Source organism: Jejubacter calystegiae (assembly GCF_005671395.1).
Taxonomy (GTDB): Bacteria; Pseudomonadota; Gammaproteobacteria; order Enterobacterales; family Enterobacteriaceae; genus Jejubacter; species Jejubacter calystegiae.
Window position 1 is genome coordinate 3,090,132 of the sequence record NZ_CP040428.1, and the last position, 230,044, is coordinate 3,320,175.

The 230,044-nt window shown below is 55.1% G+C and carries 220 protein-coding genes, 3 tRNA genes and 2 other RNA genes (2 of these 225 only partly in view); 162 read left to right on the forward strand and 63 right to left on the reverse strand.

Features of this window, described 5'->3' with window-relative positions:
* The 5 genes from poxB to aqpZ form a co-directional block, all read right to left on the reverse strand.
* Positions 1–458 carry the start of a ubiquinone-dependent pyruvate dehydrogenase gene (poxB, locus tag FEM41_RS14210; RefSeq protein WP_138096588.1) on the reverse strand. 1,261 nt of this gene lie to the left of the window's left edge, so only the first 458 of its 1,719 coding nucleotides appear in the window; the start codon lies at positions 456–458; its stop codon lies beyond the left edge, outside the window.
* Positions 459–573: 115 nt separating this feature from the next.
* Positions 574–1,542 (reverse strand): NADH oxidoreductase, encoded by a 969-nt coding sequence (gene hcr / locus FEM41_RS14215; protein WP_138096589.1) that lies wholly within the window; start codon positions 1,540–1,542, stop codon positions 574–576.
* A 14-nt stretch (positions 1,543–1,556) separates the two neighbouring features.
* Positions 1,557–3,212 carry a hydroxylamine reductase gene (hcp, locus tag FEM41_RS14220; protein ID WP_138096590.1) on the reverse strand — a complete coding sequence of 552 codons (1,656 nt, stop codon included), beginning with the start codon at positions 3,210–3,212 and terminating at the stop codon, positions 1,557–1,559.
* 143 nt (positions 3,213–3,355) lie between these two features.
* A complete protein-coding gene (locus tag FEM41_RS14225; RefSeq protein WP_138096591.1) occupies positions 3,356–4,255 on the reverse strand; it encodes a LysO family transporter in 900 nt (299 codons plus the stop codon).
* 131 nt (positions 4,256–4,386) lie between these two features.
* Positions 4,387–5,082: an aquaporin Z gene (gene aqpZ / locus FEM41_RS14230; RefSeq protein ID WP_138096592.1), complete on the reverse strand. Its 696-nt coding sequence runs from the start codon at positions 5,080–5,082 to the stop codon at positions 4,387–4,389.
* 421 nt (positions 5,083–5,503) lie between these two features.
* On the opposite strand from aqpZ, the gene FEM41_RS14235 reads away from it, so the two are divergent.
* The gene (locus FEM41_RS14235; protein WP_138096593.1) at positions 5,504–7,162 is read left to right on the forward strand and encodes an ATP-dependent nuclease; all 1,659 of its coding nucleotides are present in this window, start codon (positions 5,504–5,506) and stop codon (positions 7,160–7,162) included.
* On the opposite strand, the gene FEM41_RS14240 is transcribed toward FEM41_RS14235, so the two are convergent.
* Positions 7,159–8,124: a VirK/YbjX family protein gene (locus tag FEM41_RS14240; RefSeq protein WP_138096594.1), complete on the reverse strand. Its 966-nt coding sequence runs from the start codon at positions 8,122–8,124 to the stop codon at positions 7,159–7,161. The genes FEM41_RS14235 and FEM41_RS14240 overlap by 4 nt on opposite strands.
* Before the next feature lie 164 nt (positions 8,125–8,288).
* On the opposite strand from FEM41_RS14240, the gene macA reads away from it, so the two are divergent.
* Together macA and macB are read left to right on the forward strand one after the other, a co-directional pair.
* A complete protein-coding gene (macA, locus tag FEM41_RS14245; protein ID WP_421804356.1) occupies positions 8,289–9,398 on the forward strand; it encodes a macrolide transporter subunit MacA in 1,110 nt (369 codons plus the stop codon).
* A complete protein-coding gene (gene macB / locus FEM41_RS14250) occupies positions 9,395–11,332 on the forward strand; it encodes a macrolide ABC transporter ATP-binding protein/permease MacB (protein ID WP_138096595.1) in 1,938 nt (645 codons plus the stop codon). Before macA ends, macB begins: the two co-directional genes overlap by 4 nt.
* An 86-nt stretch (positions 11,333–11,418) precedes the next feature.
* Here macB and cspD read toward each other — a convergent pair whose 3' ends face one another.
* On the reverse strand, positions 11,419–11,640 hold the full coding sequence (gene cspD, locus FEM41_RS14255; RefSeq protein ID WP_138096596.1) for a cold shock-like protein CspD: 222 nt from the start codon (positions 11,638–11,640) through the stop codon (positions 11,419–11,421).
* A 322-nt stretch (positions 11,641–11,962) separates the two neighbouring features.
* Between cspD and clpS the strand changes: the two genes are divergently transcribed.
* The gene (gene clpS, locus FEM41_RS14260; RefSeq protein ID WP_138096597.1) at positions 11,963–12,283 is read left to right on the forward strand and encodes an ATP-dependent Clp protease adapter ClpS; all 321 of its coding nucleotides are present in this window, start codon (positions 11,963–11,965) and stop codon (positions 12,281–12,283) included.
* 29 nt (positions 12,284–12,312) lie between these two features.
* Entirely contained in the window at positions 12,313–14,589 is a 2,277-nt protein-coding gene (clpA, locus tag FEM41_RS14265; protein ID WP_138096598.1) for an ATP-dependent Clp protease ATP-binding subunit ClpA, read from the forward strand.
* A 99-nt stretch (positions 14,590–14,688) separates the two neighbouring features.
* Here the strand turns inward: clpA and infA are convergent, their stop codons facing one another.
* From infA to trxB, 5 genes are all read right to left on the reverse strand, one after another.
* Entirely contained in the window at positions 14,689–14,907 is a 219-nt protein-coding gene (infA, locus tag FEM41_RS14270; protein WP_002211347.1) for a translation initiation factor IF-1, read from the reverse strand.
* Between the two features lie 273 nt (positions 14,908–15,180).
* On the reverse strand, positions 15,181–15,885 hold the full coding sequence (aat, locus tag FEM41_RS14275) for a leucyl/phenylalanyl-tRNA--protein transferase (RefSeq protein ID WP_138096599.1): 705 nt from the start codon (positions 15,883–15,885) through the stop codon (positions 15,181–15,183).
* Positions 15,886–15,915: 30 nt separating this feature from the next.
* The gene (cydC, locus tag FEM41_RS14280) at positions 15,916–17,649 is read right to left on the reverse strand and encodes a heme ABC transporter ATP-binding protein/permease CydC (protein ID WP_138096600.1); all 1,734 of its coding nucleotides are present in this window, start codon (positions 17,647–17,649) and stop codon (positions 15,916–15,918) included.
* Position 17,650: 1 nt separating this feature from the next.
* Positions 17,651–19,414: a heme ABC transporter permease/ATP-binding protein CydD gene (cydD, locus tag FEM41_RS14285; RefSeq protein WP_138096601.1), complete on the reverse strand. Its 1,764-nt coding sequence runs from the start codon at positions 19,412–19,414 to the stop codon at positions 17,651–17,653.
* 120 nt (positions 19,415–19,534) lie between these two features.
* The gene (trxB, locus tag FEM41_RS14290; RefSeq protein WP_168198801.1) at positions 19,535–20,500 is read right to left on the reverse strand and encodes a thioredoxin-disulfide reductase; all 966 of its coding nucleotides are present in this window, start codon (positions 20,498–20,500) and stop codon (positions 19,535–19,537) included.
* A 479-nt stretch (positions 20,501–20,979) separates the two neighbouring features.
* Between trxB and lrp the strand changes: the two genes are divergently transcribed.
* The 10 genes from lrp (at position 20,980) to FEM41_RS14340 (ending at position 36,144) form a co-directional block, all read left to right on the forward strand.
* Positions 20,980–21,474: a leucine-responsive transcriptional regulator Lrp gene (lrp, locus tag FEM41_RS14295; protein ID WP_000228469.1), complete on the forward strand. Its 495-nt coding sequence runs from the start codon at positions 20,980–20,982 to the stop codon at positions 21,472–21,474.
* Positions 21,475–21,665: 191 nt separating this feature from the next.
* Positions 21,666–25,478, forward strand: coding sequence for a DNA translocase FtsK 4TM domain-containing protein (locus tag FEM41_RS14300; protein ID WP_138096603.1), 3,813 nt, complete (start codon positions 21,666–21,668; stop codon positions 25,476–25,478).
* A 141-nt stretch (positions 25,479–25,619) separates the two neighbouring features.
* Positions 25,620–26,231, forward strand: coding sequence for an outer membrane lipoprotein periplasmic chaperone LolA (gene lolA / locus FEM41_RS14305; protein ID WP_138096604.1), 612 nt, complete (start codon positions 25,620–25,622; stop codon positions 26,229–26,231).
* An 8-nt stretch (positions 26,232–26,239) separates the two neighbouring features.
* A complete protein-coding gene (locus tag FEM41_RS14310) occupies positions 26,240–27,583 on the forward strand; it encodes a replication-associated recombination protein A (RefSeq protein WP_138096605.1) in 1,344 nt (447 codons plus the stop codon).
* Positions 27,584–27,675: 92 nt separating this feature from the next.
* Positions 27,676–28,968: a serine--tRNA ligase gene (gene serS / locus FEM41_RS14315; RefSeq protein WP_138096607.1), complete on the forward strand. Its 1,293-nt coding sequence runs from the start codon at positions 27,676–27,678 to the stop codon at positions 28,966–28,968.
* 216 nt (positions 28,969–29,184) lie between these two features.
* A complete protein-coding gene (gene dmsA, locus FEM41_RS14320) occupies positions 29,185–31,626 on the forward strand; it encodes a dimethylsulfoxide reductase subunit A (protein ID WP_138096609.1) in 2,442 nt (813 codons plus the stop codon).
* Between the two features lie 10 nt (positions 31,627–31,636).
* On the forward strand, positions 31,637–32,254 hold the full coding sequence (locus tag FEM41_RS14325) for a DMSO/selenate family reductase complex B subunit (RefSeq protein ID WP_138096610.1): 618 nt from the start codon (positions 31,637–31,639) through the stop codon (positions 32,252–32,254).
* A gap of 1 nt (position 32,255) precedes the next feature.
* Positions 32,256–33,119 carry a DmsC/YnfH family molybdoenzyme membrane anchor subunit gene (locus FEM41_RS14330; RefSeq protein ID WP_138096612.1) on the forward strand — a complete coding sequence of 288 codons (864 nt, stop codon included), beginning with the start codon at positions 32,256–32,258 and terminating at the stop codon, positions 33,117–33,119.
* A gap of 298 nt (positions 33,120–33,417) precedes the next feature.
* The gene (locus tag FEM41_RS14335) at positions 33,418–34,566 is read left to right on the forward strand and encodes an MFS transporter (RefSeq protein WP_138096614.1); all 1,149 of its coding nucleotides are present in this window, start codon (positions 33,418–33,420) and stop codon (positions 34,564–34,566) included.
* Positions 34,567–34,857: 291 nt separating this feature from the next.
* Positions 34,858–36,144 (forward strand): glycosyltransferase family protein, encoded by a 1,287-nt coding sequence (locus FEM41_RS14340; protein WP_138096616.1) that lies wholly within the window; start codon positions 34,858–34,860, stop codon positions 36,142–36,144.
* 47 nt (positions 36,145–36,191) lie between these two features.
* On the opposite strand, the gene pflA is transcribed toward FEM41_RS14340, so the two are convergent.
* From pflA to ycaO, 4 genes are all read right to left on the reverse strand, one after another.
* Entirely contained in the window at positions 36,192–36,932 is a 741-nt protein-coding gene (gene pflA, locus FEM41_RS14345) for a pyruvate formate lyase 1-activating protein (RefSeq protein ID WP_138096618.1), read from the reverse strand.
* A 172-nt stretch (positions 36,933–37,104) separates the two neighbouring features.
* A complete protein-coding gene (gene pflB, locus FEM41_RS14350; protein WP_138096620.1) occupies positions 37,105–39,387 on the reverse strand; it encodes a formate C-acetyltransferase in 2,283 nt (760 codons plus the stop codon).
* 49 nt (positions 39,388–39,436) lie between these two features.
* Positions 39,437–40,294 carry a formate transporter FocA gene (gene focA, locus FEM41_RS14355; protein ID WP_138096622.1) on the reverse strand — a complete coding sequence of 286 codons (858 nt, stop codon included), beginning with the start codon at positions 40,292–40,294 and terminating at the stop codon, positions 39,437–39,439.
* Positions 40,295–40,690: 396 nt separating this feature from the next.
* On the reverse strand, positions 40,691–42,457 hold the full coding sequence (gene ycaO / locus FEM41_RS14360) for a 30S ribosomal protein S12 methylthiotransferase accessory factor YcaO (RefSeq protein WP_138096624.1): 1,767 nt from the start codon (positions 42,455–42,457) through the stop codon (positions 40,691–40,693).
* Positions 42,458–42,746: 289 nt separating this feature from the next.
* Between ycaO and serC the strand changes: the two genes are divergently transcribed.
* The 12 genes from serC (at position 42,747) to FEM41_RS14420 (ending at position 56,818) form a co-directional block, all read left to right on the forward strand.
* Positions 42,747–43,835: a 3-phosphoserine/phosphohydroxythreonine transaminase gene (gene serC, locus FEM41_RS14365; RefSeq protein WP_138096626.1), complete on the forward strand. Its 1,089-nt coding sequence runs from the start codon at positions 42,747–42,749 to the stop codon at positions 43,833–43,835.
* Positions 43,836–43,903: 68 nt separating this feature from the next.
* On the forward strand, positions 43,904–45,190 hold the full coding sequence (gene aroA / locus FEM41_RS14370) for a 3-phosphoshikimate 1-carboxyvinyltransferase (protein WP_138096628.1): 1,287 nt from the start codon (positions 43,904–43,906) through the stop codon (positions 45,188–45,190).
* Positions 45,191–45,442: 252 nt separating this feature from the next.
* Entirely contained in the window at positions 45,443–46,120 is a 678-nt protein-coding gene (gene cmk, locus FEM41_RS14375) for a (d)CMP kinase (RefSeq protein WP_138096630.1), read from the forward strand.
* Between the two features lie 109 nt (positions 46,121–46,229).
* Entirely contained in the window at positions 46,230–47,903 is a 1,674-nt protein-coding gene (gene rpsA, locus FEM41_RS14380) for a 30S ribosomal protein S1 (protein ID WP_138096632.1), read from the forward strand.
* Between the two features lie 90 nt (positions 47,904–47,993).
* Positions 47,994–48,278: an integration host factor subunit beta gene (gene ihfB / locus FEM41_RS14385; protein ID WP_138096634.1), complete on the forward strand. Its 285-nt coding sequence runs from the start codon at positions 47,994–47,996 to the stop codon at positions 48,276–48,278.
* 226 nt (positions 48,279–48,504) lie between these two features.
* The gene (locus FEM41_RS14390; protein WP_241666499.1) at positions 48,505–50,775 is read left to right on the forward strand and encodes a DNA internalization-related competence protein ComEC/Rec2; all 2,271 of its coding nucleotides are present in this window, start codon (positions 48,505–48,507) and stop codon (positions 50,773–50,775) included.
* A gap of 43 nt (positions 50,776–50,818) precedes the next feature.
* Positions 50,819–52,567 (forward strand): lipid A ABC transporter ATP-binding protein/permease MsbA, encoded by a 1,749-nt coding sequence (gene msbA, locus FEM41_RS14395; RefSeq protein WP_138096638.1) that lies wholly within the window; start codon positions 50,819–50,821, stop codon positions 52,565–52,567.
* Entirely contained in the window at positions 52,564–53,544 is a 981-nt protein-coding gene (gene lpxK / locus FEM41_RS14400) for a tetraacyldisaccharide 4'-kinase (RefSeq protein WP_138096640.1), read from the forward strand. Before msbA ends, lpxK begins: the two co-directional genes overlap by 4 nt.
* 53 nt (positions 53,545–53,597) lie before the next feature.
* Entirely contained in the window at positions 53,598–54,839 is a 1,242-nt protein-coding gene (locus FEM41_RS14405) for a winged helix-turn-helix domain-containing protein (RefSeq protein ID WP_138096642.1), read from the forward strand.
* Between the two features lie 35 nt (positions 54,840–54,874).
* Positions 54,875–55,057, forward strand: coding sequence for a protein YcaR (ycaR, locus tag FEM41_RS14410; protein ID WP_138096644.1), 183 nt, complete (start codon positions 54,875–54,877; stop codon positions 55,055–55,057).
* On the forward strand, positions 55,054–55,800 hold the full coding sequence (kdsB, locus tag FEM41_RS14415; RefSeq protein WP_138096646.1) for a 3-deoxy-manno-octulosonate cytidylyltransferase: 747 nt from the start codon (positions 55,054–55,056) through the stop codon (positions 55,798–55,800). The genes ycaR and kdsB overlap by 4 nt, the downstream gene beginning before the upstream one ends.
* A 124-nt stretch (positions 55,801–55,924) precedes the next feature.
* Positions 55,925–56,818 (forward strand): phosphotransferase, encoded by an 894-nt coding sequence (locus tag FEM41_RS14420; RefSeq protein WP_138096648.1) that lies wholly within the window; start codon positions 55,925–55,927, stop codon positions 56,816–56,818.
* On the opposite strand, the gene elyC is transcribed toward FEM41_RS14420, so the two are convergent.
* The gene (elyC, locus tag FEM41_RS14425) at positions 56,798–57,574 is read right to left on the reverse strand and encodes an envelope biogenesis factor ElyC (RefSeq protein WP_138099207.1); all 777 of its coding nucleotides are present in this window, start codon (positions 57,572–57,574) and stop codon (positions 56,798–56,800) included. The two genes, FEM41_RS14420 and elyC, sit on opposite strands and share 21 nt — an antisense overlap.
* Positions 57,575–57,708: 134 nt before the next feature.
* On the opposite strand from elyC, the gene cmoM reads away from it, so the two are divergent.
* From cmoM to FEM41_RS14465, 7 genes are all read left to right on the forward strand, one after another.
* Positions 57,709–58,488 carry a tRNA uridine 5-oxyacetic acid(34) methyltransferase CmoM gene (cmoM, locus tag FEM41_RS14430; protein ID WP_138096650.1) on the forward strand — a complete coding sequence of 260 codons (780 nt, stop codon included), beginning with the start codon at positions 57,709–57,711 and terminating at the stop codon, positions 58,486–58,488.
* 3 nt (positions 58,489–58,491) lie between these two features.
* Positions 58,492–59,814, forward strand: a complete 1,323-nt coding sequence (gene mukF, locus FEM41_RS14435) for a chromosome partition protein MukF (RefSeq protein WP_138096652.1) — start codon at positions 58,492–58,494, stop codon at positions 59,812–59,814.
* Complete coding sequence (gene mukE / locus FEM41_RS14440) at positions 59,795–60,508, forward strand: chromosome partition protein MukE (protein WP_138096654.1); 714 nt, start codon at positions 59,795–59,797, stop codon at positions 60,506–60,508. Before mukF ends, mukE begins: the two co-directional genes overlap by 20 nt.
* Positions 60,501–64,991: a chromosome partition protein MukB gene (gene mukB / locus FEM41_RS14445; RefSeq protein ID WP_138099208.1), complete on the forward strand. Its 4,491-nt coding sequence runs from the start codon at positions 60,501–60,503 to the stop codon at positions 64,989–64,991. Before mukE ends, mukB begins: the two co-directional genes overlap by 8 nt.
* 340 nt (positions 64,992–65,331) lie before the next feature.
* Positions 65,332–67,092, forward strand: a complete 1,761-nt coding sequence (gene ldtD / locus FEM41_RS14455; protein WP_138096663.1) for a L,D-transpeptidase — start codon at positions 65,332–65,334, stop codon at positions 67,090–67,092.
* A 191-nt stretch (positions 67,093–67,283) separates the two neighbouring features.
* On the forward strand, positions 67,284–67,832 hold the full coding sequence (gene mepK, locus FEM41_RS14460; RefSeq protein WP_138096665.1) for a peptidoglycan L,D-endopeptidase MepK: 549 nt from the start codon (positions 67,284–67,286) through the stop codon (positions 67,830–67,832).
* 38 nt (positions 67,833–67,870) lie between these two features.
* On the forward strand, positions 67,871–68,509 hold the full coding sequence (locus FEM41_RS14465; RefSeq protein ID WP_138096669.1) for an MBL fold metallo-hydrolase: 639 nt from the start codon (positions 67,871–67,873) through the stop codon (positions 68,507–68,509).
* Between the two features lie 79 nt (positions 68,510–68,588).
* Here FEM41_RS14465 and FEM41_RS14470 read toward each other — a convergent pair whose 3' ends face one another.
* The 4 genes from FEM41_RS14470 to pncB form a co-directional block, all read right to left on the reverse strand.
* Complete coding sequence (locus tag FEM41_RS14470) at positions 68,589–69,779, reverse strand: amino acid aminotransferase (RefSeq protein WP_138096671.1); 1,191 nt, start codon at positions 69,777–69,779, stop codon at positions 68,589–68,591.
* Between the two features lie 200 nt (positions 69,780–69,979).
* Complete coding sequence (locus FEM41_RS14475) at positions 69,980–71,068, reverse strand: porin (RefSeq protein ID WP_277752962.1); 1,089 nt, start codon at positions 71,066–71,068, stop codon at positions 69,980–69,982.
* A 633-nt stretch (positions 71,069–71,701) separates the two neighbouring features.
* Positions 71,702–73,102, reverse strand: coding sequence for an asparagine--tRNA ligase (gene asnS, locus FEM41_RS14480; protein ID WP_138096673.1), 1,401 nt, complete (start codon positions 73,100–73,102; stop codon positions 71,702–71,704).
* Between the two features lie 158 nt (positions 73,103–73,260).
* Positions 73,261–74,463, reverse strand: a complete 1,203-nt coding sequence (gene pncB, locus FEM41_RS14485; RefSeq protein ID WP_138096675.1) for a nicotinate phosphoribosyltransferase — start codon at positions 74,461–74,463, stop codon at positions 73,261–73,263.
* Between the two features lie 268 nt (positions 74,464–74,731).
* Here pncB and pepN point away from each other — a divergent pair, with 268 nt between their 5' ends.
* Positions 74,732–77,341, forward strand: a complete 2,610-nt coding sequence (gene pepN, locus FEM41_RS14490) for an aminopeptidase N (RefSeq protein WP_138096677.1) — start codon at positions 74,732–74,734, stop codon at positions 77,339–77,341.
* Positions 77,342–77,378: 37 nt separating this feature from the next.
* On the opposite strand, the gene ssuB is transcribed toward pepN, so the two are convergent.
* From ssuB to ssuE, 5 genes are read right to left on the reverse strand one after another with little or no spacing between them, the layout of a single operon-like run.
* Positions 77,379–78,158, reverse strand: a complete 780-nt coding sequence (gene ssuB / locus FEM41_RS14495) for an aliphatic sulfonates ABC transporter ATP-binding protein (protein ID WP_138096679.1) — start codon at positions 78,156–78,158, stop codon at positions 77,379–77,381.
* Positions 78,155–78,940 carry an aliphatic sulfonate ABC transporter permease SsuC gene (gene ssuC / locus FEM41_RS14500; protein WP_421804376.1) on the reverse strand — a complete coding sequence of 262 codons (786 nt, stop codon included), beginning with the start codon at positions 78,938–78,940 and terminating at the stop codon, positions 78,155–78,157. Before ssuC ends, ssuB begins: the two co-directional genes overlap by 4 nt.
* 12 nt (positions 78,941–78,952) lie before the next feature.
* The gene (ssuD, locus tag FEM41_RS14505) at positions 78,953–80,098 is read right to left on the reverse strand and encodes an FMNH2-dependent alkanesulfonate monooxygenase (protein ID WP_138096683.1); all 1,146 of its coding nucleotides are present in this window, start codon (positions 80,096–80,098) and stop codon (positions 78,953–78,955) included.
* A complete protein-coding gene (locus tag FEM41_RS14510) occupies positions 80,098–81,021 on the reverse strand; it encodes a sulfonate ABC transporter substrate-binding protein (protein ID WP_421805448.1) in 924 nt (307 codons plus the stop codon). Before FEM41_RS14510 ends, ssuD begins: the two co-directional genes overlap by 1 nt.
* Positions 81,022–81,052: 31 nt before the next feature.
* Positions 81,053–81,601 (reverse strand): NADPH-dependent FMN reductase, encoded by a 549-nt coding sequence (gene ssuE, locus FEM41_RS14515; RefSeq protein WP_138096687.1) that lies wholly within the window; start codon positions 81,599–81,601, stop codon positions 81,053–81,055.
* Positions 81,602–81,826: 225 nt separating this feature from the next.
* Between ssuE and pyrD the strand changes: the two genes are divergently transcribed.
* Together pyrD and FEM41_RS14525 are read left to right on the forward strand one after the other, a co-directional pair.
* Positions 81,827–82,837, forward strand: coding sequence for a quinone-dependent dihydroorotate dehydrogenase (pyrD, locus tag FEM41_RS14520; protein WP_138096689.1), 1,011 nt, complete (start codon positions 81,827–81,829; stop codon positions 82,835–82,837).
* Positions 82,838–83,009: 172 nt separating this feature from the next.
* A complete protein-coding gene (locus FEM41_RS14525) occupies positions 83,010–83,552 on the forward strand; it encodes a cell division protein ZapC (protein ID WP_138096691.1) in 543 nt (180 codons plus the stop codon).
* Here the strand turns inward: FEM41_RS14525 and FEM41_RS14530 are convergent.
* On the reverse strand, positions 83,549–84,658 hold the full coding sequence (locus tag FEM41_RS14530; RefSeq protein WP_138096693.1) for a YcbX family protein: 1,110 nt from the start codon (positions 84,656–84,658) through the stop codon (positions 83,549–83,551). The two genes, FEM41_RS14525 and FEM41_RS14530, sit on opposite strands and share 4 nt — an antisense overlap.
* A 102-nt stretch (positions 84,659–84,760) precedes the next feature.
* On the opposite strand from FEM41_RS14530, the gene rlmKL reads away from it, so the two are divergent.
* The 6 genes from rlmKL to rmf all read left to right on the forward strand — a co-directional run bounded on the left by rlmKL (position 84,761) and on the right by rmf (position 92,695).
* A complete protein-coding gene (gene rlmKL, locus FEM41_RS14535) occupies positions 84,761–86,878 on the forward strand; it encodes a bifunctional 23S rRNA (guanine(2069)-N(7))-methyltransferase RlmK/23S rRNA (guanine(2445)-N(2))-methyltransferase RlmL (protein ID WP_138099210.1) in 2,118 nt (705 codons plus the stop codon).
* A 4-nt stretch (positions 86,879–86,882) separates the two neighbouring features.
* Positions 86,883–88,805, forward strand: a complete 1,923-nt coding sequence (locus FEM41_RS14540) for an ABC transporter ATP-binding protein (protein WP_138096696.1) — start codon at positions 86,883–86,885, stop codon at positions 88,803–88,805.
* A 13-nt stretch (positions 88,806–88,818) separates the two neighbouring features.
* Positions 88,819–90,087, forward strand: coding sequence for a membrane integrity-associated transporter subunit PqiA (gene pqiA, locus FEM41_RS14545; RefSeq protein ID WP_138096697.1), 1,269 nt, complete (start codon positions 88,819–88,821; stop codon positions 90,085–90,087).
* The gene (pqiB, locus tag FEM41_RS14550; RefSeq protein WP_138096699.1) at positions 90,077–91,717 is read left to right on the forward strand and encodes an intermembrane transport protein PqiB; all 1,641 of its coding nucleotides are present in this window, start codon (positions 90,077–90,079) and stop codon (positions 91,715–91,717) included. Before pqiA ends, pqiB begins: the two co-directional genes overlap by 11 nt.
* Positions 91,714–92,280 (forward strand): membrane integrity-associated transporter subunit PqiC, encoded by a 567-nt coding sequence (gene pqiC / locus FEM41_RS14555; protein WP_138096701.1) that lies wholly within the window; start codon positions 91,714–91,716, stop codon positions 92,278–92,280. The genes pqiB and pqiC overlap by 4 nt, the downstream gene beginning before the upstream one ends.
* A gap of 247 nt (positions 92,281–92,527) precedes the next feature.
* Entirely contained in the window at positions 92,528–92,695 is a 168-nt protein-coding gene (gene rmf / locus FEM41_RS14560; RefSeq protein WP_138096703.1) for a ribosome modulation factor, read from the forward strand.
* 71 nt (positions 92,696–92,766) lie between these two features.
* Here the strand turns inward: rmf and fabA are convergent, their stop codons facing one another.
* Both fabA and FEM41_RS14570 read right to left on the reverse strand, forming a co-directional pair.
* Positions 92,767–93,285, reverse strand: coding sequence for a bifunctional 3-hydroxydecanoyl-ACP dehydratase/trans-2-decenoyl-ACP isomerase (gene fabA, locus FEM41_RS14565; RefSeq protein WP_138096705.1), 519 nt, complete (start codon positions 93,283–93,285; stop codon positions 92,767–92,769).
* A gap of 68 nt (positions 93,286–93,353) precedes the next feature.
* Positions 93,354–95,105 (reverse strand): AAA family ATPase, encoded by a 1,752-nt coding sequence (locus FEM41_RS14570; protein ID WP_138096707.1) that lies wholly within the window; start codon positions 95,103–95,105, stop codon positions 93,354–93,356.
* Positions 95,106–95,292: 187 nt separating this feature from the next.
* On the opposite strand from FEM41_RS14570, the gene matP reads away from it, so the two are divergent.
* Positions 95,293–95,748 carry a macrodomain Ter protein MatP gene (gene matP / locus FEM41_RS14575; protein ID WP_138096709.1) on the forward strand — a complete coding sequence of 152 codons (456 nt, stop codon included), beginning with the start codon at positions 95,293–95,295 and terminating at the stop codon, positions 95,746–95,748.
* Positions 95,749–95,843: 95 nt separating this feature from the next.
* Here matP and ompA read toward each other — a convergent pair whose 3' ends face one another.
* Positions 95,844–96,914, reverse strand: a complete 1,071-nt coding sequence (ompA, locus tag FEM41_RS14580) for a porin OmpA (protein WP_138096711.1) — start codon at positions 96,912–96,914, stop codon at positions 95,844–95,846.
* A gap of 360 nt (positions 96,915–97,274) precedes the next feature.
* A complete protein-coding gene (gene sulA, locus FEM41_RS14585; RefSeq protein WP_175339973.1) occupies positions 97,275–97,727 on the reverse strand; it encodes an SOS-induced cell division inhibitor SulA in 453 nt (150 codons plus the stop codon).
* Positions 97,728–98,009: 282 nt separating this feature from the next.
* On the opposite strand from sulA, the gene FEM41_RS14590 reads away from it, so the two are divergent.
* Entirely contained in the window at positions 98,010–98,636 is a 627-nt protein-coding gene (locus FEM41_RS14590) for a TfoX/Sxy family DNA transformation protein (RefSeq protein WP_138096715.1), read from the forward strand.
* Here FEM41_RS14590 and yccS read toward each other — a convergent pair.
* Both yccS and FEM41_RS14600 read right to left on the reverse strand, forming a co-directional pair.
* A complete protein-coding gene (gene yccS / locus FEM41_RS14595) occupies positions 98,621–100,771 on the reverse strand; it encodes a YccS family putative transporter (RefSeq protein ID WP_138096717.1) in 2,151 nt (716 codons plus the stop codon). The two genes, FEM41_RS14590 and yccS, sit on opposite strands and share 16 nt — an antisense overlap.
* A 12-nt stretch (positions 100,772–100,783) precedes the next feature.
* Positions 100,784–101,230: a YccF domain-containing protein gene (locus FEM41_RS14600; RefSeq protein ID WP_138096719.1), complete on the reverse strand. Its 447-nt coding sequence runs from the start codon at positions 101,228–101,230 to the stop codon at positions 100,784–100,786.
* Positions 101,231–101,366: 136 nt separating this feature from the next.
* Between FEM41_RS14600 and helD the strand changes: the two genes are divergently transcribed.
* On the forward strand, positions 101,367–103,424 hold the full coding sequence (gene helD, locus FEM41_RS14605) for a DNA helicase IV (protein ID WP_138096721.1): 2,058 nt from the start codon (positions 101,367–101,369) through the stop codon (positions 103,422–103,424).
* 1 nt (position 103,425) lies between these two features.
* Here the strand turns inward: helD and mgsA are convergent, their stop codons facing one another.
* Complete coding sequence (mgsA, locus tag FEM41_RS14610) at positions 103,426–103,884, reverse strand: methylglyoxal synthase (protein ID WP_138096723.1); 459 nt, start codon at positions 103,882–103,884, stop codon at positions 103,426–103,428.
* A 153-nt stretch (positions 103,885–104,037) separates the two neighbouring features.
* On the opposite strand from mgsA, the gene FEM41_RS14615 reads away from it, so the two are divergent.
* Complete coding sequence (locus FEM41_RS14615; protein WP_168198872.1) at positions 104,038–104,451, forward strand: CoA-binding protein; 414 nt, start codon at positions 104,038–104,040, stop codon at positions 104,449–104,451.
* Positions 104,452–104,524: 73 nt separating this feature from the next.
* On the opposite strand, the gene hspQ is transcribed toward FEM41_RS14615, so the two are convergent.
* Together hspQ and rlmI are read right to left on the reverse strand one after the other, a co-directional pair.
* The gene (hspQ, locus tag FEM41_RS14620; RefSeq protein WP_138096727.1) at positions 104,525–104,842 is read right to left on the reverse strand and encodes a heat shock protein HspQ; all 318 of its coding nucleotides are present in this window, start codon (positions 104,840–104,842) and stop codon (positions 104,525–104,527) included.
* A gap of 62 nt (positions 104,843–104,904) precedes the next feature.
* Positions 104,905–106,095: a 23S rRNA (cytosine(1962)-C(5))-methyltransferase RlmI gene (rlmI, locus tag FEM41_RS14625; protein WP_138096729.1), complete on the reverse strand. Its 1,191-nt coding sequence runs from the start codon at positions 106,093–106,095 to the stop codon at positions 104,905–104,907.
* Positions 106,096–106,188: 93 nt separating this feature from the next.
* Between rlmI and yccX the strand changes: the two genes are divergently transcribed.
* A complete protein-coding gene (yccX, locus tag FEM41_RS14630) occupies positions 106,189–106,479 on the forward strand; it encodes an acylphosphatase (protein ID WP_138096731.1) in 291 nt (96 codons plus the stop codon).
* Here the strand turns inward: yccX and tusE are convergent.
* Positions 106,476–106,805, reverse strand: coding sequence for a sulfurtransferase TusE (gene tusE, locus FEM41_RS14635; RefSeq protein ID WP_138096733.1), 330 nt, complete (start codon positions 106,803–106,805; stop codon positions 106,476–106,478). The genes yccX and tusE overlap by 4 nt on opposite strands.
* Before the next feature lie 106 nt (positions 106,806–106,911).
* The gene (yccA, locus tag FEM41_RS14640; RefSeq protein WP_138096736.1) at positions 106,912–107,571 is read right to left on the reverse strand and encodes an FtsH protease modulator YccA; all 660 of its coding nucleotides are present in this window, start codon (positions 107,569–107,571) and stop codon (positions 106,912–106,914) included.
* Between the two features lie 359 nt (positions 107,572–107,930).
* On the opposite strand from yccA, the gene FEM41_RS14645 reads away from it, so the two are divergent.
* Positions 107,931–108,018: transfer RNA gene (locus tag FEM41_RS14645), tRNA-Ser, on the forward strand.
* A 67-nt stretch (positions 108,019–108,085) separates the two neighbouring features.
* On the opposite strand, the gene FEM41_RS14650 is transcribed toward FEM41_RS14645, so the two are convergent.
* The 10 genes from FEM41_RS14650 to FEM41_RS14700 form a co-directional block, all read right to left on the reverse strand.
* Positions 108,086–109,114 carry a tyrosine-type recombinase/integrase gene (locus tag FEM41_RS14650; protein WP_138096738.1) on the reverse strand — a complete coding sequence of 343 codons (1,029 nt, stop codon included), beginning with the start codon at positions 109,112–109,114 and terminating at the stop codon, positions 108,086–108,088.
* A gap of 2 nt (positions 109,115–109,116) precedes the next feature.
* Positions 109,117–109,332: a DUF4224 domain-containing protein gene (locus tag FEM41_RS14655; protein WP_138096740.1), complete on the reverse strand. Its 216-nt coding sequence runs from the start codon at positions 109,330–109,332 to the stop codon at positions 109,117–109,119.
* A 209-nt stretch (positions 109,333–109,541) separates the two neighbouring features.
* Positions 109,542–109,727 carry a hypothetical protein gene (locus tag FEM41_RS14665; protein WP_138096744.1) on the reverse strand — a complete coding sequence of 62 codons (186 nt, stop codon included), beginning with the start codon at positions 109,725–109,727 and terminating at the stop codon, positions 109,542–109,544.
* Positions 109,728–109,729: 2 nt separating this feature from the next.
* Positions 109,730–110,227 carry a siphovirus Gp157 family protein gene (locus FEM41_RS14670; protein WP_138096746.1) on the reverse strand — a complete coding sequence of 166 codons (498 nt, stop codon included), beginning with the start codon at positions 110,225–110,227 and terminating at the stop codon, positions 109,730–109,732.
* Positions 110,224–112,482, reverse strand: a complete 2,259-nt coding sequence (locus tag FEM41_RS24715; RefSeq protein WP_138096748.1) for an exonuclease family protein — start codon at positions 112,480–112,482, stop codon at positions 110,224–110,226. Before FEM41_RS24715 ends, FEM41_RS14670 begins: the two co-directional genes overlap by 4 nt.
* A 23-nt stretch (positions 112,483–112,505) precedes the next feature.
* Complete coding sequence (locus FEM41_RS14680) at positions 112,506–112,790, reverse strand: hypothetical protein (RefSeq protein ID WP_138096750.1); 285 nt, start codon at positions 112,788–112,790, stop codon at positions 112,506–112,508.
* A 43-nt stretch (positions 112,791–112,833) separates the two neighbouring features.
* On the reverse strand, positions 112,834–113,103 hold the full coding sequence (locus tag FEM41_RS14685; RefSeq protein ID WP_138096752.1) for a hypothetical protein: 270 nt from the start codon (positions 113,101–113,103) through the stop codon (positions 112,834–112,836).
* A 9-nt stretch (positions 113,104–113,112) separates the two neighbouring features.
* Positions 113,113–113,433 (reverse strand): hypothetical protein, encoded by a 321-nt coding sequence (locus tag FEM41_RS14690; protein ID WP_138096754.1) that lies wholly within the window; start codon positions 113,431–113,433, stop codon positions 113,113–113,115.
* A gap of 454 nt (positions 113,434–113,887) precedes the next feature.
* Positions 113,888–114,034 (reverse strand): hypothetical protein, encoded by a 147-nt coding sequence (locus FEM41_RS24555; RefSeq protein WP_168198802.1) that lies wholly within the window; start codon positions 114,032–114,034, stop codon positions 113,888–113,890.
* Positions 114,035–114,244: 210 nt separating this feature from the next.
* A complete protein-coding gene (locus tag FEM41_RS14700; protein ID WP_138096758.1) occupies positions 114,245–114,703 on the reverse strand; it encodes a helix-turn-helix domain-containing protein in 459 nt (152 codons plus the stop codon).
* A gap of 408 nt (positions 114,704–115,111) precedes the next feature.
* Between FEM41_RS14700 and FEM41_RS14710 the strand changes: the two genes are divergently transcribed.
* The 49 genes from FEM41_RS14710 (at position 115,112) to FEM41_RS14960 (ending at position 148,118) form a co-directional block, all read left to right on the forward strand.
* On the forward strand, positions 115,112–115,561 hold the full coding sequence (locus tag FEM41_RS14710; protein ID WP_138096762.1) for a toxin YdaT family protein: 450 nt from the start codon (positions 115,112–115,114) through the stop codon (positions 115,559–115,561).
* A gap of 25 nt (positions 115,562–115,586) precedes the next feature.
* Positions 115,587–115,802, forward strand: coding sequence for a hypothetical protein (locus FEM41_RS14715; protein WP_138096764.1), 216 nt, complete (start codon positions 115,587–115,589; stop codon positions 115,800–115,802).
* Positions 115,803–115,804: 2 nt separating this feature from the next.
* Positions 115,805–116,779 (forward strand): helix-turn-helix domain-containing protein, encoded by a 975-nt coding sequence (locus tag FEM41_RS14720; protein WP_138096766.1) that lies wholly within the window; start codon positions 115,805–115,807, stop codon positions 116,777–116,779.
* A complete protein-coding gene (locus FEM41_RS14725; RefSeq protein ID WP_138096768.1) occupies positions 116,776–118,155 on the forward strand; it encodes a replicative DNA helicase in 1,380 nt (459 codons plus the stop codon). Before FEM41_RS14720 ends, FEM41_RS14725 begins: the two co-directional genes overlap by 4 nt.
* Before the next feature lie 40 nt (positions 118,156–118,195).
* Positions 118,196–118,645 (forward strand): hypothetical protein, encoded by a 450-nt coding sequence (locus tag FEM41_RS14730; protein WP_138096770.1) that lies wholly within the window; start codon positions 118,196–118,198, stop codon positions 118,643–118,645.
* A gap of 4 nt (positions 118,646–118,649) precedes the next feature.
* Entirely contained in the window at positions 118,650–118,904 is a 255-nt protein-coding gene (locus FEM41_RS14735) for a hypothetical protein (protein WP_138096772.1), read from the forward strand.
* 102 nt (positions 118,905–119,006) lie between these two features.
* Positions 119,007–119,297: a hypothetical protein gene (locus FEM41_RS14740; protein ID WP_138096774.1), complete on the forward strand. Its 291-nt coding sequence runs from the start codon at positions 119,007–119,009 to the stop codon at positions 119,295–119,297.
* Positions 119,297–119,806 carry a hypothetical protein gene (locus tag FEM41_RS14745; protein WP_138096776.1) on the forward strand — a complete coding sequence of 170 codons (510 nt, stop codon included), beginning with the start codon at positions 119,297–119,299 and terminating at the stop codon, positions 119,804–119,806. The genes FEM41_RS14740 and FEM41_RS14745 overlap by 1 nt, the downstream gene beginning before the upstream one ends.
* Positions 119,803–120,465, forward strand: coding sequence for a DUF551 domain-containing protein (locus FEM41_RS24925; RefSeq protein ID WP_241666501.1), 663 nt, complete (start codon positions 119,803–119,805; stop codon positions 120,463–120,465). The genes FEM41_RS14745 and FEM41_RS24925 overlap by 4 nt, the downstream gene beginning before the upstream one ends.
* Positions 120,465–120,803: a hypothetical protein gene (locus FEM41_RS14755; protein WP_138099212.1), complete on the forward strand. Its 339-nt coding sequence runs from the start codon at positions 120,465–120,467 to the stop codon at positions 120,801–120,803. Before FEM41_RS24925 ends, FEM41_RS14755 begins: the two co-directional genes overlap by 1 nt.
* A gap of 169 nt (positions 120,804–120,972) precedes the next feature.
* Positions 120,973–121,209, forward strand: a complete 237-nt coding sequence (locus FEM41_RS14760) for a DinI-like family protein (RefSeq protein WP_138096778.1) — start codon at positions 120,973–120,975, stop codon at positions 121,207–121,209.
* Between the two features lie 354 nt (positions 121,210–121,563).
* A complete protein-coding gene (locus tag FEM41_RS14770) occupies positions 121,564–122,160 on the forward strand; it encodes a DUF1367 family protein (protein ID WP_138096780.1) in 597 nt (198 codons plus the stop codon).
* Positions 122,157–122,447: a DUF1364 domain-containing protein gene (locus tag FEM41_RS14775; RefSeq protein WP_138096782.1), complete on the forward strand. Its 291-nt coding sequence runs from the start codon at positions 122,157–122,159 to the stop codon at positions 122,445–122,447. The genes FEM41_RS14770 and FEM41_RS14775 overlap by 4 nt, the downstream gene beginning before the upstream one ends.
* Positions 122,444–123,088 carry an MT-A70 family methyltransferase gene (locus FEM41_RS14780; protein ID WP_138096784.1) on the forward strand — a complete coding sequence of 215 codons (645 nt, stop codon included), beginning with the start codon at positions 122,444–122,446 and terminating at the stop codon, positions 123,086–123,088. The genes FEM41_RS14775 and FEM41_RS14780 overlap by 4 nt, the downstream gene beginning before the upstream one ends.
* Positions 123,085–123,885 carry an antitermination protein gene (locus tag FEM41_RS14785; protein WP_138096786.1) on the forward strand — a complete coding sequence of 267 codons (801 nt, stop codon included), beginning with the start codon at positions 123,085–123,087 and terminating at the stop codon, positions 123,883–123,885. Before FEM41_RS14780 ends, FEM41_RS14785 begins: the two co-directional genes overlap by 4 nt.
* Before the next feature lie 304 nt (positions 123,886–124,189).
* Positions 124,190–124,519 carry a phage holin, lambda family gene (locus tag FEM41_RS14790; protein WP_138096788.1) on the forward strand — a complete coding sequence of 110 codons (330 nt, stop codon included), beginning with the start codon at positions 124,190–124,192 and terminating at the stop codon, positions 124,517–124,519.
* On the forward strand, positions 124,506–124,931 hold the full coding sequence (locus FEM41_RS14795; RefSeq protein ID WP_138096790.1) for a lysozyme: 426 nt from the start codon (positions 124,506–124,508) through the stop codon (positions 124,929–124,931). Before FEM41_RS14790 ends, FEM41_RS14795 begins: the two co-directional genes overlap by 14 nt.
* Positions 124,928–125,452: a DUF2514 family protein gene (locus FEM41_RS14800; protein WP_138096791.1), complete on the forward strand. Its 525-nt coding sequence runs from the start codon at positions 124,928–124,930 to the stop codon at positions 125,450–125,452. Before FEM41_RS14795 ends, FEM41_RS14800 begins: the two co-directional genes overlap by 4 nt.
* 26 nt (positions 125,453–125,478) lie before the next feature.
* Positions 125,479–126,423: a phage head spike fiber domain-containing protein gene (locus FEM41_RS14805; RefSeq protein WP_138096793.1), complete on the forward strand. Its 945-nt coding sequence runs from the start codon at positions 125,479–125,481 to the stop codon at positions 126,421–126,423.
* A 4-nt stretch (positions 126,424–126,427) separates the two neighbouring features.
* Positions 126,428–126,706, forward strand: a complete 279-nt coding sequence (locus tag FEM41_RS14810) for a hypothetical protein (RefSeq protein WP_138096795.1) — start codon at positions 126,428–126,430, stop codon at positions 126,704–126,706.
* A gap of 301 nt (positions 126,707–127,007) precedes the next feature.
* Positions 127,008–127,796 (forward strand): hypothetical protein, encoded by a 789-nt coding sequence (locus FEM41_RS14815; protein WP_138096797.1) that lies wholly within the window; start codon positions 127,008–127,010, stop codon positions 127,794–127,796.
* Positions 127,723–129,123, forward strand: coding sequence for a PBSX family phage terminase large subunit (locus FEM41_RS14820; RefSeq protein WP_138096799.1), 1,401 nt, complete (start codon positions 127,723–127,725; stop codon positions 129,121–129,123). Before FEM41_RS14815 ends, FEM41_RS14820 begins: the two co-directional genes overlap by 74 nt.
* Before the next feature lie 209 nt (positions 129,124–129,332).
* Entirely contained in the window at positions 129,333–130,805 is a 1,473-nt protein-coding gene (locus FEM41_RS14825) for a DUF1073 domain-containing protein (protein ID WP_138096801.1), read from the forward strand.
* Positions 130,806–130,875: 70 nt separating this feature from the next.
* Positions 130,876–131,409, forward strand: coding sequence for a phage head morphogenesis protein (locus tag FEM41_RS14830; protein ID WP_421805452.1), 534 nt, complete (start codon positions 130,876–130,878; stop codon positions 131,407–131,409).
* Positions 131,410–131,618: 209 nt separating this feature from the next.
* Positions 131,619–132,884, forward strand: coding sequence for a DUF2213 domain-containing protein (locus FEM41_RS14840; RefSeq protein WP_138096805.1), 1,266 nt, complete (start codon positions 131,619–131,621; stop codon positions 132,882–132,884).
* Positions 132,885–132,895: 11 nt separating this feature from the next.
* On the forward strand, positions 132,896–133,414 hold the full coding sequence (locus FEM41_RS14845; RefSeq protein WP_138096807.1) for a structural cement protein Gp24: 519 nt from the start codon (positions 132,896–132,898) through the stop codon (positions 133,412–133,414).
* Between the two features lie 8 nt (positions 133,415–133,422).
* Positions 133,423–134,367: a DUF2184 domain-containing protein gene (locus FEM41_RS14850; RefSeq protein WP_138096809.1), complete on the forward strand. Its 945-nt coding sequence runs from the start codon at positions 133,423–133,425 to the stop codon at positions 134,365–134,367.
* 41 nt (positions 134,368–134,408) lie between these two features.
* Positions 134,409–134,666 carry an STY1053 family phage-associated protein gene (locus FEM41_RS14855; RefSeq protein WP_138096811.1) on the forward strand — a complete coding sequence of 86 codons (258 nt, stop codon included), beginning with the start codon at positions 134,409–134,411 and terminating at the stop codon, positions 134,664–134,666.
* The gene (locus tag FEM41_RS14860) at positions 134,635–135,039 is read left to right on the forward strand and encodes a DUF4054 domain-containing protein (RefSeq protein WP_138096813.1); all 405 of its coding nucleotides are present in this window, start codon (positions 134,635–134,637) and stop codon (positions 135,037–135,039) included. The genes FEM41_RS14855 and FEM41_RS14860 overlap by 32 nt, the downstream gene beginning before the upstream one ends.
* Positions 135,036–135,539 carry a hypothetical protein gene (locus tag FEM41_RS14865; protein WP_138096815.1) on the forward strand — a complete coding sequence of 168 codons (504 nt, stop codon included), beginning with the start codon at positions 135,036–135,038 and terminating at the stop codon, positions 135,537–135,539. Before FEM41_RS14860 ends, FEM41_RS14865 begins: the two co-directional genes overlap by 4 nt.
* A complete protein-coding gene (locus FEM41_RS14870) occupies positions 135,539–135,928 on the forward strand; it encodes a head-tail adaptor (protein ID WP_138096817.1) in 390 nt (129 codons plus the stop codon). The genes FEM41_RS14865 and FEM41_RS14870 overlap by 1 nt, the downstream gene beginning before the upstream one ends.
* The gene (locus tag FEM41_RS14875) at positions 135,918–136,466 is read left to right on the forward strand and encodes a phage neck terminator protein (protein WP_138096819.1); all 549 of its coding nucleotides are present in this window, start codon (positions 135,918–135,920) and stop codon (positions 136,464–136,466) included. Before FEM41_RS14870 ends, FEM41_RS14875 begins: the two co-directional genes overlap by 11 nt.
* A 3-nt stretch (positions 136,467–136,469) precedes the next feature.
* Complete coding sequence (locus FEM41_RS14880; RefSeq protein ID WP_138096821.1) at positions 136,470–137,615, forward strand: DUF3383 family protein; 1,146 nt, start codon at positions 136,470–136,472, stop codon at positions 137,613–137,615.
* 10 nt (positions 137,616–137,625) lie between these two features.
* Positions 137,626–138,066: a DUF3277 family protein gene (locus FEM41_RS14885; RefSeq protein ID WP_138096823.1), complete on the forward strand. Its 441-nt coding sequence runs from the start codon at positions 137,626–137,628 to the stop codon at positions 138,064–138,066.
* Between the two features lie 3 nt (positions 138,067–138,069).
* Positions 138,070–138,477, forward strand: coding sequence for a phage tail assembly chaperone (locus tag FEM41_RS14890; RefSeq protein WP_138096825.1), 408 nt, complete (start codon positions 138,070–138,072; stop codon positions 138,475–138,477).
* Positions 138,478–138,590: 113 nt separating this feature from the next.
* Complete coding sequence (locus tag FEM41_RS25185) at positions 138,591–138,665, forward strand: DUF6889 family protein (protein ID WP_421805454.1); 75 nt, start codon at positions 138,591–138,593, stop codon at positions 138,663–138,665.
* Positions 138,655–140,706: a lytic transglycosylase gene (locus tag FEM41_RS14900; protein ID WP_138096827.1), complete on the forward strand. Its 2,052-nt coding sequence runs from the start codon at positions 138,655–138,657 to the stop codon at positions 140,704–140,706. The genes FEM41_RS25185 and FEM41_RS14900 overlap by 11 nt, the downstream gene beginning before the upstream one ends.
* 2 nt (positions 140,707–140,708) lie before the next feature.
* A complete protein-coding gene (locus FEM41_RS14905; RefSeq protein WP_138096829.1) occupies positions 140,709–141,284 on the forward strand; it encodes a phage baseplate protein in 576 nt (191 codons plus the stop codon).
* A complete protein-coding gene (locus FEM41_RS14910; protein ID WP_138096831.1) occupies positions 141,284–141,586 on the forward strand; it encodes a phage baseplate plug family protein in 303 nt (100 codons plus the stop codon). Before FEM41_RS14905 ends, FEM41_RS14910 begins: the two co-directional genes overlap by 1 nt.
* Before the next feature lie 2 nt (positions 141,587–141,588).
* A complete protein-coding gene (locus tag FEM41_RS14915) occupies positions 141,589–142,650 on the forward strand; it encodes a hypothetical protein (RefSeq protein WP_138096833.1) in 1,062 nt (353 codons plus the stop codon).
* 2 nt (positions 142,651–142,652) lie between these two features.
* Complete coding sequence (locus FEM41_RS14920; protein ID WP_241666502.1) at positions 142,653–142,997, forward strand: hypothetical protein; 345 nt, start codon at positions 142,653–142,655, stop codon at positions 142,995–142,997.
* A 105-nt stretch (positions 142,998–143,102) separates the two neighbouring features.
* The gene (locus FEM41_RS14925; protein WP_138096835.1) at positions 143,103–143,462 is read left to right on the forward strand and encodes a hypothetical protein; all 360 of its coding nucleotides are present in this window, start codon (positions 143,103–143,105) and stop codon (positions 143,460–143,462) included.
* Positions 143,443–143,742 carry a hypothetical protein gene (locus tag FEM41_RS14930; protein ID WP_196240463.1) on the forward strand — a complete coding sequence of 100 codons (300 nt, stop codon included), beginning with the start codon at positions 143,443–143,445 and terminating at the stop codon, positions 143,740–143,742. The genes FEM41_RS14925 and FEM41_RS14930 overlap by 20 nt, the downstream gene beginning before the upstream one ends.
* Positions 143,743–143,806: 64 nt before the next feature.
* Positions 143,807–144,463, forward strand: coding sequence for a Gp138 family membrane-puncturing spike protein (locus FEM41_RS14935; RefSeq protein ID WP_138096837.1), 657 nt, complete (start codon positions 143,807–143,809; stop codon positions 144,461–144,463).
* The gene (locus tag FEM41_RS14940) at positions 144,460–144,813 is read left to right on the forward strand and encodes a contractile injection system sheath initiator (RefSeq protein ID WP_138096839.1); all 354 of its coding nucleotides are present in this window, start codon (positions 144,460–144,462) and stop codon (positions 144,811–144,813) included. The genes FEM41_RS14935 and FEM41_RS14940 overlap by 4 nt, the downstream gene beginning before the upstream one ends.
* On the forward strand, positions 144,813–146,012 hold the full coding sequence (locus FEM41_RS14945) for a baseplate J/gp47 family protein (protein WP_138096841.1): 1,200 nt from the start codon (positions 144,813–144,815) through the stop codon (positions 146,010–146,012). The genes FEM41_RS14940 and FEM41_RS14945 overlap by 1 nt, the downstream gene beginning before the upstream one ends.
* Positions 146,009–146,689: a baseplate wedge 1 family protein gene (locus tag FEM41_RS14950; RefSeq protein WP_138096843.1), complete on the forward strand. Its 681-nt coding sequence runs from the start codon at positions 146,009–146,011 to the stop codon at positions 146,687–146,689. The genes FEM41_RS14945 and FEM41_RS14950 overlap by 4 nt, the downstream gene beginning before the upstream one ends.
* A complete protein-coding gene (locus tag FEM41_RS14955) occupies positions 146,689–147,525 on the forward strand; it encodes a tail fiber protein (RefSeq protein WP_138096845.1) in 837 nt (278 codons plus the stop codon). The genes FEM41_RS14950 and FEM41_RS14955 overlap by 1 nt, the downstream gene beginning before the upstream one ends.
* Positions 147,522–148,118, forward strand: coding sequence for a tail fiber assembly protein (locus FEM41_RS14960; RefSeq protein WP_138096847.1), 597 nt, complete (start codon positions 147,522–147,524; stop codon positions 148,116–148,118). Before FEM41_RS14955 ends, FEM41_RS14960 begins: the two co-directional genes overlap by 4 nt.
* On the opposite strand, the gene FEM41_RS14965 is transcribed toward FEM41_RS14960, so the two are convergent.
* Positions 148,115–149,191, reverse strand: a complete 1,077-nt coding sequence (locus FEM41_RS14965) for an acyltransferase family protein (protein WP_138096849.1) — start codon at positions 149,189–149,191, stop codon at positions 148,115–148,117. The two genes, FEM41_RS14960 and FEM41_RS14965, sit on opposite strands and share 4 nt — an antisense overlap.
* 718 nt (positions 149,192–149,909) lie before the next feature.
* On the opposite strand from FEM41_RS14965, the gene FEM41_RS14970 reads away from it, so the two are divergent.
* Together FEM41_RS14970 and FEM41_RS14975 are read left to right on the forward strand one after the other, a co-directional pair.
* Positions 149,910–150,329, forward strand: coding sequence for a hypothetical protein (locus tag FEM41_RS14970; RefSeq protein WP_138096851.1), 420 nt, complete (start codon positions 149,910–149,912; stop codon positions 150,327–150,329).
* Between the two features lie 187 nt (positions 150,330–150,516).
* On the forward strand, positions 150,517–151,692 hold the full coding sequence (locus FEM41_RS14975; RefSeq protein ID WP_138096853.1) for a M20 metallopeptidase family protein: 1,176 nt from the start codon (positions 150,517–150,519) through the stop codon (positions 151,690–151,692).
* A gap of 51 nt (positions 151,693–151,743) precedes the next feature.
* Here the strand turns inward: FEM41_RS14975 and nifJ are convergent, their stop codons facing one another.
* The 3 genes from nifJ to FEM41_RS14990 form a co-directional block, all read right to left on the reverse strand.
* On the reverse strand, positions 151,744–155,310 hold the full coding sequence (nifJ, locus tag FEM41_RS14980) for a pyruvate:ferredoxin (flavodoxin) oxidoreductase (RefSeq protein ID WP_421805456.1): 3,567 nt from the start codon (positions 155,308–155,310) through the stop codon (positions 151,744–151,746).
* A gap of 17 nt (positions 155,311–155,327) precedes the next feature.
* Entirely contained in the window at positions 155,328–156,962 is a 1,635-nt protein-coding gene (locus tag FEM41_RS14985; protein ID WP_138096857.1) for an NAD(P)-binding protein, read from the reverse strand.
* Between the two features lie 177 nt (positions 156,963–157,139).
* Entirely contained in the window at positions 157,140–157,604 is a 465-nt protein-coding gene (locus tag FEM41_RS14990; RefSeq protein ID WP_138096859.1) for a hypothetical protein, read from the reverse strand.
* Between the two features lie 884 nt (positions 157,605–158,488).
* On the opposite strand from FEM41_RS14990, the gene gcvT reads away from it, so the two are divergent.
* The 13 genes from gcvT (at position 158,489) to FEM41_RS15055 (ending at position 176,464) form a co-directional block, all read left to right on the forward strand.
* Positions 158,489–159,592, forward strand: a complete 1,104-nt coding sequence (gene gcvT, locus FEM41_RS14995) for a glycine cleavage system aminomethyltransferase GcvT (protein WP_138096861.1) — start codon at positions 158,489–158,491, stop codon at positions 159,590–159,592.
* Positions 159,593–159,660: 68 nt separating this feature from the next.
* Positions 159,661–160,047 (forward strand): glycine cleavage system protein GcvH, encoded by a 387-nt coding sequence (gene gcvH / locus FEM41_RS15000; RefSeq protein WP_138096863.1) that lies wholly within the window; start codon positions 159,661–159,663, stop codon positions 160,045–160,047.
* A 63-nt stretch (positions 160,048–160,110) separates the two neighbouring features.
* Positions 160,111–162,996, forward strand: a complete 2,886-nt coding sequence (gene gcvP, locus FEM41_RS15005; RefSeq protein ID WP_138096865.1) for an aminomethyl-transferring glycine dehydrogenase — start codon at positions 160,111–160,113, stop codon at positions 162,994–162,996.
* Positions 162,997–163,153: 157 nt separating this feature from the next.
* Entirely contained in the window at positions 163,154–164,566 is a 1,413-nt protein-coding gene (locus tag FEM41_RS15010) for an alanine/glycine:cation symporter family protein (protein WP_138096867.1), read from the forward strand.
* A 56-nt stretch (positions 164,567–164,622) separates the two neighbouring features.
* Positions 164,623–166,293 carry a formate--tetrahydrofolate ligase gene (locus FEM41_RS15015; RefSeq protein WP_138096869.1) on the forward strand — a complete coding sequence of 557 codons (1,671 nt, stop codon included), beginning with the start codon at positions 164,623–164,625 and terminating at the stop codon, positions 166,291–166,293.
* A gap of 15 nt (positions 166,294–166,308) precedes the next feature.
* Positions 166,309–167,157: a bifunctional methylenetetrahydrofolate dehydrogenase/methenyltetrahydrofolate cyclohydrolase FolD gene (folD, locus tag FEM41_RS15020; RefSeq protein ID WP_241666503.1), complete on the forward strand. Its 849-nt coding sequence runs from the start codon at positions 166,309–166,311 to the stop codon at positions 167,155–167,157.
* A 446-nt stretch (positions 167,158–167,603) separates the two neighbouring features.
* Positions 167,604–168,395 carry a class I fructose-bisphosphate aldolase gene (locus FEM41_RS15025; RefSeq protein ID WP_138096873.1) on the forward strand — a complete coding sequence of 264 codons (792 nt, stop codon included), beginning with the start codon at positions 167,604–167,606 and terminating at the stop codon, positions 168,393–168,395.
* A gap of 14 nt (positions 168,396–168,409) precedes the next feature.
* On the forward strand, positions 168,410–168,991 hold the full coding sequence (locus FEM41_RS15030; RefSeq protein ID WP_138096875.1) for a glycerol-3-phosphate responsive antiterminator: 582 nt from the start codon (positions 168,410–168,412) through the stop codon (positions 168,989–168,991).
* Positions 168,981–170,519, forward strand: coding sequence for an FGGY-family carbohydrate kinase (locus FEM41_RS15035; protein ID WP_138096877.1), 1,539 nt, complete (start codon positions 168,981–168,983; stop codon positions 170,517–170,519). Before FEM41_RS15030 ends, FEM41_RS15035 begins: the two co-directional genes overlap by 11 nt.
* 12 nt (positions 170,520–170,531) lie before the next feature.
* The gene (locus tag FEM41_RS15040; RefSeq protein WP_138096879.1) at positions 170,532–171,293 is read left to right on the forward strand and encodes an SDR family NAD(P)-dependent oxidoreductase; all 762 of its coding nucleotides are present in this window, start codon (positions 170,532–170,534) and stop codon (positions 171,291–171,293) included.
* Between the two features lie 17 nt (positions 171,294–171,310).
* Positions 171,311–172,306, forward strand: a complete 996-nt coding sequence (locus FEM41_RS15045; RefSeq protein WP_138096881.1) for a 2-hydroxyacid dehydrogenase — start codon at positions 171,311–171,313, stop codon at positions 172,304–172,306.
* A 91-nt stretch (positions 172,307–172,397) separates the two neighbouring features.
* Positions 172,398–173,660: a PTS galactitol transporter subunit IIC gene (locus FEM41_RS15050; protein WP_138099217.1), complete on the forward strand. Its 1,263-nt coding sequence runs from the start codon at positions 172,398–172,400 to the stop codon at positions 173,658–173,660.
* A 368-nt stretch (positions 173,661–174,028) separates the two neighbouring features.
* The gene (locus FEM41_RS15055) at positions 174,029–176,464 is read left to right on the forward strand and encodes a glucose/quinate/shikimate family membrane-bound PQQ-dependent dehydrogenase (protein WP_138096883.1); all 2,436 of its coding nucleotides are present in this window, start codon (positions 174,029–174,031) and stop codon (positions 176,462–176,464) included.
* Positions 176,465–176,515: 51 nt separating this feature from the next.
* On the opposite strand, the gene FEM41_RS15060 is transcribed toward FEM41_RS15055, so the two are convergent.
* Both FEM41_RS15060 and FEM41_RS15065 read right to left on the reverse strand, forming a co-directional pair.
* Entirely contained in the window at positions 176,516–177,805 is a 1,290-nt protein-coding gene (locus FEM41_RS15060; protein WP_138096885.1) for a carbohydrate porin, read from the reverse strand.
* A gap of 290 nt (positions 177,806–178,095) precedes the next feature.
* Positions 178,096–179,370, reverse strand: a complete 1,275-nt coding sequence (locus FEM41_RS15065) for an MFS transporter (protein ID WP_138096887.1) — start codon at positions 179,368–179,370, stop codon at positions 178,096–178,098.
* A gap of 596 nt (positions 179,371–179,966) precedes the next feature.
* Between FEM41_RS15065 and FEM41_RS15070 the strand changes: the two genes are divergently transcribed.
* The gene (locus FEM41_RS15070; protein ID WP_138096889.1) at positions 179,967–180,617 is read left to right on the forward strand and encodes a hypothetical protein; all 651 of its coding nucleotides are present in this window, start codon (positions 179,967–179,969) and stop codon (positions 180,615–180,617) included.
* 2 nt (positions 180,618–180,619) lie between these two features.
* On the opposite strand, the gene FEM41_RS15075 is transcribed toward FEM41_RS15070, so the two are convergent.
* Complete coding sequence (locus tag FEM41_RS15075) at positions 180,620–180,973, reverse strand: nitrous oxide-stimulated promoter family protein (RefSeq protein WP_138096891.1); 354 nt, start codon at positions 180,971–180,973, stop codon at positions 180,620–180,622.
* Between the two features lie 205 nt (positions 180,974–181,178).
* Between FEM41_RS15075 and FEM41_RS15080 the strand changes: the two genes are divergently transcribed.
* Both FEM41_RS15080 and agp read left to right on the forward strand, forming a co-directional pair.
* On the forward strand, positions 181,179–182,423 hold the full coding sequence (locus FEM41_RS15080) for a mechanosensitive ion channel family protein (protein WP_138096893.1): 1,245 nt from the start codon (positions 181,179–181,181) through the stop codon (positions 182,421–182,423).
* Between the two features lie 308 nt (positions 182,424–182,731).
* The gene (gene agp / locus FEM41_RS15085) at positions 182,732–183,979 is read left to right on the forward strand and encodes a bifunctional glucose-1-phosphatase/inositol phosphatase (RefSeq protein ID WP_138096895.1); all 1,248 of its coding nucleotides are present in this window, start codon (positions 182,732–182,734) and stop codon (positions 183,977–183,979) included.
* Positions 183,980–184,025: 46 nt separating this feature from the next.
* Here agp and FEM41_RS15090 read toward each other — a convergent pair whose 3' ends face one another.
* Together FEM41_RS15090 and wrbA are read right to left on the reverse strand one after the other, a co-directional pair.
* Positions 184,026–184,253, reverse strand: coding sequence for a YccJ family protein (locus FEM41_RS15090; RefSeq protein ID WP_138096897.1), 228 nt, complete (start codon positions 184,251–184,253; stop codon positions 184,026–184,028).
* Between the two features lie 24 nt (positions 184,254–184,277).
* A complete protein-coding gene (gene wrbA, locus FEM41_RS15095) occupies positions 184,278–184,874 on the reverse strand; it encodes an NAD(P)H:quinone oxidoreductase (RefSeq protein WP_138096899.1) in 597 nt (198 codons plus the stop codon).
* A 388-nt stretch (positions 184,875–185,262) separates the two neighbouring features.
* On the opposite strand from wrbA, the gene FEM41_RS15100 reads away from it, so the two are divergent.
* Positions 185,263–185,439 (forward strand): con-10 family general stress protein, encoded by a 177-nt coding sequence (locus FEM41_RS15100; RefSeq protein ID WP_138096901.1) that lies wholly within the window; start codon positions 185,263–185,265, stop codon positions 185,437–185,439.
* Positions 185,440–185,582: 143 nt separating this feature from the next.
* Positions 185,583–186,218 carry an HTH-type transcriptional regulator RutR gene (gene rutR, locus FEM41_RS15105; RefSeq protein ID WP_138096903.1) on the forward strand — a complete coding sequence of 212 codons (636 nt, stop codon included), beginning with the start codon at positions 185,583–185,585 and terminating at the stop codon, positions 186,216–186,218.
* Here rutR and FEM41_RS15110 read toward each other — a convergent pair.
* Both FEM41_RS15110 and putA read right to left on the reverse strand, forming a co-directional pair.
* Positions 186,215–186,610: a lysozyme inhibitor LprI family protein gene (locus FEM41_RS15110; protein WP_138096905.1), complete on the reverse strand. Its 396-nt coding sequence runs from the start codon at positions 186,608–186,610 to the stop codon at positions 186,215–186,217. The genes rutR and FEM41_RS15110 overlap by 4 nt on opposite strands.
* Positions 186,611–186,667: 57 nt before the next feature.
* A complete protein-coding gene (putA, locus tag FEM41_RS15115) occupies positions 186,668–190,642 on the reverse strand; it encodes a trifunctional transcriptional regulator/proline dehydrogenase/L-glutamate gamma-semialdehyde dehydrogenase (protein ID WP_138096907.1) in 3,975 nt (1,324 codons plus the stop codon).
* A 423-nt stretch (positions 190,643–191,065) separates the two neighbouring features.
* Between putA and putP the strand changes: the two genes are divergently transcribed.
* Positions 191,066–192,577 (forward strand): sodium/proline symporter PutP, encoded by a 1,512-nt coding sequence (putP, locus tag FEM41_RS15120; RefSeq protein ID WP_138096909.1) that lies wholly within the window; start codon positions 191,066–191,068, stop codon positions 192,575–192,577.
* A gap of 507 nt (positions 192,578–193,084) precedes the next feature.
* Positions 193,085–193,873 carry a phosphate starvation-inducible protein PhoH gene (gene phoH / locus FEM41_RS15125; RefSeq protein ID WP_138096911.1) on the forward strand — a complete coding sequence of 263 codons (789 nt, stop codon included), beginning with the start codon at positions 193,085–193,087 and terminating at the stop codon, positions 193,871–193,873.
* 541 nt (positions 193,874–194,414) lie between these two features.
* Here the strand turns inward: phoH and FEM41_RS15130 are convergent.
* Both FEM41_RS15130 and FEM41_RS15135 read right to left on the reverse strand, forming a co-directional pair.
* Positions 194,415–194,548: non-coding RNA, RtT sRNA (locus tag FEM41_RS15130), on the reverse strand.
* 44 nt (positions 194,549–194,592) lie between these two features.
* Positions 194,593–194,680 (reverse strand) — tRNA-Ser (locus tag FEM41_RS15135).
* A gap of 489 nt (positions 194,681–195,169) precedes the next feature.
* On the opposite strand from FEM41_RS15135, the gene FEM41_RS15140 reads away from it, so the two are divergent.
* The 23 genes from FEM41_RS15140 to FEM41_RS15245 all read left to right on the forward strand — a co-directional run bounded on the left by FEM41_RS15140 (position 195,170) and on the right by FEM41_RS15245 (position 213,544).
* Complete coding sequence (locus FEM41_RS15140) at positions 195,170–195,757, forward strand: winged helix-turn-helix domain-containing protein (protein ID WP_138096913.1); 588 nt, start codon at positions 195,170–195,172, stop codon at positions 195,755–195,757.
* Positions 195,758–195,899: 142 nt separating this feature from the next.
* The gene (locus tag FEM41_RS15145; protein WP_138096915.1) at positions 195,900–196,109 is read left to right on the forward strand and encodes a Flp family type IVb pilin; all 210 of its coding nucleotides are present in this window, start codon (positions 195,900–195,902) and stop codon (positions 196,107–196,109) included.
* 67 nt (positions 196,110–196,176) lie between these two features.
* Positions 196,177–196,623: an A24 family peptidase gene (locus FEM41_RS15150; RefSeq protein ID WP_138096917.1), complete on the forward strand. Its 447-nt coding sequence runs from the start codon at positions 196,177–196,179 to the stop codon at positions 196,621–196,623.
* Positions 196,620–197,459, forward strand: coding sequence for a hypothetical protein (locus FEM41_RS15155; RefSeq protein WP_138096919.1), 840 nt, complete (start codon positions 196,620–196,622; stop codon positions 197,457–197,459). Before FEM41_RS15150 ends, FEM41_RS15155 begins: the two co-directional genes overlap by 4 nt.
* Positions 197,434–198,846 (forward strand): type II and III secretion system protein family protein, encoded by a 1,413-nt coding sequence (locus tag FEM41_RS15160; RefSeq protein ID WP_241666504.1) that lies wholly within the window; start codon positions 197,434–197,436, stop codon positions 198,844–198,846. Before FEM41_RS15155 ends, FEM41_RS15160 begins: the two co-directional genes overlap by 26 nt.
* The gene (locus FEM41_RS15165) at positions 198,843–199,307 is read left to right on the forward strand and encodes a hypothetical protein (protein WP_138096921.1); all 465 of its coding nucleotides are present in this window, start codon (positions 198,843–198,845) and stop codon (positions 199,305–199,307) included. The genes FEM41_RS15160 and FEM41_RS15165 overlap by 4 nt, the downstream gene beginning before the upstream one ends.
* Positions 199,308–199,319: 12 nt before the next feature.
* Entirely contained in the window at positions 199,320–200,444 is a 1,125-nt protein-coding gene (locus FEM41_RS15170) for a CpaE/TadZ family protein (protein WP_138096923.1), read from the forward strand.
* Positions 200,441–201,724, forward strand: coding sequence for a TadA family conjugal transfer-associated ATPase (locus tag FEM41_RS15175; protein ID WP_138096925.1), 1,284 nt, complete (start codon positions 200,441–200,443; stop codon positions 201,722–201,724). Before FEM41_RS15170 ends, FEM41_RS15175 begins: the two co-directional genes overlap by 4 nt.
* Before the next feature lies 1 nt (position 201,725).
* Complete coding sequence (locus FEM41_RS15180; RefSeq protein ID WP_138096927.1) at positions 201,726–202,604, forward strand: type II secretion system F family protein; 879 nt, start codon at positions 201,726–201,728, stop codon at positions 202,602–202,604.
* Positions 202,601–203,434, forward strand: coding sequence for a type II secretion system F family protein (locus FEM41_RS15185; protein ID WP_138096929.1), 834 nt, complete (start codon positions 202,601–202,603; stop codon positions 203,432–203,434). Before FEM41_RS15180 ends, FEM41_RS15185 begins: the two co-directional genes overlap by 4 nt.
* A complete protein-coding gene (locus tag FEM41_RS15190) occupies positions 203,421–204,164 on the forward strand; it encodes a tetratricopeptide repeat protein (RefSeq protein WP_241666505.1) in 744 nt (247 codons plus the stop codon). The genes FEM41_RS15185 and FEM41_RS15190 overlap by 14 nt, the downstream gene beginning before the upstream one ends.
* Complete coding sequence (locus FEM41_RS15195; protein ID WP_138096932.1) at positions 204,151–204,651, forward strand: TadE/TadG family type IV pilus assembly protein; 501 nt, start codon at positions 204,151–204,153, stop codon at positions 204,649–204,651. Before FEM41_RS15190 ends, FEM41_RS15195 begins: the two co-directional genes overlap by 14 nt.
* Positions 204,626–205,192 carry a tight adherence pilus pseudopilin TadF gene (tadF, locus tag FEM41_RS15200; RefSeq protein WP_138096934.1) on the forward strand — a complete coding sequence of 189 codons (567 nt, stop codon included), beginning with the start codon at positions 204,626–204,628 and terminating at the stop codon, positions 205,190–205,192. Before FEM41_RS15195 ends, tadF begins: the two co-directional genes overlap by 26 nt.
* Before the next feature lie 9 nt (positions 205,193–205,201).
* Complete coding sequence (locus tag FEM41_RS24560; protein WP_168198803.1) at positions 205,202–205,369, forward strand: hypothetical protein; 168 nt, start codon at positions 205,202–205,204, stop codon at positions 205,367–205,369.
* 2 nt (positions 205,370–205,371) lie between these two features.
* Positions 205,372–205,578: a hypothetical protein gene (locus FEM41_RS15205; RefSeq protein ID WP_138096936.1), complete on the forward strand. Its 207-nt coding sequence runs from the start codon at positions 205,372–205,374 to the stop codon at positions 205,576–205,578.
* Positions 205,563–206,852, forward strand: coding sequence for a TadE/TadG family type IV pilus assembly protein (locus tag FEM41_RS15210; protein ID WP_138096938.1), 1,290 nt, complete (start codon positions 205,563–205,565; stop codon positions 206,850–206,852). The genes FEM41_RS15205 and FEM41_RS15210 overlap by 16 nt, the downstream gene beginning before the upstream one ends.
* A gap of 187 nt (positions 206,853–207,039) precedes the next feature.
* Positions 207,040–207,588, forward strand: a complete 549-nt coding sequence (locus FEM41_RS15215) for a hypothetical protein (RefSeq protein WP_138096940.1) — start codon at positions 207,040–207,042, stop codon at positions 207,586–207,588.
* A gap of 60 nt (positions 207,589–207,648) precedes the next feature.
* A complete protein-coding gene (locus FEM41_RS15220) occupies positions 207,649–208,161 on the forward strand; it encodes a hypothetical protein (RefSeq protein ID WP_138096942.1) in 513 nt (170 codons plus the stop codon).
* Between the two features lie 12 nt (positions 208,162–208,173).
* Positions 208,174–210,729, forward strand: coding sequence for a TcfC E-set like domain-containing protein (locus FEM41_RS15225; RefSeq protein WP_138096944.1), 2,556 nt, complete (start codon positions 208,174–208,176; stop codon positions 210,727–210,729).
* The gene (locus tag FEM41_RS15230) at positions 210,716–211,435 is read left to right on the forward strand and encodes a hypothetical protein (protein ID WP_241666506.1); all 720 of its coding nucleotides are present in this window, start codon (positions 210,716–210,718) and stop codon (positions 211,433–211,435) included. Before FEM41_RS15225 ends, FEM41_RS15230 begins: the two co-directional genes overlap by 14 nt.
* Positions 211,436–211,438: 3 nt before the next feature.
* Entirely contained in the window at positions 211,439–212,356 is a 918-nt protein-coding gene (locus tag FEM41_RS15235) for a hypothetical protein (protein ID WP_138096946.1), read from the forward strand.
* A gap of 15 nt (positions 212,357–212,371) precedes the next feature.
* Positions 212,372–212,872 (forward strand): hypothetical protein, encoded by a 501-nt coding sequence (locus FEM41_RS15240; protein ID WP_138096948.1) that lies wholly within the window; start codon positions 212,372–212,374, stop codon positions 212,870–212,872.
* 51 nt (positions 212,873–212,923) lie between these two features.
* A complete protein-coding gene (locus tag FEM41_RS15245; RefSeq protein WP_168198804.1) occupies positions 212,924–213,544 on the forward strand; it encodes a LuxR C-terminal-related transcriptional regulator in 621 nt (206 codons plus the stop codon).
* Between the two features lie 58 nt (positions 213,545–213,602).
* Here the strand turns inward: FEM41_RS15245 and FEM41_RS15250 are convergent.
* Positions 213,603–213,737, reverse strand: a non-coding RNA gene (locus FEM41_RS15250) — RtT sRNA.
* A gap of 45 nt (positions 213,738–213,782) precedes the next feature.
* A tRNA-Ser gene (locus tag FEM41_RS15255) sits at positions 213,783–213,870 on the reverse strand.
* 242 nt (positions 213,871–214,112) lie between these two features.
* Here FEM41_RS15255 and ghrA point away from each other — a divergent pair.
* From ghrA to FEM41_RS15350, 19 genes are all read left to right on the forward strand, one after another.
* Entirely contained in the window at positions 214,113–215,054 is a 942-nt protein-coding gene (gene ghrA, locus FEM41_RS15260; protein ID WP_138096952.1) for a glyoxylate/hydroxypyruvate reductase GhrA, read from the forward strand.
* 91 nt (positions 215,055–215,145) lie between these two features.
* Positions 215,146–215,883: a phosphatase gene (locus tag FEM41_RS15265; protein WP_138096954.1), complete on the forward strand. Its 738-nt coding sequence runs from the start codon at positions 215,146–215,148 to the stop codon at positions 215,881–215,883.
* 19 nt (positions 215,884–215,902) lie between these two features.
* Positions 215,903–216,466 carry a TorD/DmsD family molecular chaperone gene (locus tag FEM41_RS15270; RefSeq protein WP_138096956.1) on the forward strand — a complete coding sequence of 188 codons (564 nt, stop codon included), beginning with the start codon at positions 215,903–215,905 and terminating at the stop codon, positions 216,464–216,466.
* Positions 216,467–216,770: 304 nt separating this feature from the next.
* Positions 216,771–217,490 (forward strand): beta-ketoacyl synthase chain length factor, encoded by a 720-nt coding sequence (locus FEM41_RS15275; RefSeq protein ID WP_138096958.1) that lies wholly within the window; start codon positions 216,771–216,773, stop codon positions 217,488–217,490.
* Positions 217,466–218,251, forward strand: a complete 786-nt coding sequence (locus FEM41_RS15280; protein WP_138096960.1) for a lysophospholipid acyltransferase family protein — start codon at positions 217,466–217,468, stop codon at positions 218,249–218,251. The genes FEM41_RS15275 and FEM41_RS15280 overlap by 25 nt, the downstream gene beginning before the upstream one ends.
* A gap of 13 nt (positions 218,252–218,264) precedes the next feature.
* Positions 218,265–218,534 carry a phosphopantetheine-binding protein gene (locus FEM41_RS15285; RefSeq protein ID WP_138096962.1) on the forward strand — a complete coding sequence of 90 codons (270 nt, stop codon included), beginning with the start codon at positions 218,265–218,267 and terminating at the stop codon, positions 218,532–218,534.
* Between the two features lie 11 nt (positions 218,535–218,545).
* Entirely contained in the window at positions 218,546–218,797 is a 252-nt protein-coding gene (locus tag FEM41_RS15290) for an acyl carrier protein (RefSeq protein WP_138099221.1), read from the forward strand.
* Positions 218,797–219,366, forward strand: coding sequence for a COG4648 family protein (locus FEM41_RS15295; RefSeq protein WP_138096964.1), 570 nt, complete (start codon positions 218,797–218,799; stop codon positions 219,364–219,366). Before FEM41_RS15290 ends, FEM41_RS15295 begins: the two co-directional genes overlap by 1 nt.
* Positions 219,356–220,693: an AMP-binding protein gene (locus FEM41_RS15300; RefSeq protein WP_138096967.1), complete on the forward strand. Its 1,338-nt coding sequence runs from the start codon at positions 219,356–219,358 to the stop codon at positions 220,691–220,693. Before FEM41_RS15295 ends, FEM41_RS15300 begins: the two co-directional genes overlap by 11 nt.
* Positions 220,680–221,030, forward strand: coding sequence for an ApeI family dehydratase (locus FEM41_RS15305; RefSeq protein WP_138096969.1), 351 nt, complete (start codon positions 220,680–220,682; stop codon positions 221,028–221,030). Before FEM41_RS15300 ends, FEM41_RS15305 begins: the two co-directional genes overlap by 14 nt.
* Positions 221,021–222,727, forward strand: coding sequence for a glycosyltransferase family 2 protein (locus FEM41_RS15310; RefSeq protein ID WP_138096971.1), 1,707 nt, complete (start codon positions 221,021–221,023; stop codon positions 222,725–222,727). The genes FEM41_RS15305 and FEM41_RS15310 overlap by 10 nt, the downstream gene beginning before the upstream one ends.
* Positions 222,721–223,143, forward strand: a complete 423-nt coding sequence (locus tag FEM41_RS15315; protein WP_138096973.1) for an acyl-CoA thioesterase — start codon at positions 222,721–222,723, stop codon at positions 223,141–223,143. The genes FEM41_RS15310 and FEM41_RS15315 overlap by 7 nt, the downstream gene beginning before the upstream one ends.
* The gene (locus tag FEM41_RS15320) at positions 223,140–223,748 is read left to right on the forward strand and encodes an outer membrane lipoprotein carrier protein LolA (protein WP_138096975.1); all 609 of its coding nucleotides are present in this window, start codon (positions 223,140–223,142) and stop codon (positions 223,746–223,748) included. The genes FEM41_RS15315 and FEM41_RS15320 overlap by 4 nt, the downstream gene beginning before the upstream one ends.
* The gene (locus tag FEM41_RS15325) at positions 223,720–226,038 is read left to right on the forward strand and encodes an MMPL family transporter (RefSeq protein WP_138096977.1); all 2,319 of its coding nucleotides are present in this window, start codon (positions 223,720–223,722) and stop codon (positions 226,036–226,038) included. The genes FEM41_RS15320 and FEM41_RS15325 overlap by 29 nt, the downstream gene beginning before the upstream one ends.
* Positions 226,035–226,616, forward strand: a complete 582-nt coding sequence (locus FEM41_RS15330; RefSeq protein ID WP_138096979.1) for a DUF3261 domain-containing protein — start codon at positions 226,035–226,037, stop codon at positions 226,614–226,616. The genes FEM41_RS15325 and FEM41_RS15330 overlap by 4 nt, the downstream gene beginning before the upstream one ends.
* Complete coding sequence (locus FEM41_RS15335) at positions 226,613–227,779, forward strand: beta-ketoacyl-[acyl-carrier-protein] synthase family protein (protein ID WP_138096981.1); 1,167 nt, start codon at positions 226,613–226,615, stop codon at positions 227,777–227,779. Before FEM41_RS15330 ends, FEM41_RS15335 begins: the two co-directional genes overlap by 4 nt.
* On the forward strand, positions 227,766–228,224 hold the full coding sequence (locus FEM41_RS15340; RefSeq protein WP_138096983.1) for a hotdog family protein: 459 nt from the start codon (positions 227,766–227,768) through the stop codon (positions 228,222–228,224). The genes FEM41_RS15335 and FEM41_RS15340 overlap by 14 nt, the downstream gene beginning before the upstream one ends.
* Positions 228,221–228,952: a 3-ketoacyl-ACP reductase FabG2 gene (locus tag FEM41_RS15345; RefSeq protein ID WP_138096985.1), complete on the forward strand. Its 732-nt coding sequence runs from the start codon at positions 228,221–228,223 to the stop codon at positions 228,950–228,952. Before FEM41_RS15340 ends, FEM41_RS15345 begins: the two co-directional genes overlap by 4 nt.
* Positions 228,949–230,044, forward strand: partial view of a beta-ketoacyl-ACP synthase gene (locus FEM41_RS15350; protein WP_138096987.1) — the 5' portion only. 134 nt of this gene lie beyond the right edge of the window; 1,096 of the gene's 1,230 nt are visible here — the first part of the coding sequence; it begins with the start codon at positions 228,949–228,951; its stop codon lies off the right edge, out of view. Before FEM41_RS15345 ends, FEM41_RS15350 begins: the two co-directional genes overlap by 4 nt.

The window sequence follows — 230,044 nt, forward strand, 5'->3', positions numbered from 1 at the left end:
CCGCGCCTTAGCGTGGCTTCACGCAGGGCGATAGCCAGCACCTGAGGGATCTGTTCCGGACTGGACACCAGTTCGCAGTAGTGGCTGCACTCCCGGAACAGCTCCTGAGGATGGGTTTCCTGGAAGTAACCGCTGCCTATCTCGCTGGAAGGAATATGGGCGGCAATCGCCAGCACCGGTACGTGGTTGCGTTGGCAGTCGAACAGTCCGTTGATCAGGTGCAGGTTGCCTGGGCCGCAGGAGCCAGCGCAGACCGCCAGTTCGCCGGTTAACTGCGCTTCCGCACCCGCGGCGAAGGCGGCGACCTCTTCGTGACGGGTGGGCATCCATTGAATAGTTCCCATGCGGTTAAGGCTGTCGCTCAGCCCGTTAAGGGAGTCTCCGGTTACGCCCCAGATACGCTTTATCCCTACCTGTTCCAGCGTTTTGGCAATGTAGGTGGCCACGGTCTGTTTCATCACATCTCCTTTGTTTTATTTCGATAAGATGCGATCAAGCTTAGACGATGAGTGAAGACAGGGACTGTTCAGAAAGTGCCGCCTCCGGAAGGAGGCGGCATGGGGGAAGTGAAAATCAGGCGAGGACCAGATCGCCCTGCGGGTGGCAGGAGCAGGCCAGGACGTAACCGTCCGCGATCTCCTGTTCGGTCAGGGTCATGGTGCTGGTGACGCTGTAGTCGCCGGAAACCACTTTGGTTTTGCAGCAGCCGCACACGCCGGCGCGGCAGGCGGCGTTGACCGGCACCTTGTTGCTCTCCAGCGCTTCAAGCAGCGTGCTGCCTACCGGCGTATGGAATTCGCGTACCGGCTGCAGGGTGGAGATCTTCAGGCCGCTGGTGACGGGCGCCGCAACAGGGGTGAAGAATTTCTCTTTCCAGAAGCGGGTGACGCCCAGCGCTTTGACTTCCTGCTCCACGAAATCCATGTACGGCGCCGGGCCGCAGGTCATGACGGTGCGGTTAGCGATATCCGGCACGCTGGCCAGCAGCTCGCGGGTCAGACGACCGGGAACGAAGCCGTGGACCGCGCCCTGTTCCGCCACCAGAGTGACCGGATACTGGCGCCACTCTTCAGCAAAGATCACGTCCTGCGGCGAGCGCACGCTGTAGATCACCTGGACATCGGCCATCGGGCTGTATTTGGCCAGCCAGCGGCGCATCGACATAATCGGCGTCACGCCGCAGCCAGCGGCCAGCAGCAGATAACGACCTGCCGGATGGTTCTGGCAGGTGAACTCGCCCTGGGCTTCGGAAAGCCACAGGTAGTCGCCGCGCTTAACTTCGCGGGTCAGCCAGCCGGAACCGGCGCCGTCGTCGATACGGCGGATGGTCAGGGTAATAAAAGGGCTGACACCCGGCGTGGACGAGAGGGTATAGGCGCGCAGGGTATCGGCCGAGTTGCGGATACTGACCAGCGCGTATTGTCCCGCCTGATAGAGGTAGTCGTCATGGCAGAACAGCGACAGGGTCCAGACGTCTGGCGTCTCCTGCTTAATATGATGTACCTGCATGCGGTACGGACACTGAGAGGTTGGCATCGTCATCTTGTTGCTTCTCCTTACGCCACGCCCAGCATCTGCTGCATATCCTGCTCAACGGTGGTAACGGAACGCATACCGAATTTCTCGTTGAGGATAGCCAGCAGGTTCGGGGTCAGGAAGCCCGGCGCCGTCGGCCCGGTCAGGATGTTCTTCACGCCCAGCGACAGCAGGGTCAGCAGAACCACGATAGCCTTCTGTTCGAACCAGGAGAGTACCAGGCTCAGCGGCAGATCGTTCACGCCGCAGCCCAGTTTTTCGGCCAGGGTGACGGCCAGCATAATGGCGGAGTAAGAGTCGTTACACTGACCGGCATCCAGCAGGCGCGGCAGGCCTTCGATGTTGCCGAAGTCCAGCTTGTTAAAGCGATATTTACCGCAGGCCAGCGTCAGGATCAGGCAGTCGTCCGGTACGCTGGTGGCGAAGTCGGTGTAGTAGCTACGCTCGCCGCGAATGCCGTCGCAGCCGCCGATCAGGAAGACGTGGCGCAGTGACTTACGGCCAACCATATCGATCAGAGTATCGGCGGCGCTAAGCAGGGTCTGACGGCCAAAACCGACGGTGATCATGTGCTCGATTTCGCTGTACGGGAAGCCGGACATCTGCTGGGCCTGGGCGATGACCGGGGCAAAATCGTCGCCTTCCAGGTGGTTAACGCCCGGCCAGCCTACGATGCTGCGGGTCCAGATACGGTCGTCGTAGCTGCCAACGGTTGGGTCGATGATGCAGTTTGAGGTCATCACGATCGGTCCCGGGAAGCGGGCGAATTCGGTCTGCTGATTCTGCCAGCCGCTGCCGTAGTTACCGACCAGATGTTTGAATTTACGCAGTTCCGGATAGCCGTGGGCGGGCAGCATTTCGCCGTGGGTGTAGACATTGACGCCAGTGCCTTCGGTCTGCTCCAGCAGATTGTAGAGATCGAACAGGTCATGACCGGAGATCAGGATGCACTTACCGGCAACCGGTTTTACGTTAACCTGCGTCGGGGTCGGGTGGCCGTATTTACCGGTTTCACCGGCGTCCAGGATGCTCATGACCTGGAAGTTCATCTGACCGATTTCCATGGAGCATTCCAGCAGGGCGTTCATGTCGGACGGCCAGGTGCCAAGCCAGGACATGATTTTGTGGTACTGGGCATAGATGTCGTTATCGTACTGGCCCAGTACATGGGCGTGTTCCATATAGGCTGCGGCCCCTTTCAGGCCGTAGAGGCACAGCAGGCGCAGACCAAGGATATCTTCGCCGATTTCCGCTTTGTCGCGGTTCGGAGTGAAGTCAGCGGCCTGGCGTTGCAGATCGCCCATGTCGTCGCTGGCAAGCTGCAGGTCGGCCAGCGGATGGTCAACGCTTGCGGCTGCATCAATGGCGCGGGAGCGCGCTTTCAGGTCTTCACGCATCGCGATGGCCTGACGGGCGTAGCCGACGATACGGACGGAATCAAAGTTGACGTTGGTCAGGGTGGCGAAGAACGCGCGCGGTGCGAAGCTATCCACCTCGTGGTCGATAATGCCCAGCTCACGCGCCTTCAGCGCCCAGGCAGAGAGCCCCTGCAGCGCGGCGATCAGCAGGTCCTGAAGATCGGACGTTTCAGCGGTTTTACCGCACATTCCCTGCGCATAAGAGCAGCCATTACCCGCCGGAGTGCGAATTGTTTGTTCACATTGCACGCAAAACATGATTACACCTTAAAGTTATATTTGATATGCATGTTTAAGGTTATGCTCAGTGACTAAGGGTGAAAAGTGCTTTTTATGGCAATGTGCAGGGAAATTGATTTAGCGCAAATTTAATCCCCCCATCAGGGGGGCGAAGGAAGGATTCAGGCGGCGAACAGCGCCATCATTAGCGGAACCAGCAGGCTAAGCAGGAAGCCGTGGACAATGGCGGCCGGGACCAGTTCTACGCCGCCGCTGCGTTGCAGTACCGGCAGGGTAAAATCCATCGAGGTGGCGCCACATAGCCCCAGCGCCGTTGAGCGGCTACGGCCCACCAGTGCCGGAATCAGAATGATGGCGATAAGCTCACGACCCAGATCGTTAAAGAAGGTGGCGCTGCCGATGACCGGGCCGTATGACTCGGTCATCAGGATGCCGGACAGCGAGTACCAGCCGTAGCCTGAGGCCATCGCCAGCCCGGTTTTTAACGGCAGGCCGAGCAGCAGGGCGTTAATGGCACCTGCCAGCAGTGAGCTGACCACCACCACCAGCGCTACCAGAGTGCCCCGGCGGTTAAGCAGAATCTGGCGCAGGGTCATACCGCTGCCGCGCAGCTGTATCCCCACAAGGAGCAACAGCAGGATCAGCGTGTATTCGCTGGCTTCGGTGGTGTGGGTCAGCCACGACCAGCCGCTGAGTCCCAGAATAAAACCGGCGGCGACCACGCCGCACAACTGCAGCGATTCCATCGCCATCTTCAGGCGCGATGGCAGCTTCTGCTGGCGGTGGCGGTGATGCCAGGGCAGAAAACGCTCCAGCAGCAGTAATCCGGCGCAGTTGCACAGCAGAATAACCACAATACTGACTGCGGAATAATGAAGGATCGCCAGCAAATTGGCGGAAAGATTATCCAGAAAGGCCAGACTAATTCCCATCAGGAAAAGGATGATATAGACAATCCAGCCCAGCAGCCGGTTAATCCAGATCAGTGTTACGCGCTGGCGCAGGGGAATAAGGTAACCGATCAGTAACGGTACCAGGATAATGAGCAGCCCGGACAGCATGATAGCCGAATCCCTTCTGTTTATTGGGTAAGCGGCGCAGACAATACACAAATCAATGAAGTGAGTAAAGGAAGAGGCAGGGGCGGACAGAAAGAAGCCCGGCGTTTAGCCGGGCTTCGGGAGAGCGATAATTAGTCGCGTTTTTCCAGCAGGGTGCGATAAATCAGGCCGCCCAGGATACCGCCGATAATCGGCATGACCCAGAACAGCCACAGTTGCTGCAGCGCCCAGCCGCCCTGGAAGATGGCGACGGCAGTGCTACGTGCCGGGTTTACGGAAGTGTTGGTAACCGGAATGCTGATCAGGTGAATCAGGGTCAGCGCCAGACCGATGGCGATAGGCGCAAAGCCCGCCGGAGCCAGTTTGTCTGTCGCGCCGTGAATCACAATCAGGAAGCCGCAGGTCAGCACGATTTCAATGACGATGGCCGCCAGCATGGAGTAGTGATCGGGAGAGTGTTCGCCAAAGCCGTTAGAGGCAAAACCGCTGGCTGCCGCATCGAAACCCGCTTTTCCACTGGCGATAATCCAGAGAATAGCCGCTGCGGCGATACCGCCGATAACCTGAGCGATAATATAGCCAATCACCTCTTTGGCCGGAAAGCGACCGCCGGCCCACAGGCCCAGGGTCACCGCCGGGTTAAAATGGCCGCCGGAAATATGGCCAACCGCATAGGCCATGGTTAATACCGTCAGACCAAATGCCAGCGCCACACCGACAAAACCAATCCCTAATTGCGGATAGGCTGCCGCCAGTACCGCACTACCACAGCCACCGAAAACCAACCAAAAGGTTCCGAAGAACTCGGCTGCTAATTTTCTGAACATATTTACCTCGATGTAATTATTCAAAGACGATTACCATTCGACTGAAAAACAACGAACGGCGCTCGCCACCGATCACGTCATCAGGAAGGTGACGTAGAATCGAGTCGCGTAATTTTAAAAACTTCGTCCTTCCTGAACCAGCGTAATATATCCAGGTTATTTGATTTAAAACAATGTGATTTATTCCTTTGGCCAGGAATCAATGAGGTAAGTATAGAATAGAAACTTTATTGCGCGATATTTCCTGGGGTAAATTCTGAAATTTTCTGAAATATCACAAAAAATAATATTTACTGTCCACTTAATATCGGGTTTATTCCTGGAAGAAAGGCCTGAGTTATCGCTATTCTCGGGATACCTTAGGTGCGGGCTTATCGCTATACTCCAGTAAAAACAGGCATCAGTGTCATCGGGAGGGAGTATGTTTCTTGAGCGCGTGGAGGTGGTGGGTTTCCGTGGCATTAATCGCCTGTCGCTACACCTGGAACAGGACAACGTCCTGATCGGTGAGAACGCATGGGGGAAGTCCAGCTTGCTGGATGCCCTGACGCTGCTGCTTTCGCCCCGCGATGATCTCTATCATTTTGTCTCTGGCGACTTTCACTTCCCGCCGGGCGAGATGCAGGAACGTGAACGTCACTTGCATATTATCCTGACCTTTCGTTCCTCGATACCGGGCAGAGTTCCCGGGCGACGCTATCGGGCGCTGGCGCCGGTGTGGGTCACCAGCGACGATGACTACCGGCGTATTTTTTACCGTCTGGAAGGGGAGCTGGCGGGAGACGGTACGGTGATGACCCTGCGCAGTTTTCTTAATTCTCAGGGCGAGCCGATGGCGCTGGGCGATATCGATCGGATAGCGCGTCAGGTGGTACGCTTGAACCCGGTTCTGCGCCTGCGAGATGCGCGTTTCAGCCGTCGGCTACGTGAAGGCAATGTCTCCCGGGAGCCGGAACTGGAAGGCTCCGCCCGCCAGTTTGCCGATCTGGCCCGGGAGCTGGCCTTACGCCCACAGGTACTGACCGATGAACAGCTGCGCCAGGGACTGTCGGCCATGACGCAACTGCTGGAACATTACTTCAGCGAGCAGGGCACCACCCAGGCCCGTGAACGCCTGATGCGTCGTCGCTCTCACGATGAACGCCGCAGCTGGCGCTATCTCGATCTGATTAATCGCATGCTCGACAAGCCTCACAGTCGTAATCAGCGCATTATTCTGTTGGGGATGTTTTCCACGCTGCTGCAATCCCGGGGCAGCGTGCGTCTCGATCGTGATGCGCGACCTCTGGTGGTAGTAGAGGATCCGGAAACCCGGCTGCATCCTATTATGCTGTCGGTGGCCTGGCATCTGCTTAATCTGCTGCCGTTACAGAAGATTGCCACCACCAACTCCGGCGAGCTGCTTTCCCTGACGCCGGTGCAGCAGGTCTGTCGACTGGTGCGCGATTCCGGGCGGGTAGCCGCCTGGCGCCTGGGGCCGGATGGAATGAATGCCGAAGACGGTCGCCGTATCGCTTTTCATATTCGACTTAATCGACCCTCTTCGCTGTTTGCCCGCTGCTGGCTACTGGTGGAAGGTGAAACCGAAGTCTGGGTGATGAACGAACTTGCGCGTCAGTGCGGCCACCATTTTGACGCGGAAGGGGTGAAGGTGATTGAGTTTGCCCAGTGTGGCCTGCGTCCGCTGATTAAATTCGCCCGCCGCATGGGGATTGAGTGGCACGTACTGGCGGACGGCGATGAAGCGGGTAAGAAGTATGCCGCCACGGTACGCGGACTGCTGGATAACGACCGCCGCCGCGAACGCGAGCACCTGACGCAGCTACCGGCCCGTGATCTGGAACACTTTATGTATCGAGAAGGTTTCAGTGAGATCTATCACCGGGTGGCGCAGGTGCCGGATGGGGTGGCGATGAATATGCGCCGGGTGATTACCCGGGCTATCCATCGCTCCTCGAAGCCCGATCTGGCCATCGAGGTCGCGCTGGAGGCCGGGCGCCGCGGCACGGATTCGGTTCCCTCGTTGCTGCGCGGTATGTTTTCGCGGGTGATGTGGCTGGCGCACGGACGGGCCGATTAAGCGTCAGTGGCCGTGAAGCTCTGTTCCAGCGCCGCGTTCATGGCGTCGAGCAGGGCATAACGGCGGCGATATTCGGCCCGTTTTTTACTGACTATCTCCGCCAGCGGGCGGCGCAGCGTGGTGAGCGGCAGCAGAAAATGGCCTTCCTGCCCGGGCTCGCCCCCCATCTCGCGCCAGAAGGCGTCATAGTCGGCCAGAAAGACGCTGCGCTTGCTCAGGCGATAGCGCCAACTGCGGTAAATATGGGTGTGATTACTGACTGCCAGAATCTGGCGGGCTCCCAGACGCAAAGCTACCTGGCGTGCGGCCTCAAGCACCAGTCGCTTGGGAAACAGCCCATGGCACTGGCGGGTCGCTTTCTGAATATGGCCATGGCCGAGCCGGGCCTTGGCTCCCTGTAAGCCGCCAATAAACAGCGTGGTAATACCGTCCCAGCGGCACAGGGTGAACGTCAACTGCGCCAGCGCGATATCCTGATAGTCATAGAGCGCTAACGTCGCCTCGCCCTCTTTATCCAAATCACAGTCGGCGCTGAGCGCCAGCCGGTAAGGTTCGCCATCTTTACCTTCCAGCCAGGCCAGGGTCCAGCCCAGGGGCGAAAGATAATCCTGCATTGCCTCTCGGGGCAGGGTGTGATTCATCTGTTGATAGTGAAAGAAAATGGCGTCCAGTACCCGGGATCGCCCCATGCCCGATGCCATCAGCCATGGTCGATGTAACCGGCAGGGAAGGCAGGGTTGGGCCTGTAATAGCGTGTTTGCCTGAGGCAGTTGTGTCAGACCGTTCAGCAGGCGCGCCGTCGCCAGCGGCATCGCCAGCGAGCGCAAAATAAATTTACGACGCCAGCCAGGCTTGCGCCAGGTCGGGCCGGGTTGATAACGGCCCTGGCTCAGAGCCAGGAAGAGTTGCCAGCTGTGTACCGGCGTATCGGCGCTCCGTGAAGAAACTGCAATCTGTGGCATAACTGTTGGATCGTCGTGAGTCAGGGAATAGCGCTATTAAGGCATCGCGTTCCTCAACTTTTATGCAACGGCTGCCAGGCTTTATCATGTAGTGCACCGATGTTGATAAACGGTTTATATTATCGAACTTATTGGTAGTTCTGGCCCGCCATCAGGATGCGATTATGTTTAAGGGAAAAGTGAAAAAACGCTATATAGCACTGATACTGCTGCTGGTAATTGGGGGAGTATGGGTATGGAAAACGCTCAATGCGCCAGTACCCCAGTATCAGACGCTAATCGTACGCAAAGGCGAACTACAGCAGAGCGTGCTGGCAACCGGTAAGCTCGATGCGCTCAGCAAGGTGGACGTGGGCGCCCAGGTCAGCGGTCAGCTCAGGACGCTGAAGGTGGACGTAGGCTCCCGGGTTAAGAAGGATCAACTGTTGGGGATCATCGATCCTGAACAGGCGGAAAACCAGATCAAAGAGGTGGAAGCGACCCTGAAAGAGCTGCGGGCCCAGCGCGGTCAGGCCGAGGCCGAAATGCGGCTCTCCCGGGTAACCCTGGCGCGCCAGCGAGAGCTGGCCCGCCGTCAGCTGGTTTCCCGCCAGGATCTGGACAGCGCGCAAACCGACCTGGCCGTGAAGCAGGCGCAGATCGGTACTATCGATGCGCAAATCCAGCGTAATCAGGCCTCTCTGGATACGGCGCGCACCAATCTGGAGTACACCCGTATTCTGGCGCCGATGGCGGGCGAGGTGACTAAGGTAACCACGCAGCAGGGGCAGACGGTTATCGCCGCCCAACAGGCGCCGAATATCCTGACCCTGGCGGATATGAGCACTATGCTGGTGAACGCTCAGGTTTCCGAAGCGGATGTTATTCACCTGCGCCCGGGACTGAAAGCCTGGTTCACGGTAATGGGCGATCCCCAGACCCGTTACGAAGGGAAGTTAAAGGACATTCTGCCGACCCCGGAGAAAGTCAACGACGCCATTTTCTACAATGCCCGCTTCGAAGTGCCTAACCCGCAGGGGGTGCTGCGCCTGGAGATGACCGCCCAGGTTCATATTCAGCTGAACGGGAAAAGCGATGTTATCGCTATTCCCCAGAGCGCGCTCGGTGATCCCATCGGCAATAATCGCTTTCGGGTTACGCTGTTGCGTAACGGTGAGACCCGCTCGCGTGAAATCACCATCGGTCAGCGTAACGATACCCAGGTGGAAGTGGTGGATGGCCTGAAAGAGGGCGATGAAGTGGTGACCGGCCGCCGCGAGGGAGACGCCCGATGAGTGCGCTGCTTGAGCTGGAGGATATCCGCCGCAGTTATCCTTCCGGCGAGGGACGTATTGAAGTCCTGAAGGGGATAACGCTCAGCATCGAAGCCGGTGAGATGGTGGCGATTATGGGGGCATCCGGCTCCGGTAAGTCGACGCTGATGAACATCCTGGGCTGCCTGGATACCCCCAGCGCCGGACATTACCGGGTGGCGGGCGTGGATGTGGCGCAGCTTGATGGCGACCAACTGGCCCGTCTGCGGCGTGAGCATTTCGGTTTTATCTTCCAGCGCTATCATCTGCTGTCGCACCTGAGCGCCAGCCAGAATGTGGAGGTCCCCGCTATCTATGCCGGGACGCCGGTCGCCCAGCGTCAGAAGCGGGCGTGCGAGCTGCTGTCCCGACTGGGGCTTGAGGAGCGGGTGGATTATCAACCCACCCAGCTTTCCGGAGGCCAGCAGCAGCGCGTTAGCATTGCCAGGGCATTGATGAATGGCGGCCAGGTGATCCTGGCGGATGAACCCACCGGGGCGCTGGACAGCCACTCCAGCGCGGAAGTGATGGCGACCCTGCGTCAGCTGCGCGATCGCGGTCATACGGTGATTATTGTGACCCACGATCCGGAAGTGGCGGCTCAGGCGGAGCGAATTATCGAGATCCGCGACGGCGAAATTGTCAGTAATCCACCGCCGCTGTCCCGCGAAGCGGCCTCTCGCCCCGAGCCGCATATTCCCGCCAGCGCCTGGCGGCTGCTGCCTGCGTTTCAGGAGTCCCTGCGCATGGCGTGGCTGGCCATGGCGGCCAATAAGATGCGCACGCTGCTGACCATGCTGGGCATCATTATTGGTATCGCCTCTGTGGTTTCTATCGTGGTGGTAGGGGATGCGGCCCAGCAGCGGGTACTGGCCGATATTCGTTCTATTGGCACCAACACCATTGACGTTTACCCCGGCCGCGATTTCGGTGATGACGATCCCCAGTACCAGCAGTCCCTCAGCTATGACGATATGGTGGCCATCAGTCGCCAGTCGTGGGTCAGTTCCGCCACGCCGTCGGTATCGAAAAACCTGCGGGTACGCTACGGCAGTAAAGATGCCGCCGCCAGCGTTAACGGCGTAAGCAGCCAGTATTTCGATGTCTACGGCATGGGCTTTAGCGAAGGGGGAACCTTCAACCAGGCACAGCTGGACTCCCGCGCTCAGGTGGTGGTGGTTGACAGCAACACCCGGCGTCAGCTATTCCCCGATCGCGCCAGCGTGCTGGGAGAGGTGATTCTGGTGGGCAATATGCCAGCGACCATTATTGGCGTGGCGGAAGAGAAACAGTCGATGTTTGGCAGCAGCAAGGTGCTGCGGGTCTGGCTTCCCTGGAGTACCATGACAGGCCGGGTGACGGGCCAGAGCTGGCTGAACAATATCACCGTGCGGGTGAAAGAAGGCTATCCCAGCGATGAAGCGGAGCGTCAGGTAGCCAGCCTGCTGGAATTGCGCCATGGTAAGCGAGATTTTTTCACTTATAACATGGACGAGCTCTTGAAAACGGCGGAAAGGACCACAGCTACATTACAGCTGTTTCTGACGCTGGTGGCGGTGATTTCGCTGCTGGTGGGCGGTATCGGCGTGATGAACATCATGCTGGTTTCGGTGACAGAACGCACCCGGGAGATTGGCATCCGGATGGCGGTGGGGGCCCGGGCGGGCGATGTACTGCGGCAGTTCCTGATCGAATCGGTGCTGGTTTGTCTGGTCGGCGGGGCGCTGGGTGTCGGGCTGTCGCTATTGATTGCGCTGTTGTTGCAGGTGGCGCTGCCGGACTGGGCGCCAGGCTTTTCGCCGCTGGCGCTGATGATGGCGTTTCTGTGCTCGACGTTAACGGGCGTGCTGTTTGGCTGGCTGCCGGCACGGCGGGCGGCGAGGTTAAATCCGGTGGATGCCCTGGCGCGGGAATAAGGGGCCGTTATCTGTAAGGATATAAAAATGCCAGCCGCCCGGGCTGGCATTTTGTTTCGGGGATGTACACAATAAAGTCTTAAGCGTTACGCGACCGCTTCGGCTTCGACAGGCACGATGACGCTGGCATGGTTGCCTTTAGGGCCCTGATGTACATCGAACCGGACGGCTTGCCCGGCTTTGAGCGTCCTGTAACCATCCATCTGGATGGTGGAATAGTGAGCGAAAATATCTTCGCCGCCGCCTTCAGGGCAGATGAACCCAAACCCTTTGGCGTTATTGAACCATTTAACAGTACCCGTTTCCATGCTTCGACATCCTTCATAGCTTTTATATTAAGTAAGATGGAATCAACCGGTGGGTGAGCCCGGGTTGTTCAAAACCTCGCCAACTCACGATTAGACAATGTAGATAAATTCAACACAGGGTCAAGCATCCAGGTGGGAGGAAGACGCAAAAATGCGTCAAAATTTGAAGCAGTTAACGCTATTGGCATTAATGTGACACGGGTCGCGCCTGGCTGCAAAACGCGGAGAAAACCCGGTGGCGTCTGGGCTTCAGGGCACTACACTCCGGCGAAGGGGTAGATGATTTTCTGCCTGAATTTTAACCGAATGATGATGACTGGCGATGGGTAAGACAAACGACTGGTTGGAATTTGACCATCTGGTGGATGAAAAAGCGCTTGATGCGCTAAAGCCTCCATCTATGTATAAAGTTATATTGGTGAACGACGATTACACGCCAATGGAATTTGTGATTGACGTGCTACAAAAGTTCTTTTCTTATGATGTAGAACGTGCAACGCAACTGATGCTTGCGGTTCACTATCAGGGCAAGGCCATCTGCGGTGTTTTCACCGCTGAGGTGGCGGAAACCAAGGTTGCGATGGTGAACAAATATGCGAAGGAGAATGAGCATCCGTTGCTGTGTACGCTGGAACAGGCCTGAAAAGGCAGACAACTTGAGGGGGGTGCCCTATGCTCAATCAAGAACTGGAACTCAGTTTAAATATGGCTTTCGCCAGAGCGCGCGAGCACCGACATGAGTTTATGACCGTCGAGCATCTGTTGCTGGCGTTACTCAGCAACCCATCGGCCCGGGAGGCGCTGGAAGCCTGTTCCGTGGATCTGGTGGCGCTACGGCAGGAACTCGAAGCCTTCATCGAACAAACCACCCCGGTGCTGCCGGAAAGCGTGGAAGAGCGAGATACCCAGCCGACACTCAGCTTTCAGCGAGTGCTGCAGCGGGCAGTATTCCACGTTCAGTCTTCCGGACGCAGCGAGGTGACTGGCGCCAATGTACTGGTTGCCATCTTTAGCGAGCAGGAGTCCCAGGCGGCCTATCTGCTGCGCAAACACGAAGTCAGCCGTCTCGACGTGGTGAATTTTATTTCGCACGGTACGCGCAAAGACGAACCTAACCAAAGCGGAAACTCAGCGGAGAATCCGGTCAATGATGAGCAGGCAGGCGGGGAGGAGCGCATGGAGAACTTCACCACCAATCTCAATCAGCTTGCCCGGGTGGGCGGTATCGACCCGCTGATCGGCCGTGATAAGGAGCTGGAGCGTACCATCCAGGTGCTGTGCCGCCGCCGTAAGAATAACCCGCTGCTGGTAGGGGAGTCTGGCGTAGGTAAGACCGCCATCGCCGAAGGGCTTGCCTGGCGTATCGTCCAGGGCGATGTGCCGGAAGTCATGGCCGATTGTACGCTCTATTCGCTGGATATTGGTTCGCTGCTGGCTGGCACCAAATATCGTGGCGACTTTGAAAAACGCTTTAAGGCGCTGCTTAAGCAACTGGAGCAGGATAGCAACAGTATCCTGTTTATCGATGAGATTCACACCATCATCGGCGCAGGCGCTGCTTCTGGCGGCCAGGTGGATGCCGCTAACCTGATTAAACCGCTGCTGTCCAGCGGTAGAATTCGGGTGATTGGTTCCACCACCTATCAGGAATTCAGCAATATCTTTGAAAAGGATCGTGCGCTGGCGCGTCGTTTCCAGAAGATCGATATTACCGAGCCGTCCATTGATGAGACGGTGCAGATCCTGACCGGCCTGAAGCCGAAGTACGAAGCTCACCACGATGTGCGCTACACCGCGCGAGCGGTACGGGCCGCTGTGGAGCTGTCGGTGAAATACATCAACGATCGTCACCTGCCGGACAAGGCTATCGATGTGATTGATGAGGCGGGGGCGCGCTGCCGTCTGTTGCCGGTTAGTAAGCGTCGTAAAACCGTGAACGTGGCGGATATCGAGTCGGTTGTGGCCCGCATCGCCAGAGTTCCGGAGAAAAGCATCTCCGCCAGCGATCGCGATACCCTGAAAAACCTGGGCGATCGTCTGAAGATGCTGGTCTTTGGTCAGGACAACGCTATCGAGGCGCTGACCGAGGCGATCAAGATGAGCCGTGCCGGTCTGGGCCACGAACATAAGCCAGTAGGCTCTTTCCTGTTTGCCGGTCCGACCGGGGTCGGGAAAACCGAGGTCACGGTGCAGCTTGCCAAATCGCTGGGCATTGAACTATTGCGCTTCGATATGTCGGAATATATGGAGCGCCACACCGTCAGTCGTCTGATCGGTGCGCCCCCGGGTTACGTGGGTTACGATCAGGGTGGACTGCTGACCGACGCGGTGATTAAACATCCCCATGCGGTACTGCTGCTCGATGAGATCGAAAAAGCGCATCCGGATGTCTTTAACCTGCTGCTACAGGTGATGGATAACGGGACTCTGACCGATAATAATGGGCGCAAGGCGGATTTCCGCAATGTGGTACTGGTGATGACCACCAACGCCGGGGTGCGTGAAACCGAGCGTAAATCCATCGGCCTGATTCAGCAGGACAACAGTACCGATGCGATGGAGGAGATCAAAAAGATCTTTACGCCGGAGTTTCGCAACCGTCTGGACAACATTATCTGGTTCGAGAGTCTGACGACTGAGGTGATCCACCAGGTAGTCGACAAGTTTATTGTCGAGCTCCAGGCCCAGTTGGATGCGAAAGGCGTTTCGCTGGAAGTGGCGCAGGAAGCCCGCGACTGGCTGGCGGATAAAGGCTATGACCGCGCCATGGGCGCGCGTCCAATGGCTCGTGTGATTCAGGACAACCTGAAGAAGCCGCTGGCCAACGAGCTGCTGTTCGGTTCGCTGGTGAACGGCGGACAGGTCACGGTAACGCTTAATAAGCCGGAAGACCGGCTGGAATATGATTTCCAGAGCGCACAGAAGCACAAGGCGGAAGCGGCGCACTAAGCGAACGGAAGGCATAAAAAAGGCCGGGCAATGCGCCCGGCCTTTTGTTTTTATTGATAACCTGTCGCGTAACCGTTGGCGCAACAGAGAAGAATTCTGTTAGCGACTACGGAAGACAATGCGGCCTTTGCTCAGGTCGTACGGAGTCAGTTCCACAGTCACTTTGTCACCCGTCAGAATACGGATATAGTTTTTACGCATTTTACCGGAGATATGCGCGGTAACGACGTGACCGTTTTCCAGCTCTACGCGAAACATGGTGTTAGGCAGCGTGTCCAGAACGGTGCCCTGCATTTCAATATTGTCTTCTTTGGCCATCTAATCCTCGGGATATCACTACCATAGTTTGAACCGGCAAGATAATGCCGAAGTTCACCTGTCATGTAAAGAAATTGCGCTCAGCAAAGTCTGTTCTGCCGATGACCCACGTCCAACAGCGCGTTTTTTACGCTGGCGGCAATGAAAGGGGCGGAGTGATAAGCGGTGGGGCGTTACCAGACTGATCCCAAAGAGATGCGGGCAATGGGCAAAGCTTACTCTGCGTTCTGCGACCACAATTATAACATGGAGTGAGGGAAGATGGGCAGAACATTAAATCCTACAGGGCAAAAGTGTCTGGGGAAGCCAGCAGCGCAGGTCCGGTTGTTGTGGATAAAGGTTTTCCAGCAGCCGCAGATAGAGGCTACGGGGGATCTCTTTGGCGCCCAGAGAGGCCGTGTGAGCATTCAGAACCTGGCAGTCGATAAGGCAACCGCCGCGGGCTAAAAAATAGCGACAGAAGTGGAACAGGGCGGTTTTAGAGGCATTTTCCCGGCGGCTGAACATCGACTCACCGCAGAACAGCGCCCCCAGCGCCACGCCATAGAGTCCGCCAACCAGTCGATCGTCCTGCCAGACCTCCACCGAATGGGCATGGCCTAACTGATGTAGCTGCTGCCAGGCCACGCTGACTTCCGGAGTAATCCAGGTGCCTTCTTCGCGTTGGCTGGCACAGCCGTCGATCACGCCAGCGAAGTCGTGGTTCAGCGTTACCCGAAAGTTGGTATGATTTAAAAAGCGGCGAAAGCTGCGGCTGACGTGGAACTCCCGGGGGTCCAGCACGGCTCGCGGATCGGGGGACCACCACAAAATGGGATCCCCTGGCGAATACCAGGGGAAAATGCCGCGTCGGTAGGCCAGCATCAGGCGCGCCGGACTGAGATCGCCGCCCAGCGCCAGCAGGCCGTTGGGTTCGCGTAGCGCCGCTTCCGGCGACGGGAAGTCGAGGATATGGCGGGAAAGCTGAACCAGACGCATAGTCAATAACCTCCGGACCCCAAAGAATAGTTAAATCATAGCCTGGAGACGGCGATGAAACTGCGTGTAGCGTCCACCGCTGGCCAGCAGTGTCTCGTGGGAGCCCTGCTCGACAATATGCCCGTCATCCATCACCACAATACGGTCGAAAGCCGACAAGCCGTGCAGGCGATGAGTCACCATCAGTAGCGTTTTGTCGGCGCAAAGGTCGCGCAGTAGAGCCAGGATCTGGCGCTCGGTGGCGGCATCCAGTCCCTCTGTCGGTTCGTCCATTAGCACCAGCGGCGCATTATGCAGCAGCGCACGGGCGATGCCCAGACGCCGTAGTTCGCCGCCGGACAGCTGGCGGCCCCCTTCACCGAGCCAGGCGTTGAGTCCCTGGTCCTGTAGCAGTCCTGCCAGCCCGACGCGGGTCAATATGGCGGACAGGGTTTCGTCATCAGCCTGAGGGCTGGCGAGCAGCAGGTTATCGCGCAGGGTGGCGCTGAACAGCCAGGGGCGCTGGGGAACGACGCTGATGGCCGCCCGTAGGCTGGCTTCGTCGTAATCACGCAGTAGGCGTTCGCCCAGACGAATTTCCCCGCTATCGGGATCGCTGGCTCGCGTGAGTAAGCTTAGCAGCGTGGATTTCCCGCAGCCGGTCCGCCCCAGAATGGCAATATGCTCGCCGGGAGCGACCTGTAGCGAGACTGACTCCAGCGCATTGCGCTGCTGTTCCGGCCAGGCGAAGCTGACATTTTCCAGATTCAGGGAAGGCTGGTTCGGCGGCGTGGTCGGAGCGTCCGGAAAGGTGACCGTTGGCTTCTGTTCCGTCACCTGAGAGAGGCGCAGGGCGGAAGCAATGGTCTGCCCCAGGTGCTGGAAGGCGCCGGTGATGGGGGCCAGGGCTTCAAAGGCCGCCAACGCGCAGAAGACAAACAGGGCAATCAGCGCGCCAGGAGGCTGTTGGCTGCCGACGCCCGCCCCGGCAAGCCACAAAATCAGCAGCATGGTCAGACCGCCGATCAGCAGCATCAGACTCTGGGACAGCGCGGTAAGCCCGGCCTGGCGGCGTTGGGCGTCAAGCCAGCGCTGCTCGGTATCGGTCATTTCATCGCGCCAGCGCTGGCTGGCGCCAAACAACGACAGCTCCGCCTGTCCGTGCAACCAGGCGATAAGCTGCTGACGATATTCGCCGCGCAGATGAGTCAGAGATTCGCCAATCGGACGCCCGGCGCGCCAGAACAGCGGCGGCAACAGCAGCAGCGTTAGCAGCATAATGCCCCCGAGGGTGAGCGCCAGGGTCAGATTCACCCAGCTCAGGCCGAAGGTAACCAGAATAATCACGACCAGCGCGCCGACCAGCGGTGAGATGACCCGTAGATAGAGATGATCCAGCGCGTCGACATCCGCGACCAGGCGATTCAGGAGATCTCCCTGGCGGAAGCGGCGCAGACCACCGGGCGAGAGCGGCAGCAGGCGGCTGAACAGGGTTACCCTCAGGTGTTGCAGAATGCGGAAGGTCGCGTCATGGCTGACCAGACGTTCAAAGTAGCGCCCGGCGGTACGGGTAATGGCCGCGCCTCGCACGCCCGCAGCGGGCAGCATGTAGTTAAAGGTCTGAAGCCCGGCAAGACCGGCCAGCGCCGAGGCGGAAAGAAACCAGCCGGAAAGGGTCAACAGGCCGATGCTGGCCAGTAGCGTCACCACGGCCAGTAAAATGCCTAACGTCAGGCGCCATTTATGACGGCGGAACAGGCCAAGCCAGGGCAGTAGCGCGCGCATATTAAATTTCCTCCTGTCGATGAGCCAGCAGGCGGGCAAAGGGGCCCTCTTCCTGAGCAAGCCGTTGCCAGTTTCCCTGTTGCACTATCCGGCCCTCCTGCATCACCCAAATGTCATCCCAGGTCTGTAGGACGTCGAGCTGGTGGGTGACCATCAGGGTGGTCTGACGCCGTGCGGCCCGCTCGAGTGCCGCCATCACCAGCTCTTCGCTGTGGGCGTCCAGACTGGCGACGGGTTCGTCCAGCAGCAACAGACCGCAGGGGACGATCAGCGCTCGCGCCAGCGCCACGCGCTGGGCCTGACCTACTGACAGGCTGGCGGCGTTTTCCCCCAGTTCGCTGTCCAGCCCGTGAGGTAACTGGGTCAGAAATTCACTGACGTATGCATCGTCAATCGCCTGTTTCAGGCGCGTTTCGTCAGTGGGATCGGCCAGCAGAATATTATCGCGCAGGGTCCGGCCCGGCAGGCGCGGGTTCTGCCCCAGCCAGCTCAGTCTGGCGCGCAGGCTGTCGGGGTCCAGCTCGCGCAGTTCAATACCGTTAACGGTCAGGGAACCTTCATAGGGAAGAAAACCGGACAACAGATTCAGTAATGAGCTTTTCCCGGCACCGCTCTGGCCAACCAGCGCCACCCGGGCCCCGGCGTTCAGGGTAAAGTTCAGGGGGCCGGCCAGTCGTGCGCCGGTGGGAGAAAGCACGACCAGATCGCGGGCTTCCAGGTTAAGGGCGCCTTCGCTATTGAGAGTACGAGTACCGTGCTCGGGGGCGTGCTGCGGCGAATCCATAAACTGCTGCAGGCTATCTGCAGCGCCGATCGCCTGGGCTTTGGCGTGATAGAAGGTGCCCAGATCGCGCAGCGGCTGGAAAAACTCCGGCGCCAGGATCAGCGTCAGAAAGCCGGAAAACAGGGTTACACCAGTGCCGTAATGGCCGAAGTTGAGCTCCCCCAGGTAAGAGAAACCGAAGTAGACCGCCACCAGGGCGATAGAGAGCGAGGCGAAGAACTCCAGCACGCCGGACGAGAGGAACGCCAGACGCAGCACCTCCATGGTACGGCTGCGAAAATCTTCAGAGGCGTGGCGAATATTGTCGGTTTCGGCCGCGCCGCGGTTAAACAGGCGCAGGGTCTCCATACCGCGCAGGCGATCGAGAAAATGACCGCTCAGACGCGACAGCGCCAGGAAGTTACGGCGGTTAGCATCGGCGGCCCCCATGCCGACCATCGCCATAAACAGCGGGATTAGCGGCGCGGTACCCAGCAGAATTAACGCGGCGGCCCAGTTTGAGGGCAGAATCGCCAGCACAATCAGCAACGGAATCGTCGTTGCCAGCGCCATCTGCGGCAGATAGCGGGCGTAGTAATCGTGCATATCCTCGACCTGCTCAAGGATGAGCGTGGCCCAGCTTCCGGCCGGTTTGCCCTGTATCCAGGCCGGTCCAGCCTGCTGCAGACGATCCAGCACCCTGTGGCGAATCTGGCGACGAATATGGAGCCCTGCCTGGAAGCCGACTTTTTCGCGCAACCAGGCCACCCAGGCGCGCAGGATCAGCACCAATAGCAAAAGCGCAAAAGGCAAAAGGAGCGCTTCCGAGGGAATTGCGCCGACGATCATATGGTCGAGCAGGCGGGCCAGCAGCCAGGCCTGGGCCACGATTAACAGGCCGCTGATAACGCCCAGCAGACGTGAAAGGTTAAGCCAGCGTCGGGAGGGAGCGCTCTGTTGCTTCAGCCAGCGGCTAAGCTCTTGTTGACGGGTCTTTTTCATTGCAAGCCAGGGGGTCAATTAAAATCCATTCGCCAGACCGGCGATTGTGCCCCGCAATGTTACATCGCAGCAAAAAGAAAGGCGACCTTATGAGGCCGCCTTAATCATTCAGGAGGAAAATCAGGCTTTATCGGCCAGCCCATCCAGATAGCGCTCTGCGTCCAGCGCGGCCATACAGCCGGTACCGGCAGAGGTAATGGCCTGGCGATAGATATGGTCCATCACGTCCCCTGCGGCGAATACGCCGGGGATGCTGGTCTGGGTGGCGTTACCCTGGCTACCGGACTGCACCTTGATGTAGCCATTTTCCAGATCCAACTGCCCGTCGAAGATCCCTGTGTTGGGGCTGTGGCCGATAGCCACGAACAGGCCCATCACTTCAAGCTCTTCGCTGTGCTGTGGATCTTTGGTATCAAGCAGGCGTAGACCAGTGACGCCCATTTCATCGCCGGTGACTTCGTCGAGCGTGCGATCGGTGTGGAGGATAATATTACCGTTCTCCACTTTATCCATCAGGCGTTTGATCAGGATCTTCTCGGCGCGGAAGCTATCGCGGCGATGGATCAGATGCACCTCGGAAGCGATGTTCGACAGATACAGCGCCTCTTCCACGGCCGTGTTACCGCCGCCGATGACAGCGACTTTCTGGTTGCGGTAGAAAAAGCCATCGCAGGTCGCACAGGCGGAAACGCCGCGTCCCTTATAGGCCTCTTCAGAGGGCAGACCCAGGTAACGGGCAGAGGCGCCGGTGGCGATAATCAGCGCGTCGCAGGTGTATTCGCCGCTGTCGCCAGTCAGGCGGAACGGACGGTTCTGCAGATCCACCTTGCTGATGTGGTCGAAGAGAATTTCAGTGTCGAATTTCTCAGCGTGTTCATGCATACGCTCCATCAACAGAGGGCCGGTCAGACCGCTGGGATCGCCGGGCCAGTTTTCCACCTCGGTGGTGGTGGTAAGCTGACCGCCTTTTTCCATACCGGTAATCAGTACCGGATTCAGATTGGCTCGGGCGGCATAGACGGCGGCGGTATAACCCGCCGGGCCAGAGCCCAGAATCAGCAGCCGGGAATGTTTCGCTGTGGCCATGAGATCCTCATTTTCGTTGGCTGACAATGGGCTGGATTGTAGGGAATTTGTCGCGGCAAAAAAAGAGCATTACCGTTTTGTTAACGATATGTGTAATAGGCAACGCCAATAAGTCAGGCAATCAGCAGAAAAAAATGGTGAAAAACGCAGGGCAGGGGGGTGAAAAAATGAGGAATAATCGTAATGGGTCATGAATATCTGGCATGTTTCACTAAAAAACGATGTTTTACTTTGACAATCACCTGCGCATTTGCGAAAACATTTGGGGAAGCATAGCGCGTAAGTTCAGGCCACGTCTGCCGTGGCGAGGGAGGTTGTGCGCTTTTACCGGGTTATCGCCAGCACCCATGGCGTGGACAGACGCCATGGGTAATGTCGATGGCTGCCGTGATTTCGGCAACGGTCTTCTCACGTAACCCGGAACAGTGACTGTTTACGGGTATGGCAGGTGAAGGAAGGAATACAGAGAGACAATAATAATGGTAGATAGCAAGAAGCGCCCTGGCAAAGATCTCGACCGCATCGACCGAAACATTCTTAATGAGCTGCAGAAGGACGGGCGAATTTCTAACGTTGAGCTTTCAAAGAGAGTGGGTCTGTCACCGACGCCGTGTCTTGAGCGCGTTCGTCGTCTGGAGCGGCAGGGCTTTATCCAGGGCTACACCGCGCTGCTGAATCCGCATTATCTGGATGCATCATTACTGGTATTTGTTGAGATTACTCTGAATCGCGGGGCGCCGGATGTATTTGAGCAGTTTAACGCCGCCGTTCAGAAACTCGAAGAAATTCAGGAGTGCCATCTGGTTTCCGGTGACTTCGACTATCTGTTGAAGACCCGCGTGCCGGATATGTCAGCCTATCGTAAGTTACTGGGGGAAACCCTGTTGCGCCTTCCAGGTGTTAACGACACCCGCACCTATGTGGTGATGGAAGAGGTCAAACAGAGTAATCGTCTGGTAATTAAGACCCGCTAATACGGAGCAGGTGCAAAATCGGCGTAGTTTGATTACACTCCTGTTAATCCATACAGCAGCAGTGCCGGGGCAGCCTGGCGCTGCTGTCCGTTTTAGCTACGGGCTGCTCCTGCAACGGTTCAACGCACCGACGCGAGGCCGAAAACGCCTCCCTTGTGTTGTCGGGCACCCTTAAACCTGGAGAGCTTTTTTTGAGCCAGGAATATACAGAAGATAAAGAAGTCACATTGACAAGGCTGAGCAGCGGACGCCGTTTGTATGAGGCGTTGCTGGTGCTGATCGCACTGTTTGCCGTCTACCTGATCGTCGCTTTACTCAGCTTTAATCCCTCCGATCCCAGTTGGTCTCAGACCGCCTGGCATGAGCCGATCCATAACTGGGGCGGGGCACCCGGTGCCTGGCTTGCAGATACGCTGTTTTTCATTTTCGGCGTGATGGCCTGGGCTATCCCGATCATTATTCTCGGCGCCTGCGCCTTCGCCTGGCGCCGTCGCGATAACGATGACTACATCGATTATTTCGCCATATCGCTGCGCCTTATCGGAGCGTTAGCGCTGATTATTACCTCCTGCGGCCTGGCGGCGATTAACGCCGATGATATCTGGTACTTTGCCTCTGGCGGCGTGATTGGCAGCCTGCTCAGCACTGCCATGATGCCGCTGCTGAACAGCAGCGGCGGAACCATCGCGCTGCTGTGCGTCTGGGCCGCGGGTCTGACGCTGTTCACCGGCTGGTCCTGGGTCAACATTGCCGAAAAGCTGGGCAGCCTGGTGCTGACGGTGCTGACCTTTGCCAGTAACCGAACCCGTCGTGACAACACCTGGCAGGATGACGAGTACGATGACGAAGAGTACGACGACGAAGAGAGCCCGCAGCCGGCGCCGGAGTCAAACAAATCGCGCCGCGCCCGCATTCTGCAGGGGGCACTGGCTCGCCGCCGTCGCCTGGCGGAAAAATTTACCAACCCGGTAGGGCACAAAAGCGATGCCGCTCTCTTTTCCGGTAAGCGGATGGATGAAGAGGATCCGCTGTTTTCCGGTCAGGCGGCGGATGCTGCGCCTTATCGCGGACAGGAACGCTATAGCGATGACCCGCTGCTGAATGGCCATACCATCGCTGACTTCGCGGACGACCCGCTGATGAACGGTCAGCCGATTACCCAGGCCGCCGTCGCTCAGCCCGCCAGTGAGTGGAACGAGGCGCAGATGGCGGCGCCTTCGACCCAACGGGTGGAGATGCCTGCTCCGGAAAGCGGGAGCGCGCCCGCTATCAACTGGGAGCCTGCGCCGACCACCGTCACGCCGGAACCGGTTATCGCCCCGGCGCCGGAAAATATCCCGGTGGCGCAGCCTTACCAGCATGCCGCGCAGCAATTACCGAACGAAGTGACCAGCCACTGGTCGCCTCAGACTCCTGAGCAGGAGCCGCAGCTACAGCCGGAACAGTCCCAGCCGTATCATCAGCCGGAGCCGTATCCGCAATCTCAACCGTCTGAGCCCTGGCATCAGCCTCAGCAGTATCCGCAAGATTCCGCGCTGGAAAGCGCTACACAGGTTGAAGCGCACGGAGCACAGCCGCAGGTTGGGGAAGAGGAGGTGAAGCCTTCTCGTCCGCCGCTCTATCACTTTGAAGAAGTTGAGGCGCGCCGCGCTCGTGAACGTGAGCAACTGGAAGCCTGGTATCAGCCTGTTCCTGAACAGGGACGTGAACCGGAACCAGCCAGACCGGACGTTAGCCAGGAAGTGCCTGGTGCGACCTTTATGCCTGACGATGCCGGGCTGCCGGATGGAGCCGCCGTGCCGGATCCCCAGCATGCCGCTCAGGTGGCGAAAGGCGTTGCGGGTGCCGCCGTGGCGGCGTCAGCCGCGAGTGCCGCCTCCTGGACCCCTCGTCCTCAGGTGAAAGAGGGGATTGGCCCGCAGTTGCCGCGTCCGAATCGGGTGCGCGTGCCGACGCGACGTGAACTGGCTTCCTACGGAATTAAGCTGCCTTCCCAGCGCCAGGCCGAAGAGCGCGCCCGGGCCGGACTTTCGAACAACGATCTCAGCGATGATGAGATCGAAGCCATGCAGCAGGATGAGCTGGCCCGCCAGTTTGCCGCCAGCCAGCAGCAGCGCTACGGCGAAGAGTATCATCACGACGAAGCGACGGTTGATGAAAACGACGATGAAGACGCCGCGCTTCAGGCCGAGCTGGCGCGTCAGTTCGCCGAAACCCAGCGTCAGCGCTATAGCAGCGAGCAGGAGGAGCACCCGTCTACGCCTGCCGCTGTGCCGCAGCCTCAGCGTCCGGCATCCCTGTTTGAACCGGTCGAACCGCAGCCGCCGGTACAACCTCAGCAGGCGCCGGTACAGCAGCCTGGCTATGGCGCTCAGCCCCAGCAGCCGATACAGCCCCAGCAGCCGGTACAGCCTCAGCAGCCACCGGCGCAACAGCCGGGCTATGGGGCGCAGCCGCCTCAGGACAGCCTGATCCACCCGTTCCTGGTGCGTAATGGAGACGATCGTCCGCTGCATAGGCCAACGACGCCGCTGCCGACCCTCGATCTATTGACGGCGCCGCCGACGGAAGTCGAACCCGTGGATACTTTCGCGCTCCAGCAGATGGCGCGCCTGGTTGAAGCACGGCTGGCCGACTTCCGTATTAAGGCCGATGTGGTGAACTATTCGCCGGGTCCGGTCATCACCCGCTTTGAGCTGAATCTGGCGCCGGGGGTGAAGGCCGCGCGTATTTCTAACCTGTCGCGCGATCTGGCCCGCTCGCTCTCTACCGTGGCGGTACGCGTCGTGGAGGTGATTCCCGGTAAACCCTATGTCGGCCTGGAGCTGCCGAACAAGAAACGCCAGACCGTCTACCTGCGAGAAGTGCTGGACTGCGACAAGTTCCGCGAAAGCAAATCGCCGCTGTCTGTGGTACTGGGTAAGGACATCGCGGGCGATCCCGTGGTGGCCGATCTCCAGAAAATGCCTCACCTGCTGGTGGCCGGTACTACCGGTTCCGGTAAGTCGGTGGGCGTTAACGCCATGATTATCAGTATGCTGTATAAAGCGACGCCGGAAGAGGTTCGCTTTATTATGATCGACCCCAAAATGCTGGAGCTGTCGGTCTATGAGGGCATTCCACATCTGCTGACCGAAGTGGTCACCGATATGAAAGACGCCGCTAACGCGCTGCGCTGGAGCGTTAACGAGATGGAGCGCCGCTATAAGCTGATGTCGGCGCTGGGCGTGCGTAACCTGGCCGGATATAACGAACGGGTGGAAGAGGCCGAGCGTATGGGCCGTCCTATCCCCGATCCGTTCTGGAAGCCGGGCGACAGCATGGATACCACCCATCCGGTACTGAAAAAAGAGCCTTATATCGTGGTGCTGGTGGATGAGTTCGCCGATCTGATGATGACCGTAGGCAAGAAGGTGGAAGAGCTGATCGCGCGTCTGGCCCAGAAAGCGCGTGCCGCGGGTATTCATCTGGTGCTGGCGACTCAGCGTCCGTCGGTGGATGTTATCACGGGTCTGATCAAGGCCAACATCCCGACCCGTATCGCCTTTACCGTTTCCAGTAAAATTGACTCCCGTACTATCCTCGATCAGGGCGGTGCTGAGTCGCTGCTGGGGATGGGGGATATGCTCTATGCCGCGCCAAACTCCACCATGCCGATGCGCGTCCATGGCGCCTTTGTGCGCGACCAGGAAGTACATGCGGTAGTGCAGGACTGGAAAGCGCGCGGCCGTCCGCAGTATGTTGACGGTATTACCTCCGACGGCGGCGGTGAAGGTGGCGGCGGCGGTTTCGACGGCGAAGAAGAGCTGGATGCGCTGTTCGACCAGGCGGTCGCCTTCGTGGTTGAAAAGCGTAAGGCGTCGATCTCCGGAGTACAGCGCCAGTTCCGCATCGGTTATAACCGCGCGGCGCGTATTATCGAACAGATGGAAGCGCAGGGGATTGTCAGCCCGCAGGGCCATAACGGCAACCGTGAAGTGCTGGCTCCGCCGCCGTTCGAATAGCGGCGGTCTGGCCTGTCGGCGCCGTGCAAAGTTGCGTAAAGAAATGGAAAATCAGCCATTTCCGCTGGCAGGCGCCAGGCTAAACGGCAACATAGATAGCCAGAACGACCCCCACCGGGGGCGAAACGTTGAGGGAACATTATGAAGAAAGTCGCAATTGCCTGTGCCCTGGCCTCGGGGTTTGTCATGAGTCACGCCTGGGCGAGTGCTGCCAGCGACCTGAAGAGCCGCCTGGATAAAGTCAGCAGCTTTGAAGCCAGTTTTACCCAGAAAGTGACGGACGCGGGCGGCGCGGCAGTGCAGGAGGGTGAAGGTCAGCTGTGGGTTAAGCGCCCGGATCTCTTTAACTGGCATATGACGGCACCGGACGAAAGCGTGCTGGTCTCCGATGGTAAAACGCTGTGGTTCTATAACCCGTTTGTCGAGCAGGCCAGCGCGACCTGGCTGAAAGATGCCACCAGCAATACTCCTTTTATGCTGATTGCGCGCAATCAGTCCAGCGACTGGCAGCAGTATAATATCAGGCAAAGCGGTGATAGCTTTGTGCTGACGCCGAAGCGTAGCGGTGGGAATTTGAAAGAGTTCACCATTAACGTAAGCAACAACGGAACCATCAACCAGTTCGGCGCCGTGGAGCAGGACGGGCAGCAAAGCAGCTACCAGCTCAAGTCCCAGAAGAACGGTGCGGTGGATATGAGCAAGTTTAAGTTTACCCCGCCTCAGGGCGTGACGGTGGACGACCAACGCAAGTAGAGGCCTGAGTGAGCAATCTGTCGCTCGATTTTTCCGATAACAGCTTCCAGCCTCTGGCCGCGCGCATGCGGCCAGAGAATCTGGCTCAGTATATCGGCCAGCAGCATTTACTGGCCCCTGGCAAACCGTTGCCGAAAGCGATTGAAGCCGGACAGCTCCATTCGATGATCCTCTGGGGACCGCCAGGCACCGGAAAAACCACCCTCGCAGAAGTGATTGCCCACTACGCCAATGCTGACGTGGAGCGAATCTCCGCGGTAACTTCCGGAGTAAAGGATATTCGTGAGGCCATTGAACGGGCTCGCCAGAGCCGCAATGCGGGTCGACGTACCATCCTGTTCGTTGATGAGGTGCACCGCTTCAATAAGAGCCAGCAGGACGCATTCTTACCCCATATTGAAGACGGCACTATCACTTTTATTGGCGCCACCACCGAAAATCCTTCTTTCGAACTTAACTCGGCTTTGCTGTCCCGGGCCAGAGTCTATCTGCTGAAATCCCTGACCACGTCAGACATCGAAAAGGTGCTGAATCAGGCCATGGAGGATAAAGCGCGCGGCTTTGGCGGGCAAAATATCGTACTGCCGGATGAGACGCGGCTGGCGATTGCCGGGCTGGTCAATGGCGATGCCCGCCGGGCGCTAAATACGCTCGAGATGATGGTCGATATGGCCGACGCCGACGCTGCCGGCAAACGGATACTGACGCCTGCGCTACTGACTGAAATTGCCGGTGAACGCAGCGCCCGTTTCGATAATAAAGGCGATCGCTTCTACGATCTGATTTCGGCGCTGCATAAATCGGTGCGCGGTTCGGCGCCGGACGCGGCCCTTTACTGGTACGCCCGCATTATCACGGCCGGTGGCGATCCACTCTATGTGGCGCGTCGCTGCCTGGCGATCGCGTCTGAAGACGTGGGTAATGCCGACCCCCGCGCCATGCAGGTGGCCATTTCCGCCTGGGACTGTTTTACCCGGGTAGGGCCAGCGGAAGGGGAGCGCGCCATCGCTCAGGCCATTGTCTATCTGGCCTGCGCACCCAAGAGCAATGCGGTCTATACCGCTTTCAAGGCTGCGATGGCCGATGCCCGCGAGCGTCCCGACTACGATGTGCCGCCCCATCTGCGCAATGCGCCCACCAAACTGATGAAAGAGATGGGCTACGGGCAGGAGTATCGCTATGCCCACGATGAGCCCGGCGCCTATGCCGCCGGTGAGGTCTATTTCCCTGAAGAAATGGGCCAGACCCGCTATTATCATCCCACTTCCCGGGGCCTTGAAGGCAAGATTGGCGAAAAGCTCGCCTGGCTCGCTGAACAGGATCAAAATAGCCCGACAAAACGCTACCGCTAGTGCGGACGTTGCGGTAAGGTTACCCTAATCTCAATCAGGCCGCAGGCTGCGGCCTTTTTATTCGTTCTCAATTCGATAAGCACAGGATAAGCATGCTCGATCCCAATCTGCTGCGTAACGAGCCAGACGCAGTCGCTGAAAAACTGGCACGCCGGGGCTTTAAGCTGGATGTAGATAAATTGCGCGCGCTTGAAGAGCGCCGCAAAGTGCTGCAGGTCAAAACGGAAAACCTGCAGGCTGAGCGCAATTCCCGATCGAAATCCATCGGCCAGGCGAAAGCGCGCGGCGAAGATATTGAGCCGCTGCGTCAGCAAGTCAATCAGCTGGGTGAAGAGCTGGATGCGGCGAAAGCCGAACTGGATACCCTGCTGAATGAAATTCGCGATTACGCGCTGACCATTCCCAACCTGCCGGACGACAGCGTACCGGTGGGTAAAGACGAGAATGAAAATGTCGAAGTCAGCCGCTGGGGTACCCCGCGTGAGTTCGACTTCGAAGTGCGCGATCACGTGACGCTGGGCGAAATGCACAGCGGGCTGGATTTTGCCGCGGCGGTTAAGCTGACCGGCTCGCGCTTTGTGGTTATGAAGGGGCAGATTGCTCGTATGCACCGCGCGCTGGCGCAGTTCATGCTGGATCTGCATACCGAACAGCACGGCTATAGCGAAAACTACGTGCCCTACCTGGTGAATCACGAAACGCTGTACGGTACTGGTCAACTGCCGAAGTTTGCGGGCGATCTGTTCCATACCCGCCCGCTGGAAGAAGAGTCAGACAGCAGCAACTACGCGCTGATCCCAACTGCGGAAGTGCCGCTGACCAACCTGGTGCGCGGCGAGATTCTGGAAGAAGAGTCTCTGCCGATTAAGATGACCGCCCATACCCCTTGCTTCCGTTCCGAAGCGGGTTCTTACGGTCGTGATACCCGTGGCCTTATCCGTATGCACCAGTTCGATAAAGTCGAGATGGTGCAGGTGGTTAACCCAGATCACTCTATGGATGCCCTGGAAGAGATGACCGGCCACGCCGAAAAAGTGCTGCAGCTGCTGGGTCTTCCGTACCGTAAAGTCGCGCTCTGTACCGGTGACATGGGCTTCTCCGCCTGTAAGACCTATGATCTTGAAGTCTGGGTACCGGCGCAGAATACCTACCGTGAAATCTCCTCCTGCTCTAACGTTGGGGACTTCCAGGCGCGCCGCATGCAGGCTCGCTGCCGCAGCAAGACCGAGAAGAAACCGCGTCTGGTGCATACCCTGAATGGCTCAGGCCTGGCAGTGGGACGTACCCTGGTGGCGGTGCTGGAAAACTACCAGCAGGCCGATGGCCGCATTGAAATTCCAGAGGCTCTGCGTCCTTATATGAATGGCCTGACGCATATCGGTTAAGTCACATCTGTAAGAAAAAACGCCTTCGGGCGTTTTTTTTATGCCCGCCTTGATGCCTGACAAAGTCTTCTACCACTAAAGCAGTACCATTCCACGCACAGGGGAGCCCGTCGTAAAAAAATAAGGGCGCCTTGGTTGACCCTTTACCGCTCCCCGTATCGTTTCACTGGTGCAGCCTCCGGCCGTACCGTTTTAATGAGCAATGTGTGGGGTATCATGGAATACAAATCCTCCGGGGCAATTCTGGCGGCGGAGTTCAGCCGCCGCTCGCTGGTTAAAGGGGGCGCCATTTGTGGCCTGGCGGCCGCCAGCGGCGCACTGACGCTGCCCTTTTCCCGAACGGCTATCGCGGGTGCGATAGCGGGTGAAGACGCTCGTGAAAAAGTGGTCTGGAGTGCCTGTACCGTAAACTGCGGCAGTCGCTGTCCGCTGCGGATGCATGTGGTCAATGACGAAATCCGCTACGTTGAAACCGATAATACCGGTGACGATAACTATGAAGGGTTACATCAGGTACGCGCCTGTCTGCGCGGTCGTTCCATGCGGCGTCGGGTTTATAACGCCGATCGCCTGAAGTATCCCATGAAGCGTTCAGGCAAACGCGGCGAAGGTAAGTTCGAGCGTATCTCCTGGGAGGAGGCGTTCGATACTATCGCCAGCAATATGCAGCGCCTGATTAAAGATTACGGCAACGAGTCTATCTATCTGAACTACGGCACCGGTACTCTCGGTGGCACCATGACCCGCTCATGGCCGCCGGGTAACACCCTGGTCGCCCGTCTGATGAACTGCTGCGGCGGTTACCTCAATCACTACGGTGATTATTCTACTGCGCAGATTGCTGAAGGTCTGAACTACACCTATGGCGGCTGGGCAGACGGTAACAGTCCCTCCGATATCGAAAACAGTCGACTGGTGGTGCTGTTCGGCAATAACCCCGGTGAAACCCGCATGAGCGGCGGCGGCGTGACTTACTACGTGGAGCAGGCCCGCGAGCGCTCTGATGCGCGGATGATCATTATCGATCCGCGCTACACCGATACCGGCGCTGGTCGTGAAGATGAGTGGATCCCCATCCGTCCGGGTACCGATGCGGCGCTGGTCGCGGCGCTGGCCTGGGTGATGATCAATGAAAATCTGGTGGATCAGCCGTTCCTGGATAAATACTGCGTCGGTTACGACGAAAAAACGCTGCCCGCGGGGGCTCCGGCTAACGGTCACTATAAGGCGTATATCCTGGGGCAGGGCAGCGATGGCGTGGCCAAAACGCCCGCCTGGGCTTCAGCCATTACCGGTATTCCCGAAGCGCGCATTATCAAACTGGCCCGGGAGATTGCCACAGCGAAACCGGCCTTTATTTCTCAGGGCTGGGGGCCGCAGCGCCATGCTAACGGCGAACTGGTCTCCAGAGCCATTGCCATGCTGCCGATCCTGACCGGCAACGTGGGGGTCCATGGCGGCAACAGCGGCGCGCGTGAAGGCTCTTACAGTCTGCCGTTCGTGCGGATGCCGACCCTGGAAAACCCGGTTCAGACCAGTATCTCAATGTTCCTGTGGACCGATGCCATCGAACGCGGCCCGGAAATGACGGCGCTGAAAGACGGCGTACGCGGTAAAGATAAGCTGGATGTGCCCATCAAGATGGTCTGGAACTATGCCGGTAACTGTCTGGTGAATCAGCATTCGGAAATCAACCGCACTCACGAGATTCTGCAAGACGACCAGAAGTGCGAGCTGATTGTGGTGATTGATAACCATATGACCGCGTCGGCGAAATATGCCGATATTCTGCTGCCGGACTGTACCGCCTCTGAGCAGATGGATTTCGCGCTGGATGCCTCCTGCGGCAATATGGCCTACGTAATTTTTGCCGATCAGGCGATCAAGCCGCGTTTCGAATGCAAAACCATCTATGAGATGACCAGCGAAATCGCCCGCCGGATGGGAGTAGAGCAGCAGTTTACCGAGGGACGCACTCAGGAAGAGTGGCTGCGTCATCTCTATGCTCAGTCCAGGGAAGCGATTCCTGAACTGCCGGACTTCGACACCTTCCGCCGTCAGGGCATCTTTAAAAAGCGCGATCCAGAAGGTCATCACGTGGCCTATAAGGCATTCCGCGCCGATCCTAAGGCCAATCCGCTGACCACGCCGTCGGGCAAAATCGAGATCTACTCGGAGCAGCTTGCGCAGATCGCCGCCAGCTGGCAACTGCAAGAGGACGATGTCATCGATCCGCTTCCAGTCTACAGCGCCGGCTTTGAAAACTACGACGATCCGCTCAGCGAAAAATATCCGCTGCAGCTGACCGGTTTTCACTACAAGGCTCGCACTCACTCAACCTACGGCAACGTCGATGTGCTGAAGGCCGCCTGTCGTCAGGAGATGTGGATCAACCCGCTGGATGCCCGGGCACGCGGCATCAGCAATGGCGAGAGGGTACGCATCTTTAACGGTCGCGGCGAAGTGCATATTCACGCCAAAGTCACGCCGCGTATCCTGCCGGGCGTGGTGGCGCTGGGGGAAGGGGCCTGGTACAACCCGGACGCTAACCGAATCGATCGCGCAGGCAGCATCAACGTTTTGACCACCCAGCGTCCTTCCCCGCTGGCCAAAGGTAATCCATCCCATACCAACCTGGTCCAGGTGGCAAAGGTTTAAGGAGTAGAGAATGACAACCCAGTATGGCTTTTATATCGACTCCAGCCGCTGCACCGGTTGCAAAACCTGCGAGCTGGCGTGTAAGGACTACAAAGATCTGACGCCGGATGTCAGCTTCCGCCGCATCTATGAGTATGCCGGGGGAGACTGGCAGGAAGATAACGGGGTCTGGCACCAGAATGTGTTCGCCTATTACCTTTCCATCTCCTGCAACCACTGCGCCGATCCAGCCTGTACCAAAGTGTGCCCGAGCGGCGCCATGCATAAGCGGGAAGATGGCTTCGTGGTGGTGAATGAAGATGTCTGCATCGGCTGCCGATACTGCCATATGGCTTGCCCCTATGGCGCGCCGCAGTACAACGCGGAAAAAGGGCATATGACCAAGTGCGACGGCTGCTATGAGCGGGTTGCGCAAGGCCATAAGCCTATCTGCGTGGAGTCCTGCCCGCTGCGGGCGCTGGATTTCGGCCCGATCGAGGAGCTGCGCCGCACCCATGGCGAACTGGCGGAAGTGGCGCCGCTACCGGCAGCACACTTTACCCGCCCCAATATTGTGATTAAACCTAACGCCAGCAGCCGTCCCTGTGGGGATACCACCGGTTATCTGGCCAACCCGAAGGAGGTGTGAGATGGGGAGTGGATGGCATGAATGGCCGCTGATGGTCTTCACCGTTCTGGGGCAGTGTGTGGCCGGTGGGGCGATTGTGATGGCGCTGGCGCTGCTGGGGGGAAACCTTCCGGCGGAACAGCGGCGTCGGGCCGAGCTGGCCATGGTGGTGCTGTGGGTACTGATGGGCATTGCCTTTATCGCCTCTGTACTGCACCTGGGTTCGCCGCTGCGCGCCTTTAATTCGCTGAACCGCATCGGTCAGTCGGCGCTCAGCAATGAGATTGCCGGCGGTTCGCTGTTCTTTGCGGTTGGTGGTCTTGGCTGGCTACTGACGGCGGTGAATAAGCTTCCGCCGCTGCTGTCGCGTTTGTGGCTGGTGGCGATGATTGTGCTGGCGGTAGTGTTTGTCTGGCTGACCAGTCGGGTATACAGCACCATCGATACCGTGCCGACATGGTATGGTTTCTGGACCCCGCTGAGTTTCTTCCTGACCATGTTTATCGGTGGTCCATTGCTGGGTTACCTGCTACTGCGGGTGGCGGGCGTGGAAGGTTGGGCTCTGCGTCTGCTACCGGCGATTACGCTGCTGGCGCTGCTGGTAAGCCTGGTGGTGCTCTCGCTGCAGGGGGCGCAGCTTTCGGGGATCCACAGTTCCGTGCAGCAGGCGACGGCGCTGGTGCCGGACTTCGGGGCGCTGCTTTCCTGGCGTCTGATGTTGGTGGCGCTGGCACTGGCATTATGGATTGTGCCGCAATTGCGCGGCGCGCTGCCGGGTACCGGGCTGATGGTTATCGCCTTCGTACTGGTGCTGGCCGGTGAACTGATTGGTCGCGGCGTCTTCTACGGGCTGCATATGACGGTCGGTATGGCAGTGGCCGGATAACGGTTGTCAGGATGTTGAATAAGCCGACCTGTGGGTCGGCTTATTTATAGGGTAGCCACAAAAAAATTTTCCGCTTTTTCGATGAAATTTTTAGCGTGATCCGTTTCGCATCTTTCCTTGTTACTCCTTTAAATAACAATGAGATAGTAAATTGCGCCGTCACGCTGCTTCGCATAAGGATTAGTATTTCAAATCGTCGCCCGGCGGCGGTGAATATTCGGCGCTGAGGGTGGATTGACAATGTTTTTGCCGGTGGCATGATGCGCTCACTTACCTCCTTCCATACGGTTTAAAACACATGTCTGTCTGGACCCGGCCAGTGCTTTTTCTGCTCTGTGGCCTGCTTTTGCTGACCCTGGCGATAGCGGTGATGAACACGCTGGTGCCGCTGTGGCTTGCCCATGACCAACTGCCGACCTGGCAGGTGGGGATGGTCAGCTCCTCTTATTTCACCGGTAACCTGCTGGGCACGCTGATTACCGGACTACTGGTGAAAAAGCTGGGTTTTAACCGTAGCTACTGGCTGGCATCGTTGATTTTTGCCGTAGCCTGCGCCGGTCTGGGACTGGCGGTCGGCTTCTGGAGCTGGCTGATGTGGCGTTTTGTGGCCGGTATCGGCTGTGCCATGATCTGGGTGGTGGTGGAAAGCGCGCTGATGTGCAGCGGTACCTCCCGTAATCGTGGGCGTCTGCTGGCTGCTTACATGATGGTCTACTACATGGGGACCGTGGCGGGTCAGTTGCTTATCAGCAAGGTATCTACAGAGCTGCTGAGCGTACTACCCTGGGTCACCGCGCTGGTGCTGGCAGGTATGCTGCCGTTGTTATTTGCCCGCATTCTGAGCGGCCATGGCGAGCACCAGGCCGCCACGCCGATGTGGAGCATGCTGCGTTTGCGTCAGGCGCGTCTGGGGGTTAATGGCTGCATTATCTCCGGGATAGTGCTGGGTTCGCTGTACGGGTTGATGCCGCTGTGGCTGAACCATCAGGGAATCAGCGATGCCCATATTGGTTTCTGGATGGCGGTCATGGTCAGCGCCGGGATTGTCGGTCAGTGGCCAATTGGTCGCCTTTCTGAGCGCTATGGGCGGCTGCTGGTGCTGCGGGTTCAGGTGTTTGTGGTGATTCTGGGCGCGCTGGCGATGCTGAGCAACGCGGCGATGGGTCCGTCGCTGTTTATTCTGGGGGCGGCGGGCTTTACCCTCTATCCGGTCGCCATGGCCTGGGCCTGTGAAAAGGTGGAACACCATCAGCTGGTGGCAATGAACCAGGCGCTGCTGTTGAGTTACACCCTGGGTAGCCTGGCGGGCCCCTCCCTGACCTCAATGCTGATGGAGCGCTACTCTGATAATCTGCTGTTTATCACTATCGCCAGTGTGGCCTTCGTCTATCTGATGATGCTGCTGCGCAAAGCGGGCCATCATCCGACCCCGGTGGCGCACGCCTGATTTTCTCTGACCCTCAACGTACCAGGCCATAGCCTGCGTCGTTGAGGGCGATCCTGCCTTAGCTCCCCGTTCCCGGCTTTTCAGAAGTTCGTTTTTATCCCCCTGAATATGCAGCAACATCTAAAGATTATCTCTGCCGACACGGCAGTATGGAATCACCGCGATGACAGGTGCACTGGTACAGAATGAGGGCTATAAACCCGGCATGTCATCGGCATTGTGATTTCGCGATAGCGACATACTGGCCACGCACCTGGCTATACTGAATGCCTGGTGCGGTTGAGGCGAGCGATGAAAATGCTTATCTGTATCACCTGCTATAACGAATCTCCGGATCTATTGTTACCAAGCCTGGAGTCGGCCTGCGCGATCTCAGCGCAGGCGGATATCGCCATCGTCTTTGACGGTTGGGCGCAGATTCACGATGACACCAAACGGCTGCTGAATATCGACCCAGCGAATATTGGCGCCTGGGCTCCGGCCTCTTTCCGCCATACTCCTCTCACTCTTTATTGCAAAGCGGATAATCTGGGCAAGATCGATTCTATTCTGCGTTACTTTGATTATGCCCGGGAGCGGGGCTATGAGCATGTCTTCCAGTTGGACAGTGGCACTTGCTTTGGCCCTGAGCTGTTCCGCCAGATGTGCGCCGCAATGGGGGACGGCGCCGATGCCTGCTACGCCAACCTGGCGTTAAGCGAAACCGATGGCGGTGAGCTCTGTGGCTATCAGCAGTACTACTATCGCTGTGAACATCGGCGTACTATCTGGTACGCCTCCCGTCATATCCATCACGTGTTGCACGGACAGTTTAATGTAATTCGTGTTGCGGCCTTTTTCGCCTGCCGCTTCAATCGTTATCAGTCCCGGTTGGACGCTAATGTGCGGATGGTCGAGGATCGGGTGCTGGCTGCTTTGCTGGAACCACTGCGAATTTGCTACCTTGGCGATAATTGTGCGCAAACCGACCATTGTCGAAGTTGGCAGGAGCTACGCCATCAGCGACGACGCTGGATCAACGGTTCGGTGGCCAGTGATGCTTTTTGTATTACTCGCGGACTGCGTCCGCTCACCTGGGCATTTCTGGCATCTCTGCACCAGCTTAATATGCCGTTCCTGTTTGGTGCACTGCTGTGCGCTCTGTCTGTTAGCGTGGTCGGAGGATGGGCGATGGTGAGCCTGTTACCGGTAGCTCTGTTCATTCAGTGGGTGGCTGTCGGCGAACCCAGGGGAATGACCCGCTACGCGGTACTAAGTTACGGTATGGGGGCCTTATTTTGCCTGACACAGTTGGTGGGGCTTTGGGTTTTACCTCTGCTGCTGGCGAATATCTGGCTTCGTCGCTATAAGGTCCTGGTCTTCAGTTTGCATGCCTGGGCGGCCCTGAACTTTTTTGATGCTTCCTGGGGTACCAAGTGTAAGGCGGGGGCCCGGGCGCCGCTCAAAGAGTTTGCAATGGCACTGGCCTTGACTGGCATCAACTGGCTGCTCCTGCCATTAACAGCGACGCTCTATCTGGCGATGTCCACCTGGGAGATTTTTTTCTACTGGCGGTTGCGACGGGAAACTCGGGGATAGGATAAAGAAGGGGAGCCGGGGGAGGCCAGCTCCGTTCGGGTGGGAAGTCAGTACATCACCTTATGACCATACTGTTCCAGGATGCCCTTAACCCGTTCCATGGTCTCTTTCGGCGGTGGTTTTACGCCGTCCAGCTTGTACTCTTCACCCATGGCGACCCATTTGTGTTTGCCCAGCTCATGATAGGGCAGTAGCTCGATCTTTTCGACGTTCCCCATATCGCGGGTAAATTCGCCGAGTCGATGCGCGGAGTCATCGTCGTCCGACCAGCCGGGTACCACCACGTAGCGAATCCAGGTGTTAATGCCTTTGTCCGACAGGTAGCGGGCAAACTCCAGAGTACGGTGGTTGGAGACGCCGACCAGCAGCTGGTGCACATCATCATTCATCTGCTTGAGATCCAGCATCACCAGATCGGTGACCTCCAGCAGTTCGTCGATAACCGGATCGTAACGACGTACAAAGCCGTTGGTGTCCAGGCAGGTGTGGATTCCCTCTTTTTTACAGGCGCGGAACCAGTCGCGCACGAACTCTGCCTGCAAAATGGCCTCGCCGCCGGATGCGGTAACGCCACCGCCGGAAGCATTCATAAAGTGGCGATAGGTCACAACGTCTTTCATCAGATCTTCGACGGTAATCTCTTTACCGCCGTGGGTGTCCCAGGTATCGCGGTTATGGCAATAGAGGCAGCGCATCAGGCAGCCCTGGAAGAAGGTGATAAAGCGAATACCGGGACCGTCCACGGTGCCGCAGGATTCGAAGGAGTGAATGCGACCAATAGCTGACATTGCGATGTTATCTCCAGTTGGGCGCCCGCCGGGGCGGGGTTGCGCGGTCTGAGTGCCGCGTCGAGTCAATTTTGTGGGATTCCCTGGCAGGGAGTCTTACAAAAGCGGCTCTATAAAGAAGGCTCCACACCAGGTGGAGCCTTTTTATTTTACACCTTTTCAGTCAATCCCATTAAATGGACTGAGTGAAAGTACGGGTAATAACGTCCTGCTGCTGCTCTTTAGTCAGAGAGTTGAAGCGAACAGCGTAGCCGGAAACGCGGATGGTCAGCTGCGGATATTTCTCCGGGTTTTCCATCGCGTCGAGCAGCATTTCGCGGTTCATGACGTTAACGTTCAGGTGCTGACCGCCTTCGATGCTGGCTTCATGGTGGAAATAACCATCCATCAGGCCTGCCAGGTTGGTCTTACGCACTTCGTCATCTTTACCCAGCGCGTTCGGCACGATAGAGAAGGTATAGGAGATACCATCTTTCGCGTAGGCGAACGGCAGTTTAGCAACGGAAGTCAGAGAGGCAACGGCGCCTTTCTGGTCACGACCGTGCATCGGGTTAGCACCCGGGCCGAACGGAGCACCGGCGCGACGGCCATCCGGAGTGTTACCGGTTTTCTTACCATAAACCACGTTAGAGGTGATGGTCAGAACCGACTGAGTCGGGATAGCGTTGCGGTAGGTGGTCAGCTTCTGAATTTTCTTCATGAAGCGCTCTACCAGGTCTACGGCCAGGTCATCAACGCGCGGATCGTTATTACCGAACTGCGGGTATTCGCCTTCGATTTCGAAGTCGGTCGCCAGACCATCTTCGTCACGAATCGGCTTAACTTTTGCGTACTTGATAGCAGACAGGGAGTCAGCCGCAACGGACAGACCGGCGATACCGCAAGCCATGGTGCGAACAACGTCACGGTCGTGCAGAGCCATCAGAGAGGCTTCGTAGCTGTACTTGTCATGCATGTAGTGGATGATGTTCAGGGCGGTGACATACTGCTTCGCCAGCCAGTCCATGAAGTGATCCATGCGATCCATAACGGTATCGAAGTTCAGCACCTCGTCTTTGATCGGCGCTTCTTTCGGGCCAACCTGCATTTTCAGCTTCTCGTCCACGCCGCCGTTGATGGCATACAGCATGGTTTTCGCCAGGTTTGCACGGGCACCGAAGAACTGCATTTGCTTACCAACGATCATCGGGCTTACGCAGCAGGCGATAGCATAGTCGTCGTTGTTGAAATCCGGACGCATCAGGTCATCGTTCTCATACTGTACGGATGAGGTGTCGATGGAGACTTTCGCGGCGAATTTTTTGAAGTTCAGCGGCAGTTTTTCAGACCACAGAATGGTCATGTTCGGTTCCGGAGACGGCCCCATGGTGTACAGGGTGTTCAGGAAACGGAAGCTGCTTTTGGTGACCAGAGTACGGCCGTCGAGACCCATACCGCCGATAGATTCGGTTGCCCAAATCGGGTCGCCGGAGAACAGTTCGTCATATTCCGGAGTACGCAGGAAGCGAACCATACGCAGTTTCATCACCAGGTGGTCGATCATTTCCTGAGCGTCCTGTTCGGTGATTTTGCCTGCTTTCAGGTCACGGTCGATGTAAACATCCAGGAAGCTGGATACGCGACCGAAGGACATCGCAGCGCCGTTCTGAGATTTAACGGCGGCCAGGTAGCCGAAGTAGGTCCACTGTACGGCTTCCTGAGCGTTGGTTGCCGGGCCGGAGATATCGCAGCCGTATTTAGCCGCCATCTCTTTGATCTGACCCAGTGCGCGATGCTGTTCAGCGATCTCTTCACGCAGACGGATGGTCGCTTCCAGATCTTCGCCGTTCTCCAGTTTGGTCTGCAGAGAGGTAAACTGGGCGAATTTGTCTTTCATCAGGTAGTCGATACCGTACAGCGCAACGCGACGGTAGTCACCGATGATACGACCGCGGCCGTAGGCATCCGGCAGACCGGTCAGCACGCCGGATTTACGGCAGCGCAGGATGTCCGGAGTATAAACATCGAATACGCCCTGGTTGTGGGTCTTACGGTACTCGGTGAAGATCTTCAGGATTTCCGGATCGATTTCACGATCGTACGCCTTGCAGGAGTTAACGATCATTTTGATGCCGCCGAACGGAATCAGACCACGCTTCAGCGGTTTTTCAGTCTGCAGACCCACGATCTTTTCCAGATCTTTGATGATGTAGCCGGCATCGTGAGAGGTGATGGTAGAAGCTACGGCAGTATCGAAATCAACCGGCGCGTGAGTGCGGTTTTCGATTTTAACGCCTTCCATAACGTCATCCCACAGACGGGTAGTCGCATCGGTAGCGCCCGCCAGGAAGGATTCGTCGCCCTCATACGGGGTGTAGTTTTTCTGGATGAAGTCACGTACGTTGACTTCATTCTGCCAGTCACCTTTAGCAAAACCTTCCCAGGCTGTGGCTAACTTTTCATTAAGCTCGGACATGTAACACCTACCTTCTAATGTGGAGTTCTTATTTACCGCCCGGCGAGACTTAGTGCTTGTCGCCGCCGCGCAGATAAATCACCCAATACGTCAATCCAACCAGTAAACCACCACCGATGATGTTACCGATAGTCACCGGAATCAGGTTATCGGTGATGAAATGGGTTACGGTCAGATGTGAGAAACTTTCCGGCGTAGCGCCAATCGCCTGCCAGAATTCTGGTGAGCCGAAGTTGCGAATCATGATGCCCATGGGGATCATAAACATATTCGCAATGCTGTGCTCAAAGCCGCTGGCGACAAACATGCCGACGGGGAGCACCATAATCATAGCCTTATCCATCAGGCTGCGGCCGGAGTAGCTCATCCAGACCGCCAGGCAAACCATCAGGTTGGCCAGAATACCGAGGCATACGGCTTCGATAAATGTGTGATGCATTTTGTGGTCGGCCGTCTGCAGGACATTCAGTCCCCAACCGCCATTTGCCACCATATACTCACCGGACAGCCAGATGAGTAGAACAAAAAGTAGTGCGCCGATCAGGTTGCCAAGATAGACGTTAATCCAGTTTCTTGCCAGTTGTCCCCAGCTGATCCGGCCGCTGGCTTTGGCGACCACAATCAGTACCGTAGAGGTAAACAGGTCGGCGCCGCAGATCACGCAAAGAATAAGGCCGAGAGAGAAACAGATACCACCGATCAGTTTGGCGATGCCGTAAGGCATATCGGCAGTGCCCGTTGTGGCAGTGATATAAAAGACGAAAGCGATAGAGATGAAGACGCCCGCAGTAATGGCCAGAAAAAAAGTGGTCAGCGGATGTTTTGTTGCCTTATAAACACCCGCTTCTTCGGCAACTTTCGCCATAGCGGGTGGGAGTAACAGATCAAAAGGGTTGTCAGCTTTCACACTAACTCTCTCTTAACTAAGTCGGCGAGGAGATACTAACAAAGCATTATAGATGAGAATTTGATGCAGATCATATCTCGCCTGGCTAATGGGCCTGATAAATGTGTGTTTAATGCACATTTTCAGTGTAATTGATTGAATTAATTAGTAAAAATAAATTTTAAGATTTACGTGTTGAGTTGAAATATTTTCGATTCCTCCTCCTGTGCGGTTAATTTATTTGAATTATTGATGAAATTAAGTAACTGAAAGGCAAGACGGGTAAATTATTTATTTACCCATATTTAACCGCAGAGTTACATCTGAGCGACGCTGCGCAAAATAAAAAAACGGGGCGTCAGAAACGCCCCGTAATATAGCAAAATCCTCTCTACCCCAAGAGGGGTAGAATCAATTTTATTGCGCTTTGGTCTGGAATTGCGCCTTGGCGCGCTGAAGTTTTCCCCAGGCTCCCAGCAGCGCGCGATGCGCCGGGAAGGCGTGCAGATCGCTGTCTACCGTCTGCAGCCCGTAGAAGGGGGCTTCACCACTCATCGCCTGACTGGCGGCGTCGACCGTGTCAGCCCCGTACATACGGATAAAGGCATTCAGGTACTGTAGCGGTTCGCGCTCCTCTTCCATTGATAGCAGAAGCAGGGTTTGCAGACAGCGGTAGTAGCGGGCGCGCTCCGGGCTGAAGAGGGAAGCGTTAAACTCCATGGTCCATTCGGTCCAGATCAGCGCCTGATCCAGATCGCCGCCTGCCAGAGCCAGCATAGCCTTCAGCTCGCCAATGCGCAGGGTGTGCCAGCCGTTATCTTTCCCGGTGGCCAGACCCAGCAGTTCGCGAACCCGGGTAAAATCATCCAGTCCTTCGTCGTCCAGGCGTTCAATCAACTGCAGATATTCCTCTTTCTGCCAGCGGCTGTCCGGCAGACTCAGGATGGTATCGCGCAGGTGGCTGCCCATATTGTTATTGGCGAGCCACAAATCTTCCGCCGGATAGATATCGGACATGCCCGGCACCAGAATGCGGCAGGCGTAAACCCCCAGATGCTCGTAGTCGGCGATGTAGACCTCTTTATCTTCGGCATTGAAGATGGCCATCAGCGCGGCGAACTCTTCGGCGGTGGTGCCAGAGAAGTTCCAGTCCACGAATGGGTAATCGGCATCCTGTTTAAACATATCCCAGGAGATCAGGCCGCTGGAGTCGATAAAGTGCGTCTCCAGGTTAGCGTGTTCGGCTACCTCTTCGTCGTCGAAGGTTGGCGGGGTAAAGACATCCAGATCCTTCAGGCTACGGCCCTGAAGCAGTTCGGTAACGGTACGCTCCAGCGCCACGCCGAAGTCAGGATGGGCGCCAAACGAAGCAAAGCAGGTGCCGTTTTCCGGGTTAAACAGCACTACGCAGATCACGGGATATTTACCGCCCAGCGAGCCGTCATAGGCAAAGATCGGGAAGCCTTCGGCCTCCAGCTTTTCAATGGCGGCCACCACGGCGGGATAGCGTGCCAGTACCTCGCCCGGAATCTCCGGCAGGCTGATACTCTCGGCGATAATCCGGTTTTTAATATGGCGCTCGAAAACTTCGGACAGTCCCTGAACTCGCGCCTCGTTGGCGGTGTTGCCCGCCGACATGCCGTTAGACACGTACAGGTTACCGATGATGTTCATCGGAATATAAACGGTCTGATTATCCGACTGACGTACGAAGGGCAGGGCGCACACGCCGCGCTGGGTGTTACCGGTCTGCAGGTCGACCAGTTGGCTGCCGGTCAGCGCGCGATCCGGATCGTAGAAATCATGCAGACGCGGATCCAGGATCCCTTCCGGCAGGCTATCGTCCGCCGGGATCGGGAACCACTTCTCGTTAGGATAATGCACGAAGGGAGCGTTAGCCTGACTTTCTCCCAGCCAGAAGTCGGCGAAGAAATAGTTGGTGGACAGGCGCTCAAAATATTCGCCCAGCGCCGATGCCAGCGCGGCTTTTTCCGTGGCCCCTTTACCGTTGCTGAAACACAGCGGACACTCCTTATCGCGAATATGCACAGACCAGACATTGGGAACCGGGTTGAGCCAGGAGGCCTCTTCAATATTAAAGCCCAGGTCGGCGAGCTTTTTCTGGAAACCGGCGATGGAATCTTCCAGCGCGGCGTCTTTACCGGGAATAAAGGTTTGAGTCATAGCTGTTCACTTTCGTCGTACGCAAAGCGCGCAATGATACGGGTTTTGGCGGCGGGGTGCCATCTTCCCGGGCGGGGGGAAATAAAGAAAAATGGTGGGCTAATGGTGGGTATCTGGCAGGGGGGCCAGATAATTCTGCCAGGGGGGCGTGTTTTTCTGGTTGAATCTCTGGCTTGCACGGGGCGGCAAACCCTTAACCTCAGGGATTATCCGTTGCAGGCGGCACCACTGAGTGATAAAACCGATAGCCACAGAAGAAACAGATTGCTTAATACATTCGGTGAGGGAAATGACGCAGGTCTATAACTTTAGTTCCGGTCCGGCTATGTTGCCGGTAGATGTCCTTAAACTGGCTCAGGAAGAGCTGTGCGACTGGCAGGGCTTAGGGACTTCCGTGATGGAGATCAGCCATCGCAGCAAGGAGTTTATCGGGGTGGCTGAGCAGTCGGAAAAAGATTTACGCGATCTGCTGCAAATCCCGGATAACTACCGGGTATTGTTCTGCCACGGCGGGGGCCGGGGCCAGTTTTCGGCGCTGCCGCTCAATCTGTTGGGAGACAAAACCACGGCTGACTACGTGGATGGCGGATACTGGGCGGCCAGCGCGGTTAAAGAGGCGAAGAAATATCTGACGCCTAACGTTATCGATGCCAAAATTACCGTCGACGGTAAGCGCGCCCTGAAACCGATGCGCGAATGGCAGCCGACGCCGGGCGCCGCCTGGCTCCACTACTGCCCGAACGAAACCATCGACGGTATCGCTATTGATGAAACGCCGGACTTCGGTGACGACGTCGTGGTCGCGGCGGATTTCTCCTCCACCATTCTTTCCCGCGCTATTGATGTCAGCCGTTTTGGCCTGATCTACGCCGGAGCTCAGAAGAATATCGGCCCGGCAGGGCTGACGCTGGTTATCGTGCGTGAAGACCTGCTGGGTAAAGCCAGCAAGGCCTGTCCTTCGATCCTGGATTACACCGTATTGAACGAGAACGGCTCCATGTTCAATACGCCGCCCACCTTCGCCTGGTATCTGGCGGGGCTGGTCTTTAAGTGGCTGAAAGGCAAAGGCGGTGTGCCTGCCATGGAGGCCATTAACCAGCAAAAAGCGGCGCTACTGTATGGCACCATCGATCGCAGCGATTTCTACCGCAACGATGTCGCCGACGCCAACCGCTCACGAATGAACGTGCCGTTCCAGTTGGCGGACAGCAAGCTGGATGCGCTGTTCCTTGAAGAGTCCTTTGCTGCCGGGCTGCACGCGCTGAAAGGCCATCGGGTCGTGGGGGGGATGCGCGCCTCCATTTATAACGCCATGCCGCTGGAAGGCGTGAAGGCACTAACCGACTTTATGGTCGATTTCGAACGACGTCACGGGTAATCCGGATGCGTCTTTGCCCCGTACCTTGAGTACGGGGCTGGCTATTTTTATTGAGAGTTTTTGACTGTATGCAGGAATCCCTGACCCTGAAGCCGATTGCCCGCGTTGACGGCGCTATCCATCTTCCCGGCTCCAAGAGCGTTTCTAACCGTGCGTTGTTACTGGCGGCTCAGGCCAATGGCACCACGCGTCTGACCAATCTGTTGGACAGCGATGACGTACGCCATATGCTTAATGCCCTTAAGGCGTTGGGTGTGAGCTATCAGCTTTCCGACGATCGCACCATCTGTGAAGTCACTGGCGTGGGCGGCCCGTTGCAGTCTTCCGGCGCGCTGGAGCTGTTTCTGGGGAATGCTGGTACCGCTATGCGCCCGCTGGCGGCGGCGCTGTGCCTGGCAGACAACGACATCGTACTGACCGGCGAGCCGCGCATGAAAGAGCGCCCCATCGGCCATCTGGTGGATGCCCTGCGTCAGGGCGGCGCGCAGATCGACTATCTGGAGCAGCAGGATTACCCGCCGCTGCGCCTGCGGGGCGGCTTTCGCGGCGGGAAGGTGTCGGTCGACGGCAGCGTTTCCAGCCAGTTTCTGACCGCGCTGCTGATGACTGCGCCGCTGGCGCCGGAAGACACTCTGATTACGATTAAGGGCGAACTGGTTTCAAAACCCTATATTGATATCACCCTGCATCTGATGAAGAGCTTTGGCGTTGACGTGGAAAATGACAACTACCAGCGCTTTATCGTACGCGCCGGCCAGCAATATCAGGCGCCGGGCGACTATCTGGTCGAAGGGGATGCTTCATCGGCCTCTTACTTCCTGGCCGCCGCGGCTATCCGGGGCGGTACCGTGACCGTCAGCGGTATCGGTCGTCATAGCGTGCAGGGCGATATCCGGTTCGCCGACGTGCTGGAAAAAATGGGCGCGAAGATCGTCTGGGGTGATGACTATATTGCCTGCACCCGCGGCGAACTGAACGCCATTGATATGGATATGAACCATATTCCTGATGCGGCGATGACCATCGCTACCGCGGCGTTGTTTGCCCGCGGCACGACCTGCCTGCGCAACATCTATAACTGGCGGGTGAAAGAGACCGACAGGCTTTACGCCATGGCGACCGAGCTACGTAAGGTGGGAGCCGAGGTTGAAGAGGGTGAGGATTACATCCGCATTACACCGCCGCAGCAGCTTAAATTTGCTGAAATCGGCACTTACAACGATCACCGTATGGCGATGTGCTTCTCGTTGGTGGCCTTATCTGATACGCCGGTAACGATTCTGGATCCCGGCTGTACCGCCAAAACCTTCCCGGATTATTTCGAGAAACTTTCTGGCATCAGCACGCTTGCCTGATCGGCAAAGAGGCCTCTAATTCGGGGCCTCTTCCTGACGCTTCATTACACTCCCCATCGCTGAATTCTTCTACACTCTGCCTGATTGTTCCGGTTATGACGTATTTAGGATAACAGTCAGGCGGCTTGCAGCGTATAATGCGCCGCGTTTATGTATGGCCGCCTGTGCCCGACGTATCCCGGAAGCATCCGGCGGCGTATTGCCGTCGCCGCGTGGGCTGAGAGTGGGGGCAGGCTATAAAAGGAGAACAAGATGACGGCACCTGTGATTACAGTCGATGGCCCCGGCGGCGCTGGCAAAGGCACACTCTGCAAGGCGCTGGCAGCCGCGCTGGGCTGGCATCTGCTGGATTCCGGCGCGATCTATCGGGTACTGGCGCTGGCAGCGCTGCACCATCAGGTAAATCTTGAGTCCGAAGAGGCGCTGGCTCCTCTGGCCGCGCACCTTGACGTGCGCTTTGTGGCAGAGGAAGAGGAGCTACAGGTCATTCTGGAAGGCGAGGATGTCAGCGGTGAAATCCGTACCCAGGAGGTGGCCAATGCCGCTTCACAGGTAGCGGCGTTTCCCCGGGTGCGCGAAGCCCTGTTGCGCCGTCAGCGCGCTTTCCGGGAAGCCCCCGGGCTTATCGCCGACGGGCGTGATATGGGGACCGTCGTTTTCCCTGATGCGCCGGTAAAAATATTCCTCGACGCCTCTTCTGAGGAGCGTGCGCGCCGCCGTATGCTACAGTTGCAGGAGAAGGGCTTTAGTGTTAACTTTGAACGCCTTTTGGCCGAGATACAGGAACGCGACTCCCGCGATCGTAATCGGTCAGTAGCGCCTCTGGTACCGGCAGAAGATGCTCTGGTACTGGACTCAACGCGTTTGAGCATTGAGCAAGTTATTGAAAAAGCGCTACAATGCGCCCGCGAAAAGCTGGCGCTCGCATAAGCGACAGAATTTGCAGTACCCGCGGCAATGGAGTGTTTGCGGGCATGTTAAACAACCCCATCCGGCATGAAGCTAGGTGGACGTTAAAAAGTGATCCTGAAGATTAAACATGACTGAATCTTTTGCTCAACTCTTTGAAGAGTCCCTGAAAGAAATCGAAACCCGTCCGGGTTCCATTGTTCGCGGTGTTGTTGTTGCTATCGACAAAGACGTTGTACTGGTTGACGCCGGTCTGAAGTCTGAGTCTGCCATTCCGGCTGAGCAGTTCAAAAACGCCCAGGGCGAACTTGAAATCCAGGTGGGTGACGAAGTTGACGTTGCTCTGGATGCAGTAGAAGACGGTTTCGGTGAAACCCTGCTGTCTCGTGAGAAAGCCAAGCGTCACGAAGCATGGCTGATGCTGGAAAAAGCCTACGAAGAAGCAGAAACCGTTACTGGTGTTATCAACGGCAAAGTCAAGGGCGGCTTCACTGTTGAGCTGAACGGCATTCGTGCGTTCCTGCCGGGTTCCCTGGTAGACGTGCGTCCGGTACGCGACACCGTGCATCTGGAAGGCAAAGAGCTGGAATTCAAAGTAATCAAGCTCGACCAGAAGCGTAACAACGTTGTTGTTTCCCGCCGTGCGGTGATCGAGTCTGAAAACAGCGCCGAGCGCGATCAGCTGCTGGAAAACCTGCAGGAAGGCATGGAAGTTAAAGGTATCGTTAAGAACCTCACTGACTACGGTGCATTCGTTGATCTGGGCGGTGTTGACGGCCTGCTGCACATCACTGATATGGCCTGGAAGCGCGTTAAGCATCCGAGCGAAATCGTCAACGTGGGCGACGAAATCACTGTTAAAGTGCTGAAGTTCGACCGCGAGCGTACTCGTGTATCCCTGGGCCTGAAGCAGCTGGGCGAGGATCCGTGGGTCGCTATCGCTAAGCGTTATCCGGAAGGCACCCGCCTGACTGGTCGCGTTACCAACCTGACCGACTACGGCTGCTTCGTTGAAATCGAAGAAGGCGTTGAAGGTCTGGTTCACGTTTCCGAAATGGACTGGACCAACAAAAACATCCACCCGTCTAAAGTTGTTAATGTGGGCGACGTTGTGGAAGTTATGGTTCTGGACATCGACGAAGAGCGTCGCCGTATCTCCCTGGGCCTGAAGCAGTGCAAAGCCAACCCGTGGCAGCAGTTTGCTGAGACCCACAACAAGGGCGATCGCGTTGAAGGTAAAATCAAGTCTATCACTGACTTCGGTATCTTCATCGGCCTGGACGGCGGCATCGACGGTCTGGTTCACCTGTCTGACATCTCCTGGAACGTGGCTGGCGAAGAAGCCGTTCGCGAGTACAAGAAGGGTGATGAAATCGCAGCCGTGGTTCTGCAGGTCGACGCAGAGCGTGAGCGTATCTCCCTGGGCGTTAAGCAGCTGGCAGAAGATCCGTTCAACAACTACGTTGCGCTGAACAAGAAAGGTGCGATCGTTAACGGTAAAGTGACTGCTGTAGACGCGAAAGGTGCTACAGTAGAATTAGCTGACGGCGTAGAGGGTTACCTGCGCGCTTCTGAAGCTTCTCGCGACCGTATCGAAGACGCCACTCAGGTTCTGAGCGTGGGCGACGACGTTGAAGCTAAGTTCACCGGCGTTGATCGTAAAAACCGCGTTATCAGCCTGTCTGTTCGTGCGAAGGACGAAGCTGACGAGAAAGATGCTATCGCTTCTGTGAACAACAAGCAGGAAGAAGGCAACTTCACCAACGCTATGGCTGAAGCTTTCAAAGCGGCGAAAGGCGAGTAATCCCGTAAGGGCGCTAAATAAAAGGCGGCTACGGCCGCCTTTATTCGATGAGAGCTGTAAAATCTATTCCTGAAGGAAACCGGAGGAAACATGACCAAGTCAGAATTGATTGAAAGACTTGCCAGCCAGCACACCCATATCCCGGCCAGAACCGTGGAAGATGCGGTAAAAGAGATGCTGGAACATATGGCCTCTACTCTTGCCCAGGGCGAGCGTATTGAAATCCGGGGGTTTGGCAGCTTCTCCTTGCACTACCGCGCGCCGCGCGTTGGGCGTAACCCGAAAACGGGCGACAAGGTGGAACTGGAAGGTAAATACGTTCCCCACTTTAAGCCGGGTAAAGAGTTACGCGATCGCGCTAATATTTACGGTTAAGCACAGTCTGACTGCTGCCAGAGGGCGCCCTGAGGGGCGCCCTTTTTCTTTTCTACCTGCCCGATGTCGCGCCTGCCCGTTGGTTCAGTTTCTGAATTCCGCTTCCATGATGTCTGTCGCTGTTGCACTGCCGTGCCTGTTTACCGGAAACCGGTACGCAGTCCTGAAATCACGTGGATGACGATGCGGTACACCGCCGCCAGACTGGATGAAAAAGGAGGTGGCGGTGTCGGTTACGGGAGTGTCTCTGTGTGTGTTAATTGGCCTGGCGCCATTGCTGTGGTTACCGTCGTTACCGGGGCCGGGATGGATATATGGGCTGATGGCGATAGCGGGCTGCTGCGCCGGGTGTGGTACGTGGTTAGCGCCACGGGCAGGCGGCTATCTGGCGCTGGTTCTGTGTGTTGCCTGCTGGGGAGTGCTGGCAGCGCATGCTGCGCTGTGGCCAGCCTATGCGTTGACCAAACATCCGCTTGAGGCTGAGGTGAGCGTCACTCGCCTTGAAGCAGGGCAGGTACGTCAGGTACAGCTACTGCACAGCGGCTTGCGTTGGTTTACTCCGGGGCCCATGGTGAGGATCCAGGGGTTTACCACCGATGAAACCGTCTGTCCTGGCCAGCGCTGGCGCATGACGCTGCGCCTGTCGCCGATTCATGCCCGGCTCAATCAGGGGGGATTCGATGCCCAGCGTTATGGGGTAGCCCGTGGCGAGGTGCTACGAGGGCGAGTTGTCTCCGCCAGCCGTATTACCGCCGGTTGTGGCGCACGTGAGGGACTGATGGCACACACCCGGGCGCTGACTCAGGGGCTTGTGTGGCAGGAGACGCTGATCGCGCTGGCGTTTGGCGAACGTGCGGAGGTTGCCGCAGAGATCAAAACGCTACTGCGTGATACCGGCACGGCGCACCTGATGGCGATATCCGGGCTGCATATTGGCCTGGCGGCGGGCGTTGGCTGGCTACTGGCGCGTCTGGTTCAGCCTTTGCTGGGCACGGTGAGAATCGGCTGGCGCTTCCCGCTATTGGCCAGCCTGCTGTTGGCATTGAGCTACACCTGGCTGGCTGGCGCGCAACCGCCAGCGCTGCGCAGCATGTGGGCGCTGATCATCTGGGCGCTACTGCGGTTGAGTGGGCGTGACTGGCACGGCTGGCGGGTCTGGCTATGCTGTGTAGCGGGCATTTTGTTTGCCGATCCCATGGCGCTGCTTTCCGACAGTTTCCTGCTTTCCGCCGGTGCGGTGGCCGGACTGCTGTTCTGGTATCAGTGGATGCCCTTTACCGGGCAACGCCTTCCGCTACTGCTACGTTACCCATTGGGGTTGTGTCATCTGCAGCTGGGAATTGGGTTGCTGCTGTTACCGCTCCAGGCGGCCATTTTTCATGGCGTTAGTCTGACCGCCTGGGTTGCCAATTTACTGGCGGTACCCTTGGTTTCGCTGGTCACGGTGCCGCTGATTCTGGCCGCATTGCTGACGCTGGCGATACCGTCGTTGGCTTACGGATTTCTGTGGATGGCGGATCGCTCGCTGGCGGCGCTATTTTACTGCCTGAACGCACTGCCTGCCGGGTGGCTGGAACTGGACGCCCGCGCCGTTGCCGTCATGCTGTTTCCCTGGTTTGGCGTGGTGCTGTGGCGCCTGTGGGGGTGGCGCTATTTTCCCGGGTTGACGCTGGGGATTCTGGCATTACTGGGTACGCCTTTATGGCGCCAGACCGCGCAGCCAGGCTGGCAGGTACATATGCTGGATATTGGCCACGGGCTGGCGATAGTGGTGGAGCGCAACGGGCGGGCGTTGCTGTATGACAGCGGTAATAGCTGGCCGGGAGGCGATGCCGGTCAGCGTATCATCGCCCCCTGGCTACGCTGGCAGGGGTTGGTGCCCCAGAGACTGATACTCAGCCATGAGCATCTGGATCACAGCGGCGGGCTGGCCAGCCTGCGCGCGATTTGGCCAATGATGCGGGTGCGAAGCTCGTTGGGTGAAAAAGACCATATGCCCTGTTGGCAGGGGATGCGCTGGCGGTGGCAGGAACTGGATTTTTCAGTGCACTGGCCGCCTCGCAGCTGGCGCGGGGTGGGCAATAATCGTTCATGCGTGGTGAAGATTAGCGACGGGCGCCACAGTATTCTGCTGACCGGCGATATCGAAAACGTCGCTGAGCAGGCCATGGTCCGCAGTCAGGGCAAAGCGCTGCGTGCCGATGTGCTGCAGGTCCCCCATCATGGTAGCCGTACTTCCTCCACGCCAGCGCTTTTGCGTCAGGTAAATCCGGAACTGGCCATCGCTTCTCTGGCGCGCTACAGCGCCTGGCGGTTGCCCTCTGTGGTTGTGGTCAGGCGCTATCGGCAGCGCAATATCGCATGGTATGACACGGCGCGACATGGCCAGATTACGCTACGCTTTGGGGAGGAAAAACCACGCCTGACGAGCTTCAGAGCGCAAATTTTGCCCCGTTGGTACCATCAGTGGTTTGGCGTGGCCCCGGTTAACAGGTAGAATATGCGGCTATTTCATCAATGCTAACAGCTGGTTCGACTTAATGCACAACGATAAAGATCTCTCCACATGGCAGACTTTCCGCCGACTGTGGCCAGTCATTGCACCTTTTAAAACAGGTCTGATCGTGGCAGGGATAGCCTTAATCCTCAATGCAGCCAGCGATACCTTTATGCTATCGCTGCTCAAACCGTTACTGGATGACGGCTTTGGTAAAACTGACCGTTCCGTGCTGCTCTGGATGCCGCTGGTGGTCATCGGGCTGATGGTTCTGCGTGGCGTGACCAGCTATATATCCAGCTACTGCATCTCCTGGGTTTCCGGAAAGGTGGTCATGACAATTCGTCGCCGCCTGTTTGGCCATATGATGGGCATGCCGGTGGCCTTTTTCGATAAGCAGTCCACCGGTACGCTGCTGTCGCGTATTACCTATGATTCCGAGCAGGTGGCCTCTTCCTCTTCCAGCGCTCTGATTACCGTGGTGCGCGAAGGGGCGTCTATCATCGGCCTGTTCATTATGATGTTCTACTACAGCTGGCAGCTGTCGATGATTTTGATCGTGCTGGCGCCCATCGTTTCCTTCGCCATTCGCGTGGTCTCCAAACGCTTTCGTAGCATCAGTAAGAACATGCAGAACACCATGGGGCAGGTGACCACCAGCGCTGAGCAGATGCTGAAAGGCCATAAAGAGGTCCTGATTTTCGGCGGTCAGCAGGTGGAAGCAGAGCGTTTTAACAAGGTAAGCAATAAAATGCGTCAGCAGGGGATGCGTATGGTTTCCGCCACCTCTATCTCCGATCCGCTGATCCAGCTTATTGCCTCCCTGGCGCTGGCATTTGTACTCTATGCCGCCAGCTTTCCCAGCGTGATGGAAAACCTGACCGCAGGGACTATCACCGTGGTCTTCTCGTCTATGATTGCGCTGATGCGTCCGCTGAAATCGCTGACTAACGTTAACGCCCAGTTCCAGCGCGGTATGGCGGCCTGCCAGACCCTGTTCAGTATTCTCGACACCGAACAGGAGAAGGATACCGGTACTAAGGTTATCAAACGTTCTCAGGGCGATATTGAGTTCCGCGATGTGACCTTCAGCTATCCGGGCCGCGAAACGCCGGCGTTGCGCGATATCAACCTGACCATTCCGGCGGGCAAAACGGTGGCGCTGGTAGGGCGTTCCGGCTCCGGTAAGTCGACGATAGCCAGTCTGATCACCCGTTTCTACGATATCGATAAGGGTGAAATTCGTATCGATAACAATGACATTCGCGAATATACCCTGGCATCGTTGCGTGACCAGGTTGCGCTGGTCTCTCAGAATGTGCATCTGTTTAACGATACCATCGCTAACAATATCGCCTATGCGCGTACTGAACAGTACAGCCGCGAGGATATCGAGAAGGCGGCGCGCATGGCCTATGCCATGGACTTTATCGAGAAGATGGACGAGGGGCTGGATACGGTGATTGGCGAAAACGGGGTGCTGCTTTCCGGCGGTCAGCGTCAGCGTATCGCCATCGCGCGTGCGCTACTGCGCGACAGTCCGATTCTGATCCTTGACGAAGCCACTTCAGCGCTGGATACCGAATCTGAACGCGCCATTCAGGCGGCGCTGGATGAACTCCAGAAAAACCGTACCTCGCTGGTGATTGCTCACCGCCTGTCTACGATCGAACAGGCCGATCAGATCGTGGTGGTGGAAGATGGGCTAATTGTGGAACGGGGTTCACATACCGAACTGCTGGAGCATAAAGGTGTTTACGCCCAGCTTCACCGGATGCAGTTTGGCCAATGATAGAGAAGATCTGGTCCGGACGATCGCCGCTCTGGCTACTGTTGCTGCCGTTATCCCTGCTGTATGGGCTGATAAGTGGCGTGCGACGACTGGGTTACCGGCTGGGCTGGAGTAAGGTCTGGAAGGCGCCGGTGCCGGTTGTGGTAGTGGGCAACCTGACCGCGGGCGGTAACGGGAAAACGCCGGTGGTGGTGTGGCTGGTGGAACAACTCCAGCAGCGCGGCATACGCCCTGGCGTGGTCTCTCGCGGCTATGGCGGTAAGGCTTCACAGTATCCGCTACTGCTAACGCCGCAGACCTCCAGCCTCGAAGCAGGTGATGAACCGTTACTGATTTATCAGCGTACCGGTGCGCCGGTGGCGGTGGCGCCGGTGCGTAGTCAGGCGGTGCAGGCGCTGCTGGCGCTGGAAACGCCGCCGCAGATCGTGATTACCGATGATGGCCTGCAACACTATGCGCTGGCGCGCGATAAAGAGGTGGTGGTCGTTGATGGCGTGCGTCGCTTCGGTAACGGCTGGTGGTTACCGGCCGGGCCGATGCGCGAACGTGCCGGGCGACTGAAGTCCGTGGATGCGGTGATTGCCAACGGCGGTCAACCGCGCCCCGGTGAAATCGCGATGCGCCTGGTGCCTGGCGATGCCGTTAATCTGCTCACCGGCGAGCGATGCCCGGCACGTGAACTTCATGATGTCGTCGCCATGGCCGGTATTGGTCATCCGCCGCGTTTTTTCGCTACCCTTGAACAGTGCGGCGTAACGCCGGTGAATACCCTGGCGCTGGCGGATCATCAAGCCCTCAGCGAAGCGCAGGTCAGCAGCTTCTGCCAGCCGGGTCAGACGTTATTAATGACTGAAAAGGACGCGGTTAAATGCCGTAGCTTCGCCCGGGAAAACTGGTGGTATCTGCCAGTTGAGGCGCAACTGACCGGCTCACAGGCAGAACGCCTGATGACCGACCTACTTAACCTGGTGCGTTAAGGCCGCGCTGTGGTGGTATGCGGTCCTGACGCCTGAAGGCGTAGAGGAGTCCCGTGACCAGAATTCCCCTTTCACTGCGAGCCGCCCGTCGGCTCCATCTTGCAGCCCAGGGGCTGTTGCTAAAACCGCGGCGCGCTACCGGACCACAGGCGCTGTTGGCAGCCATCTCTCGTATGTCCCTGTTGCAGATTGACACCATTCACGTTGTTGCCCGTAGCCCTTATCTGGTGCTGTTCAGTCGGTTGGGCACATATCCCATAAACTGGCTGGACGAAGCGCTGGCACGCGGCGATCTCATCGAATACTGGGCCCATGAGGCCTGCTTTCTCCCCCGGGGTGACTTCGCACTGGTACGCCACCGGATGCTGGAGCCGGAAAAGATGGGGTGGAAGTACCGGGCTCACTGGATGCGTGAACATCAGCAGGAGATCGAAGCGCTACTAAGCCATATCGAACATCATGGCCCGGTACGCGCTGCCGACTTTGAGCATCCGCGTAAGGGCAGCAGCGGCTGGTGGGACTGGAAGCCGCACAAGCGTCATCTGGAAGGGCTGTTTACCGATGGCCGCCTGATGGTTCGCGAGCGCCGCAACTTTCAGCGTGTTTACGACCTGGCCCGCCGGGTGATGCCCGACTGGCAGGATGAGCGAGACCTGCTCCCCAGACCGGATGCTGAACGAAGAATGCTGGAAAACAGCGCCCGTAGTCTGGGGATTTTTCGCCCCGGATGGCTGGCTGATTATTATCGCCTGCGTCACGTGGCGCTGTCGCCGCTGCTGGCAGAGTGGCAGCAGCGCCAGCAGATAATTGCGGTGGATGTTGAAGGACTGGGGGAGATGTGGGTGCACCACTCGTTGGCACCGCTACTGGATCGCGCGTGCAGCGGGCGGTTACGCGCCACCCATGGAGCCGTACTCTCGCCGTTTGATCCCGTAGTGTGGGACCGTAAGCGTGCCGAACAGTTGTTCGGTTTTCGTTACCGGCTGGAATGTTACACGCCTGCGCCAAAACGCCAGTTCGGCTATTTTGTGCTGCCCCTGCTGTGGCGCGGCGAGCTGGTGGGGCGCATGGACGCCAGAATGGCGCGACGTGACGGGGTACTGGAAATTATCGGTCTGTGGCTGGAGTCACAGGTGCGCGTTGGGCAAAGCATGATTGATGGGATACAGACGATGATAAGCGATTTTGCGTGCTGGCAGGGGGCGACCCGCATCGTCTGTGGTCAACCTCCTCAGGCACTGGCGGTGCGGTGGGGCAAAGGCTGGGAAATTCCCGGCATGCCTGTGGTATGCTGAACGTCTTATGCTACCCGGTCCATTCTGGAGGATTTATGGATCATCGCCTACTTGAAATCGTGGCCTGTCCGGTCTGTAACGGCAAACTCTGGTTCAATAAAGAGACGCAGGAGCTGATCTGCAAGCCAGACAGCCTGGCATTTCCGCTGCGCGACGGTATTCCCGTGTTACTGGAAACCGAGGCCCGTTCACTCAGCGCGGAAGAGACTAACCCATGAGTTTTGTCGCCATTATTCCTGCCCGCTATGCGTCATCCCGCCTGCCGGGCAAGCCGCTGATGGATATTCACGGCAAACCGATGATCGTTCACGTACTGGAACGTGCCCGGGAATCTGGCGCAACGCGTATTATCGTAGCGACTGACCATACGGACGTGGCGAAAGCCGTTGAAGCCGCAGGGGGCGAAGTTTGCATGACTCGCGCCGACCATGAGTCTGGTACCGAGCGTCTGGCAGAAGTCGTGGAAAAATGCGGCTTTGCCGATGATACCCCGATTGTGAATCTACAGGGCGATGAGCCGATGATTCCGCCGGAAAACCTGCGTCAGGTAGCGGAAAACCTGATTGCCAGCGGCGTGGGGATGTCCACGCTGGCGGTGCCAATTGAGGATGCGCAAGAGGCTTTTAACCCGAACGCGGTAAAGGTGGTGTGCGACAGTAAAGGCTTCGCGCTCTATTTCTCCCGCGCCACCATTCCCTGGGATCGGGACCGTTTTGCCCGCTCCCGCGAAGAGCCTGGCGATTCGCTGTTGCGACATATTGGTATCTATGGCTATCGCGCTGGCTTTATCCGCCGCTACGTTAGCTGGGCGCCCAGCCCGCTTGAGCAGCTAGAAAAACTGGAGCAGCTTCGGGTGCTGTGGTACGGCGAAAAAATCCATGTCGCAGTGGCCCGGAAGGTGCCCGGCACCGGCGTGGATACGCCAGAAGACCTTGAACGGGTCCGCGCCGCGATGGGCTAAACCAGAAAAACCTCCGATACGGAGGTTTTTTTATGCCACCCGGTATGGATTTGATCTGGTGGAGGGTATTTCACCGCCATCGGTACCATTATAAAGACCAGGTATTTCCGGAGGTATCCAGGTCATGGAACGTTTGCGCAGGGAACTGAGTCATTTACTGGGAGAGACGCTAAGCCGTCTGGAGTGCGTCAGCGAAGCGCCGGATTCGGTGCTCTGGGCGCTCTACGACAGTCAGGGTAATCCGTTGCCGCTGCTGGCGAAATGTTTTAGCTCTCCGGGGCTGGCCGCCCGGTGCGGCCTGAAAATGTCGCAGCTGGCGCGCCATGGCAGCCTGCGCCTGCCGGTGGTCTACGGCATTATGACCCATGACGATCGCGTCGGTCAGGAGCTGTTACTGATGGAGCGGTTGCGGGGCGTATCGGTGGAGGCGCCTGCCCGCACTCCCGAGCGCTGGACACACCTGAAAGATCAAATCGTTGAAGCGCTCCTGAGCTGGCACCGGGTGGACAGCGGCGGTTATGTGGGGGATATCGACAGTATTCAGCACAACAGCTGGTCCAGGTGGTATCGACAGCGGATTGAGGTGCTATGGAGCACCCTGGGCCAGTTCACCAATACCGGGCTGTCGATGCAGGATATGCGTACTCTGTGGCGTGCCAGGGCGTCGCTGGAATTATTGCTCGATGACGCTGACGATGTAGCGGTGATGGTGCACGGCAATCTGACCCTACGCAGTTTTCTTAAGGATGCCCGCAGTGACCAACTGATTGCCGCAATCAATCCCGGCGTGACGCTGTGGGCACCCAGAGAGTATGAACTGTTCCGGCTGTGGGAATCGGGCATGCCGGAAAGCCTGCTCTGGCACTACCTGAAGCGGGCGCCGGTAGCAGAATCCTTCCTGTGGCGGCGCTGGCTCTATCTGCTGTGGAGCGAGGTAGCGTGTCTGGTGACCAATGGCCATATGAATCGCCCCGCCTTTGATCGCGCCGCCAAAGAGTTACTCCCCTGGTTGAGCTGAACGGCCTTTTAGCCACTGCCAGAGGCGGCCCAGGGTTTCATAGCCCACGCGATCGCTATGCATGAGCCACAGGGGGGAGGGCATCACTTTCTCCCAGGTCTGCAGCGGCGAGGTAATCGCCAGTTGATTGGCCGGGGCGGCAATAGGGTGCAGCCCCTGGCGCTGGAAGAAGATCATCGCTCTGGGCAGGTGCGAAGCAGAGCTCACCAGCAGGAAGGGTTTATCCCCCAGCAGTTGAGCCACTGCGGCGGCTTCTTCTTCGGTATCCCTGGGGCTGTCCAGCGTGATAATCGCACTACGCGGCACACCGAGGCTTTCCGCCACCCTGGCGCCAGCCTCGGCGGTGGTAACCGGATTAGTCGGGGCAGAATAGCCGGTAAAGATCATCCGCGATCCCGGATTCGCCAGCCACAGTCGAACACCTTCAGCCACCCGCGGCAGGCTATTGTTGATGAGATTGGAGCTGGGCGCCCATTCCGGGTTCCAGGTGTAACCGCCGCCCAATACCACAATATCCTCGACGGGCGGTCCGCCGCGCCAGGTAGGGTAGCGCGATTCAATTGGTTTCAACAGCCTGTCGGCCACCGGTTGCAGGCTCAGCAGTAGCAGTGCCAGCCAGCTCAGAGTCAGCAGGGTACGCCCGGTTTTCTGCCAGCGGCTGAACCATAACAGCACAATAGCGATGCCCATCAGCAACATCAGAAAAGGGAGCGGCAGCAGCAGGCCGCCGAGGTATTTTTTGAGTTCAAAAAGCAGCAAATCCGGTTCCTTTTTTGACCATATAGCGGTTAAAACCCCGTGATCATACATCATAAGGGTTCATTATCCGCCCGGGTATGACAAAATAGCGCCTTTGCCCGATGGGGGCTTTAGAGCGGGGATCTGTTGCGATGAGCGATCGCAATTTTGATGACATGGCTGAAAAATTTGCCCGCAATATATACGGCACCACCAAAGGCCAGCTGCGTCAGGCTATTCTGTGGCAGGATCTTGAGCCGCTGCTGGCGACGCTGCCTGCCCGACCGTTACGCATTCTCGATGCCGGTGGCGGAGCCGGGCAGATGGCCTGTCGGCTGGCGGCGCTGGGGCATCAGGTGACGCTGTGCGATCTTTCTGCGGAAATGGTGGCGCGCGCCCGGCAGGCGGCGGAGCAGAAAGGTGTGAGCGGGAACATGCATTTCATACATTGTTCTGCTCAGGAGGTGGTGCATTATTTGGAAAGCCCCGTCGATCTGATATTGTTTCACGCGGTGCTGGAGTGGGTTTCGGATCCCCGGTCGATGCTGGACATCCTGTGGTCTTGTCTGAAACCAGGCGGAGCCCTGTCGCTGATGTTTTATAATGCGAACGGCCTGCTGCTGCATAATATGGTGGCCGGTAATTTCGCTTACGTACAGCAGGGCATGGCCAAACGTAAAAAACGCACCCTGTCGCCGGACAATCCGCTGCGGCCGGAGCAAGTCTATGACTGGCTGGAGCAGATTGGCTGGCTTATTACCGGTAAGACCGGCGTGCGGGTGTTTCACGATTATCTGCGGGAAAAGCAGCAGCAACGCGAATGTTTTGAGCAACTTCTGGCGCTGGAGACCGCATACTGCCGCCAGGAGCCCTGGATAAGTCTGGGGCGTTACATTCATGTAACAGCACAAAAGCCGGAAAATCAGGGATAAACTATGAGTGATTTTTCCCAGACAGTACCAGAACTGGTTGCCTGGGCCAGAAAAAATGATTTCTCCATCTCGCTGCCTGGCGACAGGCTGGCTTTTTTGCTGGCGATCGCCACGCTGAACGGCGAGCGGCTGGATGGGGAACTGAGTGAAGGGGAGTTGGTTGACGCCTTTCGCCATGTTAGTGACGCGTATGGACAGAGCGGCGAGACCATCGCCCAGCGCGCCAATAATGCGATCAATGATATGGTGCGCCAGCGCCTGCTTAACCGCTTTACCAGTGAACTGACGGAAGGGAATGCCATTTACCGCCTCACGCCGCTGGGCATCGGTATTACCGACTACTATATCCGCCAGCGCGAGTTTTCGACGCTGCGCCTTTCCATGCAGCTCTCTGTCGTGGCGGGCGAACTGAAAGGGGCGGCGGACGCCGCCGTGGAAGGGGGCGACGAGTTCCACTGGCACCGCAATGTCTTTGCGCCGCTGAAATATTCGGTGGCGGAGATTTTCGACAGTATCGACCTGACCCAGCGGGTGATGGACGAACAGCAGCAGCAGGTGAAAGACGATATCGCTCAGTTGCTGAATAAAGACTGGCGCGCGGCGATTAGCAGCTGTGAGCTTCTACTGTCGGAAACCTCCGGCACCCTGCGCGAATTGCAGGACACTCTGGAAGCGGCGGGCGACAAGCTGCAGGCAAATCTGCTGCAGGTTCAGGAGGCCATTATAGGCCGTGAGGATCTGCACTTCGTTAGTCGGCTGGTCTATGAGCTGCAAAGTAAGCTCGATCGTATCGTCAGCTGGGGTCAGCAGGCGATGGATCTGTGGATCGGTTACGACCGCCACGTGCATAAATTTATCCGTACCGCAATCGATATGGATAAGAACCGGGTGTTCGCCCAGCGTCTGCGCCTGTCGGTACAGAACTACTTCGACGCGCCATGGGCGCTGACCCATGCTTCGGCCGATCGTCTGCTCGATATGCGCGACGAAGAGATGGCGCTGCGCGACGAAGAGGTCACCGGTGAACTGCCGGTAGATCTGGAGTTCGAAGAGTTTAACGAGATTCGCGAACAGCTGGCCGGCATGATCGAAGAGGCTTTAAAAGTCTACAAAGAGCAGGACGTGCCGCTGGATCTCAGCGTTGTGATGCGTGAGTATCTGGCGCAATATCCGCGCGCCCGTCATTTCGATGTGGCGCGTATTGTCGTCGACCAGGCCGTGCGTCTGGGCGTGGCAGGGGCAGATTTCCTCGGTATGCCAGCTCCGTGGCAGCCGATTAATGATTACGGAGCCAGGGTACAGGCGCATGTCATCGATAAATATTGAACAACTAATGCCAGTTAAACTGGCGCAGGCGCTGGCGAATCCACTGTTTCCGGCTCTCGACAGCCAGTTGCGATCTGGCCGTCATATCGGGTTGGATGAGCTGGATAACCACGCCTTTTTAATGGATTTCCAGGAACAACTGGAAGAGTTCTATGCCCGCTACAACGTGGAGCTTATCCGCGCGCCGGAGGGCTTTTTCTATCTGCGTCCGCGTTCTACTACGCTGATTCCGCGTTCGGTGCTTTCCGAACTGGATATGCTGGTGGGTAAGATCCTTTGTTATCTCTATCTCAGCCCGGAACGCCTGGCGAACGAAGGGATTTTTACTCAGCAGGAACTCTATGATGAACTGCTGGCGCTGGCCGATGAGAGCAAGCTGCTGAAACTGGTGAATAATCGCTCTACCGGTTCGGATCTCGACAGGCAGAAGCTGCAGGAAAAAATGCGCGCTTCGCTGAACCGGCTGCGGCGCCTTGGCATGGTCTGGTTTACCGGTCACGACAGCAGCAAGTTCCGGATTATGGAGTCGGTGTTTCGGTTTGGCGCCGATGTGCGTACCGGAGATGACCCGCGCGAGGCGCAGCTGCGCATTATTCGGGATGGCGAGGCGATGCCCGTTGAGTCCCATCTGCAGCTGAATGATGACGACAGTGATGAGGCTTCCCAGGATAACGTCGAGGATGACAATGATTGAACGCGGTAAATTTCGTTCGCTGACGCTGATTAACTGGAATGGTTTCTTCGCGCGTACTTTCGATCTGGATGAACTGGTCACCACCCTGTCCGGAGGAAACGGCGCCGGTAAATCTACCACCATGGCGGCCTTTGTCACGGCGTTGATTCCCGATCTGACGCTGCTGCACTTCCGTAACACCACCGAAGCCGGGGCGACTTCCGGCTCGCGCGATAAAGGGCTGCACGGTAAGCTGCGCGCCGGCGTCTGTTATTCGGTGCTGGATGTGGTCAACTCGCGCCATCAGCGTGTGGTGGTTGGGGTGCGTCTGCAGCAGATCGCCGGTCGTGACCGCAAAGTGGATATCAAACCCTTCGCCATTCAGGGGCTGCCGACGGCGATTCAGCCGACCCAGTTGCTGACCGAAACCCTGAACGATCGCCAGGCTCGGGTGCTGACGCTCCAGGAGCTGCGCGACAAAATGGAAGCGATGGAGGGAGTGCAGTTCAAGCAGTTTAACTCCATCACCGACTACCACTCGCTGATGTTCGATCTTGGCGTCGTGGCGCGTCGTCTGCGTTCGGCTTCCGATCGTAGTAAGTACTACAAACTGATCGAAGCTTCGCTGTACGGTGGTATTTCCAGCGCTATTACCCGCTCCCTGCGCGACTACCTGCTGCCGGAAAACGGCGGCGTGCGTAAGGCGTTCCAGGATATGGAAGCGGCGCTGCGCGAAAACCGCATGACCCTTGAGGCCATCCGCGTTACCCAGTCGGATCGCGATCTGTTTAAGCACCTGATTTCCGAAGCGACCAACTACGTGGCGGCGGATTATATGCGCCACGCCAACGAGCGGCGCATCCATCTGGATCAGGCGCTGGATCTACGGCGTGAGCTCTATACCGGGCGCCAGCAACTGGCCACCGAACAGTATAAGCACGTAGAGATGGCGCGCGAACTGGCGGAACACGCCGGGGCCGAAGGCGATCTGGAAACTGATTATCAGGCGGCCAGCGACCACCTGAACCTGGTGCAGACCGCGCTACGTCAGCAGGAAAAAATCGAACGCTATGAAGGGGATCTGGAAGAGCTACAGGTTCGCCTTGAAGAGCAGAGTGAGATTGTCGCTGAATCTCAGGAGATGCAGGAAGAAAACGAGGCCCGCGCCGAAGCGGCGGAGCTGGAAGTGGACGAGCTGAAGAGCCAGCTCGCCGATTACCAGCAGGCCCTCGACGTGCAGCAGACCCGTGCGATCCAGTACCAGCAGGCGCTACAGGCGCTGGAACGCGCCCGGGAGCTGTGCCACCTGCCGGATCTGGCGCCTGAAAGCGCTGCCGAATGGCAGGAAACTTTCCAGGCGCGCGAGCAGGAGGCTACCGAAAAGCTGCTCGATCTCGATCAGAAGATGAGCGTTTCCCAGACCGCCCACAGCCAGTTCGAGCAGGCCTTTAAGCTGGTCGAGGCCATTCATGGCCCGGTCAGCCGTGGCGATGCCTGGTCTGTGGCGCGCGATCTGCTGCGCGAGGCCTCTGAACAGCGCTATCAGGCGGAGCAGGCCCAGGGGCTGCGGATGCGTTTGAGCGAACTGGAGCAGCGCCTGCGCGAACAGCAGGAGGCGGAACGTCTGCTGGCGGAATTCTGCAAACGTCAGGGACGCCAGTATCAGCCTGATGAGCTGGAGATGCTGCAGCAGGAGCTGGAAGCGCGCATCGCCGATCTGCAGGACAGCGTCAGCGAGGCCAGCGAACAGCGCATGAACCTGCGCCAGGAGCTGGAGCAGCTACAGGGGCGAATTCGTCTGTTGACCCAGCGTGCGCCAGTCTGGCTGGCGGCCCGTAACAGCCTGAGCCAGATTAGCGAGCAGAGCGGTGAAGAGTTCGCCAGCGGTTCGGAAGTGACAGAGTATCTCCAGCAACTGCTGGAGCGTGAGCGCGAAGCCACCGTGGAGCGCGACGAAGTCGGCGCCCGTAAAAACGCCGTCGATGAAGAGATCGAACGCCTGAGCCAGCCTGGCGGTGCCGATGACGGCCGCCTGAGCGTGCTGGCGGAGCGTTTCGGCGGGGTGCTGCTGTCAGAAATCTACGATGATGTCAGCCTTGAAGACGCGCCGTACTTCTCGGCGCTGTACGGCCCGTCGCGCCACGCTATCGTGGTGCCGGATCTCTCGCTGATTCGCGAACAGCTCGACGCGCTGGAAGACTGCCCGGAAGATCTCTATCTGATCGAAGGGGATCCGCAGTCCTTTGATGATAGCGTCTTCGGTGCGGAAGAGCTGGAAGGGGCGGTGGTCGTTAAAGTGGCGGATCGCCAGTGGCGTTATTCCCGCTTCCCGGAAGTGCCGCTATTTGGTCGCGCTGCACGCGAAAACCGGATTGAAAAACTGCATGCCGAACGCGAAACTCTGGCTGAGCGCTATGCCACACTGGCGTTCGACGTTCAGAAAACCCAGCGTCTGCATCAGGCCTTCAGCCGCTTTATTGGTCAGCACCTGTCGGTGGCGTTTGAAGACGATCCCGAAGCGGAAATCCGTCAGCTCAATAGCCGTAAAACCGACATTGAGCGGGCGCTGAACAACCACGAAAGCGACAACCAGCAGCAGCGGGCCCAGTACGAACAGGCGAAAGAGGGCGTGGCGGCGCTTAACCGCCTGCTGCCGCGCCAGAGTCTGTTGGAAGATGAAACCCTGGCCGATCGCTGCGACGAAATTCAGGAGCGTCTGGACGAAGCGCAGGAAGCCACGCGCTTTATTCAGCAGCACGGCAACCAACTGATTCGCCTGGAGCAGGTGGCATCGGTTCTGCAAAACGACCCTGAGCAGTTCGAACAACTGAAACAAGATTATGAATATGCCCAGCAGGTACAGCGTGAAGCCCGTCAGCAGGCCTTTGCTCTGACCGAAGTGGTGCAGCGTCGTGCTCACTTCAGCTACAGCGACTCTGCGGAGATGCTGAGCGGTAATAGCGATTTGAACGAGAAGCTGCGCCGTCGTCTGGAGCAGGCGGAAAGCGAGCGAACTCGTGCCCGCGAAGCGCTGCGCAGCCACGCCGCGCAGCTTAGTCAGTACCATCAATTGCTGGCCTCGCTGAAAAGTTCGTTCGATACCAAACGCGAACTGCTGGCCGATCTCTACCGTGAGCTGAAAGATATTGGCGTGCGCGCCGATGCTGGTGCAGAAGAGCGCGCCAGGGCGCGTCGCGATGAGCTGCATACTGCGCTCAGTAACAACCGTGCCCGCCGCAACCAACTGGAAAAACAGCTGACGTATTGCGAAGCGGAAATGGAAAACCTGAACCGCCGCCTGAAGCGCCAGGAGCGTGATTATCGCGAGAGGCGCGAGCAGGTGGTGAGCTCCAAGGCGGGCTGGTGCGCGGTAATGCGTATGGTGAAGGAAAACGGCGTCGAGAAGCGTCTGCATCGCCGCGAGCTGGCTTATCAGTCCGGCGACGATCTGCGTTCCATGTCGGATAAGGCGCTCGGTGCCCTGCGTCAGGCGGTGGCGGATAACGAACATCTGCGCGACGTACTGCGCATGTCGGAAGATCCGAAGCGGCCGGAGCGTAAGATTCAGTTCTTCGTGGCGGTCTACCAGCATCTGCGCGAGCGTATTCGTCAGGATATTATTCGCACCGACGATCCGGTCGAGGCCATCGAACAGATGGAGATCGAACTGGGTCGCCTGACGGAAGAGCTGACTTCCCGCGAGCAGAAACTGGCCATCAGCTCGCGTAGCGTGGCGAATATTATTCGCAAAACCATCCAGCGCGAGCAGAACCGTATTCGTATGCTCAACCAGGGGCTACAGAGCGTCTCCTTTGGCCAGGTGAACAGCGTGCGGCTCAACGTTAACGTGCGTGAGGCCCATGCGACCCTGCTGGAGGTGCTGTCTGCCGAGCATGAACAGCATCAGGATCTGTTTAACAGCAGCCGTCTGAGCTTCTCTGAAGCCCTGGCGAAGCTGTACCAGCGCCTGAACCCGCAGATTGATATGGGCAACCGTACGGCGCAAACCATCGGTGAAGAGCTGCTGGATTACCGCAACTATCTGGAGATGGAAGTGGAAGTCAACAGGGGCTCGGACGGCTGGCTGCGTGCCGAGAGTGGCGCGCTCTCTACCGGTGAGGCTATCGGTACCGGTATGTCGATTCTGGTGATGGTGGTGCAGTCCTGGGAGGAAGAGTCTCGCCGTCTGCGCGGCAAGGATATCTCGCCGTGCCGTCTGCTGTTCCTTGATGAAGCGGCGCGTCTTGATGCCCGCTCCATCAACACCCTGTTCGAACTGTGTGAACGTCTGGAGATGCAGCTGGTGATCGCGGCGCCGGAGAACATCAGCCCCGAGAAAGGGACTACCTATAAACTGGTGCGTAAGGTGGTTCAGAACATCGAACACGTCCACGTGGTGGGGCTACGCGGATTTGCTGCGACATTGCCTGAAACGCTACCGCGCAGCGAGCCAGTGGTCGCGGAACCCGACGAGGATGATGAGCCGGATGCGGATGCTTCCTGACGGTGACTGACAAAGAGGTCCCTCCGGTGAGGGGCCTCAGGTTGATGACAAAGAGGGAAAAAACGTGGTTTTTCCCTCTTTGTGGTTATCAGCCGAAAATCAATGAATTGATTTTCCGTGTTTATTTTTCTGGTAATTCTGGCCGAACGCGTTCGGCCCAGGTTTGTCATCAGTTTCAGGCCCCTCCGGTGAGGGGCCTCTTCTTTTTCTTCCATTGACTTTGTGGTTTCGTGTCTTTAAATTTCTTTACATTCGGCGCTGCAAAGCCATTTTTCTCTTTATATACTGAGAGTAAGAGCCTGTCATTTTGACGCAAAGGCGATGAATTAGGGGGCAAGGGATGTTGCTTATGAATTTTTGGGGCCGCCAGCGACTGGCTGCTGCCGTGGCGCTGGGCCTGGGACTGATGCCGCTGACCAGCGCCCTGGCCGATGAGCCTGCCGTGGTACCGGCTGATGGTACTGAAACGACCCTGGAACACCCTGGGCTGATGCAAACCGCGCCCGCATCGCCGGCGATGGCGATGCTGTACGGCAGCCAGCCGGGCAATGACGGTACCACGGCAGCCGATAGCCGCGCGCGGCTGCAGTCTGTACTGCCGTCCGGCTATACGCCGGTCTATTCCGACGCTCTGGCGCAGCTTTATGTGGCACGCGACATGAAGCCCATGTGGGGTAACGCTCAGGCGGTTCGTGCCTTTGAACAACAGCTGGCGGAAATCGCTATTGCAGGCGTTCATCCTCGCTTCAGCAACTGGGTTGAAACACTGACCGATCCTGCTGTTCAGGGAATGGCGCGCGATGTCGTGCTTTCCGATGCGCTGTTGGGGTATCTGCACTTTATCGCGTCGATGCCGACACAGGGTAATCGCTGGTTATACAGCGAGAGCGCCTGGAAGATGGCGCTGCCGCCGCTGTCAGTGATCAACCAGTGGCAGCTGGCCGTCGATAACGACCGTCTGGCCCCCTTCGTGGAAGGGCTGGTGCCGCAGCACCCCTGGTATCGCGAGATGCATCAATCGCTGCGCCAGCTGCTACAGGATAAACGTCCGTGGCCGCAGTTGAACGCGAGCAGAACGCTGCGTCCCGGCGAGTGGAGCCGCGACGTTCCGGCGCTGCGACAGATTCTACGCAACACCGGTATGCTGGACGACGGCGGCGCGGTCAGTACATCGCAGGAGACTTCCGGTGCGAATCAGCCCTACGATAGTCAACTGGTGGCGGCAGTAAAACGCTTTCAGACCTGGCAGGGGCTGGGGCCTGACGGCGTCATCGGGCCATCGACGCGTTACTGGCTTAACGTGACGCCGCAGCAGCGCGCCGCACTGCTGGCGCTTAATATTCAGCGTCTGCGCCTGCTGCCGGGCGAGACTCGTACCGGCATTCTGGTTAATATTCCCGACTACTCGCTGGTTTACTACCTGGACGGCAATCTGACCCTGGCTTCCCGGGTGATCGTCGGGCGACCCGACCGCAAGACGCCGATGATGAGCAGTGCGCTAAATAACGTCGTGGTGAATCCACCGTGGAACGTGCCGATGAGCATGGCGCGCAAGGATATTCTGCCAAAGGTCTGGCGCGATCCGGGCTATCTCGATCGCCATAACTACAAGGTGCTGAGAGGCTGGAATAGTAACGCTGCGATTAATCCCTGGCAGGTGGACTGGGCGACCATTACCCCATCGAATCTTCCGTTCCGCTTCCAGCAGGCGCCAGGTCCCCATAATTCGCTGGGACGCTATAAGTTCAATATGCCGAGTTCGGATGCCATCTATCTGCACGATACGCCAAACCATGCGCTGTTTAACAAGAGCGAGCGGGCGTTGAGTTCGGGATGCGTCAGGGTCAATAAGGCCTCTGAACTGGCAGGAATGCTGTTGCAGGATGCCGGCTGGAATTCGTCGCGCGTCTCTTCCGCGCTTCAGGAGGGCAATACCCGCTATGTCAACATTCGCCAGCGAATTCCGGTAAATCTGTACTATCTGACCGCATTTGTCGATAACGACGGGCGGACCGCATTTCGAACAGATATTTACAATTACGATCTCACCGCGCGATCGGGCGCACAAATCCTGGCAAAAGCGCAAAAACTCATCCAGTAAATGCAGTAATTCTAATAAATTAACTGTCGTAAATTCGTGTCATTCGCGGGCTGGAATCGCTACAGAGCCCGCAGGACACGGGCTGGCGCGATCTTGACGTCTTGTGATTTGGCGGTTAAGGTGCGCCTGAGTGCGCCAGAAGTGCATATTTATTGTTCCATTTTTATTTTTTACCTGTAGACCCGGATATCATGGATAAATTCGACGCTAACCGCCGCAAATTGCTGGCGTTGGGGGGGGCTGCCCTGGGTGTAGCCATCTTGCCGACTTCTGCATTTGCCACACTCTCTACGCCGCGTCCGCGCATCCTGACCATGAACAATCTCCATACCGGAGAGACGATCAAAGCCGAATTTTTTGACGGCAGACACTATATCCAGGATGAGCTGAGTCGCTTAAACCACTTCTTCCGCGATTTTCGCGCCAACAAGATTAAGATCATCGACCCCGGTCTGTTTGACCAGCTATACCGCCTTCAGGGGCTGCTGGGAACCAGTAAACCGGTGCAGCTTATCTCCGGTTACCGCTCGCCGGCGACCAACAATCACTTACGCGCCCGTAGTTCGGGCGTGGCGAAACACAGCTACCATACCAAAGGCCAGGCGATGGATTTCCACATCGAAGGTCTTTCGTTAAGCAATGTCCGCAAAGCCGCGTTATCTATGCGCGCAGGTGGTGTAGGATACTACCCACGTAGCAACTTTGTGCATATTGATACCGGGCCGGTAAGGCACTGGTAATTAACGAAAGGCCCGGTGACGGGCGCAATGGGAGCGGTATGAACTATCACATTATTCCGGTAACGGCGTTCTCTCAGAACTGTTCGCTGATTTGGTGCCCTGAAACCCGACTGGCCGCGCTGGTGGATCCCGGTGGTGATGCAGAGCGCATCAGGGAAGAGGTCAGTGCTCAGGCGGTGACGGTCACCCAGATCCTGCTGACTCACGGCCATCTGGACCATGTGGGAGCGGCAGCAGAGCTGGCGGCGCACTATGGGGTTCCGATTATCGGTCCTCAGAAAGAGGATGAGTTCTGGCTTCAGGGGCTGCCGCAGCAAAGCCGTATGTTCGGCCTTGAGGAGTGTCAACCGCTGATGCCTGACCGCTGGTTGGAAGAGGGCGATACTGTCACCGTGGGTAAGGTCACGCTTCAGATTCTGCACTGCCCCGGGCATACGCCCGGCCATATCGTCTTTTTTGATACGGTCTCACGCCTGTTGATCTCCGGTGATGTGATCTTTAAAGGGGGCGTCGGGCGTAGCGACTTCCCGCGTGGCGATCACAACCAGCTGATTGCTTCTATTCAGAACAAACTGCTGCCGTTGGGGGATGAGATTACCTTTATTCCAGGTCACGGCCCGCTCTCAACGCTCGGTGAAGAGCGACTGCATAACCCGTTTTTACAGGGAGCCTGGTAAGCCCGGACGGCGCTGCTATATTGTCGTATAAAAAACGCCCTGACCAAAAAACGGTCAGGGCGTTTTTTATTGTGGGCGATTACAGCACCGCGACGATGGCTTCACACAGCGGCGCCATGTTATTGGGGGTCATGCCCGCAACGTTAACGCGCCCCGAGGCGACGGCATAGATGGCGAACTCTTCACGCAGGCGCAGTACCTGATCTTTGGTCAGGCCGCTGAAAGAGAACATGCCATTCTGGCGAGTGATAAAGCTGAAGTCGCGACTGGCGCCTTTTTCCTGCAGGGTGTTCACGAACAGCTGGCGCATACGCTGAATGCGCTGGCGCATATCGGTCAGCTCCTGCTCCCAGATAGCGCGCAGCGCGTCGTTGCTGAGGATGGTTGCTACAACGGATGCGCCATGAGCCGGCGGGTTAGAGTAGTTGGCGCGAATGCAGGATTTCATCTGACTGAAGGCGCGGTCTGCCTGGTCGCTGTCTGCTGCGACCAGGGTGCAGGCGCCGACGCGCTCGTTATAGAGGCCAAAGTTTTTGGAATAGGAGCTGGCGACAATCAGTTCCTGATGCAACTCGGCAAAGGCACGCAGGCCTTCGGCATCCTCTTCCAGGCCGCGGGCAAAGCCCTGATAGGCAAAGTCGAACAGCGGCAGCCAGCCTTTTTCCTTCGCGCGTTTTGCCAGCTGCTGCCACTGTTCCAGAGTGGGATCGATACCGGTCGGGTTATGGCAGCAGCCATGGAACAGCACCACGTCGCCAGGCTCTGCGCCCTGCAGGCTGGCCAGCAGGCCGTTAAAATCCAGGGTATGGTTTTCCGCGTCATAGTATGTGTATTCGCACACTTCCAGGCCTGCGGAGCTGAAGACCCCTTTGTGGTTCGGCCAGCTGGGGTTGCTGACCCACACGCGCTTAACGCTGGTGTTTTTCGCCAGGAAATCGGCGGCGACGCGCAGAGCGCCGGTCCCACCCGGGGTCTGGGCGGTGCGGGCGCGTTTGGCGTCGATAATCGCGCTTCCCTTACCAAACAGCAGCTCCTGGGTACAGCGTCCAAATTCCGGGATGCCATCAATCCCCAGGTAGTTTTTGGTGGTTTCATTCTCCAGCAGGTACTGTTCTGCTTTCTTCACGCTGGTCAGAATGGGTGTCTTACCTGTTTCGTCCTTATAGACCCCAATACCGAGGTTAATTTTGTTCGGGCGATCGTCGGCACGAAAGAGATCGGCCAGTCCAAGAATGGGATCGGCTGGGGCTGCGGTTATGTTTTCAAACATGACGAGGTTCCATTGGTATCAGAAGGGAGTTCGTTTATCAGGTTAACGGCTGATCAACAAAATGCCAACCGTTAGCAGGAAAAAGAGCGGCGGACATCAAACTCTGCGAAAACGGAGTCAGCTCATAAAAAAAACAGGGCCGAAGCCCTGTTTAAAATGAGGTGGTTACTACTGTTATTGGTTTTATATTCGGTCTGTTGTCAGAACTGGTAAGCAACGCCCATCATGTACTGGTTGTCGGTACCGACAAAGCTGCCGTACGTGCGGGTGAAATCGCTCTCGTCCAGCAGGTTGATACGGTAGTCGCCGTATACGTTGAAGTTCTTGTTGAAGTAGTAGGAAGCGCCTACGGTTACGTATTCAGCCAGGTCGGCATCGCTGTAGCCGTTGGCACCAACCGGCAGATCCTTACCCTTGCTCTTCACATAAGAGACGGACGGACGCAGACCAAAGTCGAACTGGTACTGAGCGATCAGTTCGTAGTTCTGAGTCTTGTTGATGAAGGTGCTATTAGCGCCTTCAGACAGGTAGTTCATGTTGCGGGTTTCGGAATAGATAGCCGCCAGGTAGATATTGTTGGCGTCATACTTCAGACCGGTAGCCCAGGATTCTGCATTATCGCCCTGGCCGTCAGCAGACTGTCTGGTAGAGCGATCAGATTTGCTGTAGGCGCCGATAATACCGAAACCTTCGTAGTCATAGCCCAGGGAGAAGCCGAAGCCGTCACCGTTCTGGTTTTTGATGTTATCGTGCTCGTTTTTGCCCTGGTACTGAATGCCGAAGTGCAGGCCGTCAACCAGACCAAAGAAGTTGTTGTTACGGTAGGTCAGTACACCAACGGTACGGTTGGTCATGTAGGTGTCGGTGCTGCCTGCCCAGGTTTCGCCAGAGAAGGACGGAGACATATCGGTCCAGGCTTCTACGTCATAGACGATACCGTAGTTACGACCGTAGTCCAGGGAGCCGTAGTCGCCGATCCGCAGACCGGCATAGGCCAGACGCGTTTTGTTGGTCTGCTCGCCTTCCGGCTCGTTGGCGTACATACGATATTCCCACTGACCGTAACCGGTCAGCATATCGTTGATCTGCGTTTCTCCTTTAAAACCCAGCTGAGCATAGGTGCCGTCTTTGCTGTCATTGCTGGAATTATTGGTCCAGCTATGCTCGGCGGCGACTTTACCGTACAGGTCCAGCTTGTTGCCGTCTTTATTATAGATTTCTGCTGCGTTAGCCGCACCTGCTGCTAACAGGGCAGGGATAACCACTGCCAGGAGATTACGCTTCATCATTATTTATTACCCTCATTGGTGTTTTTTATGGACACCTGCCACTGCCGTCAATAATTCCTTACAGAACTACTGCTGAGAGATTTGGTGTCTTTCTGTGTCTGGCAGGCATATTTCCATCAGGGGTGCCGTTTCGCTAGTTTGAATATGCTACGAATATCAATAAAAGGTATCAATTGGATACCTAGTGTAACAAAATATGTATTTTTGGGGACTTTGTGAAGCGTTTCAAATTTCTGATATAACAATGGTATACAATCCGTTTTTATCTTTTATGTAATTGAATTTTAATTATTTTTTTATTTTTTTCGTCAGCTTTGAGAGATATCTGTCAGATATGGCTTTGTCAGTCTAAGTAATTTTTAAATCTGACTCTTCTGTTGCATTTTAAGCTATGTGTGCTACCTGTTTGTTGCCTTTAAGGGCGTGTTTATTGAGAATATGTGGATAATATGTTTATAATTGACGAAATATTTAGTAACGTATGAAAATATTTCGTTGACTTAAAAATATTTCGTTGACTTGAAAATTGAAGGATGTCGTGCCCAATTAGACCGGTTGGTTAGTGGCGCAGGGAAGTGTTGGTCAATAAAAAGGCCGGTATAAGCCGGCCTGAAATTGTCTCTGAGGGGATAATCAGAAGTTCGCGTTGCGCGGCGTACGGGGGAAGGGGATCACGTCGCGTACGTTCTGAACACCGGTTACATAGGCGATCAGACGCTCAAAGCCCAGGCCGAAGCCGGAGTGCGGCACGGTACCGTAACGGCGCAGGTCGCGATACCACCAGTAGTCCTCTTTATTGAGGTCCATTTCCGCCATACGGGCGTCCAGCACATCAAGACGCTCTTCACGCTGAGAGCCACCGATGATTTCGCCAATGCCCGGCGCCAGTACGTCCATTGCGGCCACGGTTTTACCGTCGTCATTCATGCGCATATAGAACGCTTTAATATCTTTCGGGTAGTTCTTCACCACTACTGGTGCCTTAAAGTGCTTCTCGGCCAGGTAGCGTTCGTGCTCAGAAGCCAGATCCACACCCCAGTAAACCGGGTTTTCGAACTTCTCGCCGCATTTTTCCAGAATCGCGACGGCGTCGGTGTAGTCCACCTGGGCGAAGTCGGCAGCGACAAAACGCTCCAGACGTTCGATCGCTTCTTTGTCCACGCGCTGAGCGAAGAACTCCATATCGTCGCGGCGTTCTTTCAGCACGGCGTTAAAGACGTACTTCAGCATGGCTTCTGCCAGCGCTGCCGCATCGTCCAGGCTGGCGAAAGCCACTTCTGGCTCCAGCATCCAGAACTCGGCCAGGTGGCGGCTGGTGTTGGAGTTTTCGGCTCGGAAAGTGGGGCCGAAAGTATAGATTTTCGACAGCGCGCAGGCGTAGGTTTCGCCGTTCAGCTGGCCAGACACCGTCAGGAAGGCCTCTTTACCAAAGAAGTCTTGATCGTAGTCGACTTTCCCCTGGTCGTTACGCGGCAGGTTTTCCATATCCAGCGTTGAAACGCGGAACATTTCACCAGCGCCTTCGGTATCGGAAGCGGTGATAAGCGGGGTGGAAACCCAGAAGAAGCCCTGCTCGTCAAAGAAGCGATGCAGCGCCTGGGCCAGAGTGTGGCGCACGCGCGCCACGGCGCCAATCAGGTTGGTGCGCGGGCGCAGATGCGCCACTTCGCGGAGATATTCAATGCTGTGGCGTTTGGCGGCCATGGGGTAGCTGTCGGGATCTTCCACCCAACCGACAACTTCTACGTGGTTTGCCTGCAGCTCGAAGCTCTGGCCCTGGCCCGGAGAAGCCACCACGGTACCGGTTACAATCACGGAACAGCCAGTGGTCAGGCGCAGTACTTCACTTTCGTAATTTGGCAGAGAATGATTTATGACGGCCTGTACAGGATCAAAGCAGGAACCGTCATAAACGGCGAGGAAGGAGATACCAGCTTTTGAATCTCGACGTGTCCGTACCCATCCGCGCACGGTGACTTCACTGTCAACGGCGACGCGGCCCTGGAGTACGTCGGCTACAGGCACAACGCTCATAGTTTTCTCTCTAATTTGATGGTCAATAACAATGGGTTTTCGCCCCAGCTACAGGGGGCCATCTATGTTACCTGTTGGAGATTGCCAGACAAGCAGAAATCGCTGTGGGGGCGATAAAATCGAGAGGAAGCAGGGGCGGGAGCCCCTGCGTTACAGCTTTAGCTAGCTTTACGCACCCGCGGAAGGTCGAAGGCTTTGCGCAACGCGCGTACAAATGCTTTATCTTCGCAGATGGTTTTTCCAGGGCTGTCGGAAAGTTTAGCGACCGGCTTACCGTTACACTCCACCAGCTTAATCACGATATTCAGCGGTTTGACGCCAGGAATATCGCAGGTCAGGCGAGTGCCGATACCGAAGCCCAGTTGAACCCGGGAAGCAAAATGGCGATACAGCCCGACGGCTTTCTCAAGGTCGAGATTATCGGAGAAGATCAGCGTTTTGCTCATCGGGTCGATGCCCAGTTTTTCGTAGTGGGCAATCGCTTTTTCGCCCCACTGGACCGGATCGCCGGAGTCGTGACGCAGCCCCTGGTACTGGGTGGCGAACTCATGGCCGAAATCGCGCAGGAAGGCATCCATGGTGATACAGTCGGTCAGGGCAATCCCCAGACGGTCAGGATATTCGTCCAGCCAGGCCTGTAGCGCTGCGCGCTGGCTGTTCGCCAGGTCGGGGCTTATCTGCTGGTGCGCCTGGAACCACTCATGGGCCTGAGTGCCCATCGGCGTTAGCTGCAGGCGGCTAGCCAGATCGTAGTTGCTGGTGCCGATAAACCACGGCTCCTGCTGCAACCGTTCGACGATGGCCTGTTGCACCTCACGGGAAAAGCGGCGACGAGTGCCGAAGTCCATCAGCCGGAACTGGTTCATATCCAGGGATCCGGTCAGTTGCGAGAAGTCGCGCAGTTTATTTTCCAGGTGGTCAAGCGCCATGGAAACGGTGATCTCCGGCGAGCGGTAGCGGTGCACCACTTCGCTTATCACCGCCAGCAGCGGCACTTCCCACATGATGACTTCACGCCAGGGGCCCTGAAGGCGAATATCCAGCTTGCCGTTCTGGTTGTGGATCTCTACCTGTCTCGGGTCATAGCGAAAATCGCGCAGCCACGCCAGATAGTCGTCCTTAAAGAAGGGCAGACCGGAAAGCCAGTTGAACTCGTCATCCGTCAGTGCGAGGTACTGCATGGCGTCGACCTGCTCGCGAATGGCATCAGCGTAGATGCCCAGCAAATCGTCACCCCGGCAGCGAAACTCCGCAGCGACATCGACATCATAGTAGTGGTGAAAGACTGCCTGCTGCATATGAAGCTTGTAGGCATCGGTATCCAGCAGCGTTTGCAATATCGGGGAAGCGTATCGTGTCATGGCGCGTAGCGGCATCCTCTCACAGGAAGCGTTTCCATCTATGGCTTTGATCAGATAAAGACGCAGGAGTATACCCTGATTATCGTTTTATTGAACCAGAATCACAACACAACCACCGCATCGGGTCGAGGGCAATTTGTGCCGCGTGTTACGTAAATGATTAAACCGGGGTCGAGCGATGCGCAACTGAGCGATTCACCATGGCAACATCCGCGCAACAGGAATAGACTGAGGCAGGATAACTTACGGACGATGCAAAAGGTTTTTTATGACTCAACAGCTACAAGCCAAATATCGCCATGATTACCAGGCGCCGGAATTTTCGATTACAGATATCGATCTGACCTTCGTTCTGGATACCGAAAAAACCCGGGTTACCGCCGTAAGTCAGGTTCAGCGTCAGGGCAGCCATCGCTCGCCGTTGCGTCTGGATGGTGAAGATCTGACCCTGATTGAACTGCAGGTGGATGGTAAAGCCTGGCAGGATTATGCGCTGGAGTTGGGGGCGCTGGTCATCAACAATCTGCCGGACCGCTTTACGCTGACGGTAATCAATGAGATTAGCCCGGCATCCAATACTGCGCTGGAAGGACTTTATCAGTCCGGCGATGCGCTTTGTACTCAGTGTGAGGCTGAAGGTTTCCGCCATATTACCTGGTATCTGGACCGCCCGGACGTTCTGGCGCGTTTTACCACTAAAATTATCGCCGATAAGGCTGCCTATCCCTTCCTGCTGTCCAACGGCAACCGCGTCGATCAGGGGGAGCTGGACGGCGGGCGTCACTGGGTTCAGTGGCAGGATCCCTTCCCCAAACCCTGTTATCTGTTCGCGCTGGTGGCCGGTGATTTCGATGTTCTGAGCGACAGCTTCACCACTCGTTCCGGTCGCGAAGTGGCGCTGGAACTCTACGTTGACCGCGGCAACCTCGATCGTGCCGACTGGGCCATGACCTCGCTGAAAAACTCCATGAAGTGGGATGAAACCCGCTTCGGTCTGGAGTATGACCTCGACATCTATATGATCGTGGCAGTGGACTTCTTTAATATGGGCGCCATGGAGAACAAAGGGCTGAACGTCTTTAACTCCAAATACGTGCTGGCCCGGGCGGAAACCGCTACCGATAAGGACTACCTGAACATCGAGCGGGTGATCGGTCACGAATATTTCCATAACTGGACCGGTAACCGCGTGACCTGCCGCGACTGGTTCCAGCTCAGCCTGAAAGAGGGGCTGACGGTATTCCGCGATCAGGAGTTCAGTTCCGATCTGGGTTCACGGGCCGTTAACCGCATCAGCAACGTGCGTACCATGCGCGGCATGCAGTTTGCCGAAGACGCCAGCCCGATGGCGCATCCGATCCGCCCGGAAAAGGTGGTCGAGATGAACAACTTCTATACCCTGACCGTGTACGAGAAAGGGGCGGAAGTGATTCGTATGCTGCACACCCTGCTGGGAGAAGCGAATTTCCAGAAGGGGATGCTGCTTTACTTCGAACGTCATGATGGCAGCGCCGCCACCTGCGACGATTTCGTACAGGCGATGGAGGATGCCTCCAATATCGACCTTTCCCATTTCCGCCGCTGGTACAGCCAGTCCGGTACGCCGGTGGTCACGGTGCATGACGACTATAATCCGGAAACTGAAGAGTACCGGCTGACCATTAAGCAGCATACGCCGCCCACCGCGGACCAGCAGGATAAACAGCCGCTGCATATTCCGTTCGATATCGAATTGTACGATGGCGAAGGGCAGGTAATTCCGCTGCAGCACAACGGTCATCCGGTGCATCACGTACTAAACGTGACCCAGGCGGAACAGACCTTCGTGTTCGATAACGTCTATTTCCAGCCGGTCCCGTCGCTGTTGCGTGAATTTTCGGCCCCGGTGAAGCTGGAATATAAATGGAGCGACAGTCAGCTCACCTTCCTGATGCGCCATGCCCGCAACGATTTTTCACGCTGGGATGCGGCCCAGAGCCTGCTGGCCAATGTGATTAAGCTCAATGTGGCACGTCATCAGCAGGGTCAGCCGCTCTCCGTTCCGCAGCATATCGCCGATGCCTTCCGCGCTGTGCTATTGGACGAGAAGATCGATCCGGCGCTGGCGGCGGAGATTATGACGCTGCCGTCTCAGAACGAGATGGCGGAGTTGTTCGCCACCATCGATCCGGGCGCCATTGCCGCGGTGCACGAGTCCCTGACTCGGGTGCTGGCCAATGAACTGGCGGACGAGCTGCTGGCGGTATACAACGCGATGGCGCTGAAACAGTATCGCGTCGATCACGCCGATATCGGCAAGCGTGCACTGCGTAACGTCTGCCTGCACTATCTGGCCTTTGGCGAGCCTGAACTGGCGGAAAAACTGGTGACCGCCCAGTATCATGCCGACAATATGACCGATTCGCTGGCGGCATTGTCCGCGGCGGTGGCGGCGCAGCTACCGTGCCGCGATCGCCTGTTGGCGGAATACGACGAGAAGTGGCACAAAGACGGTCTGGTGATGGACAAGTGGTTTATTCTGCAGGCCACCAGTCCGGCGGACGGGGCGCTGAAGCAGGTTCGTGCACTGCTGAACCATCGCAGCTTCTCAATGGGCAACCCTAACCGTATTCGTTCGCTGATCGGCGCCTTCGTTAGCGGCAATCCGGCGGCGTTCCACGCGCAGGACGGAAGCGGTTATCAGTTCCTGGTCGAGATGCTGACCGAGCTCAACAGCCGTAATCCCCAGGTGGCGTCCCGCCTGATCGAGCCGCTGATCCGCTTTAAACGCTATGACGATAGCCGTCAGGGGCTGATGCGCAGCGCGCTGGAACAGCTACAGGGGCTGGAAAATCTGTCCCGGGATCTCAGTGAGAAGATAGACAAGGCGTTGGCCTGATAGCCATAAAGAAGGGGAGCCGTATGGCTCCCCTCTTTTACTGACCGGCGCGGCGTCGAGTCGGTTTTTCCTCCTCCTCCTGCCCTCTGGCCATCACCCGCTCCAGTACCTGTGCTTCCAGTTCCGCCAGCCGTGGCGAACCGTGGCGGCGCGGGCGTGCGACGTCGACGGTCAGATCCATCCCGATTCTACCCTGTTCTATCAGCAGCACCCTGTCGGCCATCGCTACCGCTTCGCTGACGTCGTGGGTCACCAGCAGTACGGTAAAGCCATTCTCCAGCCACAGCGTTTCGATAAGCTCCTGCATTTCGATTCGGGTCAGTGCATCCAGCGCCCCCAGCGGTTCATCCAGCAACAGTAGTGCCGGGCGATGAATGAGCGCCCTGGCCAGCGCCACCCGCTGCTTCTGACCACCGGAGAGGGCGGCGGGCCACTCCGCAGCACGGCTCTCCAGCCCTACCGCCGCCAGCGCCTCCCGCGCTGCCGGTCGCCAGTTTCCTTTTAGCCCCAGACCGACGTTATCGATGACCGACTTCCAGGGCAGCAGTCTGGCATCCTGAAACATCAGGCGCGTCTCTTCCCGCGCCGCGCTGAGCGGTCCGTTGCCCGCCAGCAGTTCACCGGCGCTGGCGGATTCCAGACCGGCCAGCAGACGCAGCAGGGTACTTTTGCCGCCGCCGCTGCGGCCCACCACGGCCACGAACTGACCGGCGGGAATGTGTAGATCCAGGTCGTTAAGTACCTGATTATCGGCATAGCGTTTGCCAACGCCGTTCAGCAGCAGCGGCAGACCCTGATTCAGGCGAGCGGTATTCATGGTGCCTCCTGTTTATTGATATACGCCGGATTCCAGCGCAGCCAGACGCGCTCCAGCAGTCGGGCGCTGATATCCGCCAGCTTGCCAAGCAGCGCATAGAGTATGATGGCGACGACTACCACATCGGTTTGCAGAAACTCCCGGGCGTTCATAGCCAGATAACCGATACCGGCGCTGGCGGAGATGGTTTCCGCGACAATCAGCGTCAGCCACATCAGCCCCAGCGCAAAGCGCACGCCCACCATAATCGAGGGCAGGGCGCCCGGCAGAATCACCTGACTGAACAGGCTGAAACCGGAAAGGCCGTAGCTGCGCGCCATCTCCAGCAGGCCGCGGTCGATATTGCGGATGCCGTGCCAGGTATTGATATAAATAGGGAACATCGTGCCCAGCGCCACCAGGAAGATCTTGGCGGTTTCGTCGATGCCGAACCACAGGATCACCAGCGGAATCAGGGCCAGATGTGGTACGTTGCGCAGCATCTGAATGGAGCTGTCCAGCAGGCGTTCGCCGGTGCGGGACAGGCCGCTTATCAGACCCAGTACCAGGCCCAACCCGCCGCCGATCGCGAAACCGAGCAGCGCCCGCCAGCAGCTAATCGCTAGGCTGTTCCAGAGCTCGCCGCTGACGCACAGCTGCCAGAAGGCGCTAACTACCCCTTCCGGAGAAGGGAAAACGCGGTTGCTGAGCCAGCCGCTGGCGGAGGCTATCTGCCAGGCGAGCAGCAGCGCCAGTGGCAGTACCCAGGGCAGTAGCCCGTTGAACAGGGACTTTTTCTCCATCAGCATTTCTCCTTAGCTTTCGGACGCTCTGGCCGGGACGAAATCGTTAGCGACGGTTTCACCGAATGGCTGAATTTGCGGAGCCTCGTCGGCCTGAGGGCGGGCGATGTCCAGGTGCGGGAACAGCAGCTCGCCGGCGCGGTATGCTTCTTCCAGATGGGGGTAACCGGAGAGAATAAAGCTATCGATGCCAAGGTCGGCATACTCCTGGATACGCGCCGCCACGGTGGGGCCGTCTCCCACCAGGGCTGTACCGGCACCGCCGCGCACCAGACCAACTCCGGCCCACAGGTTAGGGGATATTTCCAGCCGGTCGCGCTGCCCGCCGTGCAGCGCCGCCATTCGCTGCTGTCCAACGGAGTCGCTGCGGGCAAAGGCGGCCTGGGCCCGGCCGATGGTATCGTCATCCAGCCGGGAGATCAGGCGTTCCGCCGCCTGCCAGGCTTCGTCATTGGTTTCACGCACAATCACATGCAGACGGATGCCGAAACGTACCTGGCGACCGTGGGCGGCAGCCTGCTCCCGAACCTGCGCTATTTTTTCCCGCACCTGCTCAGGCGGTTCGCCCCAGGTGAGATAGCAGTCGACCTGTTCCGCCGCCAGCGCCTGTGCCGGAGCCGAAGAGCCGCCGAACCAGAGCGGCGGGCGCGGTTGCTGAAGCGGGGGAAACAGCAGGCGGGCGCCTTTAACCTGCAAATGGCGTCCGTCGTAATCGACGCTTTCGCCTTCCAGTACCCGACGCCAGATATGGGTAAACTCATCGGCGGCTTCATAGCGGGCGGCGTGATCCAGCCAGACGCCGTCTCCCGCCAGCTCTTCGGGGTCGCCACCGGTGACCAGATTAAACAGCGTTCGACCGCCGGAAAGCCGGTCCAGGGTGGCCGCCTGACGCGCCGCCACCGTCGGGGAAACCACGCCGGGGCGCAGCGCCACCAGAAATTTCAGATGACGGGTGACCGGAACCAGCGAAGCGGCCACCAGCCAGGCATCTTCGCAGGAGCGCCCGGTGGGGATCAGTACGCCGCTAAATCCCTGACGCTCGGCGGCCTGGGCTACCTGCTGCAGATAGCCGTGGTCTACCGGTCTGGCGCCTTCATCGCTGCCGAGGTAGCGACCATCGCCGTGAGTGGGCAGAAACCAGAACATATTCAGACTCATTATTTGTCTCCTTGTGGTGCGGCAGGAAGCCAGATCCGATCGCGAATATCGACCGGTTTCGGGATCAGGCGATTGGCGTAAAACAGGTCCGCGGTCTTTTGCTGACGGGCGGCGGTCGCGGCGTCAACGGCGCGGATAGTCATGACCGGACGATTTTCGAGATAGCGGGCGATCGCCGCCTGCGGCAGTCCGATGGTGGAGGAGAGCTGTTCGATGCTCTGCTGGCGCTGGCTGCGGACCAGGTCATCCGCCTGGCTAAAGGTATCGAGCACCTGACGCAGGAAGGGGCCATTGGCGTTGGTCCATGACCGGGTGGCCAGATAGAAGGAACCGGTCAGATCCAGTCCTTCGCCGTCGGTAAGTACCCGGGCGCCTCCATGTAGCGTGGCCGCTGAATAGTAAGGATCCCAGATGGCCCAGGCATCGACACTACCCTGTTGAAAAGCTGCCCGGGCGTCGGCGGGGGTCAGCCAGACTGGCTGAATATCAGAAAAACGCAGCCCGGCTTTCTGCAGGGCGCGCAGTACCAGGTTATGGGAACTGGAGCCTTTCTGTAGCGCCACACGCCGTCCCTTAAGGTCGGCGACCTTTTTGATCGGGCTGTTTTCGGCGACCAGAATCACTTCGGCGCGCGGCTTCGCGGGTTCGGCCCCCACATAGAGCAGATCGGCCCCGGCCGCCTGGGCGAAGATCGGTGGGATATCGCCGGTGCCACCCAGATCAATGCTGCCGACATTTAACGCCTCCAGTAGCTGAGGACCGGCGGGAAACTCCACCCAGCGGATTTGGGTGTCAGGGTAACGTTGTTCCAGCAGGTGATGGCTCTTTGCCAGCGCCATACCGACGGCGCCTTTTTGATAGCCAATCCGTAGCTGAGTGGGTGCATCCGATGCGGCAACAGCGGTGCTCGTCAAGCCCAGCATCAACAGCAGGGGGACAGCCCTGCGCAACAGCTTATGCATGCGCCACCTCCTGGCGTGACTGGCTGACCCGCTGGCGGAAAGTCTCCAGCGCATCATCCAGTCGCTGACGCAGCAATGGCTCGAAGATAGCCCGATGTTGATAGTCGCTTATCTGCTCGTCCTGAGCGAAGACGCCGTGCAGAATCTCCTGAGCCTTCAGGGCGTTCAGCACTGGCTTCAGGGCATAGTCCAGCGCCAGCATATGCGCCAGGGTGCCGCCGCTGGCGACCGGAAGCACCACCTTATGCTCCAGCGATCGCTCGGGCAGCAGGTCGAGCAACGTTTTCAGCGCCCCGGAAAACGAGGCTTTATAGACCGGCGTCGCCACGATCAGACCATCTGCTTCCCGGAGTTGCTGAACAAAGGTCTGTAGCGCCGGGCTGTCGAAGCGGGCATACAGCAGATCTTCTGGTGCAAAATTGTGCAGATGCCAGTGGCATACCTCGATGTCCGCCGCGTTAAGCGTCTCCCGGGCGTACTCCAGCATGGCGCCGGAGCGGGAAGGGTAACGGGGACTGCCGGCCAGGGTTATCACTCGCATGCGCTCTCCTTATAACCATTCGTTTGGTTTTTTCGATAATTGATTACGAAATGATATTCTCAGAGCCTGGCGTCGGGATTAAATGCTTTTTTTGCAGCTCGTTTGCCGGTTTATGCATAACAGGATCAGGAGGGCGCGGCTTTTTTGCCGCAGGTCAATTCACATTCGGACGCGGATGCATAATAATACGGCCCCGGTCTGCCTGACGGGAATCCTGGAGAATTCATGTACTACCCCTTCGTTCGTAAAGCGTTATTTCAGCTCGACCCTGAGCGTGCCCATGAATTGACTTTTCAACAGCTGCGTCGTGTGACGGGAACCCCGCTGGAGTGTCTGGTGCGCCAGAAGGTACCGGCGAAACCGCTCTCCTGCATGGGGCTGACCTTTAAAAACCCGCTGGGCCTGGCCGCCGGACTGGACAAAAACGGCGAGTGCATCGATGCCCTGGGGGCAATGGGATTTGGATCGATCGAGATCGGCACCGTGACGCCGCGCCCACAGCCGGGAAATGACAAACCGCGTCTGTTTCGCCTGGTGGCTGCAGAGGGATTGATCAACCGCATGGGCTTTAATAACCATGGCGTCGATCATCTGGTAGAGAACGTAAAACGCGCCCACTACGATGGCGTTCTGGGTATTAATATCGGCAAAAATAAAGATACGCCGGTAGAGCAGGGTAAGGATGACTATCTGATTTGTATGGAAAAAGTCTATCCCTACGCCGGTTATATCGCGATCAATATCTCTTCGCCGAATACTCCAGGGCTGCGTACCCTTCAGTACGGTGATGCTCTGGACGATCTACTGGCTGCGATTAAAAATAAACAGCAGCAGCTTGCAGAGCAGCACCATAAATATGTTCCAGTGGCAGTAAAGATCGCCCCGGATCTTTCTCATGAAGAATTGATCCAGGTAGCCGATAGTCTTCTGCGCCATAATATCGATGGGGTTATTGCTACCAATACCACATTAGATCGTAGCCTGGTTTCTGGAATGAAATATTGTGAAGAGAGTGGTGGTTTAAGTGGCCGTCCTCTGCAGTTAAAAAGCACCGAAATTATTCGGTTGCTGGCTGCCGAATTAAATGATCGTTTACCGATCGTTGGCGTCGGCGGTATCGACAGCGTGATGGCTGCACGCGAGAAGCTGGCCGCTGGCGCCACCCTTATCCAGGTTTATTCCGGTTTTATTTTCCAGGGGCCACCGTTAATTAAACAAATTGTTACTCATATCTAACCTTTTCACACCTCATGATAACGCCAGGGCTTTATTTTTAGCCCTGGCTGTTTTATATTCCTGTCAGTTGTTGCTTATTTAGTCATTCTGGTCTTTGCTTAGATCAACAATAAATCGAAACGCGACATCAATAATAGCTATTAGTTGGTTGGATAGAACAGGGTTAAAAATTATGCGGATTAAACCGGACGACAACTGGCGTTGGTATTTCGACGAAGAGCACGATCGGATGATGCTCGACCTGGCCAATGGCATGGTCTTTCGTTCGCGTTATTCCCGTAGGATGTTAACGCCGGATGCTTTCGATGCGCCGGGTTTTTGCGTCGACGATGCCGCGCTGTGGTTCTCGTTTGAGGAGCGCTGCCGCGAGCTGGCGATTTCCCGGGAGCAGCGTGCGGAGCTGGTGCTGAACGCCCTGGTGGCGATTCGCTTCCTGAAACCACAGATGCCGAAAAGCTGGCATTTTGTGACTCATCATGAGGTATGGCAGCCCGCGGCGGCGGATGTCGCCAGCGTTTGGGTAAGCGAAGATAACCGCCAGGTGAATTTGCTGGTGGTGGAGGCTGGCAGCAGCGCGTCGCTTTGTCTGCTGGCCCAGCCGGGGCTTAGCCTGGCCGGGCGCACGATGCAGTTAGGTGATGCCATCAAGATAATGAACGATCGGCTGCGCCCCCTGCTGCCGCAGGAGATACCGCTGTCCCGGGCGGCGGTTTAACCGTCGCTTAGCCTCAGTGAGCTCTGAGGAATACAGCTGCAACACAGAATGGTGCCGTCATCGGCGACCGCTTTTCCGTTCAGCGGCCTGACATCGCCTTCCAGCAGGCGGATCCGGCAGCTACCGCATACTCCCGCCCGACAGGACCAGGGCACCCGAATTCCCTGATTTTCCAGCTGATCCAGTAGCGGTTGCTGGTTGTTGCCGCGCAGCTGGCGGCCATTCCATTCCAGGGCTATTTCCGCAGGCGTAGCAGAGGGGGCCTGACTGGTTTGCGGCGTGTCGCCTGCGCCGTAGCGTCGGGCTGGTCCGGTTTCCAGTATCTCCACTTCGTCGCCGATACGAATAATGCCGCTATCCAGGGCAATCAGGTTAAGCCCGAAGTCGACATCCCCATTGTCTGCCGTGCGAAAGCCTTTAAGCGTGTTGAGCGGCTCGCCGCCGGGGTGGCGTACGCCCTGTGTGGGACTGACGGTGGTAAAGATACAGCGGCTACAGGGTTTGGTGACCTGGAAGCGAAGAGTCCCAATACGCAGCAGGCGCCAGCTATCTTCCTGCCAGGGGGCGGCGCCGCGCACCACCAGATTCGGGCGGAACTGATTCATTTCAACGCCAGCCGGGCAGCGACGGCGAAGATCGTCAAGCGAGCCTTCGCTGGTCAGTAGATAAGGGTAGCCATCGGCGAAGGCCAACGGTACATCCGGGTGGCGCTTCACACGGCGGTCGGGCTGGGGGCCAATCCAGCGTAATTGTACTTCCCGCTGGAGAAGGCCGCTCAGCCAGCGGTTGATCGGTTCTGGAGCGATAAGGGCAGTGAAGTGATTACCCCAGACTTCGGTAGGGGAAGGTTGAGAGAGGAAGTCATCAAAACGCGCCTGGCAACTGCTGCCATCAGGTCCGCTCAGCCACAGCCCGTCTGGCAGCAGAGTCGGGGTAAACAGCACCAGCTGGGGTAACTGGCGGGCGGTAATAAAGGTACCATCCGGCTCCGTCAGCATAAAAATTCGGTCAAAAGCCGGACCTCCGGGCCCGGCATGGGTATGAGACAGCTGCAACCCGCGCATCGATTTTACCGGGTGAATAGCCAGACGAGAGAGAGTAAGCACGATGCCTCCGGGAACCAGGGAATAACTTAGCAGGCAACTTTATGACATGTGTCTCAGATTAGCTATAATGCGCGGCAATTTTCTATGAAGATAAGTGACGATATGAATTCTCTGTTTGCCAGTACGGCGCGTGGGCTCGAAGAGCTGTTAAAAAGCGAACTGGAAGCACTGGGCGCCCGGGAGTGCCAGGTGGTCCAGGGCGGGGTACATTATCAGGGTGACAGCCGCCTGATGTACCAGAGCCTGCTGTGGAGCCGTCTGGCATCGCGCATTCTGCTGCCGTTAGGAGAATGTGGCGTTTACAGCGATCTCGATCTCTACCTGGGGGCCCAGTCTATCGACTGGACGGCGTTGCTGGCGCCGGGCAGTACCTTTGCGGTGCACTTTAGCGGCCTGAACGACAGCATTCGTAACAGCCAGTACGGCGCGATGAAGGTGAAAGACGCCATCGTCGACGCCTTTACCCGCAAGAATCTGCCGCGTCCGACCGTGGATCGCGAGGCGCCGGACTTTCGGGTTCAGGTACGGCTTTCGCGCGATACGGCCAGTATTTCCCTGGATCTGAGCGGCGAAGGTTTGCATCAGCGCGGCTATCGCGATCGTACCGGTCAGGCGCCGATTAAAGAGAACCTGGCGGCGGCCATCGTGCTGCGTTCGGGTTGGCAGCCGGGTACGCCGCTGCTCGACCCGATGTGCGGTACCGGCACGCTGTTGATTGAGGCGGCGATGATCGCCACCGATCGGGCGCCGGGACTACGTCGTCAGCATTGGGGATTTCAGGGCTGGTGTGGTCACGACGAGGAACTGTGGAAATCGGTGGTGGCCGAGGCTCAGGTACGGGCCCAGCGCGGCCTGAATGGCTATGAGGCCCGGTTATTTGGTTCCGACCGCGATAGTCGGGTGGTGGAGATGGCTCGCTCTGCAGTACGGCGCGCCGGGTTCGCTTCGCTTATTCAGCTTGATGTGTGTGACGTGGCGCAGTTGGCCAATCCGTTACCGGACGGGCCGTGCGGCACGGTAATCAGCAACCCGCCTTACGGGGAACGTCTGGATAGCGAGCCTGCGCTGATTGCGTTGCACAGTCAGTTAGGACGCCTGATGAAGGCCCGCTTTGGCGGCTGGCAGCTGTCGCTGTTCAGCGCTTCGCCAGATCTGCTGAACTGCCTGCAACTGCGGGCCGATCGTCAGTTCCACGCAAAGAATGGCCCGCTGGAGTGCGTCCAGAAGAACTATCGGCTGGCTGAAACGGCACCAGGGACAGAGCCACCGGCGATCGCGCCGGATTACGCCAACCGCCTGCGCAAGAATATCAAGAAACTGGAGAAGTGGGCGAAGCAGCAGGGCATTGAATGCTACCGGCTCTACGACGCCGATCTGCCGGAATATAATCTGGCGGTCGATCGCTATGCCGACCACGTGGTCATCCAGGAGTATGCGCCGCCGAAAAATATCGATCTGGCAAAGGCGCGTCAGCGCCTGTTCGATGCCATCAGCGCCACCATGGAGGCGCTACAGCTGGCGCCGGGCCAACTGGTGCTGAAAACCCGCGAGCGTCAGAAGGGGAAGAACCAGTACCAGAAACTGGCCGGAAAGGGCGATTTTATGGAGGTGCGGGAGTACAATGCCCGGCTGTGGGTTAACCTGACCGACTATCTGGATACCGGTCTGTTCCTGGACCATCGCATTGCCCGTCGCACGCTTGGCGAGATGAGCCGGGGCAAAGATTTCCTGAACCTCTTCTGCTATACCGGCAGCGCCAGCGTGCATGCCGGACTGGGGGGCGCCCGTTCCACCACCAGCGTGGATATGTCACGCACCTATCTGGAGTGGGCGGAGCGCAATCTGCGGCTGAATGGCCTGACTGGACGCGCCCATCGTTTGATGCAGGCAGACTGCCTGGACTGGCTACGCCATGCGGATGAGCAGTTCGATCTTATCTTTATCGATCCGCCGACCTTTTCTAACTCCAAGCGCATGGCGGATGCCTTTGACGTTCAGCGCGACCATATTTCACTGATGCGGGACCTGAAGCGCCTGCTGAGACCAGACGGCACTATTATGTTTTCGAATAACAAGCGTGGTTTCAGCATGGATCTCGATGGATTGACGGCTCTGGGACTCAGCGCCCGGGAGATCACCCGCGATACGCTGTCACAGGACTTCGCCCGCAATCGTCAGATACATAACTGCTGGCTGATCCGCCATGCGGTAAAGGATTGAGTCTATGTCATTAATTAGTATGCACGGTGCCTGGCTGTCGTTCAGCGATGCACCGCTTCTGGATAACGCAGAGCTCCATATCGAAGATAACGAACGGGTCTGTCTGGTGGGGCGTAACGGGGCCGGTAAATCGACCCTACTGAAGGTGCTAAATCAGGAGATCCCGCTCGACGACGGGCGGATCATTTACGAGCAGGATCTGGTGGTGGCACGTCTGCAACAGGATCCGCCGCGCGATATCGTCGGCAGCGTTTATGATTTTGTGGCCGAGGGGGTCGAAGAGCAGGCCGAACATCTTAAGGCCTACCACGATATTTCCCAGAAGGTGATGCAGGATCCCAGCGACAAGAACCTGAACCAGATGGCGCGTATCCAGGAGATCCTGGAGCACCACGGACTGTGGCAACTGGAAAACCGCATTAGCGAAGTGCTGGCTCAGCTGGGGCTGGAGGCTGATGCGCCGCTTTCTTCACTTTCCGGCGGCTGGCTGCGTAAGGCAGCTCTGGGCCGGGCGCTGGTTAGCTCCCCCCGTGTGCTGCTGCTCGATGAGCCGACTAACCACCTGGATATTGAAGCCATCGACTGGCTGGAAGGCTTCCTGAAGTCCTTTTCCGGCACCATCGTGTTTATTTCCCATGACCGTTCGTTTATCCGCAATATGGCGACCCGCATTGTCGATCTCGATCGCGGTCAGCCAGTCTCTTACCCCGGCGATTACGATAAGTATTTGCTGGCGAAAGAAGAGGCGCTACGGGTGGAAGAGCAGCAGAACGCCGAGTTCGATCGCAAACTTGCCCAGGAAGAGGTCTGGATCCGTCAGGGCATTAAGGCGCGCCGTACCCGGAATGAGGGGCGGGTGCGTGCTCTGAAAGCGATGCGTCGCGAACGCGGCGAACGCCGGGAAGTGATGGGTAGCGCGAAGATGCAGGTGGAAGAGGCGGTCCGTTCCGGCAAGATAGTCTTTGAACTGGAGGACGTTAACTACGCCATCGACGGACGCCCGTTGGTGAAGGTATTTACCACCCAGGTACAGCGTGGCGATAAGATAGCGCTGGTGGGTCCTAACGGCTGCGGTAAAACGACGCTACTGAAACTGATGCTGGGCGATCTTAAGGCTGACAGTGGACGGGTTCACATCGGCACCAAACTGGAAGTCGCCTATTTCGATCAGCATCGAGCGGCGCTCGATCCGGATCGGACGGTGATGGATAACCTGGCGGAAGGTAAACAGGAGGTCATGGTTAACGGTAAGCCGCGCCATGTGCTGGGCTATCTGCAGGAGTTTCTGTTCCCGCCCAAGCGTGCCATGACGCCGGTGCGGGCGCTTTCCGGCGGCGAGCGCAATCGTCTGCTGTTGGCGCGCCTGTTCCTGAAACCCAGCAACCTGCTGATTCTTGACGAACCGACCAACGATCTCGACGTAGAAACCCTGGAGCTGCTGGAGGAGCTGATCGACAGCTACACCGGCACCGTACTGCTGGTCAGCCACGATCGTCAGTTTGTTGATAACACCGTGACCGAGTGCTGGATCTTCGAAGGTGAAGGGCGAATTGGCCAGTACGTTGGCGGCTATCACGACGCCCGCAGCCAGCAGGCGCAAGTCCAACCGCTGCGTCAGTCCATGGCACAGAAAACCGAGGCCAAAGCCCAGGAGTCGGAAAAAGCGCAGCCGGAGCGGCGGGTGGCTAACAGCGGCGGCAAGCTTAGCTATAATTTGCAGCGTGAGCTGGAACAACTGCCGGAAAAACTCGAACGGCTTGAGGCGGAGCTGGAAACGCTACAGAGTCAGGTCAGCGATCCCGACTTCTTTAATCAGCCCCATGAAACTACGCAAAATGTGCTGTCGGCACTGGCGGAAGCAGAGCAGGCGCTTGAAACCGCCTTTGAACGCTGGGAACATTTGGAATCATTGAAAAACGGCGGATAAGGGAGAGAGGGCCATGTGCCAGCAACACCAGGACGGGCAGCACATTCTGTGCCCGCAGTGCGATCTACTGGTGGCCTTACCCCGGCTGGCAACCGGAGAGAAAGCCTGCTGTCCGCGCTGCCATACCACATTAACGACTCGCTGGAGTTCGCCGCGCCAGCGACCTACTGCCTGGGCGCTGGCCGCGCTGTTTATGCTGCTGCTGGCCAATCTGTTCCCCTTCATCAGTATGAACGTGAAGGGGGTCAGTAGCGAAATCGCGCTGATAGAGATCCCGGAGGTGATGTTTTCTCAGGATTACGCCAGCCTGGGATTCTTCTTTATTCTCTTTGTCCAACTGGTGCCAGCCTTTTGCCTGGTCAGCGTGCTGCTGCTGATTAACCACGTCCGTATGGATCTTCGCCTGGCGCGTTTTCTGGCGCGGATGCTGTTTCTGGTTAAGGGCTGGGGCATGGCGGAAATCTTCCTTGCCGGGGTTCTGGTCAGCTTCGTTAAGCTGATTGCTTATGGCGACATTGGGGTGGGGGCCAGCTTTGTTCCCTGGTGCCTGTTCTGCGTTCTGCAGTTACGGACCTTTCAGTGTGTGGATCGGCGCTGGCTGTGGGATGATATCGAACCGATGCCTGAGGTCCGCCAGCCACTAAAGGTGGGGACTACCGGGCTGCGCCAGGGGCTGCGCTCCTGCGCCTGCTGCACCGCCATTTTGCCTGTGGAGCAGCTGGTTTGCCCGCGCTGCCATTCTAAGGGATACGCCCGGCGACGTAACAGCCTGCAATGGACGCTGGCGCTGCTGTTTACGTCGATCATTCTCTATCTGCCCGCCAATATTCTACCCATTATGGTCACCGATCTATTGGGCGATAAGATGCCGTCGACCATTATCGCCGGTGTGATCCTGCTGTGGAATGAGGGATCTTACCCGGTGGCCATGGTGATTTTTATCGCCAGTATTATGGTTCCGACTCTGAAAATGCTGGCTATCGGCTGGCTGTGCTGGGACGCCAACGGCCACGGTCGGGGCGACAGCGAACGGATGCATAAAATTTATGAGGTGGTGGAGTTCGTCGGCCGCTGGTCGATGATCGACGTTTTTGTTATCGCCGTTTTGTCGGCGTTGGTGCGTATGGGGGCCCTGATGAGTATTTATCCTGCTATGGGGGCCTTAATGTTTGCGTTAGTGGTTATCATAACCATGGTGGCGGCGATGAGTTTTGACCCGCGATTGTCGTGGGATCGCACGCCGGAGCCGGCTCATGAGGAGTTAACTGAGCATGGAAAATAATAACGGAGAAGCCCAGGTGCGCAAAGTAAGACGCTGGTCGCCGGTGTGGATCTTCCCCATTGTGACGGCGCTGATTGGTGCCTGGATACTGTTTTATCACTACAGCCATCTGGGGCCGGAAGTGACTTTGATCACCACTTCTGCGGAAGGGATCGAAGGGGGAAAGACCGCGATCAAAAGCCGCAGCGTTGATGTCGGCGTGGTGGAAAGCGCGGTATTGAGTGACGATCTGCACCACGTGGAGATTAAAGCGCGTCTCAATGCCGGTATGGACAAGCTGCTGCACAAAGATTCCGTCTTCTGGGTGGTTAAACCCCAGATTGGCCGTGAAGGAGTAACCGGGCTGGGGACGCTGCTTTCCGGCGCCTACATTGAATTGCAGCCCGGCAGCAAAGGTGAAGCGCCGGAGCAGTACGAACTGCTGGACTCCCCGCCGCTGGCGCCGCCCGATGCCAAAGGGATTCGGGTGGTGCTGGAAAGCAGCCGCGCCGGTCAGTTGAATGCCGGGGATCCGGTGCTGTTCCGTGGCTATCCGGTGGGTAACGTCGAAACCAGCGAGTTCGATCCCAAGACCCGTAGCATTCACTACCAGCTGTTTGTGAAGGCGCCTTATGACCGTCTGGTTACCGCCAACGTACGTTTCTGGAAGGACAGCGGTATTGCGGTGGATATGTCCTCTTCCGGCATGCGGGTGGAGATGGGCTCGCTTACTACGCTGTTTAGCGGCGGCGTCAGCTTCGACGTGCCGGAGGGCTGGCCGCAGGGCGAGCCAGTGGCGAATCAGGCTGAATTCACGTTATTTGACGATCATAAGAGCATTCAGGATTCACTCTATACCCAGCATGTGGATTTCCTGATGTTCTTCCAGGACTCTATCCGCGGCTTGCAACCCGGTGCGCCAGTGGAATTCCGCGGCATCCGTCTGGGGACGGTTTCCGAAGTGCCTTTCTCGGTGCCGGGGCTTCAGCAGAAGCTGAATACCGATTATCGCATTCCGGTGCTGATCCGTATTGAACCGGAGCGGGTTGAGAGCCAGCTGGGCGAGAATCCGGACGTGCAGGCGCACCTGGAAGAGCTGCTTAAGCGCGGCCTGCGCGCCTCGCTGAAGACCGGGAACCTGGTGACCGGACAGCTGTACATCGATCTGGACTTCTATCCGAAAGAAGAACCGGTGAAAGGGATGCGCAGTTTCTCGGGATACCCGATCATTCCGACGGTCAGTGGTGGTCTGGCGCAGATCCAGCAGCGACTGATGGATGTGCTGGATAAGATCAACAATCTGCCGCTCAACCCGATGATTGAACAGGCGACCAATACGCTGTCTGAAAGCCAGCGCACCATGCAGCGCCTGCAGAAGACGGTCGACAGCCTGAACCAGATCATGGGTAGCCAGTCGATGCAGCAGCTGCCGCAGGATATGCAGAAAACGTTGCAGGAGCTGAACCGCAGCATGAAGGGCTTCCAGCCGGGTTCCGCCGCCTATAACAAGATGGTGGGTGATATGCAGCGCCTGGATCAGGTTCTGCGCGAACTGCAGCCGGTGCTGCGCACGCTCAACGACAAGAGCAATGCGCTGGTGTTTGAGGCGAAACAGAAAAAAGATCCCCAGCCGAAGAGGGCTAAAGAATGAAAAAGTGGCTTGCGCTGATAGTGGCTGCGGCGCTGAGCGCCTGCAGCAGCAGCGGCGATGATAAGACATACTACCAACTCCCGGTTGCCGTGCAGCCGGTAACTCAGAGTATGGCGCAGAGCAGTCAGCGCCAGCTGTGGGTAGAGCAGGTCGCTATTCCGGACTACCTGGCTGGTAACGGGTTGGCCTATCAAACCACGGATGTGCAGTACACCATCGCCAACAGCAATCTGTGGGCCAGTCCTCTTGACCAGCAGTTACGCAATACGCTGGTGGCGAACCTGAGCGCCCAGCTTCCGGGCTGGGTGGTCTCCTCCCAGCCGCTGGGCAGCGAACAGGATGTTCTGAGCGTTAACGTCACCGGTTTCCACGGTCGCTATGACGGGCATACGATCGTCAGCGGTGAATGGCTTCTTAACCATCAGGGCCGGATGATTAAACGGCCGTTCTTTGTTGAATTGAAGCAGCAGGAAGACGGTTATGACGCCATGGTGAAAAGCCTGGCTCAGGGGTGGCAGCAGGCTAGCCAGGGGATTGCGGGCGAGTTGACGCGCCTGCCTTAACTTAAAAAACTTTACGTTAAGCCGATACCGCGCGCTTCTTCGGGAGTGCACGGTATTTTTTTTATGCGAGTCAGGAAGATGCGTTACCCGGCAACGAGAAGTGCGGAATAATAGCGCATCAATATGACACTGGCGTGAATTTTGCGCATTGACGTTAGCGTCGAATAGGGGTATTCGTTACCTGTGGTTGCACATTTTGTAATCACTGTTTTCTTTTCCACAGCTAAGACAATGAGGGAAATGAGGCATGAAGAGACAAAAACGAGATCGCATGACACGGGCTCAGAAGCGTGGTTACCAGGCCGGTATTGCCGGTCGCTCAAAGGAAATGTGTCCCTATCAGGCTCTGGATCAGAGGTCGCACTGGCTGGGAGGTTGGCGAGATGCCATGGCTGACAAAGCGGTACTGGCCTGAGACATGCCACTGTCTCTTTAGATAACAGAAACCTCCGCATTGCGGAGGTTTCGCCGTTTCAGGGATGCTACTCAGAAGGTGGAGGTATCCTTGAACAGACCCACTTTCAGGTCTTTTGCATCATAGATTTTATGATCGTCAACAAACACTTCGCCATCGGCCACGCCCATGATCAGCTTGCGGTTAATGATGCGCTTGAAGTGGATACGGTAGGTCACTTTCTTCGCCGTCGGCAGTACCTGACCGGTAAATTTCACCTCGCCGACGCCCAGCGCGCGGCCTTTACCTTCGCCACCCAGCCAGCCAAGGTAGAAACCTACCAACTGCCACATGGCATCCAGACCCAGACAGCCGGGCATTACCGGATCGCCGATGAAGTGGCAACCGAAGAACCAAAGGTCCGGATCGATATCCAGTTCGGCTTCCACGTAGCCTTTATCATAATTGCCGCCGGTTTCGGTCATTTTGACCACGCGGTCCATCATCAGCATGTTAGGGGCGGGTAACTGCGGGCCTTCAGCACCAAACAGTTCTCCGCGTCCGGAGGCAAGAAGATCTTCTTTTGTATAGGATTCGCGTTTATCAACCATGTCTGAATTAAGCCTTTTTTTAATGAAGGACGCAGGTTAGCTAACAGGTGTACGCTCAACAACTCCGATCAGTTGTGGTTAAACCAGTTTAGCCAGCGCAGCGGCCAGGGATAACGGTGTCGGGCCTCTTGTTGCGTCGCCTGGGCGATACGGCCCTGAATCATCTGTAACAGTCCCGGACGTTGTTCATCGTCCCAGGGAAGTCCGCTGAGCAGCATCAGTGCATCGCGGGCATCATCTACTGCCCAGATACTGAACTGACCCGCTTCGACGGCATCCAGTACCTCCTGGTGCAGCGCAAGGTGGCGTACGTTCGCCACAGGGATAATCACACCCTGCTGTCCGGTGAGTTCACGCTGTTGGCAAATGGTGAAAAAGCCTTCGATTTTCTCGTTAAGGCCGCCCACCGGCTGGGAACGACCAAATTGATCCACTGAACCCGTAATGGCAATGCCCTGACGCAGGGGAACGCCTGACAGCGCGCTGACCAGCGCACATAGCTCGGCCATAGAGGCACTGTCGCCATCCACCTCGCTGTATGACTGTTCAAACGTCAGTGAGGCAGAGAAGGGGATCTGCTGTTCCAGATCGAGCTCGGCCATCAGAAACGCCTGCATGATCATCATGCCCTTGGCATGAATATTACCACCTAACTCGGCCTTGCGTTCGATATCGGTAAATTCACCGTCGCCAATATGCGCTACGCAGGTGATACGTGAAGGCTCGCCAAAAGCACGCGGATGACCCGGAAACTCGATAACCGACAGGGCATTGACCTGGCCTGTGCGAACACCTTCTGTTTCAATCAGGATTTGTTCCAGCAGAATCTCATCCTGCATGCGCTCGCTAAGGAAGCCTTCGCGCCATTCGCGCTGTTCCAGCATCTGGCGGAACTGTTCGCCGCTGAAGCTCTCCTGGCTAAGTGGTGCCACTTCCCGGAGCTGGCGAAGAATCCACTCTGGCTCAATCGGTAGCGTTAACTGGTCACCGGTGTAGCGGACCCCTTCACGCACCAGCGGAGCCCAGGCGTCGGCCTGAGGCTGTGGCAATTGGTGCAAAGTGGCGAGTTCCAGAACCCAGTCGCGCCACAGCGTGAACGATTGAGGCTCGACAATTTGCAGGTTGTCTTCAAATTCACTATAGATGGCCAGTTCGGCGATTTCCGGCTCCATTTCCTGAAATTCGGCCAGCGCATCACGCTCGCCGCACAGGATAAGCTTTACCTGGAGCGGCAGGGAGGGAATCTCTACCGGGAAGGGGCGACGCTCGTCCGGCGAGAACCATTCAAACTGTCCGCGCGTCATCATCTGTTTCAGACGCAGCCATAGGAGCGGCTGAGCCAGCAGACTGCGCAGCGAGAGCACCAGTACGCCACCGTTAGCCTGATGCAGCAGACCGGGCTGGAGCTGCGGCCTGTTGCCGTGCCAGCGCACACAGCCGAATAGCTGCTCGCTCTCGATCCAGTCGCCGGTTACCACCGCCCCGGCTGCGGTGAAGTCATCGTCCGGAGAAACAGGAGGCATCAGGCTGACGTTATCTGTGTCAGTCTGATAATGACCACCACACAGGGGAAGATCTCCGGGGATCATTTCGCGCGCCGCCGCGCCGATACGTGCCGGATACTCAGGCAGTTCGGGGCTTTTGACCAGCATGATATTTGCTGGCGCGCTGGGGTGAAGCAATTGCGTCAGTCCATAACAGAGCCGGGCCTGAAGCTGGCTAAAAATGTGAACATCGGAAGAGGCTGGCCGATCAGGCTGTTGCAGATACGGTTGGGTATCCGGAACCAGCATGCGCCATGATAGTTGGTTTATTGTCAAAATTGTGCGCGTTTGTTGAGATATCAAAGGCGCGATTATACAGTAAGCGGACGTGCTTCACACGGGTAGCGTGCGGCTCCGGCGGAGTGAAAAGCGTTATGGCTTCACATCAATGATTTTTCCCCTAAGCTAAAGTCCGGAAAAGCTGATATCCTGAACATAGTTACACGGTCACCCTGAGATCAGAATGAAATACCAACAACTGGAAAATCTCGAAAGCGGCTGGAAGTGGAAATACCTGGTGAAAAAGCACCGGGAAGGTGAGTTGATCACCCGTTATATTGAAACCAGCGCGGCCCGGGAGGCGGTGGAGCTTCTGCTCGGTATGGAAAATGAACCGGTGCTGGTCCAGTCCTGGATTGAGCAGCATATGAATCCGGCGCTGATGAACCGGATGAAGCAGACCATTCGCGCGCGTCGCAAACGCCACTTTAATGCGGAACATCAACATACTCGCAAGAAGTCTATCGATCTGGAATTTCTGGTCTGGCAGCGTCTGGCCGGTCTGGCCCAGCGCAGGGGATGCACGCTTTCCGAAACCGTTGTTCAGTTAATTGAAGATGCGGAGCGTAAAGAGAAATATGCGAATCAGATGTCGAGCCTGAAACAGGATCTTCAGGCGCTGCTGGGGAAAGAGTCGTAATACTGACTGCCGGTTAAACGCTGACGCTGTTTTCGATGAGTGACAGACAATAAAAAACCCCGCCAGAGCGGGGTTTTTTTTCGAAGCGATGTAACTTAAGCCTGCGGCTGAGATACAACGTCTTTGACGCCTTTCACTTCGATTTCTACGCGACGATCCGGGGCCAGGCAGTCGATCAGCGCTGCGCGACGCTTAACGTTGTCGCAGGTGTTGCCGGTAACCGGGTTAGATTCGCCCATACCCTGTGCAGAGATCTTGTTGGACGGGATACCTTTAGAGATCAGGTAGTCAACAACAGACTGTGCACGACGCTCGGACAGCTTCTGGTTGTAAGCGTCAGAACCGATGCGGTCGGTGAAGCCCAGAACAACGACGTTACCGTCTTTCGGGTCCAGGTTAGCCAGCTGGGTGTACAGCTGATCCAGCGCCTGCTGACCTTCCGGCTTCAGAGAAGCTTTGTTGAAGTTGAACAGAACGTCAGACTTCAGGGTGAAGCGCTTGGTCTGTACCTGCGGAGCCGGTGCCGGTGCTACAACCGGAGCAGCCTCTTCCTGCTGACCGAAGCGATAGGAAACGCCCAGGCTCAGCATACCGTTGTCCGGACGGGTACCCACAGTGTGAGCGTCGCCGATGTTGTTGATCCACTGGTATTCCAGACGGGTAGCGATATCACGGGTAACAGCCCACTCGAAACCAGCTGCGTATACCGGGGAAACACCGGTGTCGTGGTCTTTCAGACGCTCACCAGCGGCGTTTTTCGCAGTAGAGTCTGCGCGCCATACCATACCACCCAGACGGGTATAGATATCCAGATCATCCAGGATCGGGTAGCTCAGTTTAGCGGTCAGCTGAATACCCTGGGCCTTGAAAGCACCGCTTTCCGGCTTGCCAGTGTATTCCATACGACCCAGCCAGTCGTAACCCATTTCGAAAGCAACATACGGGTTAACCTGGTAGCCACCGAATGCACCTGCACCCAGCTGGCTGTCGTGGGTAGAGCCACTACCGATACCAGAGTCATAACCATTACCGTAGAAACCAGTATCGTGGTACTGAGACCAGCCCAGTTTCGCACCAGCATACCAGGTGTTATCTTTCGGTGCGGCCTGCGCTACGGTAGCGAAGCCAGCCAGTGCCACTGCAATCGCGATAGCTGTCTTTTTCATTTTTTGCGCCTCGTTATCATCCAAAAAGGCCATAGGCTTCAATATTTTTACGAAGCCCACGGTTAAATCCTTACCCGGGTCGCTACTCAGATTGTTGCTTTACCGTTCAAAACGGTTATTGCTGAGTAACCCCGGCGTTGTAAAGTCTACAACGTAGTTGAAAAGTTACAAGTACGCAGCAGGATCTGCGAATACAAAAAACCGCCGCTTTCACATATTTTGTTACATTCTGGGTTGAGGTTTGTGCCCGAACTTTTCTGATGTATTCCCTCTCAAGCCTTGGCACAGGCGGATTTTCTTCTATTCACAATGACCTGTGACGAAGCGTAAAAAATATTTTAGGACTACTCCTAAATTTACTTAATGATACAAACTGGAGTGAATCTTTAGCCCCGTCCGTGGTCTGGAGCCGGGGATAAGGGGGGTTACAGGGCGTAAAATCAGGCCAGTGGTCTGTCCTTGTGCAGCCGCAAGATTAAGCAAATTGTGCTGTTCGTTGCTCAATTCATGGGGTAGCCAACCAATAACCGCGCTGTAATTTCCTGTGCGCATCGCCTTCGCCATAGTTTCGATTGTCGTCAGCGGAGCGACCTGGTTAACCTGCATGACTTTACTGAGCGGCAGACCCGCAGACTGCAGCCACTGGCGGCTCAGTTTCTGGCATGGCGTTAACCAAAGTTGCCAGCGTGACTGCTGCCCAAGCTGCTGTAATAAAGGCAAAAGCATCAGTTCAGTCAAACCGGCACGATCTTCACTATAGACCACTTCACTGATAACGCCTGCAAAATGATCGCCATTGTGATGGAAAGCCATCTGTGGGTGAAGGGGGCTTGCCAGGTTCAGTATAGGGTCGTGAGATGCAGGAAAAGACATATTGTATCCAGCCTTATGAGTTACTGTATGAATATACAGTAATGCCTGTGCGCGCAAAGATCAACCTCAATTTAGGAAAGCGTCTCGCAGTTTTGAGCTTCTGTTACCTGCCGGGTGTAAATCATATTGCCCGGGGCGCATAAGTTGCCTATTGTCGATTGTTGTTAATGGAACCGCTAATGTGTTGGATGTACATTAGTCTTTGATTTTAAGGACAATAAAATGAAAGATTTATGTTATTCGCAGATCGACAGGACGAGGGAAATCCTGTCGCCGCTTGGTGATATTCAACATCGTGCGCTCTTTGGTGGCTACAGCCTCTACATTGGTGACACCGTATTTGCGATGGTCGCTAAGGGGAACCTTTATCTTCGGGCCTGTGAGCAGAATGAGCCCTATTTTATTCGGGAACGCCTTCCCACACTGTTGTTTTCCCGGCGGGGCCGCCAGATCTCACTGAAATACTATCTGGTTGGCGAAGCGCTGTGGCGCGAGCCCGCACAGTTGCTGGCGCTTTCCTGGCAAGCGCTGGATGGCGCCAGGAAAGAGAAAAGGCAGCGCAGACAGGTCACGCGTTTAAAGGATCTCCCTAATCTTACTTCCGGGCTGGAAAGTATGTTGTGGGTGGTGGGAATTCAGAATATCGAAGCCTTACAGATGATGGGCGCTAAAGCGAGCTGGTTAGAGCTGCGGCGTATAAATAAAGGCATTGGCGTAAAAGTTCTGCTGGCGCTGGCGGGCGCCATTTGCGGGTTACATGAGGCGGCGCTCCCATCGCAGATGCGACAGGAGCTTCAGGAGTGGGGCAGTGAACAAATCAGCTATGATGCGTTTTATTCTGGCAACTGATGCAACTGCTGCTGCAGCGTTGAAAGCTCCGGCAGTAGCGCTATCAGCAATCCTATCTGCTGAATCACCAGCGGCTCTTTAGTCCCGGGCGTAGGGTGACTTTTTTCCAGTCGGGCGGTGAGCCGCTCAAGGGCCTGTCGTAAGCGTTCCACATCGCCGGCATCCGTAAACGTGGGTCTTAATGCCGCGTCCACGTAGCAGACGGCATCATCCAACAGCGCCAGAATTTCCGGATGGGCGAGTCGCTCGCGGTGCGCGCCCAGCGTGGAAACATAACTGGTGAGCGTATGATTCAGGCATAGCAGGCGGAAGGCCATCTCCCGGATCTCCGGCGTAGCCCGGGGTTCAACCGACAGGTTTGAAACCACCGAAGCCAGCTCAGCATCCCGGTTGTGGGCATCGCGTCGGGCGATGCGGTAACCCAACTGGTTATCCCGCCCCTGATGGTACTGGGCCATAATGGCGTCCAGGTAGCGACAGTTGGCGTTAAATGCATGCTCCACCACCAGCGGCAGACGCCGGAAGCGCCAGTCCGGCCAGATAAAGCTGACCGCGGCCCAGGCGATAGCACAGCCAATGAGAGTATCGACAATCCGAGGTAGCGCCACCACAAACCCTTCACCCAGCAGGTTAAAACACAGCAGTACCAGCATGGTGATAAAGACCGTCGCGTGGGCATACTGGACGTTGCGGAAGGCAAAGAACAGCACGCCGGTAATCACGATAAGCGCGAGTTGCCCTTCCAGTGACGGCACCAGCCACAGCACAGGCAGGCCGATCGCCACCCCCAGCAGGGTACCGATAATACGCAACGCCAGGCGGCGTCGGGTGGCGTTATAGTTGGGTTGACACACAAACAGGCTGGTTAGCAGGATCCAGTAGCCGCGCTGCAGGCCGGTTACCTGAATAAAGGCATAGCCCACGCACAGTACGATCGACATTCGTACCGCGTGACGAAATAGCGCTGACTCCGGCGTCAGATGGCGACTCAGGCGTAGCCTGATATCGCTAAAGCCGCTAAGACCATCATCGGAGAGACGGTTTTCGTTAGGATCGGCGGGCATAGCCAGCGCCTGCTCTGACTCAATGGTCGCCAGTTGGGCATCGATAGCCCGTAGGTTGGCTATCAGAAAGCCAATGGCTTCCCGCTCACGACTGGCGATAGCATTATCCGGTAGCTGGTCAATGGCTGCCTCCAGGCGGGTAAACGCACGCTCGAAACGTGGATCGTGCTGGTAGGGGGTGCGTAGCAGAATCGAACGGGAAAGCTGCTGACAGGCCAGCGCCTGCATAGAGAGTAAGCGCTGGAAGCGGAACATCAGATCGCTGTGGCGAAACTTCACCCGCAGCGTCTGATATTGCACATGCGAAGAGCTGGCGCGTTCGTGAATGTCCTGAGCAACAAAATAGTAGTGCAGGGTTCGCCGGGTGCCGCGCTGGCCCCGATCGCCGCGCAGACGGGTCAACAAAGAAGCTTTGGTCTGATTCAGCGTCTGAACCAGCTCGCCGTTGGCCATCGCCAGGTTAACCAGAGGCTCCTGGCTTTCGTCTTCGATATCGGGATCGAACTGGCGTGACTTCAGTTCCAGATAGTGGGCCAGTTGCTCATAACAGCGCGCCAGATTGTCCTGCAGAGGGCGTACCGGGAAGATCAGATGCCCCACCAGGGTCAGCAGGTTGTACCAGATAGCGCCCGCCAGCAGGAGTACTGGCTGCTGGTACCAGTTATCGAACAGCGTGATCCCCAACATGGTATAGATGGCGATCAGCAGGGCGCCGAAGGCGATGGTGGCGTAGCGCTGACCCAGACAGCCCAGTAGGATAAAGCCAATGGTCGAGGTGGTCAGCCCGGCGGCGAACAGCCAGGGCCAGGGAAACAGCAGTTCCACGGAAACCGAGGCGATAAAAAAGCAGATCAAGGTAATCAGCAGGTTGCGCAGCCTGCCAGCCAGCCGGTCATCCAGATCCGCCAGAGCGGCGGCAACGACTCCCAGGGTGATGGGGATAGTCAGTTTGACTTCGTTAAGCCACCAGGGCACCAGAGTGGCACCGCTCAGGGCGATAAAAATCCGCAGGTTATAGAGCCAGGTGCTGTTCCATGTGTAGTGGCGCAGCAGGGGACTGAGTTTGGGCACGGTAACCTCGGCTTACCGAAACTGACTGCGGGCATTGGCCTCGCGCGCCGCGCGCGCGGTTTCGACAGAGACAACCCGTCGCCCCACCGGCCATAAGGCGATGGCGGCAATCTTGAAGTTAGCGATACCTACCGGAATACCGATAATGGTCAGACACTGGGCAATGCCCGCAGCAATGTGCATCAGGCACAGCCACCAGCCAAAGAACACCACCCAGAAGATATTCAGCAGCGTTCCCCCCGCATTCATCAGTGAATTCTTATTACCGGGAGAAAGGAGGTCGACGTGCACCGCCTCGTTGCCGTAAGGCAGTAATGACAGTTTGGTAATCTCCCAGCAGGAGCGGGTAAGCGGTAGCGTAAAAATCAACAGGATGCTTACCAGCGTCGCCAGCAGCCAGGAAAGCGTGGTGAAAAATCCACCCAGGACAAAATTGAGAATATTAAGAACGGTGCGCATAATCACTCTTACGTTAGCCGAATATCGGCACAATCAATAACCACGCCAATTGTAACGCGTTTTTGCCTGGAGCGGGATTTCTCTCACAGGTAAACTGAACGTCTCCATGAGTCACAGGGCAGGATCGAATATCAGCATGGAATTAAAAGCAACTTCTCTTGGCAAACGCATGGCGCAGCATCCTTACGATCGCGTCCGGCTGTTGAGCGCCGGCGTTGAAGTTTCCGGCGAACGCCATCAGTACCTCATTCCCTTTAATCAGCTACTGGATATCAACTGTAAACGCGGCCTGGTATGGGGTGAGCTGGAGTTCGTGCTGCCGCAGAATAAAGTAGTGCGCCTGCATGGCACCGAATGGGGGGAAACCCGCCGTTTTTTCCAGCATCTGCAAAGTGAGTGGCAGAGCTGGAGTGAAGAGATGAGTGACGTTGCCGCAGAGGTTTTACGTCAGACCCTGGAAGAGCTTGCCGGGCGTGATACAGAGCACTGGCTGAAGCGTGGAGAAATGCAGGCGTTGCAGGAGAAGATCCGCGATGCCTTTACCGCGCTGCCGCTGCCGCATGAACGTATGGAGGCGTTTGATAACTGCCGGGAACTCTGGCATCAGTGTCAGGCCTGGCTGGAAGAGGGCGAAGCGCGTCGGCTGGTGATTAATCAGGCATGGACGGAAAGAATGCTTGAGCAATACGCCGAATTTTTTGAACAGGTGGAAAGCTCGCCGCTCAATCCCTCTCAGGCACGGGCAGTAGTAAATGGCGAATCTGCGCTATTGGTGCTGGCCGGTGCGGGCAGTGGTAAAACCTCGGTACTGGTGGCCCGTGCTGGCTGGTTGCTGGTACGCGGCGAAGCCAGTGCCGACCAGATTTTGCTACTGGCCTTTGGGCGCGATGCGGCCCGCGAAATGGATGAACGTATCGAACAGCGGCTACAGGCCGGAGCGGAAGGCATAACGGCCCGTACTTTCCACGCGCTGGCGCTGCATATTATCCAGCAGGGAGGGCGTAAAGCGCCTCAGATAAGTACACTGGAGAGCGATAGCGCCGCGCGCCATACTCTGTTGCTTGAGTGCTGGCGTCAGCAGTGCCGCGAGAAAAAAGCCCAGGCTAAAGGTTGGCGTCAGTGGCTGACGGAAGAGCTGGAGTGGGAGGTGCCGGAAGGGGAGTTCTGGCAGAATGAGAAACTGGCTCGCCGCCTTGCCGGGCGGCTCGATCGCTGGCTGGGGCTGATGCGAATGCACGGTGGTAGCCAGGCGCAGATGATTGCCGACTGTCCGGAGCCGCAGCGTGAACGGTTTCAGAGGCGGGTTAAGCTGATGGCGCCGTTGCTGAAGGTATGGAAGACGGCGCTGAAGGATGAAGGCGCGGTGGATTTCTCAGGCTTGATTCACCAGGCGATTAACGTACTCGACAAGGGGCGTTTTATCAGCCCCTGGAAACACATTCTGGTGGATGAGTTTCAGGATATCTCCCCACAGCGCGCGGCGTTGCTGGCGGCGCTGCGGCGTCAGAATACCCATACCACACTGTTCGCCGTGGGGGATGACTGGCAGGCCATTTACCGTTTTAGCGGCGCGGAAATGGCGCTGACCACGGCTTTCACCCACCACTTTGGAGAAGGCGATAGCTGCGCGCTCGATACCACCTATCGCTTTAACAGCCGTATCGGCGACATCGCCAACGGCTTTATCCAGCAGAATCCGCATCAGCTGACGAAGCCACTGAACAGCCTGAGCAAGGGGGATAAGAAAGCCGTCACCTTGCTGCCGGATGACAAGCTGGAGCCGCTGCTGGATAAGCTCAGCGGTTACGTTAAGCCGGAACAGCGCATTCTGATACTGGCCCGCTATCATCATCTGCGACCAGCCGTGCTGGAAAAGGCGCAGACTCGCTGGCCGAAACTGCACATCGATTTTATGACCGTTCACGCCAGTAAGGGGCAGCAGGCGGACTATGTCATTATTCTGGGGCTGCAGGAGGGGAAGGACGGTTTCCCGGCACCGGCGCGCGAGTCGATTATGGAGCAGGCGCTGCTACCGCAGCCCGAGGATTTTCCCGATGCCGAAGAACGGCGTCTGCTGTATGTGGCGCTGACCCGTGCCCGTCACCGTGTGTGGCTACTGTATAACCGGGATCAGCCATCGCCGTTTGTGGAGGTGCTTAAAGCGCTGGGTGTCCCGGTGCCGCGTAAGCCCTGAGTTACTTCAGGCGCGACGCGAGATAGCGTTGATAATCCGGAATCAGGATATCCACGCTGTCGTTAAAGTGTAGAGACTGAATAATAAAGTCAGCGGTGGACAGATTGGTGGCTACCGGAATATTCCAGACCGTGGCCAGTCGCAGCAGCGCTTTGACATCGGGGTCATGGGGCACGGCGTTGAGCGGATCCCAGAAGAAGATCAGTACGTCAATCTTACCCTCGGATATCAGTGCGCCAACTTGCTGGTCGCCGCCCATCGGGCCGCTTAGCATGGCATTAACTTCAAGCCCCGTGGCGCGCTGAATCAGATTACCGGTGGTACCGGTGCCATACAGGGTATGTTTAGCCAGCTGCGCCTTGTGGCGTTCCACCCACTTCATCAGCATCTCTTTACAGTGATCGTGTGCCACCAGGGCGATATGTTTGTGCGGCGCCAGAGTGCGGGTTGTCAGTTCCATGTTGGTTTTCCTGCTGTGATCGTTGGACTGGCTACAGCTTACTGGATGCTACCGGTGCTGCAAACGTATGAAATCAAAAAAGCCGCGGGCGTGGAGAGGTGGCGCGCGGTGTTTTACACTGGTACTCAGCCTAATCGTTTTTGGGAGAGCATGATGACAGACAGTGAAATTAGCCAGATTCTGACGGAGACCCGCACCATCGCGCTGGTGGGCGCGAGCGATAAGCCGGATCGCCCCAGCTATCGGGTGATGAAGTACCTGCTGGAACAGGGCTACCGGGTGATCCCGGTATCGCCAAAGGTCGCCGGTAAAACGCTGCTGGGACAGCAGGGTTACGGCAGCCTGGAAGAGATAGCGGAAAAAATCGATATGGTGGATGTTTTCCGCAATGCCGAAGCGGCATGGGGGGTGGCGCAAGAGGCTATCGCCATTGGTGCGAAAGTTCTGTGGCTGCAGCTTGGGGTCATTAATGAACAGGCGGCGGTACTGGCACGGGAGTCGGGATTACAGGTGGTGATGGATCGCTGCCCGGCTATCGAAATTCCCCGGCTGGGGCTCGAGAAGTAATCGGCGGCGAAAACAGTAACCCCCCCGGCCGCCAGTGTGGCGAGCGGGGGGACGGGAGAGGTGGCTGACGCGGTTAGTTACGCAAGCGCGGCGCCTGAAGCTGCTGGCGAATCGATGCAGCCAGTTCGTCCAGCGTCGGTTGTTCCGGGTGCTCATGCTGAAGCTCACCGCTCAGTTGGGCTTCGGCCAGGTAGGTGTGCACTGGCTGACCGTCGTCATCTTCCATCACCACGTGGTACCAGGGGGCCGCCCGTAGATCGTCGCTGACGGCCAGTTCATCTGCCGAGGGCTCATCCAGCGAGTAGACGGGATCAATGTCCACGACTACGCCAAGATAACCCAGCAGCGAGTGGCGTACCTGCTGACCAATACCGAATTTGCTGGCAATCATCGTCACCTCCCGGGAACACAGGTTATTCCTCAGATATGAGGGCGGTGCATCCCTTTATCAAGTCACATAAGACGGCAGGCAAATCCTTTCAGATACAGCCCCTCCGGGTAGGAGGCGATCACCGGATGATCGGCCGCCTGACGGAACTGCTCTATAAATTGTACATCACGACCGGCATCGACGGCGGCATCCGCCACAATTTTCTGGAATAAATCGCTGGCCATCAGCCCGGAACAGGAGAAGGTCAGTAGAATGCCGCCAGGGTTAAGTAACTGCAATGCCAGTAGATTGATGTCCTTATAGCCGCGGCAGGCGCCGGCAAGCTGGTTCTTATTTTCGACGAATTTCGGCGGATCCATCACGATAACGTCAAAGGTTTCACCCTGCTCGCGATAGCGACGCAGCAGCTTAAAGACATCGTCGCGAACAAACTGCGTGCGGCTGAGATCCTGCTGATTCAGCGTAACGTTCTGACGTGCGATAGCCAGCGCCTCTTCCGAGGTATCCACACTGATAACTTCGCTGCAGCCACCAAGCAGCGCCGATACCGCAAAACCGCCGGTATAAGAGAAGCAGTTCAGCACTCGCCTATCTTTCACATAGCGACGGGTAGCGAATCGGCTGTCGCGTTGGTCCAGGTAATAGCCGGTTTTGTGACCCGCTTTAATATCTACCAGCAGCTTCATCCCATGCTCTTCGATGGTCAGCAGGTCCGGGGGCAGTTCGCCGCATACCGGCCCCTGAGTCAGGGCCATCCCCTCTTTTTTACGCACCGCGACATCGGAGCGATCGTAAATGCTGCAGTCGGGATACAGGCTCTGCAGCGCGCTCACCAGCGCCGGGCGCTGATATTCGGCGCCGGCAGAGAGCAGTTGCAGTACCAGAAAGTCGCCAAAGCGGTCGATGGTAATACCGGGCAGGCCGTCGGACTCACCGGCGATCAGGCGGTAGCTGTCAAGGCCGTCACGGGCGGCCAGCCAGTCCCGCCACTGTTGCGCTTTTTGCAGGCGGCGGATAAAGAAGTCGATATCCACCGCTTCGTCGTAATCGAAGGTCCAGACCCGGGCGCGGATCTGTGAAGCGGGGGACCAGGCGGCGCGGGCCAGCCAGCCCCCTTTATGGTCCACGACATCCACGGTCTCGCCAGGTGAAGCCTTACCCTCCACCCGGGCGATAGCGCCGGAAAAGACCCATGGATGACGGCGCAGCAGCGACTTCTCGCGCCCTTTGGCTAATACTAAACGTACGCTCATAATATTATGTCTGGCAGAAAGAAAATGGGCGCCATTCTCCCGAGTTCATCGGGGAATTGCAACGCGTTACATCAGACGAAAGGGAGAAATTGCATGTCGATATGTACGATCGCCTGGGTATACGGACGGGTCCAGGGCGTGGGGTTTCGCTATAACACGCAGCGGGAGGCTCGCCGCCTGGGGCTGACCGGGTATGCCTGTAATCTGGATGATGGCAGCGTGGAAGTACTGGCCTGTGGCGATAAGGCGCAGGTGGAACAACTCATGGCCTGGCTGGAGCAGGGCGGTCCGCGCGGCGCGCTGGTGGAGCGCGTTGTTAAGGAGCCCCACACCTCGTCGCAGGAATGGAGCCGCTTTGATATCCGTTATCAGGACGGAATTTAGATGCACTTCACCGGCTTGGGCAGGCCAGCTATCTTTGTGGCCTGCTTTGCTGGCCCCTTAGGAAACAGACGGTACAGATAGCGGCTGTTGCCTTTCTCTTCACCGAATTTTTTTGCCATGGCCTTCACCAGCATGCGAATGGCGGGGGAGGTATTAAACTCCAGATAAAAGTCGCGCACGAAGCGTACCACTTCCCAGTGTTCTGACGTCAGGGTAATACCTTCGCGCTGAGCGATAACCGGTGCCAGCGCTTCACTCCATTCACTGCTGTTTTTCAGATAGCCTTCGCTATCGGTTTCGAACTCTTTACCTTCAAATATCAACACGGGATGCTGTCCGTTACTGTCAAACGGCGGTCAGTCTAGCAAATTTCCGGCGGCCCAAAAAACAAAACCCCGCCGGAGCGGGGTTGGTGTGGAACGCCAGGTCTCGTTAGTCGCGGCTGGCGAAGCCCAGAATGCTGAGCAGGCTGACAAAGATGTTGTACAGCGAGACATACAGGCTAACGGTGGCGCGAATATAGTTGGTCTCGCCGCCGTGGATAATATTGCTGGTCTCAAACAGAATCGCGCCAGAAGAGATCAGGATAAACAACGCGCTGATTGCCAGGTGTAGTGCCGGAATCTGCAGGAACAGGTTAGCGACCATCCCCACCAGAACCACTACGATACCCGCCATCAGCATACCGCCCAGGAAGGACATGTCCTTGCGGGTGGTCAGCACATAAGCCGAGCAGCAGAAGAAGACCAGTGCGGTACCGCCCAGCGCCATGCCGATAATATCGCCCATGCCGGCGGAGAGGTAGCTGTTCAGGATCGGCCCAAGGATATAGCCAAGGAAGCCGGTAAAGGCAAAGGCCGCCAGGATACCGGATGGCTTGTTAGCCAGACGATAGGTCAGGAACATCAGGCCATACATACCGACCAGAGTCAGAATCAGTCCCGGAGACGGCAGCGCCAGCATGGTGCTGGCAGTGGCGGTCAGGGCCGAAAAAGCCAGAGTCAGTCCCAGAAGAAAATAGGTGTTACGCAGCACTTTATTGGTGCTGAGCAGCGACGCTCTGTCGCGTGAAGAGGTAATGATGCGATCCATTAGTCACTCTCTTTTTATATACAGGTGTAGTAGCGTCTGAGAATAGAGGGGCGACTGCGAGGGGGAAAGGGGGTTTACCCATCTTTACTCAAAATGTGCGCTTTGTGATAGATGCCGCAGAACGTGCTTTGTTATTGATAAATCGATTTTTATTCGATCCTGTTTATCGTCATCCCGGAAAACCGGCCAGTGAAGCGATAGCACCGCGTTGCAGGAGAGATATGGTCGGCATGTTGCTGTATTGCTGAACGATTTGGCGATATTAGCGACAAATAAACCCAGGTTGCTGCTTTTTCGCCCGATCGAACACATTGAGTCTTTACAGACGGCGGGGGGATGTTTATAGTGCGCTTCATTACGGAAGTGTGGCCGAGCGGTTGAAGGCACCGGTCTTGAAAACCGGCGAGGGGAAACCCTCCCAGAGTTCGAATCTCTGCGCTTCCGCCATATAAAACAAGGGGTTGCCAAATGGCAGCCCCTTTTTCTTTTGCCTTCGTAGAATACTCGTAGAATATCATCGTAGAATATTTTTGCCGATTGGCGGCCGGTTCAGGGTTGGTGATACCTTGGTTTTCCGGTCATAAACGAGTACCTGTCCTTCTGTTTTGTGGCCGCTGAAAAGCTGTTTGTCGCGGCTACTCCCTTCATAGTCAGAAATGCCTTTGGCTTTCAGATCGTGAAAAGTGCAATCAAGAGCATACCCGAGGGAAGATGACGCTTTTTGGCGTGCTGCCTCCCATCGGTTGCTGAACCCCCTCTTGGTAAAGCCGCTTCCATGGTTCCCCTGTATAACGTGTGATTCAGGGTTGTCAGGTGTGGAGATAGTTTTAGCCAACTCGAACGCCTGCAGCAGTCTGGGAGACCACGTCTTAATCTGCTTTATTCCTGTTTTTCCTTGCTGTACAAAAATTCCCTGATCCGCTACTTGCTTCCATTTCACCCCTAAAACATCTGATAATCTTGCAGCGCAAAGATAGGCTATTTCCATTGCTACCCTGACTACATTATCAGCGCATAGGTATATTGCTTCATACTCTTTATCTGTAACGTAACGATCCCTGGCAGCCGATTTAAACTTGCTAACTCCTTGGCACGGATTCCCTTTTACCATTCCTCTTTCATAGCCCCAACGATAAACCCTGGACATACTCGCCATCTCATGGTTTGCCTGCGTCTTACTTTGTAGCCCGCGCTTATCCATAAACATTCTTACATCCTCTGGCTTTATCTTATCCGCTTTCATTTTTCCGAAAACAGCTAATAATTTCTTCTGGTGCTGGAGATAATCCTTCTGTGTTCTTGGCTTAAGCTCAAGATAATATGCACTTTTAAGGAAAGAGTTCCATAGTTTAGCGAAGGTAAATATATCTGATTGCTCAGATATTACCTTCTCATATTTATTCCAAAGGTCAGCCATGGACATGGTCAGAGGTCCGAGAGAATGACTTTCTTTAGATGTTGGTTTGTAATAATAAATATACTTTGTCCGGTATACTTTCGGAGGTAATTTATTATCTTCTGGATTTTTTCTGCGTCTGGCCATAATCAGATAGCGTCAAAGTTTGGGCGGTCTTCTTCCTCAGCGACCGAATGACGAACACCAGTCAAGGCTGCGTTAACATGCGTCCAGGTGACGCGGGGGCGGCCATCCCGACGTCGAATAAACGAGATGCCGGCCCGGGTCAGGGCCGCACATTGTTTCGACGGGAATACATAGCCGGTCAGTTCAGTCAGTTCCTCGTCGGTCAGCAGGTCGTTCATAGTCTTTCCCCATCATTCGGGCTATAGCGTCGTCGGTCTCACGACATGCCCGCTCTATATCCGAGCTGGTCAGGCTCGCTTTTCTAACGCTGGCCGATAGACGGCCAATTTTTATATCGAAGTCGGAGAGCAGAAGCTCCCCCGGTTGCCATCGCTGCATTGCTGTACCTCGCTGGTGGGTGAGGGAACAATGTAGCGATGGCGGCGGTTTATTTCTGATTACGCTTAATCAGGTTTTCTGGCGGAAAAAAGGCTGCTTTCTCGCGCGTCAGCTTAACGGCCGGTGGCATGTGCATACCCAGTTCGCAGCGACTGCGGGCCTCAATGATGCCGTTCGTGCCGTCCGGCAAAATGACGTGTACCGCATCGCCGCGGCGAAGTGACAATTTGAGCATAATCACCTCACCGCCAGGCTACGTTCGCCGATCTCAATGTGAGCGCCCGGGACGTCCACGCCGTTTTCAAGAGCTTCTTTGATAGCCTTCTTATCCGGTGCTACCTGCGTCTGAACAGTAACCAGTTCATCAGGAAGAGCATCGACATCATCGATCACGACGCTGGCGGATCCTTTGCGCGCTGTGAACGTGTTTTTAGCGGTCTTAAGCTTGTCTTGGCCGGAGGCTAAAAGGCACTGCAGAACGTAGCCACGCAGCGATTTAGCCTTGCCGTCGAATGACTTCTTACGAGCCGCCAGGCGTTTGGCTTCTTCGTCGCAGGTCTTCGCCAGCCCCTCAATATTGCGGACGTGGGAATATACCGCGTCGAGTTTATCGGCCAGTTCGCCGCCCAGACCTTCCAGAGTATCGGCTACCATTTCCGGTGTCAGGTCGTCGGAGGTCTCCAGCAGCTCCTGCAGCGCTGCAAAGTCGTTAGCTAATGCGATAGCGGTAGTCATGCAGTTTTCTCCTCTGCGGCTTTCAGGGCGGCTATGCGCTCGTCTTTGATTGTGGTCAGGCGGCGCAGACGGCCAGCCAGGTAACGGGCATGTTCGGTATCGCCTTTAGCCTCTGCAGCTTTGCGGTGGGTCTCCACTTCACGGGCTATCTTGCCGTAGGATTTAGTCACTTCGTTAACGGTGACGGAACCTTCCAGGGTTTTGGCTACACGGGCCAGCTTATCGTCCAGTTCCTGGCGTAGGCGGTTCACGTCTTCGGCTTTATCGCTGGCGTTGAGGATCTCGAATTCCGTTTTGTTCTGTGCCAGATATTCCTGGCTGTCGTACCAGCCGAGATAAACATCGGCAGAAAAGCCCAGCATAGAGAGGGATTTCTTGATCGCATCGGTGAGGCTTTTCTTCATAGCCTCGCCGTCGGCGATGATGCGACTTTTGGCCTTGTACATGTAGGGCGTGGCGCCGTAGGCTTCAACCGTGCCGCGTGTCTCACCATTCCGGTACCAGAATTCGATCTTCATTGAGTGGTTCTGTTCGAAAATCAGGGAACCATCAGCATTGCGCAGCAGCACATTGTGGGAGAATTTCCCCTTGTCGTCGTAGACAGGTTCAGACATAGGGGCGCCCGGGATCATTTTGTCTTCCAGCACTTCATAGCCCCAGCCGGTGCCGACAGGCCCAAAAATTTCGGTGGCGCGCATAAACATGTATTCCGCGTTGATGGCGGTACCGCCGAATCCCCCGGTGTCCAACGGCTTTGTGTACTGCGGGTCGGTGCGCATGACCCGGCGCCAGATATTCAGGTTCTCCTGTTCAGGCTCCGGTTTCTCAGACAGCGCTTTTTCTACACAGCTGGCGCGCTGCTGGAAGTCGTCACCGCCGACCTGGCGTGCCAGCGCTTCGGCATTATCCGCGAGCGCCTTAGCTTTTTCGCTGAGCGGCTCTTCTGCATAAACGCCATACCCCATGTTATTGAGGGTTTCACGTGCCTGTTGCACCTGGTCGTCGGTTACAGTTTCCTGCTCCTGCTCCTGCTCCTGCTCCTGCTCCTGCTCCTGCTCCTGCTCCTGCTCCTGCTCCTGCTCCTGCTCCTGCTCCTGCTCCTGCTCCTGCTCCTGCTCTTGGCCTGGTGCTGGCGCGGCCACTTCCGTTTTTTCGCCCTGATTTGAGGGAGACTCGCCGGTCAGCCCTTCAATGGTAAATCCGGTTTTGCTGACACGGTTTATTACGGGTTGGGGCTCTGGCTTAGACTCTTCGGCTTCTTCCTTGATGCCGTTCTCTGCCAGCCATGAATCGATATACCGACGCAGGGAATCAGGAAAACGGTACGTATCGGATGCCGGTGCATTCTGGATAACCCCGAAAATGCTGGCGCGGTCATATTTCAGGATGCTGTTAGTAGTGCGTAGGGCCATAGACCAGCGTTTAAAATCCTGGCGATCGGCACTGATGATGTCTTTCGCAGCAGACAGAGTCCTGGCCGTTACCGGTTCTGATTCGTTGACAGGGATCAGTGCCAGCGCGACTTCCTGATCCAAGGTTGCGTATGTGTGGGAGTAGCTACGCGGCGCCGACGGTTTATGCTGCGCCTGAGCCGCCGCATGCGTAACGAGGGTATCGCGGTCGCTGGGGTTATTTACCCACTTTTTAGCGAACTGATATATATCGGCCTGGCCCGGTAACTGGTTTTCAAAGTTGCTATAGATCCCCTGAATCAGGTTATTCAGTCCTTCGACATGCATGTGAGCGACGGACGGGATCTCTGACATCACATTGAGAACGTTACGGCTGAAAATGTCATTTTCATCTTTATCACTCTCGTCGCCATTGTCGAGGTTATCGAGATAATCCCGGGTCTGAGAGAGTAGGGCGCTATCCAGCTCAGCATTACTGAACAGGAGAACGAAGGCGAAACGCTCGCGCGCCGGGAGCTTCATCATATTGAGGTCGCCAGATTCCGGGCTGGTTTCCTGCTGCTGAGCCGCATTATCGATCCACTGATCATCATTGAAGCTGTGATCCTCGGCGAACTGTTCATCGAACGCGCCGACAGTAGGATGAGGCTGGCCTTCGGCCACTTCCCAGACCTTCGGCTTAAAATAGTCATCGCCGTGGGTGGGGTAGTGCTGCCACAACATCCCGGTAGCGATACCCTCCGCCGCTTTCTTGTTAGGCGCTTCGACCGCTGCTGCCAGTGGCTTCGCCCCCTTTTTGATTGAACCCTTCTTGGGCTCCAGGAAAACGTTGAAAATGGTCATTGTTGGTCTTTCCTCTGGTCTGGTCAGGCGTTGGTTTCTGAGAGAATGCCGCCGATTACCCGTTCGGCGGTACGCTGGGCGTCCTGCAGACGTTCAAGTTTTGCTGTCAGAATGTTGAGTCGCTCTTCTGCGACGTTAAAAATCACATCAGCTTCAACGGGAAGAGTCACGTCACGACCATGGCTTGGACAGGCATACAGTCCGATACGGTAAATGTGTCCATCTCTTTTCAATCCAATCAGATACCTGGCTGACTCTATTTGCTCTTTTGTCTCGGCGATTGCTTTCAACAGTTCTTTGATATCCATGATTTTTCCTCTTCGTTAAATGGCGCCAGCCTGGCGCCGGTGGTTAAAATTTGTTGCGCGCGACGGTACGTACCTGGTCGCAGTACCAGCAATAAAGCTCGATCTGACGCCGGGCCAGAGTGTCGGGAGTCGCCATCATTACCCCCATCAGGAGACGATCCCGAACCTCCGGCGCCTCGCCATCGATCCAGGTGAATACCTCCACGGCTTCGTCGGTGTAGCCGAGCGTGGCGGACGCTTCGAATTCGTCGCGCCGTTCTGCCGCGTAGGCGGCATCGCTGATCAGGTCTTCGCGCATGATGTCGGTATCCATAAGGGCACCTCAGTAGGGAATTTCGTCTTCATCCACGGGGGTATGATCGATGCACAGCAGTTGCTGTATCTGGTCATCGATGGCAGTTACCGCTGTATCAGCCTGGTGCTGAATCTCCGCTTTTTTATCGCGCAGCGATGAAACCTGTCGTTCAATGAGATCGAACGGCTCTGGCTCAGTGAACGGTACGATGATTTGCCGTGTTTCCAATAAGATGTAATCTTTCAGTCCACGTGACATGTCACAGGTCGTAACCAGATACTTTTCGGTAGCAAATTGGCTGTTATTGAGGTGGATATATAGCGTAACGGGGATCTGTAGCGCTTCCATAGCGTCTCCTGATTTCGTATACTCAGGGCTGATCGATAGCCCTTCGGGTTGTTGGTCTTTCCTCTGGTACGGGTTGGTCCCCGTACCAATCTCGCCGGGTTGGTCCCCGGTGGGGTAAAAGAGCCCGCTTCGGCGGGTTTTTTTACGCCTGATGGTTGCCGGTCTTTCCCGACTGTCAGCGGTCTACTTCCCGCCGTCACTGCCGTCGAGAGTGCTGGCAGCTCACTGACCTGATAACTCCCAGGATCAACTGGAGTGGTTTTTCTCGCTACCAGGGCGCCACTTTCTGGACATTTATCAAGACCGTCTTGAAGTGGGAAGTCATCCAGTCTTGATAAGAACCCTGGCAGGATCCTTATCAAGGGTGGATAGGTGCCGGTTACGTTATCCGGCGTCGCCTGAGTTGGGTCAGGACTCGGCGACCGTGGCAGGTTGGTCTTTCCTCTGGTACGTGTTAGATCGTTCCGGTGGTGATGTCCTCGCGAACGTAAGCAGCTGCAAGCCAATAAACCCACTCAGCGGTAACCAGGTATTGATATGCCTGTTCCCAAGTGATGCCGTGATCTTTAATTAGAAGGTCTGTCATCTGCTTTTTGCTCATTTCATCCTCGGTGCCTTATCGCCGGCCAGCGGAACGGTTTCTGAACAATCGCCGCGTGGTTAGTGCGTCGTTGATGGGATGAATATTAATAACGCTAATAACAGTGGTCAACATAAAAATATTAATTACCGTCATATTTAATGTAATCTATTGATAAAAAGGGCAAAAAAAATCCCGGCACAATGGCCGGGACGGGATGGAAGGGGGCGGTTATTGCTTTCTTGCTGCTAACAGCTCTTTGAATAGATTATCAAAATCTTCTACTTTCTCTTTTAAATCAGACAGATGCCTTTCTTTTTCGCTCTGAGGAAGTCGCTCATATAAGTCTAGCAGCTCGGCGCTTTCAGGTGTAAGTAATCTCCAGCCAGGGGCTGAATAGTCATCAATATAATTTGCTGATTTTCTTACATAGTTCATAACATCAGCCAGATCCGGTCTGATGTCCTCTGGTTTTACGCCAAGAAGCGCAGCAAATTTCAATGTTGCATCGGTATTAAGGGGAGTGGTGCCATTTAAGTAGTGGCTAACTGACGCCTGAGTACTAAAGCCGAGAGCTTCCGCCGCCTTCTCTTGCGTGAGGCGTAAGCTGACTTTTTTCTCTCCCCATAGCTCTCTAAGGCGTGATGCGGCTTCGAGTTCTTCGCTGGTAGGCAACCGTTTTTTTCTCATGGCATCATATTATTCGTAAAATTAATCAAATTCTAAGGGCAGTGTTATTGACTATGAATATTAGTGTTATTAATATCTGTGGCGTAAGGTAACTGAGGCCGAGACAATGAAATTGAAAGACTACTTAAAAACTTCCGGCGTATTGCAGAACGACTTTGCTGTGCTGGTAGGGAAAACCCAAGGCTATGTAAGCCGCGTAGCTGCAGGAGAGTGCCTGCTTAGTGCTGCCACAGCTTTAAAGTGGGCTGCTGCTACCGATCACAAAGTAACTCCACATGACCTACGTCCCGATCTGTACCCAAATCCGACTGATGGGTTACCAAACAGGACTGCAGCTTAACAACACCGGGAAGCAAAATCTGATTACGCATAATCAGGTTTTCAGGTTTAGCGACAGGAGACGCGACCATGGATAAAAACATCAACGATCTGAAGCGAGAAGTCATGAACTGGGCAGCCGAAGCAGGGCAGGAGCATGTCGCCATCGAGATTACAAGAATGTGGTTTCGCATGGGTGGCAATCGCGGTTCTGTAAAACTTCACGCTATGGAAGACGCAGCCGGGAACGCAGACTGGCGCGCCATCAACAACAACCGGCAGCAGATTTTCCGCTGGCTCCGTGGCGAGACCAAAGCGGCCCGCTCGAAAGTGCAGGCGCTGGCCAGCGCGATGGAAGCAGCTCTACCAGCAGAGCGATATGCGCGCCTGGGGATGACGACCCAATACCTGATTTGCGTGGCGATACGCGAGTTTGCGGCGGCGATTATAGCGTTACTGCTGGATGCCAGAGACCGACCGCAGAAGATAACCCAGGCACTACAAGCGATAGCAGAGACCCAGCGCCTGACCAGCGCTTAAGACCGAAGCCAGAGGAAAGACCAACATGATTACCGAAACCCGCATTACGTGGCGGAACGGCTTCCGCCTGAACAACCGGCCAGTGATGGCAGCAGATATTCGCCCAATTTTCGAAGAGCGCCGGACAGCGGCGATCTGGGAGCACTACGAACAGCTTAAAGCCGAGCTGCGTGCCGAGAACCTGGACGCGGACGCATACCAGGCGGCTTGCTTGCGCATCGCTGACGCGCTGGGGATCTGACCATGAGCATGTTGTTAATGGTTCAGGCTATGGCGATTAAAGTCGGTAACCCGCTGCGTAAGTTGGTGCTGATCAAACTTGCCGATAATGCCAGCGACAGCGGTGAGTGCTGGCCGTCAGTAGGTCATATAGCGGATCAGTGTGAGATATCCCCACGCTCCGTACAAAGCCATATTCGGCAGCTTGTTAAGGATGGCTTGGTTAGGGTCGAGCAGCGCCGCGGATCCAGCGGTGTGAACCAGTCCAACGTCTACCATTTAAACCTCGCAGGGGAGGGTGCAAATCCTGCACCCTATGGTGCAGCAGCTGCACCCAGAGGGCGCAAATCCTGCGGGGGGGAGGGTGCAGGAGCTGCACCCAGAACCAGTCGGTTAGAACCAGTCATAGAACCTATAGATCCCCCTAACCCCCAGGTGGGGGGAGAAGGGGAGATTCTCGCTGACGCTCAGAAAGCCCTGGAATTTTACAACCAGCAGACCGGTACCCGCTGCAAGGACGCAAAGCCGTTTGTCACGCTGCTGACCCCAACCACATCCCGGGATGCGTACACACTGGATGACCTAAAGCTGGTGATCCGCTGGGTGGTGAGCGAGTGGAAGCGCCGCGGAGACACATACGCGAAACCGGCCAATATCTGCCGCGTTAACAGGTTTGACGGTTACCTGGCTGACGCTACCGCCTGGGCTACTGCGGAAGCTGCCATTCCCGCCGAGGATGTGATCGCCGGTTACAACGAAATCCTGGGCGATGTTCTGCCCGTTGCTGAACTGGACGACGGCCGCCGCCGGATGATTCGACACATCCAAGCGCACATGCTGACCCAGAGTATCCCAGCGTTCTTGGGTTACTTCGAGAAATTTCGCGATACGGCGCCAGAGTTCTATTTTGGTGGCCCTGAGCGCGACGGGTGGCGTGCCAGCTTCGACTACCTGATGAAGCCTGAGACGCTGAGGAAAACACGGGAGAATGCGCTGTGAGTCCGCAGGATCTGGAAAGCTTTGTGTTGAGTGGATTGCTCAACGGCGGCGCCACGCCGGACGCCTTCGACGTTATCGCCACTACTCCGGAAGAGGCGTTTTCTGTCGGTTTCTACCGCCGCACTTTTGCCGAGATAAAAAAACAGGCGCTGGCCGACGGTCTGATCGACATGATGATGGTTAGCGAAGCGCTGGGCGGTAACAGCTTGGCGGATATCGCGGAGTTGATGCGCGTCCCGGGCACAGTAGCGAACCTGGGCGGCTATGCCAAAAAAATGGTGAAGGCATGGCGCGGCCGACAGATCGAACAGCTCCTGCAGGATGGCGCCGACGCTATCCGCCGGGCATCGAATCAGGCGCAGCGGGACCTGGCGATTGAAACGTCGATTACCCGTTTGCTGGATCTCACAGCCGATAGCGGCAACGTTCAGCCTGTACACATTCAGGACATACTCCCGCGGTACATGGATACAATCCAGAAGCGCCTGGAGGGCAACGCGGAGACCCGGAACATCCTGAGCGGCATTGAAGAGCTGGACGCAGAGACCGGAGGATTTAACAAACAGGATCTGATCGTCGTCGCCGGTCGACCGGGCATGGGTAAAACCGAATTTGCGCTGAAAATCGTGGATGGCGTCACCGGTACCGGCGGCGGCGCCCTGGTGTTCAGCCTGGAGATGCCGCAGCTGCAGGTCGCGGAACGTTCCCTGGCTGGCGCTGGCGGCCTCTCCGTTACGAAACTGCGTAACCCCATCCAGATGCACGATGAAGACTGGGGGCGGCTAAGCAGCGCGCTCAGCCACATGAACGAGCGCGATGTATGGATCGTCGATGCTACAGACATGACCGTAGAGCAGATCCGGGCCATCGCTGAGACGCATAAGCGCCGCTACCCGCGCCTGGCGATGATTATGGTGGATTATCTGGGGCTGATTAAGAAGCCGCGCGCAGAGCGTAACGACCTGGCAGTGGCCCACATATCCCGCAGTTTAAAAACCATGGCTATGCGTTTGCATACTCCCGTTTTCGCGCTCAGCCAGCTATCTCGCGCGGTGGATTCCCGACCGGCGGGCAGCCGTCGCCCGGTAATGTCGGATCTGCGTGATTCCGGCTCTATCGAGCAGGATGCCGATAGCATACTCCTGCTGTACCGCGATGAAGTTTATAACCCCGACAGCCCTGCCGCCGGTGTGGCAGAGGTGATTATCGGTAAGTCGCGTTTCAGTGCGGCGGGAAAAGTGATTTACCAGCAGTTCAAAAACGGCCACTTCATGCCGATCGACCAGGCCGTGGCCCAGGAAAAAGCCCGTATGCAAAGCGCTGCACAGCAGCCGCCGAAGCAACGAGAACGGCGTTACAGCACCGAGAAATTTTAATCAGCGCCTGACCAGCGCTTTAACCAAAGAGGAAAGACCAATGACCAATGAAATCACCATCGATGATGGTTGCGACTACACCTCCCTGATCGTCTGGCGGATGAACGCTGGCGCCCGCGCGCGTAGTGGTGCCGGTTTCGTTATGCCGCCAGTTCCCCAGCAGGTGGTTCCGCCACTGTGCAAAAAAACAGTAACCCGGTCATCAAAACCCAAACCCACAAAACGCCGCTCAACGGATACGACCCCGGCCGATGTTCTGGTTTCCGTTATGTTCGGCAAGACACTGACATACCGCGGCATCCTGGCAGCGCTGGCGAAGCAGCACCCGGAATGCAGCCTGACTCTGCGACAGCTCCAGATGCGGGTTTTCTCAATGATTGAATCTCGCTACGTCGGGATCACTCGGCACGACGATATGCCGGTTACCCACTACACGCTGTACAGCATAGATCCACGTTTCTACACGCTGTCAGCGGCGCAGAAGAGGTAACGCTATGGCCGGGCAATCGGATTACCTCCCGCCCGGTCTGCCGTTCAATCGTGCCAAATGGCCGCAGGAATGCCAGTTGAAAGAGCATTACGACATGCGCGCATGCGCCTTAGTCCGCCAGCTCTTTGATAAGCAGATAACCCGCGGCGCCATCCTGGCGCAGATTGACCGCACGCCGGAGACATACCGGGAGTTTTTTAGAGATCGACTGAATTACTGGAGAGGGGAGAGGGAAAAATGCCTGATTTTCGCGGAATAGAAATGATGAGCGATGTGGCGCATAACAACGCGCTACTGAGATGCCGTGAGGCGTTTATATCAGCGTGCAAATCTGTTGGCATAGAGTGCGAGGTGGTGTGATATGGCTAAATCATCTGATGTACATGACCTGTTAACCGCGTACCAGAAACAGGCGCGGAAAGTCCCTGCAAAGGGTGTTTATGCCTCAAGGCAACGCCAGGCTGAGGTGCAGGCGGCGCACACGCGCAAGATAATGCGAAAGCGTCGGCGGTCAGTCGGCAAGTCAAACAAGCTCGGCTGTCGTTTTACGGCGGAAATGCGCGTAGCTCTGATTTGCGATATGAATTTCTGGGCGCTGATATGCCGCTCTAATCGTAATCAGGTGGCTAATAAAGATGGCGAGGCGGTGTGATGTCTGATTCATTATCTCATGACGAATTATGCCTGATAGCCTGGCGCTTTCTTCAGAATAACGGATTCAAAGTCGCATTTCATGACCGGTTTCGGGCATGGACGCCCTACGGAGAGCAGGCGGATGCCATTGGTTTCAGAAATGGCGCATCGTGTCTTATCGAGGCGAAATGCTCACGCTCTGATTTGTCTGCTGACAGAAAGAAACAATTCAGAATTGACCCTGAAAAAGGAATGGGCGACTGGCGTTTTTTTATTAGCGAGCCAGGGATTGTAAATATTGATGATTTACCCCCCGGGTGGGGTTTGCTCCATGTTGTCAAAGGACGGGTAAAAAAGGTTCACGGCTGGCCGGGTAATGGCCTCTGGGTTAACAGAGAGAGCAAGCCGTTCAGGGCAAATAAACAAGCGGAATGCGATTACATGTTTAGTGCATTACGCCGCATGGATTTGCGCGGACATTTAACGGAAATTTATGACGGCGTTATTAACGGGGAGGCCGAACAGTGAGCATTAGCAAAGAGTGGCTGAAAAGCAAAATTATTGAAATTGAATCAACACGCGACGAAATACCATTCGGAATCGATGATGAAGATTCAGACACGCTAGCAGTGCTAAAGCAAGCTCTGGCAGACAGAGAAGAACTGGAGCGGCTGCGGGCGCAGGAGCCTATAGCGTGGACAGATGAGCAAGAGTTGCGCGACCTGGCAAAGCACAAATGCGCATATCTGTTCACCGTAGATCGTGAGAATCCGTATCACGACCCACGGCGTCAGATAACGCTCTACGCAGAGCCTAAGCCGCTGGCGGCATCATGCATCACCAGCGTCGCCCGTGCCGCGTTGGATTATATCGACGCGCTGCCGGATGAAGTAGTGGCCACGCTGCCAGTAATGCCCGGTTTTGATCGGGATTGGGCCGAAGATGCGCTATCCGGCAACTCTCCGGAAATCCCGGATGGTTGGATTCCGTGCAGTGAGCGGATGCCAGATCCAAATACGTACGTCCTGGTCTGTAACGGTGTGTGGGTTGGTATGGGTAAATATAACGATGCAGAGTATTTTGAGAATTGCGAACGCTGGCAGGACGAGCACGGAGAATTTATAGAATTGATTCACCACCCAGTAACTCATTGGCAATTACTGCCCACCGCGCCGGAGGTTAAGTGATGGGAAAATCAGCAGCAGAGCGCAAGGCCGCGCAGCGTGCACGGCAAGCCAGCGAAGGCCAGCGCAAAATAGAACTGCATCTGGATGCCCAGAAACTGGAAATGCTGGAGCGGAACCGCGCCGCCCGGCGCCCAGGTCGGGAACCGTACGACGCCGCGGAGTATATCGCAATGCTGATACGTCAGGACGATGCACGGGCACGAATGCATATTCGATCGATCAGCCGCAAGCGCTGTGGCCGGTGTGGCGACCCATTACCCGTCAGCGAATGTCTGCTGGACAGTGAAAGCCAGTGCTGGGTAAATCGTGGTTGGCATGAGATAAAACTCAAGCTGTGACATGTCACATAGAACGAAAGCCGCCTAACGGCGGTTTTCTTTTATAAACATATACTTAAAAATTAATTACGCTGTGCCTTTCGCATAAAATGCTCTTAAAAGTTTGCATCATCGGTTAGCTGGGAGTATATATACTGTATGAATGTACAGTTACCCGAAAGGAGGGACTATGCGCATTGAAGTGATGATCGACAGGTCTAAGAAGCTCCCGAATGGTGCTATACCTGCCCTGGAACAAGAGCTAAAACGCCGACTGGATTCCCGCTACGATGAAACCTGCTCTTTGACAATACGCCGCGTCGGATCTGATGGGCTATTCGTATTTGGTGCAAACGACGACACCAAAAAAGATATCGAGGAGCTGCTCCAGGAGACCTGGGAAAGCGCCGACGACTGGTTTTTTTAACCACACCTGATTTTTAATGATTTATATAACGCCGAACGGCTGCAGGAAGCGCAGCCGGGTAGGTGTATTTGTATCCACGGCCAGAGGGGGTAAAACAGTGGCGGAATATTCAGATGTTATTGACTATTTACCCCGGGATGGCCGTGTAGTCGTGCAATGTAAGGACGGTGCGATCATAAATGTCAGGCGGGTTTATCCCGATGAGCACATAGCATCATTTAACGCATTGATTGAACTGGCAAAACTGGCTGGATATTCTGTTGTATCGCCAGACGGCAATAAGCTATAATTAATCAGCTGGCCTGAACAACCAGCTTTTAATTCTGAACAATTGCTGCGCTAACGGGGGAACCAATGGCGCAGTATTCTTTTATCAAATCGCAGGGCGGGATATTAGTCCCCGCGACTCCTGACGCACAGGAGTTTATTGAAACTAAGGTGCGGATGGGCGATGTCATTTATGCCGATTTCAAGAAAGCGCGGAATGCGGCATTCCATCGCAAATTCTTCTCTTTGCTGGGGCTGGGCTTCCATTACTGGACGCCGGGCGGCGGTGCTATTTCTCCGGCGGATAAGCTGCTGGTTAACGGCTTCGTTAAGTGGATCGCATACCACACCGGGTATGAAGGGGTACTGGATGAGCTGGCGACCCAGTATCTTGATGATGCCGCTCAGAAGCGCGCCGGTAATATCAGCGCCGTAAAATCGTTTGAGGCGTTCCGCGCCTGGGCGACTATCCAGGCTGGGTTCTATATTCAGCATCGGATGCCGGATGGCAGCATACGCCAGGAGCCGAGATCGATCTCATTCGCAAAAATGGATGATGTCGAATTCTCCGAGCTCTATAAAGCCGTCCTCGATGTCCTCTGGAATTACATCCTTTACCGCACCTTCCCAACCCAGCAGGCAGCCGAGAACGCCGCCGCGCAGCTCATGAGTTACGCCGCATGAAGAGAGACCTCCGCAAAGCGGCGCGCGGCCGCGAATGTACTGTGCGCATTCCGGGAATTTGCTGTTTCAACCCGGATACCAGCGTGCTGGCGCATTACCGCATGTCAGATACCTGCGGCACAGGCTGCAAACCCAATGACCAGCAGGCGGCCATTGCCTGCAACTGCTGTCACGACGCCATAGACGGCAGGATTAAAACTGACTATTCCCGTGAGGAACTGCGCCTGATGCACGCAGAGGGTGTTTTCCGCACCCAGCAGATTTGGAGAGAGGAGGGGTTACTGTGAGCTATCAGCTGATTATGTGTGATCCGCCGTGGCAATACGGTAACACCATCAGTAACGGCGCCGCCGAAAATCATTATCAGACCATGACGCTTGCAGAGATGAAGCGGCTTCCGGTGTGGTCGCTGGCCGCTGCCGATTCCGTTCTGGCGATGTGGTACACCGGCACCCACGTAGAAGAGGCAATCGAACTGGCTGAAGCGTGGGGTTTTCGGATTCGCACAATGAAGGGGTTCACTTGGGTGAAGCTGAACCAGCGCGCCGGTGAACGGTTCGATAAGGCTTTGGCCGCTGGGGAACTGGTGGATTTTAACGATCTGCTGGATATGCTGAACGCAGAAACACGCATGAACGGCGGCAACCACACCCGCGCAAACACCGAGGACGTCTTGATCGCCACCCGCGGCGCCGGGGTGGAGCGCGCCAGCGCATCGGTTAAACAGGTGGTTTATTCCTGCCTGGGTGAACACAGCGAAAAACCGCGGGAAGTCCGCAACCGGCTAGAACAGCTTTACGGGGATGTGTCCCGCATCGAGCTATTTGCTCGCACCGAGTGGCCCGGGTGGGACCGCTGGGGAAATGAGTGCAACAGTAGCGTCGATCTGCGGGTCGGCGAAGCGATTAAAAGAGAGGTGTCCGCATGAAAATTGAATCATCCCTGAAGCACTTTCACCCGCAGAGTATGCACATAAGTGACGCAGCTAAAGGCACCTCACCGGACAGACTCACCGGCACCGATATCATGGCTGCACTGGGGGTGACCTGTTCCCGTGCCAGGGTCGGCCTGTCGATGTTTATGGGGAAGGCGGGGAGCCATACCGACGAACAGCGGGCCATTCAGGCGCTGGCCCGTCACGCAATAGACCACGCACCGAAGAATGTACGCAAAGCAGCTGGTGGGCGACTGGGTGAATGTGCGCTTATCCTGGCCCGCTTCGCATTCTCTGAGTATTCCCGTTCGGCGGCCACATCGTCGGATTGTCCTGATTGCCGGGGGGCTGGCGTTATCCGGACGGAAGGGGAGATTGTGAAGTATGCGGGTTATATCGGTATGGACGGAGAAGAGAAGATCAGCCCGGCGACCGCACAGGGGATTATCGAAAAGGTCTGTGTGACATGTCACGGGCGCGGGGTGATTTCTGCGCGCTGCCGGTGTGGTGGCTCCGGCCAGGTACTCGACAGGGAGGCGACTAAGACCCGGGGGGCGCCGGTGATAAAGGCGTGCGAGCGGTGCGGTGGGAAAGGTTTTAAATCAACCCCTTCTACAGCGGCCTACAAAGCAATTCTGAGCGTCGTTTCTGGTCTGCATGTCAGGACATGGACGCGCAACTGGAAGCCCTTCTACGAAGCACTGGTGGACTTATGCCATAAGGCAGAGCATAAGGCTGATGTCGAATTTCAGCAGGTGACCAGTTTTAGTGACGATGCGAGCAAAATTTAGCATTTTCACGACGAAAGACTTGATTTTGTCCGAAGTTGTCCTGTATGCTTCTAATCATGGATTCGTGTGTCTGAATGATGCACAACTCAGAAGCCCGCCTCCGAGCGGGTTTTTTCATATCAGGCGAGCGCATTACTGATTATCCGTTACCGGTGGGTGGTTTGTTACCTTCGGTAGTGCGCTCCCCTGATACTAAAATTTCATACATCCGGGATTTTCCCGTATCTACATTTAAAGGCTGCCATCCGGTGGCCTTTTTTATTTCACTTCGCACAGCACCCCGACAACCGCCGGAGGTGACTCTATGAACCACGACCACGGAATCGTTGAACAAACCATGAAATGGCTGGCTGTTTACCTGCCGTCGGTTTATGCCGGATTAACGGCGCTGGGGATTTCTGCGCTGATTGATATCCGGGCAGGTAAACCCAGGCTGTACACGGCGACCGGCGCCCTGATATGTGGCCTGTTCGCGCTGGCCATTTCCGCAATGCTGGAATATTTCGGCCTGCCGGCCAATTCAGGCGCGTTTGTTGGCGCGCTGGTGGGCTTCGTTGGTGCTGACCGGCTCCGGGATATTGCTCTGGCTGTGATTACCCGCAAGACAGGAACTGATATCGATGAACGTAAGTGAAAACGGACTGGCGCTGATTAAGCGCTTTGAGGGGTGCCGGCTGTCTGCGTATCAGGACAGTGTTGGCGCCTGGACTATTGGCTACGGACACACCGACGGTGTTCAGCCTGGCGACAAAATCAGCCAGGAGGAAGCGGATCGGTTGCTGACAGAGGACGCAGCAGCATTTGGCGAGGAAGTGATGATTCTGGTGACGGTGCCATTGAACCAGAATCAGTTCGATGCGCTGGTGTCATTCACCTACAACCTGGGCGCGAATAACCTGAAATCCTCCACGCTGCTACGCCGCCTGAACGAGGGGAATTACCGTGCCGCCGCCGACCAGTTCACTCGCTGGGTATTTGCAAACAACAGGTATCTACCCGGGCTGAAGGTGAGGCGGGAAGCTGAGCGCGACCTGTTTTTGTCGTGACCAGCCTGTTATCCCGTTACTGGCGCCCGCTGGTGGCGCTGGTTCTCCTGCTGGTGGCGTGCTGGAGCGTGTGGCGGTCTGGCTATCATGCTGCGGATAGCGAATGGTCACAGCGCTGGACAGAAAGAGACGCGGCAGACGCGGCAGACGCCAGGGCGCTGGCCCAGCAGCAGGCCGCAGCGCGGGCCGAGGAGCAGCGGCGCCAGTCGGCGATAACGAGGATTACCCAGAATGCTCAACAGCAAATTTCTGCGGCGCGGGCTGATGCTGTCAGTGCTCGCGCTGCTTCTGACCGCCTGCAGCGGACGATCGACCAACTGCGGCACGGCGACAATCGAACCAGCGGCAATTCCGACACTACCAGTGGAGGCCAGGCAACAGCCCGTCAGTGCTCTGTGCTCGCCGACGTGCTCTCAGAGTCTGTCGAACGCAATCGACAACTGGCGGCAGAGGCTGACCGAAGCCGGGCAGCAGGCCAGGCCTGTGAACGAATCTACGACGCAGTGAGGGGAAGGCGATGAGGGGTCTCTACGTCCCGGGCGCCCCGGTGCTCGGAAATATTGAATCGGGGAACGGCTCCGGCGGCGCTGATTTGAGCGACATTGATTTAACGTCACAGTCGCTCGACAGTCGAATTAAATATCAGTGTGCGAGTTCTCACGCATATTATGCAGCTGACGGTACTATACAGTTCGCAGAGCCTGATGTGTGGCCGCTCGAATACAGAGACGGCGTAGTAGTCGGCAGGCATGAGCCAGAGCGGCAGACTACAAATTTACTCACGCATGCTACGAATTTTGGGGAGTGGCGAGCTGCAAATTCATCGGTTACTAATAGTGATGAGATGCTATTCGCAAATGAACATGCACAGTTTGTTACCGCAACAGCTACAGCGACATACACTCGCGTTTACCAGACACCGACACTGGCCGATGGCGATTGCGTTTTTACACTCTACGTTAAACCTGGAACCACCAACTATTTACACGCCACGCTGGAAGATTCAACTCGGCAGAACTCATCGCATTTTTACGCTGACCTGGTGACGCTGACCGGGGGGATTGTGACGGCTGTCGGAAACCTGCCCGTAACAGTGTCGGTGAAAAAATTGGACACAGGCTGGTTCATCGTTACAGCAACGGCAACGATGCCGCTGACGTCACCGTATTACGTTTATTTCGGTGCGGCTAATGCACCCAAAACCGTTGCTGCAACAGCAGGTGACTCCATCATTGTGGGGTTCACTCAAATTGAACAGGGTGCAGTACAAACGTCACCGATTGTTACCCAGGGCGCAGCCGGAACGCGTGCGGCAGCGTTCGCCAGTGTGCGTATTTATCCCGGCCTGACAGGATTGCGAATCAGCTATAGCGACGGCAACACCGATATCGTGCGACTGGATGGGCAGGCGGACGACTGGTATCAGCTCCCGGCGTCCACCAGCAGTTGGGGTGAGCGCTACATACAGCGAATCAGCTATTTCAAGGAGTAAGGCAGTGAAATATTTAGTATTACCTGATGAGGCTACAGCCAAATCCGCTACCGGCTGGTGGTCTAAAAAATCCGGATGGGTGGCGCCCACGCCAGAGCTACAAATTGCTGTTCGTGTCGTGCTCTATAACGACGATGGCGTTTACGATGAGACTACGGGCGACTGCATCACACCGCCGACGCAGCGCCCTGGGTTTCACGTTGACGTCATTTATGGCGAGATTCCGCAGGCGGCACAGCGGTACATCGTTGTGCCTGATGAGCCCGATTTTGTTTTAGCGTGAGGTGATATGTGGCAACGACAGCAATAACATTAACAGAGGACTGGCAGTTGGTAGCAGACAGCAGCAGTAGCGGATTAATCCAGGTGCTGTCCGGTATCGCGTATCTGTGTTCGAGCGACAGCACACCGACACCCGAACAGCCAGCTCACCCACGAACCGGCGACATCAATTTCGATGGGATCAATGTTTACGGTAGGGCAGGAAAACAGCCTGCTACCATCATTGTGACCACCAGTAATTGACATTACAGAAGCTCTTCCTTGAGGGGCTTCGATAATGTCACAAACAAAGGATCATTATCATGGCAAAACCGGACTGGGAGGCCATTGAGTCGGCTTACCGGGCCGGGGTATTGAGCCTCCGTGAAATTGGCGCCCAGTATGGTATTACAGAAGGGGCTATCAGGAAGAGAGCCAAGAAGCTGGAATGGGTACGCAAAGGCGGTACGCAGGTACGCAGAAAAGGTACGCAAAAGAAAAACGCGTGTACCACAGATAACCTCACCTCCTCTGGAAATTCGCAAAAGCGAACACAGCCAGAAGACGGACACCCCGCAGATACGAAACCGATTCGTGGTTCGCGTACTGCGCCGCCAGTAAATCCGTTCCAGCCTGGAAATCAACACGCTCTTAAACACGGTGGCTACGCCCGACGCCTCCTACTGAAAGATGAAGTTATCGAAGACGCCAGAGCGCTGACGCTGGAGGATGAACTCTTCCGCCTTCGGGCGAGTAACCTGGTGGCTTCGGAAAACATCGGGCGCTGGATAACTTTGCTGGAAGACGCAGAGGGCGACCAACAGCGCAAGGTTCTGATGGATAACATTAGCGCCGCAGAAAAGGCCATGATGCGTAACACGGTGCGTATTGAATCTATCGTAGGAACGCTGGCCACGGTCGGGAAAATATTTGCTGACACCGACTACCGTAAAGCCGCCACTGAAAAAGTGTCGCTGGAGGCTGATCGCTTGCGCCGCGATGCTGGTATTGATGATGGTAATGGAGAGCGTGACCTCAATGACTTCTACGCTGACATCCAGGCCGACCCTGAATCCGGTTCTGAGAAACTTCTGGACGACACAGGCGCGTAACAAGGTGCTTTTTGGCGGCCGGTCATCATCGAAATCCTGGGATGCTGCCGGTTTTGCGATATTCCTGGCGAATAAATACAGCCTGCGCTTTTGCTGCGCCCGACAGATTCAGAACAAAATTGAGGAGTCGGTTTACACGCTGCTCAAAATCCAGATTGACCGATTTGGCCTGCGCCACAGATTCCGCATCCTGAATAACAAAATTATTAACCGGGTTACCGGCTCTGAGTTCGTTTTTTACGGCCTCTGGCGAAATATCGAAGAGATAAAGTCGCTGGAGGGGATCAGCGTGCTGTGGCTGGAAGAAGCGCACGCCCTGACTGAATATCAGTGGAAGATTCTGGAGCCGACGATCCGTAAATCCGGTTCTGAATGCTGGTTTATATTTAACCCTGGGCTGGTCACTGATTTTGTGTGGCGAAACTTCGTTGTTGACCCACCAGAAGACACGCTGATCCGCAAAATCAATTACGACGAAAACCCCTTCCTGTCTGACACTATGTTGAAAGTTATCGACGCTGCCCGGCGCCGAGACCCTGACGGTTTTAAGCATGTCTACGAGGGAGTTCCTGAGTCTGACGATGATGCGGCCATTATCAAGCTGTCGTGGATAGAGGCGGCGGTCGATGCGCATAAGGTTCTGAACTTCGATCCCAGTGGTCGTAAGCGAGTGGGCTTTGACGTTGCTGATAGCGGAGCCGATAAGTGCGCCAACGTCTATCGTCACGGCTCTGTTATCTACTGGGCCGATGAATGGAAAGCGAAAGAAGATGAGCTGCTGAAAAGCTGCCAGCGCACATATCAGGCTGCCCTGGAACGCAATGCTGATATCGTCTACGACTCGATTGGCGTCGGTGCCTCTGCAGGTGCCAAATTCTCGGAGATTAACGAGGATCGGCGAAGTGAGAATGCTTACTCCAGCAGAGTGAATTATCAGCGGTTCAATGCTGGTGCTGGTGTCCATGAGCCGGATGGAGAATATAACGGCATTCCGAACAAAGATTTTTTCGCAAACCTGAAGGCCCAGGCGTGGTGGCTGGTGGCCGATCGTTTCCGCAACACCTTCAATGCCATTAATAACGGTGAACAGTATGAAGTTGATGAGCTGATCAGCATTGATTCAGCATGCCCGCTACTGGAAAAACTTAAGCTGGAGTTGACCACACCACATCGCGACTTTGATCGTAATGGCCGTGTAATGGTGGAGAGTAAAAAAGACCTGGCCAAGCGTGATGTTCCATCGCCGAACGTAGCCGATGCTTTCATCATGGCATTCGCTCCGACAGACTCCTCTCTGGATGCCTGGGCTGCGTTGGGGCGGGAATAGAAAACTGCTGAAAACAGGCGCTTCAACGAGAAAATGCGCTATGCACTTTTCGTCCCGTTTTATGCATGGTTTATTCACCCATTTTTCCTCACTTTACCAATCAAAATAGCCGCTTCGCCGGATAATCCCGGCGAGTGCTCTCACCGTGGTGCGGGTAACGTCCATTATGTTAAATCGCGCCCTTTTTATGAAAATTTAACGGGGGGACAATGGCCCGTAAAAATCGCCGTAAGGGCGGAAAAAAGCAGCCCGTTCGCACCGGCGACGGCTACAACAATTTCCCCGCAAAACTGGGAGCCCAAACGCAAAATATCCAGTCTGGCGGAACGTACATCCCTGGCTACCTGACGCGTAACCGCGTCGAACTGGAATTCGCCTACCGATCATCATTTCTGGTCGGTGCTGCTGTCGATGCGGTAGCGGATGACATGACACGCAAGGGAGTGACAATCGGCGGAGAACTGGATCCAGACCAGAAAGGAAAGCTGGAAACGTTCTGGGAGTCTATCGGGCTCTGGGATGGCATGAACAATACCCTGAAATGGTCCCGGCTGTACGGTGGCGCCGTGCTGGTTGCTCTCATTGAAGGGCAGGACATGTCTACGGAACTGCGCCCCGAGACCATCAAGGAAAACCAGTTTAAAGGGGTTATTTGCCTCGACCGCTGGATGTTGCGTCCCAGCTATAACGACCTGGTGACAGAATACGGCCCGGATTTTGGCAAGCCGAAATTCTACGAGGTTGTGACTAATCAGCAGGGGATTCCTGCCTGGAAAATCCACCATTCTCGCCTGATCCGTATGGATGGTGAAAAGCTGCCATTTCAGCAGGCCCAGACTGAGAACGGTTGGGGTATGTCTGTTGTTGAGCGCATCTTCGAGCGTATCCAGGCGTTTGATACTGCAACGGTAGGGACAACTCAGCTAATCCACAAAGCCCACCTGCGGACGTACAGCATTAAAGGGTTGCGTAGCATCCTGGCTAGTGGTGGCCCCATGGAAAAGGGATTGATGCGCCATATGGATATGATCCGGGAATATCAGACCATCGAAGGGATGACACTGATGGATGCCGAGGATGAATTCCAGACCCATAGTTATTCATTCGCCGGGGTTGCCGACGTCATCCTGCGGTTTGCTGAACAGGTTTCCGGCGCCACGGGGATACCTCTGGTAAGGCTGTTCGGCCAGTCTCCATCTGGTTTCAGTACCGGGGACGGCGACCTGGAGAACTATTATAGCCGGATAAACACACAGCAGGAAAACAGGCTACGCCGTGGCCTGCGGTGGCTGCTGGATATCTCCTGGCGGTCATTGTTCGGTGAGGAGCTGCCGAAGGGCGTCTCGTTCGAGTTTAACAAGCTGTGGGAGATGTCGGACGTAGACCGGGCCACCATGGCTAACAACGTGGCTACAGCCATTTCTACGCTGGTGGATCGTCAGATTATGCCGGTACATGCTGCAATGACTGACCTGCGCAACATGTCGGACGTGATCGGCATTGGCGGCTCTATCACCGATGAGGATATCGAGAATGCGAAGAAAGAGTGGGAGGAGGATGAACCTCCGGCCAGCGCTCCACCGCCGTTCGGAGATCCAGTATCAGAAAAGCCTACTGGCGATAGCGAGCCAGGTCGGCGAAATCGTCGCGGGCTCCTACGATGGTTCACAGGCCAGCGCTGACCGAGCAGCGTCGCAGCTACTCGATTATTCGCTGGTGCTTGATGACTGGGCGAAGCTGACCGCGCAACGCATGTTCACCCAGGTAGAGCGCGAGGAGTGGAACCAGTGGCGCAGCGTGTCGCAATCAATCTCTGATGAGCTGCGCGATGTGGTCGGTAATACCCCCATCGGACAGACTGCCAGCGATATCGTTTACCGACAGATTCAGGTGATCAAATCACTACCAATTGAGGCGGCCGATCGCGTGCGGGACATACAGACCCGGGCGTTGCAGGCGGTGGTTAATGGTGAGCGGCCAGATGAACTCTACGAAATGATCCTGTCATCCGGGGATGTGGCCGCCAGCCGCGCGCGCCTTATAGCCAGAACGGAAATAGGGCGGGCCACCGTGGCGCTAACAGAAGCCCGGGCGACAGCGGTCGGCTCTGATGGGTATTGGTGGAGGATAGAAGGTGCCGGCACGCGCCCGTCACATTTCAGGATGCGTAATAAATTTGTGCGCTGGGATAACCCGCCAACGCTGGACGGCATGACTGGTCATGCTGGATGCCTGCCGAACTGCAAGTGCTGGCCGGAAGTCCAGATTCCCACTACTAGGAGATAGCCCCATGAAGAAGGTTTATATCAACGTGCAGCGAGCTGGTAATCGGTGTGTTATTGAAATGTCCATCGGGAATATTACCGCCATTTATAAACGCATCGGAGATTTGTCCAAATTAACTTCTCATGGTCGGGGAAATGTTCGCCAGGTAAAGGCCCTGGTACGGGAATTTGTACGCAATTCTGATCCCGCGATTGTTTAGTGAGAAGCCAATGAAATATTTTTTCACCACCCGCCTGGGTGAAACGCGCTACCTACAGGCGGACGGCTCTCTGTTGTGCAAGGACGTGCCGATCGCACGCCTTGGTACACAAACCTACCTGGCGGAAGAACTGCCGGACATTGAGCCCGGCCCGGACGGACTGATCACTGTCTACAGAACAGAAGATGAAGTTTTCTCTCCTGAGACGATGGCGAGCTTCGAAGGTGTCGCCGTTACGCTCGGACACCCGGAAGACCACGCCGGAGACATCGTATTTGTTAATCCGGAGAACTACGGCGACCTGGCACACGGTCATATACAGAACGTTCGCCGCGGTACCGGCGCAGATTCAGACCTGCTGATAGCCGATTTGCTGATAAAGCGCCAGGCGGCCATTGATGCCGTGAATAACGGGGCGCGTGAGGTCAGTTGCGGATATGACGCCCACTACAAGCAGATCTCACCAGGCAAAGCGAAGCAATACCTAATCACCGGGAACCACGTAGCCATTGTTGATAAGGGCCGCGCGGGTTCCCGCTGTGCCATCGGGGATTCCGCCCCATCAATGAAAAAGGAGAAGCCTGTAATGTCATGGCTGAAAAAACTGGCGACGGCCATTAAAACGAAAGATGAAGATGCGCTGGAAAAGCTCATCGATGAGGCGCCGGATATGCCCTCTGACGGCATGAGCAATATCCCGGGCGTTACTATCAACCTTAACACTCCCGCACAGGCTACCTCCCTGCCGGAGGAGCAGCAGACCACCACCGATGATGATCCTGACCCTGAGACAACCGGGGACGACGAAGAGATCCCGGAGTGGGGCAAGAAGCTGATAGCCGCTGTGGAAGCACTGTCCGGGAAAACGGGTGATGCTGACCCCGATGATGACGAAACCCAGATCGGCGACGAAGACGCGGAGGAAGACGCGAAAATTACCGGCGACGCGGCATATAAGCGCCACATTATCGGTGATGCTGAAATTATCGCGCCGGGATTTAAGCCGAAGGGTAACAAGGGGATTAAGCGGCAGGTACTCAACCACGCACTACGTACCGGCGACAGCCTGGCGGCATTCGGCATTGATGATTTTAGCAAGGCACCGAAAGCCACCGTGGACGCTGTATTTACCGCTGCTGCTGCGATGCATAAAGCCCGCAATCAGATCACCCCTCTGACGCATACGCGCGACAGCGTCCCTTCTGCTGGCTCAAAACACGCAAATCCGGCGCAACTGAATCAGCAGTACGCCGAATTCTGGAAACGCTCTAACTAAAAGGTACCCCCATGGCTGGAACTTCTTATTTAAACCGGATGCCGCTGGGCATCGCCGGGTCGATTACCCGTCTGCGCGATCTGACCACTGAACCGGTTATGCTGGACACCACCCAAAAATTCGATAAGTACGGCTACGCCGGGAAGTACGACGGCGATAAGTTCGTACCCCTGGAAGATGGCGATTCGGTCGATAAGGTCGCCGGTATTCTGGTTCGCCCGTACCCGACGCAATCTCCCTCTGATGTGGCTTATATCGGCGTTGAATCCGGTTTCACCGGCGATGCCCTGAAACGTGGATACATTTGCGTGACTGTCACTGCCGGGGACGCCACCTCGGCTAAAAAGGGTGATCCGGTTTATGTCCGTGTCGCGGGCGCGACCGACGCTAGTCCGTTGGGCTCTTTCCTGCTGGTTCCAGATTCCACGGCAGAGAATACCCCGCAACTGACCATTGCCCAGGTGATGGGGCCGGGTGATGCCGCAGCCGGTACCGGCAAAGGGCATGTAGAAATCGCTTACAACATCTAAGGAACACTATGTTTACTATCGACAAAAAAACCGCCGATGCTGCAGGCGCTTTCCTCGTTGGCGAGCTGGAACGCCTGGATCAGACGCTAAACCTGCCGCTGGTCTCCTACAAATGGAGCCGCGACATCTCGCTGCGTAGCGATGTTTCTATTGCTGATGAGATGTCATCGTTCACTAATACCGATCTGGCCGCCGCTGGTGGTGTAAACCCCAACGGTAAGAACTGGATCGGCAAAAACTCCACGGCGATTCCCGGTGTGAATCTCCTCATCGAGAGAACTGCGCAGCCGCTGACCCTCTGGGGTATGGAAATTGGCTGGACTCTGCCGGAGTTGGCATCCGCTCAGCAGTTGGGCCGACCGGTCGACACGCAGAAATACGACGCCATGCGCATGAAATGGAATATGGATGTTGACGAGCAGGTGTATATCGGCGATGAGGGGCTGGGTATTACTGGCCTGTTGAACCTGAAACAGGTACCGGCACAGGCCGCCGCTGCGGCGTGGACGGCTGCAACAGCGGATGAAATCGTTCAGGATGTTAACATTGTTCTGACCGACGCCTGGGTGCGCTCTGGTTATGCAATTTGTCCCAGTAAAGTAGGAATGGCGCCGGAGCTATTCAGCCTGTTGGCAAGCAAGAAGGTTTCCGAAGCCGGGAATATTTCCGTACTGGAATACGTGAAGATCAACACTATCGCGTTCCAGGAGAACGGGGAGCCGCTGGAAATCGTCTCTATGAAGTGGGCGAGCAAGCGCGGCGCCAATGGCGCGCATCGTATCGTTGCGTACACCCAGGATGAAAAATACATTCGCTTCCCTCTGGTGCCGCTGCTGAATACGCCGCTGGAATATCGCGGCCTGCATCAGCTCACTACCTACTATGGCCGTCTGGGCCAGGTAGAAACGCCGTACGCGAATACCATTTCATATCTGGATGTCCCGGCATCCTGACCACTGAGCGGGGGAAACCCCGCTATCAAGGAGACTACGCAATGAAACGATATCTGGTTGAGCGCGTTGCAACGCTGGCATTCCCGAATGGTTCCCGCGTCACCCTGGAGACCGGGATCCAGAATTACCCCGATGAAGTGGCCGCACACTGGGCTTTCTCTGCCTACGCGAAGCCCCTGGATAATCCTACTGAGCAGCAGGAGCAGCAGGGGCAGCAGGGGGAGCAGGGGGAGGATAAGAGCGGCAAAGCCGATAAGGGGAAAGTTGATGGCAAAAAACAGCAGGCTACCGACAAGTGACCGGTTTCGCGCCGACTTCCCCGAATTTTCAGATGAAACTCGCTACCCCTCCGCTTCGATAGATTTTTACCTCGGTATGGCCGACACCATCCTCGATCAGAACAAGCTGGGTGACCAGTTCGTGTATCTGGCCGAGCTGTTTGTCGCTCATTACACAGAGTTACGCGGGCGGATAACCGCTGGCGCTTCTTCTGGGGTGAACTCATCCGGGGGCGGGGTGGCAACGTCAAAATCTGTAGATAAGGTCAGCGTCAGCTACGACACCTCCGGGATTATCAATCCTGATGCTGGTTTCTGGAATAACACCGGCTACGGGCGAGAGTTTTTCTGGTGGTGGTCGATGTTCGGCGCAGGCGGGAGGCAATTGCTATGAGTGGAGTAAAGATCACCACCGACAACGCCAGCGCGGTTTTGTCTGCGCTGTTGAATTTGTCCAAAACCGAGGTGCTGGTCGGCATTCCTGAGCAGAACGCCAACCGGGAAGACGGCGAAGTACTGAATAACGCCGAAATAGCCTACCTGCAGTCAACCGGCGGCGACGTGGTATTGGGCGGCCAGACGGTCACTCTGACGCCGCGCCCCTTCCTGGATATTGGTATCGAGGATACGTCTGATATCACCTCCGGTTTTCTGGCCGATGCGGCATCAAGTGCAATGGATGGTGATGATGCCGCGGCAAGCCGCGCGCTGGAAAAGGCCGGCATTACGGCCCAGAACGGCGCTAAGCGGGTAATTAGCGATGGTGACAGACTGGCACCACTGTCACCGGCCACGCTGGCGGACAGGCGAAGAAATGGTATCCCTGGTCAAAAGCCACTGTACGCCCACGGATATTTACTTCGCTCGGTTAACTACGTCGTGAGGAAAAAATAATGCCATTTCTCGATGTGTCTGATGTTCTTCTCGATCCTGACTTTTGCGACAACAGCCTGATTTGCAAACGCAACACGCAAACCACGGATGCAGATGGCTTCACCAGCAACGCGACCGAGTCCATCCCGTTTGTCGGGGTGGTGACCGTTGATCGATCGCTGGAGGCCCGCAGGATGGAGGCAGGGCAGAGCATAGACGGCGCTATTTTCATTGCTACGCAGTTCCGGCTGACTCAGGGCCAGCCCGGTATTGATGCCGATGTGGTGATCTACAACGGGCGGGATTACCGGGTGACCTTTGTTGACCCCTATGTGCGCTATGGCGCCGGGTTTGTGCAGGCACATTGTGAACTGATGCCCGTAGACGGAGGGATACCCATTGACGGCTAACAGCAGTGAACAGGCGGGCTATCTGGCCCCGCTCAGCGACTCCCCGGCATACGACGAAGTGCTGGAGCGTGAGATCAGCCGATGGATCCGTGCAGTAAGCGGATTGCCAGACGGTACAGTATTTCCGCGCTGGGCAGACCCGCAGCCAAAGATACCGCCGCTGGGTACTGACTGGGCCGCCTTCGGTATCACCTCAATTCAGGAGGATGCCAACCCTGCCAGCGTCAGTAACGGCGATGAGTCGGATCAGCAATGGCAGCATGAAACCATCACCATTATATGCTGCTTTTATGGACCCGGCGGGCAGGCAATCTCAACCCGCTTCCGGGACGGCCTCAGAGTCGCGCAGAACAACGTAGAGCTGAATCGCACGACGCTAACCTATGCAGATAACTCCCGCATCGTTTCCGCGCCGGAACTCATCAACAAGCAGTGGCAACGCCGCTACGACATCAACGTAACGCTGCGCCGGAAGGTAGTGCGCGAGTACGGCATTAAACGGCTGGTGGATGCACCAGTAACCTATTTTGGAGATTAACCTATGGCACAGGGCTTACCTGTTTCCAACGTTGTTAACGTTGACGTGATTATGGCGCCCAAAGCGGCTACCGGCCGGAACTTTGGCGCGCTGCTGATTTTGGGTCCATCCACCGTTATTCCGGTTGGTGAGCGTATCCGCATGTATGCCGCCGCTGAGGATATCGCGGAAGATTTCGGCGTGGATAGCCCAGAATACGAGGCGGCTGTCGCATATTTTTCTCAGTCTCCTACACCGTCCGATGTGTATATCGGGCGCTGGGCTAAAACCCCGGATGACGAAGAGAACGGAACCCCGGAAACTCTGCTGGAGGCGGTAAACGCCGCTATGCAGTTCACTAACTGGTACGGTCTGGCGGTTGCCGATAGTGAGGTAATCGCAGATGCCGACTACCTGGCGGTCGCTGCAGCTGTGGAGGCGTCCAGCCTGAGCCGTATCCTGGCTATTACTACCGACGCAGCGGCCACGATTGAAACCACATCGACCGACGATCTGGCGTCGAAACTGAAAGCGGCCAGCTACGGGCGCACATTCATTCAGTATTCGACAAGCAGCAAATACGCAGCGGTCTCTGCGTTCGGGCGCGCATTCACGGTCAATTTCAATGGCAGCAACACCACGCTGACACTGAAATTTAAACAGGAGCCGGGCATTACCTACGAAATGCTGACAGTTAACCAGGCGGCGGCCGTCGATGCAAAAAACTGCAACGTATACGTCTACTACGCCAACGACACCGCCATTTTGCAACAGGGCGTGATGGCGAACGGTGATTTCTTTGATGAGCGCCACGGCCTGGACTGGTTGCAGAACTACGTACAGACCAACCTCTATAACCTGCTGTACACCAGCACTACCAAGATCCCCCAGACCGACGCAGGCGTAACCCGTCTTGTGGGGAATGTAGAACAGTCGATGGATCAGGCGGTGACTAATGGCCTTGTGGCCGCGGGCGTCTGGAATGGCGGCGATATTGGCGAACTGGTGGCGGGTGACACCCTGACGAAGGGCTATTACGTCTATGCGCAACCGCTGAGCCAGCAGGCGCAATCAGACCGCGAAGCACGCAAGGCGCCGGTTATCCAGGTGGCCTGTAAGCTGGCGGGCGCCGTTCACTATGCCGATGTGCAGATTAACGTTGTTCGCTAAGGGGTAGCAGATGAGCACTTATTCTTTTATGGATGTAACGGCCTCTTTCACGGGGCCGACTGGCGTTATCGATCTTGGCTATGGCTCTGCTAACTCGGAAGAGGGCGTGACCGTCACCATGACGGAGAACAAAAACACCATGACGATTGGCGCCGACGGTGAAGTGATGCACAGCCTGCACGCCGGGAAAAGCGGCTCGGTTACCGTCACGCTGCTGAAAACCTCACCGGTAAATAAGAAGCTGTCGCTGGCCTACAACGCACAGAGCCAGTCTTCGGCGACTTGGGGGAATAACGTCATTGTGATCCGCAATACCGCATCAGGTGATATCACCACGGCGCGCTCGGTGGCGTTCCAGAAGCAGCCCGATCACAACAACGCCAAAGAAGGCGGTACGGTTTCTTGGGCCTTCGACTGCGGCAAAATCGACCAGGTTCTGGGGGAGTTTTAACGGATGGAAATCACTATCAAAGAGCAGAATTACCGCATCGCGAAGCTGAGCGTATTCGACCAGTTGAAAGTGGCCCGTAAATTGTTGCCGGTGGTGGCGGGCGTAGTGGGGGATTTTCGCGATATGCAGGATGGCGCGGCCTCTCTGGAAACTGCGCTGCCGAAAATCGCGGACGCTATCAGCTCGCTGAGTGATGAAGACTGCAACGCGATTATCTACCCCTGTCTGGCGGTGGTTTCGCGCCAGCACCAAAAGGCCTGGGTACCGGTATTCAGCCAGGGCGAACTGGCGTTCGACGACATCGACCTGATGACCATGCTACAGCTGGTGGCCCGGGTGGTGGCCGATTCGCTGGGAAATTTTTTGCAAGAACTCCCTACCAGCGAGACAGCGCCCCTTCCTGCGAAATAACGTTCAACCGCCTGCCGGGCGGTGAGGATTTTATCCTGCGCCCGGCGCTGAAATTCCAGATTGACCAGAAAGATCTCGATGCCGGGCGGGTTGATCTCGCCCGTATCGCGCTACTGAACGATTATCTGGATATGGACGCGGACAATATGAACCGAATAGAGAAATGGAGAGCGGCCAATGAACGCTGAGGTAATGAAATCGTTTTTGGTTTCGCTCGGTTTCGACGTTGACGAATCCGGCCAGCGGAAATTCGAGACGACGCTGACCGGCGTCACGGCGAACGCCCTTAAGGCCGGTACCGCTATCGAGGCGGCGGCGCTGTCTGTTGTAGCGTTTACGGCGAAGATTGCCAGCGGACTTGATGAGCTGTTCTGGGCGTCCCAGCGTACCGGGGCAAGCGTCCAGGGTATCAAAGAGGTAGGCTACGCCGTCAGCCAGGTTGGCGGTGATGCTAACGCGGCGCGTACCTCTCTGGAAAACCTTGCTCGCTTCCTGCGTAACAACCCGGGTGCCGAGGGTTTTCTTAACCGGCTGGGTGTGCAGACCCGCGACGCCAGCGGGCGTATGCGTGACATGTCACAGGTGTTTGCCGACGCTGGCCGCCAGCTCAGTAAAATGCCGTACTACCGTGCTAACCAGTACGCGCAGATGCTCGGCATTGACGAAAATACCCTGATGGCAATGCGCCGGGGGCTGGGCCAGTACCAGGGCGAATACTCCGCCATGGCGAAGGCAATCGGCTTTAATGCTGACCGGGCGGCGGAATCCTCCAATCGCTTTATGACGTCGCTTAAGTCGTTCGGCACTCTGGCGGGGCTGGCCCGGGATAAAATCGGCTCCGGGTTGGCTGACGGCCTGGCCGACTCGCTCGATACCCTGCGTAAGCGGGTGATGGATAATTTCCCGAAAATCGAGGCGGTGATTACCCGCGGCGTTAAAGGCATTCTGCGGCTGGCCGACATTATCAATCACCTGGTATTCCGACTCATCCAGGGGGCCGACGCGCTGGCACGCTGGTGGTCGTCGCTCAGCAAATCTACCCGGGATCTGATAAAGCTACTTGGTGCGCTGACAGTCGCGCTGCGCCTGATGAATACCGCGTTCTGGATGTCGCCCATTGGCATCATTACTGCTCTGGCTGGAGCTATCGCGCTGCTGTGGGATGACTACCAGACCTGGAAAGAGGGCGGCAAAAGCCTGATTGACTGGGGGAAATGGAAACCGCAGATCGACACAGCGATGAAAGCGCTGGCAGAACTGCAACAATCTATAACTGCTCTGAAAGATGCGCTGCTAACACTACTCGGGATTGACCCCAAAACGTGGTCGCTGAAATGGGATTTTGAGAACTTTATCACCCAAATGGGTGAACTCGGCAAAATGTTGAACATGATTGCCGACCTGCTGAATGCGATTAATGAAGGGCGGTGGGGAGACGCTGCAAAAATTGGTCAGCAGTTGCTAAAACAGGGCAGCGAAAAACCGGCAGCACAATCGGGTGTGACCAGTAGTGCAGACGAAACGGCAGCATGGATAGCGGATAAAACAGGGTTTGACCCCCGCAGCATCGGTCACACTGTCCGTCGGTGGATGGGGCTGGATCTTGTCGAGGCGCCCGAGCGGCCATCTCAGACTGCGCAGGGCACACCGCCGGTTGCGCTTGATATCCCGGGCAACGCCCCACGGGGTATCCGCAACAACAACCCCGGCAATCTGAACTATGTCGGCCAGCAGGGCGCCACGCTCGAACGTCCCGGCGGGCGATTCGCCCGGTTCGAAAGTGCCTTTGATGGACTCCGAGCGCTGGGCCGCCAGTTGCTGCGCTATTTCGATGGTAAAACCACCGGGCGGCGCCTGCAGTCCGTGCGCGACATTATTTCGACCTGGGCGCCAGCGTCGGATAACAACAACACAGCGGCCTACATTGCGCAGATAGCGCGGCATCTGAATGTTGCTCCGGACGCAGCGCTGAACCTGCGCGACCCTGAAACACTCTCACGGCTAATGAACGGCATCATTCGTCATGAGAACGGCGCAAACCCGTACCAGCGTGAGCTGGTGGCCGCTGCTGCAAATTCGGCAACCGGTCGGGGGGCGGAGGTTAACCAGAGCAACACCTATCACATCTACGGTGGTGGGGATCCCCGGTTGGTTGCGTCCGAGGTTGAACGCCGCCAGGTCAGCGCAAACTCCATGGCACTACGCAATCAGCAAACTAAGGTGGGGTGATAATGGATTTTTTATCGACGCTGTTCCGACAGCAGAGCCGGGCGGTTGGGCTGCTGGTGCCTGCTGTCGTTGTCTCTGAAAAGCACGCTGACACGCTGGAAATCACCGAGCACCCGGTAGAGACCGGCGCCGCGGTATCAGACCACGCGTATAAGCGTCCGGCGGAAGTGACCATGGAAGTGGGATTTTCCGGTGGCGGCTCCCTGCTGGACTTCGTGAATACGGCGGCCATCGGGCTGTCTGTCGGGCTGAGTCCGAAAGAAACCTACCAGCAGCTCCTTGAGCTGCAGGAAAGCCGGGTGCCATTCGACGTTGTGACCGGAAAGCGGCTTTACAGCAACATGCTGATGCGCGCCCTGGAGGTTACGACAGACCGCACAAGCGAAAACGTACTGATGGCAACCCTGACGTTGCGCGAAGTCATCATCACGTCCACCCAGTCGGTGCAGGTTGCGGATAAGCAGAACATGGCCCAGGGCGTGAACACGTCAGCGGTGCAGAACTCCGGCACGAAAACCACGACGCCGGTAAATCAGTCCCTGCTGTCCAGCGGGGCCGGTCTGTTGGGGGTAGGGTGATGTCCATAACTGAAATACCGCTAACAGCGAATAACCAGACGTTCAGTATCTCTCTGGCCGGTACAGACTACCGGATAACAGTGCTGTGGCGCGGTACGTTCTGGTGCCTCGATCTTGTTGATGCCGTGGGTAATACGATAATCGCCGGTATCCCTCTGGTAACTGGCTATGACCTGCTGAAACAGTACGAATACCTGAAACTGGGATTTGCACTGTACGTCGTCTGTGACGTTGCAGGGCAGGAAAACCCCACATCGTATGACCTCGGCACTCTATCCCACCTACTTGTAGTAACGGAGTAATCATGTCACAGAACTGGATGCGCCACTTTGAGCTTCAGCTGACCGACGACCAGGGGCAGGGTATATCCCTGTCCGACTTTAAAGTGACCTTCAACATTGAGTGGTTCAATATCAGCAAACAGAACCGGATCGGGACGTTCAGAATTTACAATCTGGCACCCGACACGGTGAACAAAATCACCGCCGGGGAGTTCAGCAAAATCAGGCTTATCGCCGGGTATGAGGGCATTGCCGAAACCGTGTCCGCTGACCAGGTTGGGATCGCTCAGGACGTGAACGCGGATGAGGTCGGGAAGCGCAACGGGCGCAACTTCGGCCTGATTTTTAGCGGCGACGTTCGCTATTCGGTGACCGGCAAAGACAATCCCGTTGACCGCTATGTGCTGATCCAGGCGGCCGACAGCGACCAGGCGTTTTTGACGACGGTCACCACCACCACTATCGGCGCCGGGTGGACGGCGGCCAGCCTGAACGATGTGCTGATGCAGGGCTTCAACGCCAACGGCGCCACCCAGGGGCGTCAGCCGGAAATGCCGCCCACCGTATTTCCCCGCGGTCGTGTAGTGTTTGGAGTGACCCGTGATCTGATGGACAACGTAGCCGCGCAGTGTAACGCCCGGTGGATGTTCGTTGACGGCAAAGTGGAGATGGTGCGCGATGACGAATATGTGCATGAAGCTATAGTGCTGAATAGCGAAACCGGGCTGATCGGTATGCCGCAGCAGACGATCGGCAACGGCGTTAACGTGCGCTGCCTGATAAACCCTAACATTCGGGTGAATGGCCTGATTCAGTTAGACCAGGCCTCGGTTTACCGTACTGCGCTCAGCAGCGACGAAATCGCGATGGCCGGGGGTCAGATCACCACCGAAGACCAGAACGGCAATCTGACGCTGTCGGGCACCACCGCGCAGCCTGCCAGCATCGCTACCGATGGCATTTATATTGTCAGGGGTATTATGTACACTGGTGATACAAGGGGCCAGGCGTGGTATATGGATCTGATGTGCGAAGCGCGTGGCGCTCAGGACGTCCGAACCCAGGAATCAATCAACCGGGGGTAAAATTGAAAGCGTTAATCACCTTTATTGCTGCCTTTATGTCTTTCAGTGCATCTGCAGCCAATGGCTACACTGCATATTGTGGCCCTTATACGGTTGTGGCAAAGGTCGGTGAGATGGATGTAATTAATGGCGAGCGAGTTACTTCTCAAAAGATAACGTATTTAGGAAAAGATGGCATAAAGGTTGATATGGGTCTCATGCCAGCCCGAGACGGCAATAACTACGGGTTCCAGTACATTCGCCGCCCCGGCACCGAGAAGCGCTTCCTGAACGTCCAGCTACTCCAGAACAGTATGGACGCGCCAAAGGTGATTGGCTCTTTCCCGTGTAAGAAGGTAGCGGGTTAACCTAGAAGAATGTAAGTATTTCACCTTCTTCATGATTAAATAACCAGTGTCCTACCGGATTTGTCCACTGCTACAATGTGGGAAAATATCAGATGAGCTCGGTGTATGGATAAAGAAACCAGAAAGCAGATAGAGCAGGATCTCGATAACGAATTAACAAAAATGTTATCCGTGGTAACTGTGGATAAATTCCACAGCTTCCTTACAGATCGAGGTCTGATAAGAGGCTTAACCTGCAGGATGTGCGGTAGTGATGATATTGGGGTTCCCCTCATGTCCTTTCTTGGGGGAACGCCTTTTTTGAACTATTCAAAAGTTGATGGTGGTGGGCCACCTCATTCCCTTTATAATTACGAGTACAGGTTGCCGTGCAATAACTGCGGTTTTGTGCATAGCTTTGCAGTGTATCCTGTGCTCAAATGGATTGAGGAACAGGAGGGAAACGGTGCAAAATCAGATCGATAATGTAACTATGGGACGTTTCCCACCATTAAAAAAAAGAGATGGTGGCGAGCCGCCAACCGGAGATGATGACATGCAACAGCGGGTAAGAGAGCTTGAAAAAGACGTCCAGTCTATCAAGACAGACTTGGCTGTCATGAAGTCAAATTACGCTACAAAAGAAGACGTGAGCAACGCTAAAAACAGCATAATCATGTGGGTTGTTGGTGCTGTCATCTTTGCCCAACTGATTCCTGCGCTCCCGGACATACTCGATGCCATTAAGAGGATGCTGTCCAGCTAAATAAAATATTCACCCTTCTTAGACCCGCCACTGAGCGGGTTTTTTATTGCCTGGAGATAATGAAATGGCGGTATCCGCACAAACCCGATCTGGAGATCTGTCGGAGGCGCTGAGCGCTGAATCAACCAAAACCAAAGAGGCCATCCGCGTTGCACTGCCGGGGATTATCCAGTCGTTCAACCCCGACACGGTCACAGCAGAGATACAGCCGTCGATTCAGTACACGCACATTGATAACGACGGCCAGACCGTACAGCAGGATTACCCGCTGCTGGTCGATGTGCCGGTGATATTCCCCCGTGGCGGTGGTTGTACGCTGACTTTCCCGGTAAAGAAGGGGGATGAGTGTCTGGTGGTCTTCGCAGACCGCTGTATCGATTTCTGGTGGCAGTCCGGCGACGTGCAAAAATCCGGCGACCCACGTATGCACGACCTTTCGGACGGTTTTGCCATTGTGGGGCCAATGTCCCAACGCTACAAAATCGGCAACATCAGCACCAGCGCCGCGCAGCTTCGCACCGACGACGGCAGCGCCTTTATCGAACTGGCCGCTGGTGGCGCGGTGACTATCACCAGCCCACAGGTCACGATTAATGGCCCTGTGCAGGTTAACGGTACTATCACATCCACCGGTGACCAGACCGCCGCAGGCATCAGCCAGGTGAATCATACCCACGGTGGCGTTCAGTCTGGTAACAGCAACACAGGTAAACCGCAATGAGGTATCGACGCGAAGACAGTGGCGGCGATTACACCTTTGGCCAGGGGGACGACACCTGGCTGGTGAACTCGCCCGAAACGGTGGCGCAGGCGGTAAAGACGCGCTTTGAATTATGGTACGGCCAGTGGTTTCTGGATACGACTGACGGCACCCCGTGGATCCAGTCTGTGCTGGGTAAGCAAAAGCCGGAGGTCTACAACCTGGCAATACGCCAGCGCATTCTTGAAACCCGCGGCGTTAACCAGATCACCGAGTTCAACAGCACAATTAATACCAGTTCCCGGCGCGTCGTATTCACGGCGACCATCTCCACTATCTACGGACAAACCCAGGTCACATCGGAGGCGTAATGGCCTTAAATTTAGATACGCTCGGCTTATCGGCAACGGTAACCGCCGATGGCATCAGCGCGCCTGATTACCAGACGGTGCTGAGCAAAATAACCGACTATTTCCGGCAGATTTACGGCAGCGACGCCTATCTGGAGCCGGACAGTAAAGACGGCCAGTTAGTGGCGCTGGTGGCGCTGGCGATACATGACGCCAACAACACCGCTGTATCAGTCTATAACTCGTTTTCCCCCTCTACGGCGCTTACTGATGCCCTGACAAAGAACGTCAAAATTAACGGCATTGTGCGCCATGGCACCACCAACTCAACTGTAGACGTCACGCTATCCGGTGAGGTGGGGACGGTTATCACTAACGGATCGGTTAAAGACATTAACGGCATGGTCTGGAACCTGCCTGCGACGGTGGCGATCGATACTGACGGCTCCGCCACGGTTACCGCCACCTGTGCCACCTCTGGCGCCGTAGCTGCGATGGTGGGGAGCGTTAACCTGATAAACACCCCGACGCGCGGCTGGATATCTGTGACCAACCACACCGCCGCTACAGTAGGCTCTGACGCAGAGACTGACGCAGAGCTACGTCGGCGCCAGCATCAGAGCGTCGCTATCCCGTCGATCACTCCATTCGAAGCCGTGGACGGCGCCCTGGCAAACGTGGCCGGGGTGAGCCGACACAAACTGTATGAGAACGATACCGGGCGCACAGATGAAAACGGACTGCCGCCACACTCGATATCCGCCATTGTGGAGGGGGGCGATGTCGAAGAAATCGCGCAGACAATCCGTGGGAAGAAAGGGCAGGGGGTATCAACCTACGGCAAAACCACGGTGCAGGTGCCCGATATTTACGGCAACCCGCACAGTATTTCGTTTTCACGTCCTTCGGATGTCCCGGTTTACGTCTCGCTCACCCTGGAGCCATTCACTGGCTACACAACGCAGATCGGCGAAGAAATCCGCCAGGCAGTGGCCGACTATATCAACTCGCTGGCGATTGGCGAGAGCGTGAAACTTAGCCGTGTGTACTCCCCGGCTAACCTCGGTGTGGTCAGTGGCGGGAACGCTCGTTACTACGACATCAACGAGCTGCTAATCGGGAAATCAGCGGGTAGCGTGGCTGCTGCGAATATCGCGATTGCATACGACGAATCGGCATCGTGCGACACCGACAACATCAAAATTACGGTGACGTCATGAGCAAATACACGCGACTAATCACCAACTACCACGCCACAAAGCCGCTGTTCTACCAGCACGTGGATTTGTCCACCCGGCCGCTGATCGACATTGATACGGCGATAGCCGGGCTTATCGACAATTTCGACATCGATACCGCCGTCGGTGTGCAGCTCGATATCCTGGGCGAGTGGATCGGGCGGTCACGCATCGTCAGCGTCCCTATCACCGACATTTATTTTTCGTGGGACACCGACGGTCTGGGCTATGACCAGGGCGTGTGGCAGGGGCCTTATGACCCCAATGCCGGGCGTACTGCACTCAGTGACGACACGTACCGGGTAATCCTCAAGGCGCGGATAGCAATCAACAACTGGAACGGCCAGAACGACACGCTGCCTGAAATCCTGGATACCGCGCTGACGGGCTCTGGCCTGCGAATGCAGATCGTCGATAACCAGGACATGACAATTAGTGTCTGGGTGTTTCCTGAGACAGATATCGATGACGTGTCCCGGGAACTATTGGCGGCTATCCGCCAGGGCTATCTGACGGTGAAAGCCGCTGGCGTGTGGGCTGGGGATATCGAAACGCCGGGGATAGAAACCCCGTCCACCGGCACTAAATTTTTTGGGCTTGATATGGATAACGAATACATCGGCGGGTTCGATGTTGGATCATGGGAGAAAATACTGTAATGGCTACCAACGATTTTAAGGCTTTTGCTACCGGCGCTAATGCCAATGTGATGAGCCAGGAAGAGTGGGAGGCACTGCCTGAGGTGGTGAATGGCTTCACCAGCGGTAAGGCGTCTTCTGCGCAGGTCAATAAAGCGTTGCGCCAGGCATCGTTCGTCGCTGCTGCGCTGGCGCAGTTCGTCGCAAAGAAGACCGACTCGGATGTGCGGGACGATGGCGACATCGCCGCGTTCGTTGCGAAACTAACATCAGGATTCGCTGCGCAATACCTCAGCCGCGAAAACCCGTTCGGCGACATCGCCGCAGATGGCGAAACGGCCATTTCCACGGCTCTCGCAAACCTCGGTTTGGGAGAAGGCTCCGCGCTACCGGTGGGGGTACCCGTTCCCTGGCCGTCAGCGACACCGCCAGCGGGTTGGCTGAAATGTAACGGTGCGACGTTCACAGCAGCGCTGTATCCGAAGCTGGCGCTGGCGTATCCATCTGGAAAGTTGCCGGACTTGCGAGGTGAGTTTATCCGTGGCTGGGATGATGGGCGTGGGGTTGATATCGGGCGCTTGCTGTTGTCCAGCCAGGGGGATGCGATTCGCAATATTACCGGCTCAACAGCCCTGTCATTGCAAATTGAGTCGAGTTTTGGATGGCTGCCAAATGTTTACAATGCAGGGGCTTTTACCTATGCATCAGTTGGTGGTGGGCGTGGGGCCACAACGGTGCAATCTACATCCATAGACGGTAATCTGGGAATACGGTTTGATGCATCGCGGTCAGTTCCGACCGCCTCGGAAAACCGCCCGCGCAACATTGCATTTAACTACATCGTGAGGGCCGCATAATGAATGCCATTCTGGACAGCAATAATATTGCCACTACTGCCGGGGAACTGGCGGTTTACAACTATGCGGCAGACACCCGCGAATATATGTCCTCCTCCGTGGAATATCTGGCGGTGGGTGTGGGAATTCCGGCTAACTCTGCTGTGGATGAACCCCCGGCGAAAAAGAAAGGCAAGGCCGTCTGTCGCAACGCAGCCGGTGCTGGGTGGGAATATGTCTCAGACCATCGCGGTGAAACCGTCTACAGCACAGAGGGCGGTGAGGCTATTGAGGTTACGGCCCCTGGCGAGTACCCGGAAGGAACAACCACCATAACGCCCGCTACGCCATACGATAAATGGGACGGGGAAAAGTGGGTAACTGATACTGATGCTCAGCACACCTCTGATGTGGCCGCCGCAGAGCAGCAGAGAACCGCGCTGCTGGCAGAGGCGCAGGCTACAATCAGCATCTGGCAGACCGAGCTACAGCTGGGAATTATCAGCGATGATGACAAAGCCAGCCTGATAGCATGGCTGGCTTATATCAAAGAGCTGCAAGACGTTGATACCGATGTAGCGCCGGACATCAAATGGCCGGAAGTTAATAACTAATTTTTTGAACTCCCCTTCAATAATGATGGGGGGATTTTAGTCGCCATACAGAAAACCTTGGATAAAACAATAGGTAGAAATACGCCTAATATAATATAGGGAATCCAACTCCAGGCGTTATAATAGCTGTGTAGAATATCACGCTTGGATATTTCGAATCCATATAATTTCCATGCAACTATATTTAACAGAGAGAATGCTATTAGGTGATACGCCATAATGCTTTTACTTTCTATTCCTACCCTCTCTAGAATTCTAAAGTGGGAAGCTTTTGAAAGGATAGATGATATGTAAAATATTGCGTAAATACCGAACACAGAACCACAGATTGAAAACATAAGCCCGGGTTTGTAAAGGCTCCATGACATACCTATTCCGAAAATAAGCCCCTCTCCGTATAGTATAATGGTCGTTATAATTATGGTTGAGAATATAACATTATTAAGTGATGAAAAAATAATGTTCTTTAATGAAAATCCGAATATGAAAAACATCCCTCCAACAAATGCCTGTGTGGCATAGTTATATGCTATGTTCTTTGTTGCATAAAACATAGGGGCGGTTTCATTAACCCCTATCCATCCAAACGCCAGAGCTATGCATATTCCGATAGCGCTAGGTATGGGTGATCTGGCAATCGCTCGACAAACGAAGGGTGCAAAGATCATAATTATCATGTACGCAAACAGAAACCAACTGGCAAGAAAATATCTGTTATTACTAAAACCGGATTTTATTGTCAGGATAATAGTGTCAGAAATTGATTTTTCAAATATTTTCCCAACAGGGGAGTTTACGAAGTGATTTATTAGTAGTGCAATGATCCCTGTCGCAATGTAGGCAAATATAATATATAAGAAATGTTTGGTTAGTACTTTTTTGTAGTGATTTATTAAAGTTTTCTCATGGTTAAATAGCATGCCCCCCAGAAAGAAAAAGAAAGGCATATGGTACATGTAGGGTACTAATTTATTTAACGGAGCGCCTGAATAGTGACTGGCAACCATCAGAATGATTGCTATGGCTTTCGCGTAATTTATTGCTCTACTCTTTTCTTCTGTTGTTAGTTCCATATTTATTCAGTCTTTAAAAAAGTTAGCTAAGATAATCGAATATGATAGCTATGTTATAAGTTTTAGAAAACAAGCCCCGACGAGCGCTCAAACTCCGGGGCTTGTACTGATGGTTGACGTAGGTCAATTCTCAGCGGATTTGATACTACATCATTGTCATATCTATTTCACTATCAGAAGCATATGGAGTGTGACACAGCACGATATTACGAAATCGGGAGTGCATGCCATGCCAGCGCACAGCAAACCACGCGCTGGCATGGCATGCACCAGTAAAGTGGGGCTTCTCGGGATTGGAATGCGTCTCGCAATTTGTCATTCGCTGGGGATGGGGGAAGAGGGGAAATTGATAGAATAGGGCTCGATTGAATGTGATAAGTGTTTGATATCGAGTGCACAAAAAATGATAAATTATTCTATCAAATAAGTTTAATTCATTGAATTTTAATGATTTAGTCTTGGTCTTGAAAACCGGCGAGGGGAAACCCTCCCAGAGTTCGAATCTCTGCGCTTCCGCCATCAAATTTTAAAAGGGGTTAGCTTAGGCTAACCCCTTTTTTTGCGTTTTCAGGAAGATATTCTCGATACATTCAGCAAGAACAGGATGGCTGGAGAGCACAGAACGCTTAATGTGCCGGTAATAGCCGGTTTGTTGCGCAATCCTGGTAGCCGCGCGAATATTTTACCAGTCAGCTTAGATTAATGAAGAAGGACAGCCGTGTTTAAATTCATTCACAAATTAGGGCAAAGACGAAATGCGATTCGTTCGTTGATCATGCTTATTGAACAGTACGGGTATGGGCAGAGTGCTAAAAATATGGCGACTCATATCATCGATAGTGAATGGGCGCTTTTGCCGGAGAATGCTTTCAGTCTGTCTAAACATCTGTTTCATCACTTTACCGTGATCGCGTTTTGTGTTGCGAATACCTCATATAGCGTCGCTAAAAAAGGAACTCATCCCTCAGATAAAGAGCTTCTGCATATGCTGATGGCTATCTTCGGCGAGGTGGTAGAGGTCGCCAGCGCTTCAGGCGCGCAACAGAGGTTCAACCTGACGGAGTCGGATATGATACTTCTTGATACTTTGCTTATAAGAATGAATCAGTTGCCCGATGAGGCGATTTTCGGTCATTAACTTAGCGTTCATCATATTAACTCTATTCCTTTTTCGCGAGGCGTCAGAAAGAGACACTCTGAACGAATCTCTGGGGGGGAATTTTCGTTATCCCGCGACGCCAGGCTTTTCGCGTGCTATACCCTCTGACACGCATACTGGCACGCTTAATGCTGCGTTTATCGTTTCTGTGTAAACGGAGACGATCATGACTTTCAATCCTGACTGGCAGCGGCTCTACCAGCAAATGTGTGACTGGCGCGCCGCCATTCATCGCTATCCGGAACTGTCTCATCAGGAGACGGCGACCACTGAATATATTGTCCAACAACTCTCGACTTTCCCTGCGTTGCAGATTACGCGTCCGGCGCCGACCGGCGTTGTGGTACGGCTGAAGGGTGCCCATCCGGGGAGGACGATCGCTTTTCGCGCCGATATTGACGCACTGCCGGTAACGGAGAAGACCGGTTTGCCTTTCCAGTCCATAAGACCCGGGCTGATGCACGCCTGCGGGCATGATATGCATACCGCCATGCTGATGGGCGCCGCGAGCATGCTGGCTGATTGCCAACAACGTCTGAAGGGCGAGATCCTTTTTATTTTTCAGCGCGGCGAAGAGATGTCGCCAGGCGGTGCGAAAGAGTTGGTCGAGTCCGGCGCTTTGCAGGGCGTCGGGATGTTTTTCGCGTTGCACGTTTTACCGGCTCTGGCCTGCGGTACCATTGCCCTGAAGCGCGGTATCGCTACTGCGAATCGCGATACCTTTAATATCCGATTACAGGGTAAAGGGGGGCATAGTTCTATGCCTCATCTGCTTGTTGATCCCTGCGTTGCTGCTGCTGAAACGCTGCTGGCATTGCAGACGATCGTGTCCCGGGAAGTGAATCCCCGTGATAGCGCCGTGCTCTCTGTATGTAGCCTGGTGTGCGGCGACGGCACTACCGCGGCGATTCCAGACGATGCCCGTCTCTGTGGCACCAATCGCACCTTTAGCGTATCGGTCCGTCGGCAGCTGAAGCAGGCGATAACACGCATAGTACAGGGCGTCGCACTGGCTCATCGCTGCGATGCTGAGGTGATTTTCGACGATTGGGACTACTCGGCCATAGTAAATGATGAAGGGTTATGTGATATCGCCGCTGATGTGATACGACATCTGGTGGGTGAGTCTGGTCTCAGGCTGGAGCCCGAACCCATGTGCGTCGGCGAGGATTTTTCAGAATATCAGGCGCTGGCGCCGGTCTGTTTCGCCTGGCTGGGCGTCGGGAGCGGGCAGGGGGAACAACCTGCGCTGCATAACGCTCATTTCAATCCCAGACAGGAAGCGATGCTGCTGGGGCTCAAATACTATGTGGAGCTGGCGCGACGGCTGGTAATGTCGTGACAGTAGGTTGGAAAGCAGGGGCCGCCGTTGGCGACCCCTGAGCCTGAATGGCTATCGACGAGCATCTGGATGGAAGGCGCTTGCGGGTCTGTCTGCAATGCTTTCATAAGTGGCCCATTTTTGCCAGGCCACGTGTTGCGCGATATCCATCAGCCGTTGCGCCTCCTCGGGATTCTGACGCATTAGCGCCAGGAATCGCGTCTCGTGTTTGCGATATTCGTACAGAGGAATAGTGGGGCGCAGGCAGTCGAGGGTGAATGGATTATGGCCTTTTTCACGCAGTACCGGATTGTAGCGAATCAGCGGCCAGTGCCCGGAATCTACAGCACGCTTCTGCTGCTGTAGACCCTGCTGCATATCAATACCGTGAGCGATGCAGTGGCTGTAGGCGATAATCAGCGAAGGTCCGGGGTAGGCTTCGGCTTCGCGCATGGCCTGTAGCGTCTGCTGGGGGTTCGCGCCGAAGGCCACCCTGGCCACATAGACGTTACCGTAAGAGATGGCCTGGAGCGCAATATCTTTTTTCGCCATGGTCTTACCGCCGACGGCAAATCTGGCGGTAGCGCCCAGAGGCGTGGATTTGGACATCTGCCCACCGGTGTTGGAATAGACTTCAGTATCCATCACCAGCACGTTCACGTCACGGCCGGAAGCCAGTACGTGATCCAACCCCGAAGAACCAATATCATAGGCCCAGCCGTCTCCGCCGACGATCCAAACGGAGCGACGAATTAAATGATCCAGCAAGCTGGACAGATTCAGCGCCTGTGTGGAAGAGTCGTTGGCCAAACGTTCGCGCACTTTTGCCAGGCGTTGGCGCTGGCGCTGAATATCCGATTCAGTCTGCTGAGGAGCGTCGATTATTTCATCGATCAGCGCCTGATCCAGACGCTGCGCGAACGCCTGTAGCGCCAGCGTTGCCTGATGTCTGTGGTGATCGGCCGTCAGGCGGAATCCCAGACCGAATTCGGCGTTATCCTCAAATAGCGAGTTAGACCAGGCGGGGCCCCTTCCGTCACGGTTTTGCGACCACGGCGTTGTGGGCAGATTACCGCCATATATTGACGAACATCCCGTCGCGTTGGCCACCATCATGCGGTCGCCGAATAGTTGGGTCAGCGTTTTCAGATACGGCGTTTCACCGCAGCCTGAACAGGCACCGGAGAATTCAAACAGCGGCTCCAGATACTGCACGCCGCGTACGGTAGAAAAGTCGATAGTTGAACGCTCTGGCCATGGAATGCGGCGGAACCTGGCCAGAGAATCTTTTTCGCGTGCCAGAATGGGCAGTTTATCCGTCAGGTTGATAGCCCGAATCTCATTCCCTGCGTCATCCTTCGCGCGTACCGGACAGGCTTCGACACAAAGATTACAGCCGGTACAATCCTGAGGATACACTTGCAGGGTATAGCGCGTATCGGGGAAGCCGCGGGCGCTGATTGGTGCGCTTTTGAAGCCCTGCGGCGCGCCATCGAGCCAATCCTGGTGATAAAATTTCGCGCGGATGGCGGCATGAGGGCAGACAAATGAACAGTTGCCGCACTGAATGCAGAGTTCTTCTCGCCATTCGGGGATTTCCAGTGCGATGTCGCGCTTTTCCCAGCGCGCCGTTGCGGTAGGCCAGGTGCCGTCGGCAGGTAACATTGACACCGGAATACGATCGCCGCGATCCTGCAGCATCTGGGCGGTGACTTCACGTACAAAACGCGGCGCTTCCGGCGCAATAGACCATCCCATCTCCGCCGCGCCGGTTATCTGCTGCGGCACCGTGACCCGATGTAAGTTCGCCAGCGTCGCGTCGACGGCGGCAAAGTTTTTATCGACCACGGCACGTCCTTTCTTGAGATAGGTTTTCTCAATGCTCTTTTTGATAAGTGTGATGGCGCGCTGTTTGGGCATAACGTCAGACAGCGCGAAAAAGCAGGTCTGCATAATGGTGTTAATGCGTGAGCCCATTCCCGTATCCCGGGCGACGTCGGCGGCATTGATCACATAGAAAGAGAGTTTTTTCTGCTGGATTTGGCGCTGTACGTCGGCCGGCAGGTGAGACCAGACCTCAGCCGCGGAATAGGGGCTGTTTAGCAGGAAAGTGGCCTGCGGCGCGGCCCAGGCCAACAGCTCCAGATTCTCCACGAAGTTGAACTGATGGCAGCCAATAAAGTTCGCCGAACCGATCAGATAAGGCGCGTCGATAGGATCGGGGCCAAACCGTAAGTGGGATGTCGTACGCGAACCTGACTTTTTCGAATCGTAAACAAAGTATCCCTGAGCGTGATATTCGGGAAGTTCGCCGATAATCTTGATGCTGTTTTTATTGGCGCCGACGGTGCCGTCGGCACCCAGGCCGAAGAACAGAGCGCGGACCTGGTTATTCGGCTCAATATGCCAGCTTTCGTCCCACTCCAGGCTGAGGTGCGTGACATCGTCGTGGATTCCGATGGTAAAGAAACGCCTTGCGTTTGGGCGCTGCTGGTTTTCCAGCACGGCTTTCACCATAGCTGGCGTAAACTCTTTCGATGACAGGCCGTAGCGGCCGCCGCTTAGTAACGGCAATTGGGCCATTTTCCCCTGCTGTAACGCTGCAACCAGCGCTCCCAGCGTATCAAGGTAGAGCGGCTCGCCATTGGCGCCGGGTTCTTTGGTACGATCCATTACCGTAACGAACTTCGCGGTGGCGGGAAGAGTGTTTACCAGAGCTTCCGCCGGGAAAGGACGGAACAGGTGTACGGTCACCACGCCGTATTTACCGCCCCGGGCATTCAGAACGTCGATCGTCTGACGCGCCGTTGAGGCGCCGGAGCCCATAATCACCATGACCTGTTCAGCGTCGGGCGCGCCATGATAATCAACCAGATGATAACGTCGGCCGGTCAGTTGAGCGAAACTCTCCATGGTTTGTTCGACGATTTGCGGCACGCGATCGTAGTAGGCGTTTACGCTTTCGCGTCCCTGAAAGTAGGTATCCGGGTTCTGTGCCGTACCGCGCATCACTGGGCGATCGGGATTGAGCGCTCTGGCCCGGTGTTCGCGCACCAGGCGATCGTCGATCATGGCGCGGATTTGCTCGTCGCTCAGGCGAGATATTTTATTGACCTCGTGAGAGGTGCGAAAACCGTCTAAAAAGTGAATAAAAGGAATGCGTGACGCCAGCGTTGCCGCATGGGCTATCATCGCCATATCCTGGGCCTGCTGGACAGACGCTGCACAAAGCATGGCGAAACCGGTGGTTCTGGCGGCCATAACGTCCTGATGATCGCCGAAGATGGATAATCCCTGTGCCGCCAGTGACCGGGCCGCAACGTGGAATACCGCGCTGGTGAGCTCGCCGGCGATTTTATACATATTGGGCAGCATTAACATCAGCCCCTGAGAGGCGGTAAAGGTGGTGCTGAGCGCGCCAGCCTGTAACGCGCCGTGCACCGTGCCCGCTGCGCCGCCTTCGTGCTGCATCTCCATAATGGTCGGTACGTCGCCCCAGATATTCGTTACCTGTCGGGTCGCCCACTCATCGGCCAGCTCCGCCATATTGGAAGAGGGCGTAATGGGGTAAATAGCGCAGATTTCGCTGACTTTATAGGCAATCCAGGCAGCGGCCTCGCTGCCATCCATCATCACCATCGTATTATGCTGTTCGCTCATTTGCGGGCCTCCTCTGCGACCATTTCTATAGCGTGACAAGGGCACTGCTGGAAGCAGGCGGCGCACCCGGAACAAAGGGTGTAATCGAAGCGGTATCGCAGTCCTTTGCCCAATTTAATGACGGCGCCTTCCGGGCAGGCGCCGTAACAACCGTCGCATTCAAAACAGTTGCCGCAGGAGTAGCAGCGAGTGGCCTCATAACGCGCCTGAGCATCGGTCAGTCCGCCGATGATTTCATCGAATCCTTCACGTTGTTCCGGGGTGATTTCCGGCTGATGGGCGGCATCGGCATCGGTGTTGTACCACAGATGCAGGCCGGGATATTCCATGACGGGAACCGGCTCCGGTTTGCTGTAGGGCTGGTTGCGTAGCCAGCCGTCGATATGACGAGCCGCTTTTTTGCCGTGGCCGGTAGCGATTGTGACCGTACGTTCGGAGGGCACCATGTCTCCACCGGCGAAAATGCCGGAAACGCTGGTCATCATATGTTCATCGACATCGACCACTCCGTCATTGTGCAGCACGATTCCAGGAATACGCTTCAGCACCGCGAGATCGACCTCCTGACCCAGCGCCAGAATCAGGCTGTCGGCATTAAGTGTTTCAAAACGCCCGGTGGGCTGAGGACGACCGTTGGCATCGACTTCCATCTCTTCGATGGTCATGGCGTCGCTGTCGATCTGGCGGATGGTACGCAACCAGTTAATCTTAATACCTTCTTCTATAGCTTCGTCAGCTTCAAACGCGTGGGCTGGCATGTGTTCCCGATCCCGGCGATAGATGATCATCACCTCTTCGGCGCCAAGGCGACGGGCGGTACGCGAGGCATCCATGGCAGTATTGCCGCCGCCGTATATGGCGACGCGGCGCCCCAGTTTCGGCGCTTCGCCACGTTCGACGGCATCCAGATAACTTACGGCGTCCAGAATTTTTCCCGCCTCTCTGGCGGGAATATCCACTTTTTTCGCCAGATGGGCGCCGATAGCCATAAATACGGCGTCAAATCCTCCACGCTGTTTTTCCGCCATCACATCTTCCACTTTGTGATTCAACTTCAACGTGACGCCGGTATCCAGAATCTGTTGGATTTCGCGATCCAGAATGTCTCTGGGCATACGGTAGGCTGGGATGCCAAAGCGCATCATGCCGCCAGCCATCGGGCCTGCTTCGTGAATTTCGACCTGATGACCCAGGCGCCGTAAATGCCAGGCGCAGGAAAGCCCGGACGGCCCGGCGCCAATTATCAGCACTTTTTTACCGCTGGGCGTCGCGCTCCACGTCGGTTTCCAGCCGTTTTTCAGCGCCTGGTCGCCAAGGTAACGCTCGACGGCGTGGATACTGACGGATTGATCCACCTGGGCACGGTTGCAGCTATTTTCGCACGGATGGTAGCAGACCCGGCCATGGACGGCGGGCATAGGGTTGTTTTCAATCAGGCTTTGCCAGGCTTCTTCATTGCGTCCTTCCTGCGCCAGTGCGAGCCAGGCCTGAATATTTTCGCCTGCTGGACAGGCGTGGTTACAAGGGGGAAGAGAATCCCGGTAGATTGGTTTATGACGACGAACCGGGCCGGTGCCGGAAAGACCGGACAGGTCTGGCGGTAGGGTCATGTCTTTTTTGCTCTTATTCATAACATTGCTTATTTCTTATAGGTGTTTTAACAATGATTAACCCCGACGTAGCTCTGGATATCGGCGGATTTATATTCCGGTATCCGGCGCCGTTTGCTGCGGTGGCGCCACGGCGGCTTACATTAGGGATAACCCCGAAGAAAAAGCGGTAAAAAGAGATCTCGCTATGATCTCTTTTCAGTAAATGGCGACCCGGGAATGCCCCGGAATTTGTCGTATTTCAGAACCAGCAGAAAACTGGACAGACTGACCAAAGAGCCGACAATAACGGCGTAAATGTCCTGGGGGGGCCCCGGCGATCTGCCAGAACAGACCGGCGCGAGGCGTGACATTATCGGCCAGTAGACCAAAAAGACAGGCGGCAAATGGTCCGGCTGCGTGGATCGTAAAAGCGAAAACCAGCAGTTCGATTATCTGTCGGCTAAAAAACGCGATGATAATCCCAACTGTGATGACGACCCGCTTGCAAGCGGTAATTTGTGCTACGGCCAACGTACCGGCCAGCATTATGGTACCAGGGTGTCGACCCGCCAGATGATAATCGCCGGTATTTTTGATTCTTGATTTTGCATACAGCGATACGCCTGGCATGGTGATGATATAGGTGACGATCGTGGTCACGATGATGGTATGGCTGCTCATCGGATTTTCCTTGTTGTCAGGAGTCATCTGATAAGAGCAAGCATTGAGCCAACTCAGGGTGCTGTGAGTCATTTTTGCCGGCGACATAAAGATTTTTATCAGTGGCGTTTCCGGGAATGCGCCTCGAGGCGCCAGGGAATAAATACGAAACCTATGAAATCCAGATAGAAAAAATCAAATAAATAACAATGGAATAGTCTGGTTTTTCTTTCAATAGTTCAACATGAACATGACGAATTTCTCGTTTCTGTATCCGTATGGAAAAGCTCCGCGAAACGGATAAAAGCTACGCGGGATGTCTCATAATGATACGTTTTACTGAAACGAGAATGAGTTTTTTGATAGGCCGTAGGGCGATTGTCCTTCGTGGCGTATATTGTGGATATCGTCAGAAAAGGCAGGGCTACTGAAGAATTGCATTCCAGTTTTAATGTCTCTGGTGAATAGCCGGTTAAGAACGCTGCGCTGGAACCACCGCAATATGGGGGCTGAAACGAGGAGGCTTATCTGTTTTTTTATATATTTCGGGGTGTTTGTTGCTAACGATTAAATAACGTTGCTAGTGTCTCTTTTTGATAAGATGATATGAAACGAGTCAGCTTGAAAAAAAAGAGTGGTTTAAGCGTTCAGGTATATCTCATGAATAAAGATTAATATGTCTTTTCAGTGGTAATGATGTTTCTGATTCTCTTTTATTTTATTATATAACAATGAGTTAATGTGTTTTCATTCTGGATGTTTCTTTGATTGACAGTGCTTTTTTTATTTAAAATATACCAAATGTGATTATCTTCACACTTTTATTCATTATCAGCAACGACAATCCATGTCACTATTCATCGTGTGGTTATTTTATCTGATATGAACACCAGTAAGGGGGATTAATGCCCGACCTTAAGAGAACAGCATTATATTTCCAGCATGAAAAAAAACAGGCGCTAATGGTCGATTTTCATGGCTGGCTAATGCCTTTACATTATGGTTCGCAAATTAACGAGCATCATGCAGTGCGGAACGATGCGGGAATGTTCGATGTTTCCCACATGACAATTATTGATTTGCATGGTGAAAAGACATTTCTATTTTTACGTTATTTATTAGCGAATGATGTCGCTAAGTTGACGACGCCGGGAAAGGCATTGTATTCAGCGATGTTAACGCCCGAGGGCGGAGTTATTGACGATCTGATAGTCTATTTCTTCACGCACAGATTTTGCCGTATGGTGGTGAATTCAGCGACCCGTGAGAAAGACCTTGCCTGGATAGAAAAGCACGCCGCGTATTATTCCGTTGCGATAGAAGTTCGTGACGACCTCTCTCTGATTGCGATCCAGGGGCCGAATGCCCAACATAAAGTTTCGCAATTGCTTACGCCCGCTCAGCGCGAGGATATTGCAGACATGAAGCCGTTTTTTGGTATTCAAACCGGTCGACTATTTATTGCGACTACCGGCTATACCGGCGAGAAAGGCTATGAAATCGCTCTGCCTTCAGAACTGGCTGAGGAGTTTTGGCAAAAACTGGAACAGGCCGGCGTTCGGTGCTGCGGGCTGGGAGCGCGCGACACTCTCCGCCTGGAGGCTGGCATGAATCTTTATGGCCAGGAGATGGATGAAACAACCTCGCCGCTGGTTGCAAATATGGAATGGACAATTAGCTGGGAACCTCAGGATCGTGGTTTTGTTGGAAGAAAAGCGCTGGAAAAACAGCGTGACGCCGTGAATGAACAACTTGTTGGTCTGATTATGCAGGGCAAAGGTGTTTTGCGGAATCATCTTCCGGTTATATGCGAAGATCGGCAAGGTAATACGTGCAGCGGTGTGATAACCAGCGGTTCGTTTTCCCCCACGCTGCATTGCAGTATCGCCCTTGCGCGGGTACCGACAAACGTGGTCGATCAGGCGAGCGTTATTTTGCGAGGTGAACCGCAGGTAGTTCGGATCGTAAAACCCGTCTTCGTTCGCAACGGCAAGCGTGTTGTTGATTAACATTTCTGGAACATGTCTAAATTTCCAGACGTTACAGCAGCAGAGAATATAACAAGGGAACATGCGTTATGAACAATATTCCGACAGAACTTAAATATACCGATACGCACGAGTGGTTAAAAGATGAAGGCAATGGTTTATATCGGGTAGGCATCACTGAACACGCGCAGTCATTATTGGGTGATATGGTTTTTATTGATTTGCCTGAAAGTCAAAAAAACTATGAGATGAATGAAAATTGTGCAACGGCAGAGTCGGTTAAAGCTGCTTCAGATATTTACGCGCCAATCAGCGGAGAAGTTATTGAGGTCAACGCCGGGCTTGTGGATATGCCTGAGCTCATTAACCATTCACCCTATGAAGATGGCTGGATATTCGTTATTAAGAGCAGTGATCCGTCACAACTGAATGATCTTTATAGTCCTCAGGAGTATCAAGCGCTTATCGCCGAGTAATTTATGACTTTGATAGCCAGATAAGGTGACAAGCAAGCTGATTACCAGTAAGGAATGTTTATTATGACAACATCATTAAGCCGATTAGAAAACCGTGATGAGTTTATTCATCGCCATATCGGTCCATCAGAAAAACAAATATCCGAAATGTTGGCGACTTTGGGCTTAACAACATTAGAACAGCTCATTGATAAAATAGTACCTGCGGATTTATTGCTGGAAAACGACATTCAGGTTGGTGACGGTGTTCAACAACATCTTGCTCTGGATGAACTAAAGAGAATCGCAGCAGGTAATCAGTATTACAAATCATTTATCGGTATGGGCTATTACGATACGCTGATGCCTGATGTCATACGAAGAAATGTGCTGGAAAATCCCGGGTGGTATACCGCATATACGCCTTATCAGCCAGAAGCGTCTCAGGGAAGACTTGAAGCGTTATTGAATTTTCAGCAGATGACAATGGATCTTAGTGGATTACCTGTTGCTTCCGCCTCTTTGCTGGATGAAGCCACCGCCGCTGCGGAAGCCATGGCTATGGCCTGGCGCATATCGTCTAATAAAGATGCACATCGCTTTTTTGTGTGCCGTGATATCCATCCACAGGTTCTGGATGTCATTAAAACACGAGCTGAAACGCTGGGGTTCGATATCGTTGTCGGAGACATCGCTTCCGATTTGGAGGCGATCGACATGGCATTCTTTGGCGCATTATTGCCTGTCACTGGCAGTAGTGGTGAGGTTTACGCGCTCGGCGCTGTAATTGACGTCTTAAAAACGCACAACGTTGTTACCTGCGTTTGCGCCGATCCATTAGCGCTGGTGCTACTAAAATCGCCCGGGGAAATGGGGGCCGATATTGTTTTCGGCTCCGCTCAACGGTTTGGGGTTCCGATGGGCTATGGAGGGCCTCATGCCGCTTTCTTCGCCTGTAAGGAAGAGCATAAGCGTGCGATGCCGGGCCGTATAATTGGCTTGTCCAGGGATGCCGCCGGGCGTCCGGCATTACGTATGGCTATGCAAACGCGAGAACAGCATATTCGCCGTGAAAAAGCCAACTCCAATATATGTACTTCCCAGGTGTTGCTGGCCGTCATCGCCGGTATGTATGCCGTTTACCATGGCCCGAAGGGGCTTATGCGTATCGCTTCGCGCATCCATCGGTTAACGGACATTCTGGCTATAGGGCTCAGGCAGGCAGGTTTCTCGATTCTTAACCGCCAGTGGTTCGATACCCTTACCATAAAAGTTGACAATAAAAAGGAAGTACTGCGACGCGCTCGGGATTGTCGGATTAATATACGCAGCGATCTTCCCGATTGCGTGGGGATCTCCCTGGATGAAACGACGACGCGTGAAGATATTTTAACGCTCTGGGCGGTTCTGACGGGCCAAAAGCATGGGGTTGACCTGGAGACGCTTGACGGGCAAGTGATGCAGGTGTCTCCTGGTTTGGACGAGGCGCTACGGCGGATTGAACCCATTCTTGCCCACCCCGTTTTTCACCGCTATTACAGTGAAACAGAAATGATGCGCTATCTGCGGAGGCTGGAACAGAAGGATCTGGCGCTGAATCAGGCGATGATTCCACTGGGATCTTGTACCATGAAGCTTAACGCGGCGGCCGAAATGATACCGATTACCTGGCCTGAATTCAGCCGCCTTCATCCTTTCTGTCCGATAGAGCAGGCCCAGGGTTATCAGCAGTTGATTGAGCAACTCTCCCGGTGGCTGTTAACCATCAGCGGTTATGACGCGATTTGTATGCAACCTAATTCGGGGGCTCAGGGAGAATATGCCGGTTTATTGACTATCAGACGCTATCAGCACAGCCTTGGGCAGCAGCAGCGCCATATCTGCCTGATCCCCGCATCCGCGCATGGTACTAATCCGGCATCGGCCCATATGGCGGGAATGACCGTGGTTGTCGTCGACTGCGATGAGCATGGGAATATTGATATTGCCGACCTGGAAGCTAAAGCGGCGCAGGCAGCAGAGTCTCTCTCCTGCATCATGGTGACTTACCCTTCAACGCATGGCGTTTATGAAGATGGTATTCGTCGAGTTTGCCAGATAGTTCACCACTATGGTGGTCAGGTCTATTTGGACGGTGCTAATCTAAATGCGCAGGTTGGTATCAGTTCTCCGGGCTATATTGGCGCTGATGTCTCCCATTTTAATTTGCATAAAACTTTCAGTATTCCCCATGGCGGAGGCGGGCCTGGTATGGGGCCCATCGGTGTAAAAACTCATCTGGCTGATTTTGTACCCGGACATTGTGTCGTTCATGCGCAGGGAAGGATCACGCATCAGGGGGCAGTTAGCGCCGCGCCTTTCGGCAGCGCTTCCATTTTGCCTATCAGTTGGATGTATATTCGCATGATGGGTGGGGCAGGATTAAAAAAAGCTACGCAGGTTGCCATTCTGAATGCAAATTATATTGCCAGAAAGCTAAATGATATTTTCCCAGTGCTATATCATGGTGTTGAGGGTTATGTTGCGCATGAATGTATTCTGGATATACGACCGTTAAAAGCGCGCTTTGGGGTTAGTGAAATGGATATCGCTAAACGTTTAATTGATTATGGGTTCCATGCGCCGACAATGTCATTCCCTGTTTCAGGTACGCTTATGGTTGAGCCAACGGAGTCAGAAAGTAAGGAAGAACTCGATCGCTTTATTTCAGCGATGCGCGCGATTTATGCGGAAGCCCAACGAATTGCTGCCGGCGACTGGCCGGAAACCGATAATCCTTTGCTAAATGCGCCACATGTTCAGGAAGAATTGATAGAGGAATGGAAACATCCCTATAGCAGGGAGGAGGCCGTATTCCCGGATAAAGATAAAGCCAGGGTCAAATATTGGCCAGCAGTTAAGCGCCTGGACGATGTCTATGGCGATCGCCATCTTTTTTGCGGCTGTCTGCCGGTTGAAATAAGTCTGTAGACAAACGACAGGATGCCTGACGGTTTGCATCCTGTCGTTGGGTTAACGCTGTATGCCATCGATATTGAATAGTTAGTGCGCATTAAAGCCGCGGTTGACAAGGTGAGGGTATATAACAGCGACGCTATTTTCAGAAATTCAACAAGAGGCAGGCAAAATGAATACCTTGATTTATTTCGTTGGGCAGGTTAATGACTTATTATGGAATACATTATTGATATTCCTGCTTTGCGGTGTTGGGATATATTACACAATAGCATTGGGTTTTGTTCAACTCCGTTATTTTAAAAGCGGTTGTCGATGCCTGTTTGGCAACATCTCATTATTTGGAAAACGTGCTGATAAAAAAGGTATGAGTTCTTTTCAGGCAGTAACGACGGCAATTGCCGGGCAGGTTGGTACCGGTAACCTGGCCGGACCCGCGACAGCTATTCTTGCTGGTGGGCCTGGTGCTATTTTTTGGATGTGGGTCTCCTCATTTCTTGGTATGGCGACTATTTATGCTGAGGCAATACTGGGGCAAAAGTTCCGTACTACAGATAAAGAAGGGCAAGTCGTTGGTGGTCCAGCCTGGTATATTGAAAATGGATTGCATTGCAAATGGTTAGCCGTTATTTTTGCCGTACTTGTCATTTTGGCACTTGGCTTTATTGGTAATATGGTTCAATCTAACTCGATTGCTTCGGCATTTCATGGTTCGCTGCATATACCATTATGGGTTTGCGGGTTAATATTGGCAGCATTAACGGGGTTCGTCATTATTGGCGGCATAGGGAGTATTGCTTCCTTTGCAGAGAAAATCGTCCCAATCAAGGCTGTTTTTTATCTGCTGGGGACGTTATTTATATTAATTTATAATTACCAGTATATTATTCCGGCCTTTAAGGCGATTTTTATCGCGGCATTTAACCCTCAGGCTGTCCTTGGCGGCGGCGTTGGTATCGCGATTCAGGAAGCGATGCGCTTTGGTATCGCCCGTGGGCTTTTCTCTAATGAAGCAGGTATGGGGTCAACGCCACATGCCCATGCCCTGGCCAAAGTGGAGCGTCAGGAAGAGCAAGGGTTTATCGCCATGATGGGGGTTTTTGTTGTCGCCGTTATCGTTACTCTCACCGCGCTGGCGATTATTACCTCAGGACTGAGTATGTGGGATCATAGCGGTCGAAAAGTCGCATCGTTTATGTCGGTATATTCAGGGATGCAAGGTATAGAGCTTACCCAGATGGCTTACAATTATGTATATGGGTGGTTTGGTAGTTTATTTATATCCTTTGCGTTACTTTTTTTCGCTTTTTCAACCATCATTGGCTGGTACTATTATGGAGAGATTAACATTCGTTATCTTTTTGGGAGTAAAAAAGCCGTAAGAATTTATCAGGCCATTGTTATTGTTTTTATATTTTGCGCTTCGTTATTTAAAGTTGACCTTGTCTGGAGTATGGCGGATATGTTTAATGGCTTGATGGTGCTGCCGAATTTAATTGCCCTGATAATATTATCGCCCATAGTTATTCGCTTGACCAGGGCGCTGAAATCAGTATCGGAAAATAAAAATGAAATATCATCATGAATAAGAATGCTTAATCTATCGCGACGCCGATAAAAACTCACAGAGGAATAGTATAAATGAAATCGGACATCCAGATTGCTCATGAAGCCAGCCTTATGCCAATTCAAACTATTGCTGAAAAACTACATATCGATAAAGATGATATCGAACTTTTTGGTAAGTATAAGGCAAAGTTCAGTAATAGTCTGTGGCCAAAAATAGCTGAAAATAAAAATGGCAAATTGATTTTGGTGACTGCTATCAATCCAACACCTGCAGGAGAAGGCAAAACGACGGTAACGGCGGGTTTAGGGCAGGCCCTCAATGTCATTGGGAAAAATGCCATTGTGGCTCTGCGCGAACCTTCTCTTGGGCCCTGTTTCGGTATGAAAGGCGGGGCAGCTGGAGGCGGTTATGCACAGGTAGTGCCGATGGAAGATCTCAACCTTCATTTTACGGGTGACTTTCATGCGATTACATCGGCAAATAATTTGCTGGCTGCCATGCTCGATAACCATATCTTTCAGGGAAACGTATTAAATATCGATCCCAGGAGAATCGCATTTAAGCGCTGTATGGATATGAACGATCGCACGTTGCGTCATATGGTGGTCGGGTTAGGGGGACTAAAAGATGGTGTGCCCCGGGAGGAGGGATTTGTCATTACCGTTGCCTCTGAAGTCATGGCTATTCTTTGTCTGGCCCGGGATATTAACGATCTCAAGCAGCGGCTATCCCGTATCATCGTTGCCAGAACCCGTGACGGGAGGCCCGTTACTGCTGGCGATCTGAATGCTGTTGGCGCTATGGCAAGCTTGCTAAAAGATGCCATTAAACCCAACTTGATTCAGACCCTGGAAAATACGCCAGCTATTATTCACGGCGGACCTTTTGCGAATATAGCTCATGGATGCAATAGCGTAAGAGCGACGTTGCACGCCCTGAAACTGGCCGATATTGTCGTTACTGAAGCAGGATTCGGTGCCGATCTGGGCGCCGAGAAATTTTTTGATATTAAATGCCGTATGAGCGGTTTGCGTCCTGATTGCGCCGTGCTGGTGGCGACGACAAAGGCATTAAAATATAACGGTGGAGTAGGGAAAAATGAGTGGCAGAGCGAAAATATTGAAGCCCTGAAAAAGGGAGTTGTTAATCTTGGTAAGCATATTGAGAATCTAAAAAAATATGGCCTACCCATTGTTGTGGCGCTCAATGCTTATACCTCAGATTCACCCAAAGAACATGAATTCATTCGTCAGTATTGTCTGGACATGGGGTGTCGTTTCGCTCTGACTAACGTCTGGGAACAAGGCGGGAAAGGGGGAGTGGAACTGGCGAATCAGGTGGTTGATGCGTTAGATGATGACTCTGCGCAGTTCCGGTTGCTCTATCCGGATCAGATGCCCTTGAAGGAGAAGATTGAAACCATCGCGAAAGAAATTTATGGCGCCGAAGGCGTGACGTACAGCGAAGGTGCTCGCAGCATGTTGGAAAATATAGAAGATATGGGCTTTGGTCATTTTCCAGTATGCATGGCTAAAACCCAGTATTCGCTCTCTGATGTGCCGACGTTACTTGGTCGGCCGACCGGGTTTACGATCAACGTGCGTGAAATCTATGTTTCAGCGGGTGCCGGGTTTGTCGTCGCGCTGACAGGCTCCATTTTGACGATGCCTGGCCTGCCTAAAATACCGGCGGCGAATGTGATAGATGTCAATGAGAACGGCGAGATTAGTGGCCTTTTTTAAAGGGAGTGAGGCATCATGGAACTCATTAATGGAAAAGCTATTGCCGCTGAGATTAAAGAGGAATTAAGGGCGCAACTGATTAGCAACTCATATAAGGTAACGCTTGCCGTTATTCTTATAGGAAATGACCCTGCCTCAGCGATTTATGTAAAGAATAAGCATCAGAGCTGCGAGGAGACGGGAATACGCTCTTTAGTGCTCTCCTTCCCCGAATCATTAACCCAGGCGGCACTGCTGGAACAAATCGATATGCTTAATCAGCGTGATGATGTCGATGGCATTCTGGTGCAGCTGCCGCTGCCGGAGGCCATCGATCAACAGGCGGTGATTCAGGCAATCAGGCCCGATAAAGATGTGGATGGTTTTCATCCGCAAAATATTGGCGCTTTGAGCACAGGGCATCCCGGATTTGCTCCCTGTACGCCTGCGGGTATTATCGAATTACTGAAGCGTAGCCATATCGGAATTGCTGGGAAAGAGTGTGTGGTGGTGGGGCGCAGCAACATTGTCGGTAAACCAGTCGCACAACTGCTGCTGCGTGAAAATGCCACCGTTACCATTTGTCATTCACAAACCCGGCATCTTGCGAAAATCTGTCAGCGTGCCGATATTTTAATTGTCGCCATAGGGAAGCCCCGCGCTATCAATCGGGATTATGTTAAACCCGGCGCTGTGGTCATTGATGTTGGAATTCATCGCGATAACACGGGAAAATTGTGCGGCGATGTTGATTTTAATGATGTTAAAGAAATAGTGAGCGCGATTACGCCGGTTCCAGGTGGTGTGGGACCGATGACTATCTCCATGTTAATGAAAAATTGCCTGATGGCGGCTATCCTGCATCAGCTGAACCGCGTGTCATGATAAGGAACGGGCGCTGAAAGAGGGAGCATGGGCATTTAGTGTTATCGACATGGCCGCTGATGGGGCCGCTAATCTGTCGCCAGAAAAGCGCTTCGCATGGTCAATCTCTGCTGCGTTAAATTTATGTACACTCCATGTGTGTGCGGGTTAATATATTTTTATATACCAGTTACTATTCTTTTTTTACGACCGGACTCATCAAATATGTGATGAGTCTCTCATTTTGATATCATGGAATAGACATAAAAACGGGCGTCGTGCTAGATATTAATCACGCGATGGGAGAGGTTTTACATTCAACGAATTTAGAACCTACTCATTCAGGTAAAAAATGCGGATAATGATTTGGTAATCTGAATCATTATCATCGGGGTCAGTGAAGAGAAAGCCCTCAGAGACGTGAGTCTCTGAGGGCTTTTTTTGTTTTTCTTGCTAAGGAGTAAACCATGTCTAAACAACGTCGCCTTTCTCGCATTTTTGCAAAAGATGGTAAATCCATTACCCTGGCTTTGGATGGATACTACTTTTCTACCAAAACTGATGGTATTGATAATACGCTTCGCCAGCTTCCTTCTCTGGTCGAACAGGGGCTGGATTGCGCCCTGGTAACCTATGGGATGCTTAAAAATTTTAAGGATGAACTTAATGCTGTTCCCATTGTGTTGCGCGTTGATGGAACCGTGAATATTTTTGATAACACCGTCCCCGATACCGCTCAGGTTTTTTCCGTTGAAGATGCGCTAAAGGTGGGGGCAGAAGGAGTGGTATGTATGACCTTCCCCGGCGCCTTCAACGAAGAGAAAACCCACAATCTGGCCATGCGCCTGGCGCAGGCGGCCGATGCCTGGAATCTGCCTCTGATCGTTGAATCACTGCCTTACGGCTACCCGGTAACGTCCGATGACTCAAACAATCCAGTTGTGATTGCCGCCGCGGCGCGCGCGGCGGTGGAGCTGGGTGCGGACATTATCAAAACCCGGTTCAGCGGCAGTGCGGAGGACAGAATGATTGTAGAAGCCTCCGGCGTGCCGGTGCTGGCGCTGGGCGGCCCCAAAACCGGGATCGACGGTTACTTTACGTTCGTTCATCACTGTATGCAGATGGGGGCGAAGGGCGTTGCGGTTGGGCGCAACATCACTCAGGACCCTCATCCGGCGAAGGTGGTCGCCGGTCTGAATGCGATTATTCATCAAGGCGCCACGCCGCAGGATGCATACAGCCTTTATATGGCTAAATAACTTCGGAAATTATTATGCAGTTAAATAACACCATTATACCTTCAGTAAGAAAATATAAATATTTCGAAAAAGCGCTTGCCAGTCAGTCAGATTATATTCTGCTATCTGAAGCCAATATCGGTAATTTACAGTCACTGATTGGTCGCTGCCATCAAAGTGGCAAAAAGGCGCTGGTTCATCTTGAACTGTTGGGCGGGTTTAAACCCGATCAGCCTGGCGTCAGCCTTCTGAAATCTTACTACAGGGTGGATGGTGTTATTTCTTCTAATCTTTCCGCACTCAGGTATGCGCAGAAAGAAGGGCTATTAACGATTTTCAGGGTGTTATTAATTGACTCCCGCTCGCTCGATCAGTCGCTGGACGTAATTAAACACAATCCGCCCAATGCCATTGAAATATTGCCTGCGGAATATGCCTGTCAGTGTCTGGAATTGATCAGCCGAAACCTCAAAGGCTTTGATGTGCAGTTTATTGCAGGTGGCTTTGTGAAACGCAGCTACCTGGTAGAAAAAATATTCCATGCCGGATTCAGCGGAATAACGACCAGTGAATCTGGCCTGTGGAAAGAAAAAGGAGTCCACGGTTATGAAAGATGAATTCGTAATGGGCATCGATAATGGCGGCACCGTCACCAAAGCGGCCATTTACGATAGCAGTGGGCGCGCGGTTGCGATGGCCTCCAAATCGACCGTCATGCTGACACCCGGGGAGTTTCACACCGAGCGCGACATTCACGAACTCTGGGCCGCGAATGTCGGAGTCATTAAACAGGCCATTGAAAGCGCGGGAATCGATGCGGCGCAGATCAAAGGCGTGGCAGTGACCGGTCACGGCAATGGCCTTTATCTGGTTGACGGAGATGGGAACCCCGTCAGAAACGGCATTATTTCTACCGATAGCCGGGCTAAGGCCTGGGTGGCACGCTGGCAGAGCGATCCCGGTTTTGTCAGTGAGATATTACCCAAAACCATGCAGTCGATCTGGGCCGGCCAGCCGGTGGCTCTGCTGGCGTGGCTGAAGGATAACGAACCGCAAGCGCTGCAAAATACCCGCCATATTTTTATGGTGAAAGACCTGATTCGCTTTTATCTGACCGGTGAAGCTTTTCTGGAGCTGACCGATATTTCCGGCACTAACCTGATTAACGTACGCGACTGCTGTTACGATGATGCGCTTCTGGAATGGTGGGGGCTGGCCGATATCAGAAGCAAGCTGCCGCCGTTCCGAATGTCGACAGAATGCTGCGGTTATATAACGCAAGAGGTGGCGGCGCTCACGGGGCTGTGTGCGGGAACGCCGGTGTCCGGCGGCGTGTTTGATATTTCAGCTTCATCCGTCGCGTCGGGCATCAATGATCTGAATAAGATGGCGATCATCACCGGCACCTGGAGCATTAACGAGTACGTGACCGACCAGCCGGTGATCGACGAAGCGTTGTTTATGACGTCAGTTTATCCCATTGCCGGAAAATGGCTGATTACCGAAGCCAGCCCTACGTCAGCCAGCAATCTCGAATGGTTTATCAATAACTTCATGGAGAGCGATAAAAAGGATGCTGCCGCCCACGGGCGTTCAGTCTACGAGCTCTGCAATTCGCTGGTGGCCTCAACCACGCCGGAAGAAAGCCATCTGCTGTTTTTCCCGTTCGTCTTTGGCTCCAATGCGATTCCGGATGCGTCGGCGGGCTTTATCGGCGTCAATAGCTTCCATAAGAAAGCCCATTTTCTGCGGGCGATTTATGAAGGCGTGGCGTTTAGTCATCTGTACCACACGGAGCGTCTGCGCAACCTCAATCCTTCCCTGAGTCGGACTATCCGGATTGCCGGTGGTGTGACCAATTCGCCCGTCTGGCTGCAGCTGTTCGCCGATATCTTTCAGTCCACACTGGAAATTGTGGATGTGAAGGAACACGGCACGCTGGGAACCGCCATGACTGCCGCCGTAATGGTGGGCTGGTATGACGACGTGTTCGCCGCGTCGAATGCGATGGTGCACGTTTCCCGAACCGTTACGCCGAACCCGGAAAACCGTCAGGTCTACCAGGACAAATATCAGCTTTATAAGCATCTGTTATCCGAAATGCAGTCTCCGTGGAGATCCTGCAGTAACTATGTCACGCACTAAGTGAGGAAACCTATGGATCTGAATCTGAAAAACCGTACGGCCATAATTACCGGCGGCGCGACCGGGCTGGGGAAAGCGTTTGTCCATGCTCTGGCTCGGGAAGGGGTCAATATCTGCTTTACCTGGATGAGTGAGGAGGAAAATCCGCAGCAGCTGGTGGAAAGTATCCGAGCCCGCTCCCCGGTTTCCATTATCGCGGTGAAAACCGATCTGGCCGATGAGCAAAGCCGTGAAAACCTGATGGCGAGCTGTATCGACAATCTGGGAAGCGCCGACATCCTGGTCAACAACGCCGGTATCTGGCTATCGGGCTACGTCAGTGAAATCAGCCAGCAGGATTGGGATCGGGTGATGAACGTCAATCTGAAGGCGGTATTTCATCTTAGCCAGCTGTTTGTGAATCGCTGTATTACGAGCGGTCGGAAGGGCAGCATCCTGAATATTACCTCGCAGGCCGCTTTCCACGGTTCAACCACCGGTCATGCCCACTATGCGGCGAGCAAAGCCGGGCTGGTGGCTTTTTCCATCTCGCTGGCGCGGGAAGTGGCCCGGCAAAACATTAATGTTAACAATATTGCGGTCGGCATTATGGATACCGCGATGATACGCAAAAACCTGGAGCGCGATCCTGATTATTACGTTAGCCGCATCCCCGTAGGGCGGGTATCTCAACCCGAAGAGATCGCCGATATCGGCGTATTTATGATATCGCCAAAGGCCAGCTATATGACCGGCGCGACCCTGGATGTGACCGGCGGAATGTTGATGCGCTAATACGTGGAGAATAAAAAATGAAATGTCTTGCGATAGCCGATCTGTTTATTAATCATACGATGATGGAGGACGGACTTCGTCTGCTCCGCGCCAGTGGCATCGAGGTGGTGGTGCGCGAATGGCATCATCCGTCTGTTGAAAAGCTACAGGAGGATAACCTGCGGATAGAGCAGGAGGGCGCCGAAGCCGTGGCGCTGCCCGACGAACTGCTCCAGGGGGCAGAAGACGCCGGGATCCTGATTACCCAGTTCGCGCCCGTGAATGCTGCGGTACTACAGGCGCTGCCGCAGCTTAAATATATTGGGGTGCTACGAGGCGGCACGGAAAATGTCAATGACGAAATCGCCCGGGCCAGGGGCATTGAAATCCTCAATACGCCGGGGCGTAATGCCCGTAGCGTGGCGGAGTTCACCGTAGGTATGATTCTGGCGGAGATGCGCAATATCGCCCGTTCCCATGATGCGCTACGCGATCGTTTCTGGCGCATTGATAATCCAAACCAGAGCGCGATTCCGGAACTGGGCAGCAAGGTGGTTGGTCTGGTCGGATTCGGGCATATCGCTCAGTTAGTGGCCCGTTTTCTGGAAGGGTTTGGCTGCGAAATTATCTTCTATGACAGATATGTTTCAGACCATGAGCGTTACAGGCGGGTGGATGAACTGGACGATCTGGTGCGTCAGGCGGATGTGGTCTCCTTGCATGCGCGCTTAACGGAAGAGACGCATCATCTGATCAACGCTCACCATTTTCGGCTCATGAAAAACAGCGCCATTATTGTTAATACGGCGCGTTCAGGGTTGATTAATGAAGGCGATATGATTGCCGCGCTGCAGGCTGGTGATATCATGGGGGCGGCGCTTGATACCTTCGATGATGAACCCTTTCCTGACGATAGTGCCTTTTATTCGCTGAATAACGTTACGATAACGCCGCATATTGCCGGAAGCACCATCGACGCATTCAGTCATTCGCCGAAATTATTCTCTGAGATATTACTCAATAAGCTCAGTTAATAACTGAACGTCCAGGCTGAAATATCAGATGCCTTTTGGGCACGGCTTTGTTCGTGCCCAAACTGGCGCGCCTTTCTTGAGGGGATAGATGATGGATATTATTAACAGCATTATTAGCCTGGGGGCATCGGTAATGATGCCGGTAATATTTTTTATTATTGCTCTGTGTTTTGGAGTAAAAATCACAACGGCGTTTAAGGCCGGTATGCTGGTCGGGATCGGCTTCGAAGGGGTGGGGTTGGTCATTGGACTGCTGTTGACCAACCTTGGCCCGGCATCACAGGCTATGGTGGAGCGTATTGGTTTGCAGCTGACTGTAGTCGATACTGGCTGGCCTACGGCCTCCACCATTGGCTGGGGCTCGCCGCTGATGCTGCCGGTGGTTATCGGTTTTATTGCGATCAACCTGGTGATGCTGCTGCTTAAGCTGACGAAAACTGTTAATATCGATATTTTTAATTACTGGATTTTTCTTATTATGGGATCGGTGGTGTATGCTGGTACCCATAATTACTGGCTGGCAGTGGGGATCACCTTTGCTATCTTTATCTTAACGCTGCTGGCAGCAGATCTGACGGCGCCTTATTTACAGAAGAACTATAACTTAAAGGGGATTTCATTTCCCCATCTTACCTGTATAACCTACGTACCTTTCGGTATTATTTGTAATTATATTATCGATAAGATTCCGCTTATCAATAAGATTAACTTTGACCCGGAGAGTATCAATAAAAAGTTTGGCGTATTAGGCGAGCCGCTGACGTTGGGATTTGTTCTGGGACTGCTGCTGGCGTTACTGGCCGGTTACGGTGTCTCCGATGCGGTTTCTCTGGCGATTAAGGTGTCTGCCGCAATGTTACTGTTGCCTAAGATGATCGAAATTCTGGTGCAGGGGCTGCTTATTGTCCGTGACGCAGCCGAAGCAAAGCTGAAGGCCAAATTTCCGGGGCGGGATTTCTATATTGGTATGGATACGGCGTTGCTTATCGGCGAGCCTTCGGTGCTGGCAACTGGATTACTGCTGATTCCTGCGGCGGTTGCGCTATCGATTATCCTGCCGGGAAACCGGGTATTGCCCTTTGTCGACCTTGCCTCGCTGATGTTCCTGTTGGCCATGGTCACGCCGTTCTGTAAGCGCAATATGTTCAGGATGTTTATCACCGGCATGCTGATTGTGACCTGTATTCTGTACGTCGGTACCGATATCTCGGCGGAATATACTCAGGCGGCTGTGAACTCCAGCATACCCGTTCCGGAAGGGATGTCTGAAATCACCAACCTGGTCGGTGGTGCTACCACGCCAGTGGGCTGGCTGGCGGTGAAAATCGGCGAGCTGTTTAGCGCGGCGCCGTAAGGCGCTCGCAATCTCCTGAATTCCGGCTCCCTGGTTTTAACGGGGGGCCGTTTATCGGCGCTCTTCCTTATCTCTGTCGCTAAGGTTTATCGACCCAGTCCTTCGTTTTTACAATTCAGCAACCGACGAGAAAAATAAAAATCACCTTTAGTTACATTCTGTTAGGTAATGCTTTTATCCTTTAAGGCTCTTTTGATTCATGGGGTTATGTTGACGTACCAAAAGATTCGTCGCATCATTTGCAGGCTGATTTGTAAATGACTGTACAGGGTTACAGGGATTGACTCATCGGCGCCCGCGTGCCGCTCGGGCCTTCAGGGAAAGCGGGGACTGTGGATGAAAGATTACTAATTCAGGAGATGCTTTGTATGTCTGACTCGTCTTCCAGACCTGGCACAAAGCTTAAGCTATGGTGTTATTTGCTGGCCGTGATTTTGATTGTCACGGGGGGATTTTTCGCTATCGGCGGCGCAAAGCTGGCGATGCTGGGAGGAAGTTGGTACTTCCTTATTGCAGGTATTGTTACGCTGTTATCAGCGCTACAGTTTCTACGAGGTAAATCCTCGGCGGTAGTGTTGTTCCTGCTGGTGTTTGTCGGGACTCTGATTTGGGCGCTGGTAGATGCCGGTCTGGAATTCTGGCCGCTGGTCTCCCGACTGATGGTTCCCGCCGGACTGATGCTGCTGGCGTTTGCCACCTGGCCTGCGTTACGTAAACGTGAGAACAAGGCGCCGCTATCGGCAATCAGTTATGGACTGTGCGCGGTGCTGGCCATCGGGCTGGTGACGGCCTTCGCGCAGATGTTTGTACCGCATCCGACCGTGGCGTTTAATGGTAAACAACTGCCGTTGGCGCCGCTCGACAAGGCCAATGCTCAGAAGAACTGGGATAACTATGGCAATACGCCAGGCGGCAGCCGCTTTGTGGCACTGGACCAGATCACTCGTGATAACGTGAAGGATCTTAAGGTCGCCTGGACGTTCCATACCGGCGATACCCCGATTAGCCCGGACGGCAACGGCGCGGAGGACCAACAGACGCCGCTGCAGGTTGGCGATCGCGTGTTCCTCTGTACTCCGCACAATAACGTGATTGCGGTGGACGCCGACAGCGGTAAAGAGATTTGGAAGCGGGAAATCAACGCCAAATCTCAGGTCTGGGAGCGCTGTCGCGGTCTGGCGTATTTCGACGCCACCAAACCGTTGACCCAGCCGAGCGTACCTGGTTCCACGCCGGTTCCTGCCCCGGCGCTTGCTGCCGGAGATACCTGCCAGCGCCGTATCCTGATGAATACCATTGATGCGCGCCTTATCGCTATCAATGCGGATAACGGTGAGTTCTGCGCCAGCTTCGGCGATAACGGCATTGTCGATCTGAAAGCAGGGCTGGGGGATGCGGCGGATCCTAAGTATCAGCTGACCTCGGCGCCGACCCTGGCTGGCACCACCGTGGTGGTTGGGGGACGCATAGCCGACAATGTGCAGACTGATATGCCAGGCGGCGTACTGCGCGGTTTCGATGTGATTAGCGGTGAGATGCGCTGGGCGTTTGACCCGGGGCATGCCGATCCGAATATGAAACTGGCGCCGGGCCAGACCTTTGCCCGCAGCACCCCGAACTCCTGGGCGCCGATGTCCTACGATCCGGCCATGAACACGGTGTTTATCCCGATGGGCAGCTCGTCTGTGGATCTGTGGGGGGCAAACCGTACGCCGTTGGATCACAAGTACGCCACCTCGGTGATGGCGCTGGACGCCACGACCGGTAAAGAGCGTTGGTTATACCAGACGGTACACAACGATCTCTGGGACTTTGATGTACCGATGCAGCCCAGTCTGATCGATTTCCCGATGGATAATGGCTCAACGAAACCTGCTGTGGTCTTTGGTACCAAAGCCGGGCAAATCTTTGTCCTGGACCGCCTGACCGGCAAGCCGCTGACCGATGTGAAAGAAATGCCGGTTAAAACGGCTAATATCCCGAATGAGCAGTATTCCCATACTCAGCCGGTTTCCGTTGGTATGCCGCAGATCGGCACCCAGACTTTGAAAGAGTCGGATATGTGGGGCGCCACGCCGTTCGACCAGCTGATGTGCCGCATTAGCTTTAAGTCTATGCGCTATGACGGTTTGTTTACGGCGCCGGGTACCGATGTTTCCCTTAGTTTTCCGGGATCGCTGGGCGGAATGAACTGGGGAAGCCTGTCGACGGATCCAAATAATCACTACATCTTCGTTAACGATATGCGTCTGGGTCTGTGGGTACAGATGATTCCCCAGAAGGTGGATGCCAACGTTGCCGCCAGCAACGGTGGAGAGTCGGTGAATACCGGTATGGGCGCGGTTCCGTTGAAAGGCACGCCTTACGCGGTCAATAAAAACCGCTTTATGTCGCCGTTGGGCATTCCGTGCCAGAAACCGCCGTTCGGTACCCTTTCCGCCGTGGATCTGAAGACACGTAAAGTCGTCTGGCAGGTGCCGGTAGGTACGGTGCAGGATACCGGCCCGTTCGGCATCAAAATGAAGATGAAAATGCCGATAGGTATGCCGACCCTGGGCGGTACCCTGGCCACTCAGGGCGGACTGGTGTTTATCGCCGGAACCCAGGATTACTACCTGCGCGCTTATGACTCTTCGACTGGCGAAGAGGTTTGGAAAGCCCGACTGCCGGTAGGCAGTGGCGGCGGTCCCATGAGCTACATTTCGCCGAAGACCGGCAAGCAGTACATCCTGATTTCCGCAGGCGGCGCACGCCAGTCTCCGGATCGTGGCGATTACGTTATCGCATATGCGCTGGATGATTAAGAGACTGCGCTAAGGTAAACGCCCTCTTCCTGTGAAGAGGGCGCTTTGGGATCAGAGGGCCATTTTCAGCTGTATTCCGGCCACCCAGGCATTTTTGATCTCCTTACTGGAAAATGCGCCGGGCTCTTTGATGTATTGCAGGCTGGGGCGCAGGCTTAACCAGGGCGTTGCCTGTAGGGTATAGGTCAGCTCGACCAGCTGTTCGGCATGGCTCAAACCACTGGCTTCGCTAGCTTCGGCATAGTCGCCCTGAGCGAGCATACTGTTGATATCGGCATCACGGCTTTTTTCGTTATAGATGGCCCGACCATAGCCGATGGCGATCGCATCATGGGGCCGACTGATAAAGGGGCTATTCAACACCAGCCCGGCGGAATACCAGTGCCGGAAAGGAGAGGTGGATTTATCGGCAACGGTCCATTGTCCAAACAGATGAAGGTTACGGGTTTGATGACTGTCCGATTGCCACAGGGTTTGATCGGCGAGAATATAAGCGCCATCACGCCCGGAAGAGCGGCCCTGTTCATTTCCGATACGCTCTACCCGCGAAGTATCGTGATAGTAGCCAAATTTATATTCGCCAGGAAGCTGACTCTGGTGGTGATAAATAATCTCAACAGGGATAATGGCGCCGGTGGTACCGCTACTGAAGGGTTTAAAAGCTTTAGATGGCGCGCTATTGGTTCGGGGATTAACATCGAAAACCGCCGTCTGAATGCGCCAGTTATCATTAATGTGATAGCTTAGTTCCACACCAAAGTGAGCATTCGGATAATTACTCCAGCCGCTACCGCCAGACAGGGAAAGCGGGTGGGCACAGAATGCGGCATTCATAAAATTCGTTAATATCGACATCCCGCCGAAATCATTACCCATTGCCATCAGTCCCAGCTTATAGGTCAGGTCCGGCGTCAATAATGTGTTGGCATAACTTAATTCTGATAATCGGGTATAAAGCCCGCCGTACACCTCCTGAACCGGTAGCCGGTTTCCAATCAAATCTTCGGACACACTACGTCCGCGGCGATCGTTAAGGGTTATCTGTAGCGTACCCGCCCGTCCGCTATCAAGTAATCTATTCAGATCGAAGGTCGCGCCAATCCGAATTTGTTGAGCATAGCGGGTACCATGTTCCTGGCCGCCGTGTAATACGCCAGCAGTTTCGGATACATATTCTCCGGTCAGTCTGATGCCACTATTTTCCAGTTGGTTTCGCGTACCATTCCAGTCTCCGGTTAGAGTGCTTCGATGAAACAAATCGGTGGTTTGTGCGGTACTGTCCCATGAGCAGAGAAGCAATCCAAGGGCGACAGGGGATATCCGTAAAAATACAGCGTTCATTAATCTTCCTGAATGGTGTAAGAAGGAAAGGGGATATTATACCCTGGCATCTTGCGTTGTGGTAAACGAAATGGGGGAAGTGTGTTTTTTTATAATGAGATAGTTTTTAGTTTATTTTTAAATTTGCAACAGGGGAGAATGTCACTGTATGTCATTAAATTCACCGTGACGCGCTAATATAAGAACCATTTTTCCTGTCATGAAGCAGGGATATCGATTTGTTTAACTCAGAGTGCCTCTAACGTTGGCGTGATCGCCGGTGAAAGAGGCACTTTGTGTTTGTTACACCGCTAGCTCTCGGTAAGCAGCACTGCGGTTGGCTCGACCGGCTCCTTCACCAGAGTCCAGAGCAGGATGGCGCCAATAAGATCCATTACGCTCAGGATCATAAAGAACGGGTTGTAGCCCACGGTATGGACCAGGGAACCCATAATCAGCGTGCAGAGTAGAATCCCGCTCCAGCCCGCAGTTCCGGCGAAGCCGCTGACCGTTGAAGTCTCATTGCGGGGAAACAGGTCTGTTGCCATGGTAATGACCTGGGTGGAGAGCATTTGGTGGGCAAAACCGCAGACAGAGACCAGGGCAATGGCGAGGTAAGGGCTTTCGACAAACCCGACCAGCGCCAGCGGCAGCATCAGAAAAGCGCCTGCCGTAAAGCCAACCCGACGGGCGTTTACCGTGGAGATCGCCGAACGCTTCATCATCAGGTTATTCAGAAAGCCGCCCGCCATACCGCCAAAGTCGGCAGCCAGAAAGGGCAGCCAGGCGAACAGCGCAATGTCCTTCAGCGGTAAATGGCGTACGGTCATCAGATAGACCGGTAGCCAGAAGTTAATGGTGCCCCAGGCCGGATCGGCCAGAAACCGGGGCAGGGCGATCCCCCAGAAGTTTCGCTGAGTCAGGATAGATTTAATCGAAGGGCGGGCCGCCGTCGCTTTGAGGTGTACCTCCTGGCCATTATCTATCAGCGCCTTTTCGCTGGCGCTTATCGCTGGATGTTTGTCCGGAGAGTTATAACCAAACCACCAGATAGCTGCAAACACCAGCCCCATTGCACCAGTGATAACAAAGGCCATTTCCCAGTTGTAAGCCATAATAGCCCAGGCGACCAGAGGCGGCGCCAGCATAGCGCCAATGGAGGTGCCAATATTGGCGATCCCACCAGCGATCCCGCGCTCCCGGGCCGGGAACCATTCGGAATTACACTTCACGCCAGCGGGAATCGCTGAGGCTTCGCTTAGCCCCATTAAACCGCGAAGAAAAGCCAGACCGCCCCAGGAGTGACAGGTCGCATGCGCCATATTCACCACCGACCAGATGACGATCATGATGAAGAAGCCCAGCTTCAGCCCCATGATATCGATCAAAAACCCGCAAATAGGTTGAGCGATGGTATAGGCGAGCTGAAAAGCGCTTAGGATCCAGGCGTACTGCTGTTCATTAATGTGTATTTCCGTGAACAGCGTGGGCGCCGCCACGCTGAGTGAGCTGCGCGCCAGGGCGTTAATAATTGTTCCCAGCGACACCAGCGCTATCATCCACCACCGTAAATTTCTTATTTTCATCTTATATACACCGTATTCTTGCCAGAATTTTCTTATGTACCATACAAGAATGGTCAAAAACGGTTGTGCGATCACATTCAGGAGAGTCGACTCACGAAACATAGCGTGGTTTAAACACAAACAGATGTGCGGGAGAGACTAATGACTATATTCACGGATATCTATTTTGGGATGTAAATTAATCGGTATATTACTTTTATATTAGTCGTCAATGTCTGTTTTTATCGTTAACCTATTTTTACAGGACTATATATTTTTGTTTGCCGGATAGCATCCAGATAGTGTATCTAATAGCAGATATGAAGATTATGGAGGTTGTAAGTTAATAAGTGCAGAATCATTATCCTCTTTCGAACACTGAGCCATGATGTCATCACTCATTGACCCGGTCATTGATTGTCTTTTGGTGCGCTTTTTTTTGTCATGGATATTAATCGAGTTGCGATTTTATTTGGGAAATTTTTATATGGTGTCTTTGATTTTAAATGCTACTTAATTAAGAATTTACTCACAAAAGGCACGTAACGAAAAAAACGGCCCCGTACAGAGTCGGTATCCTTAAGTTAACCTTAATTTGCGTTATTCCTGTAGGCCTTATGGTTTTTGACAAAAAAATTTCTGCCGCCCCGCTACTGCTGGGTGCTGCTGCGCTGATATTCCCGTTTTTTGCCGATGTGCACTTCCCACTACTTGGTGGAAAAACCGTGGCATGGGTAGAGGATGCGCAGTCTTGCTGGCTGTTATTCGGCGCGCTGTTTACGCTGTTCTATATGCGTCCGGGGAGCCTTGATGAGGGATCGCGCCAGTTCTGGCTGTGGTCGGTGGTGTGGTGGCTGACGCTATTTGGCAGAGGGATTAGCTGGGGGCGCGACTACTTTCCGGAAGGGCCCAGAATGGTATTCCGGGCTATTTCGGTAGTGTTGATTGGTACGCTGGTACTGGCGTTTTTCTTTTCACCCGCACTGCGCCGCAATGTCGCTGAACGGTTCCGTCACGAAAGGTTACCGCTCTGGACCATAGTGGTCGTTGTGGTGACTTTCCTGATTTCCGATACCGTCGAGCATCATCGTCTGCTGGCGCCGCTGTTCCTGCACCATCATGCCTGGCAGGATCTGATTGAAGAGCTCTATGAACTGCCCTTTATGATCGGCCTGTTCCTGATCGCCTTCGCCATGATGAAGCATGAAAAAACGGCGGGGTCCGGTGTCCGGGCGCTGCGCCGGGCCGATGAAGCGCCCGGCTACTGACATTAACCTTTGCGCTTCTTAGGCTGGAACTTTTCCGGAACCGGCGGGACCGGCCGCCGATCGTCTATCAGATGGCGCACGGTCAGAACCGGGTGACGCCACAGCATACGTGGACCGGCCCAGCGCATGATTTCTCGCATCTCTTCGCGCTGTGCCGGTTGATAGCAGTGAATTGGACACTGGCGGCAGGCTGGTTTCTCTTCGCCAAAGGCGCAGCGCTCAAGGCGCTTCACGGCATAACCATACAGTTTCTGATAGTGTTCTGCGTCGGGCTGAGCCTGAGGACAGCGGCGCTGGTACAGCGCGATCATACGGCGGATGGTGAGCTGTTCCCTACGGATGCGTTTTCCTGTCATGGCGTGGAGCCCTCTGAGTTAAAAAGTGTATCTGCAATGCATTTTAACGCTGATAACCTGGCGGCAGCCAGTACTGACAGGCATCTCGGTCACTTTTCTTGTTGCACTCCAGACAGATCTCTGTTTGCCTTCTGTTCAGGCAAAGCAATTGCAACACCCCCCGGGAGAAGGCATGATACTTGCGCCTGAACAATAAGGAGTATTTATGCAGGAGTTAGCTTCGTTTTTTAAGCGATATGGAATAGAACTGAACCAGACCGCATCACTGATACTGGTACTGGCGATTATTCTTGTTACCGCATTAGTCATTCATTTTATTCTGCACCGGGTTGTCCTCAGAACTTTTGAAAAAAAAGCCCAGGCCAGTTCAAAGCTCTGGCTGCAGGTCATTACCCAGAATAAATTATTTCACCGCCTGGCGCTGTTGCTGCAGGGGGTGATCGTCAATGCTCAGTCTGTGATCTGGCTGCATCGCAATGAAGCTGGCGAGATCCTCTCTCTGTGCGCCCAGTTGTGGATTATGCTCTATGCGCTGCTGGCGCTGTTCTCGCTGCTGGATGTCTTTTTGGGGCTGTCGCGTCGCTTTGCGTTTTCTTCGCAACTGCCGTTAAGAGGCATTTTTCAGAGCGTGAAGCTGATTGCCGCCATTGTGGTCGGTATTCTGATGGTTTCGCTGCTGATGGGGAGATCGCCGGCCATTTTGATCAGCGGTCTGGGCGCCATGGCAGCGGTTCTGATGTTGGTATTTAAGGATCCTATCCTGGGGCTGGTGGCGGGGATTCAGCTGTCGGCCAACAACATGCTGAAACTTGGCGACTGGCTGGAAATGCCGAAATATGGTGCCGATGGCGATGTTATCGATATCGGCCTGACTACGGTCAAGGTGCAGAACTGGGATAAAACCATTACCACCATTCCGACCTATGCCCTGGTCTCAGATGCATTCAAAAACTGGAGTGGGATGTCCGCCTCCGGTGGGCGTCGCATTAAGCGCAGCTTTAATATCGATACCACCAGCGTTCACTTTTTGTCACCGGAAGATGAAGCGCGTCTTACCCGCAGCAATCTGCTGAAGCCTTATCTGGATGCCAAACAGAAAGAGCTGAACGAGTTTAACCGCGATTGCCAGGCAGAGGTTTCACCGCTTAACGGGCGGCGTATGACCAATTTAGGCACCTTCCGCGCCTATTTGACTGAATATCTGTATAACCACCCACGTATCCGTCGGGATATGACGCAAATGGTGCGTCAACTCCAGCCGGATGATAATGGTCTGCCGCTTGAAGTTTATGCCTTTACCAATACCGTAGCCTGGCTGGAATATGAGGCGATTCAGGCCGATATCTTCGACCATATCTTTGCCATCATTGATGAGTTCGGTCTGCGGGTACACCAGTCCCCGACCGGCAATGATATTCGCTCGCTGGCATCGCTCGCTCGTTCCGGGTAGTAATCGTATCCGTATAGGGAGGCGGGCCTGCGGGCCCGTTTTTTTTGGGCTAAAAAAAACCTGCCGGGAGAGGCAGGTAGAAGATAGCATTGACCTGAAAATATACCTAAGTCCGAAGTACCGGGATCTTTCAGTACATAAAGTCAGTATAGACAGTTTCGGATTATTTCATTTTTTTTAAGATTTTTCCTGGTAATGCAATGTTCAGACTGGCTGTTACGCTATTTTGTGCCAGGCGTCAGAGGCATAGCCAATAATATCTGTCACACTCATGGCGCTAATAAACGTGAATAAAAAGGGATCACCGAATGAAAAAAAGAATAATTTGTGGCGTCCTGGGAGCACTACTGACTTTACCCGCGCTGGGGGCCACGCAGGAGGCTCCAGAGGGATACCAGTTGCGTCAGGTGTTGATGATGAGCCGTCACAATCTGCGGGCGCCGCTGGCGAATAATGGCAGCGTCCTGGAGCAGTCTACCTCCCATCCCTGGCCGAAATGGGAAGTCCCGGGCGGTCAGTTGACGACCAAAGGCGGGGTACTGGAAATCTACATGGGCCGCTATATGCGCCAGTGGCTGGGGGAGCAGGGGCTGGTAAAAGGAGATGACTGCCCCGGTGACAGTCAGGCGTATATCTACGCGAATAGCCTGCAACGCACGGTAGCGACGGCGCAATTCTTTGCCGCTGGCGCCTTTCCGGGCTGTAATATTCAGGTTCATCATCAGGCTAAAATGGGCACCATGGATCCGGTCTTTAATCCGGTGATCACCCGTGACGATCCCGCTTTCAGTAAAGCTGCTGTTAGCGCGATGGAGGCCCAGCGTAGTCGCTACGCGCTGGATGACAGCTTTAAGCTGTTGGAGGAGATCGCCGACTATAAAGATTCCCCGGTCTGTAAAGAGCAGCATCAGTGCGAGTTAAGCGGTGGTAAAGACAGCTTCAGCGCCAGGCTGAACCAGGAGCCGGGCGTTAGCGGGCCGCTTAAGGTAGGGAATTCGCTGGTGGATGCGTTTACCCTTCAGTATTACGAAGGCTTTCCGGAGCAGGAGGTTGCCTGGGGCGAGATTAAGAGCGATCGCCAGTGGCAACTGCTGTCGGCGTTGAAAAATAGCTACCAGGAGTCGCTGTTTACTTCGCCCCAGGTTGCCCGCAACGTGGCGGCGCCGCTGATTAACTATATTGATAAGACTCTGGAAGCGTCGGCCGACAAGGCTCCGGCACTGACGGTGCTGGTGGGGCATGATTCCAACATTGCCTCGCTGCTAAGCGCCCTTAATTTCCGTCCTTATCAACTGCCGGGGCAGTACGAGCACACCCCGATAGGGGGCAAACTGGTGTTTCAGCGTTGGCATGACGGGCGCGCTAATCGCGAGCTGATGAAGGTGGAGTATGTTTATCAGAGCAGCGATCAGCTGCGTAAGGCCCAGCCGCTGTCGCTGGAAAATCCTCCGCAGCGGGTCACGCTGGAGCTGGCGGGATGCCCGACAGACGATAACGGCTTCTGCCCAATGGATAAGTTCAATGAGGTGATGCGTCAGGCGGCTGCCGGCAAGTAATGGTGTGACCCTCTCCCGGTCCGGGAGAGGGCTGATATCAGGAGGATCAGACGTTCTTACGTTCGATGGTTTGCTCGCCCCAGAACAGGGAATCTTTATCCGTGCGGGAAAAGGCCAGGGCCAGGACGTCATCGTTACCTTCTTCCCAAATCTGTTCCGCTTTTTTCTCATCGTATTTTGCGACTTCAAAAATCGCTTCGGCAATTTCCGGCGATGTATTACGCAAGGATGCCCATTCACCAACGTTATGCTTTTTAGACTCTTGATTTAACATGCTTTCCTCCCGTAGGGGTCCGACTTAACCATTCAGTTTGACTGCCAGCCCTGCGACATACTCGCCCTGGTAACGGGCTATTGCCAGCTCTTCCTCGCTCGGCTGACGGGAACCGTCACCGCCAGCGATGGTGGTTGCGCCGTAAGGGGTACCGCCGCGTACCACGGAGATATCAAACAGCTCCTGGGCGGCGTAGCCGATGGGCACGATCACCATACCGTGGTGGGCGAGGGTAGTCCAGGTAGATGAAATGGTGTGCTCCTGGCCGCCGCCGGTGCCGGTAGAGCTGAAAACGCTGGCCAGCTTGCCGTACAACGCGCCGGAAGCCCACAATCCCCCGGTCTGGTCCAGGAAGGTGCGCATCTGGCCTGACATATTGCCGAAGCGCGTTGGTGTACCGAAGATAATGGCATCGTAATCGGCCAGCTCCTGGGGAGTGGCGACCGGTGCATTCTGGGTTTTTCCACCCGCTTTTTCGAAGACGTCAGGCTTCATGGTTTCTGGTACGCGTTTCAGCGTTATCTCTGCACCATTTACCTTTTCAGCACCCTCAACGATAGCGCGGGCCATCGTTTCAATGTGTCCATACATGGAATAATAGAGCACCAGTACTTTAGCCATTCGTCTTACTCCTCAGTTTTATGATGTAAGCGGCATAACGCCGCATTAATATAAAGATTATGACGTGCTGGCCAGAGTGCAAACCAGAGCGCACTTTCCATGACTTACCGCAAGTGGGCACCATAAATACGGCCCTCTCTGTAGCATCAGGACACATTTTTTCTGCCCGGCTTTTTGACTTCATAAGAGCGGGTTAGCCTGGTCAGGAAACCGGACGGGGCGGTAATTTCGTTATGGTATTACAAAATGTAACCATGTCCCGATCGGCCGGGGCGGCTGGGCTACCCTTGTTATTACGTGGGTAATACTGGCGTCGGGCGCCAGCCGCGGAATCAAATCTTGTTGGTGTAATGCTCTCTCACCATTTCACTTACTCCGGAGGTCAGAAATGGCAAACCATCGTGGCGGTTCAGGCAATTTTGCCGAAGACCGGGCAAGAGCATCCGAAGCGGGCCGCAAAGGGGGCCAGCGCAGCGGTGGGAACTTCAAGAATGACCCACAGCGTGCCTCTGAGGCCGGTAAAAAAGGGGGAAGAAACAGCCACGGCGCGCGTAACAGCGAATAATCTGCCGGGCTGTTAACCATGGGGCATTAACCCTGCCTCTGCCGCCGCCGGGGTGAGAGTCCCGGCGGTTTTCTTTGTCGGCGACGGTGCTGTCGGCGTTCTGTTTTGCTATTCTGTCGCCAAAACTGGCAGGGAGTGAGCGCATGGCTGGCAGCGCAACAACACCGGGTCGGCGTTCACAGGCGGTCGCGGCGAAGAAAACGGCGATTTTGAGCGCCGGGCTGGACTATTTCTCACGCTTCGGCCTTCATGGCGCCAGCCTGGAGCAGGTCGCTGAACGGGCCGGGGTATCGAAAACCAATCTGCTTTACTATTACCCGTCGAAAGAGGCGCTCTATGTGGCGGTGATGCGTCAGATTCTGGATATCTGGCTGGCGCCGCTGCGGGCCTTTCGTACCGATCTGGAGCCGCTGGCGGCAATTGGCGACTACATCCGGCTGAAGATGGAGGTATCCCGGGATTATCCGCAGGCATCCCGGCTATTCTGTCTGGAGATGCTGCAGGGTGCGCCTTTGCTAATGGGAGAGCTGGAAGGGGATCTGCGAGGGCTGGTGGCGGAAAAGTCGGCGATCATCAGCGGATGGGTGGCCGCAGGTAAACTGGCGCCGGTCGATCCTCATCATCTGATCTTTATGATTTGGGCGACGACTCAGCACTATGCTGATTTTTCCACTCAGGTTGAGGCGGTTACCGGCCAGACCTTAGCAGACGACGGCTTCTTTCGTCAGACCGTCGCCAGCGTGCAGCAAATGATTCTGGAAGGGGTTCGTCCGCGCTAGCGCCGGGAGGGCACCGGACAGCTCAGATCCCCTTCGTCGCAATGGGAAAAGGATTCCAGAAAACCGCTGCGCTCACGGGTTTTGTCCGTCAGGCATTGATTCCATACCAGTGCCTGGGCACTACCGCCTTCGGCCCCGGAGCTGACAAATTTACAGTCAGCATCGCGTACTTTGATCCACGCCTCTTCCGAGAGCTTTAACAGCTCCTGCTGCTGCGGGTTGGCGCGCTTAAGCAGCGACTGATAACTCTGATTCAACTGCTGGTCCGCTTTTTTATATTCATCGGCGGCACATTGATTCATTTCGGTTTGCGATTGCGCCTCTGCGCAGTCTGCGGCCCAGGCAGACTGGCCAAGCAACAGGCTGGCGGCAATAAGATAACGATATTTCATAATACTCCCCTGCAAAAAGGCTCCTTTGAACAGGAGCCTTTTCACTGTAGCGAAGCCTTAGCCAATTGTCATCAGGCTGGCGTTCCCTCCTGCCGCTGCGGTGTTGACGCTCAGCGAACGTTCAACGTACAGCCTTTCCAGCAGCAGGTTGGTTTCACCGTGGGCGAAACCCTGTACCGTGACGATGGCGCCATCCCGGGCGGCGACAAATTCGCACAGCTTACGCAACTGATCGGAATCACCGTGGAAGATTGTCGCATCGAAGGTCTGGCTGAAAAGCTTATCGGCGGTGGCGAAGTCGATACGCTGGCTGACGCTCTGGGGAAGACGTTTTGCCAGTTCACGCTGCATCGGCTCGTCGGGCCACAGCGCCCGGCTACCTACGGCAGTAACCGCCGCCAGCTGGATCAGCGCATCTTCTTCATTATCCGCCACGCACAGCACCCGGGTTCTGGGCATCAGGGTCCAGGTATTGCGCTCGCCGGTGGGACCGGGCAGGGCGCGCAGGCTACCGCTCTGGGCCTGTTCGGCATAGCGCTGGCACAGAGCACGGAATTCCGGACGCTCTCCCGCCCAGTCGGTCAGGGCGTTATGGGCTTCCTGCAGCGCTGCTTTCAGGTGCATATTGGCCGGGTACATCCGGTCATGGCGGGCGAGGGTGGTTAACACCGCCTCTTCCGGACGGCTACTCAACAGACGGTAGAGATAGAGCGGACCGCCCGCTTTCGGACCTGTTCCGGAAAGACCTTCTCCGCCGAAAGGCTGGACGCCGACCACGGCGCCAACCATATTACGGTTAACGTACATGTTACCGACGTGGGCCTGGGAGGTGACCTGGGCGATGGTTTCATCAATGCGGGTATGAACCCCGAGCGTCAGGCCGTAACCGGCATCATTAATCTGCTGAACCAGCGCGCTCAGTTTCGCACGGCTGTAGCGCACCACGTGTAGCACCGGGCCAAACACTTCGCGCTTCATCTCGTCAAAGCTTTCCAGCTCGATAAGCGTCGGAGGCACAAAGGTGCCGCTCTGCCATTCGCGCACGTCCTGGCTGTTTTCCTGAGCGGCCTGGAATACCCTGCGTCCTTTGGCGCGCATGGTCTGGATATGGCGTTCGATATTCTGTTTGGCTTCGCTGTCGATCACCGGTCCGATATCGGTGGTCAGGCGGCCAGGATTACCCATACGGCATTCGGCCATGGCGCCCTTCAGCATCTTCAGGGTGTGATCGGCCACCTCTTCTTGCAGGCAGAGCACGCGCAGAGCGGAGCAACGCTGACCGGCGCTGTCAAAGGCGGAGCTAATCACGTCCTGTACCACCTGCTCGGTCAGGGCGGATGAATCGACGATCATTGCGTTCAGACCGCCGGTTTCGGCGATAAGCGGCGTCGGGCGGCCCTGGGGATCGAGGCGGCTGGCGATGTTGCGTTGCAGCAGGGTCGCGACCTCGGTAGAGCCGGTAAACATCACGCCGCGAACCCGGTCATCGGAAGTCAGGCGCGCGCCGACGGTTTCGCCGCGGCCCGGCAGCAACTGCACCACGCCTGGCGGTACTCCTGCTTCCAGTAGTAGTTCAATACCCCGGGCGGCGATAAGCGGCGTTTGTTCTGCCGGTTTCGCCAGCACGCAGTTACCGGCGGCCAGTGCGGCGGCTACCTGTCCGGTGAAGATCGCCAGTGGGAAGTTCCAGGGGCTGATGCAGACCACGGGGCCCAGTGGGCGATGAGTCTCGTTGTCAAAGTCATGGCTGACCTGACCGGCGTAATAGCGCAGGAAGTCCACGGCCTCCCGCACTTCGGCGATGGCGTTGCTGAAGGTTTTACCCGCTTCTCGAACCAGAATGCCGATCAGCGGCTGCATCTGATCCTCCATCAGAATGGCGGCACGTTCGAGAATCGCAGCACGCTCGGCGGGCGGGGTGGCGAACCAGATATCGGCCTGATTCACCGCGGTATCCAGCGCCTGTTCCACCTCTTCATCCCGCGCTTCGCGCACGTAGCCGACAATATCCGTCGGCTCGGCCGGGTTAATCACCGCCTGAAGCTCGCTTTCGTGAACCTTTACCTCTTGCTCCAGAATCGGCAGCGCCTGCCACTTCTGGCTGGCGCTGTTGAGCAGCGCGGAAGAAAGCGAAGCCAGACGATGTTCATTGTCCAGATCCAGCCCCAGCGAGTTGGCGCGATCCTCGCCATACAGATCGCGCGGCAGCGGAATTTTCGGATGCGGCAGTCCGGGCATACCTTCCCGGGCGCTCAGTTTATCGACGGCCACGACCGGGTCGGCCACCAGATCGTCAATCGAAAGGGTGCTATCGGCAATGCGGTTGACGAATGAGGTATTGGCGCCGTTTTCCAGCAGGCGGCGCACCAGATAGGCCAGCAGCGTTTCATGGGTGCCCACCGGCGCATAGATGCGGCACGGGCGGTTCAGCTTACCGTCGCTGATTTTTCCCACCACCTGTTCGTAGAGCGGTTCGCCCATGCCGTGCAGGCACTGGAATTCATACTGTCCCGGGTAGTAGTTCTGACCGGCCAGATGGTAGATAGCGGCCAGTGAATGGGCGTTATGGGTGGCGAACTGCGGATAGATAAGATTCGGCACTGACAGCAGCTTACGGGCGCACGCCAGGTAGGAGACATCGGTGTACACCTTACGGGTATAGACCGGGTAGCCTTCCAGCCCTTCTACCTGGGCCTGTTTGATTTCACTGTCCCAGTAGGCGCCTTTCACCAGGCGAATCATCAGGCGACGTCGGCTGCGAGTGGCGAGATCGATCAGATAGTCGATGACGAACGGGCAACGCTTCTGGTAAGCCTGGATAACAAAACCAATACCGTTCCAGCCTTCCAGTTCCGGCTCAAAGCACAGTTTTTCCAGCAGATCGAGAGAGATCTCCAGCCGGTTGGCCTCTTCAGCGTCGATGTTGATCCCGATATCGTACTGGCGCGCCAGCAGGGTCAGCGCCTTAAGGCGTGGGTAGAGTTCGTCCATAACCCGATCGAACTGGGCACGGCGATAGCGGGGATGCAGGGCGGAAAGCTTGATGGAAATTCCCGGACCTTCATAGATACCACGACCATTAGAGGCCTTGCCGATAGCGTGGATCGCCTGCTGGTACGACAGCATATAGGCGTCGGCATCGGCAGCGGTCAGGGCTGCCTCGCCCAGCATATCGTAGGAGTAGCGGAAGCCTTTATCTTCCAGACGGCGGGCATTGGCCAGCGCTTCGGCGATGGTTTCGCCGGTGACGAACTGCTCGCCCATCAGGCGCATCGCCATATCCACACCTTTGCGGATCAGCGGTTCACCGCTCTTGCCGATAATACGGTTCAGGGAGCGGGAGAGATTGGCTTCATTATGTGTTGAAACCAGTCGCCCGGTCAGCAGCAGTCCCCAGGTAGCGGCATTGACGAACAGCGACGGACTGCGGCCTACGTGCGACTGCCAGTTACCGTTACTGATTTTGTCGCGGATCAACGCGTCTCGGGTGCCTTTATCGGGAATACGCAGCAGTGCTTCGGCCAGGCACATCAGTGCCACCCCCTCCTGGGAGGAGAGTGAGAATTCCTGTAACAGCCCCTGTACCATACCGGCACGGCCGCCTGCAGTTTTCTGATTACGCAGCTTGTTGGCCAATTGATGGGCGAGGGTATGGGCCTTCTGGGCCACATCGGCAGGCAGACGGGCCTGCTCAAGGATCATCGGTACGGCATCGGTTTCCGGGCGGCGCCAGGCGGCAGTAATGGCGGCGCAGCTGACGCTTTGAGGCAGGATCTGTTCGGCAAACTCCAGAAACGGCTGGGGTGTTTCATCGACCGGGGCGCTGGCGTCGTCGACATCGCTATTATTGGCGGCGCCAGCCAGTAATGCAGGCAGTTCGGGCAGCTCCTCATTATTTTCCAGGCGCTGCAGGTAATTAAAGATAGCCTGCTTAATTAGCCAGTGTGGTGTCCGATCGATTCGCGAGGCTGCGGTTTTAATCCGCTCGCGGGTCTCTTCATCCAGTTTTACCCCCATTGTGGTGCTGGCCATGCCTGTACTCCTGTCTCTGCTCGTTAGGGTCTGTGAAAAAATATTGCTACCCGGCAATATCTATTATGTTGCAACTTTGTGCAACCACGTTAAATGTGACGGAGATAGCAACACTGAAAGAGAGCAAATTGTTAATGACAGATGCGGATTTATTTTTTTCTGGATTTACCCGAAGGGGCGGTGTTTACTGACGCGCTTAACATTTTTTATGGGTGCAACCCGTAAAAGTGTGAGCCAGTGCAACCTATAAGAAAACTTAAGCTGAACCAGGGGCCGGCATGTGTAACTGATATGTTAAAGCATTTGTAAACACAGAACGCTTACGGCAGGATGGATCGCCGCGAGTGAAACGACAAACGAGACCCGCCACGTTCCGGCGGTGTCAACCTGGGGTTTTACCCGGAAACAACATCGGAGAACCGAATGAATATTAGTACACCGATGCTGGTGACTTTCCTGATTTATATCTTTGGCATGATATTGATTGGTTTTATCGCCTGGCGTTCTACAAATAACTTTGACGACTATATTCTGGGCGGCCGTAGCCTCGGCAGCCTGGTCACGGCGCTTTCCGCAGGCGCTTCTGATATGAGCGGTTGGCTACTGATGGGGCTGCCTGGGGCAATATTTATCGCCGGAATTTCGGAGAGCTGGATAGCGATTGGCCTTGCCCTTGGCGCATGGCTGAACTGGAAACTGGTGGCCGGACGGTTGCGTGTCCAGACTGAGGCCAATGATAACGCGCTGACGCTACCAGACTATTTCACCAGTCGCTTTGCCGATAACAGCCGCCTGCTGAGGATTATCTCGGCGCTGGTTATCCTTGTCTTCTTCACTATCTACTGCGCTTCCGGCATTGTGGCCGGCGCTCGCCTGTTTGAGAGCACCTTCGGCATGGATTACGCCACCGCGCTGTGGGCCGGAGCGGCGGCAACCATTATCTACACTTTTGTGGGCGGCTTCCTGGCGGTGAGCTGGACCGATACCATTCAGGCAGCGCTGATGTTCTTCGCGCTGATCCTGACGCCGGTGGTGGTGCTGTTCACCGTGGGCGGCTTTGGCGATGCGCTGGAGGTGATTAAACAGAAAAGCATCGAGAACATTGATATGTTCAAGGGGCTGAATATCGTTGCGATTATTTCGCTGCTGGGCTGGGGACTGGGCTATTTTGGACAGCCGCATATCCTGGCGCGCTTTATGGCGGCGGATTCGCACCACACCATTGTGAATGCGCGTCGTATTGGCATGACCTGGATGATTCTCTGCTTGTTGGGGACGGTGTCCGTAGGTTTCTTCGGCATTGCCTACTTTGCCGATAACCCGCAGCTGGCCGCGGCCGTCAATGACAACAGCGAACGCATCTTTATTGAACTGGCCCAGATACTGTTTAACCCCTGGATTGCCGGTATCCTGATGTCGGCGATTCTGGCGGCGGTAATGTCTACCCTGAGCTGTCAGTTACTGGTCTGCTCCAGCGCGATTACCGAAGATCTCTACAAGGCTTTCCTGCGTAAAGGGGCCAGCCAGCGTGAACTGGTATGGGTTGGACGTCTGATGGTACTGCTGGTGGCGCTGGTGGCTATCGCTATGGCGGCTGATCCCAATAACCGGGTACTGGGGCTGGTGAGTTACGCCTGGGCCGGATTCGGCGCCGCCTTTGGGCCGGTGGTGATTCTGTCGCTGTTCTGGTCGCGAATGACCCGTAACGGTGCGCTGGTCGGTATGGTAATTGGTGCCGTGACCGTAGTGGTCTGGAAACAGTTTGAATGGCTGGATCTGTACGAAATTATTCCGGGCTTCCTGTTCGCCACCCTGGGTATTGTCGTGGTCAGCCTGATGGGCAAAGCGCCATCCCGTGACGTGGTTGAGCGTTTTAATAAGGCAGAACAGCACTTCCGGGATATTCCTGCAGCTAAGTTACAGCAGGCCGAGTAATCTCTTCAGACTGCCCCTGCCGGGGCAGTCTTCATTTTCCTCTCACGTTACGTCATATCGTGGCGCAATGAGATAGCCCGCCCGAATATTATCTATCAGAATTTCCTGTTGTTTAAAAAATAACCAGAACGATATTTATCAAATAATATGTTGCAATATTGATAATATTTAGTGTAAGAAAAGAGAAGAGCGGTAGTTCCCGGCAGTGAAAGCCTTTTTCACAATGGAGATCGCGAATGGTAGCGTCCAGAACTGGACATCCGAAAACAGCAATCCGCACTCCCCAGCTGGCAGGCATTGCCACCGGCAACGTCCTCTTCACCGCTCAATATCCCTTCACGACACATTCAGTCATTACCGATGCGGCATCCGCCTCATGGCGGCGGTGTCGCCTCTCCTCAACCGGCAATTATTGGCTTAAAAGGGAGCCAACCTTCTTTGTTTGTGCGCATGATCGCGCCTGTGAGCAGGCGCGGGTAGTGAAACCAACCAGTCAAGGTGCCATCCATGGGAAGACAAAAAGCAGTGATCAAAGCTCGTCGCGAAGCCAGACGTTTGCTGAGGCGGGACTCACGCAGCCATAAACAGCGTGAAGAAGAGTCGGTCACCTCGCTTGTGCAGATGAGCGGCGTGGAATCTATTGGCATGGCCAGGGACAGCAGGGATAATTCGCCTATTGAGGCGCGTAATGCCGCGCAGGAGCGCTATCTGAAAGCTATCGAGCGCAAAAAGCTTATCTTTGCCACCGGCGAGGCCGGATGCGGCAAAACCTTTATCAGTGCGGCTAAAGCCGCGGAGGCCCTGATTCATAAAGATATCGAGAGAATCATCGTCACCCGACCGGTACTACAGGCTGACGAAGACCTGGGCTTTCTGCCTGGCGATATCGGAGAGAAGTTCGCGCCCTATTTCCGACCGGTTTATGACATCCTGGTACGGCGCCTGGGCGCTTCTTTTATGCAGTACTGCCTGCGTCCGGAAATCGGTAAGGTAGAGATCGCCCCCTTTGCCTATATGCGTGGCCGCACTTTTGAGAATGCGGTGGTGATTCTGGATGAGGCACAGAACGTAACTGCATCCCAGATGAAGATGTTCCTGACTCGCCTGGGAGAGAACGTCACGGTTATCGTCAATGGTGATATCACCCAGTGCGATCTGCCAGCCGGAGTGTTCTCCGGGCTGGAAGACGCGCTGCGGCGCTTTAGCGACGATGAGATGGTCAGCGTTATTCGCTTCACCAAAGAGGACTGCGTACGCTCTGATCTTTGCCAGCGCGCGCTCAACGCTTACGCTTAACCTGAAACTAATCGCGACAGGCCCGGTACACGCTGCCGGGCCTTTGCGTTAATGTCCGTCAGGTTGTGGTAGGGAAGGGGAGCGGCTTGCCGATAAAATAGTCCTGCATATGGTTGACGTCTATCCGTTACAGCCGTTTCTGATACTCCTCGCTTCGACGAATTCGGCGACCAACTGCATCTTCTGCTTGCCGGCGATTTGAACCGGCAGGATAGTGGATGAACCTGCACGTAATACAGGAACCGCGACGGCAGTCATAACCAGAATAATGAGAAATCGTTTGGCGCTGGTGTAAAGGGCTTTCATGGATTGTATTAATTATCCAGAAATTCGCTAACAGCCAGACGATTAGTCGCAGTAATAGTGAGGATTATCCAAACAGCACTGAAAGAGGAAACGTCTATAGGATGAACATAACGGGTGTCGGTAGAGGCGAGCCAGATGAGGTTTTTCGCTTTTCCTGCCGGTTAAACTCTGGCCGGGATTTTGTGCAGCAGATATGAAAAAGCCCTGGTGTTAATCTGAACTCTCTCATTAAATATGGCGGTGAGGGAGGGATTGACTCGCTGCGCTCGCCCTTCGGGCAGTCTCCTCGCGGGCTCGTCTCCTGTCCAACGGGCTTCGCCCGTTGTCGAACCCAGTCGAGGGTTCTCACCCTCCCGGGTTGTGCGACATAGACGAAAAAGCCCGGGGGTTAACCCGGGCTCTCTCTTTAAATATGGCGGTGAGGGAGGGATTCGAACCCTCGATACGTTGCCGTATACACACTTTCCAGGCGTGCTCCTTCAGCCTCTCGGACACCTCACCAAATTGTCTCGCCAGCCGCCTGTAACGGCTAACGGGGCGCTACTATAGGGAGTCAGCCAGATATGGTCAAGCACATTTTTTTCGTTCCGCATTGTTTTGGTTAAGGGATGAACAACTGAAGACCGGGGGCTTCGGAGAACGTCTCCTGGCGGAGCTTTAACTATCTGATGACAAGCCGTATATCGCTTTGTGAATCAAAGAACCAATATCATATTAACAGGTGCAGGTAACAGCGTATAGCGGAAATGATAAGTGTGATTAATGATTTCTTTAAAAGGAAGCATCCGTCCTAAATATTCATCATGCCTCCATACGTAGTATTCAGTCTCTTGTGATAGTCGGATAGTTTTTTCTTGCATTACTATGGTATTAAGATCATTGACGAGAGATTAATGAGAAAAAATGAGAATTATGAGGTTGTTATTTTTCCCTTATCCTTTATATAAGAAGTTCTGAAAGGAACAGACATTGCTTTTGTAGGATGGCGACATGAATGGATTAAAATTTAATGAAGGAAAAACTTTTCTTCTTGACAAAAATGTAATGTTTTTGCCCTCCAAAAGGCGACTGGTATCGAAAGATAATCGAGTAGTGGAACTGACAGAGAACAATTATCGATTTCTTTCTTTACTTCTTACCGGTGAGACAGATAAGCAAGCCATCATTGATTTTGTCTGGCAGGAGCAAAATGGGTCGGTGAGTGAAAGCAGCTATTACGGTCAATTATACTTGTTACGTAAAGCGCTTACGGCATGCGGGCTGGCAGAGTCATTGATTAAAACGATACCGCGTAAAGGGGTGAGATATACGGGGACTGTAAAGGAAGTGGTCATCGACAGTAATACGACAGATGAGAAGGAGGTTAGTGAAACGTTGTCCGGAGCAGTAGAGGCTGAATCCGGGCAAGAAGAGCTTCACGGAAAAGCTGAAGCTGGGGATCGGCCTGCTTCAGAACAACGTGCCAGTGTCGAATGGTACCAAAGCCGCAGCTGGAATGCCTTCGTCTCCGTATTAGCCGTTATTGCCGTATGTTGGATCACGACGCTGATTTTTGTGTTCCTCTTTTTACTGAAATGAAAATAAATGAACAGTATTGATATTCTTAATGAGGACTCATCCTGGATAGAAAAGTAACCTTCACCCGTCAATTCGATATATACGATTGATAAATATTCTCTGGATTTTATATTAGTAACTTTTATATTTTTAAGGACTCATTATGTCAAAATGGTTTTCTGGTATGACTGCCAATGTTAAAAACTTTTCTGAAAATGAGCAGGGTGTTACTGCAATTGAATACGCCCTGATTGCTGTCGCTATGGCTACGCTGTTGGCTGCAGTACTTGGCGATCAGACTTCCGGTTTCCTGGGAGCGCTGAATGATACCTTTGAGGCTATCAAAAATGCGATTCTGAGCGTTACGCTTTAATCGTTGCCCTGTAAGCCCTGCTACTGGCAGGGCTTACGTTGCGGCAGGCAAATTTAAGGATGAGCTTGTGATTAGTTCTTATCAATATGGAATTTTATTCCTCGTGACCTTACTATGTCTGGTGATCAGTTGGAACGATCTGTATAAAAGAACGATACATAATAAGTATGTGCTATGTATTGTTTTGCTCGCCGCTATCTATGGGGTTTTACCTGGAAGAGAGATAAATGCTGTCGCCGCTGGCCTGTCGCTACTGGCTGGTTTTTTCCTGTTTTATGCGCATTTCATTGGTGCGGGAGATGTGAAGATTTTCTCTGCGCTGGTGCTGTTTGTTCCCCAGCAGCAGTTTTTTTCTTTTTTATTTCTGACGACGCTGTATGGCGTCGCGGTTGTGGCAATCGGTTTTGTTGGGTTCCGGAAACAAATGGAGGCAACAGGCGTGCCTTATGGCGTGGCAATTTCGTTGTCTTTTATTTGTTGTATGTTTTTTTCAGCTTCTGGGTATATTCAATGAATCAAAGAATTTTGCTTTTTTTATCCGTGATTATCATCATCGTTGGCATTGTAGGCCTCATCAGATCAAATGATGAAGACGTGTCGGAAACGCCTCAGACAGTATCAAAAAACATCATTATTGCTGAAGCAGTTTATGATCTTCTCCCAGGGGATATCATTGATGATAATGCTTTTAAGATTAAATCTCAGCTGATATCCGAAGATCACGATATCAGAGATCTCAGCGCCATAAATGGTAATCTGCAGGGATATCTGGTCAAAAACAAAATTGGGCGTGGTGAGAATATTCTATTGGCCGCACTGGAACGGCCCGGTTCTGAGGGATTTATCAAAAGAAGTATGCAGCTTGGTGACGTACCCTATCTTTTTCCGGTGAAGAAAAATGATAATGAGTATTTACTCTCAGCGCTTAACGCTGGTGCTAAGGTTGCTATTTATCTGAGAGTGGTTGAGATTGAAAAGAATAAAAGTCCTGCAGCAGGTTTAGTTCTTGAGAGCAGCGTCAGCGGAAAAGATATTAAGAAATATGTCGTAAATCGAGTTTTTGACAATTTGCCTGTTATCGCGACCACCGTATCCGTGCCGGATCCAAAGGCATCGCGGGATCCGCTCTCGACGAGTAATAAAGAAATCGTTGGTTATATCACGATTAAGCTCAGTCAGGATCAGTTGGTTAAATTAAAAACAGTCGAGAATGCCGGCGAGCTTTTTGTGGCGCCAGCGGGGACTGAAGGTCGCTATGTAAATGGCAAGGTCAGTATGGACGATGTGCTGCCCCAATTCAGAACGGTTAAGGAAATCCGAGGTAATGGGAAATCAGCAGCGAAAAAATAATCAGATAAAAATTGACAACCTTTACTTAACAGGATCGGGAGATAACATGCTCAGGGTGTTTAGAAATTTACTCGCTACCTTTCTTTTGGTAGTTAGCAGTTCAGTCGGCGCCGGAGAGATATGGATTCAGCCAGGCGATAGTCGGGTTATCCAGTTACAAGAAAATATTGATACAGTTTTTGTTTCCGCTCCCGACGTTGTGGAATATGAGATTATCGGTGATAAAAGCCTGGTCGCGTATGGTAAGGAATTTGGGCGTTCCGAACTGATTGCATTTAACAAGAATGGCGAGCAGGTATTAAAAACCCTCATGATCGTCGATGCGATTCTTGGCGAAGCGCATCAGAGAATCAGTGAGGAGTTTCCTGACAGTAAGGTGTCCATTAAAAAGATGGCCGGAACCTATATTCTTTCCGGCACTGCAGAATCCGAAGAGGCTAAAGATCGCATTTACCAGATCGTGGGTGAGAGCATTGGCGCGAAAAAAACGGTGCTGGAAAGAACGCTGATAAAAAACGGTAATGGCGGTGGGGATAAAAACGACGAACGTCTTCCCTGGATGGACCAGGTCCTCTATGAAGGTCTTATTAATAAGCTGCAATTGCCCATCACCAATCAGGTAAACGTTAAGTTATCCATCGTCGAAGTGACCCGTGAATTTACCGACAACATCGGCGTGGACTGGAACACGGTAGGGGAAGCGGCGTCAGGCATGTTTCGTCTGGTAAAATTTGATGCCAACTCAATAACCAGTCTGATACATGCAATCAGTAATGACAGCGTGGCGCGTGTGTTGGCCGAACCTAATCTGTCGGTCCTCTCGGGGGAAACGGCAGAGTTCCTTGTTGGGGGTGAAGTTCCGGTAGTGACAACCTCAAATAACGGCACCAGCGTGGACTATAAAGAATACGGTATCAAGCTGAATATCGGCGCAAAGGTCAATAACAATAAGAAAATACGCGTTATTCTTGGCCAGGAAGTCAGTAATTTGGATAACACGTACACAACCGTAGCTGGCTCCTCGATTCCCGCTCTGCAAACCCGACGCGCCCGGACAACGGTAGAGTTGGCCGATGGCGAAAGTTTTTTACTGGGTGGGCTTATCAGTAAAACAGAGCAGGAGCAACTGGCGAAAATTCCATTTGTCGGTGATATTCCCATATTAGGGGCGCTCTTTCGTAACGCGTCAACGGAGCGAAACAATAAAGAACTAGTCGTTATTGCCACGGTGAATTTGGTTAAGCCTGTTGCTACCCGGGAAATTGTCTTTCCCGAATTCCGTACAACCCCGACTTGGAGTCGCCTTTTTAATCTGGATGGCATTACCAATCGTCGCGACAAGGAACGCGCGGTAAATTTTATAGAACGCGGAGGATTTATTAAATGATATTGTTCAGCCGATCTATCCTGTTGGCTATCATGGTGTTTTTCTTCAACTCCGCGCAGGCTAATATTCAGGATGTGAAAACCTATAATTTCACTACTCGTGACGCGATTACTGTTGAAGTCCTGGCTGGCAAGATTGCCTATGATGCCGGGAAAGATTTTTCAGGCGAAGTTTACCTTTACTGGAATAATAATGATTTCACCCAATTTGCACAGCATATTCGCAAGGAATTGATTGATCATGGCATGAACCCCTATCAAATAATCCTGAAGCAGGAGCGTGGAGGATTTACAGAAAATAGCTATCAGGGAATTAAACTTTACCTCCGAAATGTTGTGCTGCGGGCGCCTGAATGCCGGGGGAAGTCCCTGAATTATAAGTACAAGAGCGATGATACTGGTTGTGTGCTAAATAATATTATAGATCAAAGTCTGGTTAACCCATTTTCGTATCAAATGTGACAAGGACGTAGTATGCTGCTGTTCTCCAAAAGTGAAAATAAAGACAAGCGAGAAGATAGCGTTTTTTATGTTTTTTCTCGTTCGCCATTGCTGAACGAAAATTTAACCAGTGAATTACGACTTGCCGGATTGCCCCATGTGCGGGGGATTAAATGCAATATTTCCGATGAATTGCAGGGAAAGATCCCCCACGATATCAGCGGGGCGGTGATTGATATCGGTGATTGTACTGATGTCGATACGATCGTACAGCAACTACAGATGCTGATTCCCGGGGGCGTTTGGTATTGTGTGGTTGGCAATAGCGACTCGATTACGCTGGCTCAGCAGTTCTCCTGCTATAACGTCGCTTATTATCACTCTTCCGCTCAGCGTGATTTACTGGTGGAAGCTGCAGTGAACGGCTCCCAGGCGGTCACCAAAAAAAAAGCGATTATGATTAGCATTCTGGGTTGCAAGGGAGGGGTCGGCAATTCGCGTTTAGCCTGGCATATTGCGCGCAAGATAGCGGATGAAAAGAGAGTGGCGACGTTACTGGTATCTGGTAGCGGAGGAACCAGGGATATGGATATTATTTCCGGCAAAAAACTTTCTCACGAATATACCAGTGTCAAAAAACACCTGGATATTTATGGTGAACCGGTCGCACAGCTTAGCGAAGTCGCCGAAGATGCTTTTCATCGGTATAACTTCGTTATCTACGAGCAATCTATTCATACTGCATCGAAAGAGCAATTACGTGGATTCGCGGAACAAGCGCTATGTCTGGTGCTGGTTATCGATCGCAGTTTTTCTTCTGCCAGGGTTGCCCGGGCGATGCTGGAACAGGTGGAAGTTCTTTACAGAATTAACCGGCTGTCCCGCAGAGTCTACCTCTGTTTTAATGATAACCGCCCGGGGCAGCACAGTGGAATTACATTGGAGGATCTGGAGAAATTACTTGAGCAGCGAGTAGATATTCACATCCCCTATATAAAAAGCGGTCTTGAGAGAGTCAGTGCTTTACCTTCAGATGGCTTATTAACGTCACATGGTGCCAATAGCCTGGATTTGCTTGTCGATCGAATTTTAGGTGTTGCCCGTACAGAAAAGAAACTTTCTGTCCTTAATACTATCTTCCGGAGAATCAGAGCATGAGTCTATCGAAAGAAAATCAGATATTGCTACGCGAGGGTGTGTTAAAAAATATTGAAATTGCCAAAATAGAACAACTTATCGAAGATCGCTACGCTCTGGTTTCCGAGATGAATAGCGTTATTGAGAAGGTGGTGGAACAGGAAGATATCTATTTGACCGGCGGCGATCAGCGAGCCATGGCTGAGATTATGGCCGACGAGATTGTGGGATTTGGTCCGCTGCGAGTACTGATTGAAGATGACACCGTCTCCGATATTCTTGTTAATGGACCAGACAAAATCTTTGTAGAGCGTTATGGAAAACTGGAAATTACTCCATGCCGCTTCATTGATAATGCGCAGCTGACTGATGTCGCCAGACGGCTGGTCCAGCGCGTCGGGCGCCGTCTCGACGCCGGACAGCCGCTGGTCGATGCCCGATTGCTGGACGGTAGCCGCCTTAACGTTGCGATATCGCCGATTACGCTGGATGGTACGGCGATCTCCATACGTAAATTTTCTCGCCATCATTTGGGCTTCCAGGAGTTAATCGACTCTGGTGCGCTAAGTAGCGCTATGGCGGATTTTCTTGTTATCGCCGCCCGCTGTCGCGCTAACATTATTATTTCTGGCGGTACCGGATCGGGGAAAACGACGCTGCTGAATGCCTTGTCGGCCTATATTGATGAGAATGAACGTATTATTACTATGGAGGATGCGGCCGAACTGAGATTACGGCAACCTCACGTTTTACGAATGGAAACAAGAATGGCCGGTATCGAAAATACCGGAAAAGTGTCAATGCGCGCATTGCTTATTAACTCGTTAAGGATGAGGCCGGATCGGATCATTGTCGGTGAATGCCGGGGCGAAGAGGCTTTTGAGATGCTGCAGGCGATGAATACCGGGCACGATGGCTCCATGTCAACACTTCATGCCAACTCGCCGCGTGATGCGATTTCCCGCCTCGAAAATATGGTAATGATGGCGGGAATGGGTATTCCTATTGAATCAATACGGCGTAATATTATTTCGGCAATTAATATTATTATTCAGGTTTCGCGACTGAATGACGGCTCTCGTAAGATTATGAATATCAGCGAGGTGATGGGCATTGAAGGAGAGCATGTTATTTTGCAAAATATTTTTACATTTGAAAGTCGTGACAAACGGAACAGCGATGGCAGAATTCAGGGCGATTTCGTTAATCATGGATTACTGGTGCGCTCATCAATCATGCAAAATGCTACGCTCTTTAATTTAACTGAAGAGTTAAAGCAAATATTTAACATGAGAGTTTAATATGTATACAGCAATTGTGATAACAGGATTGGCTATCTTCGTGATAACCTTATTAAGGTACTGGAGGATTCATCGGGTTATCGATGCGGCAGCGCTGACACGTGTCGTAGAGAGGGCTGAAGGAAAAAACAATTTCATTGTTGAGTTATATACCGAGTGGCGTAACTATGCTTTTGGCTCAGTGATATGGGGAATCAACGGATTTATTATCTCGCTAACCTTGCTATTGCTCTCATTATTTATCAATTATTATTATCTGGACTTCCCTTGGGTCTTTTTTATTCTTACTGTTTGCGTGGTGTTGGTTGTCACGCAGATTCGTATGGGGCGGGCAATAAGGAAAAAATACTTTGAGAATAAGTTTCCGGAGGTACTGACTGTTATTAGCTCTGCCATCTCAGCAGGCAACAGTATTCAGCAGGCCATGGAACGGTGCGGTACGAATATTGATGGCGATATGGGAAATGTTTTTAACAATGTCAGTCGACGTTTAAATCTGGGGGAAGAGCCCGAAAGGGTATTTAATGATGCCGTTAACATATATCGTTATCGGGAGTTTTATTTTTTCTTTATTGTTATGATGGTGAGCCTACAGCGAGGTGGCCAGTTACGTACGTTAATTAGTCGTCTTTCCCGAACGATTAATATAAATAAAAATATGGACAAAAGGAAAAAAGCCATGACTTCAGAAGCCAGAGCGTCAGCAAAGATAGTTGCAGCTATTCCTGTTATCTTTTTTCTGGGGATGAAGTTTTTGAGCCCTGATAACTTCGACTTTATTGTTAATGACAGTACCGGAAGATACATTCTTTATTATGTTTTATCCAGTGAGGTTGTAGGGTTATTGATTATCAACCTTCTGGTAAGGAAAGCAATATGACATTTTTAGTCATGCTGGTTTTTGGCGTAGTTATCTTTCTGTACCTGGTCCACCGGGAGCTGACGATCTATAAAAAAATGAGCCTGGTTAATTCTGAATCACAAGAGTCTGGCGTCGTGTCCAGAACCACAGTAGATATTAATGCCATTATTATATCGAACAGCCGTATTCTACTTTTCCTGAAAGAGGTAGATAGCGATCTGAGACGTAAGATTAAAACGACGCTGGTCCTGTCTTTTCCTGTTTTCATTCTGTCGTTACTGCATGTTTTGCCAGTCAGTTACCGACAGTGCGCAATGATTATGATGGTGATTATGGTAGCGACGATCGTGGTTCCGGGAGCGATCGTTGGTCCTGTCATTCATCAGAAGTTAAAACGTATGACAGATATACTGCCGTATTTTATTGAGTTAACCGCCGTTTGCGTTCAGACGGGGATGACGGTTGAAAGCTCAATTAAATACGTTGCCATACGCTTTGATAAAATGGATGAAAATCTTTCTGCGATCATGATGTCAATTTCGAGGAAAGCGGAGGTCGCTGGACTGGAAGAGGCATTGGGCGAGCTTTACCATTCAACAGAGACCCCTGAGCTAAAAATGTTCTGTGCGACATTACAGCAAAGCGTTCATTACGGTACTTCGCTTTATGAAAATTTGTTGGAACTGGCTCATGATATTCGCGAGTATCAGTTACTTCATATAGAAGAAAAAGTCGGAAAGTTATCGGCAAAAATGAGCATTCCCTTGATTTTGTTTATTATGTTCCCCATTACGATTCTTATTTCGGCACCAGGGATATTAAGGATAATGAAACATGGTATTTTCTAAAAAAACTCTTGTAATTGGCAGCGTACTTTTTGTATTAACAGGATGCAGCTCGATGAGCGGTTTTCATGCCAGTACTGAGAATACTCAGGTACAAGAGGATATCTATCTTAAATCCAGGAACTATACGGGGCTGATTAATCTGTATCGTAGCTCTTTGAAGAAAAAAGATGATCCTAAAATCCGTTACAAGCTATCTAAGTATTATTATCAGGCGGGGGATTATAAATCATCACTCTATTACTTACAGCCACTTTTAAAGAATCCCGATCAGACTATTTATACGCTTCAGGCACAAAATATGATATCTCTTGGTGACTATCCCCAGGCGATAAGAGTGACTCAGCAAATGTTATCTCGCGATAATAAATATGCGGAGGCTTATAATTTAAAAGGAGTTGCTCTGGCACTGTCAGGAAAATATTCTGAAGCCAACGCTGCGATTCAGCAGGCCCGGGATATGTTTATCGCCGATGATGTGGCCATTAACAATATGGCAATGATCGCGTTGCTCGATCAGCGGTACCAGGATGCCGTAGGGTTACTACTGCCTCAATATCTGCGAGGGCGTAAACAGGAGCGCATGATTCATAACCTGGTGGTTGGTCTGGTGAAAGTAGGAGACGCAGGTTATGCAAAACAAATTGTTCGCGCCGAAAATTTGAGTGATTATCCGGATGAGCTTATTGATTCTCTAATTAGCCTGGGGCCGATTAAAAATGAGGTGTTATAATTTAAAGAAGACGTTTTCCCGCGATCAAACTGGAGTAGCGAGCATTGAATTTTCTCTTTCAATTATCGCCTTTGTTATATTGCTATTTTTTATTGCGGAGATAGCTCGTATGTCTTATATCTCTGCGGTGCTGGATCTGGCGCTGTCCGAAGCCTCCAAATCAGCAAAGAACGCATCAACGTTTGATTCCAGCTATCAAACGCGATTTCGTCAGCGCTTTGTGAGTAACGGAGGACATTTATGGGACTTTTTGACAAAAAATAATGAAGTAGAGCTCAGGGTTTATTTTAGTGATTCTGTTGGCGATATGATAAGAAACGGAGGTAGCTCGTCAGCAAACTCCAGAAATATGGCATTAGCCAGATATCAGGTCCACTATCGTTATCAACCTATGTTTTTTCCGTTTCCTGGCTTTTGGGCAAATAGCTTGCTATATCGGGAGGTGATCTTTGTTCAGGAATATGAACGCTCAAAGTTTATGGACTAATCAGAAGGGAGCAGTCGCCGTTGAATTTTCGTTTATCGCGATAATCCTGGCGCTGATTATGGTGTTGGCGTCCGAACTGGTGATGAAACAAACTCTGGTAGGCAAACTCGATCGCATCTCTTATTCGCTGGCGGGGATCCTCAGGGAGCGTCAGCAGCTTTATGCGGAACGCGAGGAGATAGCTCCGACGGAGTTAGCCGAGATGCGGGCGCTGGCTGCGAAGATGCTGGCGGATATGCATTACCCGCACAGCGGGCAGGTCACTATCGGGCTTGAGGCTTTACATTTCGCACCGGTAAGTGATTTGGTGAATAAGAATAAGGTCATTTCCCTGAATCAGACTATCCGCGATCCCGGCTGTGTTTCGCCCGCGGGAGATTTAATAACCCTGAAAGAACTTTCCCCGTTGGGAAGCTACGGTCGATGGGTGCCGCTATACCAGGTCACGGTCTGTCTGCCGCAGAGCTCATTATTCAATATCGCCAATTTTTTTCGTTCTACGGATCAGATCGTTTCTTATGCCGTTGTCATGGCGAGGTAGCAGAGAAACATGAAAGTAATGATATTCGTGTTAGCGCTTTGTCTGGCGCAATACGCTGTCGGCGCGACGACGAACCATGCTGTTCTTTTTATTGACTCGGCAAGACCCGAGCAGGCCGCAATGATTGAAGCACTGAATAGCGCGTTTTTTTTAGCGCCAGCCTGCGCGCCGGGCTAAAGGTGACGGCGTATGACATTAATACCGATACGACCCATCGCGGTTTTTCCGGCGATGTCGACTATCGCAGAGATTTTGATGGAAAAGCGGTGGCGCAGATGAGACCAGGAGCTTTGCCTTATCTGTTCTGTTTACGAGGTGGGCAACGGATTGTCCGGCAACTGACCATTGGTAGCCAGGAGGAAATAAAGTTATGTCTGGGCAGTTAATTCAAAAATATCTTTTACGCCTGGCGCGCAATCAGGATGGTGCTTTTGCAGTCTCTTTTGTGCTGGCATCGGCTTTTATTATGGCGATGTTATCGCTGGCATTAGATGGTTCTCGCTATATCACTGAGCGAGCCAGACTCTCCGATTCCCTGGAGCAGGCTGCATTAGCACTGACGTCGGAAGATAACCCTGAAGGCGATCCACGTAACGATACGCTTGCCAGACACTATATTTCGGCTTATATGCGGCACAATACCGGCATTGCTCAGCCCGTTATTCGCAAGCTGCAGGGTGTTTCAGCCGAGAATGCGCGTTTATTCTATACGGAGTTTAGAGTGAGCGCCCGGGTGAATGAGAATTCGTGGCTGGCCAGCGATTTTTTCCCCAGCTTTGATCGTTCGGTAACTATTGGCAATAACGGTGCAGCAAGAAAGTTTCGTTCCTACATGGACGTTATGTTTGTTACCGATTTTTCGGGCTCAATGAAGGGGGCTTTTGATAATCACATAAAAATTGATGAGCTTAAACGAATTGTTCTGCAACTGGCCCAGGAACTTTATCATTACGAATTGCAGAATAAAGTGGGATTTGTTCCTTTCGCTTATGGAACCCGTGATGGAAATGCCTGCAACTTTCAGTTCGTCAGTAAGTCCGGAAAGCTCCCGGAGGACTATCTGGTACGACCGGGCGGTAGCGGTAGGCCGTATGAAGAATACCAGAGGATTGCTGATGCCATTGACTACACTGCGACAGTGGAGCGGATCCCTTATCCATCAACCGACTTTATCTTTCCATATTCACAGACGCCCAGCGATTCATTCTGTTTACGAGGAACAGTCTCCTTTAATTTACCGTTAAGCGGAGATATTGCCCAGGTAAATACGATTAATACAATGACGCCTAACGGAGGAACGTTAGTGGCTTCAGGAATGTTATTGGGAACTCAATATCTGATGGCCGGGGATGCGCCAAGGAAAGTACTGGTGATCGTCTCTGATGGCCAGGACGATCCCACAGAGTCGAAGGGGGTAGCCAATATCAGTCAACGTTTGGTGGATTCCGGAATGTGCAACAAAATTCGCCGGGTACTGACCACGAAAGAGAGCGTCGGCAAATTAGCATTTATTGCAATTGGCTATGAGCCCACAATGGATTGGGAGTCATGCGTAGGGAAAAATAACTTCTTTTTGCCCCAGGATGTACCTGCTTTACGTGATGCAATGCGCCGGGCGGTATTTGAAGAGGTCGGGCATAACACCCTGAAAGATGAATGATAATATTTTTAAAGGTTTACTAAGAATTAATGACTTAAGAATAATTAAGTTTCCTCCTATTATTTTTTTCGGCGCCACAGATAACGTCGTTAAATGATTTAGATGTTAATCACAGGTGCCTGTTACAGGACACGACTACTTAGTATCTGGAGTCGTAAATTTAATTTATCACAGGATTGATATTTTAATGAAGTTAAAATCTACTATTGCCACACTGGCTGGCCTGGTCATCTCTGCATCGGCTATGGCTGCAACGCCTTCCAGCTACGATACTAAATTCAACGTTAGTGCGAATGTGCCTACGGGAGTTTATATTTCAGATCCGGATGGCAACCCCGTAACTGAGGTTGATGTCGTGCTGACCGCACAACCGAGTGGTTTTATGGAAGCAGTCACCGATCAGCTTCGTCTGCGCAACAACGATCCGACAGGAGTTAAAGTCTCTATGATTCTTGATGACTCCCTGGCTTCTACCGGTTCACCATTTGCGCTGTGGAGCAATGCAGGGGGCTCTCTTAAGTCGATGAAATATACTATTCAGGCCATGACCACAGCTGCTTCATCGGCGACTTTCACCAACTCCGGCGACAGCAGCGATTTTACTCTGAGCAATGTACAATCAGGTTTTGCTGATGAACCGGTTCAGTTTAAATTCGTCTCTGTCGATAAATCGTTGGATATTGCGAAGGGTTATTACACTGGCGTTGTTTACGCGAATGTAAATGCCGCACCGTAATCGATAATTCGCACTCTATGGTCGGTGGTTTCCACCGGCCATTTTGGATGGGCCTGACCTATGTCTAATAAACTATTATTATTTTGCGGCTCTCTTTTATTTTTCATGTCTTCCGCTAATGCCGGGGCTGGACGATCTTCGCAGTTGTCATTGGGTGTTGATGCATTGCTTGAAGCCAGGGTGGCTCTTTATTACAGGGGAGAGCGGGTGACGGATAAAAGCATTGATTTTCCGCTTCCTGTCAATGCTGCTAACGGTTTCTTTGAAGAACTGAGTGATTACTTTTATGTCGTTGGGAATATTGAAAATGCGAAGGTGAAATTTGCTGATGAATTTATTCTTGATGATGAGGAGGCTCCGGGCAGGAATATCTCTATGGTAGGAGCGTTTGTATTCAATGAAATACGCTATGATGTGACATCAGACTTAACCGTTCCTGTTCTTCGTGATTTTCGGCAGGGTACTTCGACTAATGGTTTTAAGGTTCATATGAAATCACAACATCTGGCGCATAATTATCCTTCAGGGCGTTATGTTAATGTGTTTACTCTTATTTTGACGCCTGCCATGTGATGGGGCCAGCGGATGAAAAGGACATTTTCTACCAATACGATTATTATCGTAGGATGCGTTTCATTTTTTTCGCTTTCGATTCCTGTTGTGGGTTATGCGATCTCATTACCTGCGGGTTTTGAAGATATTTATAATCAGAAGAATAGCGGCATTTTTGAAATTACCCAGCGTAATCACTCTTTGGGTTCGGTGACCGTGAAATACGATCGTGAGCAGGTTTGGCTATCGACGGTGGGGGCGTTGGTTGATCAACTCTATGATCCGGATATGCCTCGTCTGAGCATATCGCGTGATAAGCTTATGAGTGAACTTTCGTTGCCGCTGAAGCGAGTATCTAAAGCCGGTTATGATGGTAACGCGATTAATGCACGAATTGATGAGTCGACAGCTGTTATCGAATTGATCTTCCCGGAAAGTTATTTTAGTACACAGGCATCAGCAACCGACAGTCCGTTGATTGTCTATAAGAGTCATCCTGGCTATGTCCATAGCCACAATCTGAGTTATCTTTCAGATAATTTTAACGACAGTTTCGCTTTTACCTCAGTCGATACTCTGGGGTTGACGGGAAACAGCTATATCAATGGTGTGTGGAACTATACTGATGGCTATAATTTTACCCTGGATGAACTCGCGTTAAATATTGAGCAGCAAAAAATTCATTATAAGTTAGGGCGGCAGAGAATGAGCGATAGCTTGTTAAATTCCACGCCTTCGGTGAGTTACAGCTTCTTTTCTCCTGTCAGTATTGATGGCGTTTCCCTTGGCTATTCGCCTGAACACTATGTTTATCGAAACAGCGGCGCCGCTTCTCCGGTGACCGTTTACTTTCCGGATAGCGGTACAGTTGAGGTTTATCGCAGTGGTCGTCTGATTGATATGCAGCAGTTTCCTGCTGGTATGCATCACCTGGATACCGAGACCTGGCCTGCCGGCGGATATACGATCGAATTGATCGTTAAATTGGCTAACGGAACCCAGCAGCGTAAAAGTCAACCGTTTTACAAGCGTACCGGGACATTCCGTTCGGGGGATATCGAGTATTTAATTCAACTTGGCCGTTACGATGAGCGGCAAGGACAGTTCAGATCGTCTCGCTATAGTGATGATTCCTCCCGGGTGGACGGCAACATGATGGGCAGTGCGCTGCTGGGTTATACCACGCAGTCGGCGACCTCTGTAGGCAGCGGGCTTCTGGTCGACGATAGCCACTACTATTTCAGCGGCAGTCTTGATATGCCGGTTGATACCTGGATTGCTGAACGTTTTTATAGTGATGGTTTGCTGGGCGAGCATGGAAGCTATGCATGGATGGCGGGAATCAATAAAAATTTTGGCCACTATGGATTCGATCTGAATTATAGAACTAACCGCTATAAGGGCCCCGAGACGTTTTATCATCGCGTCGGCATTGTCTCTGCCTATGACTATGATACCTGGCAGATGAACGCCAGTACGCTGCTCCCCTGGGGGATTGGGCTTTCTGTAAGCTATGGCCTGGAGACGCTTTATCATTCCTGGGGCCGCCAGAATAGATCCCGCTATGAAAACTGGGATGTGAATTTGAGTAAAGACTTTTTGTTGAGCGAGCTGGTTAACCTCAGGATGGATTTAGGGTATCACCAGGGGAATAATGATTATCGTTATGATAATGCCAGCGTCAGCAGCCAGAGTTTTACCCGGGATCGCCGTGTTTATGCTCAGTTAACTCTTAGCGCCCGGGAGCGCAGCTATAATCACTATCAGTCGTTTTTTCTACGTTCGCGGATGACGGATTCCGATAGTGAAGGTGATTCATTCTCCGGCGATTATAATCTTGATATCTATAACCCGGAATTCGATCGCTCCGGTAAATATTCCATGAGGGCTGGAATAACCAAAAACAATAACGGGCAAAAGATCGCCACTGCGGGAATGACTGTCGATAACAATTTGGGTTATACCTCGGCCAGTATCAGCAAAGACTTTGGTCATAATGGCTATACCCAGAAGTATCTGGCTCAACGTAGCGGGTTTGCGATTGGCGATGGTCAGGCGAGCTTCGGCAAGCTTGATACCGTCAGCGCATTGATTGTCGACGCCACTGACTTACCGCAGGGGCAATACTTTGAAGTTCGTAATAAGACCGGCACTCCGACGGTGGTTGAAGGCGGTAGTAAAACGACATTGAGTCTGCAACCCCACCAGAAAATTTCGCCAGTTGTGGATCAGGTATATACCGGAGATCAGCAGGAGTTTTATACCTTCAAGACCCGAACGACTTCTACCTGGATTATGCCGGGCCAGGTCTACACCGTGAAGGTTGAAGGGAAAAAGAATCAGACTGTTACCGGTCGTATCTATTTTGACGGACGACCTCTTGGCAGCGCCAGGGTGGTTGGTGGGAATACGGTTACTGATGAAGAAGGATTGTTCGTTGGTGATTTTTCCCTTGCTGTTAATGACAAAATTTCTGAACTGTCGGTTATTCATGACGGGGTGAACTATGTCTGTCCGCTACAAGAAGAAAATATTAAGTTGACGCATGGCGTCATGCAGATTCGTGAGGTTAATTGTGAAATTAAATAAAAAAGCACTGGCTATTGGGGCTGTGTTATTCGGAACAGGGTTGCTGCCAGTGATATCGCAGGCGATTGAGGTATTTCCCATAGTTAAAGAAATTGCACAGAGTAAGCCTCGCGATAACTTTATTACTGTGCGTTCCATGTTTACGGCCAAACCCGAACTTGCGGAAAATAAATCTGAAAAAGAACAATATGAATTTGTCACACTGGAATTGTTTTCTATTACTAATCCCGGGGCCGGGAATGAGATTCTGGAGAAAGAGCTGGGTAAGGATTCACCCTATCTGGTTTATTCGCCCAGCAGGATCATTATTCCTTATGGCGAACAGCGAAAAATTCGTATTATGCCGATGAAGCCGGTAGAACAAGAGAAGCTTTTTCGTTTACGGGTGCGTCCGAGCTACCCCGAGGATTCCCTGGAGCTCGGGAAGGTCCGTTTTGCCATCGGTTACGATGTCTTAATTCGCTATCTTCCAGAGGGGCCGCATCGCCAGGGCATAAGCATTCAATGTAGCGGGACTCAGTGGACGATTAGTGCGACGGGTAATGTGCGCAGTGAAATGCGCAAACTGGTGATCGACGGTCGTCAGGATCAGGACATTTTTAATGTTTATCCGGGCTATCCCCGCACGCTGAAAGTCAACAAAACCCTGGCGTTCGAGATGGATAACGGGCTTTACAGCTACGACAACTGCAGTCGTAAGGAGTAACGGATGAGGCCGCTACTGTGTGGTGTGGTTTTACTGTCATATTCCGCATTCTCCGGGGCTGCCGATCTGGTATTCCGTGTTCAGCCCGGCCAGACGGTTCAGATCATTCAGGAGGGAGGAAATGCACAGTGGGGGTCTGGTGTACTCGCGCGTCGCGCAGAGGCCGGCACCCGTCTGATGGTTAGGCTACAGGCTGCGGGTAAAGGGGAATGCCGTAATGGAATATTGGGGGGGAGCAGCGAGCTGGAGGCGATTAAGATCCCAATGGTCGCTGTCAGTACTGGCGATCGGCGGGGGAAAACGCTGGTTTGCGGCGATACATTGGAAAGTGCCAGTGGGTTCCTGGGAGTTAAAGTTCGGGAACACGCTGCCCGTGTGACACCTGAACAAATACCCTCAGTTTCTTCAGCGTTGCTGAATCAGCGAATATTATTAGGCAACCTGAGCTTTTACTCAGAGGATAAGCTGCTTGGCGTTGATTCGCTGTATGTCGATCTGTCGTCGATATTGTCTGACCAGCCAACGCTAATGGCCTCTTTTACGCGGCGTACGGCTTTAGTCTTAGGAGACGTCGGACCCTTTAATGACGCCAGTACGGAGACGCAGTTGACGGTCGCGAAAACTCAGCGGGCGACGATGGAGGCCCTGGCATATACCCTGCAGTTCGAATCTTCACATAAGCATAGCGATCGGTTCTTACTTAAATCCTCGCTGGAAGATAAATATGTTCCCTATCAGGTCGCCATTGCGGGCAGGGCGATAGGTCCGGCGGATATTTATCGCGGCGTGATTCCATCAGGGCTCCTGGCCACGGATGTCCTGACGATAAAAGTCTCTGTGGCAGGTAAGGACACGCATGGCATCATCGCCGGATCGCGTTTGTCCGACACGTTAACGGCTGTGGTTACGCCTGAGTTATAAATAGGGAACGATTCTATGATGAATAAATTCTTAGCGGCTCTGCTTTGCGTCAGTAGTAGCGCCTGGTGTGCCGTAACGGTAAAAACGAATATTGATGTCGAGGCAAAGGTCGAAACCAGCGTCAGAGTTTATGTTGGTAACAAGGATGTGACTAATGGCAGCATTATGCTACAACTTTCCGAGGTCGGCGGTTATATGGAAGGCACTACGCCAGCTTTTATTTTTATTGGTAATGCCAGTTCGGTTAAGTTATCTCTTGAGCCGCCGGCGAATAAATCGCTGCTCTCAGAGAATGGCGACCTTATGAAGCTGAATACCCTCTGGCAGCGCACCGATGGGGGAACGGCTGTTACCAATTTTGATCTCAATAATCAAAAAGTTTATCCCGACATCGGTCAGGTCGATGATTTGAATTATGGACCAAAGATTTCCTTTAAATCAGAAAAAACGGTCGAAAGCTATCCGCTCGGAACATATAAAGGAACTTATATATTAAAAGTTTCGCCTGCTACCTGATCGTTTTTTATGACAGGTTTCGCGGTGGTAAATTCGTTAGAGGGATATTATATGCAGAAAGTTATATCGGTTATTATCTATGAGCCTTGCGAGATTATTCGTTTTAGCCTTGATGCATATTTAAAGATATATTTTAAATCAGTCTCTGTGATCTGCTGTCCCAAAACAGAAGCAGAGCTCTATGCGGCAATTCTGTGCGTGGATTTTGATGTTGTTATTGCCGATTTGTGCAATCCGGCACGGCTATTTATGCCGAATATCAGTTTCATTGAAACCTATTATCAGCATCATCGGGATAAACCGTTAATTGTCTGGGGAGGATTACCGATATGGCTACGCTGTTATCCCCACGAGCTCATGAATTTGTCGTTTTTTGTCGCGAAAGATAGTTCATTAGATCAATTGAACCGACTATTTAGCCGGGCTTTCCATCGGGAATCGCCTCGCTCTTGCGGATTTTCAGCTATTCCTTCAAATCGGCTGTTGACTCAGAAAGAGCTGATGGTGATTAGCCGACTGGCTCAGGGGATATCGGTTAAGGAGGTTTCTTCGGTCTTCTCCATCAGTGAAAAGTCGGTGAGCGTGCATAAAATTAATGCAATGCGAAAGCTGGGCATTAAGTCGCTGGGCTCTCTTATTATCAATGGCCTGGGTGGCATGAAATTGAGTTAGCATCAGCACCACATATACGAAAAAGCCCGGGGGTTAACCCGGGCTCTCTCTTTAAATATGGCGGTGAGGGAGGGATTGACTCGCGGCGCTCGCCCTTCGGGCAGTCTCCTCGCAGGCTCGTCGCCTGTCCAACGGGCTTTTGCCCGTTGTCGAACCCTGTCGAGGGTTCTCACCCTCCCAGGTTATGCGACATAAACGAAAAAGCCCGGGGGGTTAACCCGGGCTCTCTCTTTAAATATGGCGGTGAGGGAGGGATTCGAACCCTCGATACGTTGCCGTATACACACTTTCCAGGCGTGCTCCTTCAGCCTCTCGGACACCTCACCAAATTGTCGTTCCCACTCTCGTCGGAACGGGCGCTAATGTAGGGGAAAGGCTAAGTGACGTCAACGTAAATTTCTGACGCAGTGGTGCGTTCAGCTAAACTTCGTCCAGTTTGTTGATTAAAAGCGCAAATATCGTTTCCCATCGCCGCAGGGTGAATAAAAAAACACCGCCAGCAGCGACAAAGTCAGCTGTGCTAGAGTACCGTCACACCTCAATAGCAACCCTGGAACCGGGAGACTGTATGGATATCCTGTTTTACCATCCGACTTTCGACACGCAATATTGGATCGAACGCTTGCAACAGGCGCTGCCCGATGCGCGCATTCGGGCATGGGCGCCGGGTGATAACCGGCCCGCCGACTACGCGCTGGTGTGGCAGCCACCAGTGGAGATGCTGAGCGGGCGCCCGGGCCTGAAGGCGGTCTTTGTGCTGGGAGCCGGCGTCGATGCTATCCTGAGCGAGTTGGAAGCGCATCCGGAAATGCTGCCCGTCAACGTGCCGCTGTTCCGACTGGAAGACACCGGTATGGGGCGTCAGATGCAGGAGTATGCCGTCAGCCAGGTGCTGCACTGGTTCCGGCGCTTCGATGATTATCAAACCCAGAAGCAGCAGGGACTCTGGCAGCCGCTCCCGGCGTATTCCCATGAAGAATTTACCATCGGCATTCTGGGCGCCGGAGTGCTGGGGGGGCAGGTGGCCGCAAGCCTGACGGCGTGGGGATTCCCGGTACGCTGCTGGAGCCGCAGCCGTAAACAGTATCCCGACGTGGTCAGTTTTGCCGGAAATGATGAGCTTCCGGTATTCCTGAAAGGCACCCGGGTACTGATAAACCTGCTGCCTAATACTCCCCAGACAGTCGGTATCATCAATCATGCACTCCTGGCGCAGCTCCCGCAGGGGGCCTATGTCCTGAACCTGGCCCGCGGCGCCCATCTCGAGGAAGACTCTCTGCTGGCGGCGCTGGACAGCGGTCAGCTAAAAGGGGCGATGCTGGATGTCTTCTCCCGGGAGCCGCTGCCTGGCGAAAGTCCGCTCTGGGCCCATCCACGGGTTGCCATTACGCCTCACGTGGCGGCCGTTACGCTGCCCACCCAGGCGATAGCCTGGATCGCCGACACGATCTCGAAGCTGGAAAAAGGTGAAAATCCCGGCGGTCAGGTGGATCGTCTGCGCGGCTATTAAGGGTGCAATCCGGCACCTGGCCCCGGGCGCCGGACTAAAAACGGGAGCCAATAGCTGTTATCCTGAATAAAACGGCAAAATGGAGAGAGACATGTATCCCGTAGACCTGCATATGCATACCGTCGCCAGCACCCACGCCTATAGCACCCTGCACGATTATATCGCCACAGCACAATCCCGCGGCATTAAGCTCTTCGCCATTACCGATCACGGTCCAGACATGGCGGATGCCCCGCACTACTGGCACTTTGTGAACATGCGTATCTGGCCGCGAGTGGTGGATGGTGTCGGGATCCTGCGCGGCATTGAAGCCAACATCAAAAACACCGATGGCGAGATCGACTGTACCGGGCCGATGCTGGATGCCCTGGACCTGATCGTCGCCGGTTTCCATGAGCCGGTGTTCCCGCCCCGTGATGAAGAGAGCCACACCCGGGCCATGATTGCCGCCATGGCCGCTGGCGAGGTGCATATTATCAGCCATCCGGGCAACCCGAAGTTTCCGATCGATATTCCCGCCATTGCGCAAGCAGCGGCGAAATATCAGGTGGCGCTGGAACTGAATAACTCCTCTTTTACTCACTCCCGTAAGGGCAGCGCCCCGAACTGTCGGGCTATTGCCGAAGCGGTTCGCGATGCCGGTGGCTGGCTGGCGCTGGGATCGGACTCGCATACTGCATTTACGCTGGGCGATTTCACGGAATGTCGTAAAATACTGGATGAAGTCAATTTCCCGGAGGAGCGAATCCTGAACGTTTCGCCCCGTCGTCTGCTCGATTTCCTCGAATCCCGTGGACGGGCGCCAATTCCGGAACTGGCCGAACTCTGAAACGACAACGGAAGCCTTTATGAACGATTTTTCAATGCTCTGCCGCGTGCTGGGCTCGCTTTTCTACCGCCAGCCCCAGGATCCGCTGCTGGAGCCCCTCTACCAGCTCATCAGCGAAGGCAAACTGGTGCAGCACTGGCCGCTCCAGCAGGATGACCTGCTGGAGCGGTTGCAGAAAAACTGCGATGCCGGGCTGCTGGCGCAGGACTACAACGCGCTGTTCGTCGGCGAAGCCTGCCAGGTGTCGCCGCTGCGTTCCGCCTGGGTCGAAGGGGGCAGCGAGCAGGAGGTGCGCGACTTCCTGGACGGTCAGGGCATGCCGCTGGGAGAAGGGCCAGCCGAACACTTCGGCGCGCTGCTGCTGGCGGGTTCCTGGTTTGAGGATAACGCCGAGCCGGAGAGCCGGGCGCTGGAAACGCTGTTTGCCGTCTGGCTGCTGCCCTGGAGCGATAGCTTCCTCGGTAAGGTCGAAGCCTGTGCCACCACGCCGTTCTGGCGGACCCTGGCGCAACTGACCCGCGAAGCGCTGCAGGCGATGCGAGAAGAACTCCAGGAAGAGGGTAACAGGCCTGAAGACGAGTAAGAATTTGCCCGTTTCTTTTTAGGTTAACCCCAGCTAACTTCGCTATTAAGAGTGCATTCGGGGCCTGGGGTTTGTTATTATCGCCCGGCGTATCGCGTCGGGCGAAGTGTCTGAAATGCATACCGTATAATGCTGTTTAACCTTTAATCATCGCCGATAACTGACCGTGAATGCGGGCAGCTTACCCCGTCGTGCGATGTATCCGGGTTTGGGAATAATGCGATGGCTGTCCGGCACGGAGCTCTGCTATATCTTCTATGCTGTGTCTGGTAATGAGTTCCCTTCCTGAAACTTTGGTAGAGAAATGAAGTTAGCTTTTACTGTTGTGGACTGGCAGGCCAGTGCGCCGGGGCTCGCTGAGCCGCAGGCGTGGCTGGCGTGGGCGGCGGGCGATGGCGCTATCGACGCCACCGCTATGCTGGCAAAGAGTCGCTATTTGCCGATGATGACGGCGCGGCGTCTTGCTTCCGGCAGCCGTCAGGCCGTTGAGTGCGGCCTGGCGCTGATGGCGCGCCAGTCGGTGGATGCCGTGGTCTTCGCCAGCCGCCACGGCGAGCTGGAACGCAACTACCGCATCCTGAGCGCGCTGGCGCAGCAGCAACCACTGTCGCCCACCGACTTCGCCATGTCGGTCCACAACGCCGCGGTTGGTAGCCTGACCATTGCCGCAAAGGCGCCGCTGGTCTCTTCTTCGGTCTGCGCAGGCGCCGATACCTTCCAGCAGGCGCTGCTGGAAGTGGCGACGCTGCACCATGCCGGTTACCGCCAGGTACTGCTGGTGGATTTTGACGGCGCTATCCCGGAATTTTATCAAAGCAGCGTGAGCGAGCCTTATTTCCCCTGGGCCGTCGGGCTGGTACTGGCGTCCGGCGGCGGGTTGAGCTGCCAGAGCGAACCCCGTGGCCAGATACCGCCGGGGAGCTTACCTCAGGGACTGGCATTCCTGCGCGCCTGGCTGGGGGGAGAACGCGCCTTTTGCCTGGCCGGTGAACGCCTGGCATGGCGCTGGAACGTGACGTCGTGATGCAGCGCCTGAACTGGTGCTGGCGCGTGGCGATGACCGGCTGGCTGTTTGTCCTGTTCGGCCTGGGGGGCTTCCTGATGGCGCTGTTCGGCTTCAATTTGCTGAACCTGACAGTGCGCGACAGGCTCCGGCGTCGTAACCTGGCGCGTCGGGCAGTGTCTGCCAGCTTCCGTTTTTTTCTGCGTCATGGCCGCTGGTTGGGCGTCTTCGACTACCATTTTGAGAATAGCGCGCTGTTGCGTGAAGAGCGCGGAACGCTGATTGTCGCCAACCATCCTACGCTTCTGGACTATGTTTTTATCGCCTCACAAATGCCGCAGGTGGGCTGCCTGGTGAAGGCAAGCCTGACGGGCAATATTTTTATGCGTGGCGTGATCCGCGCCGCGGATTATCTGATTAACAGCCAGGGTGAAACGCTGCTGGCGGAAAGTCGCCAGCGGCTGGCGGCGGGGGAGTCTATCCTGATTTTTCCCGAAGGCACCCGCACCCGGCCAGGTCAGCCCTTCAGAGCCCAGCGTGGTGCCGCCAATATTGCCGTACGCAGCGGCTGCCCGCTGCGGCTGGTGCATATTGACTGCAATACCCGCTGGCTGGATAAACAGAGCCGCTGGTATCAGGTCCCGGCGCGTAAACCCAAAGTCGTTGTCTCGGTGCGTTCGCGCATCGACAGTCGAATTTATCTGGCGGGGGACGAAGCCAGCAGCCGCGCGGCGCGGCGTCTCACCCGCTATCTGGAACAGGCATTGCCTGTGACCCGTTAATACCGGAACACGTATGGAATCCTTATTTGCTGAAATTAAACAACTCATCATCGATACCCTCAATCTGGAAGAGACAGGCGTGGAGGATATTGAAACCCAGGCGCCACTGTTTGGAGACGGCCTGGGGCTGGATTCTATTGATGCGCTGGAACTGGGGCTGGCAGTGAAAAATCGCTATGGCGTGGTGCTGTCCGCCGAGAATGATCAAATGCGCCAGCACTTTTATTCAGTAGCGACCCTGGCCGAATTTATCGCTGCGCAAAATTCAGCGCGCGGCGTTTGATGGAGTGAATGATGACAACAAGAGATGAAATCTGGCAGCAGGTATGTGAACTGCTCGACGAATTATTTGAGGTTCCCGCAGAAAAGGTGAAGCCTGAGACGCGCCTGTATGAGGATCTGGATCTCGACAGTATTGATGCGGTGGATATGGTGGTACATCTTCAAAAACGCACTGGCAAGAAAATTTCTCCCGATGATTTTAAAACCGTGCGCACCGTGGAAGATGTGGTGAACGCGGTGGAAAAACTGGTGCGCGAAGGCTAATGCCGTCGCTGCGAGCCGTTTCGCGCATCGCAGGTGCTGCGGCGCTGGTAAGCTGGCCGTTTTGCGTCTGGCTGGCGCTAACGCACCCCGAATGGCGGGCGCTGATGCTGGCGCTGGCGCTGCTGTTTGCCCTGCGTCTGGCCGTGATGCCCGCCGGTGCGCTGCGCCTGCCGGGAATCATTCTGCTACTGGCGGGCGCGCTGCTGGCGCTGGCCGGATACTGGCTGCCCCAGGCGCGCCTGATGCTCTGGTATCCGGTGCTGGTTAACCTGGTGATGTTACTGCTGTTTGGCGGTTCGCTGTTTGCCGGACCGCCGCTGGTAGAACGTATTGCCCGCTGGCAGGAAGGCGGCGAACTGCCCCTTGCAGCCCGGCGCTATACCCGTAAGGTCACCCGGGTCTGGAGCCTGTTCTTTCTTTTCAATGGCGCTCTGGCGTTGGCGACGGTGCTGTCCGGCAGCCTGCGGGCCTGGACCCTGTGGAACGGCGTCCTGAGTTATCTGGCGATGGGCACGCTGTTTGCGGTGGAGTGGTGCGTGCGACAGCGGGTGAAACGCCATGCCCGCTAGCCTGCCACTGGCCGACTGGCTGGATTCGCGCCACGACGCTGCCCGCACGGTGGCGCTGGATGGCGACAGGCGCTATACCCTGGGTGAACTGCGGGTGGCCACGGCCCGACTCTGCGGCTGGCTGCATCATCAGCCTCAGCGCCGCTGGGCCATTTGCTGCGATAGCAGCTATAGTTTTTTGGTGGCGCTACTGGCCCTGCTGCATGCCGGTAAGACGCCGGTACTGCCCGGTCACAGCCGCGAAGCGCAACTGCGCGAACAGCGCCAGCATTTTGACGGTCTGCTGACCGACCAGGCTCTGACGCTTGATGACTTCCCGGCTATCGATCCCATGCTGGTGCCTGACGCCCCCGAAACGCCGCTACCGGCGATTCCCCCTCAGGCGCAACTGGTGCTGTTTACCTCCGGCTCCACGGGAGAGCCGCAGCGGGTGGTGAAAACCGTGGCGGCGCTGGATACGGAAGCTGGCTGGCTGGTCCAGCGCTGGGGGCGCCGGCTGGCGGGATGTCGGGTACTGGCTTCGGTCAGTCATCAGCACCTGTATGGCTTAACCTTTCGGATTGTGCTGCCGATGGCGCTGGGGCTGCCCCTGGCCGCCCGGCGGGTGGAGTTTCCTGAACAGCTGCCGTTGCAGGCGCAGGGCAGGGCGTGGGCCTTTATCAGCAGTCCGGCCCTGTTGGGGCGTATGGATCCCGGGCTTATCCCCGCGGGCTGCCGCTTTGTGCTCTCCGCCGCCGGGCCGCTCAGCGATACTGTTGCCTGCCAGGCGCGGCGCGACTTTGGCGTGGCGGTGGCCGAAATCTACGGCAGTACCGAAACCGGCGTGGTGGCATGGCGTGAACGCCGGCGGCAGCATGAATCGTGGCACGCCTTCCCGGGCGTGACTTTTGATGTCGATAATAATGGCTTATGGGTGAATTCGCCGCTGATTGACGGCGGCGCCTGTCAGTTAAGCGATCGACTGGCATTTCGTGGCTCGCAGACTTTCGATCTACTGGGACGAGAAGATCGCACCGTCAAGATTGAAGAGCAGCGGGTATCCCTGGATGAGATCGAACGTCGACTAAGGGCGCTTCCGGAGATCGCTGACGCGGCGGTACTGGTGGTGACCCGCGGCGGTCGCAGCGTGACGGCGGCGGTAGTGGTACTGCGCGATGAAAAAGCGTGGTCGCTGGGTCGCCGTCAGGCGTGGCGCCGCGAGCTGATGCGCTGGCTGGCGCCTTCCGCGGTACCGCGCTACTGGCGGCAGGTGCCCCAAATTCCGTTGACCAGCCAGAGCAAACGAGCATGGAACCTGATACAGGAGTTGTTTTATGAACCCCATTGAACTCCAGCGCAGCGCGCCGGATGCCGATCGACTGGTGCTGCGCCTGTGGATCCCGAAGACGCTGTTCTGGTTCCAGGGGCACTTTCCCCAGTGGCAGGTGTTGCCCGGCGTGGCGCAGATCCACTGGGCGATGACCTATAGCGAATCGCTGACGGGCGACCTGCGCTATCACAGCGTGGATCGGGTCAAATTCCAGACGCCGGTAATGCCGGACAGCGAACTGCGGCTGGAGCTGCATCACGAGGCGGCGCGCCAGTTGCTCCATTTTTGTTACTACCTGGTGGATGGCGAATCCGAACGGGTGGCCAGCAGCGGAAAGATTAAGCTATGTCGCTGAACCAGGACGATTTCCGCCCCTGCATCATTATTCCCTGCTATAACCACGGCGCGACCCTGGCGGCGGTGCTTGAGCGTCTTGAACCCCTGGCGCTGCCCTGTATCCTGGTGGATGACGGTAGCGATGCGGCGACCCAGGTGCCGTTACGGGAAGCGGCGGCGCGCCATTCATGGGTGACCTTGCTGCGTCTGCCGGTGAACCGGGGTAAAGGTGCAGCGGTAATGCACGGCCTGCGGGCTGCGGCGCGGGTGGGATACAGTCATGCGCTCCAGGTGGATGCCGACGGTCAGCACCGGCTGGAAGATGCGCCGCGCCTGCTGGCGGCGGCACGTCGTGAGCCGGGCGCCCTGATCTCCGGACGACCAGTCTACGACGACTCCATTCCCCGCGCCCGACGCTGGGGCCGCTATATCACGCACGTCTGGGTGTGGATCGAAACCCTGTCGCTCTCCCTTCGCGACAGCATGTGCGGCTTCCGGGTCTATCCGCTGGCGCCGACCGTCGCTTTGCTGGACCGGGTTCGCTTCGGAGAGCGCATGGATTTCGACACCGAAATTATGGTGCGTCTGTACCGGGACGGCACCCCGAGTCGCTTTATCGATACGCCCGTTGTTTATCCGGCGGACGGGATATCGCACTTCGATGCCCTGAACGACAACCTGCGGATCTCCTGGATGCATACCCGGCTGGTCTGCGGCATGCTGATGGGGCTGCCCCGGCGTCTGCTGCCGCGCGGTACTGAAAAACACTGGGCGCGCACCGAAGAGCGGCGGGGGCTGGCCGGTATGCGCTTTATGCTGTGGGTATGGCAGCGCTTCGGGCGTCGGGCCTTTGGGTGGCTGCTGCGCCCGGTGGTGGGTGTTTACTGGCTGACCGGCGGCAACCAGCGTCGGGCTTCCCGTCTGTGGCTGAGCCGGGTGGAAACCCGGGCAGTTCAACTGGGCGTGACGCTGCCTGCGGGGCTAAACAGCTATCGCCACTTTCTGCGTTTCGGCGACGCCATGCTCAATAAAATTGCCGCATGGCGCGGTGAGATCCGTATCGGGCACGAAATTGACTTTGCCCCCGGGGCCGAAGCTTACCTGAACCATGATCCGGGACGCGGCAAGCTGATTCTGGCCTCGCATCTGGGCGATATCGAGGCCAGCCGGGCGCTGGCGCAGCACCATGCCGGCTTGACCATTAATGCGCTGGTCTTTACCGAACACGCCCGGCGCTTTCGCCAGGTGATGGAGGAGATTGCCCCCCAGGCCGGCGTGAATCTGATGCCGGTGACCGATATCGGTCCCGAAACCGCCATGCTGCTTCAGCAGAAGCTGGAAGCGGGCGAATGGGTGGCTATCGTCGGCGATCGCACGGCGGTGGGGCCCCAGCGTGGCGGCGGTCAGCGGGTCACCTGGAGCCCGTTTATGGGGCACCTGGCCCCCTTTCCTCAGGGCCCCTTTATACTGGCGGCGGCCCTGAAGAGTCCGGTGGTGATGATGACGGTATTGCGCGAGCAGGGGCGTCTGGTTATCCATGCCGGGCCGCTTTCTGACGGACAGGCGCTGCCGCGCAAAGGGCGCCAGCAGGCGCTACAGGCGCTGACCGACCGCTATGCGCAGTGGCTGGAGCAGATGGCGTTACGCTCGCCGCTGGACTGGTTTAACTTTTATGATTTCTGGCGGTTGCCGCCGGAGCAGGAGGCTGAATGCTGACGGATCCCCGTTTTCGCAGTGAAGTGCAGATCAAAGTCCCGTTTCACGATGTGGATCCCATGGGGGTGGTCTGGCACGGTAACTATTTTCGTTACTTCGAAGTCGCGCGCGAGGCGCTGCTGAATCAGGTGAATTACGGCTACCGCGAAATGAAGGCCTCCGGCTGGGTTTGGCCGGTGGTGGATACCCGGGTGAAGTACCGCAGCCCGCTCACTTTCGAACAGCAGGTAGCCGTACGCGCCCGGATCGAAGAGTATGAAAACCGGCTACGCATCGGCTATGAGATTATCGACATCGCCAGCGGGAAGCTGACCACCAGCGGCTATACCATTCAGGTGGCGGTCGATGCCGCCAGCGGCGAGATGAGCTTTGTCAGCCCGCCGGTGCTGCTGGCACGAATGGGGGTAACGGCATGAAGAAGGTGATGATGATGCTGGCGCTGCTGCTGTGCTCCGCGGCGGCTCAGGCGATAACCCTGGACGAGCTGCATCAGCGCTTTGCGCAACAGCCGGTGGTGCGGGCCAAATTTGAACAACAGCGCCAGATTAAAGATATGGGCCAGCCGCTGTGGTCAAGCGGCGAACTGTTGATTGCCCGCGACAAAGGGCTATGGTGGCATCAGCAGCGACCATTCCCGATGACCCTGGTGCTGGATGACAGCCACATGGTGCAGGCTATGGGCAACCAGGTGCCTCAGGTGATTACCGCCGCCAGTAATCCCCAGATGTTCCAGTTCAACCATCTGCTGCGTGCGCTGTTTGAAGCCGATCGAAAAACTCTGGAAGAGAACTTCACCAGCCGACTGAGCGACAAGGGCAACGGCGCCTGGCGTCTGGTGCTGATCCCAAAAGCCGCACCGCTGAATCAAATCTTCAACAGCATCACCCTGGACGGCGATCGCTTCCTGCAGAAAATCATTCTCGACGATAAGCAGGGCGATACCACCGGCATCACCTTTAGCGACCATCAGACCGAGCCGCGGACCCTGACCGATGCCGAACAGCAGCGCTTTGACTTCTGACCGACAGCGGCGGGCAGGCTGGCTGTGGCTGGCTGTCGTGCTGCTGATGCTGGCGGTACTGGGGCTGAAGCTACCGGGCGCCCGACTTAACAGCAGCGTACTGGCGCTGTTGCCGGGCGTGGGCGGCAAGGAGGTTCCCGCGCCCTTGCGCCACGGCTTTATGCAGCGCCTGGACGGCCAGCTTATGTGGCTGGTGGCCGCGCCAGAAGAAGAGAATGACGCCGCGGCGCGCTGGTGGTTGACGAGGCTTGCGCAGGAGCCCTGGCTTAAGTCAATACAGGGGCCGATGAGCGATGCGCAGCAAAAGGAATGGGGACGCTTCGCATGGCAGCATCGCGCCGCCCTGATAGACCCGACAACCCGGGCCCGGCTGGGGCAGGGGGGAGAAGCGCAGGCCAGTTGGATTCTGGCCCAGCTCTATTCGGCCTTTTCCGGCGTCAGCGGGGCCGAACTGCGCGGCGACCCGCTGATGCTGGTGCGCGGCGCCCAACTGGCGCAGCAGCAGGGGGCCGGGGCGTTACGCCTGCACAACGGCTGGCTGACGGCCGTCGACGGTCAGGGGCAGCGCTGGTATCTGATTCACGGCGAGTTAAAAGGCGATGCCTTCAGTATGCGCCAGGGGAATGCCGCCGTTGACCGGCTGACGATGCTTTCGCAGCAGTTACATCAGCGCTGGCCCCAGGCGCAATTGCTGTCGCGCGGCGCCCTGTTTTATAGCGACCATGCCAGCCGTCAGGCCCATCACGAAATGTCCACTCTGGGGGTGGGAACGCTGTGCGGCGTGCTGCTGCTGGTCTTTGCGGTGTTCCGCTCGCCCAGACCGTTGCTGTTGTGTCTGCTGTCGGTGGCTATCGGCGCGCTGGCGGGGGTAACGGTAACGCTGTTGTGGTATGGCGAACTGCACCTGATGACCCTGGTGATGAGCATGGGCATCATCGGCGTTTCCGCCGATTACACCCTTTATTACCTGACCGAACGGATGGTGCATGGCGCGAAAGATTCGGCGCTGGCAAGCCTGGTGAAGGTGCGCGCCACGCTACTGCTGGCGTTGGGCACCACTTTGCTCGCCTGGGGCGTCATGATGATGGCGCCGTTTCCCGGCATTCGCCAGATGGCGCTGTTTGCCGCCACCGGACTGAGCGCGTCATGCCTGACGGTGATTTGCTGGTATCCGCAACTGGCAAAAGGTCTGCCGGTTCGACCTGTGCCGCTGCGTGGACTGATGGTCTGGTGGCTGGCGGCCTGGCGACGTCCCGGGCTACGGCTGGGGCTACCGCTGCTGGTGGCGCTGTTCAGCGCCGTGGGGCTGTGGCAGTTGCGGGTGGATGATGATATTTCGCGTCTGCAGGCCATGCCGCCGGATCTGGTGGCCCAGGATCGCGCCATCGGTCAGTTAACCGGCCAGAGCCTGGACCAGCGCTGGTTTATGGTGTGGGGCGACAGCCCGCAACAGGCGCTGGAACGTCTTGAAGCGTTGACCCCGCGCCTGGAGCAGGCCCGGGACAAGGGCTGGCTGACGGGGTGGCGCCAGTTGCCGCTGTCGTCGCTGGCGCGGCAGAAGGCCGATATGGCGCTGCTCGGTCGCGCAGCCCCTGGGGTGGAACAGCGGCTGGCGGCGGCCGGACTGAATATTAAGGTGGCGGTTCCCGAAGAGCGGCCGCTGACGCCGGAACAGTGGCTGAACAGCGTTAACAGCAGCGGCTGGCGTCTGTTATGGCTTTCGCTGGCGGATGGTCGCAGTGGCATTCTGGTGCCGGTGGACGGCGTTACCCAAAGTGCGGCGTTGGGCAGGCTGGCGCAGGAAAGTCACGGCGTGGCCTGGGTGGATCGCAAAGCGGAATTCGACGGGCTATTTGGTTTCTGGCGCGGGCTGCTGAGCGGGCTGCTGGCGCTGGCGCTGCTGGTGATTGCCGTCAGCTACGTGGCGCGGCTGGGGCTGCGGCGCGGCCTGCAAAGCGTGGCGCCTTCGTTACTGGCGTTGCTCGGCGGGCTGGCGACTCTGGGGCTCTGCGGCCAGCCGCTCAATCTGTTCGCCCTGCTGGCGCTGACGCTGGTGCTGGGGATCGGCATTAACTATACGCTGTTTTTCAGCAACCCCAGAGGGACGCCGCTAACTTCGCTGCTGGCGGTGAGCGTGGCCCTGGCCACTACCTTGCTGACTTTAGGAATGCTGGTCTTTAGCCAGACCGGCGCCATCAGCGGTTTTGGCACCGTACTGGCCAGCGGTATATTTATCGCATGGCTGACCGCGCCGCTGGCGCTGTCAGACCGCAAGGAGAACCATGAATGAAGGGCGTATTACGCGGTGCGCTGCTGGCGCTGAGCCTGGCGCTGAGCGCCTGTAGCAATCATGATGATAGTCAGGGGCGGCCTGAAGCCTGGTTAAAACCCGGCGTTGAGGTAACCTTACCGGCGCCGACGCAGATCGTGCCATTCAGCGCCCAGCAGTTGTTGACGGCGCAAGTGGACGGCCAGACTCACTCGCTGGTGGTGGTGCTGGAAGCCGACGGGCAGCGGCTTCGTTTGGCCGGACTGTCGCCGCTCGGCGTGCGGCTGTTCAGCCTGAACTACGATGAGCGGGGGGTGAAAACGGAACAGGCGATAGCGCTGCCGAAACTGCCTCCCGCCAGCCAGGTACTGGCCGATATTATGCTGTGCTACTGGCCGACGGCGCACTGGCAGCCGCAGCTCCCCACAGGCTGGAGCCTGACCGATAAGGCGAATCGCCGCGAGCTACGTGACGCAGACGGTGTGCTGGTGGAAACCATCCACTATCAGCTCCAGGGGGAGCGGCGGGTGCCAACGGCTATCGATAACCACGGCTTTGGCTACCGCCTGACCATTGAACAACTGGAGGGCAAATCATGACGGCGATCCGCGCGGTGGCGATGCTTAACGCTCTGGGCAACGATCTCTCCACCATCGCCGCAAATCTGACGGCGGGTGAGGCGCCCGGCATGGAAGAGCAGGCCAGCGGCTGGCTACAGGCGGGAAACTGCGCCGTCGCGCGAGTGAAGGGCGCTTTGCCGTCGTTGCCCCGGCTGCTTACGCGTCATGACAGCCGCAATAACCGTCTGCTGCTGGCGGCACTGAATCAGCTATCTCCGCAGCTTGAGGACGTTATTCAATGCCATGGCCGCGATCGGGTGGCGGTGGTGATGGGCACCAGCACCTCCGGACTGGATGAAGGCGATGCCAGAGTCAGCGCAGAGCGGGTTGCTGCCTGGCGTTACGACCAGCAGGAACTGGGCGATCCGTCTCGTTTTATCAGCCAGGCGCTGCAGCTGGATGGCCCGTCCCTGACGATTTCGACTGCCTGTTCATCCAGCGCCCGGGCGATAATTACCGGCAAGCGTCTGATCGACGCAGGAATTGTTGACGCTGCACTGGTTGGCGGCGCCGATACCCTGAGCCGGATGCCGATCAACGGCTTTCACAGTCTGGAATCCCTGAGCCTTGAGCGCTGTGCGCCCTTCAGTAAAGATCGCTGCGGCATTACCATCGGCGAAGGGGCGGCGCTGTTGCTGCTGACCCGCGATGGGGGGCCGGTAGCGCTGAAAGGGGGAGGAGAATCTTCTGATGCCTGGCATATGTCGGCGCCGCATCCCGAAGGGGAAGGTGCCGGTCGGGCGATCCGGATGGCGCTGATTGATGCCGGTTTAGCCCCGAACGATATCGGTTATATCAATATGCACGGTACGGCGACCCGGCTTAATGATGACATTGAGGCCAGGGTCGTGAACCAGCTGTTTGGCGATAGCGTGCCTGCCAGTTCAGTCAAACATTTGATCGGCCATACTCTGGGGGCCGCCGGGGCCATGGAGGCCGCGCTGTGCTGGCTGATTCTGACCCGGAAGCTGGCACTGCCGCCTCAGGATTTCAGCCGCCATCCCCGGGATGAGACGCTGCCTCCCTGCGGGCTACTGACGGCGCCTGCGTCGCTTGCCCGCCCCTGGATTCTGTCCAATGCCTTCGCCTTTGGCGGCAATAACACCAGTCTGATTCTCGGGAGGAACGATGAACCATTTTAAGACGCCGGAAAGCTATCTGCCGCACGAGGCACCGATGTGTCTGCTGGAACAGGTGGTGGCCGTTTCTGAACAGGGTGCCCACTGCCGGGTAACGGTGACGCCCGATGGCGTGCTGGCGCCGTTTCTGACGCCAGATGGGGCACTGCCTGGCTGGTTCGCCATTGAGCTGATGGCCCAGACGGTGGGAGTGTGGAACGGCTGGTACGATCCGGACAATCAGCGCATCGGCATGCTGCTTGGGGGCCGTGAACTGTGCTGCGAGCCGGGGCGCTTTTCCGCTGGCATGGTGCTGGACTGTCACGTGCAGATGCTGATGCGTGACGATAAAGTCGGCAGTTTTGAAGGCCGCATTTGCTGCCAGGGTATACAACTGGCCAGCGGCAGGATCAACACCTGGCAGCCGGACGACGAACAACTACAACAGCTTATAGGTGAGAAGGGATGAAACGTACGGTTCTGGTTACCGGTGCCAGTAAAGGGATCGGCAGCGCCATCGCCCGACAGTTGGGGGCCGATGGTTTTACGGTGGTGGTGCACTATCACCGGGACGAACAGGGGGCGAGTCACATCCTGGCCGCCATTGAGCAGGCGGGCGGTAACGGCCGTCTGATAAGCTTTGACGTGGCCCGGCGCGACGATACCCGCCGCGCGCTGGAGCAGGATATTGCGCAGCACGGCGCCTACTGGGGCATTGTCAGCAACGTGGGCATTACCCGGGATGGCGCCTTCCCGGCGCTCGGTGACGATGACTGGGATCAGGTGATTCACACCAACCTCGACAGCTTCTATAACGTGATTCATCCCTGCGTGATGCCGATGATCGGCCTGCGCGACGGTGGCCGGATTATCACGCTGTCATCGGTATCCGGCATGATGGGTAACCGCGGCCAGGTAAACTATAGCGCCGCTAAGGCGGGGATCATTGGCGCTACTAAAGCGCTGGCGGTGGAGCTGGCGAAGCGAAAAATTACCGTCAACTGCATTGCGCCGGGGCTTATAGATACCGGCATGATCGAGATGGAAGAGGCGGCCATGAGTCAGGCGATGCAAAGCATTCCGCTGCGCCGTATGGGGCGGGCCGAAGAGGTGGCGGGGCTTGCCAGCTATCTGATGTCCGATATCGCGGGTTACGTGACTCGCCAGACCATCGCCATCAATGGAGGCATGCTATGACCCGGCGGGTAGTGGTCACCGGCATGGCGGGGATCACCGCCTTCGGCGACAGCTGGCAGACGATAGCCCCGGCCCTGAAGCGCGGGCGCAATGCGGTACGGATGATGCCCGAATGGCGCGAATATCAGGGGCTGAATACTCTGCTGGCGGCGCCGGTGGAAAACTTTACCCTGCCCGGGCACTACACCCGCAAGCGTATTCGCGCCATGGGGCGGGTATCGCGGCTGGCGACCCGGGCCAGTGAACTGGCGCTGGAGCAGGCCGGGCTGCTGGAAGATCCTCTGCTGACCAGTGGTGAAGTCGGCATCGCCTATGGCTCTTCGACTGGTAGCACCGGGCCGGTGAGCGAATTCGCCACCATGCTGACCGAAAAGCATACCGGCAACATTACCGGCACGACCTACGTTCAGATGATGCCCCACACCACGGCGGTCAACGCCGGTCTGTTCTTCGGCCTGCGCGGGCGGGTGATCCCCAGCTCCAGCGCCTGCACTTCGGGCAGCCAGGCTATTGGCTACGCCTGGGAGGCGATTCGCCACGGCTATCAGACGGTGATGGTGGCCGGTGGCGCAGAAGAGCTGTGTCCTTCAGAGGCGGCGGTCTTCGATACCCTGTTCGCCACCAGTCAGCGCAATGACCAGCCCGGGGCCACCCCGGCACCATTCGACCGCCAGCGCGATGGCCTGGTGATTGGCGAAGGAGCGGGCACCCTGGTGCTGGAAGAGCTGGAGCACGCCAGGGCGCGTGGCGCTACCATCTATGCCGAACTGGCAGGATTCCATACCAATTGTGATGCTTCGCATATTACCCAGCCGCGCAGCAGTACCATGCAGGTCTGTATGGAGCAGAGTCTGGCCAGCGCCGGGTTGCCAGCTGCGGCTATCGGCTATATCAGCGCCCACGGTACTGCTACCGAGCGCGGCGATATCGCGGAAAGCCAGGCCACGGCGGCACTGTTTGGTCGGGGAGCGCCAATCTCATCGATGAAAAGTTATCTGGGTCATACTTTGGGGGCCTGCGGCGCGCTGGAGGCCTGGCTGGCGATTGAAATGGTGCGCGAAGGCTGGTTTGCGCCTACCATCAATCTGCAGG

Coding starts and splice junctions, on each gene's coding strand:
- FEM41_RS15225 (WP_138096944.1), top strand. CDS start 208,174: ATGAAAAGGACATTTTCTACCAATACGATTATTATCGTAGGATGCGTT.
- FEM41_RS14850 (WP_138096809.1), top strand. CDS start 133,423: ATGTTTACTATCGACAAAAAAACCGCCGATGCTGCAGGCGCTTTCCTC.
- FEM41_RS14910 (WP_138096831.1), top strand. CDS start 141,284: ATGTCCATAACTGAAATACCGCTAACAGCGAATAACCAGACGTTCAGT.
- FEM41_RS15165 (WP_138096921.1), top strand. CDS start 198,843: ATGATATTGTTCAGCCGATCTATCCTGTTGGCTATCATGGTGTTTTTC.
- FEM41_RS14820 (WP_138096799.1), top strand. CDS start 127,723: ATGACTTCTACGCTGACATCCAGGCCGACCCTGAATCCGGTTCTGAGA.
- FEM41_RS15220 (WP_138096942.1), top strand. CDS start 207,649: ATGTCTAATAAACTATTATTATTTTGCGGCTCTCTTTTATTTTTCATG.
- FEM41_RS14845 (WP_138096807.1), top strand. CDS start 132,896: ATGGCTGGAACTTCTTATTTAAACCGGATGCCGCTGGGCATCGCCGGG.
- FEM41_RS14870 (WP_138096817.1), top strand. CDS start 135,539: ATGCCATTTCTCGATGTGTCTGATGTTCTTCTCGATCCTGACTTTTGC.
- gcvP (WP_138096865.1), top strand. CDS start 160,111: ATGACAACATCATTAAGCCGATTAGAAAACCGTGATGAGTTTATTCAT.
- FEM41_RS14955 (WP_138096845.1), top strand. CDS start 146,689: ATGGCTACCAACGATTTTAAGGCTTTTGCTACCGGCGCTAATGCCAAT.
- FEM41_RS15080 (WP_138096893.1), top strand. CDS start 181,179: ATGCAGGAGTTAGCTTCGTTTTTTAAGCGATATGGAATAGAACTGAAC.
- FEM41_RS14715 (WP_138096764.1), top strand. CDS start 115,587: ATGATTACCGAAACCCGCATTACGTGGCGGAACGGCTTCCGCCTGAAC.
- FEM41_RS15275 (WP_138096958.1), top strand. CDS start 216,771: ATGAAGTTAGCTTTTACTGTTGTGGACTGGCAGGCCAGTGCGCCGGGG.
- ssuB (WP_138096679.1), bottom strand. CDS start 78,158: ATGAATACCGCTCGCCTGAATCAGGGTCTGCCGCTGCTGCTGAACGGC.
- hcp (WP_138096590.1), bottom strand. CDS start 3,212: ATGTTTTGCGTGCAATGTGAACAAACAATTCGCACTCCGGCGGGTAAT.
- gcvH (WP_138096863.1), top strand. CDS start 159,661: ATGAACAATATTCCGACAGAACTTAAATATACCGATACGCACGAGTGG.
- FEM41_RS15345 (WP_138096985.1), top strand. CDS start 228,221: ATGAAACGTACGGTTCTGGTTACCGGTGCCAGTAAAGGGATCGGCAGC.
- FEM41_RS15315 (WP_138096973.1), top strand. CDS start 222,721: ATGCTGACGGATCCCCGTTTTCGCAGTGAAGTGCAGATCAAAGTCCCG.
- FEM41_RS15310 (WP_138096971.1), top strand. CDS start 221,021: ATGTCGCTGAACCAGGACGATTTCCGCCCCTGCATCATTATTCCCTGC.
- cmoM (WP_138096650.1), top strand. CDS start 57,709: ATGAGCGATCGCAATTTTGATGACATGGCTGAAAAATTTGCCCGCAAT.
- pflB (WP_138096620.1), bottom strand. CDS start 39,387: ATGTCCGAGCTTAATGAAAAGTTAGCCACAGCCTGGGAAGGTTTTGCT.
- FEM41_RS14825 (WP_138096801.1), top strand. CDS start 129,333: ATGGCCCGTAAAAATCGCCGTAAGGGCGGAAAAAAGCAGCCCGTTCGC.
- FEM41_RS15030 (WP_138096875.1), top strand. CDS start 168,410: ATGCAGTTAAATAACACCATTATACCTTCAGTAAGAAAATATAAATAT.
- FEM41_RS15070 (WP_138096889.1), top strand. CDS start 179,967: ATGGTTTTTGACAAAAAAATTTCTGCCGCCCCGCTACTGCTGGGTGCT.
- FEM41_RS15140 (WP_138096913.1), top strand. CDS start 195,170: ATGAATGGATTAAAATTTAATGAAGGAAAAACTTTTCTTCTTGACAAA.
- asnS (WP_138096673.1), bottom strand. CDS start 73,102: ATGAGCGTTGTGCCTGTAGCCGACGTACTCCAGGGCCGCGTCGCCGTT.
- FEM41_RS15110 (WP_138096905.1), bottom strand. CDS start 186,610: ATGAAATATCGTTATCTTATTGCCGCCAGCCTGTTGCTTGGCCAGTCT.
- FEM41_RS15170 (WP_138096923.1), top strand. CDS start 199,320: ATGCTGCTGTTCTCCAAAAGTGAAAATAAAGACAAGCGAGAAGATAGC.
- FEM41_RS15290 (WP_138099221.1), top strand. CDS start 218,546: ATGACAACAAGAGATGAAATCTGGCAGCAGGTATGTGAACTGCTCGAC.
- ghrA (WP_138096952.1), top strand. CDS start 214,113: ATGGATATCCTGTTTTACCATCCGACTTTCGACACGCAATATTGGATC.
- FEM41_RS14650 (WP_138096738.1), bottom strand. CDS start 109,114: ATGGCCAGACGCAGAAAAAATCCAGAAGATAATAAATTACCTCCGAAA.
- FEM41_RS14985 (WP_138096857.1), bottom strand. CDS start 156,962: ATGAATAAGAGCAAAAAAGACATGACCCTACCGCCAGACCTGTCCGGT.
- FEM41_RS14840 (WP_138096805.1), top strand. CDS start 131,619: ATGAAATATTTTTTCACCACCCGCCTGGGTGAAACGCGCTACCTACAG.
- FEM41_RS14755 (WP_138099212.1), top strand. CDS start 120,465: ATGGGAAAATCAGCAGCAGAGCGCAAGGCCGCGCAGCGTGCACGGCAA.
- FEM41_RS24555 (WP_168198802.1), bottom strand. CDS start 114,034: ATGAGCAAAAAGCAGATGACAGACCTTCTAATTAAAGATCACGGCATC.
- FEM41_RS14470 (WP_138096671.1), bottom strand. CDS start 69,779: ATGTTTGAAAACATAACCGCAGCCCCAGCCGATCCCATTCTTGGACTG.
- aqpZ (WP_138096592.1), bottom strand. CDS start 5,082: ATGTTCAGAAAATTAGCAGCCGAGTTCTTCGGAACCTTTTGGTTGGTT.
- rlmKL (WP_138099210.1), top strand. CDS start 84,761: ATGAATTCTCTGTTTGCCAGTACGGCGCGTGGGCTCGAAGAGCTGTTA.
- mukB (WP_138099208.1), top strand. CDS start 60,501: ATGATTGAACGCGGTAAATTTCGTTCGCTGACGCTGATTAACTGGAAT.
- FEM41_RS15295 (WP_138096964.1), top strand. CDS start 218,797: ATGCCGTCGCTGCGAGCCGTTTCGCGCATCGCAGGTGCTGCGGCGCTG.
- cydD (WP_138096601.1), bottom strand. CDS start 19,414: ATGAAAAAGACCCGTCAACAAGAGCTTAGCCGCTGGCTGAAGCAACAG.
- FEM41_RS15240 (WP_138096948.1), top strand. CDS start 212,372: ATGATGAATAAATTCTTAGCGGCTCTGCTTTGCGTCAGTAGTAGCGCC.
- FEM41_RS14330 (WP_138096612.1), top strand. CDS start 32,256: ATGGGGAGTGGATGGCATGAATGGCCGCTGATGGTCTTCACCGTTCTG.
- FEM41_RS15090 (WP_138096897.1), bottom strand. CDS start 184,253: ATGTTAAATCAAGAGTCTAAAAAGCATAACGTTGGTGAATGGGCATCC.
- FEM41_RS15280 (WP_138096960.1), top strand. CDS start 217,466: ATGGCGCTGGAACGTGACGTCGTGATGCAGCGCCTGAACTGGTGCTGG.
- FEM41_RS14830 (WP_421805452.1), top strand. CDS start 130,876: ATGTTCACCCAGGTAGAGCGCGAGGAGTGGAACCAGTGGCGCAGCGTG.
- agp (WP_138096895.1), top strand. CDS start 182,732: ATGAAAAAAAGAATAATTTGTGGCGTCCTGGGAGCACTACTGACTTTA.
- ssuD (WP_138096683.1), bottom strand. CDS start 80,098: ATGAGTCTGAATATGTTCTGGTTTCTGCCCACTCACGGCGATGGTCGC.
- macA (WP_421804356.1), top strand. CDS start 8,289: ATGTTTAAGGGAAAAGTGAAAAAACGCTATATAGCACTGATACTGCTG.
- FEM41_RS14340 (WP_138096616.1), top strand. CDS start 34,858: ATGAAAATGCTTATCTGTATCACCTGCTATAACGAATCTCCGGATCTA.
- ldtD (WP_138096663.1), top strand. CDS start 65,332: ATGTTGCTTATGAATTTTTGGGGCCGCCAGCGACTGGCTGCTGCCGTG.
- FEM41_RS14965 (WP_138096849.1), bottom strand. CDS start 149,191: ATGGAACTAACAACAGAAGAAAAGAGTAGAGCAATAAATTACGCGAAA.
- FEM41_RS15060 (WP_138096885.1), bottom strand. CDS start 177,805: ATGAACGCTGTATTTTTACGGATATCCCCTGTCGCCCTTGGATTGCTT.
- sulA (WP_175339973.1), bottom strand. CDS start 97,727: ATGGCTTTCCATCACAATGGCGATCATTTTGCAGGCGTTATCAGTGAA.
- FEM41_RS15210 (WP_138096938.1), top strand. CDS start 205,563: ATGTCTGGGCAGTTAATTCAAAAATATCTTTTACGCCTGGCGCGCAAT.
- FEM41_RS15270 (WP_138096956.1), top strand. CDS start 215,903: ATGAACGATTTTTCAATGCTCTGCCGCGTGCTGGGCTCGCTTTTCTAC.
- rpsA (WP_138096632.1), top strand. CDS start 46,230: ATGACTGAATCTTTTGCTCAACTCTTTGAAGAGTCCCTGAAAGAAATC.
- kdsB (WP_138096646.1), top strand. CDS start 55,054: ATGAGTTTTGTCGCCATTATTCCTGCCCGCTATGCGTCATCCCGCCTG.
- FEM41_RS14900 (WP_138096827.1), top strand. CDS start 138,655: ATGAACGCTGAGGTAATGAAATCGTTTTTGGTTTCGCTCGGTTTCGAC.
- FEM41_RS15145 (WP_138096915.1), top strand. CDS start 195,900: ATGTCAAAATGGTTTTCTGGTATGACTGCCAATGTTAAAAACTTTTCT.
- putP (WP_138096909.1), top strand. CDS start 191,066: ATGAATATTAGTACACCGATGCTGGTGACTTTCCTGATTTATATCTTT.
- FEM41_RS14855 (WP_138096811.1), top strand. CDS start 134,409: ATGAAACGATATCTGGTTGAGCGCGTTGCAACGCTGGCATTCCCGAAT.
- FEM41_RS14905 (WP_138096829.1), top strand. CDS start 140,709: ATGGATTTTTTATCGACGCTGTTCCGACAGCAGAGCCGGGCGGTTGGG.
- cmk (WP_138096630.1), top strand. CDS start 45,443: ATGACGGCACCTGTGATTACAGTCGATGGCCCCGGCGGCGCTGGCAAA.
- gcvT (WP_138096861.1), top strand. CDS start 158,489: ATGCCCGACCTTAAGAGAACAGCATTATATTTCCAGCATGAAAAAAAA.
- FEM41_RS14665 (WP_138096744.1), bottom strand. CDS start 109,727: ATGCTCAAATTGTCACTTCGCCGCGGCGATGCGGTACACGTCATTTTG.
- wrbA (WP_138096899.1), bottom strand. CDS start 184,874: ATGGCTAAAGTACTGGTGCTCTATTATTCCATGTATGGACACATTGAA.
- trxB (WP_168198801.1), bottom strand. CDS start 20,500: ATGGCCACAGCGAAACATTCCCGGCTGCTGATTCTGGGCTCTGGCCCG.
- rlmI (WP_138096729.1), bottom strand. CDS start 106,095: ATGAGCGTACGTTTAGTATTAGCCAAAGGGCGCGAGAAGTCGCTGCTG.
- FEM41_RS15010 (WP_138096867.1), top strand. CDS start 163,154: ATGAATACCTTGATTTATTTCGTTGGGCAGGTTAATGACTTATTATGG.
- FEM41_RS14700 (WP_138096758.1), bottom strand. CDS start 114,703: ATGAGAAAAAAACGGTTGCCTACCAGCGAAGAACTCGAAGCCGCATCA.
- FEM41_RS14540 (WP_138096696.1), top strand. CDS start 86,883: ATGTCATTAATTAGTATGCACGGTGCCTGGCTGTCGTTCAGCGATGCA.
- ssuE (WP_138096687.1), bottom strand. CDS start 81,601: ATGCGAGTGATAACCCTGGCCGGCAGTCCCCGTTACCCTTCCCGCTCC.
- FEM41_RS15235 (WP_138096946.1), top strand. CDS start 211,439: ATGAGGCCGCTACTGTGTGGTGTGGTTTTACTGTCATATTCCGCATTC.
- folD (WP_241666503.1), top strand. CDS start 166,309: ATGGAACTCATTAATGGAAAAGCTATTGCCGCTGAGATTAAAGAGGAA.
- FEM41_RS14685 (WP_138096752.1), bottom strand. CDS start 113,103: ATGGATACCGACATCATGCGCGAAGACCTGATCAGCGATGCCGCCTAC.
- helD (WP_138096721.1), top strand. CDS start 101,367: ATGGAATTAAAAGCAACTTCTCTTGGCAAACGCATGGCGCAGCATCCT.
- phoH (WP_138096911.1), top strand. CDS start 193,085: ATGGGAAGACAAAAAGCAGTGATCAAAGCTCGTCGCGAAGCCAGACGT.
- FEM41_RS15215 (WP_138096940.1), top strand. CDS start 207,040: ATGAAGTTAAAATCTACTATTGCCACACTGGCTGGCCTGGTCATCTCT.
- FEM41_RS15335 (WP_138096981.1), top strand. CDS start 226,613: ATGACGGCGATCCGCGCGGTGGCGATGCTTAACGCTCTGGGCAACGAT.
- FEM41_RS14885 (WP_138096823.1), top strand. CDS start 137,626: ATGAGCACTTATTCTTTTATGGATGTAACGGCCTCTTTCACGGGGCCG.
- lolA (WP_138096604.1), top strand. CDS start 25,620: ATGAAGAAAGTCGCAATTGCCTGTGCCCTGGCCTCGGGGTTTGTCATG.
- FEM41_RS14690 (WP_138096754.1), bottom strand. CDS start 113,433: ATGGAAGCGCTACAGATCCCCGTTACGCTATATATCCACCTCAATAAC.
- FEM41_RS14975 (WP_138096853.1), top strand. CDS start 150,517: ATGACTTTCAATCCTGACTGGCAGCGGCTCTACCAGCAAATGTGTGAC.
- pyrD (WP_138096689.1), top strand. CDS start 81,827: ATGTACTACCCCTTCGTTCGTAAAGCGTTATTTCAGCTCGACCCTGAG.
- FEM41_RS14925 (WP_138096835.1), top strand. CDS start 143,103: ATGGATAAAGAAACCAGAAAGCAGATAGAGCAGGATCTCGATAACGAA.
- FEM41_RS14225 (WP_138096591.1), bottom strand. CDS start 4,255: ATGCTGTCCGGGCTGCTCATTATCCTGGTACCGTTACTGATCGGTTAC.
- FEM41_RS14615 (WP_168198872.1), top strand. CDS start 104,038: ATGACAGACAGTGAAATTAGCCAGATTCTGACGGAGACCCGCACCATC.
- FEM41_RS15045 (WP_138096881.1), top strand. CDS start 171,311: ATGAAATGTCTTGCGATAGCCGATCTGTTTATTAATCATACGATGATG.
- FEM41_RS14950 (WP_138096843.1), top strand. CDS start 146,009: ATGAGCAAATACACGCGACTAATCACCAACTACCACGCCACAAAGCCG.
- FEM41_RS24560 (WP_168198803.1), top strand. CDS start 205,202: ATGAAAGTAATGATATTCGTGTTAGCGCTTTGTCTGGCGCAATACGCT.
- FEM41_RS14710 (WP_138096762.1), top strand. CDS start 115,112: ATGGATAAAAACATCAACGATCTGAAGCGAGAAGTCATGAACTGGGCA.
- FEM41_RS15300 (WP_138096967.1), top strand. CDS start 219,356: ATGCCCGCTAGCCTGCCACTGGCCGACTGGCTGGATTCGCGCCACGAC.
- FEM41_RS14655 (WP_138096740.1), bottom strand. CDS start 109,332: ATGAACGACCTGCTGACCGACGAGGAACTGACTGAACTGACCGGCTAT.
- clpA (WP_138096598.1), top strand. CDS start 12,313: ATGCTCAATCAAGAACTGGAACTCAGTTTAAATATGGCTTTCGCCAGA.
- FEM41_RS14775 (WP_138096782.1), top strand. CDS start 122,157: ATGAAGAGAGACCTCCGCAAAGCGGCGCGCGGCCGCGAATGTACTGTG.
- serC (WP_138096626.1), top strand. CDS start 42,747: ATGACGCAGGTCTATAACTTTAGTTCCGGTCCGGCTATGTTGCCGGTA.
- FEM41_RS15340 (WP_138096983.1), top strand. CDS start 227,766: ATGAACCATTTTAAGACGCCGGAAAGCTATCTGCCGCACGAGGCACCG.
- FEM41_RS14770 (WP_138096780.1), top strand. CDS start 121,564: ATGGCGCAGTATTCTTTTATCAAATCGCAGGGCGGGATATTAGTCCCC.
- FEM41_RS14795 (WP_138096790.1), top strand. CDS start 124,506: ATGAACGTAAGTGAAAACGGACTGGCGCTGATTAAGCGCTTTGAGGGG.
- FEM41_RS14790 (WP_138096788.1), top strand. CDS start 124,190: ATGAACCACGACCACGGAATCGTTGAACAAACCATGAAATGGCTGGCT.
- FEM41_RS15320 (WP_138096975.1), top strand. CDS start 223,140: ATGAAGAAGGTGATGATGATGCTGGCGCTGCTGCTGTGCTCCGCGGCG.
- clpS (WP_138096597.1), top strand. CDS start 11,963: ATGGGTAAGACAAACGACTGGTTGGAATTTGACCATCTGGTGGATGAA.
- lpxK (WP_138096640.1), top strand. CDS start 52,564: ATGATAGAGAAGATCTGGTCCGGACGATCGCCGCTCTGGCTACTGTTG.
- tadF (WP_138096934.1), top strand. CDS start 204,626: ATGAACGCTCAAAGTTTATGGACTAATCAGAAGGGAGCAGTCGCCGTT.
- FEM41_RS14940 (WP_138096839.1), top strand. CDS start 144,460: ATGAGGTATCGACGCGAAGACAGTGGCGGCGATTACACCTTTGGCCAG.
- FEM41_RS14680 (WP_138096750.1), bottom strand. CDS start 112,790: ATGGATATCAAAGAACTGTTGAAAGCAATCGCCGAGACAAAAGAGCAA.
- FEM41_RS15160 (WP_241666504.1), top strand. CDS start 197,434: ATGGGAAATCAGCAGCGAAAAAATAATCAGATAAAAATTGACAACCTT.
- FEM41_RS15015 (WP_138096869.1), top strand. CDS start 164,623: ATGAAATCGGACATCCAGATTGCTCATGAAGCCAGCCTTATGCCAATT.
- ihfB (WP_138096634.1), top strand. CDS start 47,994: ATGACCAAGTCAGAATTGATTGAAAGACTTGCCAGCCAGCACACCCAT.
- FEM41_RS14510 (WP_421805448.1), bottom strand. CDS start 81,021: ATGCTGGGCTTGACGAGCACCGCTGTTGCCGCATCGGATGCACCCACT.
- FEM41_RS15075 (WP_138096891.1), bottom strand. CDS start 180,973: ATGACAGGAAAACGCATCCGTAGGGAACAGCTCACCATCCGCCGTATG.
- FEM41_RS15180 (WP_138096927.1), top strand. CDS start 201,726: ATGTATACAGCAATTGTGATAACAGGATTGGCTATCTTCGTGATAACC.
- rutR (WP_138096903.1), top strand. CDS start 185,583: ATGGCTGGCAGCGCAACAACACCGGGTCGGCGTTCACAGGCGGTCGCG.
- dmsA (WP_138096609.1), top strand. CDS start 29,185: ATGGAATACAAATCCTCCGGGGCAATTCTGGCGGCGGAGTTCAGCCGC.
- fabA (WP_138096705.1), bottom strand. CDS start 93,285: ATGGTTGATAAACGCGAATCCTATACAAAAGAAGATCTTCTTGCCTCC.
- pepN (WP_138096677.1), top strand. CDS start 74,732: ATGACTCAACAGCTACAAGCCAAATATCGCCATGATTACCAGGCGCCG.
- FEM41_RS15025 (WP_138096873.1), top strand. CDS start 167,604: ATGTCTAAACAACGTCGCCTTTCTCGCATTTTTGCAAAAGATGGTAAA.
- hcr (WP_138096589.1), bottom strand. CDS start 1,542: ATGACGATGCCAACCTCTCAGTGTCCGTACCGCATGCAGGTACATCAT.
- FEM41_RS15245 (WP_168198804.1), top strand. CDS start 212,924: ATGCAGAAAGTTATATCGGTTATTATCTATGAGCCTTGCGAGATTATT.
- FEM41_RS14860 (WP_138096813.1), top strand. CDS start 134,635: ATGGCAAAAAACAGCAGGCTACCGACAAGTGACCGGTTTCGCGCCGAC.
- FEM41_RS14935 (WP_138096837.1), top strand. CDS start 143,807: ATGGCGGTATCCGCACAAACCCGATCTGGAGATCTGTCGGAGGCGCTG.
- FEM41_RS15305 (WP_138096969.1), top strand. CDS start 220,680: ATGAACCCCATTGAACTCCAGCGCAGCGCGCCGGATGCCGATCGACTG.
- yccA (WP_138096736.1), bottom strand. CDS start 107,571: ATGGATCGCATCATTACCTCTTCACGCGACAGAGCGTCGCTGCTCAGC.
- pqiC (WP_138096701.1), top strand. CDS start 91,714: ATGAAAAAGTGGCTTGCGCTGATAGTGGCTGCGGCGCTGAGCGCCTGC.
- FEM41_RS15325 (WP_138096977.1), top strand. CDS start 223,720: ATGCCGAACAGCAGCGCTTTGACTTCTGACCGACAGCGGCGGGCAGGC.
- rmf (WP_138096703.1), top strand. CDS start 92,528: ATGAAGAGACAAAAACGAGATCGCATGACACGGGCTCAGAAGCGTGGT.
- ycaR (WP_138096644.1), top strand. CDS start 54,875: ATGGATCATCGCCTACTTGAAATCGTGGCCTGTCCGGTCTGTAACGGC.
- serS (WP_138096607.1), top strand. CDS start 27,676: ATGCTCGATCCCAATCTGCTGCGTAACGAGCCAGACGCAGTCGCTGAA.
- FEM41_RS15195 (WP_138096932.1), top strand. CDS start 204,151: ATGAGGTGTTATAATTTAAAGAAGACGTTTTCCCGCGATCAAACTGGA.
- FEM41_RS14945 (WP_138096841.1), top strand. CDS start 144,813: ATGGCCTTAAATTTAGATACGCTCGGCTTATCGGCAACGGTAACCGCC.
- FEM41_RS14745 (WP_138096776.1), top strand. CDS start 119,297: ATGTCTGATTCATTATCTCATGACGAATTATGCCTGATAGCCTGGCGC.
- FEM41_RS14590 (WP_138096715.1), top strand. CDS start 98,010: ATGAAAGATTTATGTTATTCGCAGATCGACAGGACGAGGGAAATCCTG.
- cspD (WP_138096596.1), bottom strand. CDS start 11,640: ATGGAAACGGGTACTGTTAAATGGTTCAATAACGCCAAAGGGTTTGGG.
- FEM41_RS14815 (WP_138096797.1), top strand. CDS start 127,008: ATGGCAAAACCGGACTGGGAGGCCATTGAGTCGGCTTACCGGGCCGGG.
- FEM41_RS15065 (WP_138096887.1), bottom strand. CDS start 179,370: ATGAAAATAAGAAATTTACGGTGGTGGATGATAGCGCTGGTGTCGCTG.
- pqiA (WP_138096697.1), top strand. CDS start 88,819: ATGTGCCAGCAACACCAGGACGGGCAGCACATTCTGTGCCCGCAGTGC.
- FEM41_RS15285 (WP_138096962.1), top strand. CDS start 218,265: ATGGAATCCTTATTTGCTGAAATTAAACAACTCATCATCGATACCCTC.
- FEM41_RS14760 (WP_138096778.1), top strand. CDS start 120,973: ATGCGCATTGAAGTGATGATCGACAGGTCTAAGAAGCTCCCGAATGGT.
- FEM41_RS14785 (WP_138096786.1), top strand. CDS start 123,085: ATGAAAATTGAATCATCCCTGAAGCACTTTCACCCGCAGAGTATGCAC.
- FEM41_RS14600 (WP_138096719.1), bottom strand. CDS start 101,230: ATGCGCACCGTTCTTAATATTCTCAATTTTGTCCTGGGTGGATTTTTC.
- cydC (WP_138096600.1), bottom strand. CDS start 17,649: ATGCGCGCGCTACTGCCCTGGCTTGGCCTGTTCCGCCGTCATAAATGG.
- aroA (WP_138096628.1), top strand. CDS start 43,904: ATGCAGGAATCCCTGACCCTGAAGCCGATTGCCCGCGTTGACGGCGCT.
- FEM41_RS14325 (WP_138096610.1), top strand. CDS start 31,637: ATGACAACCCAGTATGGCTTTTATATCGACTCCAGCCGCTGCACCGGT.
- FEM41_RS14525 (WP_138096691.1), top strand. CDS start 83,010: ATGCGGATTAAACCGGACGACAACTGGCGTTGGTATTTCGACGAAGAG.
- FEM41_RS14420 (WP_138096648.1), top strand. CDS start 55,925: ATGGAACGTTTGCGCAGGGAACTGAGTCATTTACTGGGAGAGACGCTA.
- mukF (WP_138096652.1), top strand. CDS start 58,492: ATGAGTGATTTTTCCCAGACAGTACCAGAACTGGTTGCCTGGGCCAGA.
- FEM41_RS14865 (WP_138096815.1), top strand. CDS start 135,036: ATGAGTGGAGTAAAGATCACCACCGACAACGCCAGCGCGGTTTTGTCT.
- FEM41_RS15175 (WP_138096925.1), top strand. CDS start 200,441: ATGAGTCTATCGAAAGAAAATCAGATATTGCTACGCGAGGGTGTGTTA.
- FEM41_RS15050 (WP_138099217.1), top strand. CDS start 172,398: ATGGATATTATTAACAGCATTATTAGCCTGGGGGCATCGGTAATGATG.
- ycaO (WP_138096624.1), bottom strand. CDS start 42,457: ATGACTCAAACCTTTATTCCCGGTAAAGACGCCGCGCTGGAAGATTCC.
- FEM41_RS14235 (WP_138096593.1), top strand. CDS start 5,504: ATGTTTCTTGAGCGCGTGGAGGTGGTGGGTTTCCGTGGCATTAATCGC.
- FEM41_RS15100 (WP_138096901.1), top strand. CDS start 185,263: ATGGCAAACCATCGTGGCGGTTCAGGCAATTTTGCCGAAGACCGGGCA.
- FEM41_RS15185 (WP_138096929.1), top strand. CDS start 202,601: ATGACATTTTTAGTCATGCTGGTTTTTGGCGTAGTTATCTTTCTGTAC.
- aat (WP_138096599.1), bottom strand. CDS start 15,885: ATGCGTCTGGTTCAGCTTTCCCGCCATATCCTCGACTTCCCGTCGCCG.
- FEM41_RS15330 (WP_138096979.1), top strand. CDS start 226,035: ATGAAGGGCGTATTACGCGGTGCGCTGCTGGCGCTGAGCCTGGCGCTG.
- ompA (WP_138096711.1), bottom strand. CDS start 96,914: ATGAAAAAGACAGCTATCGCGATTGCAGTGGCACTGGCTGGCTTCGCT.
- FEM41_RS14475 (WP_277752962.1), bottom strand. CDS start 71,068: ATGATGAAGCGTAATCTCCTGGCAGTGGTTATCCCTGCCCTGTTAGCA.
- lrp (WP_000228469.1), top strand. CDS start 20,980: ATGGTAGATAGCAAGAAGCGCCCTGGCAAAGATCTCGACCGCATCGAC.
- pncB (WP_138096675.1), bottom strand. CDS start 74,463: ATGACACGATACGCTTCCCCGATATTGCAAACGCTGCTGGATACCGAT.
- mgsA (WP_138096723.1), bottom strand. CDS start 103,884: ATGGAACTGACAACCCGCACTCTGGCGCCGCACAAACATATCGCCCTG.
- FEM41_RS14915 (WP_138096833.1), top strand. CDS start 141,589: ATGTCACAGAACTGGATGCGCCACTTTGAGCTTCAGCTGACCGACGAC.
- matP (WP_138096709.1), top strand. CDS start 95,293: ATGAAATACCAACAACTGGAAAATCTCGAAAGCGGCTGGAAGTGGAAA.
- FEM41_RS14740 (WP_138096774.1), top strand. CDS start 119,007: ATGGCTAAATCATCTGATGTACATGACCTGTTAACCGCGTACCAGAAA.
- FEM41_RS24715 (WP_138096748.1), bottom strand. CDS start 112,482: ATGACCATTTTCAACGTTTTCCTGGAGCCCAAGAAGGGTTCAATCAAA.
- FEM41_RS14670 (WP_138096746.1), bottom strand. CDS start 110,227: ATGACTACCGCTATCGCATTAGCTAACGACTTTGCAGCGCTGCAGGAG.
- FEM41_RS14335 (WP_138096614.1), top strand. CDS start 33,418: ATGTCTGTCTGGACCCGGCCAGTGCTTTTTCTGCTCTGTGGCCTGCTT.
- mepK (WP_138096665.1), top strand. CDS start 67,284: ATGGATAAATTCGACGCTAACCGCCGCAAATTGCTGGCGTTGGGGGGG.
- FEM41_RS15055 (WP_138096883.1), top strand. CDS start 174,029: ATGTCTGACTCGTCTTCCAGACCTGGCACAAAGCTTAAGCTATGGTGT.
- FEM41_RS15190 (WP_241666505.1), top strand. CDS start 203,421: ATGGTATTTTCTAAAAAAACTCTTGTAATTGGCAGCGTACTTTTTGTA.
- pflA (WP_138096618.1), bottom strand. CDS start 36,932: ATGTCAGCTATTGGTCGCATTCACTCCTTCGAATCCTGCGGCACCGTG.
- hspQ (WP_138096727.1), bottom strand. CDS start 104,842: ATGATTGCCAGCAAATTCGGTATTGGTCAGCAGGTACGCCACTCGCTG.
- FEM41_RS15040 (WP_138096879.1), top strand. CDS start 170,532: ATGGATCTGAATCTGAAAAACCGTACGGCCATAATTACCGGCGGCGCG.
- FEM41_RS14735 (WP_138096772.1), top strand. CDS start 118,650: ATGGCCGGGCAATCGGATTACCTCCCGCCCGGTCTGCCGTTCAATCGT.
- FEM41_RS15035 (WP_138096877.1), top strand. CDS start 168,981: ATGAAAGATGAATTCGTAATGGGCATCGATAATGGCGGCACCGTCACC.
- FEM41_RS15155 (WP_138096919.1), top strand. CDS start 196,620: ATGAATCAAAGAATTTTGCTTTTTTTATCCGTGATTATCATCATCGTT.
- macB (WP_138096595.1), top strand. CDS start 9,395: ATGAGTGCGCTGCTTGAGCTGGAGGATATCCGCCGCAGTTATCCTTCC.
- FEM41_RS15265 (WP_138096954.1), top strand. CDS start 215,146: ATGTATCCCGTAGACCTGCATATGCATACCGTCGCCAGCACCCACGCC.
- FEM41_RS14990 (WP_138096859.1), bottom strand. CDS start 157,604: ATGAGCAGCCATACCATCATCGTGACCACGATCGTCACCTATATCATC.
- FEM41_RS14465 (WP_138096669.1), top strand. CDS start 67,871: ATGAACTATCACATTATTCCGGTAACGGCGTTCTCTCAGAACTGTTCG.
- infA (WP_002211347.1), bottom strand. CDS start 14,907: ATGGCCAAAGAAGACAATATTGAAATGCAGGGCACCGTTCTGGACACG.
- msbA (WP_138096638.1), top strand. CDS start 50,819: ATGCACAACGATAAAGATCTCTCCACATGGCAGACTTTCCGCCGACTG.
- FEM41_RS14730 (WP_138096770.1), top strand. CDS start 118,196: ATGACCAATGAAATCACCATCGATGATGGTTGCGACTACACCTCCCTG.
- FEM41_RS14890 (WP_138096825.1), top strand. CDS start 138,070: ATGGAAATCACTATCAAAGAGCAGAATTACCGCATCGCGAAGCTGAGC.
- nifJ (WP_421805456.1), bottom strand. CDS start 155,310: ATGGTGATGATGGATGGCAGCGAGGCCGCTGCCTGGATTGCCTATAAA.
- FEM41_RS14880 (WP_138096821.1), top strand. CDS start 136,470: ATGGCACAGGGCTTACCTGTTTCCAACGTTGTTAACGTTGACGTGATT.
- ssuC (WP_421804376.1), bottom strand. CDS start 78,940: ATGGAGAAAAAGTCCCTGTTCAACGGGCTACTGCCCTGGGTACTGCCA.
- yccX (WP_138096731.1), top strand. CDS start 106,189: ATGTCGATATGTACGATCGCCTGGGTATACGGACGGGTCCAGGGCGTG.
- FEM41_RS14720 (WP_138096766.1), top strand. CDS start 115,805: ATGAGCATGTTGTTAATGGTTCAGGCTATGGCGATTAAAGTCGGTAAC.
- putA (WP_138096907.1), bottom strand. CDS start 190,642: ATGGCCAGCACCACAATGGGGGTAAAACTGGATGAAGAGACCCGCGAG.
- FEM41_RS14240 (WP_138096594.1), bottom strand. CDS start 8,124: ATGCCACAGATTGCAGTTTCTTCACGGAGCGCCGATACGCCGGTACAC.
- mukE (WP_138096654.1), top strand. CDS start 59,795: ATGTCATCGATAAATATTGAACAACTAATGCCAGTTAAACTGGCGCAG.
- pqiB (WP_138096699.1), top strand. CDS start 90,077: ATGGAAAATAATAACGGAGAAGCCCAGGTGCGCAAAGTAAGACGCTGG.